The organism is Micromonospora sp. NPDC049523 (assembly GCF_040676775.1).
Classification (GTDB): domain Bacteria; phylum Actinomycetota; class Actinomycetes; order Mycobacteriales; family Micromonosporaceae; genus Micromonospora_G.
In genome coordinates this window covers 229303-459988 of the sequence record NZ_JBFAPP010000001.1, presented here as the reverse complement: position 1 = coordinate 459988, position 230686 = coordinate 229303, and the positions used below count along the sequence as shown (strand labels likewise).

Genomic DNA, 230686 nt, shown 5'->3' with positions numbered 1-230686 from the left:
ACCCTGGTGTCCCGGGCGAGCGTCGCGCCTCCGCCGCGCTGACCCGCGCCCCGACCTGACCCCCTGTCCGCGACCAGGGCCACCTGACGCCGGCCCGATCCGGCGCCGGTCCGCGCCCCGGCCCGACCTGACGCCGGTACTCCACGACCCCGGCCCGCGTCGACGCGGGCCCGGGCGGTGAGTGCTCCGATGCGCGACTTGGATGCCTAGCGGGCGGCGAGCGGGTAACGGAATGTAGCCGCTTGTGTGGCAAAACACCCCTGGTCGTTACTGAAATGTTACGACCCCCGGTTGACCGCGCGAATGTTAGCGATAACACTCGTGGTCCGGAGCCCGCGCCTACAGGCTCCCGACCTCGTCCGTCCACCCCCCGAAGGTGCCAGACATGCCGATCGATCCGTCAGAAGCGCTCGTAGTCGGAGTCGACTACGGGACGCTGTCCGGCCGTGCCGTCGTGGTCCGGGCGGTGGACGGCACCGAACTCGGGTCCGCGGTCTTCGAATACCCGCACGCCGTGCTCACCGACGCGCTGCCGGGTGGCACCGTCCCGCTCGGTGCCGACTGGGCACTCCAGGTGCCCGGCGACTACGTCGACGTGCTGCGGTACGCCGTACCGGCCGCACTGGCCGATGCCGGTGCGAACCCGGCGGCGGTGGTCGGAATCGGCACCGACTTCACCGCCTGCACCATGGTTCCGACGCTGGCCGACGGCACCCCGCTCAGCGAACTGCCCCGTTTCGCCGACCGTCCGCACGCCTTCGTGAAGCTCTGGCGGCACCACGCCGCCCAGCCGCAGGCCGACCGGATCAACGAGCTGGCCGCGGAGCGCAACGAATCGTGGCTTCCTCGTTACGGTGGGCTGATCTCGTCGGAGTGGGAGTTCGCCAAGGCACTCCAGCTACTGGAGGAGGACCCCGAGGTCTACGCGGCCATGGAACGCTGGGTCGAGGCGGCGGACTGGATCGTCTGGCAGCTCACCGGCAACTACGTCCGCAACGCCTGCAGCGCGGGGTACAAGGGCATCCTCCAGGACGGCCAATATCCGAGCCCGGAGTTCCTGGCCGCGCTCAACCCCGCCTTCGCGGACTTCGTCGCAACCAAGCTCGACCAGCCGATCGGCGCGCTCGGCTCCGCCGCCGGCACGCTCAGCGCGCAGGCGGCGGCCTGGACCGGGCTGCCGGTCGGCATCCCGGTGGCGGTCGGCAACGTCGACGCGCACGTCACGGCCGCGGCCGGCAACGCCCTGGAACCCGGCCAGATGGTCGCCATCATGGGCACCTCCACCTGCCACGTGATGAACGGCCGCGAACTGCGGGACGTACCGGGCATGTGCGGCGTGGTCGACGGCGGGATCGTCGCCGGTAGCTGGGGCTACGAGGCCGGCCAGAGCGGCGTCGGCGACATCTTCGCCCACTTCGTCTCGACCCAGGTGCCGGCCGGTTACACCGAACGGGCCCAGGCCGAGGGTCTGACCACGCACGATTACCTCACCCGGCTGGCCGCGGAGCAGCAGGTCGGTCAACACGGACTCGTCGCCCTGGACTGGCACAGCGGAAACCGCTCCGTCCTGGTCGACCACGAACTGTCCGGGCTGCTCGTGGGGGAGACGCTGGCGACCCGTCCGGAGGACATCTACCGGGCGCTGCTCGAAGCGACCGCCTTCGGCACCCGGACCATCATCGAGACCTTCGCCGGTGCCGGCGTACCGGTCTCCGAACTGGTCGTGGTCGGCGGGCTGACCAAGAACAAGCTGCTGATGCAGATCTACAGCGACGTGACCCGGCTGCCGCTGTCGCTGATCACCTCCGCCCAGGGACCGGCCCTCGGCTCGGCCATCCACGCCGCCGTCGCGGCCGGGGTCTACCCCGACGTACGCGCCGCGGCGGCTCGGATGGGTCGGGTCGAGCGCGCCGTCTACGTACCGGACGAGGCGGCGGCGGCCCGCTACGACGAGCTGTTCGACGAGTACCGCCAACTTCACGACCACTTCGGCCGGGGAGGCAACGGCGTGATGCGCAGACTCCGGGCGATCCGCCGACAGGCCCTCGCGAACGCCACCGCTGCGCCGACCGAGGCACCGACGGCCCAGACGGTGACCAAGTGACCGTCACCGAATCCGTCGCCGGGACCATCCGTACGCTGCGCGCCCAGGTCGCCGCGCTGCACGCCGAACTGCCGCGCAACGAATTGGTGGTCTGGACCGCCGGCAACGTCTCCGCCCGGGTCCCCGGCGCGGACCTGCTGGTCATCAAGCCGTCCGGGGTCAGCTACGACGAGATCACCGCCGACAACATGGTGGTGACCGACCTCGACGCCAATCTCGTCGACGGTGAGCTGGCGCCGTCCTCCGACACCGCCGCCCACGCCTACGTCTACAAGCACATGCCGCACGTCGGCGGCGTGGTGCACACCCACTCGACGTACGCGACCGCCTGGTCGGCGAGGGCCGAGCCGATCCCGTGCGTGCTCACGATGATCGCGGACGAGTTCGGTGGCGAGATCCCGGTCGGCCCGTTCGCACTGATCGGGGACGACTCGATCGGCCAGGGCATCGTCGCCACCCTCACCGGGCACCGGTCGCCGGCGGTGCTGATGCGCAACCACGGCGTGTTCACCATCGGGGCCAGCGCCCGAGCCGCGGTCAAGGCGGCAGTGATGTGCGAGGACGTGGCGCGGACCGTACACATCTCCCGCCAGCTCGGCACCCCGCTGCCGCTCGCGGCCGACGACATCGACTCGCTCTACGCCCGCTACCAGAACGTGTACGGGCAGGCCTGAGTCATGCCCGGAACAGGAGGATCCGCCATCACACCGGACACCAAACCCCAGATCTGGTTCCTCACCGGCAGCCAGCACCTCTACGGCCCGGAGACGCTTCAGCAGGTGGCCGAGCAGTCGCAGGAGATCCAGCGGACGCTGACCGGCGCCGGTCGGATCGCCGCGGAACTGGTGTGGCAACCGGTCCTCACCGACGCGGGCGCGATCCGGCAGGTGATGCTCGCGGCGAACGCCGACCCGGACTGCATCGGGGTCATCGCCTGGATGCACACGTTCTCCCCGGCGAAGATGTGGATCAGCGGGCTCGACGTCCTGCGTAAGCCGCTGCTGCACCTGCACACCCAGCTCAACGTCGCGCTGCCGTGGGCGTCCATCGACATGGACTTCATGAACCTCAACCAGGCAGCGCACGGTGACCGGGAGTTCGGGTTCATCCAGACCCGGCTCGGCGTGGCCCGCAAGACCGTCGCCGGACACGCCTCCGACCCGGCCCTGGTGGCCCGGATCGACGGCTGGGCCCGTGCCGCCGCCGGCTACAGCCATCTCCGTACGCTGCGCCTGGCCCGCTTCGGCGACAACATGCGCGACGTCGCGGTCACCGAGGGCGACAAGGTCGAGGCCGAGCTGCGCTTCGGCGTCTCGGTGAACACGTACGGCGTCAACGACCTCGTCGAGCTGGTCGACCAGGTGGCCGACGACGCGATCGACAAGCTGGTCGTGGAGTACGCCGACCAGTACCGGCTCGCCCCGGAACTCGCCTCGTCCGGCCAGCGCCACCCGGAACTGCGGTACGCCGCCCGGATCGAACTCGGCCTGCGCCAGTTCCTCACCACTGGCGGCTTCGGTGCGTTCACCACCAACTTCCAGGACCTCGGCGGGCTGCGCCAGCTTCCCGGCATCGCGGTCCAGCGGTTGATGGCCGACGGCTACGGCTTCGGTGGCGAGGGCGACTGGAAGACCTCCGCACTGCTCGCCGCCGTCAAGGCGATGGGGGTCGGCACCGGGCGCGGCACCTCCTTCATGGAGGACTACACCTACCACTTCGGGCCGGGCGAGCCGAAGATCCTCGGCGCGCACATGCTGGAGGTCTGCCCGACCATCGCCGGTGGGCAGCCGTCCTGCGAGATCCACCCGCTCGGCATCGGCGGCCGGGAGGACCCGGTCCGGCTCGTCTTCGACGCCGTCTCCGGGCCCGGCGTGGTGATCGGGCTGGCCGACCTCGGCGACCGGTTCCGCTTCGTGGCCAACGAGATCGAGGTTGTCCCGCCGGACGAGCCGCTGCCGAACCTGCCGGTGGCGCGGGCGGTGTGGAAGCCGGCCCCGTCGCTGTCCACCTCGGCCGAGTCCTGGCTGACCGCCGGGGGACCGCACCACACGGTGCTGACCCAGGCCGTCGGGGTGGAGACCTTGACGGACTTCGCGAACATGCTCCGCACCGAACTGCTGGTGATCGACCAGCACACCACCGCCACCGGCTTCACCGACCGGCTGCGCTGGAACCAGGCCTACTACCGGCTTGCCCAAGGGCTGCCGGGCAGGGGGTGAGGGAGATTCCGTCCCTCATCCGCACGATCACGTCGACCGGCCCGAGGTCGGTCGACACCCCCAGGAATGAATCGCGGCGACCTTCGCAGCCGGATCAACTGATCACGGTCGGCCCCCGCGCTCTGTACTCAAAGGAGAGAACATGAGGTTCGTACGGCTCGCGTCGGTGGCAGGAGCCATCACGCTCGCCGCCGCCCTGACGGCCTGCGGCTCGAGCACCAAGACCGTCGACCAGGGCGCGGAGGGCGGGAACAACGCCGGCGCCCTGATCGGCGTCACCATGCCGACCAGGTCCTCCGAGCGTTGGATCCACGACGGTGACAACGTCAAGAGCGCGCTGGAGAAGCTGGGCTACAAGGTCGACCTGCAGTACGCCGAGAACGACATCCCGACGCAGGTCAACCAGATCGAGAACCAGATCACGAGGGGCGCCAAGCTGCTCATCGTGGCCTCGATCGACGGCACCGCGCTGACCACGCAGTTGCAGGAGGCCGGGGACAAGAAGATCCCGGTCATCTCCTACGACCGCCTGATCCGCAACAGCCCGAACGTGGACTACTACGCCACCTTCGACAACTTCAAGGTCGGCGTCGAGCAGGCCACCTCGCTGCTGGTCGGCCTGGGTCTGAAGAAGGCCGACGGCACCGACGGCGAGGCCAAGGGCCCGTTCAACATCGAGCTGTTCGCCGGCTCGCCGGACGACAACAACGCCACCTTCTTCTTCAACGGCGCGATGTCGGTCCTGCAGCCGTACCTGGACAAGGGCACGCTGGTGGTGAAGAGCGGTCAGAAGGACTTCAAGACCGTCGCCATCCTGCGCTGGGACCCGGCCACCGCGCAGAAGCGGATGGAGGACCTGCTGTCGAAGACCTACAGCGGCGGCACCAAGGTCAACGGCGTGCTGTCCCCGTACGACGGGCTGTCGATCGGCATCCTGTCCGCGCTCAAGAGCAACGGCTACGGCACCGCCGGCCAGCCGTACCCGCCGGTCACCGGTCAGGACGCCGAGCTGGCATCGGTGAAGTCGATCATCGCGGGTGAGCAGTACTCGACCGTCTACAAGGACACCCGGCAGCTCGCCGACGTGACGGTCAAGATGGCGGACGCCGTACTCAAGGGCGACAAGCCCGAGGTGAACAACACGACCGACTACGACAACGGCAACAAGGTCGTCCCGTCGTTCCTGCTGCAGCCGGTCGTGGTGGACAAGTCGAACTACCAGAAGGCCGTGGTCGACTCCGGTTTCTACACCGCCGACCAGCTGAAGTAATTCGATCGCGCGGTCCTGCCGCCGGATCCGGGAACACCGGGCCGGCGGCAGGACCGGCGGGGTGACGCGGCTCAACGGCGATCAGCACAGCCCGGAGGGACACCAGGCATGACCGACGACAACATCCTGCGGATGCGCGGGATCACCAAGACGTTCCCCGGGGTGAAGGCGCTCCAGGACGTCAACCTGTCCGTACGCCGGGGCGAGATCCACGCGATCTGCGGCGAGAACGGCGCGGGCAAGTCGACTTTGATGAAGGTGCTCTCGGGCGTCTACCCGTACGGGTCGTACGAGGGCGAGATCTACGTCGACGGCGAGCTGTCCAAGTTCGGCGACATCCGGGCCAGCGAGCAGCGCGGCATCGCGATCATCCACCAGGAGCTGGCGCTCGCCCAGCAGCTTTCCATCGCGGAGAACATCTTCCTCGGCAACGAGTTGTCGAACCGCGGGCTGATCGACTGGAACCGGACCAACCACGAGGCGGCCGAGTTGCTGCGTCGGGTGGGGTTGACGGAGAACCCGGTGACGCCGGTGCTCGACCTGGGCGTGGGCAAGCAGCAGCTGGTCGAGATCGCCAAGGCGCTCTCCAAGCGGGTGCGACTGCTGATCCTCGACGAGCCGACCGCCGCGTTGAACGACGACGACTCCGCCCACCTGCTCGACCTGCTGCGCGGGCTGCGCAGCCAGGGCATCACGTCCGTGATCATCTCGCACAAGCTCAACGAGGTCCGGGAGATCGCCGACCGGATCACGATCCTGCGCGACGGGCGCTCGATCGAGACCCTCGATCCGGCGGTCGAGGAGGTCACCGAGGACCGCATCATCTCCGGGATGGTCGGCCGGGCCCTGGAGAACCGCTTCCCGCCGCACGAGTCGCGGATCGGCGAGGAGGTCCTGCGGATCGAGGACTGGACCGTACACAGCCCGACCCAGCGCGGCCGGGTGGTGGTCTCGAAGGCCAACCTGAGCCTGCGTCGGGGCGAGATCGTAGGGCTGGCCGGTCTGATGGGCGCCGGTCGTACGGAGCTTGCGATGAGTGTCTTCGGCCGCTCGTACGGGACGAACATCTCCGGCCGGATCTTCAAGGACGGTCACCAGATCGAGCTGCGCTCGGTCCGGGACGCCATCCGGCACGGCATCGCGTACGTGACCGAGGACCGCAAGCGGTACGGGCTCAACCTGATCGACGACATCAAGCGCAACATCTCCGCTGCCGGGCTGCGCAAGCTCGCCCGTCGGGGCTGGGTGAACGAGAACGAGGAGTACCGGGTCGCGAACGACTTCCGGACCAGCATGAACATCAAGGCGCCGACCGTCGCGAGCATCACCGGCAAGCTCAGCGGTGGTAACCAGCAGAAGGTCGTGCTGTCGAAGTGGATCTTCACGGATCCGGACGTACTGATCCTCGACGAGCCGACCCGTGGCATCGACGTCGGCGCGAAGTACGAGATCTACTCGATCATCAACCGGCTCGCCGACGAGGGCAAGGCCGTGCTGGTCATCTCGTCGGAACTGCCCGAACTACTGGGCCTCTGTGACCGCGTCTACGCCCTGTCGGCGGGCCGGGTGACCGGCGAGGTCGACCGCAAGGACGCCACCCAGGAACGACTCATGCAGTACATGACCAAGGAACAGGAGTAGACCCGATGAGCAGCATCGCACCCGCGAGCGCCGATGCCGGTGCCGTGGTCGGCGTCGGCGACTCGCGGCCACCGGACGGCAAGCCGCAGCGACGACTCTCGCTGAACCTTCGGCAGAGCGGCATCTACGTCGCGTTCGCCCTGATCATCGTGTTGTTCTCGGTGTTGACCGGCGGCGACCTGCTACAGCCGCAGAACATCTCAAACATCATCGTGCAGAACTCGTACATCCTGATCCTCGCGATCGGGATGATCCTGATCATCATCGCCGGCCACATCGACCTGTCGGTGGGATCGGTGGTGGCGGTCAGCGGTGCGATCTCCGCGGTGCTGATGGTCAACCACGATGTTCCCTGGCCCCTCGCACTGCTGATCACGTTGGTGGTCGGTGGGCTGATCGGTGCCTGGCAGGGCTACTGGATCGCGTACTTCGGCATCCCGGCGTTCATCGTCACGCTGGCCGGCATGCTGCTCTTCCGCGCGCTGACCCTCACCGTCCTGGGTAACCAGGGCATCGGCCCGTTCCCGGAGGAGATCCGTACCCTTTCCAACGGGTTCACCAGCGGTTACTTCGGCAACATCGGCCTCGGGCCACTGGGTGGCGCGGACCTGTTCAGCCTCCTGGTGGGTGTGGTCGCGGTGGTCGGCATCGCCGGTACCCAGTGGCGTACGCGCAAGGCGCGGCTCGGCTACCAGCAGGTCGTGGACCCGCTGCCGCTGTTCCTGCTGAAGATCGTCGCGGCTGCCGTGGTGGTCCTGGCGGTGGTGGTGCAGCTCGCCCGGTTCAAGAACCTGCCCTGGGTGCTGGTGCTGCTGGCGGTGCTGGTGCTCGGCTACTCGCTGCTCACCAACCGGGTGGTGTTCGGCCGCCAGATCTACGCGGTCGGTGGCAACGTACAGGCTGCGACGCTCTCCGGTGTCAAGGTCAAGTCGGTGATCTTCTGGATCTTCGTCAACATGGGCGTGCTCGCCGCACTCGCCGGGGTCATCTTCGCCGGCCGGCTCAACCAGGCCGGCCCGACCGCGGGTAACTCCTTCGAACTCGACGCGATCGCGGCCGCGTTCATCGGCGGCGCGGCAGTCCAGGGCGGCGTCGGCAAGGTGGTCGGCGCCATCACCGGTGGTCTGATCATGGGCGTGATCAACAATGGCATGTCCCTGATCGGTGCCCCCAGCGAGCGGGTGATGCTGGTCAAGGGCATCGTGCTGCTCGCGGCCGTGGCGTTCGACGTCTGGACCAAGCGGCGCGCCGGGCTGGCCAGCCGCTGATCGCAGGGTCCCGCCGGTAACGGCGGTCGGTGCCGAACCGGCACCGACCGCCGTCGGCGTTCCTCAGGTGACCGCCCCGGGGCTCCGGCCTGCAGCGCGGCACCGGGCCCGGGACGACCTGTCCGTACGTTCAGCGCCGCAGCATCGACAGCGCGTGCATGGCCGACCGTGCGGCCATCACCCGACCCATGCCCTTGGAGGCGTACCGCAGCCCGCCGGACGCCTGTCGCATCGCCCCCGGTACGTGCCGCATCGCGCCCGACGCCTGCTGCATCGCGCCGGGTACGTGCCGCATCGCCGTCGAGGCGTACCGGGACGCGTGCGACTGGCGGCGCCGCATGCTCTTGGCCCGTTGCAGCATTCCCTTGGCCACCTGGCCCGGCTTCTGCTGCTCACCGGCGAGCGCGGTGATTACGATCAGCGCGCCGGTGAGGGCGGGAATCGCCCACTGGAGCACCCGGAGCTGGCGCTGGCTCGACGCGATGTCCTTCGGGGTGGCGTGGTTCGGTTCGGTGGTCCCGTCGACTGGCGGACCACCGGCCTTCTGCAGTCTCATGCCGAGCATCCGGCTGTAGCCGGTCACCGCCAGTGCCGCGACGGTGAGCCCGGTCTTGACCAGGCTCATCCTGGCGACCCCGGCCTGGGCGATCACCCGTGGGCTCTCGGTCACCAACTCGCCCGCGGCACCGGCCATGTGGGCACCGATCGCGGCGGCGTTGACCGGCGTCCACCGGGCCCAGCCGGCCGAGGCCACGCCGAGCCGTTCCTTCGAGTTGTCGACCCGTGTCGCCGCGCTGTTGACGCCGACCGCCCCCATCAGCGAGCCGCCGAACCAGGCCGCCAATCCCAGATCGTGCATCGAGCGCAACACCGTGTGTCGTTCGGACATCTGATCCCTCCCACCTGGTGAGGACCGGCGCTTACCCGTCGATTGCCGGCCTAATCCCGCTGGCGCGTCGACACCTGCGGCGGGGTGGAACCGACGCCGGTCCCACCGTGATCAGCGGCGGGGGTCGACGTGCACCTTGGGGCCCGGTCCGGCGTCGTCGGGCAGCCGCCCGGCCAGCACCTCGCCGACCTGTTCGAGGCCGACGGTGGCGGCGACCAGCGGCCGGGGGTCGACGGCCGCGGCGGCGTACCGCTCGATCGTGCCGGCGAGCCCGGTCGAGGCGCCGAGGATCCCCACCGCGGTCACGTCCTTGAGCACCAGGGTCCGGGTGTCGAGCCGGCTCGGGGTCCCGGCCAGGCCGATGTAGACCACCCGACCGCCGGGTTCCACCAGGTCGAGCGCGAGCGCCGGTACGGCCGGGTCGTTGGAGGCGTCGACAACCGCGTCCCAGGGCAGCGCCGGGATGCTGTCGTCGCCCCACACACCGGCAAAACCCAGGGTGCGGGCGAATTCCAGGGACCGGGGCGCCTTCCCCACCACGTGCACCTCGGCGCCCTCGGCGCGGGCGAACTCGGCCACCAGCAGCCCGATGGTTCCCGGGCCGAGCACGAGCACCCGGTCACCCGGAGCGGGTGCGGCGGCCCGTACGGACCGGAGCGCGTTGCCGCCCGGTTCCACCAGCGCGCCGGCCGTGTCGTCCACCGTGTCCGGTAGGGCGTGCAGGGCGCTCACCGGTACGGCCAGCTGCTCGGCCAGCGCACCGGCGAACCCGCCCCGGATGCCGATCTCGCTGCGGTCCGCGCAGACGTGACCGAGCCCGCCCAGGCACCGCCGGCAGTGGCCGCAGCCGAGCATCGTGTCCCCGGTGACCCGCCGGCCGAGCCAGCGCGGATCGACTCCGCGGCCCACCTCGGCCACCGTGCCGCACCACTCGTGACCCAGTCGCATCGGGTACCGCGCGTGCCCCTGGTGCAGGTACGCCATCTCGCCGGTGAAGAATTCGACGTCGGTGCCGCAGACCCCGACCCGGGACACGTCGACCACGACCTGGCCCGGTCCCGCCTTGGGCGGTTCCACCTCCTGCACGCCGGACCGGTGCGGTCCGGTGACCACGAAGGCCCTCATACCGGCCGCCCTCCCCGTTCGACGATGGCGCGGATGGCCGGCAGGTCCTCGACCAGGTCCCGCAGCGTGGTCCGGTACGTCAGCGCGCTGATGCTGACCGCACCGCTGGGCGTGGTCGGCGAGGAGAGGAAGAGCGGCAGGGCCAGGCAGCTCACGCCGGGCTCGTTCTCCTGGTCCTCGACGCCGTACCCGCGTTGCCTGGTCAGGGCCAGTTCGGCGCAGAGGTCGGCCACCGCCGTCCGGGTCCGCTCCGTACGGGCTTCGAGGCGCGTGGTGGCGGCCCAGGCGCGTACGGCGTTGTCGTCGGGGAGGTGGTGGGCCAGGAGCAGCTTGCCCAGTGCGGTGCTGTGGGCGGGATTGCGCCCGCCGACGGTGGAGGTGAGCCTGACCGCGCCGCTCGGCGGATCGATCTTCGACCGGTACACCACCGACCGCCCGTCGAGTACGGCGTAGTGCGCGGTCTCGCCGTGCCGGGCGGACAGCTCGCGCAGAATGGGGACGACCCGGAGGTGGTCCAGTCGGGCTTCGTGGTTGGCGAAGGCGAGGCGGATGAATTCGTCGCCCAGCACGTACTGCCGGCGCTCGTCCTGGGTGGCGAAACCGGCTCGACGTAGCGCGGCCAGTGCCCGGTGCACGGTGGGTTTGGGGCTGGCCACGGTGCGGGCGAGGTCCTCCAGCGCGATGCCGTCCGGGTGCCGGGCCAGCTCGGTGAGGACGGCGAGCACCCGGTCGGAGCCGACCAGCGGGCTCGCGGCGGGCTGTTCCGCCGTACCAGATCTTGCGGTAGCCTCGGCCACGTTCCGAATCGTAGACTGAGGTTCCAATAATTGGAAGGCGCTCACATGTCGGGGCAGCGCAGCGCGCAGTGGTACGGCGGAACCGACCGCAACGCCTACATCCACCGCGCCTGGATGCGCCGGGGCCTGCCCGCGCACGCCTTCGACGGCCGCCCGCACATCGCGATCGCCAACACCGCCTCGGACCTCACCCCGTGCAACAGCCACCTCGACGAGGTAGCCGAGAGCGTCAAGCAGGGCGTGTACGAGGCCGGCGGCATACCGCTGAACCTGCCCGTGGTGTCGCTCGGCGAGACGCAGGTACGCCCGACCGCGATGCTGTGGCGCAACATGGCGGCGATGGCGACCGAGGAGATGCTGCGGGCCAACCCGATCGACGGCGTGGTGCTGCTCGGCGGCTGCGACAAGACCATTCCGGCGCTGCTGATGGCCGCCGCTTCGGTCGACCTGCCGGCGGTGGTGGTTCCCGGCGGCCCGATGCTGACCGGCACCTTCCGGGGTGTGCCGCTGGGCTGCGGCACCGACGTGTGGAAGCTGTCCGAGGAGGTCCGCGCGGGCACCCTGTCCGAGGAGCAGTTCCTCAGGTCCGAGTCGTCGATGATCCGCAGTCGGGGGCACTGCAACACGATGGGCACCGCGTCCACGATGGCGCTGGTCGCGGAGGCCCTCGGCACCACCATTCCCGGTTTCGCCGGCACCCCGGCACCCGACAGCCGCCTGCTCGAACGCGCCCACGACACGGGTCGGCTCGCCGTGGAACTGGTCGCCGAGCAGCGCCGCCCGAGTCACCTGCTCACCCGGGGCTCTTTCCTGAACGCGATCGTCGCGCTGGCCGCCATCGGCGGATCGACCAACGCGGTCGTGCACCTGCTCGCCATCGCCGGCCGGCTCGGGATCGAGCTGACCCAGGACGACTTCGACCGTACCGGTGGGGGTGTGCCGTTGCTGGTCGACCTCCAGCCGGCGGGCCGCTTCCTGATGGACGACCTGTACCGGGCCGGCGGGCTGCTCGCCGTGCTGCGTGAGGTCCGCGACCTGCTCGACCCGGACGCGCTCACGGTGACCGGCCGCCCGCTGGTCGACTACCTCGACGAGGCCCAGATCTGGGACCACGAGGTGATCCGGGTACGCGACCAGCCGCTGCTGCCGCACGCCGGGATCGCGGTGCTCCACGGCAACCTGGCCCCGTCCGGCGCAATCATCAAACCGGCGGCGGCGTCACCGCACCTGCTGCGCCACCGCGGCCGGGCGATGGTCTTCGACTCCGTCGAGGATCTGCACGCCCGGATCGACGACCCGGATCTCGACGTCGACGCGGACTCGGTGCTGGTCCTGCGCGGCTGTGGACCGCGCGGCTATCCGGGCATGCCCGAGGTGGCCAACCTGCCCCTGCCGGCCAAGCTGCTGCGGGCCGGGGTCCGCGACATGGTACGGATCTGCGACGGCCGGATGAGCGGCACCGCGTACGGCACGGTGGTGTTGCACGTCGCCCCGGAGGCGGCGGTCGGTGGTCCGCTGGCGCGGCTGCGTACCGGTGACGTGATCGTGCTCGACGTCGAGGCCCGGCGCCTGGACGTCGACCTGCCCGAGGGGGAGTGGGAGTCGCGCCCGCCGGACGCGGCGACCGTACGGGCGTACGCCGCACCGAAGCGCGGCTGGGAACGGCTCTACGTCGACACCGTCCAGCAGGCCGACACCGGCGCCGACCTCGACTTCCTGATCGGGTCCAGCGGCGACGAGGTGGCTCGCGAGTCGCACTGAACTCCTGTCGACCCGATTCGCCACCGGCAATTCAGGTGATGGTCCGACAATTCAGAATCGTATTCACGTAATTGTTCTCCGGTCGCCTGCAGCTTTCATCTCGCGTACAGGTTTCTTGAAGGTTTCTCCCGGTCAGGGGTGCTGCAATGGATGTGCTGCCGGGAGTAGGCCCGCCGGCGGTTTGCTCGGACTCGGACCGAAGGAGCACCTGATGCGCTGGCTGTCCCGGCGGCGGACGTCCGCCGACGATCACACGCCCACGAAGCTCGACCGGGAGGGAACCTCCGCCGACCTCGCGGCGCTGTCCGCGTTCATCGACGACCGGCGCGGGGTCGAGTTGTACCTCGAACCGGAGACGACGGCCACGGACACGACCGTTGTCGCCATCGCCGACGACGGCGAGTGGATCCGCCGCCGGACCGGCTCGCCCAGCGTCGCCCAGCGGCTGGCGCACCGGCACTCGGTGCCGATCTACGAGGCGGCGCGGGTCGGCTACCCGGAACGGATGCGGGCCTGGAACCGCCAGCACCCCGAGCGCCGGATGCGCTGACCGTGAAGATCACGTCCCCCGGGTCTGGTCGCTGCTGGGGGGAACTCCCGGGTATCGACGTAGAAACATTCGTGAATCCGATCTGATCTCCGGCAGAAATGATCTGCTGGTTGGCTGACGCCCAGTATTCGCTGGTAAGGAGCGAAGGGGTGGTTATGGCCGTACCTCCAGCGCCCACGGATCAGGAACTTGACGTCTACATCAGAACCCGCTACGCCCTGCTGGGCATCGACATCTCGGTATTGCCGGAAGACGATCCGGCCGCGCCGATGGACCAGGCGCGGGTGTTCTCCTCGGCCCGCAGCGTGATCCGCCAGGACGCCGTGATCAACGCGTACCCGACCGATCAGCAGGCGGACGTGCCGACCCTCTACCCCGTCCAACTCGCCCAGTGGACGGGAGCGCTCGATGACTGAGCGGCTGGTGCCGTACCGGGCCGACCGGGTCACCGACGGCGGCGTGCAACCGCAGGACCTCACCGTCGACCGTCGCTGGTTCATGTCCCGGATGGCCGGGCTCTGGGCCGCTGCGGCGTCCGCCGGAGCGGCCGGCGGCACGCTCTTCGCGGCCACACCGGGCAGCGCGGCCCCGGTCCCGACCGCCGCCGGTCGCTCCGGCCCGGGTACGCCGAAAGATTGGTGGGACGGCGCGCTCGCCCGGACGATCCGCCCCGAGGCGCTGGCCGACCCGACCGAGCTGACCATCAGCGAGGCGGCTGCCGCGTTCCGGCGCAGGCTGCTCAAGCCGGTGGACCTGATGGCCGCCTACCTCGACCGGATCAACCGGTACGAGGCCAGGTACCAGGCGTTCCTCTGGCGCCGCCCGGACGCCGAACTGCTCGACCTGGCCCGCCGTACGAAAATCCACAGTGGATCGACGGCGCTGGCCGGCATCACCACCGCGGAGAAGGACAACTACTACACCGCCGGCATCCCCACCACCGCCATGTCCCCGGTCTACCAGGGATTCGTCCCGGCGTACGACTCGACGGTGCACGCCCGGCTCAGGACCGACGGCGCGATCATGATCGGCAAGGCGGCGATGGGTCCGCTCGCCTCCGGCCGGGCCCGGCTGCCCGACGGCACCGCCACCACCTACAACGCCTGGACGCCCGACGACATCCGGTACAGCCCGAGCGGATCGTCGGGCGGAACCGCCACCGCGGTCGCCGGCCGGCTCGCCACCTCCGGCACCGGCACCCAGACCGGCGGGTCGATCACCTCGCCCTCGAACGCGCAGAACCTGACCGGCCTCAAGCCGACCTTCGGCCGGACCTCCCTGTACGGCATCGTGCCGCTGACCATCACCCACGACCATCCGGGACCGCTGGCCCGGGACGCCATGGACGCCGCGATCATGCTCCAGTCGGTGGCCGGGCCGGACCCCAACGACCCCCGTACGCTCGGCCTGCCCGAGGTGCCGAACTACATCCGGGCGGCCGAGGTCTACTACTGGAAGAAGCGGATCCGGGTTCGCTGGGAAACCACCCTCGGCTACCCGCCGGACTACCTCACCGGCGCCAACGAGGAGACCAGACCACTGCGCGAGGCCATGCTGGCCGCGATGCAGACGGTCGGGGTGACCGTACGCGAAGTGCCGTACCCGCAGGGCTGGAACGAGCTGACCGGCACGGTGACCAGCACCTCCGGCGAGGGGACGAACCTCTTCCTGCCGGTCCTGCAACGCGACGTACGGCTGTTCGCCGACCGCCTCACCGGTTTCCTCAACGGCCAGTTCCGCAGCGCGGACAGTTACCTCAAGGCGATGGAGGCGCGCTACATCCTGCTCAAGCGCACCCTCGACCAGTTCTTCGGCCAGTGTGACGTACTGCTGATCGGGACCGCGGTCGACCGGATCGGGCTGCCGATGATGGCGTTCCCGTACGGCCTGGGGGTCGACCAGACGACCGGGCTGACCGTGCCGAGGGGCACGACCATCGCGGCGCCGCCGTTCGGGGAGGAGCGGCTGCTTGCCGTCGTGGCGGCGTACCAGGCGGTCACCGACCACCACCTGCGGCGGCCACCGGACCCGTCCGGACCGGTCGCCGCCGGGGCGCGGGTCGCCGCGCCGTACAAGGTGCCCGCCGACTACGACGCCACCGAGGAAAGCTGATCGATCCTTCGGTGTTCCTCCTCGTCCGATCGATCGCAATCTGAGGCGCCGTGCTGTGGTGCCCGTGACGTTCGGGGACCAGGCCCCGAAGCGCCTTCCCGTCCATCCGCTCGTGCAGGGCGATGGCTTCCTTACCCTCGCCGAGTTCGACGGCGGCCAGCACGCGGTGCAGCTCGACAGCGGTCGGACCAAACCCGGTGTGGTACTCGTTGCGGTCGACGTCGAGCAATGTCGCCGCGTCCTGCGCACCGGCTATCAGCTCCCGAACGGTGTGGGCGTCGCCCAACCGGGCAGCGGCCATCGCGGCCCGGAGGAGCAGGATGCCGTACACGGACAGCCGTACCGCTTGGGTGACTGGCCGTCAGGCCCGGTCGACAACAGTGCGTGACGGGTGACCATCCAACACGCTTCCTTCGCCATCCGGTTCTGCCGATGAGCGGACGTCTCTAGCGGGTGGTTCCCGTCTGCTGGCGGACGTCGCTGAGCGGTTCCGACCGCGCTTCTGCCGTCCCTGCTGGCCTCAGTGCTCGGCGCCGCTCGGTGTCTGTCGGATGCGTCAGCCGCGTGGTGTCAGGTAGCCCCGGTAGAACGCGGTGGCGACGGCGGCCGCACGGTCGTTGACGCCGAGTTTCGCGTACACGTGCAGCAGGTGTGTCTTGACGGTCGCCTCGCTGATGAACAGCTGTCTGGCGGCCTCCCGGTTGGTCGACCCGCGGGCGATGAGTTCCAGGACCTCCAGCTCACGTTGCGACAGCGGCTCCGAGGCCGGCTGCCGCATCTGACCCATGAGCCTGGTCGCGACCGCGGGGGAGAGGACCGCCTGCCCCTGCGCGGCCGACTCCACCGCCCGGAACAGCTCTTCCCTCGGCGCGTCCTTCAGCAGATATCCGGTGGCGCCGGCCTCGATGGCGGGCAGGACATCGCGGTCCGTGTCGTACGTGGTGAGCACGAGCACACGGGCCGGAACTCCGCGTTTGGCCAGCTCCCTGATGGCCGTGACGCCGTCGGCCCGCGGCATCCGCAGATCCATGAGGATCACGTCGGGTCGGAGCTTCTCCCCGACCGCGACGGCCTCCGCGCCGTCACCGGCCTCGCCAACCACCTCGAAGCGCGGATCGGCACCGAACATGCCCCGCAAGCCGTCCCGGACCACCGGGTGGTCGTCGACGATCAGAATTGAGATCATTGCCCGCCTCCGGCCGGAATCGCAGGCACGGAAGCTGAGATCGCGGTGCCGCCGCCCGGTTCCGACTCGATGTCGAGCCGGCCCGCGAGGCGCTGCACCCGCTGTCGCATGCCGGCGAGCCCGAATCCGCCGTTCGTGGAACCGTTGGCACGCTTGGTGTTGGGCGCGAAACCCACCCCGTCGTCCCGTACGTCCAGCGTCACCAGATCCTCCATGTACGACAGGGTCAGGCCGACCCGGCTGGCCTTCGCGTGCTTGGCCACGTTGGCGAGCGCCTCCTGGGCGGCTCGCAGCAGCGTCACCTCGACGTCGGTATGCATCGGTCGGGGGTCGCCGGTGGTGGTCAGCACCGCGTCGATGTGGTTCACCTCCGACCAGCGCCGGGTCACGTCGCTGATCGCGTCCGGGAGCCGGGCCTCGGCGAGCACCTCCGGCTCCACCGCGTGGACCGTCCGGCGGGCCTCGGTCAGGCTCTCCCGGGCCAGGTTCATCGCGTTCGTCATGTGCCGGCGCAATGTCGGAGGCTCGTCCAGCGTCTGCTCGGCGGCTTGAAGTTGGGTGAGGATGCCGGCGAGGCCCTGGGCCAGGGTGTCGTGGATCTCGCGCGCCATCCGTTGCCGCTCGTCCAGCACCCCGGCCTCGCGGGCCTGAACCAGCAGTTGGGCGTGCAGGCTGGCGTTCTCCTCCAGCGCCGCCTCGAGCTTCACGTTCGTCTCGTGCAACTCGGCGAGCGCCTGCTTCTGTTTGTGGTTGCGCTGGTCGGCCTCTTCGACGAAGTAGGAGAACGCCCAGGCCAGCACCGTGCTGATCAGGCTGATGGCGACCCACGCCCACCAGAGGCCGGCGGTGATGGTGTCCACCCCGCCCAGGTACGACACCGCCATGATCGTGGATGTGGCGGCCGCGCCGACGTACCGCCAGGGGCCTCTCAGGTACCGGAACGCCTGGGGGTAGCCGACGAACGTGAAGAGGCCGTACCAGGGTGCGGTCGCCACCAGGCCGGCGGCCAGCACCATCAGCCCCGCGTAGTACAGGCCCATCAGTGGGCCGTTCCGCTGCCGTTCCGGACGGAGCGTGTGGAAACAGAGCAGCCAGATCGTGGTCGCGATCGAGAGCCCGAGCACCACCGGGAGGTGCAGCGAAACGCCCCAGAGCGGCAGCAGGAGCGCGATAAGGGTGCAGACCGCGAGGAGGAAGTACGGGAGAACCTGGAAGAGTGTGTTCTCCTTGCGCTCCCAGCGATCGAACTCCGCACGCAGCTCGGCCTCGATGCTCACGACCTACTCCCAGCGGAAGTGCCGCGCGGCCAGCCCACCGGCCACGATCGTCCACCCCAGCATGACGGCCACGTGCAGCAGTTGCGGCCAGTGACCAGCGGCGGCGTCCTGCAATGATTGCACGCCGGCGCCGAGCGGGGTGAAATCGCTGATCGTCCGCAGCACGTCGTTCATGCTGTCGCGGGGTACCCACAGGCCGGCGAAGAACACGACCGGAAAGAACAGCAGGGTCCCGATCGCGCCGGCGCTCTTGCCGGTCGGCGCGAGCGAGGCGACGAGCAGACCGATCGCGAACATCGCCAGTGCGGCCAGCACGTAGCCCAGCAGGTAGGCCGGCAGCTGCCGGGGCAGCCGCACGTCGAACGCCAGTCGGCCGACGGCGAGCACGACCAGCATCGTCGCCACGGACAGGATCGTGGCCATCAGCAGTTGCGCGCCGAGCATGACCCTCGGCTTGACCGGGGTGGTCCGCATGCGTCGCAGCACGCCCTTCTCCCGGTAGGTGGCGAACAGCTGGCACAGGGCGTTGAGCGCGAACAGGGCGACGCCCATGGCGACGATGATCGGCGCGTACAGGTCGATGGCCCGCAGACCGCCGAGGGTCTCGTCGGGCTCCCGGAACGCCGGGATCGTACCGAGGATGACGAGCAGGATCGGCGGGAACCCGAGCGCGAAGAACACGATCATCGGCTCGCGGAAGAAGAGCTTGGTCTCGGTGGCGGTGAGCCGGGCCAGTGCGGACACGATGGTCTCCTCAGGCGTCGATGGGGCGGCCGGTGAGCGCGACGAACGCGTCGTCCAGCGAGGTCTGCTCGACCCGCAGGTCGGCTGCGGTGACCTGGTTGCGGGCGAGCACGGTGGTCACGGCGAGCAGCAGGTTTCCCGTGCCGGTCACCACGAGCTGGCTGCCGGCCCGCTCGACCGAGGTGACCTCGGGCAACGCGGCCAGTACGGCGTGGTCCAGCGGTGCGGACGGCCGGAACCGGATCCGCTGCCGGTCGTCGACCCTCGCGACCAGCCCGGCCGGGGAGTCGAGCGCGACGAGGCGGCCGGCGTCGATCACCGCGAGCCGGTCGCAGAGCCGTTCCGCCTCCTCCATGAAGTGCGTGACCAGCACGATCGTGACGCCCCGGTCGCGGATGCCCTCGATGAGGTCCCACGCGTCGCGCCGCGCCTGCGGGTCGAGTCCGGTGGTGAGCTCGTCGAGCACCGCCACCCTCGGGTTGCCCACCAGCGCGAGCGCGATCGACAACCGCTGCTTCTGCCCGCCGGACAGCCGGCGGAACTGGGTGTCGAGCTTGTCGGTGAGGTTCAGGGTGTCGACCAGCTCCCGCCAGTCGGCCGGCTTGCGGTAGAAGGAGCTGTACAGCTCCATCGCCTCGCCGACCTTGAGCTTGTCGGGCAACTCGCTCTCCTGGAGCTGCGCGCCGAGCAGCTGCCGCAGCTCCCCGGTGTCGCGTCGCGGGTCGATGCCGCAGACCCGGATGGCCCCGCCGTCCGGGGTGCGCAACCCCTCGACGCACTCGACGGTCGTGGTCTTGCCGGCCCCGTTGGGACCCAGGATGCCGAAGATCTCGCCCGGTTCGACGGCGAAGCTGACCCCGTTCACCGCGGTGTGGTCGCCGTAGCGCTTGACGAGGCTGTCCACCTCGATGATTGCCATATCGGAAGCGTGCCGTTCGCAGTCCGCCGCCGAATCGACCACGCGGCCGCGGCTGGCAGGGGATGCCACGGATCCGCCGATCAACCGATCGGTGGATGCCGGGGTCAGCCCGGCCGCACTCCGGGCCGGGTGCCGACCGTACCCACCTCGTGCGGGCCCCGCTGCCAGGCCTCACGCCCGGCACTCAGATGAAGGGGGCGAACGCGTCCCCGTTCGCATCGCCCCTGCGCCGGCATTCTCCCCAGCGCTCGTCGGCCTGGCCAACCCACTCTCGCTTGATCGCATGCGCACAACTGCCGCCGACCGGGCGCGCCGAGCCCGGAGCGGCCCATCACTTGGTGATCGTCAGCAGCGGTACGGCTGTGAGGACGTCCGGTCGTGCCGACGAGCGAGCGTGGCACACGGTGGGCAGCGGGTGCGGATCGACGTCCGGCCGCGCCGACAAGGACCCCACGTACCCGGCCCAGCCAGGATCGGCCCCACGATACGGTTCGAGCGTGACGCCCGACCTGACCCACCGCCCCATGATCTTCCTCGATGTAGACGGACCACTGATCCCGTTCAAAGCCCGGCCCTCTGGCCGGAGCGGCTCCTTGAGCAGTGCCGTCACGCAGCCGCCGGACAGGACCGGCAACCCTTTGCTCGATCGGCTCGACCCGAACGACGGTCGCAGGCTGCTGGCCCTGAGATGCGAGCTGGTCTGGGCAACGACGTGGATGGCGGATGCGAACGAGGTCGTCTCGCCACGGCTCGGGCTTCCGGACCTGCCGGTGGTCGATTGGCCGGACGGCGACCAGGATCCGGGACGCGGCCTGCACTGGAAGACCGTGTTCCTGACCCAGTGGGCAGCAGGACGATCATTCGTCTGGCTTGACGACGAGACGACCGATGCCGACCGGCAATGGGTCGCGGCCCACCACCCGGCGCGGGCGCTACTGCACCGCGTCGACCCGTACACCGGCCTGACCGAAGCGGACTTCTCAGCCATCCGTCAATGGCTGGCGCAAGACGCCGACACAGCTTGACCACCTACACATCCCTGTCGCAGGTCGTACGCACCGGTGCCGGCGCTTCTGTCGCCTTCGGTAGCCGTCCACCTCAACGTGGCCAGCTGCGATGACGTCCGGACATGTCGAGATGGGTGCGCTGTTCGGGACGTTGCGATAGCGGGGTTGCCCCGGCGATGCAGTGGCCGTTCGTGCTCCCTCCGGCCACCGGAGAGCGCTCGTGTGGCTTGTTCGGGTCTGCCGGTCGCGGGGCGTGGCTCGGGACTGCAAGCGGGCGATGTAAGCGCCCCGGCCGGCGCGGCACCAGTGCCGTTGCACCATAGTCAGATAATCTTTATATTGGCGGCCATGTCGAAGGCCATGCGAGAACCGACGTTCTGGATCCTGACCGCGCTGGTCGATCAACCACGGCACGGGTACGGCGTGATGCAGGCGGCCGAGTTACTTTCCGAAGGCCAGGTCAGGTTGCAGGCCGGCACCCTCTACGCGGCGCTGGACCGGTTAGCCGCCCAAGGACTGGTCGCGATCGACAGAGAGGAGACCGTTGAAGGGCGTCCTCGGCGCTACTACCGCCTCACCGGCGGCGGCGCGGCGGCACTCGCTGAGGAGACAGCGCGACTGGCCCGCAACGCGAGCACCGCATCGCGACTGCTGAACGCCTCGCGGCCTGGCCCGGCGTTCGCATGAGCCGCCGCCTCGCCACCCCATATCGCCTGCTGCTGCGCGTCTACCCGAAGGGCTCACGTCGCGGAGAACTGGCAGACACGCTGCTCATGGCTGCCGAGGCCGGACACGTCCGGCCCGGCCCTATTGAGACGCTCAACCTGCTTCGGCAAGGCATGCGGGCCCGACTCGGTCGCCCACTCAGCAAGGGCGTGGTCGTGCTGGCTATCTTCGCCTCAGTCTTCTCCGGCTTTCTGAGCGCGTCGCTGGCGAACCGTATTGGTTGGGAGGCGGCGCCGGCGCTACCAAGCGGCGCGGCGTGGACTCAGCTCGCCGAGATGCTCACCCCAGGCTTATCGGCACGATGGTACGGAAGGTCGGACGGCCCCTTTCGTACCATCGGTGGTGAGACCGATGCGGCGTGGGTCAGCTACAGCACCGATCGAACGCTTGCGACCGAGGACGTCGACGGGTATCTAGCCGGCCTGCAGCAACGCCTGGAGGCGGCCGGCTGGACCGTCACCGACACCTACTCGACCAGCCCGACCGACATCGAAACCGGCGCCCGGCAAAACAACTCGCAGGCATTGACCGCACGCAACGACGCACTCGTGCTGTCGTTCGAGGACTACTTCGACCCAGCGCACGCGGAAGGCGGGCTTAGGGTCTCGATCTACCGGGCAGAACTACGCTGGCTCACCGGTTCGACGCTCGCCGTCGGCCTGCTCGGCACGCTGGCTGGATGGCTGCTAGCCGGCTGGGCCAGCCGCCGTCTCGAGCACCGTCCGTTGGCAGCTTTTCTCGCGGCCACCACCGCCATCGGCGGTCTCGTCTTGCTGATCCCCGCCTGGCTGCTCGGCAGTCTGCAATACCTGGGCACACTGTCCGGTACGGCCGTGCCTGACTCGCCGTTCTGGCGTGGCCTGGTGCCCACCGACGAGTTTGGCGCCATGGCCTACCCCGCCGGGGCGGCGATAACAGCAGCGATCGCCGTGGCCGTGCTCTGCCCGCCCCGGCCTGCACCCGCCACCGACCCCGGGCCAGCAGGCACGGCCAAGGCATGACAGACGTAGCTGCCATCGGACTGTCCCGACACCGCTCCAAAACCCGTCCTCGGACCATCGCAATAGTCCACCTTCGGCCAGGTCGCCGACGTGATAGGCCGGACTCCAACTCCGGCAGCACAGACGTGGCGCATCGATTCACCGCACAGTAGACCTGACGCCGACCCCGCCCGGTCTGTTACAAAAACAGCGCTGTCACCGCATTCGCAATCTGACCCACGAGGCCAACCTCGATCCAGATCAGGGCGTACTGATCAGCCGCCGACCGGGTGCACAGGAGACACCGATCGTTCGTGGCACGATCAAGGCGTGACAGACCCAGCTCGCGAACTCGCCGATCTCCGCGCATGGCTAACTGTGGCGCTTCGGCTGGCGCAGCGGGAGCCCGGTCCCGGTGGCCTCGCGATTCTCAGTGCGCCCTCCGACCGCGAGTTGATCGATGAGGTCAGAAGGCTGCGACGGCTGGCCGATCAAGCGATCCCAGCGACGCCGCCCGCCGAGTGATATCCGCTCATGCCGCCGGCCGTGCGCAGCGGCGCACAGGTAACGGGTGGACGTAGCATGGTTCGGCAACACAGACTGAGCCGTGACCTCTCGGGACATTCCGCTGCCGCTAGGCAAGGTCGATTGGCTGTTCCCCGCCCTCGCAGATCGGACGGAACACGACCGTGTTCGTCAGCTTCTGCAGTCCGCCGACGAAACCCTCTTCCGGGTCGGGCAGCAGCTGGGTGCACGATCCGACGCCCAGCTCTGGGGCGTCCCCCTGAACCGCTTCCGCTACCAGCGGCTCGGGCCCGAACCGGAGTTCCCGGTCACGATACTGGCGGGCGAAGGGGGATCGAATCAGATCTGGGTGGACGTCCTGTGCGCCCCAGCGGGCAGCATGCCGTACCACCGCCCCGGACCGCCATGGCAGGTGCACACCACGATCTCCCTCAGCTGTGACTCCGACCCCACCGGCTGCGGCGGCCACCAGGTCGACGCCCACACCAGTACACCGATCGAGACCCCGCTCAATGCCGCTACCGAGGTGCACGCCGCAACCGAATGGCTGCTACAACGACTCGCCAACGAAAGCGAGGGCTCCCTCCGAAAACACGACCCGAACCGCGGTCACCCACCCGCACCCCGACGCCGCGACTGACACGAACCGCGCATCATCCCACCGGCCTGCCGAAGGCGGCCCAGCGAATGCGGCGGCCCCGTAGGGCAAAGCCGGTGGTCATCGGGCGCGACGCCACTCACCCCGCCGTCCGGATCTGCCGCTTTAGGTGGGCTGGTGTTCATCGCCGATGGTGACGCACGGTGATGTATGACCACCTCTCCTGCTTCCGCTTCCCCTGTCCTGCTGGCCGATCAACTCGTTGTGCGCGCTGCGGTGTCGGCCTTCCTGGGCCGTTACCGCGGACAGACTCGCGTGCACACCGATTCCGACCTACGCGTTTTCCTGCGCTGGTGCGCCGACCACGACCTAAACCCGCTGGCTGCGGTGCGGGTGGATATCGAGCGGTACGTGCGATGGCTGCAAGACATCCGCCGGTACCAGCCCTCGACCGTCTCCCGCCGGCTGTCGGTCGTGGTGGGCTTCTACCGGGTCTGCGTTATCGACTCGATCCTGGAGCACTCGCCGGCCGACTACGTCCGCCGGCCCACCGTGTCGGCCGAGTCGCCGACCCTCGGATTGGGGCACCTGCAGTTCGAGGCGCTGATTACGACCGCCCGGAAGTCCTCGAACCCGAACGACTTCGCCCTGGTCGCGCTCTTGGGCCTGCTCGGGCTGCGGATATTCGAGGCCTGCGGGTCGAACATCGCCGACCTGGGCGAGGAACACGGCCACCGGGTCCTACGCGTGCGCGGCAAGGGCGGCAAGGTCGTCCTCGTCCCACTGCCACCTGCAGTGGCCCGAGCTATCGACCGGGCCGTCGACGACCGCACCGCCGGGCCGATCCTGCGCAACACCCACGGTCGGCGGATGGACCGACACGCCGCCACCCGCCGACCCAAGCACCTCGCCCACACAGCGGGCATCCGGATGCCGAGAATTCACCCCCACATGCTGCGCCACACCTTCGTGACGACCATGCTCGACGCCGGCGTCAGCCTCCGCGACGTGCAGATCGCCGCCCGCCACGCCGACCCGAGAACCACCATGCGCTACGACCGCGCCCGCAAGAACCTCGACCGCCACCTCAACTACATCCTCGCCGCCTACATGGCCTCCGGAACATGATCAGCCGCTCACGGCTTTGCCGGGTTGTGCGGAGTTTGGCGCCCTACTGCCTCACGACTGCCTCACGCGGCCCCTCGGCGGCCACCGCCCAGGAGCCGATCCGACGCCCTGGCTTGCTTGACAAGTGAACGGCTAGAACGTAAGTTCGCTACTGTAACTTACAGTAAGTTACTGTAAACGATCGAAAGGGGGCAGATGAAGGTAGGTGGCCGGGACTTCGACCTCACGAAGCAGGAGGTGGAGGCCCGCATGATGGGTGAGGATCCTGAACTGATTCAGAAGCACATGGTCGAGGTCAACGGGCAGATGTTCCCGCCCAAGCAGGTCCTCGGGCACGTCACTGGATGGGAGCGCACAACGTTCACAACCATGGAAGCGCAACGCGTACTGACCCGGATCGGGTTCGTGTGTACGGAGGCGCGTGCAGGGCGGATTCGGAAAGCAGGCCAGTTCGTCATGGACGCCGTCCGCGACTCAGTTCAAGAGACGATGAGCGACCACGGTGACGAAGGATTCCAGCGCGGGTTTAGTGCGGCCGCCGGCATCGCTCTGCGGCAAATCCAGAAGAGACTCGATGACTTGAGGGAGCAGATGAAGGGCAAAGGCCTCAGCCAGGCTGAGCAAGCCTTCTACGCCCATCTTGACGAGCTCAAGTCCGAGCTCGAAGCCGATTGCGACCGCTTCTGGCGAGGTAGCCGCGTGGACTGGCGACCACCCAAACTCGTAGCTAAGCCTGTCATCCGGCGCACCGACGAGACGGGGTGATAGGTCCGAGGCGCCAGACTCGTGAGCGATATGGCCCGTCGGGAACGACCGAACGTAGCTTCCCGTGCCTGCGAACGCGGCGGCCCTAATCAATCTCTCCTCGCGCCTCTACGCTGCCGAGAAACGTACCTCCTGGCATCCGTATCTGCCGCGATCCGCGCCGAACCTAATCGAGCAGGCCATGCTCATGGGTGACCTTCAAGCGGACCAGCACGCTAGAACGGTGGGTCGTCCCAAGAATCGCGGTACGACGCTGGTTCCGGCCACGGGTCTTCCTCTGGCTCCGGCCAGTACGCTTCCACGTCCCGCTCTCCGTCGCTAAGGCCCTCCGCATCCGTGAGCATGAACGACCCTTCAGCCCCCTCGATCAGGTCTGCGAACGTCATGACCTCGATGCGAGACAAGTGGCTGTTGTAAGTTCGGATCGTCTCGTTAATGACGTCCTGCGGGATCCTGGCATCAACGAACATTGGGTGGCCGATAACTACTGTTGCCGACGCCCGGCGTGGGTCGACCTTGAAGCGGTTGAGGATAAAGTCACGTTGCTCATCCAGGCTCCGCAGGTAGTTGGCCGCCTGCGAGACCGCCTCATGGACTTCGTTGCCGACTCGGTAGTGGCTACGGTGCTCCCTGACTAGCTTGGGGATGTTCGCCTGCTTAATTTCGACTACGTGCAGAGATCCATCCGACCGGACCAAAAGTAGGTCCAGCTCATCTCCCGGCACAAGTTGCCGGCGGACGTCCGACTTGATGTAGCGGCCCCCGAAAACCCACCATTCCTTGTCCAACACCTTCTGAATGTCGGGCTCGGTACTTGCGGGGTCTTCCACGACCTCGCGCCATCTGCGGAGGCCCTGGAGTTGGCGGTTGCGTTCGATGACGTCTGCTAGAACACCCGCTTCATCCATCCGCGCGAGCGCTTCCGCCAAGTCGGGAGCGTTGCAGATCGCCGTGACGACACGATGGACGGCATCTGCATCGACACGGCCCTCATCTAGCTCCGCAATCAGTTGCTGCACGGCCGAGTCGTGCGCCGGGAACTGGTATACACCTGAGGCGGGGAATGCATCATTCAGCAGCTCTCTGACGGCATCTATCTCTCTATCGTCGCAGTACCACCGATGTTCCGGCTTGTCCTCGAAACTGAAGCCAGGACCATTGAGGCTTCGACCGTAGGTCTGCACAATCATCTGGCGTCGTCGGATCTGGCCTGTGTCTTCGTCGAAAACCGTCAAGACGGTTGCCGACTTGAAGACCTTTCTTCCGATCTTGACATCAACCGTCTTGAACTCCAGAACGTTGGGAGGCTTGCGCCGCGTCTTGGTACGGACTCGGAACGCTTGGGCCGCCGCCTCCTGGCTCATGCCCGCACTGTAGCGATGGATGCACCGCACGTCGATGGAACGTCCGTACGAAGCAACACGGATATCCGCTGACGAACACCAATGGGGGCAGTCACCCAGCTCTCACACGCTTAGCCAGGGCCCGTTGGCCGTAAGACATGCGCAGCCCACGTTACGGGCCACCCGCTGGCGGGGCGCCAAGGCTGCTACATAGCACGCGGATCACTCATCTGCCGCGATTCGCACAGCGCCCAACGGCGCGGCTGTCAGCGCCCGTACGACGAGTCGGGCAGGAGCAGCTCGAAGGCCGGCCCCGGGCGGGAGGGCTGCCAACCGGCAGCCAGGGCCCGGCGGACACTTACAGCCACCGTGCCGGGCAACACCGGCTGGCTCGGTAATCCGAGCCAGTTGCCGGGGTGAGCGCAAGGCAGCGATGTCACCATCAGGGCTCCTGGCTGCTCCGCACGCTCGACAGCGAAGGTCAGCGGTGACCAGCCGAGGGCTTGACAGTAGGTTGGTCTGCGCCGAACCGACCAGCGGTAGATCGCGCCGTCCACCGTGATCTTCCGAGAACCCTTGATTGCCAGCGTCATTCGCACCCCCGTCGGTCTCGGCCTTCTCGCGGCGAGCACCGTAGCGAGAACCCGATGGCGCCGCTATCGATATGGCGTAGCTCGGTGCTCAAAGTATCCGGATCTGCCGCCGACCGAGCGTTCAGGTAGAGGCAAACCGTCACGTACGGTGTTCGGCGTCCAGTGGTGCCCGGCATCGGGAACCGCCGAGGATCGATCGTGGCACGCCCCCGAATACCTACGCGGTGTACCCGCCGATGCTGCCCCGGCGGACGTGAGGGCCTGGTGTGGCCAGCCCTCGACCTGTGCGGTCGGGTCGGTAGTCGGTCTCGTGGCGGCTGCCGATCCCAGGCAAAACTCACCCGCGCAGCGGGGACCGGAGCCCGCGCGCCGACATTTGCGATAGGTACCTTGCTGTGACAAGGTAGTGGCATGCAGACCGATCCGAAGCTCGTTGCGTTGCGGCGCGGCCTGCTCGAACCACTCGTACTAGCTGCCGTCGAGTCCCAGCAGCGGTACGCGGCAGAGATCCTCGCCGCGCTAAAGGAGGCAGGCTTCCCCGCCCAGGAGGGCACGCTGTATCCCCTGCTGAGCAAGCTCCGGCGGGACGGGCTTGTACATCACGAGTGGCGTGAGTCGCCGTCAGGACCGCCCCGGAAGTACTTCTCCCTCACGGATACCGGCAGAGGTCAGCTCGCCGCGTTCCGCGATTACTGGAACGAGCTGACCCACATGATCAACGCGATTGGACGATGACCCGATGGACGAGCCGATATCCATCCGCCTCACCGGGCATGTCGCGGCCATCCCAGCCACCCGCGAAGCACGCGACGCCCTGCGGGAGTATCTCGATGATGCGCGACGCGCGCTGCGCTCCGACCCGGACGCCGACGAGATCGTCCGAGATCTCGAATCCGCGATCGGCGACCGGTTGAGCACCCTTACGCGCTCGGACGACGACTCGGTGACCGGTGCCCAGATGGCAGCGATCCTGGCTGAGCTCGGGCCGGTGAGCCCAGCACGCCCCTCGCCGCCTTCCGCCGATCGGGGATCACGTGGCCGGTTCTGGTGCCGGATCAACGAGGGCAAATGGTTCGGCGGCGTCTGCCTCGGCATCGCGGCGTACGGCGGGTTCCGCGTCGACTGGGTACGAACCGTCGTGCTCCTGCTGACCCTGCTCACCGGTGGACTGCTCGCCGTGGTGTATCTGGTCCTACTGCTCATGCTCCCTGTCGTCCCGACGGTCACCGACTATGAGCGCCAACGGGATGCACTGCGACACACCTGAACCGAAAGCGCGCGGCGAACAGGGACTCCGCAGCGCCCCTGTTGTCGATCAGCAAGCCACCTTGTGCCGATGTTCGCGTACCCCATCACGACGGCGATGGCGACAACGGCGTGTGCTGGCCGTGGGCCGCCCGGCCGCCCGATCGCCGGGCTCGCCGTATCGTCGGTGCGTTCGTGGCACCATGCTGATCCATGGATTATCAGGGGCAGTTTCGTGGTGCGGCGCTCGCGTTGGGCGTCCCGGACGACGAGATCAGCGGGTTCGGCAAGTACCTCCGGTTGTCGATCCGGTTGAGCGGTGGCTCCGGCGGTGTCCTGGTCGGACAGTTCGGTGGGCTGCCCCGGCTGCCGGTGGACGAGGACTGGCCGTCGGGTCGGGCCGGCCAGTTGCCGTTCATCTTCTCCGTCGACTGTGCGGCGCTGCCGAGGGTCGACGGCTCCGGCCTGCCGGCGGACGGCGCGCTGCTGTTCTTCTTGGACCACGAGAACGACTACCTGGCCGGTGGCACCGGGGACCAGGGGTACGCGCGAGTCGTGTACGTACCGGCCGGCACCGACACCGCGGTCGCAGAACCCCTCAACCCCGAGTTCATCGGTCAGCAGTGGGACGTGAGCGCCTCGCTTCTCGCGGAGTTCCCCGACTGGTTCGCGACGAACCACGACGAGGACGAGGACGACCTGTCGCCCTTCCAGCAGCAACTCGCCCGTGACCTGGAGCGTGACGTGCCGCACCTGGACGATCTCCGCGCGCTGGCCCACGATCTGTGGCCCCCTGACGAAGGGCTCGCCAGCGCCTACCTCGGCGGGTATGTCGACGACGAGGTGATCACGAGCATTGCGGAGCAGACCCTCGCGGGGCGCGAGAAGGCCGGCGAGATCGCCATCCCGGTGGCGAAATGGTATTCCCATGTGGAGGAGGAAAAGCACCGGCTGACGAGTGAGTGGGTGTCGCTCGCCCGCTTTCCCGTGGACGACGAGTTCTATTACGGGAGTTTTGTGATCCGCCACGAGGATCTGGCCAGCGGCCGACTGGACAAGGCGTATTCCGTGATCGAGCTCAGCGAGTAGAAAACCCGGGATCCGTGCGGGGCGACCACTCGTCTCAGAGGCTGACTTGCCGACGGGCGGCCACCGTGCTGACCGCAATGTTCATCGCAAGAGCCACGAGGATAGCTCCGAGGAACAGTGGGCGCGGTGCCGGGTACGAATCGTACAGCGTCTGAGTCGACAGATGATATGCCAGCATCGGCAGGATCAGCGCCGAGAGGACCACGCTGGCCGCGATCGATATCCGCACATCGAGTGCCGCTCCCACGAGAGCCGCCACCAACCCGACCGCCAGGATGACCGGCAGGGTGAGATGGTCGTCCCAGCCATTGAACGGATTGGGTGCCATGACAGCAATCGTCACTGCCGCACCGACAAGCCAGGTCCATGGCCGTGTCACCCGTGCGTGGCGCTCTCGAAGCAGTGGCACCATCGTCAGGACGGCCAGCAGGCACGTCCACGTAGACAGTTGCGAGGCGAGCAGCATGCCTGTCCGAAGCCCTGGCACCGCGTCGAACCCCGTCCAATACTCTGCCGAGTACCACACACTGTCCGATCCGAAGTGCCAGACCTCAGCGCCCAAGGCGTACAGGGTTATGACGAGTGCGAGACGGTAGCGAGCCCATGCCGCAGTGACCAACGCGAGGAGCAACCATGCGGGCGTGAACAGGCTGCTCCGCCCATACTCGAGGCCGGATGAATTTCCCGGCAGCAGCAGCCATAAGCGCCACATGAGGGGCAGGGCCGTAAGGGCAACACCGCACACGAGCAGGGACAGTGCGGTCAGTCGCAGCGCGGAGGATCGCAGGGCTTCCCGTGAGCCGAGCCGGGCTACGCCGGAGCGGACCCGGAGACCTCCGACCACGAGTGCCAGGCACTCCCGAAGGTCGGGGTGCCTCCGGTCCGTCTCGCTTGTGCCCAGCAGCGTTTCCATCATCTCGTCGGCGCGGTACCGCCGATAGGCCCGAGGATAGGCGCGTAGTAACCACCGGTAGCGGCGTTCCGCGCCGGTCATGCCGGCACCGTCCGAATCGTCGCAGCCGTCGACCGTACGCCACGGTCCCGAACCACCCGCGCCGCGGCAACCATCCGGGCTGCCTCCTCGTGTAGCGCGGACAACCCGCGCCCGGTCAGCTCGTACGTACGGCGGGCGCGGCCGTTGACCACCGTCTCCTTGGCCACCTGCACCATCTCCTCACCGGTGAGCCGGTCCAGCGCGGCGTACAGCGTGCCGGTCGTCAACCGCACCCGCCCGTCGGACAGCTCCTGCGCGCGCTTGACGATGGCGTAGCCGTGCAGCGGTTCGTCCTGCAACGCGGCGAGGATGAAGTACGTGGGTTCGCGCATCGACGCGGAGGGTTTACTCATGTCATCAACATAAGCAGATGATCGGCCTATCGGTCAAGGTGGATCTCCCACTCGATGCACAGGGCGTCACGGCCCGTGGCTCAGCCGGTGCCCTCCTGCACTGCGTAGTGGATGACGACCGCACCGCCGGTGGCGTAGTTGGCGACATCGGCGGCCACCTGCCGGCCTTCCGGAGACGACCTCGACGCGGTCATTGCCGCAGCGTCAGCGAACTCGGCTTCGAAGACCGCGAAGTACGGCGCCTGTCCCTGCGTCGCTGCCACGTCGAAGCTGTAGCGCCATGCGAGCAGGCCGGGCATGAGTCTGACCAGCGGGAGGTGGTGGGTCACGTAGTAGTCGCGGAAGTGGTCGGGATCGGCGGGCTCGGGATACAGGACCACCAACTTGTGCATGTTCGGTTCCTTTGCTTACGGTGCGTGCTATCCAACTAAACATTTGCGTACGGTCGTTGCCGTGTCGAGCGGAGAGTCGGCGACGCGTGCGTGGGAGTGCGCAACCGCCTCAGGCGACGGGCTTGCCGACTCGGCGTAGCTGGCTGTGGAGTTCTTGTTCGGCTTGCCTCTCTTGCGGTGCTCGGATCGACTTGACTGACGCTGGTTCGGTGCCCTGGTTGATCTCGGGCTGGCGGTGGCGGGCGAGCGTCAGGCTGGTCACCGCCGTGATTGCCATCGCGGCGATGCCGATCAGTGCTGCCGTGGTGTAGGCGCCGTCGTTGGGGAAAAGCTGGCCGCTATCGGTGCCGGCGGCCAGGATCAGGCCGCCTAGAGCGCTGCCTAGGGAGTACCCGACGCTGCGGACGACGTAGTTGAAGCTCATGGCGCTTGATGTTTCGCTCTTAGGGGTGACGGCCAGGATGACGCCGGGCATGGCAGCCGAGAAGCTGCCGACGCCGAAGCCGAGCACGCCCATGGCCGTGAGTAGTTCGGCTAGGTTCGACCGTTCGACCGCGAACAGGACGAACCCGCCGCCGACGACGACAGCGCTGCCGGCCAGGAGCAGGGGGGCGTCGACCCGTTGGCGGACTCGGGGCGTGAGCTTGCCGGCGATGAAGCCCAGCACGGAGAACGGGACGAGGACCAGCCCGGCGGCAAAGGTGGTCAGCCCGAATCCGTAGCCGACGCTGTTCGGTGTCTGCGCGTACCGGGTAATGAGGGTGAGCAGCAGGTACATGCCGCCCCCGCCGACGAACATGGCGACATTCGCCCCGGCGACTGCTGGGTGCCGTACGGCCCGGACATCGACCAGCGGCGTCTTGCTGCGCAACTCGGAGGCGACCCAGATGCAGAGCAAGAGCAGAGCGCCGATGGCGAGGACCACTGTCACGCGGAGGTGATGGCTCCACAGGCTCCTCTGGCTTGCCAGGAACAGGACGAGGAACAGTCCCCCCGCTAGGACGATCGCGGCCGCAACATTCACGTGAGCGGAGCGGCCTTCGGGAGCTTTGGGGATAGAGCGCCACGCGGCCAGGAATGCGGCAGCGGTGACGAACAGGCCGAGGCTGTAGGCCGCTCGTACACCGCCGAGTTCGGCGAGCAGCCCGGCGAGCGGGTAACCTACGCCAGCCCCGATGATCGAGACCACCGAGATCAGGGCGATCGCAGCCGCGCTGCGCCCCTCGGGAAGATGGTCACGTGCTACGCCCATCATCAGCGCCGTCAATCCGAGCCCGACGCCCTGGGCGGCCCTGCCGGCAAGCAGCCAGGCGAATGGCAGCGGCAGCACGGTGAGCGTGCTGCCGGCAACCACGACCGCCAGCGTGGCGAGAATCGTGGTCCGCCGGTGTGGTCCGGCGCCGAGCCGGCCGAGGACAGGCGTAGCGACGGCGCCGCTCAGCAGCGCGATGGTCAACGTCCACTGCGCACTGTCGAGCGAGACGTGCAACGTGGTGGCCACGCTGGTGATGAGCGGCGTTCCCAGACTGCCGACCGCCGCGACGACCAGTGCTATGAACATCAGGGAGGGGACCAGTAGGCGCGCCTTGGAATGCTCTGAGAGGGTCACTGCTTTGCCCCTTCGCGATCCTGGTCTTCGAGCTCGGCCAGATGCAGCAGCGCTGGGAGGGCCGCCTTCAAGGCTTTGACTTCTTCCCTGGTGAGTTCGTCGATCAATTGCGCGAACGCGTCGACGCCCGCCTGGCGGCGCGCCCGAACATAGGACGCGCCCGCCTCGGTCAGACACACCAGCGTGACCCGCTTGTCGGACGGGTCGCCTCTCCGCTCGACCAGCCCGGACTCCTCCATCACCCGAACCAGGACAGTCATCGCGGGCTGGGTGACACCTTCGATCACGGCGAGGTCGGTGATCCGTCGCGGGCCGGTCCGATCCAGGGTGGCCAGGGTGGCCGCGGATGTGATGCTCATGTCACGTGGAAGACGTCTCACGGCCCTGGTGGCCAACCCGTAGAGGGCTGACCCGATCTCAGTGGAAGTGCCACGACCGGCGTCTTGACGGCTCATGGCCGAAGCATAGCACTTTTATATGAATCCTTTATGCATCTCGTCCCGGCTCGAACCCGGCCCGATCCTCGTCCTCTCGGCCACCGTCGTCAGGCGCCTGCATGCCGGCCTTGACGAGCACGCGCCGACCCCGTAACCCACGGCCTCGCCGCCGCCGCCGCCACTCGCGAAGCGAGCAGCAGGCACTCGGTCTCGGCGACGAATCAAAGCATGTGGCCACCTACCTGTGAAGGAAAGCTCCAACGCTGACAGGCAAGGTCGGTTGGCACTGCGCCAGCTCCAGCCCATGCCAGAAATCGGCCCGGCCGAGTCGAACGCAGGCTGCATCGGACATCCGGATCTGCCGCCGACCGTGCGCGCCGCCCGCACAGCCGAAGCAGTCACGCTTGGTGACCACGCTTCCCAGGCGGTGGATGTCCGGAACTGTCGATGGCAGTCGGTCTCACAGCATGAGGCGGCTCAGTCGAAGGCGATTCGCATCAGCCTGCTGCCGGCCCAGTCGTCTAGTCGGGTCGGCCTGATGGTGCCGGGGTCGTGGGGTTGGTTGAGGTCGTCGACGATGGCTGCGATCACTGCAGCCCGTTCGGTCGGATCGGTGACCTTTGTTGCGTGTGCCGGCAGGTCTGCTCTAGTGCCGTTCTTGAGGTGGAAGGTGAAAGCGGGATTCGCTCGTAAGTTTGCGTACCAGCCGGTCGCGCCGCCGCCCGCTCCGCTGCAAAGATAGGTCGCGCCGTTGGCGCGATAGAAGAAGATCTCAATGCGCCGGGGTCGTCCGGTACGCCGCCCAGTGGTGGTGATGTCCACGATTCGTTCGCGGGTTCCGGCCGCGGGTGTGATCTCGATGGCGCGCCTGATCTCGTGCGGCAGGTGCGCCAGCGGGTCAAGCGCGCGGCGCTCACCATGCTGGTCTGCGGGGTTCATGCGGCTTCCTTCTGCAAGGCGGGGCCGAGAAGCAGTCCCCCGTCGATGACATACTCGGCGCCGGTGATGAAGGCCGCGTGCGGCGAGGTGAGGAACAGCAGCAGCGCAGTGATGTCGGCGGGCTGCCCGAGTCGCGGGACGGCGAACGGCTCGGGCGAGTAGAAGTCGGCGATCGGGGCGTCGCTGCCAGCCGCTGGCTCGGTGATGAACGGGGTGGCGACAACGCCGGGGTGGATGACATTGACGCGGATGTTGTCACGACCCAACTCGAGGGCAGCGGTTTGAGTGAGCCCTCGAATCGCCCACTTGCTGGCGACATAGGGCGCGTAGAAGGCAGTACCGCCGAGGCTCATGGTGGAGGCGATGTTGACGATTACCCCTCCACCTGCCCGCCGCAGCGCCGGTGCGGCCGCCTTGATGCCGAGGAAGGCGCCGGTGAGATTGATGTCGAGGATGCGACCCCACGTAGCCCGGTCGGTGGACTCGATGAGGGCCGGCGGGTTCTGCACCCCGGCGTTGTTGACCAGGACCGTGAGCGCACCGAAGGTCGTCTCGGTTTCGGCGATGGCGGCGGCCCACGACTCCTCCCGGGAGACGTCGAGGCCGACGTAATGTGCCCCGTCTCCCAGCTCAGCAGCGAGGCCGGCGCCACGCTCGGCATTGATGTCCCCGATGACGACGTTGGCGCCTTCGGCATGCAGGGCGCGAACGTGGCTGGCTCCCTGCCCGCCGGTGCCGCCGGTCACGAGAACGGTCTGGTTGGCGAAGCGGGACATTCGATCCTCCGAGTGCGAGAGGCGACAACCCGTAGAACCGGGTGGTGAGTCGCGCGACTCACCACACCGAAGGTACGCCGCCCGGCGTGGTGAGTCAACCCACTCACCTCGCTATCATGGGTGCATGACCCCAGCGCCGTCGGCCTATCACCAGCGCGTGGCGGAGGAGAAGCGCGCGCTCATCGTGCAAGCCGCTACTGAGCTTTTCCTCGAGTTGGGCTACGACCGGGCATCGCTGGCGCGTGTTGCCGACAGCGCTGGTGTCTCGAAAGCGACGCTGTTCAAGCAGTTTCCGACAAAGGCAGCATTATTCGACGCCATCGTCATCGACTCGTGGGCCAAGAACGACGTCGCCGACGTCCCGCCCGCTGGCGATCTGACGGCCGGCCTGACGGTTCTCGGACGGCGCTACGCGGCGCTGTTGAGCCAGCCGGAGATGACTGACCTGTTCCGTATCGTCATCGCCGAACTGCCACGCTTTCCCGAACTGGCCAAGGCACATTTCTCACAAGGCAAACTGCCGTACTTCGAGTCCGTCCGGATCTACCTTTCAACCGAGCGCGACTCGGGAGCCGCAGACATCGCTGATCCGGAGATGGCCGCAACGCAGTTCCTCGGGATGATCTCCAACTACCTATTCTGGCCGAGTCTGGTGCTTCCCGACTGGACGGTGACCCCTGCCCGCATGACCGCGGTTGTGGACGAAGCCGTCCGCACCATGGTTGCGCGGTACGGCGCCGATGTTGACCGCCCGGGCTTGTGAAGTCCTTGCCGCATCTGCCGAGGACGATGCACAACTCGGGTCGGTTGGCGCAGGCTGTCGAGCGTGTACAGCACTGCGGGTCGACGTCGATGCTTGACCGAGTCGACCCGTACGGAACTCTGGAACTCTCCTCGGGGGAGATGCCGCAGTTCCTGGGCGAGTTGGACCAGCTGTTTACCGCAGCTGTCGACGACCTGGAACCTCTACCTGCTCGACCGGGGCGTCGTCGGCTGGTAGGCGCGTCAACGCGCTGTCGAGGATGCGAACGGCCTGTCCGACGCTTCCCGTGGGGATCGGCCTGCCGATGCTGACCCGGCCATGGCGAGAGCCGTCGGGTTGGCCCGGGCGATCCCCGGAAAGTGCACGACCGCCACAACCACCACCGTCAGCCCGCCCGCTCATTCGCCCTGCACCGGCGGATCGTCGAGCGGACGGCGTCGACCTCGACCGGTGCCGTCCGCCGAAACGGTCGGTGACGCTACAACATCTCCAGCGGTTGCGGGCCGACCGGCGGCGGGAACGCCGTGTCGAGTGCCGCAACGTCCTCTTCGGTCAGATGCAGATTGCGCGCGTCCGCGTTCTCCCGGGTGTGTTCAGGCTTGGACGATCGGGGGATGGCCGCGACCATCTCCTGCCCCAGCAGCCAGGCCAGTGCCACCTGAGCGGGCGTGGCCCGGTGCCGGGCGGCGACCTCCGCGACCTGGGGGTGGCCGAGCAGTCGACCCTGCTCGATCGGCGAGTACGCCATCACCGGAATTCGGTGTTCCCGTAGCCACGGCAGTAGGTCGTACTCCGGACCACGGCGGGTGAGGTTGTAGAGGATCTGATTGGTCGCGCAGGAGTTCCCGCCCGCCTCGAGTAGCTCCGTCATGTCGGAAAGGTCGAAGTTGCTGACGCCCCACTGCCCGATGTCACCGGCGTCGACGAGTTCGGCGAACGCCTCGATCGTCTCCGTGAGTGGATGCGTGCCGCGCCAGTGCAGCAGGTAGAGGTCGATGTGGTCGACGCCGAGTCGTTGCAGGCTGCGGCGGCAGGACTGCACTGTTCCCCGTCGGCTGGCGTTGGACGGCAGCACCTTGTCGACCAGAAAGACGTCGGTGCGTCGTCCGATGATCGCCTCGCCGACGAGTTCCTCGGAAGCGCCGTCACCGTACATCTCCGCAGTGTCGACCATGGTCATGCCCAGGTCGAGCCCGGCGCGTAGGGCCGCTATTTCGTCGCGCCGCCCCGCGGGGCGCTCGCCCAGGTACCAGGTTCCCTGGCCGAGTGCGGGCATCGTCTGGTCGGACGGCAGCTCGATCGCGGCAGCGCGGGTCATGTCGATCTCTCCGGAACCTGGGTACCAGTGTGTTGCCTGCCTTACCCGCTGCGACAGGCAACACACCCTCGTAGCGGGACCTTTCCCCGGGGCTGTCCCGCGCTGCGCGGGCCGGAGTGGCTGAGCTGGTCGGCGCGGGCTGCTCGGGGATCTAACAGTCGATCGAGCGGGCTACGGCCGCGTCGCCTGTTCCCGATCGCTGCCGACGCCGCTGGCATCGAGCATCGGGTCGTGACGTGGGAATGGCTGAGCAGCGTCGAGTTTTCGATGGGTTTCAGCCACATGCCCAGGTTCACGGGTTCTGGAGTTACGCACCATACTGTTTTGGAGCGGTTTTCCGTGCTCAAGTCCGTGGACGGCGTCGACGATGTCGGGGAAGACATCGATGAAAGTATCGACGTAGCGAGGGTCGAAGTCATCCGGTGCCCGCACCTTGCTTTGCAGGCAACCGACGAAATGCAGGCCGGCACCGCCGGCGGCCATTGCGTCGCCTGGCGAGTCACCCACGTACACGCACTCGCTCGGCGCAAATCCGGTCGTCGCCAGCAGTTCGTCGAAGGCCCGTGGATCGGGCTTACGAAAACGCGTGTTGCCGGCGTGGAAGACGCCGCCGACCCGCTCGGCGAGGACGTGGTCCGGATCAAGCATGTGCCGAACCTCCTCCTCGGTCCGCGACGTCAAGAGGTACAGCACTCGGCCGGCCAGGACGAGCTCGTCGAGTGCGCGCAAATTCTCGTCGGGGATGACATCGAGGCGACCTTCCACGACATAGCGTTCCAGTGTGGCCTGGTAGATCGGCGCGAAGCGTGTCAGGTCCAGGCCCGGCGATCGCTTGAGCATGGCGTCGAGCAAGGGCTCGCCCCAGGTCGCCATGTGCAGGTCCAGCGGCATGGGAGGCCTGCCCATCTCCGCGAGGACTTCATTTTCTAAGCCGAACGATGCGGCCTGCGTGAGACACAAGGTGTCATCCACGTCCACGATTACGGCACGAATCATACGTAAACCCTAGTCTTTAAGGTCAGCAGGTGTGTGCGGCGGCCGTGCCCCCGCCATCAGCCGAACTGCACACGCCATGACGACGCTCGAACAGCCGTCACGGAACTGAGGTCTGACCATGATCTCCCAGACTATTGGGCCAGGGCCAAGCCCAGCCGCCCGCGACAGCCACCGCTGCACTGGCAATCCTGCGCCAGGAGCAGATTCCGTTCGCTGATTCGCGTCGTGGCTCTCGTCGGTCCATAGTGGGTGTCCCCGGGTCAGCCGGCCTCGTGGTGCTGCTCCGGTTCAGGCCTGCCCCTGTGCGGTGACCCGTCCTCGCTGCTCGGTCCCGGTTCGGCGCCGCCGGTCGGATCCGGCCCATCGTGCTCGCTGGTCAGCTTCGCGTCGGGCTGGTAGCGGTATGCCGCTTCCCGTACTGCTGAGTCGGACTCCAGTCCGGCGCCGAGCGCGCCGCCGACGGTGGCCAGTGAGCTGGCCAGCCAGCCGAGCTTGACCTGGTGGGCGACGCCGGCTGGTCGACCGGTGGATGCGGCGAGCAGGTCCCAGGGGACGACGGCGATCGCCCCGATGATGGTCAGCGCTGCGAGCGCCGCGTACAGGGCGAGGACGCCGATCACCACGGTGAGCACGGTGACCACGTTGAAGAGGACGACCTGATCCCGGGCACCCGGGCCGCGCGGAACCTGCTCCCAGAGGCGCGCGCCGAGCACCATGGTCAGCACCACCGCCAGGACGGAGCCGGCCGCGAGCAGGGCGAGCCGCAGGTTGCCCAAGGCCCCCGACAACTGCCAAATATCGGCGCTCACCAGGGCGAGGACGGCGGTCGCGAAGGCACCGACCAGCAGCCGTGAGAGCCGGACGGCCAGCCGCCACGGCCGGTTCGCCCGGAGCATGCCGAGCAACAGCCGCAGGTTGCCGCCGAAGATCCCGGCCAGCAGGCCGATACCGTACGCCTGGTGGTTCACGCGCCCGCCGAGTTCCCTGGCCCGCCGTCCCGTGGCCAGCCGCCGGCGGCGCGGGCCGGCCCGTACCGGGTCGCCGACCGCGTCGGTATCGCCGAGCAGTGCCGCGAGGAGCCGCTCTCCGGCCTCGGCCATCCGCCGGGTCCCGGCGACGGGGCCGAGCGCGGGCATGGAAAGGACCGCGACGCCGTGGGTGCTGCTGGCGTGCGCGACCACGGGCCGCCGCGCGGTCTGCAACGGCAGGTCCGTCACGCAGAGGACCAGACTCCAACCCTGGGCCAGCATCCGGCGCCGGGCTGCCTCGATGAGCTGACCGAGGTGGGCCGGCCCTTCGACGAGCCGGGCCACCTGGAGGCGTACCGCCCAGTCGACCTCCGGGATTCGGACGCGGAGCCGGTCGGCGAGTTCCGTGGCGGCCTCCCGCGCCAGGTCGGCCGCGGCCCCGGGGGCGGCCACGACACCCACGACGACGGGCCCGCGCCCGGGCACCACACTCCCGTCACCGGCCCGGCCGCTTCCCCAGCCGCGGCGCCGGTTCGTGCCGCTGTCTTCAGCACTCAAGGTCGTCCTTCAGGATGTTCATCGCCGTCTTGAGCCGCTCGGTGTAGAGCGGCAGCAGGTTCTCCTTGATGGCCGTCCGGGCCGGTTCGTCCACCGGGTTCAGGGCGTACGTCCACTCGATGCTCGTGGTGCCGTCCTCCTGGTCGCTGAGGTACCAGGACCCCTCGATGCTGTCGATGACCCCCCGCAGCCGCGGCGAGCTGAAGTTGTCGACCCGGTACGAGAACGAGTTCGGTGGCTCCACCGTCAGGAGTTCTTCCTCGTTGGTCGAGCCGTCGTCGGAGGTGTTCGTCCGGCGCATGCCTGGGGTGTTCCAGCCGGTGGTGACGCTGCTGGCCACGATTGCCGGCGAGTGTCCGGTTCTGGGGAAGATGTGGCTCAGGTCGACGTTGACGACGTACTCGAAGACCTGCCCGATGGGAGCGTTGACGGTACGGGTGACCCGGACGAAGTCGTCCCCCACCTCGGTGCAGTCCCGGTCGACGCCCATCACCGCCTCCTGTGTCTGTCGGTCCTGGTCCAGCTAGTCCCCGGTAGGAGCCGACTCATTCATCGGCGCACGGCGGCGATGCCGGACTCCGTCGGTCAGGGCTGATACTGGCTGCGGGTGCGGGGCAGCCACTGGGGGTGTTGGTCGCGTAGGTAGCGGATCAGTCCCTCGCGCAGGTCGCAGCGCAGGTCCCAGGCGCTGGCGCCAACCGCGGCCGAGGACTGTACCTGGATGACCACGGTCTGCGGGGTGGCGTCGACCATCTGGAGCACCCCCCGGTCTCGGTCCCACAGCGGGGAGGACTCTCGTCTGCCGCCGACCGGGCATGCAAGCGCCAGGGTTCCCATCATCCGCGGTAGCCGTAAGTGACCGCGCATTTAGGTGTGAGGACTCCGGTCGTGCCGACGAGCGCACGTCGTGCAGTCGGTGACGGTGTTGGACTGCGAAGACCGCGATTGCAGTGGCGTCAGGGGTGTTGAGGCTGTACCGGCTGGGTCAATGATCGAACCAGGCGCTCGCCGTCGGGCCACGCGCCGAACCCGGTCTTGGAGTCCAGATGCCCGACCGCGCCCGCGTCGAACAGTTCCGAGCCCCAGTCTCGCGCGTACTGCTCGAACTGCTCGAACGTCGTAATGGGGTCGTTGCGGCTGGCGACCAGGATCGAGCGGAAGGGCAGTGGCTCGCGTGGCACGTGGCCGATGAAGACATCGACCGTCTCGTGGGGGTCGGGAGTCCAGTCCGGATCCAGGTACGGTGGCGTGACCAGCAGGGTGGCACGCACAGGACCGACGTGCTGACTAGCCCACACTGCGACGGTCAGACAGCCCGCACTGTGCGCGACGAGGATCGCCGGCTCATCGTCGGCGCTGGTAGCAGCGTGCAGCGCGGCGACCCGTTCGGCGGCGACGTACGGTGGCCCGGGCGGTTCGGGCGCCCATTGGTATCCCGGGTAGTCCCTGACCCAACTGCGCGACCAGTGGTCGGGCAATGGGACACCTCGACCGGGCACGACAAGGTACCGCGTCATGCTGGGGAGGGTAGCGACGGTCCTCTGGACTCGTCCAGATGCCACAGTCATGGTTGAGTCGCCGGCCGGAGCGTCATGACGAACGCGAGGATGCCGAGCACCACCACGACCACTCTGCGGCCGATGCGGACCACCGCCCACGAAACGGACGCGTCCAGAGCCCTTCCCTCCACGACGCCGCCATCCCTCCGCGCACGACCAAGATCAGGTGCACGCTTCTGCCGCGATTCGGGCGGTGGCAGGATAACAGTTCGAGGTCGAACGGCCGCGTGGTGCAGGATGTAGGCGTGATCCTGTTGGTTCCCGCGAACCCTCTACGGCCGCGCAACCCCGACGAGCATTTTGCAGCGGAGGCGCAGGCCGCGCGTGCTGCGGGGCTGGGTGTGGCGGTGGTCGACCACGACGCGTTGGCGCGGGGCGGAGATGTGCGTCGGGCGGTCGCATCGGTCTCGGGCAGCGGTATGGCTGTGTACCGCGGCTGGATGCTGCGTAGCGAGCAGTACGCCACGTTCGCCGAGACGCTCGCCGAGCGCGGTGTGGTGTTGAGGACTGCTGGTGAGCAGTACCGGCGGGCACATGAGCTGCCTGGCTGGTATGCCGCTCTGGCTGCGATCACCCCGCCGTCGGTATGGACCACGGGTTCGCTGCGGGCGGACTTCGACCGCGCACGGGTCGAGCTGGGTGCGGGACCGGCGGTGCTGCGTGACTACAGCAAGTCGATGAAGCACTACTGGAACGAGGCGACGTTCATTCCCGACCTAGAGGACGGCGCGGCTGCCTGGAACGTGGCCAGCCGGTTTCTGGAGCTGCGCGACGACGACTTCGTGGGCGGTTTCGTACTGCGGCGCTTCGAGCGGTTCACCTCCGCCGAAGTACGTACGTGGTGGGTCGACGGCGTATGCGTCCTGATCGGACCGCATCCCGACAGCCCGCACGATCCCGCGCCGGCCGGGATCGACCTGGCCCCGGTCGCACCAATGATCGCCGGGCTCGGCCTGCCCTTCGTCACCGTCGACCTCGCTCTGCGCGCGGACGGCGTATGGCGCGTCGTGGAACTCGGCGACGGGCAGGTGAGCGACCGACCAACCACCATCGAACCTCAAACGATGATCACGGCCCTGCTTGCCCAGGCCTGCTGACCGGCAGCACTGTCTGTCTGAACATCCGCTCATGCCGCGATCCGGGCGCTATGGACCGTGACCGGGTGTCCGGTGCCGCAACGTCCGATCAGGTCGATGACCGGGTACGTGATCTTGGAGAGCCCGGTCGACCTGGCCTGGCCGTCTCCCGAGATCTCAGGCGACCTGACTGGGGGCTTGTATCTCAAGCCGCTTGAGATCGCATAGTGGGCGTCGTGGACATGAACGAGCTGTACACGATCGGGGATGTCGCCCGCCGGACCGGCCTGAGCGTCAGCGCCATCCGGTACTACGCGGACGCCGGTGTCGTCACGCCGGCCGCCAGCACCCCGGCCGGTCACCGCCTGTACGACGTATCGGCCATCGCCCGGCTGGAGCTGGTCCGGACGCTGCGGGAACTTGACGCCGGCCTGGACGAGATCCGGCGGGTGCTGGCCGGCGAGGCGACGCTGCGCGAGCTGGCCGCCACCCACCTGGCCCTGCTGGCACGGCAGGAGGCACGGCTGCGCAGCCGTCGCGCGGTGCTGTCCGTCATCCTGCGGCAGGACTCCACGGCTGAGCAGGTCACGCTGATGCACAAGCTGGCCGGCATGTCGGACGAGGAACGCGACCGGCTGATCGACGAATTCTGGACCGAGGTCTCCACCGGCTGGGAGGCACCGGAGCGGATGGTCGAGTGGTGGCGGGCGGCCCGGCCGGAGCTGCCCGAAAATCCCACCGCGGCCCAGTTGGAGGCGTGGATCGAGCTGGCCGAACTGGTCCGCGACACCGAGGTCCGGCAGGCCGTACGCCGTGAGCTGTACGAGGCGTGCACCACCGGGGCCGGGCCGCTGATGACCTCGTCGCCGATGCTGGACACCCTGGAAGCGGGCGCGGCGATCGCCCAGCCGGTGATGGACGCGGCGCGGGAGCAGGTTCCGCCGGACTCGCCCAGGGGGCGGGAGATCGCCGACCAGTGGATCGGCTGGCTGACCGGCATCTTCGCGACACCGGACAGCCCCGGGATGCCGGACACGCCCGAGTTCCGGATCCAGACGGCCGACCACATGCTGGAGGGCGCGGAGTGGGACCGCACCCCGCCGGACCCGGAGGGACCGTTCGACCGGTACATGGAACTGGTCACCGCCGTGAACAACGTGCCGCCGGAGCGGTTCCCGTACGAGTGGCTGGCCGAGGCCCTGCGCGCGTCCGCCGTACCGGCTCCCTGACCGGCGAGCGTGAGGTCGCTCCGGCTCCGTGGCTGGTGGCCGGCCAGTCTCCCGCGGCCAGCGTTCGATGCTCAGGTGGGACGGCGAGCTCACGTCATGTCGGGTCGCTCAGCGCCCTGTTGGCAGGGGCCCAGGTCGCTTCCGGCTTCGGTGCGGTCGGTGTGTTCGGGTCTCCCAGATTGGCTGCTGGGGCTCGTCGTTGTGCACGACGATGTCGACGTGGTCGGTCGGGCGGACCGTGGCGAAGTAGAAGTGTTGAGAGGGGATGTAGCGCTCGCGCCAGCGCCGTTCGACTTCGGCCCGAGATGACACCCGGCGCTCCCGGATCAGGGCACGGTCCACGGTCTTCTCGAGCGCGGCTGACACGAAGATGCGCAGATCCCACCTGTCGATCAGCTCCGGGCGCATGAGGAAGACGCCGTCGAAGACCAGCACGGCGTCGGCGGTGGCAGTGGTGACAGGCGGGGACAGCACGGTATCCGCCGTGCGGTCGTAGACCGCGTGTTGGAAACTTCGATCTCCGCCCGGGCCGAGCGGATCAAGCAGGACCCGGTTCAGCGCGCCGTGGTCGTGGGCGTCGAAGTAGCAGCCTTCGGCCGAGTACTCGCCGCGCGGATAGCGCTGGGCCCGGGGGAAGAGGAAATCGTCGATCGTCGCGCGGATGACGTCGCGGCCCTGGTCGCGCAGAATGACGGCCAGTTCGTCGGCGAGAGTGGTCTTGCCGGCTGCCGGCGGTCCGTCGATGGCGACCCGCGTCGGGTGTGCGACTGTCGTGGACCCAACTGCCTCAGCCAGGCGGCGGAGCACCTCGTTGCGAGTGCCTTGGTCCATGTCCTGTCCCGTCCGCGAGGCGGTCAGCCGATGTACTCATCTTCCAAGGTTGGGATCACCGGCGACAGGAGGTGGTCGGAGTGTTCTGTGACAGTTCCTCGGACCAGCCGGAAGACGCGGAAGTTCAGCTTGTGCTCGGGATCTTCGTCGTCATGGACGTACAGCAGCCCATAGTCTGGCCGGAATGGTTGTGCTCGACGGGGGAGGGTCGATGACGAAGCATGCTGTCCGGGCGGCGCGGATGTTCGACGGCGAGCGGCTCGTGGACGGCGGGGTGTTGGTCCTGCTGGACGGGGAGCGCATCGCCGACGTGCACCGGGGTTGGGTCGAGGCGCCGGAGGGCTGGTCGGTACGCGAGGAGCCGGACGGCACCGTGCTGCCCGGCCTGGTCGACGCGCACGTGCACCTGTGCGCCGATGCCGGGCCCGACGCGCTCGGCCGGCTCGCCGAGCGTCCCGAGACGGATCTCGACGCGGTCGTCGAGACGTCGCTGCGCGCGCACCTGGCGGCCGGCGTCACGACCGTACGGGACCTGGGCGACCGGCGCGGCGCCGTGCTCCGGTGGCGGGACCGGGGAATGCGCGACGACCTGCCAACGGTGGTGGGATCGGGTGCGCCGGTCACCAGCGTCGGCGGGCACTGCGCGTCCATGGGGGGCGAGGCGAGCGGCGTCGACGAGATCCGCGAGGCCGTGAGGTTGCTCGCGGCGGCTGGAGCCGACCTGGTGAAGGTCATGGCCAGCGGCGGGGTGTTCACCCCCGGCACCGACGTCACCCGGCCGCAGTTCACCGACCAGGAGCTGACCGCCGCGGTGACCCGGGCGCACGAACTGGGCCTACCGGTGACCGCGCACGCACACGCGCTCAGCGCGGTCGAGCAGGCGCTGCGCGTCGGTGTCGACGGCATCGAGCACTGCACGTGCGTGACCGCGACCGGCGTCCACGTCTCCGACGCGACTGCGGACCGCCTGGCCGCGTCCGGGGTGGCGGTCTGTGCCACGCTCGGCACCGACCCGTCCGTGGTCACGCCGCCGGAGGTGGTGGCGATGGCAGCGCGGGCGGGGCTCAGCGAGGCCGCGTTGCGCAACGGCGCCGCCACCCTGCACCGGGCCGGGGTCCGCCTGGTGGCCGGGTCGGACGCGGGCCTCGGCCCAGCGAAGCCGCACGGGATCCTGCCAGAGACGCTCGTCGAGTACGTTGCGTGCGGCATCCCAGCCACCGCCGCCCTCGCCGCGGCCACCTCGGTCGGCGCCGAGGTGTGCGGCCTGGGGCAGCGCAAGGGGCGCGTCAGCCCCGGATTCGACGCCGACCTACTGATCGTCAACGGCGATCCGACGAGCGACATCACGCTCCTGCGCCGTCCGCTCGGCGTGTACCGCGCTGGCGAGCCGGTGAGCAGTTGATCCGTTCTGCCCGAGGGACGAGCACGGCTCGCGTACGGGAGGGCGTGGTGCAGCGGCAGCGCGACTCCTCTGATGGTCGCGAACGCTGTGACGGACGAGCAGCACTACGCTTTTCCGCGCAGGTAGGTCTCGGCCAACTGGCGAAGGCGTGTCCTGTCGAAGCTGTGCCCGTGGCCGGGGTGGACGAGGGACACGTCGAGGTCGGCGAGGAACTCCATGCTCCGCCGGTAGGCAGCCACGTCGGAGTTCGGCAGATCATCGATCAAGGCACCGTCGTAGATGATGTCGCCGGAGTACAGGGTCCCGGTGCGCTCCTCCAGCAGGGCGATGCTTCCCGGTGTATGGCCGGGGAGGTGCAGCACGGTCAGTACCCGCCCGCCCAGGTCGATCCGGTCGCCGTCGTCGAGCAGACGATTCAGGGTCATGGGTTCGACCTGGTAGGCAGCGGGGTCGTAGCCGGGACCGGGCAAGACATCGATCATGAGTTCCGGGACAGGTTCTCCCGCTGCGTCGATCCCGAGTTTCTCGTACAGCTCCGCGCCGTACAGGCTCGCCGGTACACCCGCCGCCAGGAGCGCTGCCTCGGCGGAATGGGCGGCCCGGTCAGCGAACTCAGGTGCCCCACCGACATGATCCAGGTGCGCATGGGTGAGCAGGACCATCGGATCGCGCTCGAACATGGCCGGAATCGCCTCCCGCAAGGCGACGACACCGAGCCCGGCGTCGACCACGATGTCACGATCGTTGCCACGCAACCACCAGAAGTTCGCCGACAACAGTTCGTTGACATGCGGTTCCGAGATCCGGATGACGTCACTACCCACTTTGGTCCGGGTATACCAGTCGACCATGTCCGCAAGTGTGCCAGCGCGGCGATGCCGTTTCTTACGCCGACCGGTGTCCCGTGCTTCCGGCGTACGGCCGGACCCGCTGGTCGAGGGCGTGCCCCAGCGGGGTTCGATACGATTTCGCCCTGGTGGCGGCACCTCGCCGCGACCGGTCAGGGAGGAAACCGTGTCGGGTGAGCCGTTGGTGTGCGACTACCTCGACCGGCACCCGCAGATCGATCCCCAAGCGTGGGTGGCGCCCGGCAGTGCGGTGATCGGCTCGGTCCACCTCGCTCCCGACGCGAGCGTCTGGTACGGCTCCGTACTCCGGGGCGACACCGAGCAGATCACCATCGGGGCGGGCAGCAACATCCAGGACGGCTGCGTGGTGCACGCCGATCCGGGCTTCCCCACCGTCGTGGGCACCGGCGTCTCGGTCGGCCATCGTGCCGTCCTGCACGGTTGCGTGGTCGAGGACGGCGCACTGGTCGGGATGGGCGCGGTGGTGCTCAACGGGGCCCGGATCGGTGCCGGGTCGCTGGTCGCCGCCGGGGCGGTGGTGCTGGCCGGCACGGTGGTGGCGCCCGGCTCACTGGTCGCCGGGGTGCCGGCGAAGGTCCGCCGGTCGTTGACCGACCCGGAGCGCGCCGACCTGCGGCGTACCGCCGAGCAGTACGTCGAGCGTGCCCGTACGCACGCGCGGTCGGCCAGACCGAGGCGGGACCCGGCGGGATAGCGGGTCAGGTACTCCCGAGGAGGCGGGCGTGGGTGGCCTCCGCCGCTTCGGGGTTCTGTGCCTGGCTGGTCGCGTACCGGGGGAGGGCCTGGTGGAGGGCTAGCCAGGCGGCGCCGGATGCGCCGTCACCGGCGATCACGCCGGGTCTGCCCAGCCAGGCGGCCAACCGTTGCTGGACACCGGCCCGGATCTCCGGCACCCCGGTGAGTACGCCGCCAGCGAGCACCACCGGTCCGGGGGCCGGGTGCAGCGACACCAGGGTGTCGGCGAGCCGGCGCGCGGCGGTCTCCACGATGTCGACGGCGACCGGGTCCCCGGCCCGCGCGCTCTCGGTCACCGCCGGTGAGATCGCCGCGATCTGGTCCCGGCCGAGTGCGTAGACCCTGGTCACGAAGGTGTTCGGCGCGCTCGCCCCGACCTGGTCGCAGACGGCTCCGCTCAGGGTTCCCGGCTCGGCCGGCTCGCCCCGGTAGAGCGCTCGTGCGGTTGCCTTGAGCGCCGCCAGGCCGAGCCAGTAACCGGAGCCCTCGTCGCCGAGCAGCCAGCCGAGGCCGTCCGCGGTCCGGGTCACGGCGCCCTCGTGCACCACCGCGGCGACGGCGCCGGTGCCGGCGATCAGCACCGTGCCGGTGCCGGCCGGGGTGCCGGCAGCGAACGCGACCGCGGCGTCGCCGACCGGTCGCATCGGGCAGGTCAGCCCGACTCGGGACCATTGGTCGGCATAACCTGCCGCGATCGCAGGATCGTCCAATCGCGACACTCCCGCCAGCCCGACCACCCCGGCCACCACCCGGCTGGGGTCGTGGCCGGCGAGCGCGGATCCGATCGCCGCGCCCAGTGCGGCGGCAGTGTCCGCCGGATCGGTGGCGATCGGGTTGCCGGCGCTGGCCCGGCCCCGGCCCACGATCCGGCCGTCGAGGGTCGCGACGACCACACGGGTTGCGGTGCCCCCGGCGTCGACGCCGAGGACGAGGGGAGTGGTCACCTGCCGATGGTGCGGGCTGGCGGGGGCCGACCACAAGGGCACGGATCGAAAAAGTTAAAGGTATTGACGTACGCGCCACAGTGGTCATAGTTTTTCTCACCAACACGTAACGGTGAAAGGAATGTTGATGGAGGAGAGCGGACTGCTGGGCCGGGTGCGCACCGAGCTGAGCGCGCTGCCGGTCGCCCTGCAGCGGGTCGCCGAGCAGATCCTGATCGCCCCGGAGGAGGCCGCCCGGGCGACCATCATCGACCTCGCCGAGCGGGCCGGCACCTCCACCGCGACCGTCACCCGGTTCTGTCGGGTCTTCGGCTACCGGGGCTACGCCCAACTGCGGGTCGCCATCGCCACCGAGACCGGACGGGCCGCCCAGGCCCGCTGGGACACCGACATCGACCGCGAGATCGGACCCGACGATCCCCTCGACCACCTGCTCGAAGTCGTCGCCAGCGCCGACGCGCGGGCCATCCAGGACACCGCCGGTCAGGTCGACCTCGCCGCCGTCGACCGGGTCGCCGCCGCCGTGGCGCAGGCCCAGCGGGTCGACCTGTTCGGCTTCGGCAGCTCCGGCAACGCCGCCCGGGAAATGGCCTTCCGGCTGGAACGCATCCGCATCCCGGTCTGGCACCGCGCCGACGCGCACAGCGCGCTCACCAACGCCGCCCTGCTCGGCCCCGGCGACGTCGCGATCGGGCTGTCGCACAGCGGTCGTACCCGCGAGGTGATCGAGGTGCTGTCCGAAGCCGCCGACCACGGCGCGCTCACCGTCGCGGTCACCTCGTTTCCCCGTTCGCCGCTGGCCGAGGTCGCCGACGTGGTCATGACGACCGCCGTACAGGAGACGACGTTCCGGCTGGCCGCGCTCTCGGCCCTGCACTCCCAACTGCTGGTGCTCGACCTGATCTACGTCGCCGTCGCGCAGCGGACGTACCAGCGGACCACCGAGGCGTTCGAGGTCACGGCACGCGCCGTCGACGCCCACCGGCTGCCGGACGAGTCGCAACGGGCGGCCCGTCGACGCGTCAAAACCACGGAGGGGTCATGACCACCACCATCAGCGCACCGGCCTACCTCGCCGCCGTCACCGCGGCGATCGAGCGGGTCACCACGACCCAGACCGACGGCGTACGGGCCGCGGCCGACCTGATCACCACCGCTCTCGACCAGGGCGGGGTGGTGCAGGCGTTCGGCTGCGGGCACTCCGAGGCACTCTCCATGGAAATCGCCGGACGGGCCGGTGGTCTGGTACCCACCAACAAGATCGCACTGCGGGACCTCGTCCTCTACGGCGGTGCCGACCGGGCCGTACTCGACGATCCGCTGCTCGAACGGGACCCGTCGGTGGCCCACCGGCTGTACGAACTGGCCCCGGTCAAGCCCGACGACGTTTTCGTACTCACCTCCAACTCCGGTGTCAACGGCGTCATCGTCGAGTTCGCGCTGCTGGTCAAGGACCGGGGCCACCGGCTCGTCGGCATCACCTCGCTCGACCACACCAACCGGGTCGAGTCGAGGCACCCGTCGGGGCGGCGGCTGGCCGACATCGCCGATGTCGTACTCGACAACGGCGCGCCGTACGGCGATGCCGCCCTGCCCATTCCCGGCGGCGGTGCCGTCGGAGCCATCTCGTCGATCACCGGGGCGCTGCTCGCCCAGCAGATCGTCACCGAGGTCGTCGCGCACCTGCTGGCTGCCGGCCAGACCCCGCCGATCTACCTGTCGGCGAACGTCCCCGGCGGCGACACCCACAACAACGCACTTGAGGCGCGGTACGCCGGGCGTATCCGACGCACCGCCTAAACAGAAGGCGAGGCCGCCGACATGGACCCCTCTTCCACCCCGGTCGTACGCCGTCCCAACCGACGCAGCGTCCTACAGGCCGCGGCCATCGGGCTGGCCGCTCCGGCACTGACCGGTTGCGTGACCAGTGCCGGCGACGAGAGCAACCCCGCCGACAGCAAGGGCCCGACCAGCGCGGACAACCCGCTCGGCGCACCCGACAAGGCCCCGCTCGAAGTCGTCGTCTTCAAGGGCGGGTACGGCGACGAGTACGCCGTCAACGCCGAAACGCTCTACCAGCAGCGGTTCCCCAGCTCCACCGTGGACCACAAGGGCATCCAGAAGGTCGGCGAGGCGTTGCAGCCGCGGTTCGTCGCCGACACCCCGCCGGACGTGGTCGACAACACCGGCGCCGGCCGGCTCGACCTCGCCACCCTGGTTGGTGCCAAGAAGCTCACCGACCTGACCGAGCTGCTCGACGCGCCTTCGCTGGACGACCCGGCCCGCAAGGTACGCGACACCCTGCTGCCGGGCGTGATCGAGGACGGCACGCTCGACGGCAAGGTGTACGCGCTCAACTTCACCTACACCGCCTGGGGTCTCTGGTATTCCAAGCCGCTGTTCGACCGGCACGGCTGGACGTACCCGACCACCTGGGAGGGCATGCTCGCGCTCTGCGCCGAGATCAAGAAGGCCGGCATCGCGCCCTGGACCTACCAGGGCAAGTACCCCGAGTACCTGAACGACCCCCTGCTCGCCATGGCGGCCAAGGCGGGCGGGGTGGACCTGGTCAAGGCGGTCGACAACCTCCAGCCCGGCGCGTGGAAGCAGCAGCCGTTGCTCGACGCCGCGACCGCCGTCGCCGAACTGGCCGGGCGGGGCTATCTGCTGTCGGGGTCCGAGGCGCTGTCGCACACCGAGGCGCAGGCCGCCTGGTCCCAGGGCAAGGCGGCGATCATCCCGTGCGGGTCGTGGTTGGAGGCCGAGCAGAAGGGCGTCACCCCGGACGGCTTCGACATGGTGATGGCGGCCGTGCCGACCCTCGGGGCCGGCGACAAGCTGCCGTACGGGGCTTTGCTGGCGGCCAGCAGCGAGTCGTTCCTGGTGCCGGCGAAGGCGAAGAACCCGCGCGGTGGGCTGGAGTTCCTGCGGATCCTCTTCTCCCAACGGGCCGCCCGCCGGTTCGCCGAGCTGAACAGCACCCTGCCCAGCGTCGCCGGTGCCACCGACGGGCTGACCGTCAGCACCGGACTCGGCTCGGTCCGGTCCGCCGTACAGGCCGCCGGGACGAACACCTTCACCTATCGGTTCCGCACCTGGTACGCGCCGCTGGCCAAGGCGGTCGACGACGCCACCGGTGAACTGGCCACCCGACGGGTCACCCCGGCGCAGTGGGCCGACCGGATCCAGCAGGCCGCCGACGCGCTGGCCAGGGACACCACCGTCGCCAAGTTCTCCCGGTAGGCGCGGGACATGGCAGCCATGCGGCACGGCAAATACCGGTTCCTGGCCGGCGCGATCCTGCCCGGGCTGCTGCTGTACGCGGTATTCGTGCTCTCCCCGTACGCGCAGGCGTTCTACCTGTCCCTGACCGACTGGACCGGGGTCTCCGGCGAGGCGCACTTCGTCGGGCTGGACAACTTCCGGCGGCTGCTCGACGACCGGCTGTTCCTGTCGGCGCTGCGCAACAACGGGTTGATGCTGCTGGTCGTACCGTTGGCCACCATCCTGCTCGGCCTGCTGCTCGCCGCGCTGGTCAACTTCGGCGGCCGGCGCGGCAGCACGGCACTCGCCGGGATCCGGGGCGGCGAGTTCTACAAGATCGCCTACTTCTTCCCGCAGTTGCTCTCGCTGCCGATCGTCGCGGTCCTGTGGCAGTTCGTCTACCACCCCAACGAGGGACTGCTCAACGGATTCCTGCGCGCCGTCAGCCTGGACGCGCTGGCCCACGCCTGGCTCGGTGACCCCGCGCTGGCGCTCTGGGCGGTGATGGCGGTCCTGGTCTGGTCGTCGGTCGGCTTCTACATGGTGCTCTTCTCGGCCGCGATGGAGTCGATCCCGCGCGACGTGCTGGAGGCCGCCGTACTCGACGGAGCCGGCCGGCTCGCCACCCTGCGCCGGATCATCGTGCCGCTGCTCTGGGACAACGTCCAGGTCGCCTTCGTCTACCTGGGCGTACTGGCCCTCGACGGCTTCGCGGTGGTGCAGGTGATGACCGCCGGACCGGGCGGACCCGACGGTGCCACCGAGGTGATCGGGCTCGGGCTCTACCGCAGCGCGTTCACGTACGGCAAGTTCGGTTACGCCGCCGCCATGGGCGTGACCCTGTTCTTCCTGACCCTCGCGTTCGCCGTGATCGCGCTGCGGGCCAGCCGACGGGAACGGGTGGAGCTGTCATGACCGCTGTCGTCGACCGCCCAGCGCGACCGTCCACCGCGCCCCAGCGGCGCGATCCCACGCCCCGATCCGGGCGGGCCGGTGACGCCGCCGCCCACCTGTTCCTGGTCGGCTGGGCGGCGCTGGTCACCGTGCCGCTGCTCTGGGCGGTGCTCAGTTCGCTCAAGACCGACCGGGAGATCCTGACCAGCCCGTGGACGCTGCCGGCGCAGCCGCAGTTCGACAACTGGTCGAGGGCCTGGACCCAGGCATCGATCGGCAGCTACTTCGTCAACAGCGCGATCGTGGTCGGCACCGCGCTGGTACTGACCATGCTGCTCGGCTCGCTGGTGGCGTACGCGCTCGCCCGGTACACCTTCCCCGGCAACCGGTTGCTCTACTACCTGTTCGTCTCCGGAATTCTGTTCCCGGTCTTCCTCGCCCTGGTGCCGCTCTTCTTCGTGGTCAAGCAACTCGGGCTGCTCGGCACCTATCCGGGGCTGATCCTGGTCTACACCGCGTACGCGCTGCCGTTCACCGTGTTCTTCCTGCACTCGTTCTTCCGTACGCTGCCCACGGCGATCGCCGAGGCCGCCTTCATCGACGGCTGCTCGCACGCCGGGGTGTTCTTCCGGGTGATGCTGCCACTGGCCCGGCCGGGCCTGGTCAGCATCGGGATCTTCAACTTCCTCGGGCTGTGGAACCAGTACCTGCTGCCCCTCGTACTCAACCCCGACCCCGACCGGTACGTGCTCGCCCAGGGCCTCGCCGCGCTGTCGGTCAGCCAGGGCTACCGCAGCGACTGGAGCGGACTGTTCGCCGGTCTCACCATCGCCATGCTGCCGGTCCTCGCCGCCTATGTGCTCTTCCAACGTCAGATCCGCTCCGGCCTCACCGCCGGTGCGGTGCGGTAGCACAACCGCTTCACCTCGACGCCGGGGCGGTGACGTTGCACCCCCTTCGCCTCACCGCCGGGGCGGTGAGGTCACGCCCGCCCCGCTCTCCCGTTCGGCACCCCCACGGCCGACGACCGTCGTCCCGCCGTACCCATCCTTTGATCCACTGTGAGGAGACCCCGTGTCCACGAAACCCACCGTGAGAAGTCTCGCGGCCGGTGCGGCGGCCGTGCTGGCCGCCGGAACCCTCGCCGGCATCACCGCGACCGCCTCCGCCGGCGCCGCCCCGGCCGGCGCACCCGCCATCGCCGCCAACTGCGGCGTGCTCTTCGACGACTTCGCCTACTCGTCCTCGTCGGACCCGGCGATCGCCGCCCGCAACTGGACCGTACGTACCAACTCCGGCGGACCGGGCGTGCCCGGCGCGGCCTGGCCGGCGGCGAACGTCAGCTTCCCCACCGACGGTGGGCAGAAGGTGCTCCAGTTGACCGCCAAGACCGACGGTACGGCCGGCGGCACCAGCCAGGCCGAGTTCCTGCACCAGCGCAAGTTCTTCGAGGGCACCTACGCCAGCCGGGTCCGGTTCACCGACGCGCCCCAGTCCGGACCGGACGGTGACCACCTGGTGGAGACGTTCTTCACCATCACCCCGCTGGACCGGCCCCTCGACCCGAACTACGGCGAGATCGACTTCGAGTACCTGCCCAACGGCGGCTGGGGTGAGCAGGGACCGATCTTCTACCAGACCACCTGGGAGACGTACCAGAACGAGCCGTGGCAGGCCGACAACACCCACACCGAACAGCGGGCCAGCTTCAACGGTTGGCACGACCTGGTCTTCACGGTCTCCGACGGGCGGGTGAAGTACTTCGTCGACGGTCAGCAGGTGGCCGACCACGGGGACCGCTACTACCCGGAAACCCCGATGTCGATCAACTTCAACCTGTGGTTCATCGACCTGGTGGGGCGTACCGGCACCGGCCTGGCCACGTACATCCAGCAGGTCGACTACCTCTACTACGCCGACCGTGAGGTGATCACCACCGCCGAGGCGAAGAACCGGGTCACGGCGTACCGCGCGGCGGGCACCAACCACGTCGACACGGTGGGCGCCGGTGGCACCTGCACCACCACACCGCCGACCACCCGCCCCCCGACCACGCCGCCGACCACCCGCCCCCCGACCACACCCCCGACCACCCGCCCGCCGACCACACCCCCGACCACCGCACCGCCGGCCAACTGTGCCGCCGCGCCGGCCTGGGACTGGGAGACCGTCTACCTGGAGGGTGCCCGGGTGAAGCACAACGGGCGGCTGTGGCAGGCCAACTGGTGGACCCAGGGCTCCGAGCCCGGCCTGACCGCCCAGTGGCGCGACCTCGGTCGCTGCTGACACCTCGACGATCTTGCACTTGTGGTGGCACACAAATCCGGACGAGTGTTCTGATCCGGGCGCCACAAGTGCAAGATCGTCGGAGGGGTATGTCGGGAGGGTGGGGTGGGGTGGGGGGTGGGGGTGGGGTCAGGGGTTGGTGGTGGTGTTGCAGGTGGTTGGGTCGCCGGTGTCGTAACCCTTGCGGAACCACTCCTGGCGTTGGGCCGAGCTGCCGTGGGTGAAGGCGGACTCGTCGATCTGGCCGCCCGAGCGCTCCTGGATGGCGTCGTCACCGATCGCGGCGGCGGTGTCGAGGCCCTCCTTGATGTCCTGGTCGGAGATGCTGGTGAAGATCTTCTCGCCCCGCTCGTCGGCGGTGCCGGTGGCGTTCTTCGCCCAGGCACCGGCGTAACAGTCGGCCTGCAGTTCGAGCGCCACCGAGAGCTCGTTCGCCTGGCTCGGGTCGCTGGCCTGCTGCCGGCGCATCTGCGCCTCGGTGCCGAGCAGGTCCTGTACGTGGTGACCGTACTCGTGGGCCAGGACGTAGGGCTGGGCGAACTCGCCGGTCGCGCCGAGCTGTTCGGCCAACTGGCGGTAGAAGGACAGGTCGATGTAGACCAGATCGTCGGCCGGACAGTAGAACGGACCGACGCCCGAGTCGGCCGCACCGCAACCGGTGTTCACCGCCTGCTCGAAGAAGACCGTGTCCGACTCCGTGTACGGCTTGTCGAACTTCTCCGGCATCGCCCGTTGCCACCAGCTCTGGATCGAGTTGACGTACAGCGTGTTGCGGCAGTCGAGCTGCTGCAACGCGTCCGCCGCCTCGCACCGCTGCTCGATCGCGGTGTTGTCGCCCTGCTCGTCGCCACCGGTCAGTGCGTTGAGCCCGAAACCGCCACCGACCAGCGCGACCAGCACGGTGACGATGACGCCGACCAGGCCGCCGCCACCGCCGAGCGAGAATCCGCCCGATCCGCCCGATCCGCCCGATACACCCGATCCGCGTCGGTCATCCACTTGACTGGTGTCGATCTCCGCGTTTTCGTTCAGCTCCATCGAGACTCCAGTTCAACGGGATACCGCTTGCTGACATATCCGGACCTGTCCGGGTCGCGTGGGAGTGGATCCGGATGGCCGTGCGATACCCCGACGCCCTGATCGGTAATCCCGGGCCGGTACGCGACGGAGAAGAGTCCTGGTCATCGACGCGGTACTTACACCGAACGCCGACATGCTAGATTCCGCGCGTCCTTGTCCTCCCTCGTGACGGTCGTCATGGTCGTCGCGCCCCTGCTGCCAAACCTCGGATTGGCGTCGTGTGGCGGAAGGCCGCCCGGTGGTGGCCGACAACACGTCGAAGGTGATGAATCAGCGCATGACAAGTTCCCCTCACACCGTTGTCATCGGGGCGGGTCCGGCGGGCCTGACTGCGGCGTACCAGCTGACCAAACGTCAAGCTTCGGTCGAGGTCTTCGAGGCTGACGACCAGGTCGGCGGCATCAGCCGCACGGTGGAGCGCGAGGGCTGGCGTTTCGACATCGGCGGGCACCGGTTCTTCACCAAGGTCTCCCAGGTGGAGGCGCTCTGGCACGAGATCCTGCCGGACGAGGACTTCCTGCTCCGGCCGCGGATGAGCCGGATCCACTACCGCGAAAAGCTGTTCGACTACCCGCTGAAGGCCAGCAACGCGCTGGGCAACCTCGGCGTCTTCGAGGCGGTCCGCTGTGTCGGCTCGTACCTGTGGGCCCAGGTCCGGCCGCCGAAGGACCAGAGCCACTTCGAGGGTTGGGTCACCGCGCGGTTCGGCAAGCGGCTTTACTCGATCTTCTTCAAGACGTACACCGAGAAGCTCTGGGGGATCCCGGCAACGGAGTTGCAGGCCACCTGGGCGGCGCAGCGGATCAAGAACCTCTCGCTGGCCAACGCGGTGGTGAACGCGCTGATGCCCAAGCGCAATCAAAAGGACATCACCAGCCTGATCGAGGAGTTCCAGTACCCGAAGTTCGGCCCCGGCATGATGTGGGAGCGGGCTGCCGAGCACGTCGCCAAGGCCGGCGGGACGATCACCCTCAACACCTGGGCCAAGACCGTGCACCGGGAGGACGGTCGGGCGGTCGCGGTGACCGTCGCCGACGCCGACGACGAGCGCCGGGTCGAGGCCGACCACGTCGTGTCGACCATGCCGATCTCCGAGCTGGTCAAGGTGATGGACCCGCCGGCTCCGCACGACGTACGGGCCGCCGCCGACGCGCTGCGCTACCGCGACTTCCTCACCATCGCCCTGGTGGTGCCCGAGGCCGCCGGCTTCCCGGACAACTGGATCTACGTGCACACCCCCGGCGTACGGGTCGGCCGGATCCAGAACTTCGGCTCCTGGTCGCCGTACCTCGTGCAGGACGGTTTCACCTGCCTGGGCCTGGAGTACTTCGTCAACGAGGGCGACGACCTCTGGGAGATGGCCGACGAGGACCTGGTCAAGCTCGGCACCGAGGAACTGGAGCGGCTGCGCCTGGTCACGCCGGGCGCGGTCAGCGCCGGGTACGTGGTCCGGATGCCGAAGGCGTACCCGGTCTACGACGAGGGCTACGAGGACGCGGTCGACACCATCCGGGGCTGGTTGGCCGAGGCGGTGCCGAACGTGCACCCGGTCGGCCGCAACGGCATGCACCGGTACAACAACCAGGACCACTCGATGCTCACCGCGATGCTGACCGCGGAGAACATCCTCGACGGCACCACCCACGACGTGTGGCAGGTCAACGTCGAGGAGGAGTACCACGAGGAGAAGGGCTCGGGTTCCGGGGACCACGGGACCGGCCGGGCCGCGCCCGTACTGCCGAAGCAGCCGGCGCGATGACCACTCTCGCCCCGCCGCCGCCCGCCCCACTGACGCGACGACTGCGAGACTGGACGACCGACCGGTTGGGACGCGCGCCGGGCGATGCCGGCCACCTGCTGCGCCGGCACTGGGTGCTGGTGCTGCTGCTGGTGGTCGGCGGCGCCCTGCGGGTGCTGGTCATGGTCGGTTACAACCCGGCCCTGTGGTACCAGGGCGACAGCCAGAGCTACCTGGGCCTGGCCTACTCGCACCAGCCCGGCACCGTCCGGCCGTACGGCTACAGCTTCTTCCTCAGCCTGCTGGTGGACCTGCACTCGGTCCGCCGGATCATCGCGGTCCAGCACCTCATGGGGCTCGCGATGGTGGTCGCCGCGTACGCCTTCCTGCAACGGCGCGGTCTGTCCCGGTTGGTGTCCACACTCGCCGTGACACCGCTGCTGCTGGACGCCCGTACGGTGGCCATCGAGCACTTCCTGCTCGCCGAGACGCTGTTCACCAGCCTGGTCCTGATCGGGATGCTGGCGCTGACCTGGCGGCAGACGCCGGGCTGGGTCGGGGTGCTGGTGGCCAGCGGGGCATTCTCGTGGGCGGCACTCACCCGTTCGATCGGCCTGGCCGCACTCGCGGTGCCGCTGCTCTACCTGCTGCTGCGCCGGGTGGACTGGCGCCGTACGGGTGCCTTCGTGGTGGTTGTCGTGATCGCCCTCGGTGGCTACATGGTCTGGTACCACAGCTACCACGGCCAATACTCGTTCGGCACCTACGGATCCCGCTTCCTCTGGTCGCGGACGATGACGTTCGTCGACTGCGACCAACTCGACCTGACCGCCGACGAGCGCCGGCTCTGCCCCGACCAGCCACTCGACCGCCGGCTTGCGCCGGACCTCTACCTCTGGGGTGAGGGGAGCAAGAAGGAGTTCGCCCAGATGCCGGACGCGGTGTTCGGCTCCTTCGCCACCAAGGCGATTCTCGGCCAGCCCGGGGACTACCTGGCCATGATCGGGCTGGAGACGTGGCGGGCGGTCCGGCCGGGGCCGTACCCGAACGAACGAATCGTCTGCGTCGCGAGTGTCTGGGACTTCCCGGCCAGCGGTGACCGGACCTGTGTGCCGCACCTGGCGCCGGAGAACCCGGCGGCGCGTCGTTTCGCGGGTCTCTCCGGCGACTACGACCATCCGTTGATGGGGCCGCTGCACCGCTACTCGGGGGTGGCGACGGTGCCGGCGACCCTGCTGGCGCTCTGCTTCCTGCTTGCCCTGGTCCTGGCGTTCTACCGCCCGCGCGCCTCGACCTGGCGGGAATATCTCGATCCGCTGGCCTGGGTGGTGCTGGCGTTCGGCATGATCGTCGGAAGTGTCGCCACGTCGGTGATCGACCCCCGTTACACGGTGCCGTCGATGCCACTCGCGCTGATCGGGGCCGCGCTGGCCTGGCGCCGGTTCCAGGTCGTCCGCCGTACGCCGACGCCGGTCACCGACACCGCCGGGTCGGATGGTGACGGTACGGTGACGCCGGCCGGATAACGCTGACCCGTGTGACGATCGACGTGCACGGACACATCAGCCCGCCGGAATCCAGGCGACGCTATCCGATGCCCCGTACGCTCGGGCAGGTCGAGGAGATGATCTCCGCGAAGCTGTCCTGTGGCGTACGGACCACCATCATCGGCAGCCCGGTCGGCGGCGGTGCGATGGTGCCGCTGGCCGGGGTCGACAACTACGCGCAGAGCGAGAGCGACCTGATCCGCCACGATGCGTGGCTGGCCGGACTGGTCGACCAGTACCCGGAGCGGCTGCGAGCGTACGTCTACGTCAACCCGTTCGGCGGCGCCGCGCACCTGGCCCGGGTCGCACAGACCGTACGCGAACCGCAGTTCGTCGGGTTGATCGCCAACACCAGCGTCGCCGGCCGTTACCTGGACGCTCCCGAGGCGGAGGACTTCTTCGCGCTCGCGGCCGAGGCCGACGTACCCGTGCTGCTGCACCCTCCCGCGATGCCGGCGGCCGGCACGGGCCTGGACCACCTGCTGCTGATCGAGCAGTTGGGTCGGTTCAGCGACGTCACGATCGGGCTGGCCTGCTGCGTGCTCGGCGGCTGGCTGGACCGCTTTCCCGGGCTGAAGCTGATCGGCCCGACCGCCGGTGGCGCGCTCGGGCTGCTCGCCGAGAAGCTGGACCGGATCATGGCACCGAGCCACTGGGCCGGCGGCCCGGCGTCGCCCGCCGCCGCGGCGCCCGGCGGCCCACCGGGACCGCCCCGGCTGATGCGTCGGCTGACCGCGCTGACCAAGCCACCGAGCAGCTACCTGCGCCGGATCTGGGTGGACACCGCCACACCCAGCGCCACCGCGATCGACCTGGCGCTGCGCACCTTCGGGCCGGACCGGGTGCTGTTCGGCACCGACTCGCCGCCGCTGCCACACACCGAGGCCGCCGCCATCCTCGACCTGATCGACGGGCTCGGCGTATCCCCAGCGGTCCGGAACGCGATCGGCGAGCGGAACGCCCTGACCCTGTTCGGCGACGCCCTCCCAGCGACGGTGGCGAGCACGCCGGCCACCGCCGACCGACCACTCCCGGCCACGGCCGACCGACCACTCCCGGCCACGGCCGACTGAGCGCTGGTGGAGAGTCGACTGAGCGCTGGTGGACGGCATGACGGGTCACGCCGTCCACCAGCGCCGGACCGAGCGGCCGGGCCGCCGCTCAGTGGGTGAAGAGATTCACCGCGGTACGTGCGGTCTGGACCACGCCGTAGCCGAGCAGTACGACGACCAGCAACCAGGACGCCCAGAGGCGTAGCCGCTGCTGACCGACCGCCGGCTGGTTCTCGTCCCTGGTCATCGGCTCGGCTCCTTCTCCTCGACGACTATCTCGGCGGCGGGTCCGGTGGGCTCGTGGAACCGTTCCGGCACCGGGCGGATGAGCAGGTTCGCCACGAACCCGACGGCGAGTACGCCGACCATGGTGAACAGCGCGGGTCGGTACGCCTCGGCGGTCAACGTGCCGGGCTTGCCCTGGGCGTCGAGGAAACCGTTGATGATCAACGGGCCGGCGACACCGGCGGCCGACCATGCGGTCAACAGCCGACCGTGGATCGCGCCGACCTGGAACGTGCCGAACAGGTCCCGCAGGTAGGCCGGGACGGTCGCGAAACCACCGCCGTAGAACGACAGGATGACACACGCGAGCAGCACGAAAAGGGCGGTCGAGGCGTGCCCGACGGCGGCGAGCAGGGCGTAGAGCACCATGCCGCCACCGAGGTAGAGCAGGTATATCGGCTTGCGTCCGATCAGGTCCGAGGTCGACGACCAGACGAACCGTCCGGCCATGTTGAACAGCGACAGCAGGCCGACGAAACCGCCGGCCGCGGCCACCGCGACGGTCGAGACGCCGTTCTCCCGGAAGAAGTCCTGGATCATCGGACTGGCCTGTTCGAGGATCCCGATGCCGGCGGTGACGTTGCAGAACAACACCACCCAGAGCAGCCAGAACGATCGCGTACGCACCGCGTGGGCGGCTGACACGCTCGCCCTGGTGACCAGTGGCCGGGCGGCCACCGTACCGGGATCGAAACCGGCCGGCCGCCATCCTGGCGCCGGAACCCGCACGTTGACCACGCCGAACATCATGATGACGAAATAGCCCAGCCCGAGGGTCAGGAAGAGCCCGACCAGGGCGCCTCCCGAAGCGACCGAGCTGGCGTTGGCCGGGTTGTAGTCGGGGTCGTAGAACGAGAGCAACTGCCGCGACAGCGGACTGGCCAGCAGCGCACCACCGCCGAAGCCCATGATCGCCAGGCCGGTGGCCAGACCCGGACGGTCCGGGAACCACTTGATCAGAGTGGACACCGGCGAGATGTAGCCGATGCCGAGCCCGATCCCGCCGAGCAGGCCGTAGCCGAGATAGACCAGCCAGAGCTGTGTGGTCGCGATGCCGAGGGCACCGACGAGGAAGCCTGCGGCCCAGAAGCACGCGGAGACGAACATCGCCTTGCGCGGCCCGTTCGCCTCGACCCAGGTTCCGCCGACCGCCGCGGACAGGCCGAGCATCACGATGGCGATGCTGAAGATGATGCCGATCGCGGTCTGGCTGGTGTCGAAGTGGGAGATCAACGAGTTCTTGTAGACACTCGTCGCGTACGCCTGCCCGATGCACAGGTGCACCGAGAGCGCGGCGGGAGGGATGAGCCAGCGGCTGTAGCCGGGTGGTGCGACGGTGTGAGCGCGGTCGAGCGCCGACAGAAATGGCACGTGACACCTCATTTCCGAGTCACCGCGCGGGGGATGCACGTCGAGCGGCTACCTGCGCCAGCCCCGATGATTCCTCCGCATACCGCCCGGAACCGTACCGCCGACCGGACCCGGTGGCGCCGAACGTGATCTTCTACGCGACGGACGGTCCGAGTGGTGAGCCGAGCGGCACCCGTACGTCCCGGATGCCGCCCGCGCCACCGTCCGCTGTCGGTACGCCCGGTTAGTTCGCCGACGCCACGTCGATCAGCGCGAGCGTTCGGGCGCACGCGGTGGGCCAGTCGTCCTCGTCGTCGTCGGCCGGGGAACCGCCGCCGGTCGGCCCGGGTCGCTCCTCGGCCGCCTCCTCGCGCAGGAGCGGAATCGCTGCCCCCGCCGCCGGCCCGATGTCGGCCAGGCATCGCAGCGCCGCACGCCCGTACGGTCCCGTACGCAGGTGCGGTAGCAGGGCCGGCACCACGGTCGTCGGATCGCCGGTCAGGTGCCAGTAGGCGATCGCCGACCGCACCGAGAGCCAGTCGTCGTCGGCCCCGAACAAGGGGAGCAGCAGGTCGGACAGTGCCACCGCCGCCGGCCCCAGTTCGGGAAGCAGTTCGAGCGCGTGCACACGTTCGGCCCGGCCGCCGGTCTCGATGATCTCCCGCAACACGGGCAGCAGCGGGGCCGGGTCGCCGCTGATCCGCCAGATCGCGCGGACCGCGTTGACCCGGACGAACGGCTCGTCGTGCGTCAGCATCGAATGCAACTCCGGCAGCGCGTCGACCGCCGCCGGGCCGAGGTCGCCGAGCACCCGGGTGGCGATGTGCGGGTGAGTTTCGCACTCCTGGCGGAGCAACGGGACGATCTCGGCAGCCGGGTTGTCGGTGCCGGCGTACAGCCGTCCCAGCGCGTCGATCAGCACGATCCGGACGTTGCCGGCCGGTGCCAGCGGCACGAGCCGAAGCAGCGGTACGCGGCAGACGTCGGCCCACGGTCCGATGGCGGTGATGGCCGCGTCCAGCCCGGACAGGTCCACCGGATCGGCGGCGAGCCGTTCGGCGAGGTACGCCGCGGCCCGGGGGTCGTGCAGCCGGCAGAGCGCCGTGAGTGCGAAGGCCGCCGGCTCGTTGTGCCGGACCGGTTCCCTGGCCACCAGCGCCCACAACTCGTCTGTGGCGGTCGCGGCGGCGTGGCCGGAGTCGGCCAGCAAGCTGGCCGCCCAGTACCGCACGTCACGGTCCGGGTCGGACAGCCGGTCGGCCAGCGCCGGTCCGAGTTCGGCCGCCGCCGGCCGCCACGCCAGGATCGGATGCTCGGCGGCGAAAACCGCACCCTTGCGTACGTCGGCGCTGTCGTGCCGCATCCAGCCGCGCAGCAGCCGGATCCGCAGCTCCCACTCCTCGTCGAGCTGCTCGATCACCCACCGGAGCGGGTCGTCGCCGAGCGCGCTCCACGGCAGTGTCGACAGGGCGTCGAGCGAGGACGGGGTGTCGCGTTCCAGCACCTCGGCCACGCCGTCGGGCAGCGGGACGGAGGAACCGGTCGCCAGGTGGACCGACACCAGCGCGGCCGCCAGCCGGGGCGGCGCGGCCGGATCGGCGAGCCAACCGGTGATCAGCGACGGGGTGGCGGTTTCCAGCCCGCCGGCTGCCAGGATCAGACCGGCCCGGACGACCGGGCTGTCCTCCGCCTCGATCCGGTCCAGCATCGCCGTCGCGGCCGGATCGGTCCCCTCGATGCAGGCCCGCAGCGTGTACGCGGCAAGGCAGCGCACCTCCTCGTCCGGCGCCGAGGTGAGCAGCCGTAGGTAGGTGGGCGCACCAGCGGCCACCGCGGTTCGGGCGGCCCGGATCCACTCCAGCTCCCGTTCGATTCGGGCGGCCAACTCCGGGCTGTTGCGTACCGAGGCGGGCTCGTACTCCTCGTGGACCTCCGCATACGAGGTGCCCTGGGCGATGGCCGACAGCAGGTTCAACAGGCCGGTGGTGTCGGTGGCCGGGGCGTCGAGCAGCTCGATCAGGAACGGCACCGCGTACGCCGTGGCCTCGTACACGGTGCCCTGGTGCCAGATCGTGCCGAACAGCTCCCCGAGCGCGTCGTCGTCGCCCCCGGCCAGGTCGCGCAGGAGTCCGGGTACGTCCGTCGCCTCCCCGTAGGCGTGGTCGAGCTCATCCCAGGCGACGTCGTCCAGTCCACTCAGCACGGTGGACACCGTACCGGAGCACCCCGACACGCCGTCCCCGCCACGGCCCCTCGCCCCTGCGCTGCCGACCTCCGCTCACCCCTGGCTGCCGACCGGCTGCACCCGATCCGGCTCTGCCTGCGCCTTGTCCGCCCGCCCTTTATCTGCCCGCCCTTTGTCTGCCTGGTCCCCGTCTCGCGGCGGCTCGGCTGCTGCCTGGTCCTCGTCCCGCGGCGGCTTGGCTGCTGCCTGGTCCTCGTCGTCCGGATCGGGGTGCCCGGGCGCCTGTCCGCCATCGACGGCCGGGGGAGCGGGGTGCCCGACCGACTTCACCACGGCCACCGCCACCGCCGTGGTCAGCGGAATCGCAAGCACCAGGCCGATCGAGGCGACCAGCGTACGGACGATCTCCTCGGCGATCTGCGCACTGGTCAGTACGGCGAGCACCGGCCGGTCGTACGCGTTGATCAGCAGCATGATCGGCAGCGCGGCGCCGGCGTAGGCGAACGCGATGGTGTAGACGGTCGACGCGATGTGGTCCCGTCCGATCTGCATGGCGCTGGCGAACAGCTTGCGGGCGGATCGGTCGGGGGCGAGTTGGTGCAGCTCCCAGACCGCCGACGACTGGGTGATGGTGACGTCGTTGAGCACACCGAGGCCGGCGACGATGATGCCGCAGAGCACGATGCCGGAGAGGTCGACCTGCCCGTTGTAGATGGCGAGCGTGACCCCGTCCGCGTCACCGAGCCCGGTCAGGTGCGCCGCACCCGCCGCCCAGAGGCCGAGCCCGGCCGTGGCCAGCAGACCGAACAGGGTCCCGACCAGTGCGGTGGTGGTGCGCGCGGAGAAGCCGTGGGCGAGGTAGAGGACGACGAACATGATCGCCGCGGCGCCGATCAGGCCGACCAGCAGGCCCGACTCGCCGACCAGCAGCGCGGGCAGCATGAACTTGATGATGACCAGGTACGCGACGCCGAGCCCGATCAGTGCCTTCAGCCCCCGCATCCGGGCCACCGCGACGACGAGCAGCGCGAACACCGCCGCGAGGATGCCGATCGGCACCGTACGGGCGAAGTCGTAGAAGGCGTACATGGCCGGTCCGGTCTGGTGGTTGAAGACCCGTACGACCTTGATCCGGTCGCCGGCTTCGAGTCCACTGCGGTACGACTCCGCCGGCACCTCCACGGTCACGATGCCGTCGCGTTCCGGACCGGTCTCCAGTCGCGCCTGAACGGTGGCGCAGGTGACCATGCGAGGGCCCGATTCGGGGCCGGTACGTTGTCCGGGCGCCGGGCACTCGTACGGTGCGACGGTCTGGACCGTCGCTTCCGGATGGCTCAGGTCGCGCCCCGCGGTGCCGGGCGCAGCGCCCGACACCTGCTCGCCCCCCGGCCACAGCAAAACCAGCCCCACCAACGTCGCCACCGCCAACGGCGCAAGCACCGCCGCCAGCAACACCACCACCCGCCGCCCCGCCCCCGCCTTCCCCGCCTCTCCCAAACCCCCATGCAAATGCATCTACAACTCCAACATCCTGCTCAGTCCCCACCCCCACCCCGTTGATCATGAAGTTAGCGACGCCCAGAGGCCCTGGAGGCGTCGCTAACTTCATGATCAACCGGGTGTGGGTGGGGTTGGTGGGGTGTGGCCGCCGGTTTGGAGGGCGGCGGCCACACCTTGGTGGGGGTTAGCTCTTGGGGACGTTCAGGACCTTTTCCTGTACGGTGCCGACGTTGCCGGCGATGTCCACGGTCAGCCAGCGGACGGTGGTCTTCGCGGTGATGGTGATCCGCTCCGGCCCCTCCCGGTAGCCCGCGAAGCCGAGCTTCAGCGACGACGTGGTCGGCTCGCTGCCGTCCAGCGTGTAGTAGACGTTCGCCGCCTCACTCGTGGTGAAGGTGAAGTCGGTCGTACCGGCGCCCTTGCTCTTCACGACCAACTCGGCCGTCGGCTTGGACTTGTCCGCCGCGTACGCCTTGGCCACCTCGAGGATCGCGATCTGGCCGCTGGAGAACTCCATCGCCTCCTCGTGACCCTCGCTGAAGTCCGGCTGGAAGCCGACCGCGTCCCAGCGGTTGGTGGCCGGGTTGTACTTGTCCGCGCCGACCTCGAAGTTCCAGGCGATGATGCCCTTGTTGTACCAGTGCGCGTCGGCGCTGTTACCGGCCGCCGAGTAGAGCACGTCGGTGGTCGGGCCGGTACGACCCGGCCAGATCGCCGTACCCCGGTGGGACTGGACCGCGTTCAGGATCTTCGACGAGGCGTTCCAGAAGTAGTTCTCGGTACCGAAGTCGGTCCGCGGCAGCACCTCACGACCGGCGGTCTTGTACGCACCCGGCGCCCACATGAAGTACCCACCGTACGAGTGGGTGTTCATCGAGAACTTGATGTTCGGGTACGTGTTGATCAGCCAGTCCTCGTTCTTGGCCTCCGGCTCGGACTGCTCGCTCGGGCCGGCGTAGGTGCCGCTGGTGCAGCTCGACGAGGCACCGTTGTAGCCGTCGAACAGCGAACCGGCGTTCTGGTTGCGGTTCAGGTCGACGCCCCAGGAGTTGCGGTTCGCCGGGTCGGCGGCGTTCGCGGCGCAGTGGTTGGTCATGTTCTTACGCTGCGAGTTGAAGTCGTACATGCTGTAGTGCGCGCCGTCCGGGTTGACCACCGGCAGGATGAAGATGTCCAGGCCGTTGACCAGGTTGCGGGTCTTGGTGTCCCGCTCGTAGTTGCGCAGCAGCCGCTCGGCGGTCTCGACGCAGGTGATCGGGGTGACCCACTCCCGCGCGTGCTGCTGGCAGTAGAGGTACACGCCCGGCTTGGAGCCGTCCTTGGCCCGCCCGATGCGCAGCGCCTTCATCTGGAACGGCTCGCGGGAGATGCTCGCCGGAGCCTGGAGGTTGTCGCTGAGCCGGGTCACGCCGGCCGCGGCGACCAAGCCGGTGCCGGCGTTGCCGCGGTAGGTGCTCGCGGTCAGCAGGGCCGAGGCGGCGGCGTCCGCGTTCAGCGCGGCCACCACCTGCGCGGCGGTGCTGCTCAGGGCACCGGCGGCGTCGGTCGCCAGGGAGACCATCACGGTCTTGCCGGCCACCAGTACGGTCAGCGCCTGGTTGGCCGCACCGGGGTTGACCAGCGACACGGTGGTGTCGTTGCCGCCCTCGTGCCCCCATGCCTTGGTGGTGACGTAGAAGGTGCTCGCCGCGGCGGTGCCGAACTGGGCCTGTGCCTGGCGGCGGTACCCGTTGGTCAGGTTCGGCAGGTCGATGATCTGCGTGATGTTCGGGAACTCGGCCGCGAGCCCGGTGATCCGCTCGGTGATCTCGGTCGGGTCCATGTAGTGGTCGACGAAGTCCGAGACGTAGTGCTCGCCCGGCGCCTCCTTCGGCTTGCCCAGCCACTGGGTCACCGAAGCCTTGACGGTGCCGCCCTTGCTGCTGGTGAAGGTCACCTTGTTCGGCTCGGGGGTGTTCAGCGCCAGCGGGGAGGTGAACCGGTGGTACATGTACTCGCCGGCATCGGTGAAGCGGGACATGGTGGCGGTGCCACCGGAGGCCGGCGGGGTGTTCATGCCGGTGTCCCAGCTCGCGCTGATCACGGTGGCGGAGTCGGCGCCCGCGTCGGACTTGATCTCGAACGACAGGAAGCGGTTGCCGTCGAGGCTGGTGAACCACTCGGCCCGCAGCACGGTCAGCGTGTCGGCTTCGAGCGCCAGCGCCTCGGTGGCCGCGATCGCGGCCTTGCGCTCGGCCACGTTGGCCCGGTAGTCGTCCTGGTCGGAGATCTTGCCCTGGACGTCGAAGCCCAGGTCACGCAGGGCCGCGGTTTCCTCCGGGCTCAGTACGGCGTGCACCTCGATGCCGTTGTCCAGCGGCTTGCTGTACTCGACGAGGTCGACGCCGAGGTCGGCGAGCTTGTCGACCTCACCCTTGTCCGCGGCGACGATGCGCATGAGCGCGACGCCGTTCTGCTCGGTGCTGGACTTGCGGGTCGGTCCCACCTGTCCGTTGTCGGCGGAGTTGGCGAGGCTGGGCAGGGCGCCCAACACGAGGGCTGCGGGCACGGTGAGTAGTGCTACCAGCCGACTGACTCTGGCCGGTTTTCTGATGCTCCTCATGAGAGGTTCCTCCGGTCGAGGCGTGCACGGAAACCGCCCACGGCAGGTCGATTACCGGGGCGGCATGGGAAGATCACGCAGTTGGCCGAAGTGTGTTGTGCGTCGCATCCATTGTCAAGATTCACTGGGGCCTCGCCGATTGATCGATTTCTGGCCAGCGGCCGATCGTCGGTACCGAGGTGTCCGTGCGCCGGACCACAGATCAGCCGAAGGTGCCAGCCGTCCCGCTGAAGATCACCTCGTCGTACCGGCCTGCGTCGCGGCCGGGAAACCCGTCCGCCGGGCCACGGCACCTGTGCGTGACCGCGCCCTTGATCACCGACGGTCATCCACAGTCATCCACAGTGGATCGCGATGGGGGTCGTCACCGGCATCGTGCAGGAATGAACGTGCTCACGGTCGGCGGGTGGCTCCGCGGGTGAGCAGCCACATCAGATAACCGCCGCCCAGCGCCCCGGTGACCAGGCCGACCGGGATCTGGAACGGGGCCAGCGCCCGCTGCGCGAGCAGGTCCGCACCGAGCAGGAGCAGCGCGCCCATCATCGCCGAGGGGATCAGCGGCATGCTCGGCGCCCGGGTGAGCCGGCGGGCAAGCTGCGGCGCGGCCAGGGCCAGGAAGCCGATCGGACCGGCCGCGGTGATGGCGGCGGCGGCCAGCGTCACGCCGCACAGCAGCAGCATCAGCCGGCTGCGGTTGACCGGTACGCCGAGCCCGGCGGCGATGTCGTCGCCGAGTTCCAGGGCACGCAGCCGGGGTCCCAGGGCCATGGTGACCGGCACCAGTACGGCCAGCGCGACGGCCAGTGGTACGACGTGCCGCCAGGCGATCGCGTTGAGACTGCCGAAGAGCCAGGTCTTGGCCGCCTGCGCCTGTTCCAGTTCCGCGCGGGTGAGCAGGTAGTCGTTCACCGAGGCGAGCATGGCGCCGATCCCGATGCCGACCAGGATCAGCCGCTGCCCGTGGATGCCCTGCGCGTACGCGAGCAGGTAGACGGCGATGGCGGTGGCGAAGCCGCCGAGCAGCGTACCGAACACCAGGGTGCCCGAAGTCTCGCCGACGACCAGCAGGACCACCAGGGCACCGCTGGCCGAACCGGTGGTGAAACCGATGATGTCCGGGCTGCCCAGCGGGTTGCGGGACAGGCTCTGGAAGATGGCGCCGGAGAGCCCGAGCGCCATGCCGACCAGCAGCGCGGCGACGGTGCGGGGCAGCCGCAGGTCGAGCACGATCAGGCGGCTGGTGCGGTCGCCGCCGCCGGTGAGCACGTGCCACACCTGGCCCGGGCCGAGCGCGTACTCGCCGGTGGACATGGTGACGGCCCAGATCACCGCGCAGCCGAGCAGCAGCACCGCGACCGTGGCAGCGGACCGCCGGTGGTAGCGGACGGCGATCCGGCCGGGGCCGTGCAGCACCCGGGGCGCGGTCACGATCGGCCGGCCCGGCGGCGTACGACCAGTCCCAGCAGCACCGGGGCGCCGACGAACGCGGTGACGATGCCGACTTCGAGTTCGCCGGGACGGGCCACCACCCGGCCGAGGATGTCACTGCCCAGCACCAGGATCGGCGCGGTGAGCAGCGAGTACGGCAGCACCCACCGTTGGTCCACCCCGACGACCAGCCGTACGGCGTGCGGGATCACCAACCCGACGAAGCCGATCGGCCCGGCCGCCGCGGTGGCCGCGCCGCAGAGCAGGGTGACCGAGGTGAAGGCGACCAGGCGCATCCGTACCGCCGGGACACCGAGTGACCGGCCGACGTCCTCGCCGAGTGCCATCGCGTTGAGTTGACGGGGCAGGGTGAGGGCGAGCAGTACGCCGACGACCAGGAAGGGTGCGATCCGGCCGAGGGTTTGCGCGTCGCGGCTGTCCAGCGATCCGACCACCCAGAACCGGTACGAGTCGAAGGCGGTGGAGTTGAACATGGTGATGATGCCGGTGCAGGCGCCGAGGCTCGCGGAGAGTGCGGCGCCGGCCAGCACGAGCCGGATCTGACCGGCGGGTCCGGCTGTGCGCCCGCCGAGGCCGAAGACGAGCAGGGCGGCCAGGGCCGCGCCGAGGAACGCGAACCAGACGTAGCCGGTCACCTGGGTGACGCCGAAGACGGCGATCGCGGTCACCACCGCGAAGGCGGCACCGGCGTTGACCCCGAGGAGGCCCGGATCGGCCAGCGGGTTGTTGGTCAGGGCCTGCATCACCGCGCCGGCGAGCCCGAGCGCCGCGCCGACCGCGACCCCGAGCATCGTACGGGGCATTCGTAGCTGCCAGACCACGATGGAGTCCCGGCTGCCGTCAGGATGCCAGAGCACGCGCCAGACGTCCGGCAGGGCGATCGTGCGGGAGCCCAGGGCCACGCTCACCGTCACCAGCAGGACGAGCACCGCGACGGCGACGAGCAGCCCCGCGATCCGGCCGCTCGAGAGTCGCCGTGACGACGGTCCGGCAACCGTTGCCGGCGGTCGTGGCGCGGGTGCCCCGGTTGCCGGTGCGGTCCCGCCGGATTCGGCCGGGTGGGCGGTGGCCGTGCCGGCGCCCGGATATCTGCTGAGGTCAGGGGGCACGGCCAGAAAATATCATGGGCCGAGGTTAGGCTAAGCTAACCTAGTGATCTTGACGAATTCGAGCGCCCGCAAGCGGGCCCGTACCCTTTCGCTCGCCGCCCTCTCCGGGGCTGTCGCCGTTGCCGTGGCCGCCGGATGCGCCGGCTCACCCGATCCCGAGGCGGCGGACAGCGCCACTCCGGCGGCCGCACCGACCGCCTTCACCGCACCGCGTACGGTCCCCGCCGGCATGGGCAGTGACGCGGCCGACGGCGCCTTCCCCCGTACGGTCGGGCACTTTGCCGGCAGCACGACCGTTCCCCGGCAGCCGACCCGGGTCGTGGTGCTCTCCACCGGGCAGCTCGACGGGTTGCTGACCCTGGGGGTCGTGCCGGTCGCCGCCACCCGCGGTGACGACGCGGCGCTGGTGCCCGCCTACCTCACCACCGCCTTCCCCCAGTACGCCGCGCAGCTCGCGCAGATCAGCGACGTGGGCGGCCGGGGTGAGCCGAACCTGGAGGCGGTGGCGCAGGTCAAGCCGGACCTGATCCTGATGAACTCCTCGGTGCTCAAGGGCGACGTGTACAAGGCGGCCTCCGCGATCGCGCCGACCGTGGTGACCGAGGGCACCGGCGTGAACTGGAAGCAGGACTTCCTGCTGATCGCGGCGGCGGCCGGCAGGTCCACGCAGGCGCAGGGGATCCTGGACACCTTCCACACCGATGCCGCCGGGGTCGGCCGGTCGCTGGGCAAGCCGGCGACCGTCTCCTTCCTGCGGGTCAACGGCGACCGTACCCGGATCTTCGGGGTCGCCTCGTTCACCGGCAGCATCGCCGAGGACGCCGGCCTGGCCCGGCCGAAGAGCCAGCAGTTCGACAAGACCTCGCAGGACATCAGCAACGAACAGCTCGACCTGGCGGACGCCGACTGGCTGTTCTACGGGGTGCAGGGCGGCGCCGCGAAGGCCGACGCGCTGACCCGGGCACCGATCTGGCCGACGCTCGAGGCGGTCGTCGCGAAGCGGGCGGTCGCGGTCGACGACGACCCCTGGTACCTGAACGCCGGCCCGACCGCCGCGCGCGTGGTCCTGGACCAGCTCCGGGCGAGCCTCGTGAGCTGAGCCCTTCTGGGGCCTTTTCGCCCGAATTAAATACCTCGAATTGCTCTTCCTCGTACGCCAGACTGGCCGGTGACAGCAGGGTCCCGGCCGGTCCGGGCGTCTCCGGGTCGGAACCGGGGCGGTTCCGACCCGGAGTGAGTGCTATTTCATTTGTGAGTGAGTGACTCACTCAGTTAAGGTCGCCCCGTGCACACCTCCCTGAGCGGGACTCCGTCCGAGCCGGCTCAACCGTCATCGTGCGGACCAAGCTCCGGTCGCGCCCGGCCGTTGCCGCCGGACGAGCGCCGCGCTGCGCTGATCGCGGCCACGCTCCCGCTGGTCAGCGAGTACGGAACCAAGGTCAGCACCCGGCAGATCGCCGAGGCCGCGGGCGTCGCCGAGGGAACCATCTTCCGCGTCTTCCCGGACAAGCAGGCCCTCATCCAGGCGGCGATCGCCGCGGCCCTGGACCCGGAACCGGTGTGGGCGGAGTTCGCCAAGCTCGACCTGACCCTGCCGCTGACCGAACGGCTGGTCGAGGCGACCGGCATCATCCAGCGTCGGCTGATCAGAGTGCTCAACCTGCTGACCGCGGTCGGGCTGAACACGCCACCACCTGACCGGGAGGCGCACCGCGCCTCGATCCGACCGACCAACGAGCGGATCCAGGCCGAGATCGCCCGGATTCTCGAACCCGACCGGGACCAACTTCGTTTCTCCGTGCAGGAGGTCGCCCGGCTGCTGCGGCTGCTGGCCTTCTCCGGCTCCCATCCCACGATCACCGATGGTGATCCGATGACCGCGGAGCAGATCGTGTCCGTACTGCTCGAGGGCGTTCGCCAACACCAGCCGGATCCGTCATGACCGGCCGCCGCATCTCTGATTCGGGGGGTCACCGATGCTGACTCGTTTACTCCGTACCTACCTACGACCGTACCGGCGACCGCTCACCTACGTGGTGTTGCTGCAACTCGTCGGCACCATGGCCTCGCTCTACCTGCCGAGCCTCAACGCCGACATCATCGACCAGGGCATCGCCCGGGGCGACACCGGCTACATCCTCCATACCGGCGGCTGGATGCTGCTGGTCAGCGGCGTACAGATCGCCTGTTCGATCGCGGCCGTCTTCTACGGTGCCCGGACCGCGATGAGTTTCGGCCGGGACGTACGCACCGCGATCTTCGGCCGGGTGATGAGCTTCTCCGCCCGCGAGGTCGGGCAGTTCGGCGCACCATCGCTGATCACGCGGAACACCAACGACGTGCAACAGGTGCAGATGCTGGTCGTGGTGAGCTGCACCCTGCTCGTCGCGGCTCCGATCACCTGCGTCGGCGGCGTCATCATGGCGATGCGCGAGGACGTCGGCCTGTCCTGGTTGATGGTCGTCTGCGTACCGGTGCTGGTCCTGTCCATCGGCCTGATCATCCGCAAGATGGTGCCGCAGTTCCGGCTGATGCAGACCCGGATCGACACGGTCAACCGGGTACTGCGCGAGCAGATCTCCGGCATCCGGGTGGTCCGCGCGTTCGTCCGGGAGCCGTACGAGACCCGCCGGTTCGACGTCGCGAACGCCGACCTGACCGCGACCGCGTTGCGTACGGGCCGGCTGATGGCGCTGATCTTCCCGATCGTGATGCTGGTGCTGAACGCCTCCAGCGTCGCGGTGCTCTGGTTCGGGGCGTCCCGGATCGACGCCGGCCATATCCAGATCGGCGCGCTGACCGCCTTCCTCAGCTACCTGATGCTCACCCTGATGTCGGTCATGATGGCGACCTTCATGCTGATGATGGTGCCGCGCGCGGCGGTCTGCGCCGAGCGGATCGTCGAGGTGCTCGACACCGACTCCTCGGTCGTGCCGCCGGCCCAGCCGGTCACCGAGGTCACCGCCCACGGCGAACTCGAACTGCGCGACGTGCGGTTCCAGTACCCGGGCGCGGCGGCCCCGGTGCTGCGGGACATCTCGTTCCGCGCCCACGCCGGCCAGACCACGGCGATCATCGGCAGCACCGGGGCGGGCAAGACCACGCTGCTCGGCCTGGTGCCCCGACTCTTCGACGCGACCGGCGGCACGGTGCTGGTGGACGGCACGGACGTACGCGAACTGTCCCCGGACATCCTGTGGCAGCGGATCGGCCTGGTGCCCCAGCGCCCGTACCTGTTCTCCGGCACCGTCGCCAGCAACCTGCGCTACGGCAACCCGGACGCGACCGACGACGAGCTCTGGACCAGCCTGGAGATCGCGCAGGCCCGAGACTTCGTCGAGGCGCTGCCGGAGGGGCTGGAGGCACCGGTCGCCCAGGGCGGCACGAACCTCTCCGGTGGCCAGCGACAACGGCTGGCGATCGCCCGCGCGCTGGTCCGCAAGCCGGAGATCTACCTCTTCGACGACTCGTTCTCCGCGCTCGACCTCGGCACCGACGCCCGGCTGCGGGCCGCACTGCGGCCGGTCACCTCGGACGCCGCCGTGGTGATCGTGGCGCAGCGGGTCTCCACCATCGTCGACGCCGACCAGATCATCGTCCTGGAGGACGGGGCGATCGTCGGGATCGGCCGCCACCAGGAACTGATCGACACCTGCCCCACGTACGCCGAGATCGTGGAATCCCAGCTCAGCGTGGCGGCGGTGGCATGAGCAGCCAGCCGGCACCAGACCAGACACGGAGTACGGGGATGAGCCAGAAAACCACCGGCACCGCGCCTGCCCGGCTGCCCGAGGCCGGGCGGCGCGGCGGTGGCCCGCCCTGGATGGGCGCGGGCATGCCGGCCGAGAAGTCGATGAACTTCCTGCCCTCGGCCAAGCGGCTGATGGGCCGGCTACGGCCGCACCGGCTACAGCTCATCGGGGTGATCACGCTCGTCATCGCCAGCGTGAGCCTCAGCGTCATCGGTCCGAAGATCCTCGGACATGCCACCGACATCATCTTCTCCGGCGTGATCGGCAAGCAGTTGCCGCCGGGGACGACCACGGAGCAGGCGGTCGAGGGGGCGCGGGCGGCCGGCAACGACTCGTTCGCCGACATCATCGCCAAGGCGGACGTGGTGCCCGGGGTCGGCATCGACTTCGACCGGCTCGGCCGGGTGCTGCTGCTGGTGATGATCCTCTTCGCCGGTGCCAGTCTGCTCTCCTGGCTGGCCGGCTACATCCTCAACGGGGTCGTGCAGCGCACCATCCGCCGGCTGCGGTCCGACGTCGAGGACAAGCTCAACCGGTTGCCGTTGCCGTACTTCGACAAGCAACCCAGGGGTGAGCTGCTCAGCCGGGTGACCAACGACATCGACAACATCTCGACGAGTTTGCAGCAGACGCTGAGCCAGCTGCTCACCTCGCTGCTGACCGTGGTCGGCGTGGTGGTCATGATGTTCGTGATCTCGCCCCTGCTGGCGGTGGTCGCGCTGGTCGCGGTGCCGCTGTCGGTCTGGGTCACCAAGCAGATCGCCAAGCGGTCGCAGAAGGAGTTCGTCGCCCAGTGGAAGCACACCGGGGCGCTCAACGGGCAGATCGAGGAGGCGTTCACCGGCCACGAGCTGGTCAAGGTGTTCGGCCGGCAGCGCGAGATCGAGGCGTCCTTCGTGGCGAAGAACGACGAGCTGTTCAAGGCGAGCTTCGGCGCCCAGTTCGTCTCCGGCATCATCATGCCGTCGATGATGTTCATCGGGAACCTGAGTTACGTGGCGATTGCGGTGATCGGCGGTCTGCGGGTCGCCTCGGGCGCGATGAGCCTCGGTGATGTCCAGGCGTTCATCCAGTACTCGCGGCAGTTCACCCAGCCGCTGACCCAGGTCGCGTCGATGGCGAACCTGCTCCAGTCCGGGGTCGCCTCGGCGGAGCGGGTCTTCGACCTTCTCGACGCCGAGGAACAGAGCCCGGACCCGGCGCGACCGGCTCCGCTCACCGACCGGCACGGCCGGGTCGAGTTCGAACGGGTCTCCTTCCGGTACGAGCACGACAAGCCGCTGATCGAGGACCTGTCGCTGGTTGCCGAGCCCGGTCACACGGTAGCGATCGTCGGGCCCACCGGTGCCGGCAAGACCACGCTGGTCAACCTGGTCATGCGCTTCTACGAGCTGGACAGTGGCCGGATCACCCTGGACGGGGTGGACCTCACCGACCTGAGTCGGGACACGCTGCGCTCCGAGATCGGCATGGTGCTGCAGGACACCTGGTTGTTCGGCGGCACGATCCGGCAGAACATCGCGTACGGCAACCCGGAGGCGAGCGAGGAGGAGATCCTCGCGGCGGCCAAGGCGACCTTCGTCGACCGGTTCGTACGCAGCCTGCCCGACGGTTACGACACGGTGATCGACGAGGAGGGCAGCAACGTCAGTGCCGGCGAGAAGCAGCTCATCACGATCGCCCGCGCGTTCCTGTCCAACCCGTCGCTGCTGATCCTGGACGAGGCGACGAGTTCGGTGGACACCCGTACCGAGGTGTTGTTGCAGCGGGCGATGGCCGCGCTGCGCTCGGACCGGACCAGCTTCGTGATCGCGCACCGGCTTTCGACGATTCGGGACGCGCACCTGATCCTGGTGATGGAGAGCGGCCGGATCGTCGAGCAGGGCACCCATGCGGAGCTGTTGGCCGTGGAGGGCGCGTACCACCGGCTCTACCACGCGCAGTTCTCGCAGCCGGCGGTCGACGTTGACGAGGCCGTACCGGCGCCGGCGGGTCCCGCCGGGGCGATGTTGCGGCAGCGCTAGCTGCCGTCTCGACCAGGAGGCGGCGGCCCGAGGTGATCTCGGGTCGCCGCCGGTCGTGGCTTACGCGGCGGTCGCGTCGCCGACGACGTTTCCCTTCATGAGCCACGTCGGGCCTTCGGCATAGGTGCTGGCTTCGGCGAAGAACGCACCGAAGTAGGGGCCGCTGGCGTGCGTGTTGAACGCCTCGGCGTTCGCGTAGGCCTCGTTCAGGTAGAAGAGGTCCGGATTCTCCTCGTCCGCGAGGACCTCGAACCGGCGGGAGCCGGGCTCGTTCGCGAGGGAGTCGCGCGCGGTCTTCTTGGCCAACTGGACGAAGTCGTCGCGATGCTCCGGCTGGACGGTGAAGGAAACAAGGAACTGGTACACGAGGCAGCCTCCTCAAGCTTGGTGTGATGCCAGTGACACGTCGCCGACCGGACCTGGCCACCCGTCACCACGCGGTGAGATCTGACCGGTTCAGTCATTGAACTCGTCCACCGTAACACGCGGTCAGTTCAACGATTGAACTAGTGCGGTAGAGTGACATCATGCCTCTTCCCAGCACCTACGCGGACCGCAACTGCTCGCTGGCGCGATCCTTGGAAGTGGTCGGAGAGCGCTGGACGTTCCTCATCGTCCGCGACGCGTTCTACGGCGTACGTCGGTTCGGAGACTTCGCCACCCAACTCGGGATTCCCCGCGCCGTACTGACCGGCCGGCTGAAGTCCCTCGTGCAGGAAGATGTGCTCACCCGTGACGACGACGGGGCCGGAACCGTCGAGTACCGGCTGACTGCCAAAGGCATCGCCCTGTGGCCGATCGTGCACGCCCTGATGAACTGGGGGGACACGTTCTACTCCCCGGCCGGGGTGAAACGCACCCTCAGCCATGACCAGGACGGTGGTCTTCTCGACCAGGAGGGACGCTGCCAGGAATGCGGTGTGGTCGTCCCCGTCCCGGAGATCCGGGTCGAGCCGGGACCCGGATTCGACCCGACAGACCCCGTTCACGACCCCGTGTCCAAGGCGATCAACACACCGCGCCGACTTCTCGAACCGGTCATGACGCCGCGCATACCCCGGGCTGACGAAAGCTAACTCAGCGCGAAACTCACGTTGCCGAACTTCCAGGTCGGGTACGCCTCGGCCGGGAAGGGACGAAGGCCCTCCCATCCGGCCGGCCCGGGCAACCACACCCCCGACAGGTGCGGTTGCCCGGGACAGGGAAAGGTCAGGCGACCTGGGTCAGCCGCCACCTCTGGTTGGTGCCACCGCTGCAGGTCCACTGGATCAGCGTCGCGCCGTCGGCGAGGGAGTTGCCGCTGACGTCCAGGCAGAGGCCGGAGTGCGCGGCCCTGAGCTCGTAGACACCGGTGGAGATGGCCGCCGGCTGCCACCGCTGACTCGCCGCGGTGCCGCAGGTGACCTGGGTGATCCCGGTGCCGGTGGCGGTGGAGCCGCCGGTCACCGCCATGCACTTGCCGCTGTGTACGGCCTTGAGCTGCACCGTGCCACCACCGGCGTCGACCGCCTGCCAGCGCTGGTTGGTGCCACCCGTCGCCGCCCACTGGTGCACCACCGCACCGTCGGCCGTCGACTGCGCGTTGACGTCGGCGAGCTTGCCGCTGGACGTCGCGGTGAGCGTCCAGGTCCGACCGGCGATGCCCCCGGCCGGCGTGGTGCCGACCCCGGCGCCGCCGAAGGTGAACGAGTCCAGGTCGAAGTTGTTGTCCACCGACGACTTGAACACCATGTACAGCTTGTGCGTACCGGACAGGGCGCTGACCGGTACGGCGGGCTGGTTCACGTACGTGTCCCAGCCTCCGGTGCCCGCAACGGGTGCGGTGGCCAGCAGTTGACCGGTGGGTGAGTCGGCACGCAGTTCGATCGAGCCGCCGCCGGTCGGGCTCGACAGCCGGTAGCTGACCGAGTTGATGCCCTGCACGCTCATCGGATCGAACATGATCCAGTCGTTGTTGCTGACGTCGCCGATCCGCTTGCCGCTCTCCGCCCCGCCCTGGTCGACCACCCGGATGCCGGACTGGCCGGTGAAGTATTCCGCCTGCTTGTGCTTCGGTTGCAGGATCGAGTTGGCGTAGCCGGTCAGCCGGGCCACCGTGCCGGCGCCGTTGTCCTGGTAACGGGCGTTGAGTACGTAGTACAGGTTCGCCCCGTCCGGATGCCCGCCGAGCAGTTCGGTGGAGACGGTGCCGGTGCAGCCGGCGTAGTCACTGGTCGGGTGCTGGTGGTCGTCGTGCCCGAGGGCGGGATTCATGAACACCTGGGCGCAGTTGACCGCGCCGTCCTCCGGGTCGGTCACCGACACCGTGTACGCGACCTGCTGACCGAAGTCGAGCATGCCGCCGTTGGGCGGTCCGGTGATGGCGACCGTCGGTGCGGTGTTGCCGACCGTGATCGGTACGTTGGCGAAGGCGCTGTTGCCGGTGCTGTCGGTCACGGTCAGCCGGGCGGTGATGTTGCCGTTGGCGGTGTACACCCGCGACGGGTTGGCCGCGGTGGAGTCGGTGCTGCCGTTCCCGTCGAGATCCCAGGCGTACGTGATGACGTCACCCGGATCCGGGTCGTACGAGCCGGCACTGGAGAACTGCACCGTCAGCGGCGTACGGCCGTTGTCCGGGGTGGCGGTGGCCTTGGCGATCGGTGAGCGGTCCCCACTGGAGTAGTCGATCCGGTAGAGCCCGGAGTCGTTGTTCCCGCCGCCGAAGTTCGCCCCCCACTCCAGTACGTAGAGCGAACCGTCCGGCCCGAACCGCATGTCCATCGGCTTGTTGAAGAAGGCGGTCGGCAGGAACGGGTTGATCTTCACCAGTGCGCCGGTGGAGTCGAAGTGGATTTCCTTGACGTAGTTGCGGGCCCACTCGTAGAAGAAGTGCACCCCGTTGTAGTAGGCGGGGAACTTGGTCGGCGAGGTGGACGCGGCATTGTAGCGGTAGACCGGTCCGCCCATCGGGGCCGCCCCGCCCTCGCCCAGTTCCGGCCACTGCGGCGAGACGCCGTAGCCGTACCAGACCTGGGGCTGGACCAGTGGGGGCAGGGTGGTGAGGCCGGTGTTGTTCGGCGAATTGTTGACCGGTGCGTTGCAGTTGAACTTCGCCCCGACCACCCCGGTGTCCGGGTTGTACGGCGCGTACGCCTGGTTGTCGCCGTGACAGAACGGCCAGCCGAAGTTGCCGGCCTGCTTGATCACGTTGATCTCGACGAGCCCCTCCGGGCCCCGGTTGGTGGTCGGGCCACCCCGGTCGGGCCCGTAGTCGGCCATGTTGATCCAGCCGGTCTGGGGGTCGACCTGGAAACGGAAGGGGTTGCGGAAGCCCATCGCGTAGATCTCCGGCCGGGTGTTCGCCGTACCGGGCGAGAAGAGGTTGCCGCTCGGGATGGTGTAGGTGCCGCCGACTTCGGGGTGGATCCGCAGGATCTTGCCGCGCAGGTCGTTGGTGTTGCCGGCGGAGCGGGCCGCGTCAAGGAACGACCGGCCCGGCCGCCAGTCCAGTGGGGCGTAGCCCTGCCAGGCCGGGTCGTAGTTCGGGGGAGTGTCGTCGCCGACCGACAGGTAGAGGTTGCCGCCGGGGCCGAAGGCGACGTACCCGCCGGTGTGGCCCGGTTCCGGGTTGGTCCGCGACCGGTACGCCGGCACGTCGAGCAGCACCCGTTCGCTGGCCGGGTCGAGGGTGTCGCCGTTGACGGTGAACCGGGAGAGCCGGTTGACGTCGGTGGTCGCGGCCGACGGCGAGTAGTAGAGGTAGATCCATTTGTTGGTCGCGAAGTTCGGGTCGAGGGCCATGCCGACCAGGCCGTCCTCACCCCCGGTGTAGACGCTCAGCGTGCCGGAGGTGACGGTGGAGTTGTTCGACGGCTTGAAGATCTTCAGTTGTCCGGCGCGCTGGACGTAGAAGACCCGGCCGTCGGCGGCGATGTCGAGCGCCATCGGGTCGGCGGTGTTCTCGTCCAGGGCGACCTTCTCGAAGTTTCCCCAGATCGTGCCGCCGCAGTCGCCGGGCTTGTCACCGGCGGCCCACTGCACCCCGCCGAGGATGTGCTGGCGGAAGAGCGTCTCGCTGTAGGAGGAGGCGGCGTGGCCCATGGCGGTGGTCCAGATCCGGCCGCCCTCGGCCTCGCGGCACCAGGAGATCGGGTGGTCCGCGCCCATCCTCGCACCACCCGGGTCGTACGTCCGTTCGTCGGCGGTGACCAGCACGTGTACGTCGCCGCGCGGGTTGCGGTCGAAGTTGTACCACTCCTCGCTGCGGTTCCACCGGTCCGGCAGGCCGACCGTCGACGGGTGTGCCTTGTCCGCGACGTGGGCGGTGCCCGGCAGCACCCCGGGGGAGTGCGCGGGCATGTGCGCGCCGCCGTTGACCAGGTTGTCCCACCAGGGATAGGTGGCCTCGATGCCCATGTCGGTGGCGTTGTGGATGGCCGCGATGCCGCCTCCGGCGGCGACGTAGCCCTGGATGGCCTGGCGTTGGGCGTCGTTGTCCCAGACCATGCCGGAGGTCTGGAACATGATCACCACGTCGAAGGTGGCCAGGTTGGCCGGGGTGAAGACCGAGGAGTCCTCGGAGGCGACCACGGTGAAGCCGTTCTCGGCCGCGAGTTGGTTGAACATGGTGATGCCGGCGGGGATCGAGTCGTGCCGGTAACCGGCGGTCTCGGAGAAGAGCAGCGCGCGGAACGGCGCGGCGGCGGCCGGTCGGGCCGGCAGTACGAGGAACGTCAGGACTACGGCGGACAGGGTGACCAGCACTGAGAAACGGCGACGCATGCCGTCTCCTCTCGACGGGCAGCGGTGGTGGTGGTACCGCTGGAATGCGCCGCCGAACGGGGGACCGTCCCCCACGCATTCGTCTCGCAACAACAGGTTGCCTTCATGAATAGATAGAAGTCAATGTCTTAATTGGCATTGCGGAGGCGGTGAAAGGGCAGGTGGCAGCCACCCGGCGACGGCTGGCGCCGGGTGCGTCGGTGCGCCGGTCAGAGTCGGGCCCGAGCGGGCGCCTCCCGCCCCGCGAGCAGCGCCCGCAGGAAGGCCAGCCCCGAGGTCGCCAATTCGTCCTGGCTCGGCGCGAGTGGCCGCCAGATCGCCGCCGCGGTCGCGATCGTACGGTTCTCCGAGGTGAACGACTCGATGCACAGCGGCCCGGCATAGCCCACGTCGGCCAGCGCGTCGACGATGCCGGGCCAGTCGAGATGGTCACTGCCGGGTGCGCCCCGGTCGTTCGCGCAGACCTGCACGTGCGCCAACCAGCGGCCGGCGGAACGCAGCGCGGCCGGCAGATCGCGTTCCTCGATGTTCATGTGGAATGTGTCCAGGGCCAGCCCGAGCCCGGGGCTGTCCACCGCTTCGACCACCTCCAGGCCCTGCTCGACGGTGTTGACCAGGCTCGTCTCGAACCGGTTCAGCGGTTCCAGGGCGAGGGTGACCCGATGTGCCGCCGCCTCGTCGGCGAGCGGGCGGAGCCGGTCGACCAGCCGCCGGATGGTCGCCCGCCGGGCGATCGGATCGAGCGGCCAGGTCCGCCCGACCGGGGCGTAGATCGGTCCGGCCACCACCCGGGCGCCGAGCCGGGCTGCTGCCCGTACGCAGGCTCGCAGGTAGTCGGCGGTCGCGGCGGCCACGTCGGGGTCGTCGGTCACCAGGTCCCGCCCCGGCGGCATGACCGCGCAGGTGGTGGCGCCGAGCCCGAGCGAGGCAAGCAGGTCTGCGGTGCGTCCGGGATCCCAGTCGCCCGGTGACTCGATCGGCAGTTCGATGGTGTCGAAGCCCCAGCCGGCGATCCGCGGGGCGAGCGCGGCGAGTCGTTCGTCGGTGAGCGGGGAGACCCAGATCCAGGTGTTGGCGCCGATGCCGTACACGCTGCTCCTTCCGGTGGGTCGGAGCCCGGCGGCGGCACCGCCGGGCCCCGGTCGACGACGCGGTTACTTGCCGCCCCAGTCGGCGGGGAAGCCGGGCATCTTCTCGCAGCCGCAGAGGGCGTAGTGCAGCGGCGGCATGTCCGGCAGGACGTACTGGGCCAGGTTGGCGTCGGTGATCGTCGGCTGCGGCAGCACCCACTCCTTCGGCACCTGCTTGCCGGCGAGGATGTCGACCGCCGCGATCACGGGCGTACGCCACTGGTAGGTCGGGTACGTGGCGGCGATCGCGGTCAGCTTCTTGTCCTGCCAGATCTTCAGGAAGTCCTGCTGGTCCTCGCCGTTGATCGGTGGGATCTCCGCGCCCGCGTCCTCGAACGCCTCGATCGCCGCGACCGTGGTGGCCCCGGCGTCCATCCAGACCCCGTCGATCGAGCCGAACCGTTCGATGTAGTCGTTCACGATGGTCTTCACCTTGGCCGCGTCACCGTCGGTGAACTCCACCCCGACCACGTTGGCGCCCGCCTGGTCGAAGATCACCTTCGCCGCCGACCAGCGCGTCTCCAGTACGTCGACACCCGGCAGGATACGCAGGGCGAGGATCCTGCCGCCCTTCTTCACCTTCTCGACCAGGAACTCGGCCGCGGTAGCCCCGAACGCGTAGCCGCCGATCGGGTGGATGAACGTGGTCGCGCAGTCGGTCTCCACGCCCCGGTCGAAGACGACCACCGGCAGCCCGGCCGCGCATGCCTTCTCCACCGCCGGGGTGAGCGCCTTGGTGGTGTTCGGCGACACGATCAGCGCGCTGCACCTCTTGCCGGCGATCAGCCCCTCGATGTCGCTGATCTGCTTCTCGTCCTTGCCCTCGGCGTCGACCGCGGTGAGCGTGACGCCCGGATGCAGCTTCGCCTCGGCCTGCATGGTGGTCCACCCGACCTGCCGCCAGGGGTTGTTCACCGCCGCGTTGGAGAAGCAGATGTTGTGCGGGCCGGGCTTGGTGAACCTCGCGGTGTCGGTGAGCTGCGGGGCGATGGCCTGCAACCACGGCGAGTCGGCCGGGCCGGTCGGGGCGACGTCGCGCTGCTTGACCTGTGCGTCGTAGTCGGCCTGGACGAAGAACGACGACTGGTTACCGGTGCCGCTGCCGGCTGGTCCGCCGTCGCCCTCTTCTCCGTCTTGCGGCGCGGTGGAATTGCAGGCGGTCAGGGCCAGCACCGCCGCCGCGCCGAGCGCGAGGCGGCGCAATGTGGTGGTGGAACGCATCGGGCCTTTCTCCTTCCGGTTTCGGGAACTGCGGAGTTCTTCGAAATGCAGCGGTGGAATGGACCTGACCCGCCGATGGTCAGCCCGAGCGGCGCATCCTGCGTGCCGCGTACGCGGCCGCGCCGATGATGATCACGCCCTGCACCACCTGCCGGAGCGACTGGGCAAGGCCGAACTGGTTGAGCAGTGAGAAGAGCGCCTGGAGGGTGAGCGCGCCGGCTATCGCCGTACCCACACTGCCCCGCCCTCCGCCGAGCACCGCGCCGCCGAGCACGACGGCGGCGATGGCCTGGAACTCGTAGCCGACCCCAGCCTCGGCGGTGACGCCGGTGGCGCCACCGAGCAGGATGCCGGCCACCACCGCGCAGAGCGCGGAGATGACGAACGCGGCGGTACGTACCCGGCGTACGTCCACACCGGACAGCGCGGCGGCCCGTTGGTTCCCACCGGCCGCGTAGACCTGGTAGCCGAAGCGGCTGTGCCGCAGCAGCAGCCACAGCCCGACCCCGACCACGACGAGGATCAGCAGCGCGTACGGGAGGATGTTGAGACCGGGCAGGCCCTCGATGCCGCGTCGGCCCAGTTGCCGGAAGTTGTCCGCCAGCGACCCCCGTGGCGCACCGCCGGACCAGAGGAACACCGCGCCGTTGAGCACCAGCAGCATGCCCAGTGTGGCGATGAACGACGGCACCCGCAGCCGGGTGGTGACCAGGCCGTTGACCAGGCCGACCAGCACCCCGCCGGCCAGCAGCAGGAGGATCAGCCACCAGGTGTTGGCGGCCTCGCCGTCGGAGAGGCGGGCGGCGACCACCACGACCGCGGTGACCAGCGCGCCCACCGACAGGTCGAACTCCCCGGAGATGATCACGTAGACCTGGCCGGCGGCGAGGATGGCCAGCGGGGCCGAGCGGCGCAGGAAGTTGACGAACGAGTCGGGCTCGATGAAGACCGGGTTGCGCCAGGTCAGGACCACGATCACCACCAGCAGGACGACCCAGATCGGGGGCACGGCCCGCAGCGCGGTCCAGGCCCGCCGCCCGGCGTTGTCCTCCGGCGGTACGACCGGAGCGGGTTTCTCGGTGATGGTCACAGTCCCGCCTCGTCCCGCTGGGTCCGCAGCGCGTAGAGCGCGACCGCGCCGACGATGATGACGCCCCGGATCAGCGTCTTGAGGAAGGCGTTCACCTCGTACTGGTTGAACACCTGGTCGATGACGGCGAGGATCAGCACTCCGGCGAGGGTGCCGGCGACGGTTCCCCGGCCACCGGCGAGTGCGGTACCGCCGACGACCGCGGCGGCGATCGACTCGAGGTCGTACCCGCCGTCGGTGCCGACCCACGGTGCACCGGACCGGAGCCGGCTGACCAGGAACAGCCCGGTCAGTACGGCGGTGACGCTGCACAGTACGTGCGCGGTCACGATCACCCGCGCGGACCGTACGCCGGAGAGCCGGGCGGCCTCCTCGCTGCCGCCCACCGCGTAGAGGTGGTAGCCGAACCGGGTGTGCCGCAGCACCCACCACGCGCCGCCGACCACGGCCAGCAGCAGGATCACCGAGACCGGCACCGGCCCGACGGCGTTGTAGCCCAGTCCCTGGAAGGCGCGTGGCACCGAGCCGGTGAAGTTGGTGAACAGGGCGTTGAGGATGCCGCTGATCACCAGTGAGGTGCCCAGCGTGGCGATGAACGCGTTCACCTTGAGCCCGGTGACGACCAGGCCGTTGACCAGTCCGATCACGACGCCGAGGGCGAGGGTGACCAGTACACCGAGGACCATCCGGTCCGGGTCGCCCTGCATCACGAAGGAGGCGACGACGGCGGTGACGCCGACGGTGTACGCCACCGACAGGTCCAGTGAGCCGCCGATCAGGACGATGGTCTGGCCGACCGCGACCAGGCCGAGCGCCACCGACCGGACGGCCATGTTCTGCAGGTTGCCGACGGTCATGAAGTCGCCGCCGTCGAGTTCGACGAGCAGCCAGGCGACGGCGAAGACTCCGCCGAAGACGAACCACACCGGGGCGCTGGCGAAGCCGCCGCGGGGCAGCCCGGTGCGGCCGAGGGTGGGGGAGAGGGTCTGCGCGGTCATCGGGCGGCGCCTTCCGTGGTGGCGAGCAGCATGATCTCGGCCTCGCTGGCACCGGGTGGCAGCCAGCCGGCGATGGTGCCGTGTCGCATCACCGCGATCCGGTCGGCCATCCCGATCACCTCGGGCAGTTCGGAGGAGATCATCAGGATCGCCACGCCGCTCGCGGCCAGCTCGCGCATCAGCTCGTGGATGCTGGCCTTGGCGCCGACGTCGATGCCCCGGGTGGGTTCGTCGAAGATCAGTACGGTCGCGCCGGTGGCCAGCCACTTGGCCAGCACCACCTTCTGTTGGTTGCCGCCGGACAGGTAACGCACCTCCCGGTGCGGTGCGCCGCCGCGCAACTGCACCCGGTCCAGCAGGTCCCGTACGCCAGCCGTGGTCCCACCTGCGCCGCGCCGACCGGCGGTGCCCATCGCCCTGATCGCGAGCAAACTGTTGTCGCGTACGGACAGCGGCAGCACCAGGCCCTCGCTCTTGCGGTCCTCGGTGAGCAGGCCGATGCCGTGGCGGATCGCGTGTCGGGGTGAGCGCAGCCTGCGGGTCCGCCCGTCGATGGTCAGGGTGCCGGCGGTGAGCCGGGTCGCGCCGAACAGCAGCTTCGCCAGCTCGGTACGCCCGGATCCCTCCAGACCGGCCAGCCCGACGATCTCGCCGGCCCGCAGTTCCAGGTCGATGTCGTGCAGCGGACCGGCGGCGCCGCCGCGCAGGGTCAACCGGGGCTCGCCGACCTGTTCCGGTGTCGCCCTCGGTGGGAAGTAGTGGTCGAGTTCCCGCCCCACCATGAGCTGTACGAGCCGGCGGGTGTCGACCCGTGCGGTGTCCACGGTGTCGACCCGCCGGCCGTCCTTGAGGACGGTGATCCGGTCGGTCAGCTCGAAGATCTCCTTGAGCCGGTGCGAGATGTAGAGCACGGTCAGGCCGTTGTCGCGCAGCCGCCGGATGCGGGCGAACAGCGCGTCCACCTCGTGTGGTGACAGCGCGGCGGTGGGTTCGTCGAGCACCAGGATGCGGGGTTCGAAGGAGAGCGCCTTGGCGATCTCGACCAGTTGCTGCTGGGCCACCGGCAGGCGGCCGACCGGCGTACGCGCTCCGATGACGTCGTCGGCGCCGAGGGTGGCAAGCAGTTCGCTCGCGGCGGTTTCCATCGCGCGCCGGTCGACGCCGAGCCGTCGGCGTGGTTCCCGGCCGAGGAAGATGTTCTCCGCGACGGTCCGTTCGGGCAGCAGGTTGAGTTCCTGGTGCACGATGCTGACGCCTTTTTCCAGCGCCTGCCGTGGGTGGCCGAATTGCACCTCGGCGCCGTCGATCGATATCCGCCCGCCGTCCGGTTGGTACGCACCGACGAGGATCTTCATCAAGGTGGACTTGCCGGCGCCGTTCTCGCCCATGACGGCGTGGATCTCGCCGAGGCGGCAGTCGAGGTCGACCGAGTCGAGTACGGTCACCCCGAAGAACCGCTTGGTGATGCCGGTCATCCGCAGCATGACCTGGTCGGATGCGTGATCGATCGGCGTCGTGTCTGCGTCCGTCATCCGCGCCACCCCCGCATCCGGCGACCCTTGGCATCGAAGACTAGGCATTGATGACGGTCATGTAAAGCGAAAGTTACGTACTCAGCCATAAAACTTTTGTACCTGTAACCAAAAGTTGACGTGATGCTTCAGGAAAGGATGTCCGGGTTAACGGCATTGATGCTTGTTCATGTCCATGATGACGAAGATCAATGTGTGGTGAATCCGGGCGGGGCGGTGCTGCTGCGCAGGACGAACGTCGGCGCGACCGAGGTCACCGAGTGCTCCGGCGGCTCGGTACCGGCCTTTTCCAGCAGGTGCAGCAGGGCCGCCATGCTCCGGCGGCCCACCTCGTCGAAGTCCTGCCGCACCGTGGTCAGCGGCGGGATCAGGAACTCCGCCTCCGGGATGTCGTCGAAGCCGACCACGCTGATCTCCTCGGGGACCCGTACGCCCCGCTCGTGCAGGGCGCGCAGCAGGCCCAGCGCCATCTGGTCGTTGGCCGCGAAGACCGCCGTCACGCCGGCCTGCCGGGCCAACGCCTGCCCGGCGGCGTAACCGGACCGGGCGCTCCAGTCGCCCGCGATCATCGCCGGCACCGGCCGCCCGGCCCGCTGCAGCGCCGCCCGCCAGCCCTCGATCCGGTCCCGGGCCTCCAGCCAGTCGTGCGGTCCGGCGATGTGCCACACCGTCTGGTGCCCGAGCGCCAGCAGGTGCTCCACCGCGAGCCGCGCCCCGGCGACCTGGTCGACGCCGACCACCGGCGCGCAGGCGTCGAAGCCGGCCTCCACCGCCACCGCGGGCAGCCCGGCGGGCAGGCTGTGCAGTGCGCCGGCCGCCGCGAGCTGCGGGGCGATGACGATGATGCCCTCGACCGACTGCTCGGCCAGCGCGTCCACGGCGGCGAGCACGCCGGCCCGGTCGATCCGTTCCAGGGTCGCGATGCTGACCCAGTAGCCGGCGGCGCGGGCGGCCCGCTCGATGCCGTACAGGGTGGACGCGGGGCCGAACAGGGTGGTGTCGAAGCTGACCACACCCAGCACCCGGGACCGTCGCCGGACCAGCCCTCGGGCGAGCGCGTTGCGCCGGTAACTCAGCTCCGCGATCGCCCGCAGCACCCGGTTGCGGGTTTCCGGGCGTACGTTCGGGTGCTCGTTGAGCACCCGCGACACGGTCTGGTGCGAGACCCCGGCGAGCCGGGCGACGTCCGCCATCACGGCCGGCCGCCCGGCCCCCGGCGTCACCACCTCCGCCTTCCCGCCCGGTTACGGCGCACGCCGGGAAACCGCCCGTTGCAACAGGATGAAAACCGCGAGCAGTACGCCGATGACGATCTTGGTCCACCAGGAGCTGAGGTCGCCCTGGAAGGTGATGATCGTCTGGATCAGCCCCAGCACCAGCACCCCGAGCACCGTGCCGAACAGGTAGCCGGAGCCCCCGGTCAGCAGGGTGCCGCCGATGACCACCGCCGCGATCGCGTCCAGTTCCAGCCCGGTCGCGTGCAGTCCGTAACCGGAGAGCATGTAGAAGCTGAGCAGCACTCCGCCGAGCGCCGAGCAGAGCCCGCTGATGGTGTAGACCGCGATCCGCGTACGCCCCACCGGCAGCCCCATCAGCAGGGCCGACTGCGAGCTGCCGCCGATCGCGTACACGTTGCGCCCGAGCCGGGTGTACGCCAGGACGTACGCCGCGACGAGCACCACGACCAGCGCGATCAGTACGCTGATCGAGACGAAGAAGCCGCCGGCGCGCAACTTGCTCTGGGCCATGCTGGTCCAGAACGGATCGGTGATCGGGATCGAGTCGGTGCTGATGACGTAGCAAAGCCCACGGGCCAGGAACATGCCGGCGAGGGTCGCGATGAACGGCTGGATCTCGAAGAAGTGGATCACGCAGCCCATGCCGAGGCCGAACAGCGCGCCGATCAGCAGCACCAGCGGCAGCACCACACCCGGTGCCCAGCCGTGCTGTTCCAGCAGCGACGCCGACACCATGGTGGTCAGCGCGACCACCGCGCCGACGGACAGGTCGATCCCGCCGGTCAGGATCACGAACGTCATGCCGACCGCGACGACCAGCAGGAACGCGTTGTCGATCAGGACGTTGAGCAGCACCTGGGTGTCGGAGAAGCCCTCGTAGTTGACCGCGCCGAGGCCGTACATCAGGGCCAGCAGGGCGAGCGTGGCCAGCACCGGCAGGTGGCGCTGGCGTACGCCGGGGATGCGGTTCGGTCGTGGCGGGACCGTGGCCGTGGCGGTTCTCGACCCGTCGAGACCGATCATGCCGGGACCTCCAGCTTCGGGGCCGGCGCGGTCGGCGCCGGTGGCTCGGGCCGTCGACGGCGGTTGAACACCCTGGCCCGGAAGGCGGGCGACTGCGCCAGGCAGAGCACGATCACCACGATCGCCTTGAACAGCAGCGTGGTCTCGGGGGTGATGCCGATCGTGTAGATGGTGGTGTCCAGCGACTTGATGATGACCGCGCCGATGACCGTGCCGGCGATCGAGAACCTGCCGCCGGACAGCGCGGTGCCGCCGATCACGACGGCGAGGATCGCGTCGAGTTCGATCAGCAGCCCGGCGTTGTTGCCGTCCGCGCTGGACACGTTCGAGCTGATCATCAGTCCGGCGATGCCGGCGCAGAGCGCGCAGAAGACGTACGCGGCGAGGATCAGCCGGCGCGACCTGATCCCGGCCAGCCGGCTGGCGTACGGGTTGCCGCCCACCGACTCGATCAGCAGCCCCAGGGCGGTACGGCGGGTCAGTGTCACCGCGACCGCCGTCACCACCACCGCGATCAGTACGGAGAACGGGAAGGTCAACCAGTACCCGCCCCCGATCAGCCGGTACGGGTCCGACGTCACGGTGATGATCTGCCCGTCGGTGACGAGTTGGGCGATGCCTCGACCGGCGACCATCAGGATCAGCGTCGCGATGATCGGCTGGATGCCGACGGTGGCGACCAGGAACCCGTTCCAGAGCCCGAGCGCGACGCATGCGAGCAGCGCCACCGCGACCGCCACGAGTACGCCCGCGGTGCTGTGCTGGTTGTCCTGTCCGCTGATCTGCAGGCAGGCGATGGCGCCGGAGATGGCCACCACCGCACCGACCGACAGGTCGATCCCGCCGGTCGCGATGACCACCGTCATGCCGAGCGCGACGAGCACCAGCGGGGCACTCAGCCGCAGGATGTCGATCAGGCTGCCGTAGAGGTGGCCGTCGCGTACCTGGATCGAGAAGAAGCCGGGGGTGAAGGCCAGGTTGCCGAGCAGTAGCACGGCCAGGATCGCCAGCGGCCAGAACAGGCGGTGCCGTACCACGCCACTCATCCGTCCACTCCGTCCACATCGCTGGGTCGGACCGGGCCGGCGGCACCGCTGGCGATGGCGGCGAGCACCCGGTCGGCGTCCACGTCCTCGGTGTTCTCCAGCTCGGTGACCAGCCGCCGGTCCCGGAACACCGCGATCTTGTGGCTGAGCCGCAGCACCTCCTCCAACTCGGCCGAGATGAACAGCACCGCCATGCCGTCGTCGGCGAGTTGGACGACCAGCCGCTGGATCTCGGCCTTGGCGCCGACGTCGATGCCCCGGGTCGGCTCGTCCAGGATCAGCAACCGGGGCTCGGTGATCAGCCAGCGGGCCAGGAGCACCTTCTGCTGGTTGCCGCCGCTGAGGGCGCGTACCGGAAGTTCCGGGTTGGCCGGGCGGATCTGGAGCGCCTTGACGTACCGGTCGACCAGTTCGTCCTGGCGGCGGCGGGGGATCGGCCGCGACCAGCCGCGGCGGGCCTGGAGGGCGAGCACGATGTTCTCCCGCACGGTCAGGTCCTCGACCAGGCCTTCGGTGCGCCGGTTCTCCGAGCAGAAGCCGATGTGGCTGGCCATTGCGGTGTGCGGGCCGCGCAGCGTGACCGGCTCGCCGTCGACGTCCAGTTGGCCCCGGTCGGCGCGGTCGGCGCCGAACAACAACCGGGCCGCCTCGGTACGCCCGGACCCGAGCAGCCCGGCCAGGCCGACCACCTCGCCCTGGTGGATCGCCAACGTGTACGGCTCGATCGCACCGGTCCGGCCGAGTTCACGCGCGTGCACCACCGGTACGCCCTGCTCGATCGCGGCGACCGGGGGTTTGTCCTGCTCGTCGAGTTGTTCGAGCACCGCCAGCTCGCCGCCGATCATCTTGCCGACCAGGTCGAGCTGGCTCAGCTCGGCGATCCGGTACTCGCCGATCAGCCGGCCGTTGCGCAGCACCGTGATCCGGTCGGAGATTTCGTAGACCTGGTCCAGGAAGTGCGTCACGAAGATGATCGCCATGCCCTCCTGCTTGAGCTGGCGCATCACCCGGAAGAGCTGGGCAACCTCGGCCGAGTCCAGGCTGGAGGTGGGTTCGTCGAGGATCAGCACCCGGGCCGAGATGTCGATCGCCCGCGCGATGGCGACCATCTGCTGGATGGCGAGGGAGTGTGAGCTGAGCGGGGTCGACACGTCGAGGTCGAGGTCGAGCCGCCGGAGCCGCTGCTCGGCCTGGCGGCGCAGTTCCGACCAGCGGATCCGGCCGAGCCGTCGGGGTTCACGGCCGATGAAGATGTTCTCCGCGACCGACAGGTTCGGGCAGAGGTTGATCTCCTGGTAGACGGTGCTGATGCCGACCTGTTGGGCGGCCAGCGGCGAGGTGATCGCGACCGGTTGGCCGTCGAGTTCGATCTGCCCCTCGTCGTGTTGGTAGACGCCGGTCAACACCTTGATCAAAGTGGATTTGCCGGCGCCGTTCTCGCCCATCAGGGCGTGCACCTCGCCGGGAAAGAGGCGGAAGTCGACGTGGTTCAGTGCGACGACGCCCGGGAAGTGCTTGCCGATGTCGGTCATCGTGAGGATCGCCCGGCCTGCTGCCATGGCTGAAGTCCCTCTCCCTCGCGGTGGGCGGGTCGCCCCGGCGGACGGACCGGAGCGACGCCGACCACCTCTGCGTCGTCAGTACTTGCGCTCCGGCAGCGCGGCCTTCGCCTGCTCCTGGGTGAAGGTGGTCTCCTCGGTCAGCACCCGCTGGGGTACGGACTCACCGGCGACGACCTTCTTGGCCAGGTCCATGAGCTGTGGGCCGAGCAGCGGGCTGCACTCCACGATGTAGTTGATCTTTCCGTCGGCCAGTGCCTGCATGCCGTCCTTCACCGCGTCGACGGTCACGATCCTGATGTCGACGCCCGGCTTCTTGCCGGCCGCCTCGATCGCCTCGATCGCGCCCAGGCCCATGTCGTCGTTGTGCGCGTACAGCACGTCGATCTTCGGGTTGGCCTTCAGGAAGGCCTCCATGACCTCCTTGCCCTTGGCGCGGGTGAAGTCACCGGTCTGCGAGGCGATCACCTTGAACTTCGGGTCCGCGCCGATGACCTTGGCGAAGCCCTCCTTGCGGTCGTTCGCCGGTGCCGCACCCGTGGTGCCCTGGAGTTCGACGATGTTGACCGGGTCGGTCTTGCCCTCGTACTCCTTCTTGAGCCACTCGCCGGCCCGCTCGCCCTCGATGATGAAGTCGGAGCCGATGAAGGTCTTGTAGAGCGAGGTGTCCTTGGAGTCCACCGCCCGGTCGGTCAGGATCACCGGGATGTTGGCGTCCTTCGCCTCCTTGAGCACGGTGTCCCAGCCCGACTCCACCACCGGGGAGAAGGCGATGATGTCCACCCGCTGGGTGATGTAACTGCGGATGGCCTTGATCTGGTTCTCCTGCTTCTGCTGCGCGTCGGAGAACTTGAGGTCGATGCCGGCCGACGCCGCCGCCTCCTGGATGGACTTGGTGTTCGCCGTACGCCAGCCGCTCTCGGCGCCGACCTGCGCGAACCCCATGGTGATCTTGTCGTCCGAGGACCCGCTGCCGGACCCGCCGTCACCCCCGCACGCGGCCAGTCCGGCGATCAACATGATGCCTGCGGCTGCCGTGGAAATCCTTCTGTACACCGCTTCCTCCTCACCCGTTGGAACCCGTAGTGGAACGGCGTCGAGGGGGCACCCGGCCCGCTGCCCGGTGCCTACGCCCTCGGCTCCGGTGAGCCGATCGGTGGTGCGCTGTGGTGAATCGATGCATCGATCGCGGGCCGTCGTGTGGCCCTCGCGTTTCGGTAGTGTTAACGCTCTCATCTCGGTCGTCAAGGGTTTCGTTCGACCGCGATGAATCCGTGATTTGACGATGCTCAGGGCGTGTACGTGCTCCGTCGAGATTGGATGGACATCGAGCGGAGGGGCTGTTAGCGTTCACATACGCGGTCTCTGCCTCCGGCCCGGCCCGCCGGTGCCTCGTGCCCGCCGACCACCCGGAACGGCGCACGACGTGGCCGGGGCCCGTGGCCACGTCGTACGCGATCTCCCACAGAAACGAGCACCGCCTGCCGGGTGGCAGGCGGTGCTCGTTCGTTTCAGGAATCGTTCGGGTGCCCGGTCAGGGGCGGGGCGTCAGGCGTCCCGGCGCTTGAGCATGATCGCGGCGGCGGCGAGGGCGACGACGACGTAACCGGCGAAGACCGCCAGTCCCGCCCACGGCCCGAGCATCCCGGGGGCTGGCGTGACCGCCATGAAGGACTCCCCGGCGTGCGACGGCAGGTACGGTCCGACCGCGTCGTTCCAGCTACTCGGCAGCAGCGGGAAGAGACCGGGTACGACCAGCATGGCGCCGAACAGCGCGCCGATCGCGGCGGCGGTCGCCCGCAGCAGCGCACCCAGGGCCAGGCCGAGCAGGCCGACCCCGGTCAGGTAGACGGCCCCGCCGACCACCGCGCGGAGTACACCGCTGTCGAACAGGCTGACACCGTGCTCGCCCAGGAGGGCCTGACCGCCGAAGAACGCCGCGAGCGTGGCGACCAGCATCGCCGCCATGGTGACGCCGCCGAACACGATGGTCTTGCCCCACAGCACCGGCAACCGTCGGGGTACGGCGGCGAGCGTGGCCCGGATCATCCCGGTGGTGTACTCGCCCGCGACCAGCAGCACCCCGATCACACCGATGACCAACTGGCCGAGCTGCACCCCGCCCAGGCTGGCGCCGACCGGGTCACCGGTGCTGCCCGCGCCGATGCCCAGCGACTCGCCGCCGATGCGCCCGGAGACCACACCGGCGAACAGCAGCCCGAGCGCGATCACCACGCCCATGGTGGCGAGCAGGCTGACCACCGTCGACCGCAGTGACCGCAGCTTGATCCACTCGGAGCGGATGACCCGGGCGAGGGTGACCCGACCGGTCCGGGGAGTGCGCGTACGCGGGGCGGGGGTGGGGACCACCCGGGTGGTCTCCAGGGTCGCGGTGCTCATCAGGCCGCCTTTCCGGCGAGTACGGGCTCGGGGGTGGTCGCGGAATACTCGACCGAGTCGTGGGTCAGCTCCATGAACGCCTCTTCCAGCGAGGCCTGCTGCACGGAGAGTTCGTGCAGCGTGACGCCGGCCAGCGCGGCCCGTTCGCCGATCTGCTCGGTGCTGAGCCCGGTGATCTCCAGTACGCCGCGCTCGGCGCTGCTGATCTCGACGTCCGGGCCGACGAGCAGTTCGCTGAGCCGGTGCGACTGGGGCGAGCGGACGCGTACCCGGGTGGAGGAGGAGAGGCCGCAGAACTTGTCCATCGGCACGTCGGCGATCAGTCGGCCCTTGCCGACCACGACCAGGTGCTCGGCGGTCAACGCCATCTCGCTCATCAGGTGCGAGGAGATGAAGACCGTACGACCCTCGGCGGCCAGATCCTTGAGCAGGTTGCGGATCCACCGCACGCCCTCGGGGTCGAGCCCGTTGACGGGCTCGTCGAGCAGAACCGTCTGCGGGTCGCCGAGCAGCGCGGAGGCGATGCCGAGGCGCTGGCCCATGCCCAGGGAGAAGCCGCCGGCCCGCTTGCGGGCGACCTCGTGCAGCCCGACCAGGTCGATCACCTCGTCCACCCGGCGCTTCGAGATGCCGGTGGTGGCGGCCATGGCCAGCAGGTGGTGGTAGGCGGACCGACCGGTGTGCACGGCCTTGGCCTCCAGCAGCGCGCCGATCTCGTGCAGCGGCGCGGGGTGGTCGGCGTACCGGCGGCCGTTGACGGTGACGCTGCCGGAGGTGGGTGCGTCCAGACCGACGATCATCCGCATGGTGGTGGACTTGCCCGCACCATTCGGACCCAGGAAGCCGGTGACGATGCCGGGCCGCACGGTGAAGCTCAGGTCGTCGACGGCGACCTTCTCTCCGTACCGCTTGCCCAGGTTCTTCACTTCGATCATGTCGGGTGCTCCTTGTCGGGGCGGTGCCGCACCCAGCGGCGCATGGCAACAACCATCGCCTTTGCTCGGGGTGCGCGTCGTCGTCTGCCCGTAGACACCTGACGTACTACGAAGGTGGTATATCGGACCAGCTACTCAGCGTGATGGGGGTTCGCTGGGGCGTACCAGACCGCTCTGGTACGCGATCACCACGAGCTGTGCCCGGTCCCGCGCGCCGAGTTTCGTCATCGCCCGGTTGACGTGCGTTTTCGCCGTCAGGGGCGAGAGTACGAGGCGTTCGGCGATGTCGTCGTTGGAGAGCCCCGCGGCCACCAGCATCAACACCTCGCGTTCACGTTCGGTGAGAAGGTCGAGTTGCGCCGGCACCGTGGCGGCCGAATCCTCCGGTTGCGACAGGAATCGGGCAATCAACCCCTTGGTGGCCGCGGGGGAGAGCAGCGCGTCGCCTCGGGCGACCACCCGGATCGCGTCCAGCAGTTCGGCCGGGTCGACCCCCTTGCCGAGGAAGCCGCTGGCGCCGGCCCGGAGCGCCTGGAGGACGTACTCGTCGACCTCGAAGGTGGTCAGGATCAGCACCCGTACCCCGGACAGGCTCTCGTCCTCGGTGATCTGCCGGGTTGCTCCCAGGCCGTCCAGATCCGGCATCCGGATGTCCATCAGGACCACGTCGGCCCGGGTTGTCCGGGCCAGCGCGACGGCCTCCAAGCCGGTGGTCGCCTCGCCCACCACCTCCAGGTCCGGGGCGGAGTCGACCAGCACCCGGAACCCGGCCCGGATCAGGTTCTGGTCGTCGGCGAGCAGCACCCGGATGGTCATGGCGTCTTCTCCTGCCGCGCGGGCAGTACGGCCCGGACCCGGAAGCCGCCCGGCACCGGCCCGGCGTGCATGGTGCCGCCGACGGCGGTCACCCGCTCCCGCATGCCGAGCAGGCCGTGCCCGGTGCCCGCGACCGGGTTGGCGGCCGGTTCACCCGGTGGCGCATCGTTCTCGATCACGATGGTCAGCTCGTCCGGTTGGTACCCGAGTCGTACCTGGGCGGACTCGCCGCCGTGTTTGTGTACGTTCGTCAGCGACTCCTGCACCACCCGGTACGCGGCCAGGTCCACCGCCGGGGCCAGCGGGTACGGCTGACCGGAGAGCCGCCACTTCACCGCGAGCCCGGTCCGGTGGAACGAGTCGACCAACTCCTGCAGCCGGTTCAGGGTGGGCGTCGGTTCGGTCGGGGCGGCGGTGTCGTCGGACTGGCGCAGTACGCCCAACACCGTGCCAAGTTCGTCGAGCGCCGCCCTGCCCGCCTGCCGTACGTGCCCGAGTGCCTGCTCGGCCGCCTCCGGGTTGGTACGCAGCACGTGCCCGGCCACCCCGGCCTGCACGTTGATCAGGGCGATGTTGTGCGCCATCACGTCGTGCAGGTCGCGGGCGATGCGCAGCCGGTCCTCGGCGACCCGCCGCCGCGCCTCCTCCTCCCGGCTCTGCTCGGCCCGCGTGGCACGTTCCTCGACCGCGATGATGTAGTCGCGGTGGTTGCGTACGGCGTCGCCGACGGCGGTGGCCAGCCCGCTCCAGAGGGCGAGCACGATCTTCTCGGAGTCGAGCCAGGAGCCGTTGGAGGAGGAGTAGATGGCACCGGCCACCAGCAGCAGCGCGGTGAAGGTGCCGGCGATGACCGCGGTGGCCCGGTTCGTGGTCGCGGCGACGGTGTAGACGGCGATCACGACCGCGAAGGTGGAGAGGTTGCGGGCGGCGCCGAACGCGATCGAGGCGGCTGTGGCGGCGCTGCAGAACGCCAGCACCGGCAGCGGCCAGCGGCGACGCAGCGCGACGGCCGTACAGACCATGGCGCTGAAGGCGATCTCGCCCGCGCTCAGCTCGATCCGGGTAGGGGAGGGGTCCACCAGCGGCTCGCCGATGCTGATCGCGAACAGCCCGACGGCGGCGGCGGCATCAAGGGCGTATGGGTGGAACCGGGCCGTACGCCGCCACCACCCCATATCCCACATACCGTGACGTTACGTCAACCTCGGGTGACCCTGCCACGCATCTGCCGCCCGTGCCCTCGCGTCGGGTGAACGCGGTTGCCTTGATGTGGCGCCACCCGTACCGGCACGCGCGCGGACGCGTCCCGGCGGGGACGCGTCCGCGTCTTGGAGTGGGCGGTGGGATTACTCGACGAAGCGGATTTCGACGGAGGCGGTGTCGCTCTGGTCGTGCTGGCTGAGCCGGTAGGAGAAACGGTCGGTGCTGCCGTGGGTGGGGGATGGGGTGTAGACGATGCTGCCGCTGGAGGTGACCTGCGCGGTCCCGTGCGACGGCGGGGTGGCGATGGTCATCCTCACTTCGGTGTTGGCGATGTCGTTGACGAGTACGGGGATCGCGATGCGCTTGCTGCCCCGGATGGTGACCGAGTCGTCGTTGGCCACGGGTGCCCGGGTGAAGTACCCGAGGCCGTCGTTGATGAATATCTCAGTGCGTCCGGTGATGACGTCGACGGTGCGGACGTCGGGATGGTTGTCGTCGTTGGCGTAGATGACGGAGACCCGCCAGTCGTTGCTGTTGGTGGGGTCGTACTGGAGCACATCGGTGGAGCCGTCGTCACGGATCACCACCACGCCGGTCTCGTTGTCCTCGCAGCCGGATCGGTAGGCGATGGCGACGCCGGTGATGCCGTTGGCGTTGAAGTCGGCCAGCACGTACTGGGGGAGCCCCGAGCACCACCGGACCACACCGGGCATCAGAGTGCCCGCTGCGGTGTTGATGTAGGTGGCGAAGCCGCCGCCCTCGTCGCCGGTCTGGTAGATGTCCTGGTGTCCGTCGCCGTTCCAGTCCTCCAGCAACATCGTGTTCGGGTACTCCAGGCCGTCGAAGCCGCCCGCGGGTTGGAAGTTACGGAGTACCAGCATGCCGTAGGACACACCTGGTGGGCGGCCGTTGAACCAGGACAGGACGATCTCGTTGACGCCGTCCCAGCCGAGGTCGATCACCACGCCGAGGTGGGGGCAGTAGTCCTCGCCGCTCCGGTCGGCCGGGCTCCGGTAGGTGTGGATTTCCCGTACGCCGTAGCCTCCTTCGAACCGGCCCGGTTCCACGATGACCGCGCACCGGTCCGGTTGCTGGTAGCCGAGCGTCACCCGGTCGCTGCGGCCGTCTCCGGTGACATCGCCGTAGAACGGTTCGTTGAATCCCGCTGCCGCCGCGGGTGCAGTTAGGGAAAATGTGGCCAGCGTCGCGATCAGGGTTATCGCTATGGGTTTGCGCCACATAGCGCCTCCTTCATATTTTGGGTGAGTGGCCCATATAAAACCTAATCGCGAATATTTGAATATAGCCGTTGCTGTCCTAAATCCGACCACTCGGAGAGGGCTGGTATGCATTCGCGGCGCAGGGTGGCGAATCGGCCCTCGGTGAGGGGTGTTGGCCGGTGGTCGCGCTCGATCATCTCGACAACTGCGGCGGCAGAACGGCAGGTCGGAGCCGGCAGATGGCCGGATGCCCGCCTTCTTGAGAGGCGGGGACAGCCATTCTCTGAACAGCGGCAGATTCCAGGATCGGTAATCGAGGTCGGATTCCTGGTCAGCCGAATAGGGCGGCTCAGGCATCGAGCACGAAGGCGTGCGAGGGCCACGAACCACCATTCTGATGCGCCCGACCGGACGGAGCTATTTTCCCTTCCGTGCGTCGCCGTGTCCCGGAGGCATTGTCGGACGTTACCTACGGTAATCGCACCTGTGCATGGGTGTCGATTGACAGGATGACCGATACGGCGAAGGAGTGGATCACCATGTGGGATCTTCGGCGTACCGGAACCGGGGATGGCTGAGCTTCCACCCGGTGCGGCCGAGATCGTCGTCGAGCTGGAACGGATCACCGCACGGCCGGGTGCGGCAGCCGACCTGTTGCCGGAGCTGCTCGACGTGCTGCATCGGCTGGTGCCGCACTCGGCATCCATGATGTATCTGCTCGATCCGGAACGCCGGCAGTTCGAGTTGGTGGGCGGGTCCGGCTACAACGAGCAGATCCTCGCGTACGTGGGTAGCTCCAGGTTCCACGGCGAGGCCGAGTTGCTCGGCATGGACCGGGACCGGCCACCGATGTGCGTACGCGACGCCCCGGTCCCACCGGCGGAACTGCCCTCCTGGGCGGAACACTTCGAGCCGGCCGGGTTCCGCGAGGGCGTCGGCGTCACCCTGTTCACCCCGGACGGCCGGCACCTCGGACTCCTCACCCTGCACACCGACGACCCGGCGCACCCGAGCGACGAGGCCCGGGACTTCCTGGGGCTGCTCGCCCCGGTGATCGCCGACGCGGTGGACCCGATGCACTCCCTCGTGGCCCTGTCGAGAATCGTGATCAACGCCCAGGCCGGAGCCGTGCTGACCCGGGCCGGCAACGCACTGCCACTGCCCGGTATGCCGGAGCACCCGCTGCTGCGCGCTGACTCGGCGGTGCTGAGGGTCGCCGCCTCCGGCCTTGCCGAGGGGGACGTACACATGTCGTTCCTGTGCCCGTACCGGCTCCCGGACGGGTCGGACGGGCACGTACGGGTAACCGTGCTGCCCTGCCCGGTCTCGGTGCCGGCGTATCTGCTCGCGGTCGTGCTGATCTCTCCACCCGGTCACCTGCGCGGGTTGACCCGGCGGGAGTTGGAGATCCTCGGCCTGCTCGTCGAGGGCTGGGCCAACCAGCGGATGGCGAGCCGGCTGTTGATCGCCCCGCGCACGGTGGCGGCGCACATCGCACACATCCTCGCCAAGCTGGACGCCCCGAGTCGTACCCTGGCGGCCGTCCGGGCGCTGCGCCTGGGCCTGTACGTACCGTTGCCGCTCGCCCGGACCCGCCGATGACCTGACACCGGCCGACGCCCGCGCTCAGACCGACCGCAGCCGCCGCCGGACCGGCGGGTCGGCGACCCAGCCGAGGAACCGGGCGTCGGCCTGTTCCCGGCTCAGGTCGTCCAGGTCGTCCACCGCGCGGTCCCGGAAGCGCCCCATCACCTCGACCAGTTGGCGGCGGTTGTGCCGGTAGAGCGTCCACATCCGCCGACGGAACACCTGGCACGGCCATTCCTCGTGGTCGTCCCGGCAGCGCCAATCCTCGCCCGGTCGATGCGGAGCGCCCATCGGATCGTCGACGCTGTCGTGATCGTCGGTCACACCAGTGCTCCCATCCGGTCGGCCAACTCCGTCACCAGTGCCGGCGGTACGCCCTTGGTCTGCCGGAGGATCCCCGTCATCACGTCGCGGGCGACCGGGCGACCTCGGATCTCGGCTGGTGCGTGCCGGTCGGCCTCCAACAGTGCCTCGCCCGCTCGGGTCAGGTCCCCGAGCACGAGGTGACCGCGTGCGACGTCGAGCAGGTGCTGCGCCCGGCGCTCGGGCAGCAGCCGATCGAAGGCCCGTCGGGGGAGTCCGGAGTGGACGGTCACCGCTCGCCGAGCCTCGCCCAACTCCACCGCCGCCGCCACACGGTGCAGTTCGACGTTCGTCGGCCCGAACGACGTCCGGTACCGGTTGTCGTCGTCGCCCAAGCTGTCGGCAGCCACCTTCGCCTCCCTGAGCAGTTCCCCTACGCTCGCATCGTCGCCCATGTGGGCCGCCGCCATCGCCCCCTGCAACAGCAGCGACCCGTACACGGACACCCGGTCCGGATCTGACCAGGTGGGGCCGTTCGGCGCAAGGTGGTGCGCCATGACGACGTTCGCCTCGAACGCGGCCCGACTGTCGCCGGCCGCGAGGAGCGCGTTGGCGAACCGGGTCGTGCCGGTACCGGCCAGCAGCGGATCGTCCGCGCGTTGTGCGAGTGCGATCGACCGTTCGGCGGCCAGCCGTGCCAGGTCGACCGCGCCCAGCTTCCGCGTCACCGAGGAGATGACCTGGTAGACCTGCCCGAGCAGGTGCGCGGCCCGTAGGGCAGCGTCCCCGGTCTGGCCCGCCTCGGCGGCCTGCGCGCCCCGCAGCAGCTTCGGCACCGCGCCGACCAGGGTGTCGTACCTGGCATGCTGGAACGTCAGCCACGCATGCCCGACCGACCGGCCCAACTCCTCCAGCGGCGGACCACTGCCGGCCGCAGCCATCCCGGCGGCCGGGGCGAAGCGGGCAAGTGCCATCCGTACGGGGTCGAGGTCGATCGGGTCGGTCGGCTTCACCCGGGCGGTGTGCGCCGTCCGGTCGAGCAGGGCCTCGACGCCGACCTGTAGGACCGTCGCGAGGTGGTGCAGCGTCGAAATGCTGTCCAGTCGTCGTTCGCCCCGCTCCACCTTGTCGACCCAGCTTTTCGACTTACCGATCCGGTCGGCGAACAATTGCTGGGACATCTTCCGCCGCGCCCGCCAGTAGGCCACCCGCCGACCGACCGGTAACTCCTCCACCTCTCACACCGTGCGGTCGCGCCGGACGCAACCGGAAACCCCGACCGAGAAGAACTCGCTCGGCAGCGCATTGTCCGCCGTACCAAATCGGCCGGCGTTGCGCGGACGCCGCCGGGTGCCGGGGGCCGGCGGAAGGTCCGGGGCCATTTCACGCGGCGGCGGTACGGGCGCAGCCGGTTGATCACCGTCGTGGTTCTGCATCGCTGTCTCCTCTCCGGAATGGAAGGGGCCGCCCCGCCGCACATACGGGTTGGGGGAAGGCGCGGGACGGCCCCGCGGTCCCACCCGGGCTTTTGCCGACAGCTCCGAGCAGTTCCGCTAGTGACACTCTGCTGTGGATGGGCTTACTGTCGAAATGCTTCCGGCTCGAACCGAGGATTGTCGGCCGGTTCATGTGTCAACCCCGAGTTGATCTAAAAAGACGAGAGAGGTCGAGAACGTGAGCGTGTCCACCTATGAATTCCTCCTTCGTGAACTGCGTCAGGCCCGTATGGACGCTGGGATGACCCAGGAAGCACTAGGTGAGCGGATCCACTTCTCTCCCCAGAAGGTCAGTGCGGTCGAGACCGGTCGCGCCCCGCTGACCGGCGACTTCGTCCAACTCGTCGACGACGCGGTAGGGGCCCGCGGCAGGCTGGTGCGAATGTGGGAAGACCTCGTCAAAGACGGCGCCGCACCGAACTGGCTGCTTGAGTGGATCGAGTACGAACGCGCGGCGACGTTGCTCCGGTGGTTCGAGCCTTCGCTGGTTCCCGGACTACTCCAAACCGAGGCGTACGCCCGCGCGGTGCTCAGCCTGGGCGGGAGGCATTCCGAACAGGAGATCGCCCAGCGTCTCGCCTCCAGGATGGAGCGGCAGGCGATCCTGCACCGTGAGCAGCCGCCAAAGTTCGTCGCCGTGATCGATGCGATGGTGCTCCGGCGTGCTGTCGGACCGGCGGCCGTCATGGTGGAGCAGTTCGAGCACCTGCGCGAGATGGCGAACATGCCGAACGTTCACCTGCACGTGATCCCGGAGGCGGTTGGCATGCACTCCGGTCTTGCCGGCGCCTTCATCCTGGCCAAGGGGCCCGAGGGGGAGGCCGCGCACCTGGACAATCCGTTACGTGCGCACGTCACCAACCGCGCTGTGGATCTGGATATGCTTCAGGACAGGTGGGAGAGTGTCCGAAGCGATGCGGCTCCCCGCCGGGAGACCGTAGACCTTATCCAGGAAGTGGCGAAGACATGGACCTGACCGGTGCCGTCTGGCGGAAGTCGACCCGTAGCGACAACGGGGGCTCGACCTGTGTCGAGGTGGCGAAGAACCTTCCCGGCGTCGTTGGCGTACGGGACAGCAAGGACCCGACCGGTCCGGCGCTGACCTTCGTCCCGGACGCGTGGAGTGCCTTCGTGACCCTTGCCAAGCGGTCTTGAGTTAGCTGATCTCGGACGCGTTTCAAGATTCGATCAGTCGAACCGATCAGGGAGGCGATTGCGTGATGGACCTGACGGGTGCCGTCTGGCGGAAGTCGACCAGGTCAGGGACGAACGGCGGCGACTGTGTGGAGGTTGCCGACAACCTGCCCGGCCGGGTGTTCGTGCGCGACACCAAGGACCGCGACGGCGGCACGCTGAGCTTCGGCCCGGACGCGTGGCGCGCGTTCGTGACCCTCACCAAGCAGCACTGACCGACCTCGGCCAACGCCTCCCCACCTGCCCGGGTGGGGAGGCGTTGCTGCGCGTGCGGCAGGTCAGTAGGCACCCTTCTCGGCCGGGCGTCGGTGGCAGATGTCCTGCGCCTCCGCGCATGATCGTCCGATGGAGCCCATCACACTGCACCGCTGGTTCCGCCCGTGGAGTTACGGCATCGGCCACTCCCAACTGGTGCTGCACGCCGATGCCGACAGCAGCGACAACGAGCACATCGACGTACTGTTCGAAGATGTTCGGGCGGTCAAGCTCGGTGGGTCCTACCGCCCGCTGATCCTTGAGCCCGCAGACCCCGACACCCGTGCCGGTGTCCTCGCGTTCGCCCAGATACCCGTACGCCACCAGGCTCGGTACCTCTGCCTGACTCTGCCGAAACCAGACGCCGAGCCCGGATTCATACTCTGTGCGCGAGCGACCGTCCTGGCCAGCGAGACCAGCAACCCTCGCCATCACCCCGTCCGAAACGAGCAGGCGCGAGTGCTCCACCTGCTCAAACACGAGCCCGCGACCTAGAACTCCGGCCGTACCAGCCAGTCGGGTCGGGCCGGGTGGTCGGGTGATCACGCGCTTGCTGGGCAGCCGCACTACCTTGTGATACCGTGTAGTGGTACTCGGTGCCACGGGGTACTGGTAGGGTCGGGAGGACCAGGGATGGACGACCTGACGGAGATGCTGAAGGGCACGCTCGAGGGCTGTGTGCTTCAGATCATCGGCAGTGAGGAGACCTACGGGTACGCCATCACGCGTCGACTGAACGAACTTGGCTTCGTCGATGTCGTCGAGGGCACCGTGTACACCATCCTGCTGCGGTTGGAGAAGAACGGGCTCGTCCAGGTGACCAAACGACCGTCCGGGCTGGGCCCGCCGCGCAAGTTCTACGCGCTCAATGACGCGGGCCGCAACGAGCTCGCGACGTTCTGGGCGAAATGGGAGTACGTCTCCTCACGGATCGACAAGCTCAGGGAGGGCGGGGAATGAACTTCTGGGAGACCATCACAGGCAGCGATCTCACCCGGGATTGGAAGGCGTTCGAAGTCCGGGCAGAGGCATTGCCGGCCGACTACCGGGCGGCGTGGGAGCAGATCAAGGCTCATCTCTTTCCCTACGCGGACTTCACCGGCCGCAACCTGATGCCGATTCTCGACGGCGCCCTGGGGCTGCTCGAAGAGACGGCGTCCGAGGGGCAGAGCATTCAAGAGGTGCTGGGTGACGACATCGAGGGCTTCTGCGCGGCGCTGGCTGGCGGCGAAGGCGCCCGGACCTATCGCGACCGGTGGCGCCAGCAGTTGAACAGGAACGTCGCAAGGAAATTGGCCCGGCTAGGAGGTTGACGTGGGTATCCAGGACATCATCGAGGGCAAGAAGCAGTGGCGGGCGCACACGGCCCGGGTCAAGGCGCTCCCACGGGACTACCAGATCGTCTACAAGGAGATTCAGAGGTACTTCTTCAAGGTCGGCCCGGTCGGGCTGACTGACGGATCCCTGCTCTCGGGGATCGTCGATTTCTTCGAGGAGGGTGTGGCGTCCGGCAAGGGGGTGCTGGAGCTGATCGGCCCCGACGTCGCGGCCTTCTGCGACGACCTGGTGATAGACTCGCGCACCTACGCGGACATCTACCAGGAATCCATCAGCGGCGGAACCGGCACGGCCGAGAAGTAGCACGACTTCGCCAGCCAACAGCGTTCTCGCAGGCAGGAGTCGATGCCGCTGAAAACTGGGTTGCACCCGGACGTCGGAGGGCGCGAGGCTCCCGGTGTGCGGATGCATGCCGACCAGCTCACCGTGTCACCGGACGCGGTGCGGGGGTTGATCTACGACCAGTTCCCCGAGTGGCGGGGCCTGACCATCAGAAGCATCGTCTCGCACGGGACCGTCAATGCCGTCTTCGGCGTCGGCGAACATCTCGCGGCTCGGTTTCCTCTGCAACCCGGGGATGTCGAGACGACCCGGCGCTGGCTGCGGGCCGAGGCGGAGGCCGCCGCCGAGCTGGTGGGTAGGACACGCTTCCCGACTCCCGAGCCGGTCGCGCTTGGCGAACCCGGACCGGGCTACCCGCTTCCATGGTCCGTGCAGACCTGGATCCCCGGCGTCGTGGCCACCGACGACGACCCAGGTGAGTCGCCTGCGTTCGCGTACGACCTGGCCGAGTTCATCACCGAGGTGCGCGCCATCGACACACGCGGCCGGAGCTTCCATGGCGGGGGTCGAGGGGGCGACCTGCGATCGCATGACGTCTGGATGGAAACCTGTTTCAGCAACAGCGAGCAGCTCCTGGACGTTGCACGGCTGCGGCGAATATGGGCAGTCCTTCGGGATCTGCCGCGCGGCGGGACCGGGGACGTGATGACCCATGGTGATCTCGTTCCCGGCAACGTACTGGTATCCGACGGGCACCTGGCGGGAGTTCTCGACGTCGGCGGACTTGGACCGGCGGACCCCGCTCTGGACCTGGTGGCTGCCTGGCACCTGCTTGAAGCCGGCCCCCGGCAGGCGCTGCGCGAAGAACTCGGCTGCGACGACCTTGAGTGGCAGCGCGGCAAGGCCTGGGCCTTCGAACAGGCGATGGGGGTGGTCTGGTACTACCGCGACAGTAACCCGGCGATGAACCGGATGGGCCGACGCACACTGGGACGCATCGTCGCGGACAATTCGTCGGCCTGAGGCGTCACGACAGCGCGCGGCTCCGTTCCGCGCTGGAAGGGCTCGGCGAGCGTCGGCACGAGTTCGGGCGGAAGCCGCCGACCCGTGTTCTCGATCCGCAGCACCTAGTACGACGGCCGCTGTAGGAGCTGTCGGGACGACTCGAAGCCCAGCCGTTCGTACACCGGCACCGCCCTGCGGCCGGAATGGACCGTCACGCGAATGGCCCCGAGCCGTGTCGCATGCTCCGAAGCAGCTTCCACCAGCGCGGAGCCGATCCCTTGGCCTCGCTCGCTGGGCATGACGAAGACGCTCTGGATGTCGGCGGACAGCCGACTTGTCGCTCCGGGTCTCGGGACGCGGGGTACGAGCGCGACCCAGGCCATGCCGACTATCTCCGGTCGGAGGAGTCGAGCGACGAACGCCAGGTGCGAATCCTGACGGGTGGCCCACCAATTCGCGAGTTCCGCTGCGAATGTGTCGACGGATGGCTGCGCTGGTTCCTCACGAACGGTGTCGAGCCACAACAGCCGGGCCAAGCCCGCGACGTCGCCCGCGTTCGCCTGGCTGATCCTCACCGGGTGAGTCTGCCACGGCGCCGGCCCGGCCACCCGAGCGTTCGCTGCGGCGTTCTACTACCCCTCCAGGGGTAGTAGAACGCCACACCGTGCGCGGCCTCGGCCCGTTAACGGGGGAGGGGCGGGGAGCGTCGTGGCACGATTCGGCGGTGGACGCCGCTGATGTTGCCGAACTCTTCGACGAAGCGGTGCGGATCGCGCGCACGGTCACCTGCCCCGAGGACTACGACCACCGCCCGCCGCGCGGCCGAGTTCCGGCCCCGGATCGAGCCGATCGTCGACCGACTCCTGGACGACCTGGCGCAGCGGGCCGCGCAGGCCGACGACGGCGCGGTGGACCTGCTGCTGCACTTCGCCCGGCCGCTGCCGGTGGACGTCATCTGCGAACTGGTCGGCATCCCGGAGGCCGACCGTCCACTGTGGCGGGAGTGGGGTGCCGCCGTCGCCACCGGCTGGGGGCAGGCGTTCGCCGACGCGATCCCGCACATCATGGCCGGTGCCAAGGCCGCGGTCGCGCTGCGTCGGGCCGAGCCCGCCGACGACCTGATCTCGGAACTTGTCCAGGTCCGGGACACCGACGGTGACCGGCTCGGCGAAACCGAACTGGTCACCCTGGTCTGGCACCTCGTCCTCGCCGGCCAGACTCCGACCAACCTGGTCGCCAACGCGGTCCAGACGCTGCTCACCCATCCCGGGCAACTCGCGGTGCTGCGCCGCGAACCCGATCTCATGCCGCGCGCGGTGGAGGAACTGACCCGCTGGTCCGGGCCGCAGCTGATGACCATTCCCCGGTACGCCCGCGAGGACGTCGAGATCGCCGGTGTGCTGGTCGGCAAGGGTGAACCCGTCACCGCCGTGATCGCCGCCGCCAATCGTGACCCGCGCGTCTTCACCGACCCGGAAACGCTCGACCTCAGCCGTCCGGCCGAAACCGCGGCCCACCTCGGTTACGCCCACGGCCCGCACTTCTGTCTCGGTGCGGCGTTGGCCCGGACCCAGACCGAGGTCGCCCTCACCCGGCTGCTGGACCGGTTCCCCGGCCTCGCGCTCGCCGACACACCGACCGGGTCCGGCCGGCTGCCCGATCCGGGAACCTGGCGCCTCGCCACACTGCCCGTGACCATCTGACCTGCGGACCTGGAACGTGCTCCGGGCGTTGCGCCCGGGGCCACCGGATCGGGGCGGCACTGCTTATGATCTTCGCCATGCCCGCCGCCCCACCCCTGGCCGTCACCGCGGATCCGGCCGCCGCCTATCCCGAACTGCCCCGCCTCCGTACCGCCCTGCAGGAGCGGGACTGGGACCGCGTGACGACGATCCTCGCCGAACAGGAGGCGGCCGGGCGTACCCGGCTGATCCGCTTCGCCGCAGAGTCCGAGGCGGCCGACCAACTGCCCCGCGAACGGCTCGCCACCGATCCGGCCGACACGCTCGCCGCCGGACTCCTCGCCGGCCGGCTGATCGAGCAGGCCTGGAAGGTACGCACCGGGGCGCGCGCCCAGAACGTCAGCCGGCTCCAGTTCATCCGCTTCCACGAGATCCTCCGCGAAGCCGAACAGGTCCTCATCGACGCTGCCGCGTACGACCCGAGCGACGCCGCGATCTGGACCCAGCGCCTGATCACCGCCCGGGGGCTGCAACTGGGCAAGTCGGAAGCCCGCCGCCGGTACGACCGGCTCGCCGAGCACGACCCGCACCACCTGCCCGCACAGTCCCAACTCCTGCAGGAACTCGCTCCCAAGTGGAGCGGCACGCTGGAGGAGATGCACGGCTTCGCCCGTACGGCGATGCTCGCCGCCCCCGAAGGGGCACCGAACGCGGTGCTCGTCCTGGAGGCGCACCTCGAACACGCGCTGCTGGAACTGAAGGGTGACGAACGCGCCCGCTACTTCCGCAAGCCCGAGGTACGCGAGCAGGTGCAGGAGGCTGCCGCCCGGTCGATCCTGCATCCGGCGTACCAGCGGACGGTCGGCTGGGTCGCGGTGGAGAACACCTTCGCCTTCATGCTCACGATGATGGACGACTACGCGCCGGCCGCCCGGCTCTTCGCCGGGCTCGGACCGCTGGCCAGCGAGATGCCGTGGTCCTACCTCGGCACACCGGTGGACCTGTTCACCCAGTTCCGGGACCGGGCGATCAAGAAGGGTGGCGCGCGATGATCCGCCAGACCGAGGTCGACGGCGTACCGACCCTGCTCGCCGGAACCACCGGGCCGATGCACGCGGGGCTGATGTTCCGGGTCGGGCAGGCCGACGAGACGCTCGCCCGGCGGGGCATCACCCACCTGCTCGAACACCTGGTGCTCTTCCCGGTCGGCACCGCCGACTACCACTACAACGGTGCCACCGGCAGCGTCATCACGTACTTCCACATGCAGGGGTCGGCCGCCGACATCACCGCCTTCCTGGTGGGGGTCTGCCGGTCACTGCGCGACCTCGCGACCGACCGGCTGGAAACCGAGAAGACCATTCTGCGTACGGAGTGGAGCGGCCGGAACGGTTCGGCGACCGAGCAGATGTCGCTGTGGCGGCACGGCGCCCGCGACTACGGACTGCTCGGCTACCCCGAGTGGGGACTGTCCGGGCTGACCGCCGACGACCTGCGGGACTGGGTGGCCCGGTACTTCACCCGGGAGAACGCGGTGCTCTGGATCGCCGGTGACGAGGTGCCGGCGGGCCTGACCCTCGACCTGCCGTCGGGGCAGCGGCAGCCCGTACCCGTGGCGTCCTCGGCGTTGCCGGTCACCCCGGCGTTCTTCCACGGTTCGTCGCGGGCGACCGCGTGGGACGCGGTGGTGCCGAGGACCGTCGCGGCGACCGTGTTCACCGGCGTACTCGAACGGGAACTGTTCCGCAGCCTGCGCCAGCAGAGCGGACTGTCGTACACGGCTGCGGCGAACTACGACCCGCGCGGCGACGGGTACGCCGTCATCACCGCGCTCGCCGACGCGCTGCCGGAGAAGCAGGACGCGGTGCTCGGCGGGTTCGTCGACGTACTGGCGAAGCTGCGGGTGGGGCGGATCGACGAGGCGGACGTGGCCGCCGTGGTCGCCAAGTCCACCGACTCGCTGACCACCGGCGAGGCCGACGCCGCGCGCCTGCCCGGAGCGGCGTTCAACCTGCTCACCGGCCACCCGTTGCACTCCAGCGACGAGTTGGCGGCGGAGCTGAAGGCGGTGACGGTCGAGCAGGTGCACGAGGTGACCGGCGTCGCGCTCGGCTCGGCGCTGCTGATGACCCCGCACGGGCGTACCGCCGACTGGGCCGGCTTCACCGCCGCGCCGACCGGTTCCGAGGAGGCGGTACGCGGAACGACGTACCAGGGGCTGGGCAACGTGTCGTCGCGGCTCGTGGTGGGGGAGTCGGGGGTCAGCCTGGTGCCGAAGGAGGGCGAGCCGGACACCGTACTGTTCGACGAGTGCGCGGTGCTGCTGGCCTGGCCGGACGGCGGGCGGCAGCTCGTCGGCACCGACGCGATCTCGGTTCGGATCGAGCCCACCCTGTACCGGGGCGCGGAGTCGCTGGACATCGACGCGCTGGTGCCGGCGGAGCTGCGGGTCGACCTGCCGGCCCGCGACCCGGAGCAGATCCCCCGACCGGGAACCGCGGCGCCTGCGACCGGTGCTCCGGCGGCCGGCGGGCGGGTCACCGCGAACCGGCTCCAGGCCGGTGCCCTCGGCCTGGTCACCCTGGTGGTGGGCGCGGTGGCGCTGGGCGTCACGATCGCGATGATCGTCGGCGCGATGGAGTTCCGGCTGCTTCCGGCGATCGGCGCCTGGATCATCACCGGTTACCTCGGTCGCATCTTCCTCGCGAAGTGGCAGGGACGGCAGGAGTAGCCGGGCCGGGTGGCCCTGCCGCTGCGCTGGGTGGCCCTGCCACTCCCAGGAGAACCGGGGCACCGTCATCCGCGTCCGCCAGGGCGCACAGTCGAAGGGCACACGGGACGACCCCGATAGCGCGGACACCGAGCCGATTGCTATCGGGGTCGCTAGCCTGATATGTACTTTTCGACGTGAAAGAGGCGACATGACCCGCACCGCTACCGGAGGCGTCTTCACCGGCATCGACGGCTTCACCGTCAGCCGGATGGGTTACGGGGCCATGCAACTGGCCGGGCCCCACGTCTTCGGCCCACCCAAGGACCGCGACCAGGCGATCGCCGTACTGCGCGAAGCGGTCGAACTCGGCGTCACCCACATCGACACCGCCGACTTCTACGGTCCGGTGGTCGTCAACGAACTCATCCGGGAAGCCCTCCACCCGTACGCCGCCGACCTGCGGATCGTCACCAAGGTCGGATCCCGTCGGGGCGCGGACGGCTCCTGGATCCCGTCGCTGGAACCCGAAGACCTCAAGGCCCAGGTACGGGAAAACCTCCAGCACCTCGGTCTGGACGTCCTCGACGTGGTCAACCTGCGCATGGGCACGGCCGAGGGCACCTCCGACGAACCCCTCGCGGAGCAGTTCGGCGCCCTGGCCGAGTTGCGCGAGGAAGGCCTGATCCGTCATCTCGGACTCAGCGGCGTCACCCCCGGTCAGCTCACCGAGGCGCAGTCCATCGCGCCGGTCGTCACCGTGCAGAACCTCTACAACCTGGCCATGCGCCAGGACGACGAACTGCTCGACCGCTGCGCGGCCGAGAACATCGCCTTCGCCTCGTTCTTCCCGCTCGGTGGCTTCACCCCGTTGCAGCACGACACGCTCGTCGACGTCGCGACCCGGCTGGGCGCCTCCGAGCAGCAGGTCGCACTCGCCTGGCTGCTGCAGCGGTCACCCGCGATGGTCCTCATCCCCGGCACCTCGACCCTGGCGCACCTGCGCGAGAACATCGCCGCGGTCGACCTGGAACTGCCGGCCGACGCGGTCGCGGAACTCGACACCATCGGCCGATAGCCGCCCGTCACCCGAACCGGTCCGGCGGGCCGACCGGCACGTTCTCCGACCGTCACGGAGATCTGCCCTGGTAGGACCGCCCTGCCCCGGAACTCACTCCGCCGGTCGGGCACGGCCGGCGGAGTGATCCGTACGTCGCACGAAGACCTCGATCCCGTCGAGCACCCGTTCCAGGCCGAACTCGAACGCCCCGTTCGGGTCGTACGCGCCCTGGTTCGCCTCGCCCGCCGCGCTGCCGACGGCGCTCGCGACCGGGTAGCGGTCCGGGTCGAGGACCTGTTCCAGCAGCGGCGCCTGGGCGGCCCACCACTGCTCGTCGGTCATGCCCGTCCGGCGTTCGACCTGGGCCGCCTCCACCGTGCCCCGGGCCGCCCCGGCGACGTAGCCGAGCAGCAGGGTGAGCACCGAGTCCATCTCCACCTCGGTCAGCCCGATGTCGGACAGCGCCCGCAGTTCGTAGTCGTACTTGGCGATCAGGTGCGGGCCCATCGGGGGGCGCTGCACCGCGACCTCGAGCATCCAGGGGTGCCGCTGGTACGTGGTCAGGTTCTCCCTGGCGATGTGCTCGAGTCGGGTCCGCCAGTCCAGCTCACCCTCGTCCGGCCGGGCCATCCGCCCCAGCACGGCGTCGAGCATGACGTCGACCAGTTCCGCCTTGCTCGGCACGTAGGTGTACAGCGACATCACCCCGACACCGAGCCGCTCGGCGAGCTTGCGCATGGACAGGGCGGCGAGGCCCTCGGCGTCGGCCAGTTCTATCGCCGTGTCGACGATCCGGTCGACGGTCAGCCCGGAGCGGGGCGCCGGCTTCTCCGGTCCCCGCCAGAGCAGGGCCATGCTCCGGGCCGGGTCTCCGCTGCCGGTGTACTCGGTGGTCATGGCCGCTCCCGGGGCGCTCGTGATTCGGGTTGGCAGACGCCAACCGTACGGTGTACGGTCTGCTCCGTACACCGTACGATCTTAAGGGGTCCGGATGGTAGTGGCAGCGGCAGCCGTACAGGTCGAGGGTCTGGTCAAGCGCTACAGCGGGCGCCCCGCACTGGACAGACTCGACCTCTCCGTACAACCCGGCACGGTGCACGGCCTGCTCGGGCCGAACGGGGCCGGCAAGACCACCGCCGTACGCATCCTCACCACGCTGCTGCGACCCGACGCCGGCCGGGCGACGGTCGCCGGCTACGACGTCCTGCGCGACCCGGTCGCGGTACGCACCCAGATCGGACTGGTCGGCCAGCACGCCGCGGTGGACGAGATCCTCGGCGGCCGGCAGAACCTGGTCATGTTCGGCCGGCTCTACCACCTGCCCGCGGCCACCGCCCGGCGCCGGGCCGACGAACTGCTCGCCCGCTTCGGCCTCGCCGACACCGGAGACAAACCCGTGGGCCGCTACTCCGGCGGCATGCGTCGGCGACTCGACCTCGCCGCGAGCCTGATCCTCGCCCCACCGGTGCTCTTCCTCGACGAACCGACCACCGGGCTCGACCCGCGCAGCCGCGCCGAGGTCTGGCACGCCGTCCGGGGCCTGGTCGCGGGCGGCACCACGGTCCTGCTCACCACCCAGTACCTGGACGAGGCCGACCAGCTCGCCGACCGGATCTCCGTGGTCGACCACGGCCGGACCATCGCCGAGGGCAGCAGCGACCAGCTCAAGTCGCGTCTCGGCGGGGACCGGATCGACATCGTGGTACGCGACAGCGCCCAACTGCCACTGGCCGCCTCGGTGATCGCCCAGGTCACCGGCGCCGAGCCGGAAGTCGACCCGGACACCCGACAGGTCAGCGCACCCGTCGCGGACCGGGTCCCCGCGCTCACCGCCGTCGTCCGGGGACTCGACGCCACCGGGGTCGACGCCGAGGACATCGGGCTGCGCCGCCCCACCCTCGACGAGGTCTTCCTGCACCTGACCGGTCGGCCCGCCACCGCCGACCACACCGGCAGCGCCGCCGCCGACGACAAGAAGGTGACCGCGTGACGACCCTCGCCCCACCCCCGCCCCGATCCGTGCTCGGCCGGCTGCGCTGGGCCGTGGCCGACGGCTGGACGATCACCCACCGCGACCTCTCCCACTGGGCCCGCCAGCCGTGGCAGATCGTCATCGCGCTGCTCTTCCCGGTGCTGACCGTGCTGATGTTCGGCTACCTGCTCGGCGGCGGCATGACCGTGCCGGGCGGCGGCGACTACCGGGAGTTCCTACTGCCCGGCATGTTCGCCCTGACCATGGTCTTCGGGCTGGAGACGACGTTCGCCGCGGTCGCCACCGACGCGGCCAGGGGCGTCACCGACCGGTTCCGGTCGATGCCGATGGCACCGTCGGCGGTGGTGGTGGGTCGCGGTACCGCCGACCTGCTCAACTCGCTCGTCGGCCTGGCCCTGATGGTCGGCTGCGGGCTCGCCGTCGGCTGGTCCTGGCACCAGGGACCGGTACGCGCCCTAGCCGCGATCGGGTTGCTCCTGCTGCTGCGCTTCGCGCTGCTCTGGGTCGGCATCTGGCTCGGCCTGCTGGCCAAGGGCCCGGAAGCGCTGGTCGCCGTACAGATCCTGGTCTGGCCGCTGGGCTTCCTGTCGAACACCTTCGCGGCACCGCAGACCATGCCGGGCTGGCTCGGTGCGATCGCCGAGTGGAACCCGCTCTCCTCGACCGTCGCCGCGACCCGCGAACTGTTCGGCAACCCCGGCTGGGGCGGCGACTCCTGGATCGCCCAGCACGCCCTGCTGATGGCGGTGCTCTGGCCTACCCTGCTGATCGTGCTCTTCTTCCCCCTCGCCGTACGCCGTTACCGCAGGCTGAGCGCGTGACCCACGGGTTGGACACGGACCGGCAGCAGGTCGAGCTGACCCGGTGCGCGGTGCTGTTCGAGCCGGCCGATCCGCCGCGCGCCGCGACGCTGGCGTTCTGGACCGCCGACGGTGCACCGGAGCCGGTGGGCGAGCCGGGCAAGCTCACCGTGCTCACCCCGGATCCGACCGACCCGACGGCGGTCACGGCCCGTACGGTCGAGGCCCGCCGGCTGCCCGTACGCGACGCCCTGCCGCTGCTCGTACGGGCCCGACGCGACGACGGCACCGCACACCCGGCGGCGGTGTTCTGGGGTGCCGCCGCCGACGAGGCCCTGCACCTGGTCGCCCGGGGCCGGCTGCTGCCGGGCATCTCCCCGGCCGGATTCGACGCCTGGCGGATCGGCCCGTTCGACGAGTCCGACCTGGAACGGGTGACCGCACTCGGTGCCGCGATGCCGGCCACCGCGCGGGCGATCCCGCTGCCCGAGCAGGACCCGCCCCGGCTGCCCGACGCGGTGACGCTGGTACGCCGGTTCCTCGACGCGGTCGCCGACACCCTGCCCCGGCGCAGTGACGCCACCGCCGCGTACGCCGCCGACGCGCCACGATCCGCCGCGGACCTGCGCGACTGGGCCGGGGAGGTCGCCGCGGTGGACACCGGGATCCGGTTGTCGCTGCGGATCGAGGCCGATCCGGACGACGTCGGCAGCCAGCCGCTGCGGGCGGTGCTCCAGGTCGCCGACCGGGACGACGCCGGCTCGCTGGTCGACGCCCGTACGCTCTGGGCGCCGACGGGCGGGGCCGGATCGTGGACGGGCCGGTCGGACAGTGCCCGTACCGACACCAGCCTGGCCGTACGCCGCGCCGCGCGGGTGTTCCCACCGCTGGCACGCCTGCTCGACGACGCGGTGCCGGACACTCTCGTACTCGACGACGACGAGGTCACCGACCTGCTCGGCGGCGGTGCCGCCCGGTTGGCGGCGGCCGGGATCGCGGTGCACTGGCCCCGCGAACTGGCCGCCGAGTTGAGCACGACCGCGCTGCTCGGCGGTGGCCGGGACCTGCCGGTCGGCAGCGGCGGCCTGTTCGGCGACGGCCGGCTGCTGGAGTTCAACTGGCAGGTGGCGCTCGGCGGAACCCCGCTGAGCGCGGCCGAGCTGGACCAACTCGCCGAGGCGCACCGGCCGATCGCCCGGCTGCGCGGACGGTGGGTGCTGGTCGACCCGGAGACCGTACGCCGGGCCCGGCAACGGGTCCTGCCGGCGCTGAGTCCGGTCGCCGCCCTCGGCGCCGCGCTCACCGGCACGGTCGAGATCGACGGGCGATCGGTGCGGGTCGGCTCGACCGGCTGGCTGGAGGACCTGCGGCGGCGCATCGTCGACGCCGACGGCGGCACCGAGCCGCTGCCCGCACCGGCCGGACTGGCCGCGACCCTGCGCGACTACCAGCTTCGCGGGCTGCGCTGGCTGACCCGGATGACCTCGCTCGGCCTGGGCGCCTGCCTCGCCGACGACATGGGACTCGGCAAGACCATCACGCTGATCGCCCTGCACCTGCACCGTGGCCAGGACCCGGAGACGGCCGGGCCGACCCTGGTCGTCTGCCCGGCCTCGCTGCTCGGCAACTGGGAACGGGAGATCCGCCGGTTCGCCCCCGGTGTGCCCGTACGCCGGTTCCACGGCAGCGGGCGGGATCTCGACCCCGCCGACGGCTTCACCCTCACCACGTACGGCACGATGCGGCTGGATGCCGCATTGCTGGCCGGGCAGCGCTGGGGAATGGTCGTCGCCGACGAGGCCCAGCACGTCAAGAACCCGGCGTCGGACACCGCCAAGGCGTTGCGGACCATCGACACCGGGGCCAGGGTGGCGCTCAGTGGCACACCGGTGGAGAACAACCTGACCGAGCTGTGGGCGATTCTCGACTGGACCACGCCTGGGCTGCTCGGCCCGCTGCCCGCGTTCCGTGAGCGGTGGGTACGGCCGGACGCCGCCGCCGACCTCGACCGGCTGGCCCGGCTGGTCGGCCCGTTCCTGCTGCGCCGACGCAAGACGGATCCGGGCATCGCCCCGGAGTTGCCGGCCAAGACCGAAACCGACCGGCCGGTGACGCTGACCCCGGAGCAGGCGGGTCTCTACGAGGCGGTGGTCCGGGAGACCCTGGAGCAGATCCGGCTCAGCACCGGGATGGCCCGTCGCGGTCTGGTGTTGGCACTGCTGACCGCGTTGAAGCAGATCTGCAACCATCCGGCCCAGTACCTGGACGAGGAGTCCCCGCGGCTGCGCGGCAGGTCCGGCAAGCTGGAACTGCTCGACGAGTTGCTCGACACGATCCTTGCCGGTGGGGGAGCGGCCCTGGTCTTCACCCAGTACGTGGCCATGGCCCGACTGCTCGAACGGCATCTCACCGGTCGCGGCATCAGCACCCGGCTGCTGCACGGCGGCACCCCGGTCAACCGTCGCGAGGAACTGGTGGAGCAGTTCCAGGCCGGCGAGGTGCCGGTGTTCCTGCTGTCGCTGAAGGCCGCCGGAACCGGGCTCAACCTGACCCGCGCCGACCACGTGATCCACTACGACCGCTGGTGGAACCCGGCGGTCGAGGACCAGGCCACCGACCGGGCGTACCGGATCGGGCAGACCCGGCCGGTGCAGGTGCACCGGCTGATCGCCGAGGGCACGGTGGAGGACCTGATCGCCCGGACCATCGCCGACAAGCGTGGACTGGCCGACGCGGTGCTGACCGGCGGCGCGGCGGCGCTCACCGAACTGACCGACGACGAACTGGCCGAACTGGTGACCCTGCGGGAGACGGCATGACCGACGGCGGCAGCGGCGGCGGCAGCGGTGGCAGTGGCGGCAGCGGTGGCAGCGGCGGCAGCGGTGGCAGCGGCGGTGGCGGCGGTGGCGAGGTGCTGGGCTTTCCGGCGTTCCCGAAGGGGTTGCGCCGGATCCCGCGCTTCGCCCGGTCGTGGTGGGGACGGGCCTGGCTGACCGCGATGGAGGAGACCGCGCTCGACAGCATCCAGCTCCGCAAGGGCCGGCGGTTCGCGTACGGGGGGCACGTCGGTTCGATCACGGTCAGTCCGGGGCGGCTCGCCGCCACCGTGTACGACGACGCGGGCGGTTCGTACCGGACGGTGGTGGAGGTGGAGCGGCTCACCGACCCGCAGTGGCAGCGGCTACTCGGGGCGATCACGGCGAAGGCGGGTCACCTCGCTGCCCTGCTCGACGGGGACGTGCCGCAGGAACTGGTCGACGCCGCACACGACGTCGACGTACGGCTGCTGCCCGGCATCGGTGACCTGCAACCGCACTGCTCCTGCCCGGACTGGGAGTTCCCGTGCCGGCACGCGGCGGCACTCTGTTACCAGTCGGCGTGGCTGATCGACGCGGACCCGTTCGTGCTGCTGCTCCTGCGCGGTCGGGGTGCGGCCGAACTGCTCGGCGACCTGCGCCGGCAGCCACCGAGTGCGGTGCCGGGGTTCGGGGCGGGACCGGTCGGTGTCGCCGCCACGGAGGCGTTCGCGCTGCCGGTGGCCGCGCTGCCGCCCGTACCGCCGGGTCTGCCGGAGCTGGACCTCGACGGACTGTTGCCGTCGGTGGTAGCCGGGCCGGGGGTGGATCCGGGGTCGCTGCGGCGGCTCGTCGCCGACGCGGCGCACCGCGCGCGGACCCTGCGCGGTCGGGCTTCCGGTACGGCCCGCTGACCCTCTGCCGTGTGCCCGTCTGACCGCAAATGTGAGTTGGCATTGATGGTGAGAGATCGATAAGTAGCACTGTCCAATGTGGTGACTCACGACCGGATCGATGAAAAAGTGTGGCCAGCCATTGAAGGTCATCGCTTGCCGTCCGCTCCGGAAAGCCCTGATCAGAGGGGCTCTCGGGTTGGTCGGTCGTTCCCGAGGAGGCACCGTCCATGTACGACAGTCAGCAGATCGGATCCGGCAACAGAGCGGCTCCGCACGACGCCCGACCCGGCCGGAGCCGGTGGCGCGCGGCGGTGTCCGTGGCCCTGGGCGTCGCGCTGGTGGCCGGCGGCCTGGCCGCGCCCGGCGTCGCCTCCGGCGCCGAACCCGGCCGGGTCGCGGGAGCCGCGCCACTGCTCGCCGCGACCGGCACCGCCATCCCCGGCAGCTACATCGTCGTGCTCGACGGGAAACCCGGCACCGCCGACGCCGCGCGTGCCGGGTCCGCGCTCTCGCGCGCCGCCGCCCTCGGCGTCACCGTCGAGCACCGGTACGACGCCGCCCTGAACGGCTTCTCCGCCCGGCTCACCCCGACCCAGGTGGCCGCCCTGCGCGACGATCCTGCGGTGGCCTACCTGGCACCCGACCAGCGGGTCGGCATCGACGTCGCGCAGACGCCGGCCACCTGGGGCATCGACCGCATCGACCAGCGTAATCTCCCGCTGAACAACACCTACAACTACGACCAGACCGGTGCCGGCGTCACCGCGTACGTCATCGACACCGGCATCCGACCCACGCACACCCAGTTCGGCGGTCGGGTCTTCCCCGGCTACACCGCCATCGCCGACGGCAACGGCACCAACGACTGCAACGGTCACGGCACCCACGTGGCCGGCACCATCGGCTCCACCACGTACGGGGTCGCGAAGGCCGTACGCCTGGTCCCGGTACGGGTGCTCGACTGTGGCGGCGGCGGTAGCTTCGCCAGCGTCATCGCCGGCATCGACTGGGTCACCGCCAACCACTCGGGTCCCTCGGTGGCGAACATGAGCCTCGGCGGTGGGGCGTACCAGCCGATCGACGACGCGGTCACCAACTCGATCAACTCCGGGGTCACGTACGTGCTCGCCGCCGGCAACAACAACGGCAACGCCTGCGCGCTCTCCCCGGCCCGTACGCCCACCGCGATCACCGTCGGCGCCAGCACCAGCGCCGACAGCCGGGACACCACGTACTCCAACTGGGGTCCCTGCCTGGACCTGTTCGCCCCCGGCACCGGCATCACCTCGGCCTGGCCCTCGTCGGACACCGGCACCAACACGATCAGCGGCACCTCGATGGCGAGCCCGCACGTGGCCGGAGCCGCCGCGCTCTACCTGAGCACCAACCCCACCGCCACCCCGGCGACGGTGACCGCGGCGATCCTCGGCCGGGCCACCCCGAACGTGTTGGCGAACGTCGGGACCGGCTCACCCAACCTGCTGCTGTTCACCGGCACCGTGGCGGTGTCGCACGCCGGCATGACCTGGCGGGTGCTGGAGCAGCGCGCCGACAACGTGGTACGGGTGGGCGCCGACGAACTGACCAACCCCTACCTCGGCGACACCCCGGCCAGCGCGGCCCTGCCGCTGCTCTGCCTGCTGGGAACCGGTGCCCCGGTCCCGGCCGGCATCGTGCCGAACCAGTACGCCGGCTGGTCCAGCGGCAGCGTACAGATCACCGCCCCGGTGCTCGGTTCGCAGCTCACCAGCCTCGCGGCGGCGAACGCGGTCTGCGCCGCCACCTTCGGCACCGGCTGGCGGATGGCCGAGTTCCACGACGGGGTGTACAGCGCCGGCCGGTTCACGCTTCGCAGCGGTTGGAGCTTCTGGGCCAACGGCACCCCGGCGGCCAACACCCGGTTCTGGGCCCACATCAACGACCAGCCCGCCAACCCGTGGAGCTGACCAAACGGTCCTGACCAGACCGAACTGACCAGACCGAACTGACCAGATGGTCCTGACGGCACCGGCCGCCGTCCCCCGCCGACTCGCGGGAGGCGGCGGCCGGTGCCGTCGCGGGGTGTGGGCGCGATCAGGAGACGCTGATCGCCCCGTTGCTGGACCGTACGCAGGCCACGGTGCGGTTGACCGTGGCGGCCGCGCCGGTCAGGCACTGCCCGAGCACCGCGTGTCCGGCGGCGTTCGGGTGCCACGACTCCTGGCAGGTCTGGAAGTACGACACACAGCTGTTGGCGATCCGCTGGATGGCGATCTTGTCGTAGCCGGAGAGGCTCTGCAGGAAGACGCCGGTCGGGCCGTCCTGGAGCCGGATCGGGGTGGCGAGCGTACCGGTTGGGCTGTTCGCCGCCTCGCAGAGCCGGGCGCCGTCGAAGGCCCGCTGGACGTTGAGGTACACCAGGTCGTCGGCGGGGAACTCGGCCCGCATCGTGTTGTGCACCGACTGCACCAGCGAGCCGAGGTTGCCGGAGAAGAGGTGACCGGCGGCGAGGCTGGCGCGGTGGATCGGGCAGCCGGCCGCGTACCGCTCCGCGCCGAGGTCACGGAACTTGTCCCGGCTGTCGTCGCGGCCGTCCTCCTCGTGGAACCGGGACTCCAGGTCGAACGGGAGCGGGTTGGTGTAGTCCTGGAAGACGACCCGGTGCTGCCCGTCGGGGTCGATCTGGTCGAGGGTGCTGAGCAGTTGGCGTACGGCGGTGGTCGTCTCGGCCGTGGCGGCACTGACCTGTGCCGGCGTGGCGAGGTCGCCGGAGCTGCACGGGGCTTGCTCGACCGGGCCGCCGAGGTAGGCCCAGAACTCCCACCAGCCGGTCCACGCGTCGGCGACGAACCGGTTGGCACACTTCGACGCGACGTCGCCGAAGGTGAACGAGCTGTTGTTCGAGCCGAGGCCGATCAGCACCAGGTCGATGTCGTTGGTCTGTGCGACCGCGCGGAGCTGGTCGAGCTGCGAGGCGACGGTACGCCCCTTCGCCCGGTTGACCGAGGCGGTAGCGATGTCGTACGGCTGGCCGCCGGAGCAGGCGAGGTTGAACCGGGCCTGGATGCCGGGCAGGTTCGCCTGGTTGAGCGAGGCGTTGGCGGACCGGTGACAGAAGAACGCGTTGTTGTTCGGCGCCGACCACCCCGGGAAGCCCTGGGCCACGCCGTTGACGTCGACCACCGGGGTGTACGCCCCGGCGCCCTCGCCGCTGATGAAACTGTCGCCGAGCGCCACCGCGGCGGTTGGTAGGGCCGCGATCTCCGCGACCGGTCTGGCTGCCGCACCTGATCGGGCCGTGGTGGTGGCCGACAGCGCATCGACCGAGCTCAGGGTCGCGACGAGGGCGACCACGAGCGCGGTACGACGGAACATGGACATGGGTGTCCTCCCTGCTGATTCGCAGAATGCGAGATATCTTCGCGACCGCGATCAGACCACGCCTGGCGCCTGTCGTCAACGATCGATCTACGTGGTTCTGTCGATGATCCGACCGCATCCGGTTAATTCCGATCGGTCAAGTGTGGATTAGGCCTGGTGGGGCCGGTGCAGGCCGGTCGGCGGGTTCTCGGCGCCGTACTCGGTACGCGCGGTGGAGGATGGCCCGGAGGTGGGTGCCGGTGTCCGTCGCGACGGGTCGTTCTCGCCATCGACCGAGGTGGGACGATGTCCGACCGGCACGCCCGGGTGCGTCGATCAGCCGGGCGACAGGGCACTGTGGACCTCGGTCGCCGGCCTGTCGCGGCAAGTGGACGGCCGTCCACCCGACGCAGTCGATGACCATCGGTGGTTACGTTATCGCGCATAGCTGAGCCCGCTGCGGTCGTTGTTGCTGGTCGTCCCCTAATCGTCTACTTGACATGAACTCGGATCAGCTTCTACCTTCGACTTAGTGTCAGTTTGACGAAAACGATTCGGGTGATCGACCCCGAGCCGTACCCGTCATCCGGCGCGACCTCGCAAAGCCAGCTCCACGACGCAGGTCCCGGCAACCCTCCCGGCACAATCGACAGTCGATGGATGGACGTCATGACTTATCCCGAATTTCCGCACCAGGCAACTGGTTCCGACCAGCTCCGGTCACCCGCACCACCGGACACCTTCGAGGGCGGCCCCACCGCCACCGGCGGGACGGCACCCGCCAACCGTGTCTCCAGCGCCACCCGACACCTCAGCGCCGGCGCGTACCTCGACGACAGCTTCCGCCGGTCGAGCCTGAACAAGGTCTACCACCAGGCAAGGCGACTCGTCGCACCGTCGTACGGCTACGACGTCATCACCGTGCTCGGACACTGCCTGCGCGCCTCGCGAATGGCGAACATCCGTGACGCAGCCATCGTCGGCGTACTGATCCTCGGTCTCTGCGCCGCGCCGCTGGCCCTGGTGGCCACGTTCTACGTGCTGATCACGATCCACGTGGCCGCCGCGACCTGGCGGGTGCTGCGCGACACCGTCCGGCAGATGCGCAGTGAACACCCGCTCAGCGGCCTGGCCGTCCTCGGCCGGCTCACCATGCTGTTCCTCCGGATCGTGCTCGCCACCATCATGCTGGCGATCTTCTCCGTCCCCGCGTTCATCGTGGCCGGGGTGTCCGGCAGCGGCCTGGAAAGTTCCTCCTCCGTCGCCGCGTCGATCGGGTTGGGCACCTTCTTCCTGGTGCCACTCCTGTTCGCGGTGCCGATCGCGATGAGCGTGTGGCGGCAACGGCAACTCGACACACTCGCACCGGGACTGCCGCTCGCCGCCACCGCCCCGTCGCCACGGTTCGACGAGATCTACCGCCAGAGCGGCGGCAACGTGGTGATCTACTCCGGCTACTGGCCGTTCGTCGGCTCGGGCAGCATCCTGAAGTCCTGGGGCTTCGCCCAGCGGCTGGTCCGCAGTGCCGACCCGCTCGGTCGGCCCCGCTCGGAAGCCGAACGGGAGTTCGAGGAGCCGCCGTTCAAGGCCCAGGACATCATCACGCACGTACGCGACCACCTGAACGGCCTGATCGACGCGCCCAGCCCGGAACAGCAACTGCCGGGGCTGACCGTTTCCGACCGGGTCTTCCTCGCCGGCACCGAGGCCAGCCGGCTGGTGCCGTACCTGGCGCAGGAGCAGGTCGAGCAGATCGTCCGGCATCCCACCGCGCCGGCCCGGCACTACCTGGTCTGCCAGGTCGTCTCCTGGCGCGGTGAACTGGTCACCACCGTCTACGTCCACTTCGCCGTGCAGGGCAAGTCGCTCTACACCGAGCTGACCTCGATGGCCCTGCCGCCCTGCGACGAGCGTTACCGGATCATCGACCAGGTGGACGGCACCGGACCGACCGCGTACGCCAAGGGGATCGCGGAAAGCATCCTGGAGAGCCCGCAGATCGTCGGCCTGGCCCCGCTCAACCTGATCCGCGCCGGGCTCGACCACATCGTCGCCTCGTTCTCCAAGGGCAACGCGGCCGGTCCGAACCAGGTGGCCCAGGGCTACGACTACGGTGCCAAGGACAGCGTCCGGGAACTGGGCACCGCGCTGGACACCCGCAACCACACCCAGTCCCAGGACATCGACAAGTACCAGCGGGTCATCGAGCGCCGGGTGCTGGCCGCCGTACTGGACTTCCTCGAGAGCCGGGGCGTCGACACCAGCGAGTACCGGCAGCGGGCGATGACCCTGCTCAGCGCCGGTGCGGTGGTCACCGGCGGCGGCAGCATCAACGTCTACGGCGACGCGATCGGCACCCAGCAGCAAGGGGGCCCCGGGCCGGCGCCCGCACCGAGCGCTGGTGCCTGATGGGAGGCGAGGTGGAAGACGACGGCACCCGCAACATCGGTGCGCTGGTCACCGGATCGGGCAGCATCAGCGTCGGTGGCTCCGCGATCGGCAGACAGGACAACAACTACCACCCGCCGGAACCGCCCCGGCGGCCGGCCGCCGATGCCGCCGGCAAGGACCGCCTCGGCGGGCAGCGGGCCGACATCGGCATCCTCACCGTCCTGCCGGAGGAGATGGTGGCCGTGGTCGACGTACTGCAGCGGATGACGGACTACACGTCGTACCAGATGTTCGGCGGGGCCCAGGTGCACGAGGCGTCGGTCCGCACCGACCACGGCACCCTCCGTACGGTCGCCACGCAGACCCTGCAACACGGCCCACGGTCCGCCGCGCTCGCCTACCGTGACCTGCGCCAGCACTACCAGCCGCCGATCGTGCTGCTGGTCGGCATCGCCGGTGGGATCAGGTCGAAGCTGGACATCGGCGACGTGGTGATCTCCGACGAGGTGATCTACTACGACGCCCGGAAGGAGACACCGACCGGGATCCTGCGCCGGGGGCAGGCGCAGGCGATGGCGCCGGTCCTGCTGCACCGGCTCAACGAGTTCTTCGTACGGCACCGGGGAACCGTCCGACTCGACCCGGACGAGCAGTTCCGGGTCCACCGGGGGCCGATCGGGTCCGGCGACGCGGTGATCACCGACGCCGACTCCGACATCCGGATCTACCTGGAGCGGTTCAACGACCGGACGCTCGCGGTGGAAACCGAGGCGGGCGGTGTTGCCCAGGCGTTCTACGAGGAGGTCAATCTCGACCAGACGCTGCGCGGCTGGCTGACCATCCGGGGCATCTCGGATCTGGCCGACCGGCACAAGGGACACGAGCATCACGACCTCGCCGCCCGGCACGCCGCGGCGGTGATGGAACGGCTGCTGCCGTACCTCTGGTTGACCGGGGCCGGGCAGTGAAGTGGGCCGGCGGCACGCGACCGGGCCGCGGGGAGTTGCGTACGCCCGACCGGCGGTCCTGGTGGCTTCGACTGGCCGGCCGGGAGTTGGAGGCGTACTTCACCGCGAGCCTGGCGTTGGCCGTCGGCCTGCTCAGCCTGCTGGACGTGGCGAGCCCGGCGATCGTCTCGGCCGCCACCCTGTCGATCCTCGGCCTGATCGTCTTCGACCTGCTGACGGGCCGCCGACGGTTGCGCCGGATCGACTCCGCGATCCGGGACCTGGCGAAGTCGCTGGGCCGGGTGGGCCTCACCGAATCCGTCGACCGGTTGATCACCGCCGCCGGGCCGGGAACAGTGTTGCGGATCGACGACGCGGCGGACATCCGCCTGGTCGGCGTGACCCTCAGCCGGACCATCCGCAGTCACCTGCACGACCTGGAGCGCCGACTGGCGGCCGGGGCGTCGGTCCGGGTCGCCATCCTCGATCCGGACGGCCCCGGTCCGCGCGAGGCGGCCCGCCGCAACGCCGTACCGGACGACGCGCGGGTGTTCGAACACCGGTTGCAGCCGACCATCGACCTGTTGCAGCATCTGGCCGCCGGCCCCGACGTCACCGGCCGGCTGGAGGTGCGTTTCCTGCAGTTCGTGCCGGCGTTCGGCCTGACCCTGGTCGACCCGGCGAAGGTGACCGGCCGGATCTCCGTCGACATCTACTCCCATCGTCCGGCCGGGCCGGAGGCGGTGATCACCCTCAACGCCGGCCGCGATCCCATCTGGTACCGCCATTTCGCCAGCGAGTTCGACCTCATCTGGGCCAGCGGGCGGCCCGCGCCGATCGGCGGCGGCCCGCGCGGGATCGGGACCGGGCCGGCGTGACCGGCACCGCCGGGCCCGGCCGGTCGACCGGGCGGACCGGGCCGGTCCGCGTGAACCGGGGTCCGTCCCACCCACCGGCCGGGAACCGTGCGATGGGTACGGGCGGACTCTATGGTTACCCTCGCACTGTGCCCGTCCGTCCACCGAGCCCGTTCCGGATCGCCATCGACCTGGTCATCCTGACCATCCGTCAGGACCGGTTGCACGTCCTGCTGATCGAGCGGGGGAAGGAGCCCTTCAAGGGCCAACCGGCGCTGCCCGGCGGCTTCGTACGGGCGGGCGAGGATCTCGACGACACGGCCGTACGCGAACTCGCCGAGGAGACCGGTATCGACGGGCGGCGGCTGTACCTGGAGCAGGTGCGTACCTACGGTCATCCGGAGCGGGACCCGCGTGGACGGATCGCGTCGGTCGCGTACCTGGCGATCGCACCGGACCTGCCGATACCGGTCGCCGGTACGGACGCCGCGACCGCCCGCTGGGCGGAGGTCGACGACGACCTGCTCAGCCCGGGCCGGCTCGCCTTCGACCACAACGTGCTGCTGCGTGACGCCACCGACCGTGCTCGCGCCAAACTGGAGTATTCGCCCCTGGCCACGGAGTTCTGCCAGGAACTGTTCACCATCAGCGAGCTGCGCGCGGTCTACGAGGCGGTCTGGGGCGTACGGCTCGATCCGCGTAACTTCCATCGCAAGGTCACCGGGGTCGACGACTTCGTGGTGGCCACGAAGGAGCGGCGGATCCCGCCGACGGGTCGGCCGGCGGTGCTGTACCGGCGCGGCGCGGCGCCCCTGCTGCACCCGGCGATGCTGCGCCCCGGGCGGGACAGCGGCGTCCGCGACGCTTGACCTCAACCAATGTTGAGGTCACAGACTGTCCTCTCACGAGGAGAGGATGTGTGGCGATGAAAGCAGCCGCGTTCACCGAGTTCGGCGGGCCGGAGGTGCTTCGGCTGATGGAACTGGAGACACCGCAGGCGGGTGCCGGCCAGGTACGGGTCCGGATCAAGGCGGCCGGGGTGCAGCCGTACGACTGCGCGGTGCGTGCCGGCTGGACGCCGCCCGGAATCGGGCCCGGCTTCCCCCGCGTGCCCGGCAACGAGTTCGCCGGGATCGTGGACCAGGTCGGGCCGGACGTGACCGGGGTGACCGTCGGTGCCGAGGTGCTCGGCTTCGGGCAGCTCAACTGCTACGCCGAATACCTGGTCATCCCCGCCGACCAGATCACGCCCAAGCCGGAATCCCTGCCGTGGACGGTCGCGGGCGGCTTCACCGCCGGTGCGCAGACCGCCCACATCGCCCTCCAGACACTGGGCGTGGGCCCCGGGGACGTACTGCTGGTGCACGGGGCGGCCGGCGCGGTCGGCACCGTGGCGGTGCAACTCGCCCAACTGTGGAGAGCCACCGTCATCGGCACCGCCCGTGAGGAGAACCACGACTACCTGCGCGGGCTCGGCGCCACGCCGGTGGCGTACGGGGAAGGCCTGGCCGACCGGGTCCGGGCTCTCGCGCCCGGCGGTGTGTCGGCCGCGCTCGACGGTGCCGGCGGCGACGCGCTGCGGGTCTCGCTGGAGTTGGTGGCCGACCGCAAGCGGATCCTCACCCTGGTCGAGCACGACCAGGCGGAACCGCTCGGAATCCTGGTCACCCCCGCCCTGCGCTCCGCCGCCCGCCTAGCCGAACTGGTCGACCTGCACGACCGCAACCTGCTGCGCCTACACATCCGCGAAACCTTCCCCCTCTTTCGCGCCGCCGACGCCCACCGAGCCATGGAAACCGCCCACGGCCGCGGCAAGATCGTCATCACCGTCCCCTGAGGCCCTGATGTAGAGAAAGAGGGGCTATCCGGACCCGGATCGCCCCTCTTTCTCTACAAGTGGCGCATTCCCCGAGGGGTCAGCGTGACAGGGCGACGGGGGAGGGGTGGAGGGTGATGCGGACGGGGGTGCCGGGGGCGAAGTCGGCCAGGCGGGAGCTGGAGACCTGGGCGACCACCAGGGTCTCGTCCGGCATCGCCACCGTCACCCGGCTGATCGGACCGAGGAAGCTGGCCGCGAGCACGCGTCCGCTGCCGTCCGGGTCGGCCACCACGTCGACCGCCTCCGGGCGGACCAGCGCGGTCACCGGCACGCTCGGGTCCGACGGCGCGTCGGCCGGCTCCACCAGCGGCAGCGTAGCGCCGAGCACCTCCACCGTGCCGGCGTCGACCCGGCCCGGCAGCCGGTTGCTCAGGCCGACGAAGTCGGCCACGAAGGCGCTCGCCGGACGCAGGTAGATCTCGGCCGGCGGGCCCAACTGCTCCAGCCGCCCGCCGCGCATCACCCCGACCCGGTCGGCCACCGCCAGCGCCTCCTCCTGGTCGTGGGTGACGAACAGGGTGGTGGTGCCGACCTCGATCTGGATCCGTCGGATCTCGTCACGCAACTGGACCCGGACCTTGGCATCGAGCGCCGACAGCGGCTCGTCGAGCAGCAGCACCCGAGGCTGGATGGCGAGCGCGCGGGCGAGCGCCACCCGCTGTTGCTGGCCACCGGAGAGCTGGTGCGGGTACTTGTCGGCGTGCGCGCCGATGCCGACCAGTTCCAGCATGTTGCCGGCCCGCTCCCGGCGGGCGGCGGCGGGACGGCCGCGCAGCCGCAGCCCGAACTCCACGTTCTCCTGCGCGGTCAGGTGCGGGAACAGGCTGTACGCCTGGAAGACCATGCCCATGTCGCGGCGGTTCACCGGCCGGTTCGTGATGTCCTCGCCGTCGACCAGGACCCGCCCCGAGTCGGCCTCCTCCAGCCCGGCGAGCACCCGCAGCGCGGTGGTCTTGCCGCAGCCGGACGGGCCGAGCAGCGCGACCAGCTCACCGGGGGCGAGTTCGAGGTCGAGCCCGTCCAGCGCGGAGGTGTTGCCGAACCGGCGGTGCAGTGATTCGAGTCGTACCGTGACGCCCTGTCGTGCGCCGTCGCGGGCGCCGGGCGCGGCGGCGACGCTGGTGGTACCGGTCACCGTGTCTCCTTCAAGGAAGTCCGGCGTCGGCCGCCGCCGACGAGGGACAAGAGCATCAGTAGGACGAACGCGAGCACCAGCGCGGTCAGCGAGACCGCGACCGACATCGTGGCGCTGCTCTTGCCGAGCAGGTTCACCGCGACCTGGAGGTTGCTGCGGTTGAGCAGGGACGCGATGGTGAACTCGCCCAGTACGAGCGCGACGGTGAGGAACGCGGCCGACAGCACCGCCGAGCGGATGTTCGGCAGCACCACCCGCCAGATCACCGTCGCCCAGCTCGCCCCGAGGCTGCGGGACGCCTCGGCCAGCGTCCGTACGTTGATCGCGGACAGTCCCGCGTCGATCGACCGGTACGCGTACGGGAGCACCAGGATCGTGTACGCGAAGGTGAGCGTGAGCGCCGAACCGCCGAGGAAGTACGTGACCCACGCGTACACCGGGGCGAGCCCGACCACCAGCACGATCGCCGGGATGGTCAGTGGCAGCAGGCAGAGGAACTCCACCACCCGGCGCAGCCGGGGCAGGCGTAGCCGTACCCAGACGACGGTCGGCACCAGCAGCAGCAGGGTGAGCGCGACGGTGAGCAGCACCTGCCCGAACGAGTTGGCGACACCGGTCGCCAGGTCCGGGTAGGTCTCGCCGAGCTGGCCCCAGTCGACCAGCAGCTTCCAGGTCTCCAGCGTGTACGTGCCGTTCGGGCCACGGGTGGTGAACTCCAGCATCGCCACCAGCGGCAGCAGGAAGAAGATGCCGAGCAGGGTGACGATCGTCCAGCGGAAGGCCCGCTGACGCCGGGCGCGGCGTCGGGTCACCCCAGCCATCGCGTACTCCTTCGCTGTAGCACCGCGTAGAGCCACATCACCAGCGCGACCACCACGATCATGCCGAGTGCCATCGCCTTGCCCAGGTTCTGCTGGCCGAGGATCACCTCGCTGGTCAGGGCGCCCCGGATCTGCAGCGGGATGATCGGGCTGCCCTGGCTGACCAGCGAGGCGGCGGTCGCGTACGCGGAGAAGGCGTTGGCGAACAGCAACAGCGCCGAGCCGAGGAACGGCGGGGCGAGCAGCGGCATCGCGACCATCCGCCAGTACTGCCAGGTCGATCCGCCCAGGCTCTCCGCCGCCTCCCGCCACTGTGGACGGATACCGTCCAGTGCGGGCAGGAACACGATCACCATCAGCGGCACCTGGAAGTAGGTGTAGACGAGCAGCAGGCCGGGCAGCTCGAACAGCCACACCCCGTGGGCGTAGATGTCGACGCCGAGGTGGTCCCGGAGGAACACCGTGACGAACCCGCTGAGCCCGATGGTGGCGACGAACGCGAACGCGAGCGTGACCCCGCCGAACTGGGCGAGCACACCGGACGCCGAGGTGACGACCCGGCGCAGGACGCCGTCCGGCTTGGCGGTGACCAACGCGTACGCGAGCAGCCCGCCGAGCACCGCGCCGATCGCCGCCGTGACGGCGGAGAGCAGGATGCTGCGCCCGAACGCCTCGAGAATGTACGAGGTGCCGAGCGCCGACACGTTGTCGAGGGTGAAGCCGCCGCCGTCGCCGGTGAACGCGCCGATCACCACCACCAGGGTGGGGATCGCCAGGAACAGCACGATGAATCCGAAGAACGGCACGACGCCGAGCAGGTCACGGCCCGGCAGGCTGATCCGGCGCCGGGCGGCCGGTGCGGGCCGGACCCCGGGCGCGGGCGCCACGGGGTCCGGGTGGGGCGTAACGACGGTCATCGTCGCCTCAGCCCACTGCCTTCGCCCAGTTCGTCGCCAGGCTTTCCTTGGCCTTCGCGGTCTGCGGGTCGGTCAGGAACACCGGCTCGCCGCTGGTGACCGGGAGCTTGCCGTACGCGGCCTGGTCGATCGTGCCGGCCTTCGCCATGGCGTCGGCCCGTACCGGACGGGCGCCGCCGCCGAGCCACAGGTTCTGACCCTCGTCGGAGTAGAGGAACTCCTGCCACAGCCGCGCGGCGGCCGGGTGCGGGGCGTCCTTGCTGATCGCCTGCACGTAGTACGAGCCGACAACCGCGTTCGACGGGACCACGGTCTTCCAGTCCATCTTGCCCTGGAGCTTGGCGCCCTGGGCGACGTTCAGGTAGTCCCAGTCGATGACAACCGGCGTCTGGCCGGACTCGACGGTGGTCGAGGTCGGGTCGACCGGCAGGAAGTTGCCCGCCTTCTTGAGCTGGCCGAAGAAGTCGATACCCTTGCTGATGTCGTCGGCCGAGCCACCGTTGCCCAGGGCCGCCATGACCACGCCGCTGAACGCCGCGCCAGCCTGGGTCGGGTCACCGTTGAGCGCGACCTTGCCCTTGAACTCCGGCTTGAGCAGGTCGGCGACGCTCTGCGGTGCCGGGACCTTGCTGGCGTCGTAGCCGATCGACATGTAGCCGCCGTAGTCGTTGACCCAGGTGCCGTTGGCGTCCTTGAGCGCCGCCGGCACGTCGTCCCAGGTCGCCACCTTGTACGGGGCGAACATCGAGGTGTTGGCCGAGGCCACCGCGCCGCTGAGGTCGAACACGTCCGGGGCGCCGTCCTGGCCCTTGAGCTGGTTCGCCGCGTTGATCTCGTCCTGGCTCGACGCGTCCGGCTGAGCGGAGTTGACCTTGATGCCGTACTTGGTGTTGAACGCCTTGATGATCTCGCCGTAGTTGGCCCAGTCCGGCGGCAGCGCGATCACGTTGAGCTGCCCCTCCTTCTTGGCGGCTTCGACGAGCTTGTCGAGCCCTCCGAGGTCGCTCACGCTCACGGCCTTGGCCGCGTCGCTGTTCGACGCGGCGCTTTCCTTCTCCGGGGGCGCACAGGCGGTAATGGCAAGCGCCACGCTGGACGCCGCCAGTAGCGCAACTGTTCGGGCAACCGAGATTCGCACACTTCCTCCTTCTACGCCGGTACGGCGTTCGGCCAGCACGGACTGCGCCTTTTCGGCAGTTGTACGCCATGACTGGCCCCGAACATCATGCCCGGCCGCAATCGGTTGACCACCGTGCCAAATCAAAGCCCCGATGAACGTACGGCGCTGTCCAGTGGAACGATCGGCGCTGGAGTGGCGGAAGTGCGAGGTATCGGTGCCATCCCCGCCGACTGACCGGAATTACCTCCGGTGGCAGGGGTGGAGTCCGCCCCGCCGGTTGGGCCTTATTATCTTGTCCCGGCAGTCACCGGGCAATGGTTTCCGAATACCATCGAGATCCCGCGCACGCATTCCATGCGTATTCGCCGAACTATTCCTGCGACGTGTCCGGTGACCTCGGCGGCCAGAACGGCCACTCCTCGAAGGCACGGCAGCGGCCGTCGTCGGCGAAGCGCACGATCCACAGATCGCGGAATTCCTGGTTCGTCGGCTCACCGTAGTGCACCTGCACGCGTACGACCGCGGTGTTGCCGTCGACCGCGACCACCTCGCTGGCCATCCGGAACGCCTCGTCCGGCCCCTCGCGCTCGGCCTCCCACATCCGGGCGATGGCGGGCAGCCCCAGCACCGGCTGCCGGTACGGCCCCTGCAGGTAACTCGCGTCGGCGGTGAAGATCGTGGCCAACGGGTCGGTCCCCGGCGTACGCCACGCCCGCTCGTACGCCGCGACCCAGTCCGTCACCCGTGCCCGATCCATACCCGGCAGTTTGCCAGGTGCCGGGTCACCCGCACGGGCGACAGGCGGGGCGTCGCGGGCCGGCTACCGGTGCCGGACGAGCCGGCCGCGCAGCACCACCGCCCGGGGCGACTCCAGTTGGGCGAGGTCCGTCGACCAGTCCGGGCAGCAACCAGCCCTCGGCGACCAGCTCGGCGCCCGGCACCGGATCGGTCGTCCACCGGTCACCGTCGGCGAACAGGTCGATCCACTCGCCTTCCGGCAGCGCCCGGCCGCGTACCCGCAGTACGGTCATCGGGTCGCCGTGAGCCGGCACCCGGTCGTCATCGCCAGAACACCGCCACGGCCGCGTTGGCCAGGGTGAAGACGATGATGCCGAGGAAGTGGCCGCGGTTGACGGCGTCCCGCTTGCGGGAGAAGAACACCATCACGAAGATCGCGAGCGCGATCAGCAGCTTGGTGAGGAGTTTGGCCGGCGACGGCTCGTCACCGTCACGCAGCGGTGCCGCGAGCCCCAGGCCGGAGAGCAGTTGGATGCCTGCACCCCAGAGCATCGCCGGATTGATTCGCAGCACGCCGCTGACGTACTGCGCGATCGAACCACCCAGCAGCAGGGCGAAACCGATCAGATGGACATAGAGCAACACCAGGCGTAGGGCTTCCACGCCCGGCATTGTTCCGTATCCGTCGCCGTCATGATGTCCCGCCACCCCACCGGGCGAGCAGCGGCCGGGCCGGAACCCTCCACCGCCCGGACAGGCGGCCGAACCACCCCATCCACCGCCGACGGCTGACGTACAGGGCGACGGCCGCGCCGACCAAACCCGCCCAGAACCACAACCACGGACCGACCCCGGACGGCGGGTCGGCCGACCGGACCACACCACCCCGCACCACGCCGTCCGCGACGTCGATGGCGAGGACCTGGTCCGGCGCGGTGAGCAGGGTGGCCGGCGCGGCGGCGCCCGGGGTCAGGGCGAGCACCCGGATCGTCCGTACGTTGTCGTACGCGGTCCCGTCGCCGATGGCCGACGGCGTCGGGTCGTACGCCACCACCACGGCGCTGCCGTCCGGGTGCCAGCCGAGCAGCCGGATCGCCGTCACGCCGGGGACCGACGGCACCACCGTGCCGGCTGCCGGCGTTCCGGTCGCCGGGTCGACGTGACGCAGCGACCAGGCGCCGTCCTCGCCCTCGACCACCGAGAGCGCGTTCCCGTCCGGGGTCCACGCGCCCTTGCCCGCAAGCCGGGTTCCAGCCGAGACCGCGAACGAGGACACCTGCCGACCGTCGAGATCCGTCACCGTGATCCGACCGGACATCTGGTACGCCAACCGGCGCCCGTCGGGTGCGAACGCCACCGTGAAGCCGTCGTACGACAGCGGCCCGTTCCCGACCCGACCCCTGGCCAACTGGTGCGTACGCCGGCCTTCGAGCTCCACGATGCTCAGCACCGAGTCGAAAGCGCTTCGTTCGGGGTTCACCGGCACCATCTCACGTACGACCAGGCGGCTGCCGTCCCCCGACCAGCCGATCGGCACCGTCACCACACTCTGCGGCGTCGGGCCGGCGACGCACTTGGTGTCGCCGCTGACCAGGTCGACGAGTTCGACGCAACCCCGGTCCCGCTCGGCGCCCGGGTAGACGACGACGCGGCCGTCCGGCGAGAGCAGTACCTGCTCGCCGGCCGGCGCCTCGAAACCCGCTTCGAACTGCCGGTACCGGTCCGCGTCGGCACTGACAACACCGACGACACCGTCTTCGTCCCCACCGGTCAACCCATTGGCCCGACCGCTGAACAGCACCGCGGCGGGCCCCAGCCGGGGCCGGTCGGCGACATGCAGGGTCCCGATCACCGGGACACCGATCCGGTCCGGCAGCGTGCCGCTGGTCGTAGTCGGGCGGTCAGGGGTGCCCTGCGCCGGGGCGGGCCGCCAGAGCGCGGCGGTGGCACCGAGCAACAGGACCACGGCGGTCACCGAAGCCGTCCACGACGGGCGGCGGGATCCGCCGACGACCGGTCTGTTCATCCGATCGAGTTTACGGCCGCCGATGGAGTCCACCCGGGACCGACGGCCAGCCAGGCCCCAGCCTGCGGTAGACCGAAGTCGCGGCGTACGAGACTTCGGTTCGTAGTGCGCGTACCCACGGCGCATCCAGACTCGTCGGTATGACCCAGCAGTCCCCGCCGGTTCACCCGGCCCCGCCGCCCCGGCTCGGCCGGCGGATGCTGCCCGTCCTCGGGCTCGCCCTGCTCGCGCCCTGGGTGGCCGAGTACCTGATGGGCAGCCACACCGTCCGCGACCTGCCACTGATCATCTTCCTGGTGCCGATGTACGGCGGCGGTGCGCTGCTGATCCGTGAGGTGGCCCGCCGCACCGGCCGAGGCTGGCCGACGATGCTGCTGCTCGGGCTCGCCTACGGCGTCGTCGAGGCAGGCCTGTTCGACCAGTCGCTGTTCAACCCCGACTACGCCGGTGAGGACTTCCAGAGCATCGCCCACATCCCCGGCCTGCGGGTGAGCGGCTACTTCGGACTGCTGTTCGTCGCCGGACACGCGATCTGGAGCATCGGCGTACCGATCGCCATCGTCGAGTCCCTGGTTCCCCACCGCCGCACCACCCCGTGGCTGCGTACGCCCGGTCTGGTGGCGACCGCCGGCCTGTACCTGCTCGGCGGCGCCATCATCTACGCCGATCTCCAGGAAACCGAGGGCTTCAGCGCCAGCACGCTCCAGTTCACCGTGGCAGGTGCGCTCGCGGTCGCCTTCGTCGTGGCCGCGTTCCGCGTACCGCACCGCCCGACCCGCCCCGACGCACAGGTGCCGCAGCGCCGCGTGCTGGTCCTGCTGCTCGCCCTCGTGGCGTCCCGCCTGCTGTGGATGCCCGCGAGCTGGCTCGGGGTCGCCTTCAGTCTCGCCCTGCTCACCGGCATGGCCTGGCTGGTCCTGCGCTGGTCCCGCAGTCCACGCTGGGACCAGGGACATCGGCTCGCGCTGGCCGGCGGTGCCCTGCTCACCCACGCCTGGGACGGCTTCTACCTGGCCCCCTGGCGACCCGTCTCGGCAACGGAGGAACTGGTCAGCGACATCGTCTTCACGGTGGCGGCGATCATGCTGATCCTCGTGGGCATCCGGCAGGTGCGGCGTGGCCGGCAGCTCGCGGCCGAACGGGAGCCGCAGCCGGTCGGCGGGTAGTACCGGCCAGGCGTGGACTGGTCGCATCGGGAACCTGAATCAGGTACGGGGCACCCGTTATCCGGCGGTGAGCCCGTCCAACAACCGGCCCAGTCGGGCGGCCGTCTCCGGGTCGAAGGCCGGCCCCGACACCCGCACCCGGCGACCGCCGCGGTACGCGGACAGCGGCTCGGCAGGCGGCGTCGTCAGCAGTTCGAGAATCGGCGGCAGGGCCCGCGTAACCGGTGCTGCGAACAGGCGGGACAGCGCCTTGACCAGTGCCCGGGTCGGCTGGGTGAACGGGTCCGCGAGGGCGGTGTCGACGAACAACGGGTTGTACAGCACGTACCGGACCAGACTGTCCGGGTGCCGGCCGGTGAATGCCACGCCGAGCAGGTCGTTGGCCCTGGCGCCCTGCATCGTGGCGCGGAGTCCGCCGTAGCGGCGGCGGAGCTGGAGATCGTCCCAGTGGATTCGCCCGGCCGGGATACCACCGGTCCCGCAGAGGTTGACGACGACCGGGTTGGTGGCCCGCTCCAGGGCCGGTCGCAGACCACGGGCGAGCAGGAACCGGTTCAGCACATAGAGCGCGAACGTGTGCTCGAAGCCCTCGGCGGTGACGATCCGGCGCGGGTTGTAGCGAAACGCGGCCAGCACCAGGGCGTCCAGCACCGGTTCCGTCGCGGTCAGTTCGTCGGTCAGCGCCACCGTACGGGCAACCGAGCTGAGGTCGGCCCGGATGAACGAGAGCCGTCCGCTATGCCCAGGCGCGTGGCCTCGTCCACCAGCGCCGCACCGTTGGCGGCAGCACTGCCGACCGCTATCACCCGGTCGCCGCTACCCAGCAGGCTCAGCACGAGCCCCCTGCCGATGCCCTTCGTGCCGCCGCTGACCAGCACCGTCTTCATCACTGTCCCTCCGCGCTGTCGCCGTACCCTGAACACCATGGCTGGAGCGGGCGGCGGCGGAGAAGAAGGCACATCGATGTTCCCCGGTCGGGCCGGGCCCGACGGCGGGTCGGCGGTGATCCTCCCGTTGCCGGTAACCGCGGAAGACCGGGCGGCGTGCGCGGTCACGGACGTGTTGCGCCGGGTCGGCGAGAAGTGGAGCGTGCTCGTACTCGCCCTGCTCGCCCAGCGTGCTTACGGCTTCAACGAACTCGACCGGGCCATCCACGGACTGAGCCGCCGGATGCTGACCCGTACCCTTCGACTGCTCGAACGGGACGGACTCGTCCGCCGGACGGCGGCCGCGCAGCCGTGGCAGGGCAGCGAGTACAGTCTCACCGACCTCGGCCGATCACTGCTGCCGCTCGTCGTCGCGCTCGGCGAGTGGGCCGTGGACCACGACACCGACATCCGTCGCGCTCACGCGAGCTTCGACGCGTCGATCGGCACCGAGGCCGTGTGACGGCCCGTCGACGCCGGCCGCGTCGTCAGTGCGGGAACATCCGCGGGATGCGCGGTGAGACCTCCTCGCGGAACTCCTCGATCAGCAGGCTGATCTGCCGCATCAGGTAGGTCTGCTCGATCCGGTCGAGATACAGCGCACGCGCGGCCAGCCCCACGAGGTCGAAGGTGAAGTACATGGCCATCAGCGGGTTGACGAACAACGTGCTGCCCCGCGTCCGGGTGCTGAACTGTACGTCTCCGCACCCGCCGCCCAGCGCGGCGGCGATCTGGCCGTTGACGATGCTCGGTCGCAGCGGCGTCGCGGCCTGCGCGTGGGCGACCGCGTCGATGTACGACCGTGCCTCCGGCGAATCCCCGGGTACGGTGAACGCCCCGAGGTACGCGCCCGCGCAGTCCAACTCGGCGATGTTCTCCAGCACCTGTACGTGGTTGACCCCGTGGTACGCGTCGATGCCGAAGCCGATGCACGCCACCAGGCGCACCGGCACGTCCAGCTTCGCCACTGCGGCCAGACTCGCCATGTCCTCCTCCGGTGTGCCGAGTCCTGCCTCGTCACCTCGCATCAGGATGTCGGTGCCCCCGTCGACCAGGACGATCGCGTCGATCCCGAGCCGCGCGACCAGCGTCCGGTACGCGTCCCGCAACGGTTGTACGCCGCCGCGCGGGAACGCGTACACGGTGGAGGGCAGGTCCTGCGCGGTGAGCCAACGGGCCAGGGTGCGTTCGGGAAAGTAATCGTCCAGCCCCTCCGTGTCCGGCGTGACCGCGGCGACGTCTCGGTCGAGCCACACCGCCGGGTCGAGCGCGTGTAGGTCGGAGAAGGACAGGTTGGCCAGGTGTACGGTGGCGCCGGTCTGCCGCAGCGCGAGGGCGAGTGGGAGTCCGGCTTACACGTCGAAGCCGCCACCGGCACCGGCTACGAGGATGTTCCGGCTTCCCGCCAGGGCGGTGAAAAGCTTCGGGGTGTGCATCGAGGACATGATCCCCATCCTCCCCGCCGGATCCAGCGAGGGCGCACCTATTTCGGGACCTCGTCGGGCAGACCGAAGCGGCCGAAGATCTCCGGCAGCAGGAACGACACGACCTCGGCGATCTTGGTGCCCCGGAACTCGACCAGGTCGAGCCCGGCCGCCACGAAGGTTTCCCGCTCGTCGTCCCACAGGTAGGTGCCGTACGCGAGCTGGCCGTTCGCGTACGCCGGCAGGAAACGCCACCGCACCGTCAGCGGCTTCTCGAGCAGGAACGCCCTGATCGCGTCGTGTCCCTCGTACCACTGCGGCAGCGGTGGCATGGCGTACCTGGCGTCGTCGGTGAGCATCGCGACGATCGCGTCGACGTCGCCGTCCTCCCAGGCGGTCGCGTACTGCTCGGCCAGCCGCCGTACGGTCCGGTCGTCCAGGGCGCCGAGGGTCGCCTGCTGGGTGACCCGGGGGAGCCGCCCGTCGAGGACCTTGCGCGCCCGTTGCAGTGCGCTGTTGACCGCCGCGACGGTGGTGTCCAGCAGGTCGGCGACCTCGCGCGCGGAGAACCCGAGCACTTCGCGCAGGATCAGTGCCGCCCGCTGCCCGGCCGACAGGTGTTGCAGCGCTGCGACGAAGGCCAGCTCCACACCCTCGCGAGCGACGTAGCGCGCCTCCGGCCCCAGGCCCGCCCAACCCAGTCTGGCATCGGGGTACGGCTCCAGCCACGCCACCTCCTCCGGTGGTACGGCACCGGGGCGCAGATCGGTGGGCAACTCCCGGCGACGTCGGCGCTCGATCAGCGTCAGGCACCTGTTGGTGGTGATCCGGTACAGCCACGGCCGGATCGAACCGTGGTCGTCGAACCGCCCCAGGGCCTGCCAGGCGCGCACCAGCGACTCCTGTAGCGCGTCTTCGGCGTCGTGCACCGACCCGAGCATCCGGTAACAATGGGTCTGTAGCTCGTTCCGGTACGGATCCACCAGTCGCCCGAAGGCGTCCGGGTCACCCGATCGGGCAGCCTCCAGCAGTTTCGTCTCCACCCTGCCCCCGATCGTCGAATGGTCCCGCGGTTGAGTGGACGATACTGCCGACGACAGCCCTACCGGTGGTTTCCCACCCGGGCCCGGAGCTCGTCGGCGCGATCACTGCCGAGCTGTTCGTACAGTTCCGCCGCCCGTTTCCACGCCGCTGCCGCCAAGCTAGGGTCCTGCTCGCCGTGGATGTCGCCGAGCAACTCCCGTGCGCGCGCCTCACGTAGCTTGTTCCTGATCACGACCGCCAGCTCGATTTCGGCGCCGACGTGGAACAGGGCCTCGTCCCGCCGTCCCTGGAGCCGGTAGAGGTAGGCGAGATTGTGGTGGGCGAAACACGCTATGTACTGGTCGTGGGCTTGGGTCGCGAGCGCGAGCGCCACGTCGAATTCGCGCTCGGCCTCGGGGTAACGCTCCTGCCGCCCGTACAGGGTGCCGAGCCCGATGTGTGATCGCGAACTGTTTACCGGGTCGCTGGTGTATTCCGGGACGGCGAGCGCCCGGCGGTGGTGCTGTTCGGACAGCTCCAGTTCGCCGATGTTCTGATAGTAGGTGCCGAGCTGGTCGTCGCATGTCGCCACACCGATGTGGTTGCCGATCGTACGGAACAGTTGCCGGGCCTGCTCGTAGTGCAGCTTTGCGGAGGGATCCGTGAGATTGTCGTCGTGATGCGCCGACGCCAGGCATTCGACCATCAGGGCTTCGGCAAGCTGGTTACCGATGAGACGGGCGCTTTCCACACCTGCCCTGCCGACCGCGTACCGGTCGTCGGACCGGTGCCGGAGTCGAAGGTACGGACGCAGCAGGTAGGCGACCTGCCAGAGCTCCTCGTGGAGTCCCGCTTCGCCGATGGCCGGCAACACCGCGACGATGTTGTCCACCTCGACGTCCAGCCACTCCAGTGCCGCGCCTTCGTCGGGGAAGGGGCGCGAGGGCGGGACCACGATAGGAAGATGTTGCAGGGATCCGCCGTGGACGAAGTCCCGGCTGGAGCACAGTCGCGCGATGTAGTGACTCGTCAGCCGCCGCAGCGACCCGAGGTAGGCATCGTCCAATTCTTCCGCGGCCTGGGCGGCGGCGAAGGACCGGACGAGATCGTGCATCCGGTAGCGGCCCCCCACCGAGCGACCGGAACCCTCACCCGTGATCAGACCAGCCTGGTCGAGTTCGGCCAGCGCGTCGACGGCTCGCCCGGGTGCCGCGTCCACCAGTGGCACGCAGGTGTCCAGCGTGAAGCGCGGGTACCCCAACCGGCCGAGGTGGGCCAGGAGTGTGGCGGCGGCCGACCCCAGCCGTCGGTAGCTGAGCATGAATGTGGTGTGGACGTTGAGGTCCCCGAGGTGCAACTCGTCCACCGGGTTGCGGGCCTGCCTCAGTAGCCGGACGAGGTGGCTCGGGCTGGGAGCGTTGCGTGACCGCAGCCGGCCGGCGACGATGCGGATCGCCAGCGGCAGCCCGCCGCACCAGCGGACCAGGTCCGCCATGCCGGTGTTGTCGGCGATGACGTGCGGGGCGACCTGCGTACGCAGCAGCTCGACACCCTCGCGGTCGGTGAGCGGATCCAGTTCGAGGATGTGCGTACGCTCCAACCCGGCCATGGCGCGACGCGACGTGACGATGACGCCGCAGCCCGGCCCACCGGGAATCAGTGGACGGACCTGTGCCTCGTTGTCGGCGTTGTCGAGCACGATCAGCAGGCGGCGGTTGGCGGTCATCGCCCGGTACAGGCCGAGCCTGGCCGTACGCCCCTGCGGCAACTGCGTGCCCTGCACTCCTAGGGCGCGCAGCAACGCACCCAGTACGGCATGGGGCGACAGCGGTTTGACGTCGGTGCCGGCCAGGTCGGCGAAGACGCAGCCGTCGGGGTAGGCATCGAGCACGGAATGTGCCGCCCAGACCGCGATGCTCGTCTTGCCGAGGCCACCGAGGCCGGAGATTCCGATCACCGCCGGGGACGTGGCGGACCGGGTCATGAGTGCGTCGACGAGCTGGGTCCGTTCGGCGACCCGACCGACGAAGGAGGCGAACAGCGGCGGCAACTGGTTCAGGGTGCCGAGATTCTGCGAGGTCCGGGCCGGGTCGCCGTCGACGGCCGGTGTGCCGACCAGTATCCGCTGGTGTAGTTGCTGCAACGCCTCGCCGGGCTCGACCCCGAGATCGGCGACGAACAGGTTCCGGGTCCGGCGGTACAGGTCCAGCGCGTCCGCCCGGCGGCCGCTGCGGTGCAGGGCGAGCATCAGTTGGGCCCGGAGAAGCTCGCGATAGGGCTGGGCGTCCACGAGTTCGGCGAGCACGTCCACCATCTCCCGGTGCCTGCCGAGCGCCAGCTCGGTTTCGGTCCACCGCTCGTGGACCGACCACCGTTGCTGCTCGAGCCGGGTGGCCTCGACCGCCACGAGTTCGCAGTCGAGGAACCCGTCGAACGCGGGCCCCCGCCAGAGGTCGAGCGCCGACCGCAGGCTCAGGTTGGCTTCCTCCGTACGAGCCGCGTCGAGATCGACTTTTGCCCGTGCCGCGAGTGCGTGGAAGCGGGCGGCGTCGAGTTCCTCGTCCGTGACGGACAGGGCGTAGCCGGCCGGGTGTCGGGAGATCCGCTCCGGGCCGAGCGCGAGCCGGAGCCGATGGACGTACTGGTGAATGTTGGCGCGTGCGGAGCGGGGCGGTCGGTCACCCCAGAGGCCGACCACCAGCTCGTCGACCGACACCACCTGTCTGGCGCGGGCCAGCAGGATCGCCAGCAACAGCGTCGGCTTGTGGCCGTACTGGAGGTCGAGCGGCCTACCGGCACGGTTCACCGACAGTGGACCGAGCACCTGAAACTCCACCTGCGCCCCCGCAACGCCATGGTGCCCCGGTGCTCGCACCCTGCCGACACACGGGATCACCGTCCGCGTTGTAGCGGGAATGTAGCGGACAACGCGAAGCTCCCTCAAGACGCGGAAGTGATGGGGTTGTTCTATTCAGGAGGCTGGCTGGACATCGGAGCGTGCCGGAGCGGTCACGGGAGGCCGGCGGGAACTGTCGGCGGCGGGTTGTCGGGGCCGGCTCCGTAACACATTCGTACCCGAGCTATTTCATGGTCGAGCGTATCGGGGGAACGGGTGCGTTTCTATTGTGTGCGGGTGTCGGTCGCGGCATTGTAATTCACATGCGTGTATGTATGACGAAAAGGAGGAGATGACTTACTATGCGCCTTTGGAGAAAGATCGCGATGCGGTTCGCTGCTGTCGGCGTCACCGTGGCGATGGTGACCAGCATTACCGCGACGGCAGCGCAGGCAAGCAGCGATGCGTGGAGCCAGTGCCCAGTCGGGGCGGCATGCCTCTTTCAGGGGACCTGGCCCGATCAACCCGGGCCCAGAAAATACGTCTGGTGGAGCGGCGTGTACAACATGCAGGGAATCTACGGGGCTCATTTGCTCGTGAACAATCAGACAGACAACTGGGTGGTCGACATTTGCTGGGAGCCTAACGGTAGAGACTGCCGCGAAACCATCCCGGCGGGTTTCTCGGCTTCGCGCGACTTCACGCCCATGGACTCGGTTCGACTCCACTCGTGGGGTAGTAAGTAGTCCTCGCAACTCTGGCCGCTCGCCGGAACCGTGAAACGTACGGGTAGTCCAGCCGTACCTGCTCTGGTTCGTACGGGTATGGCGCTGGTGTCACCATGGTCCGTGGTGACACCAGCGCCCGTGTCGGTCTGTTGGCATGCCGTGGGGGCCGTTCGGACGAGAGTATGTTGCGGCAGTGGCAACCGACGTACGCCAGCCGCGCGAGACGGACGTCTCCGCATCCTCGTCGCACCCGTCCCTGGACTACTACCTGATGCTGGCGCAGAGACACCACGAGACGGTTGCCGCCGAGCCGGTCGGAATCCTCGTGGAGGAGTTCACACTCGCCAGCGACCACACGGCGCTCGCCCTGGGGAGTGCGAGGTGGACACCCCCGGACGGCTGGGTGGGCGCGGCGCCCCTCAGCCAGCGAGTCCGTACCGATGCGGTTCTTCGCGGCCGGACCGTCACGGCCGACCGTGACGAGGTCGCGCAGGTCTACCGCCGGCTCGGTGGCGGTGACCTGCCTGACGAGCCGACGCTGCGCTCGCATTTCGGCGCGGCCGTGTCGCTGGCGACCGCACCACCGCTGCGGCTGGGATCCGGCGAGGTCGCCGAGGGCTTTCACGACACCCGGTTCTACCGGATCCTCTTCGCCAGCGACCTGTCCGAGGACGGCCTGGCGCGGTTGCGGGCCGGGTGGCGGATGAGGGTGCCTGCCGAAGCCGACGAGCCGCGAGCACGGGTGTTCGGCACCGCGCAGCTCCGCGTGGCCGACGATCTCTTCGTCTGGGATCTTCGCCGAATCGGTCCCGGCGTCGCATGGTGCCTGGACCTGACCGCCAACTTCGGCGACGGTCGTACCGACCGGATAGAGCCCGTGCTGCGGGGGCTGATGGCGGTGATGCGACAGCAGGGGCTGATTCCGGTGACGATCGAGCGCTTCTCCTGATCGGCGGGTCACGTCCGGTCCCGACGGTGTCGGTGCGGTTTCCGGCGTACCGGGTGCATCGCCAGGAGCTGCGTGGTGGCTCAGCGCAGGGCTGTCGCGGCGGCGGCCTGTACGGCGCTGGTCAGGGTGGCCAGGGCGGTCGACTCCAGGCGCCAGGACTGCCAGTAGAGGGGCGTGTCGAGGTGCCGCCCGGGGGCGATCTCGACCAGGCGACCGGCTGCCATGTCCTCCCGGGCGGTCCGTTCGGGCACCATGCCCCAGCCCAGCCCGAGCCGGACCGCCTCGATGAACGCCGACACCGCCGGAACGTAGTGAATCGGCGGGTCGAGCCGCCGTCTGGTGAGTTTGTTGACGAAGCGGTGCTGCAGCTTGTCCTTGCGGTCGAGTTGGAGCATGGGCGCGGTGGCCAGCGCCGAGGTGGTGTCCGTCGCGGCGAAGTGCGTGCGGTGCAACTCGGGCGAGGCCATGGCCAGGTAGCGCATGGCGCCGAGCCGGTGTACCCGACAACCCTGCACCGCGACCCGCTGCGCGGTCACCGCCGCCATCACCGATCCGTCGCGGAGCAGGTCCGCGGTGTGGTCCTGGTCGTCCTGCTGCAGGTCGAAGCAGTACGCGAGGTCGTTCGGCAGTTGCGCCAGCGCGCGCAGGAACCAGGTGGCGAGCGAGTCGGCGTTGACCACCACCGCGATCCGGGTACGGGCTTGCTGCCCGTCCAGTGGGCCACGCGCGGCGTCCAGTGCCTCACGCTCCAGCAGTGCGAGCTGGCTGGCCAACCTGACCAGGGGTCGGCCCGCCTCGGTCGGCTGACAGGGTCGGGTACGGCGTACCAGGACCTGTCCGGCGGCCTGTTCGAGCGCCTTGATCCGTTGACTGACCGCGGACGGGGTGATGTGCAGCGCGCGGGCGGCGGCCTCGAAGCTGCCCTCGTCCACCACCGCCTGGAGTGCCGCGAGCTGGCCGGAGTCGAGTCCCATGTTAAGAAATACTAATCAGGCACAAAAATCTTTAGCTGGAGTGTGATCGGGGGCAGCCGTAGCGTCGGGGCGGTGCTGACCTCGACCCTCGCCGGCTTCACCGCCTCCATCGCGCTCATCGCCGCCATCGGCGCCCAGAACGCCTTTGTCCTCCGCCAGGGGCTGCGCCGCCAGCACGTGCTCGCGGTGGTGCTGACCTGTGCGGTGTCGGACGCGCTGCTGATCGCCGTCGGGATCGCCGGGCTCGGCGCGGTGATCGCGGACCAGCCGCTGGTCGCCGGCACGATTCGCTGGGTGGGTGCCGCGTTCCTGCTGTGCTACGCGCTGTTCGCGGCCAGGCGCGCGTTGCGCCCCGGCAGGCTGACGCCGACCGACCGCGAGCCGGTCGCGCTGCGTACGACGATCGCGATGTGCCTCGCCTTCACGTACCTGAACCCGCACGTGTACCTGGACACGGTGCTGTTGTTGGGTTCGGTCGCCAACCAGCACGACAACCGGTGGCTGTTCGGGTCCGGCGCGGTCCTGGCCAGCGCCGTCTGGTTCACCGCCCTAGGCTTCGGCGCACACCGCCTAGCCCCCGCCCTGTCCCGCCCCAACGCCTGGCGCATCCTCGACGCCCTGGTAGCCACCCTCATGACCGCCCTAGCCCTCTCCCTCCTCCACCCCTAACCCCCACCGAACCCCCGCCGAATCCCGTTGATCATGAAGTTGGCGACCTCCCGGGGCCGAGAACGTGTCGCTAACTTCATGATCAACGGGGGCTGGCGGGGGTTTGGGGGAGGGCGGCGGTGATGAGGGTTTCGGCGGCTCGGCGGGCGTGGGTTGCGGCGTCGCTGGTGCCGGCGATGGCGGCCGTGGTCTGGGCGCCCTCGGCGAGGATCGCCAGTTGCGCTGCGAGCGACGGTGGTCCACCGGCCTCGGCGACGAGTTCGGCCAGGCGCACCTGGAAGCCTTCCTTGTGTGCTCGTACGATCTCGGCGATCCGGGGGGCGGTCGACCCGAGTTCGCCGAACGAGTTGATGAACATGCACCCGCGGAAGTCGTCCTGGTCGAACCAGCGGGCCAGCATGTCGTAGATCGCGAGCAGGCGTTGGCGGGCATCGCCGGTCTCGATCGCGCTCTCGACCAGCGCGTTCCACGCCTCGTGCCGGCCCATCAGGACCTGTTCGACGATCGACTCCTTCGAGGGGAACAGGCGGTAGAGCCGCTTGAGCGGGACGCCGGACTCGGCGCGCAGGGTGTCCATGCCGACAGCCTGTACGCCGTACGTGTAGTACAGCCGGTCTGCGGTCTCCAGCACCTTCGCCCGTACGGCGTCGTCGTCCGGCCGCTGGTTCTCTCCGGTCACCGTTTCCTTCTTCCCTCGATCGGGGTGACACCTCTCACCCAATCGACCCCGCCTGCGACGGTGCGCTGAGAACGATCGTTGTCTAGGCTACAACACGAGGCGAGAACGACCGTTCTCCACAGAACAGCGGAGGCAGACATGCCCTTCATCACCGTCGGCTCCGAGAACAGCACCAGCATCGACCTCTACTACGAGGACCACGGTGCGGGTCAGCCGGTCGTCCTCATCCACGGTTACCCGCTCGACGGGCACTCGTGGGAGAAGCAGAGCGCCGCCCTGCTCAAGGCGGGCTACCGGGTCATCACCTACGACCGCCGGGGCTTCGGCCAGTCGAGCCAGCCCACCACCGGCTACGACTACGACACCTTCGCCGCGGACCTGAACACGGTGCTCGACACGCTCGACCTCACCGACGTGGTGCTGGTCGGCTTCTCGATGGGCACCGGCGAGGTCGGCCGCTACCTCGGCACGTACGGCTCGCGCCGGATCGCGAAGGCAGCCTTCCTCGCGTCGCTGGAACCGTTCCTGCTCAAGACCGAGGACAACCCGACCGGGGCGCCGCAGGAACTCTTCGACGGCATCCTCGCCGCGGTGACCGCCGACCGGTACGCCTACTTCACGGACTTCTACAAGAACTTCTACAACACCGACGAGAACCTCGGCACCCGGCTGTCCGAGGAGGCGCTGCGCAACAGCTGGAACGTCGCCGCCGGAGCCTCCTGGTACGCCTCCAGCGCCGCCGTACCGACCTGGATCACCGACTTCCGGGGTGACATCCCGAAGATCGACGTACCCACGCTCATCCTGCACGGTACGGCGGACAACATCCTCCCGATCGACGCGACCGCCCGTCCGTTCCACAAGCTCCTGCCCGACGCCGACTACGTCGAGCTCGAAGGGGCGCCGCACGGTCTGCTCTGGACCCACGCCGAAGAGGTCAACGAGGCCCTGCTCGCCTTCCTGGCCAAGTAGTAGCCAACCGACACGTGTTCGGCGGCGGGCAACACCGGCCCGTCGCCGAACACGTGCACCCCGCCAGTGACGACAGGTGTCTTTCACCGCTTCCGGAAGTGCTCGACCAGGCGGGAGTAGCTGTCGTCGGCGTGGCCCGCCTCGACGGCCGCCGCCACCAGGGCCCGGGTGTAGTCGGGGAACTTGTCGTCGATACCGTGCGTCCGGCTCTCCCGGACCAGGTCCTCGACCGACGGCAGGTGGTGCCGCAGGCCGCCGTACTGAACCGCGTACTCGTCGCGGTCGATCTCGTCGGCGATCGACGGCAGGTAGGACAGGACCGTTTCGGTCCCACCGAAGAACACGACGGCTTCCGGGTGCCCGATGCCGGGGGCGATCGTCGTGATCTGCCCGTGGAGGTACTCCGCACCCTGCTCCGCGACCCAACCGGCGACGGCTCGCGCCTCGGTCGACGTACCGTCGGGTCAGGTTGAGCACGGCGCGGCCGGCGAGCGCGTCGCCGGCCGATTGCAGGATCTCGCCTGCGGTGGTGTTGCCCTTCACGCTGACGACCACGAGCGCGGCGGCGGCGGCGTCCCGGACGGTCCCGGCCCGCCGCGCTCCCCGGGCCACCAGGTCGTCACCCTTCTCCGGCGTACGGTTCCAGACCGTTGTCGGGTGCCCGTCGGCGAGGAACGCGTTCGCGAGCGCGAAGCCCATCTCGCCCAGGCCGAGGACCGTCACGGCCGGTCGGACCTCGGTGGTTGCGGAAGCGCCGGTCATCGGTACGGTCCTCTCGTTTCCACCATGGCCCGGTTCGCCCCCGGCCCTGGCTTGCCGATCGAGAACCACGCTAGGACCTCAACAGGACTTGGGGTCAAGGCCGACGCGGATCCGAAGTGGTGGAACGGCGGGTCCGACAGTCGTAGCACAAGACATTGATGATTTTGAACATCCGTCGGACGACCGACGGTGAGGTGATCCGTACTGTCGGTCAAAACCCCCTCTGTGATCTCCAGCGCCCTCGTATCCACGCAACGAAGGGAGCACCGGTGCCGCTATTTCCACCTCTCACTCCGGTCCGCCGTCACACCTCATTTGCGCTGGTCACCGCGCTGGTCGCGGTCCTGGCGCCGATGGCAGCACAGCCCGCCTCGGCCGCACCGGACAACAGCGCAGGCCAATCGAGTACGCAGGACCGCAACCCCCTGTTCCTCACCGGCCCGAACCAGGGCAAGCCCGAGAGCATCGCGATCGACTACCTCCGTACGAATCCCACCCGGTACGGGGTGACCGCGGCCGACCTCGGTGACCTTGTCGTCTCCTCCAGCTACACCAGCGAGCACAACGGGTTGACACACGTCAACCTGTCCCAGCGGTTCGAGGAACTGGAGGTCTTCGGCGCGACGGCGACGGTCAGCATCGCCCGGGACGGCAGTGTCGTCTTCGTCGGCCACACCCTGACCCCCGGCTTGGCGGAGCAGCCGTCGGGCACCGCGGTGCTGGACGCGCCCGCCGCGGTCGAAGCCGCTGCCAAGGCGCTCGACCTGCCCGCTCCGGCCGCCCCGCAGGTGCTCGACCGCGACGCCGGACCCGCCCGCCGTACCGTGGTCTCCGGTAGCGGCGTCTCCGGGCAGCCGATCCCGGCCCGGCTCGGCTGGCAGCGCACCGACGCGGGCCTGCGTCTCGCCTGGCAACTGGTCATCGACGACTCCGCCGACGCCCACCTCTGGAACGCCACCGTCGACGGTACGACCGGCGCCGTGCTCAACGTGGACGACTGGACCACCCATGACGCGCCCGAGCAGTTGGCCAGCACGCTGGGCCGCCGTACCGCCCCGAACGGCTCGACCCGCCCGGTCGACGTCCGGCCGCAGTTCCCGCCCGTGCGGGTCGACGACGGTTCGAGCTACCGCGTCTTCACCTTCCCGAAGAACGACCCGAACGAGGGTCCGCGCAGCCTGGTGACCAACCCGGCCGACGCGACGGCTTCCCCGTACGGCTGGCACGACACCGACGGCGTGGCCGGCGCGGAGTCCAGCACCACACAGGGCAACAACGTCCGCGCGTACGCCGACCGGGACGCCAACAACCAGCCCGATCCGAACAGCGTGCCCGACGGCGGCCCCGGTCTCGACTTCAACTTCCCGGCCGACCTGAACCAGCAGCCGCAGACCTACACCGACGCGGCGGTGGCGAACCTCTTCTACTGGTGCAACATCGTGCACGACCTGACCTACCGGTACGGCTTCGACGAGGTCGGCGGAAACTTCCAGGTCAACAACTACGAGCGCGGCGGTGTCGGCGGCGACGACGTCCGGTGCGAGGCGCAGGACGGCTCCGGCCAGAACAACGCCAACTTTTCCACCCCCGCCCAGGACGGCGCCGCACCCCGGATGCAGATGTTCCTCTGGCCGGGCAACCAGTTCGGGCTCCCGAACGCGGTGACCATCGGCTCGGGCACCGCTGCCACCACCTACGAGGCCGAGTACGCCCGGTTCACCCCCGCGCCCACCAACGCCGGCTTCGGCGGCCAGGTTGTCGCGGTGGACGACGGCGTGGACGCGGCGGGCGACGGCTGCACCGCGTACGGCCTGCCGGCCGGGTCGATCGCCCTGGTCGAGCGCAGCAGCACCTGCAACTACTACACGCAGGTGGTCAACGCCGAGACCGCCGGCGCGGTCGCGGTGGTCGTCGTCAACAACGCGGCCGGCGCCCCGGTGGTGATGAACGGTTCGATGAGCCCACCGGTCGGCATCCCCGCCGTGATGGTGAGCCAGGCCGACGGCACCACCCTGCGGGCCGCCCTGCCGGCGTCCGGCCGGGTGCACCGCAACGTCGACCGACCGGCGATGCGCGACGCCGCCTTCCGGTCGGAGACGATCTTCCACGAGTACGGTCACGGCGTCTCGAACCGGCTGACCGGTGGCCCGAACGTCAACTGCCTCAGCGGGCAGGAACAGATGGGCGAGGGGTGGAGCGACTTCCTCGCGATCGTGTCGCTGATCAACCCGGATCTCGACGACCCCGAGGGCCCGCGCGGCTACGGCCAGTACGCCCAGTTCGCCGACAGCCGTTCCGGTGACGGCTTCCGGCCTCGGCCGTACTCACGGAACATGGAGATCCAGCCGTTCACCTACGACAGCATCAAGACCGGTGCCTGGCTCGACGGCACCTCGCTGGCCGCACCGCACGGCATCGGCCACGGCTGGGCGGCGGTCCTGTGGGACATGACCTGGGACCTGATCGACCGGCACGGGCTCAACCGCAACGCGTACGGACGGTGGAACACCGGCGGCAACAACCTGGCCATGCAACTGGTCATCGACGGGTTGAAGATCCAGGGTTGTGCGCCCGGATTCGTGGTCGGCCGGGACGCGATCATCGCCGCGGACGCGGCGCTGACCGGGGGCGAGAACAACTGCACCCTGTGGGCCTCGTTCGCCCGTCGTGGCCTCGGCTACAGCGCAGTCCAGGGCACCACCGGCCGGGACGACAACTCCGGTGCGTACGACACGCACCCGGCGTGCGAGCGGCCGTTCACCAACCGGTCGGCCAAGCCGACGCTCAACAGCGTCAAGGCGGGCTCCACCGCACCGATGCAGTTCGACCTCGGCCGCGACCATGACCGCGGTCGCGACCATGACCGTGATCGGGACATCCTCGCCAGCAACTCGCCGTACTCGCGGCTGGTCGACTGCACGACCCTGGCGACCGTCAACCCGGACGGGACCGTCACGCCGGGGCCGCTGCCGGTCAAGGCGGAGACGCCCGGCCGGTCCAAGCTGTCGCCGGATGGGCGTGGTCGCTACACCTACCCGTGGAAGACGGATCGGAGCTGGGCCGGCACCTGCCGCGAGTTCGTCCTCTCGCTCGACGACGGTAAGCAGTTCCGGACCTACTTCCAGTTCCGATAGGGGACCCGCGGCTCGGCAGTGGGTGACCTGGCAACCGGGGGAGCGTCCGACCGACGGGCGCTCCTCCGGACGTTCAGGAGTCTTCGGCGCGGTGATCGGGCTTTCGGCCCAGGAGCGCACCGATTCCCGTCCAGATCGAAGTGCGGCGGGCCACCTGCCGGTGCAGGATGTCCTGCTGGGCCTGCAACAGCGCCTCGGTGTCCGGGCTCCGGGTCTCAGTGCCCGCCGCCGACCGATAGCGGGCCAGCGCGGCGAGCAGGCTGACGTAGCGCTTGCGTTCGAGCACGTTGAGCCGAGCGAGCCTGGCAAACAGCGGCAGGTCCCGTGCGACGTTCTGCTCCATCTCGTGGTACCGGCCGGACTCGCCGAGTGCGATGAGCAGCAGGTAACGCGCCTGCGACCCGGCATCACTGGTGGGGCGGGCGTACGCGCCCGCCTCTCGCAGCACGGCGACCGCGTCCCGGGGGCGGTCGCCGTGCAGCAGTTGGCGGCCGTATTCGACCAGGGACCGGGTCAGTTCGCCGGGCGGACCCGACCGGGCCTCGGCGACCACCCGCTCGATCAGGATCAGCGCGTCGTCGGGCCGGCCGGTTCGCGCCAGCAGGTACGCAACGCGCCGCAGGTCCGGCAGTGCCGCCGGTCCGTACGCACGGGCGCAGAGGCCGAGGCATTCGTCGAGGATCCTCGACGACTCCCCGGTTTTCCCGCGTACGTGCAGGCACGCCGCCTGCACGGCGAGCGCCCTCGCCAACCGGGCCGGGTACCTGGCGGCGAATGGGCGCCACCGGTCCACGGATCGTCCGGCGAGTTGGATGGCGTACGGATGGAAGCCGGACGCGCTGTATCCCAGCGCGTTGCGCTCGTAGCGGTGGGTCCGCCACCGCCGCCACGGTCGCCGCAACCGCCCGAGTCTGTCCACCGACCCCGAATCCGTGACTCCGTCAGGCACTGTAGACCCCCGTCGATCGCACCCGATGCGATCATAGGCCGCTCCGCCATCCCGGATTTCGGTACCGGCGGCTACGGCTGGACCGGGCCCGGCGGGTGGATGCTTCCGCGTACGGTCAGCGAACCGCGGCCGGATACGGCGACCACGTCGTCCCGGTCGACGGTTGCGTGGATGGTGCTGCGGCGTCCCATCTTCTCGCCCTGGACGATGGTGAGTTCCTCGTCTGTGTCGAGCAGTTCGTGACGGTGCAGCAGCGCGGCCAGCGGGCCCGCCGCGCTGCCGGTGGCCGGGTCCTCGTCGAGTCCCATGCCCGGGTTGAAGAACCGCGCGTGCACGGTCGGCTGCCGCTCGTCGCCGTCCAACCAGGCAAGGTAGATGCCCTGCGCCGCGACGCTCTGCGCGACGGCGATCAACGCCGGCTTGTCCGGTGTGGCCGCCGCCAGCGCGTCGCGGCCGCGGAGGATAACCATCAGGTGGTCGGCCCCGGTGTCCACCACCTGCGGTGGCAGCACCTCGGAGAGGTCGTCGCGGCCGAGGCCGACCGCGCGGGCGACGAGGTCGGGATCGGCGTACGCGCCGAAGCGGGCTGCGCTCTGGCGCATGTCCAGATAGCCGTCGTTCCTGACCACCACGGGCAGGTTCCGGCCGCCGATCCGTTGGATGATCTCCGTACCGGGTGCGGGGCGGGTCAGGCGGCCCGAGTCCAGCAGCCACCACCAGGCGCCCAGTGCGTTGTGACCGGCGCCGAAGACCTCCACCCCACCGGCGGTGAACGACCGCAGTTCCCGTACGGCGCCGTCGCGTCCGGGCAGGACGAACGTGGTTTCGGACTGGTTGAGTTCGCGGGCGACGGTCGGGTACCAGGACTCGTCCACCGGTTGGTCCCAGTCGGTGAGGTCCACGATCGCGAGCGGGTTACCGGTGAGCGGGGCGTCGCCGAACACGTCCACGAGCGCGAACGGAACCTCGGCCCGTGTCGCGGACCCGTCCCCGGCACCCGGCACGCCGAGTTCCTGGAACAGCGTGATCTGGAGATCACCGGGGGTTTCGAGCCGCGCGTTCAGCGAGTTCCACGGTGTCCGGGTCGGCGGGGCGACAAGCTCGGCGCCGGCCCCGACCAGCGCCTCGGTCGCGGCAGTCGTGTCCTGCACCTCGAACGCGAGGCGGATGTGCGGACTGACCGGCCGTCCGACCTCGACAGCGTCGATCATCGCCCGTTGCGCCGGGTTGGCGAGTTCGAGCGTCGCCCGACCCGCGTCGAGGATGACCACCCGGGCGTCGCCCTCGCCAGCGAAGGCGGCTTCCGGCTGGAGTCCCAGCACGTCCCGGTACAGGGCCAGGGCGGCTTCGTAGTCCGCCGCTTCGACGACCACGCGAAGTTGACGTACCTCGTTGGATCCTGTGTTCTCGGGCATGCCGCGTATGTTAGAACCTGACATGGGTGTCAGGTGCAAGTGTCGGGGACGGAGCGACGGTGCGGATCGGTGAACTCGCCACCGCGAGCGGTGTCAGCGTTCGCTCGCTGCGCTACTACGAACAACAGGGGTTGCTGAGCAGCGAGCGGACCTCCGGCGGGCAGCGCCGCTATCACCACGACGCGGTGGGCCGGGTCGAACTGATCCAGCGGCTGTATTCGGCGGCGTTGTGCAGCGAGAAGATCGCCGAGCTGCTGCCCTGCTTCGAAGGTCGGCCCTCGCCTGCGCTGCGGTCCAGCCTGCTGGTCGAAAAGGCGCGCATCGACGGCATGATCCGCGACCTGGAGCAGGCGCGTGGCGTACTGGTTTCGGTGATCGACTCGGTCCCGGAGGACTGACCGGCGCCGGCCGCCCGAAGACGGTCAGCGCGCCGAACCCACCCCGGTGGCGAGCAGGCGGCGTGCCTCCCCGGCGCTCACCTTCGTCCGGTCGCCGCAGTACGGATTCACGCACTGCACCACGTACTTCGTCCTGACCGGGATCAGTGGGACGAAGAACAGGCTCAGCTTGGTGACCTCGCGGACCACCAGCAGGTTTCCGGGCTGCCCGCACACCCGGCAGGCCATCAGCACCGTCCCCAGCCGCTGGGCCTTCGTACGCAAGCCGAAGATCAGAAACATGAGCACCCCCTGGATCTGTCTGAATCGTCGCAGGCGTACGCACACCGGCCGGCGGCTTTCCCCTGGTACCCGGATCGGTCCACCGGTACGCATCCGCGCCAGCGGCAGCGGGTCGTTTGTTGCCTTGACGCCGACGGCAGGGTTTAGCGTCGCTGCGACCAGCGGAGGGGGCGACCATGAAGTTCGCGACCAGCTACAGCACACCGTTCTACGGCGTGGACCCGGACCGGATCGTGCGCTTCGCGCAGCACGCCGAGGAATGCGGGTTCGAGGCCATCTACCTGCCCGAGCACGTCGTGCTCTATCCCGGTGCGACGTTCGGGGCGATGCCGGTGCCGCCGTCGCTGCCGTACGGCGACCCGCTCGACTGCCTGAACTTCGTCGCCGCGCACACCCGACAAATCCTGCTCGGTACGGGTGTGCTGCTGTTGCCGTACCACCATCCCGTGCTGCTGGCGAAACGTCTCGCCACCATCGACGTGCTCTCCAAGGGCCGCATGCGGCTGCTGACCGTGGGGCTCGGCACCCTGTCCGGCCAGGCGCGGGCACTCGGCGTGGACTTCGCCAGCCGGGGACGCCGCGCCGACGAGGCGATCGACGTACTGCGGCTGCTCTGGGAGGGTGACGACACCGGGGTCGGCTTCCACGGCGAGTTCTTCGACTTCGACGAGCTGAGCAGCTACCCGAAGCCGCTCGGTGTCACCCGCCTGCCGATCCACGTCGGTGGTTCGAGCCGGCCGGCGGCGCGTCGGGCCGGCGCTCGTGGCGACGGCTACTTTCCCGGTGGTGCCCTCACCGCCGAGGAGCGTGCGGTCCAGTGGGACCTGGTCCGGTCGAGCGCCGTCTCGGCCGGCCGCGACCCGCAGGCGCTCGAATACACCCGATGGGGTTCCGTCGACATGCCGCTCGAAGCGGTCGAGGCGCTCGCCGCACAGGGAGTGACCCGCATCGTGGTCAGTCCCGCCTCGGCCGACCCGCAGGAGCAACGGGACCAGCTCTCCGCGTTCGCGCAACGATTCGAGGCGCTGCGGTCTCAGGCGTAGGCGCTGCCCGGCTGATCCCGGGTCGGCTCGTTGTCGAAGGTCAGGCTCAACCAGCTCCGGTACGCGCCGGAGCTGTCCTGGACCGGGGCTTGGTCGGGCGGCTCGTCGTTCCCCGTCCAGACCTTCACCGCCCGGAAGGCGTAACCGTCCTGGTCGGCCGGCTCGGCTCGGAACGAAACGCGCTGTCCCTGCACCAACCGCCGGTATCCCGCCATCGCGATGGCGGAGAAGCCGACCCAGCACCCGCCGGGGACGTCCGGGGAGTCGATGACGCCCCAGCCCTCGTCCGTGAAGTAGCTGCGCACGGTACCGACGCTCGTCACCGCCACAGTCTGCCTGACGACCGTCGCCACTTTTTGCGTTGCAGTCGCATTGTCATCTGGGTATCGTGGGATGCGTTGCAGTTGCATTGCGAACAGGGGGGTGGCAGATGCGCGTGATCCCGTTGGCCGAGGTGACCGCCGACCTGGTCGACCTGGTCGGAGGCAAGGCGGCCGGCCTGGGGGAGTTGATCCGGCAGGGCGAACAGGTGCCGCAGGGGTTCTGCGTCACCACCGAGGCCCACCGGCTGGGTCTGCTTCCCCAGGCGGCGATCGTCGAGGCGTACGAGCGGCTCGGCGCGGGTCCGGTCGCGGTTCGCTCGAGTGCGACCGCGGAGGACCTGCCGGACGCGAGTTTCGCCGGACAGCAGGACAGCGTCCTCGACGTCACCGACGTCCCCGAGCTGGTCGCCGCGATCACGAAGTGCTGGGACTCGCTGCACGGCACCCGCGCGATCGCGTACCGCACCAGGAAGATCTCCACCGGTCAGCTCGTCACCGTCGACGGGGCGGCCGGCACGGTCACCCTCCGCTGACCGACGAGCCCTCCCACCCGAACCAGACCGTCGCCCGGCACCGCCGCCGCTGCGCCGGACCGCCAGGCCGAGACCCGCCACTGCCGTGAGGACGACGACCATGACCGACACCGGGACCCCGACCACCACCAGGACCCCGACCAGGGCAAAGGCCGCCTCGTTGGTGCGCCGGGCAGCGGTGACCGAGGCCGCGATGTGGCGCAGCATGTACGTGTGGGCGCTGCGCCGGCCGCTGCCCCTGGCCCCGGGCGACGAACCGTTCGGCTACCTCGGGGTGATCAAGCCGATCCTCGGCGTTTTCATCGGCCTGTCGGTTGTCGAGATACCGATCCTCGACCTGATCATCCGCAACGTCGTGCCCTGGCAGCCGGCCCGTTGGATCATGCTCGGGCTCAGCGTCTGGGGGCTGCTCTGGATGATCGGCTTCTTCGCCAGCATCAAGATCCATCCGCACGTCGTCGGCGACCGGGGCATCCGGGTACGGGTGGGTGCGGGCATCGACTTCACCGTGCCGAGGGAGAACATCGCGACGGTGAGCAGGAGTTACCGCTCGATGCCGTCGGGCAAGTCGGTCCAGGTCGAGCAGGTGGGTGACCGTCGGGTGCTGCACATCGTGGTCGGCAGCCAGACCAGCGTCGACGTACGGCTGCGTCGTACGGCGACCTTCGCACTGCCCAACGGCGAGACCGAGCCGGTCGACGAAGTGCGCCTCTACGCCGACGATCCCGACGCCTTCGTCCGGAGGGTGCGGGCGGTAAGCGCCGATACATCCGCACTGTGAAAGCATCGATCCCATGCCGAAGAAGGTCGACCACCTGGAGCGGCGGACGCTCATCGCGGACGCGCTGATGCGGGTCGCCGCGGACCAGGGACTGGAAGCGGTCAGCCTGCGGCACGTGGCGGCCGAGGCCGGCGTCTCCTCGGGAATGGTGCAGCACTACTTCCGCACCAAGGACGAGATGATGACTTTCGCGCTGTCGGTCGTACGCGAGCGCAACCAGGTCCGGGTCACCGAGGCGGTGGCGCGGCTGGGCGAGCGACCGTCGCCTCGGGCGCTGCTGCGTACGATCGTCGCGGCGCTGTTGCCGCTCGACGAGCACACGCGCGACGACGGGCGGGTGGCACTGGCGTTCCTCGCCTACACCGCCGTACGCCCGGCGGCCGCCACCGGTCTGCGCGAGGACACCGGGCAGATGGTGGGCTTCCTCGCGAGCATCCTGCCCGGACCGGAGGCCGGTGACGCCGCCGCCGGCCTGCTGGCGCTCATGGAAGGGCTGGGGGTATACCTGCTCGGCGGCCAGTACACCGCCGAGCAGGCCCTGAGCGTCCTGGACGCGCACCTCGACATGATTTTCGACCCGGCCCGCTCGCCGTGACGGGACCAGGAGGGTGTCGGCCGACGGGCGCCGCCCTTCCCGAGAAACAATTTTCCGGGGAGGTGTCGAATCGGCGGGCAGCCGTTCGACGGGTATGAGACGGCTGGTCAACGCGTCCGGGAGCGTCCGGACCTCAGCCGGATACGACAAGGGAGCGGCAATGCGGTTTCTGATGATGCACCGGCTCGACGAGCGTGCACCGGAGGCGTGGAATCCAAGCCAGGAGTTCATCGAGAAGCTGGGTGCGTTCATCCAGGACTCGGTCGACAAGGGCATTCTGATAATGGCCGAGGGCGTACACCCTTCGGCGAGGGGCGCGCTGGTCCGCAAGTCCCAGGGCGGGGCGATGACCGCGACCGATGGGCCGTTCATCGACGCCAAGGAGGTCATCGGCGGGTTCGCGCTGCTCAACTTCGCCGACCGGGCCGAAGCCGTCGAGTTCGCCCAGCGGTACGCGGACCTGTTCGAGGAGGTCGAGGTGGAGGTGCGCGAGGTCGTCGAGTTCGAGGACGCGCCCTCTCCGGCCTGATCCGGCGCCCGGATCCGGGCGCCGGTTGGCGGGCTGGTCCGCTCGTTGCGGCGGCGGACCAGCCCGCACCCGTGAGGGGGTGACGTGCCTTCGTCACCCGACGCCGAGTTCCGCCTGCTGCACCGGGGCCGGTCCGTGCCGCGTGGGCTGCTCAAGCTCGGCTCGGTTGCGGTGCTGTTCGCCGCCGTGATCGCCGGACCGCTGCTGATCGATCGGCTCGGCAACGACCTGCTGATCGTCTACGTCCTGTACCTCGGTCCGGCATTCTGGCTGGTGGACTGGGGCGCCGCCGTGCGCGACCGAAGCGGCTCGACCGGGCGATCCGGTCCTGGTCCGACGGCCGTCTGGAATGCCGACCGGTCGAGCCGGCGTGGTGGAGGCCGCCACCGCTCCCGTCCATCTTCCGCCGTTGGACACGCCGGCCGCGTACGGGAGGACCCGCCGCGCCCTGACCCGGGCCGGGGGTGCCACGTCGTCGGGAGCGATGGCGGTCAGCGCGTCCCGGATTTCGCGCAGGGCCGGCTGGACGGTGCCCAGTGCCGCTCGCAGTGATTCCGTACTCCGGGCCACCACCGCGTTGCCCGACGCGTACTGGACCTCCTGGTTTCCGGACAGCGGGACTTCGACCGCCAGCGTGGCGGGGCTGCCATCGAGGTCGTCGACGTCGAATACCAGGATCTGCTGCGTCTGCACTCCGGTGACGAGGGGCTGCGGCGCGACGCCGTGACGCTATGCGAGACCCAGGTACCGATCAAGGGATCAAGCTGTCGTTAGGCGTAGATCGCCCGAGTCGCCCACCGTCGCCGCCTTGTCGGGAACCGGACACCGTGCTCGGTGGACCCGGAGGGCCTGGTCGCGGCGGGATTGCGCGGCTGCTATACCTAGAACTACTATGCATTGCAGTTCTAGGTATAGGGGGTCACATGCACATCACCAAGGATCTCGTCGCGGCCTCGGCTACGCCGCTCGTGCTGGGGATCCTCGCCGAGGGCGAGAGCTACGGCTACGCGATCCTCAAGCAGGTCAACGAGCTGTCGGGCGGACAGTTGGAGTGGACCGACGGCCTGCTCTACCCGCTGCTGCACCGGCTGGAGCGGCTGGGTCACGTCGATTCGGTCTGGGAGACGCCGCCCGGGGGACGTCGCCGCAAGTACTACCGCATCACCGACCAGGGGCGGGCCGAGCTGGCCGAGCAGCGCCTGCAGTGGGCCGCGGTGGTCGACGCCCTGCGGGGGGTCTGGAACACGGCGCAGTCCATCAGGCCGATCCCGGCTCCGGCGTTGGAGGCGGGACTGTGATCGCCGAGAGCGACAACGACCTCGAGGGCCAGATCGCGCAGTGGCGGGCGTACATGCAGCGCCGTCGGGCGTTGCACCGCACCGATGCCGAGGAACTGGAGGACCATCTGCGCAACCGGGTCACCGAGTTGACCGAGGCGGGTCTGCATACGGACGAGGCGTTCCTCATCGCGGTCAAGCGCATGGGCAGCCTCGACGAGCTGTCCCGGGAGTTCGCCCGGGAACACTCGGAGCGGCTGTGGAAGCAGCTCGTACTGCCCGGTGAGCCGGACGCGCCCGCTGCCGCCCGTACCCGTCGCGAGTTGCCGGTCATGGTGCTCTGTGCGGCCGTCGCGGCGCTCGCGATCAAGGTGCCGAGCCTGTTCGGGCTGGACATCTCGGGGGATGACGGCCCGTTCTTCGCACGAAATTTCAGTCTCTTCGCGCTGCCGGCGCTGGCCGCGTACTTCGTCTGGCAACGGCGGGTCGCCCCTCGGACGGTCGGCGTGCTCGCGTTGCTGTTCGTGCTCGGCGGTGTCGCGGCGAACGCGTACCCGATGGCCGACGACTCGCAGACCCTCGTGCTCACGGCGATCCATCTGCCGCTCGCGCTGTGGCTGGTGGTCGGCGTCGCCTACGTCGGTGGCGACTGGCGCTCGGACCGGCGACGAATGGACTTCATCCGGTTCACCGGGGAGTGGCTGATCTACCTCGCCCTGATCGGACTGGGCGGGGGAGTGCTCACGGCCTTCACGGCGGGCACCTTCCGGGCGATCGGGCTCGACACCGAGGGCTTCATCGAATCGTGGCTGTTGCCGTGCGGTGCGATGGCCGCGGTCATCGTGGCGGCATGGCTGGTGGAGGCCAAGCAGAGCGTCATCGAGAACATGGCGCCGGTGCTGACCCGCGTCTTCACGCCGCTGTTCGCGGCCACCCTGCTGGCGTTCCTGGTCGCCATCGTCTGGACCACCAGCGGCATCGACGTCGAGCGCGACGCGCTCATCCTCTTCGACCTGCTGCTCGTCATCGTGCTCGGCCTGCTGCTCTACTCCATCTCCGCCCGTGACCTGATGGCTCGCCCCGGTCTGTTCGACCGCCTGCAGTTCGCGCTTGTGGTCAGCGCCCTGGTCATCGACGCCCTGGTGCTGGTGGCAATCACCGGCCGGATCACCGAATGGGGTTTCAGCCCCAACAAGACCGCGGCGCTGGGCGAGAACATCATCCTGCTCGCCAACCTGGCGTGGTCGGCCTGGCTGTTCCTCGGCTTCATCCGTGGCCGTATGCCCTTCGCCCGCCTGGAACTCTGGCAGACCCGGTACGTGATCGTGTACGCCGTCTGGGCCTGGGCGGTCGTCCTCGTCTTCCCGCTCGCGTTCAACTTCGGCTGAGCCGAACCCCGGCCCGGACCCGAACCGGCCCGCTCGTCCCGTCCACACAGGACGGATTCGAGTGGGCCGTTCGGCTGCCCGCGACCGGGAAAATCCCCGGAACTTTCGGCATCACGGGTGTCGATCAAGTTTCCGTGACGGCGGAGTCGTCTGCCCGGCACAGATTCGCTCAATCCGGCCTGCGTGGTAACCAGGCTGGATGCTCGCTGCCTCGGCTCACGACCACGGCTAGGTTTCCGTAATGTTTCCGGAAGTTGTTGACAAGCTGACGGAGCCGTACCAATACTGGCGCCATCGATGGACGTCGACTGCTGTCGATCCGAGTCACCCACCGCGACCTGCTCCTCCGGTCGTCGAGCGCACGACGACCGGACCCCACCCACCGCGTTGTACGACGCCGACGCGCGGTGGCCGTGTCCCCGGCCACCGATGGCAGCCCCGCCGGGTCGTATCGCGCTGCCTGGTCTCCCCGCCAGCCCTCATGAGGAGGAAGCACGCCCATGAACGACGCCCCGGCCCACCCGAACAGCCGCAGACGCGGCCTCGCCCGGCTGCTTGTCGGCAGTGCCTGCGCCGTAGCGATGACGGCGGCCACCGCGATGCTTCCCGGCATCGCGTACGCGGCCATCACCTCGAATCAGACCGGCACCAACAACGGCTACTTCTACTCGTTCTGGACCGACAGCCCCGGATCGGTCTCCATGGAACTCGGATCCGGCGGCAACTACAGCACCTCGTGGCGCAACACCGGGAACTTCGTCGCCGGCAAGGGCTGGAGTACGGGCGGACGCCGGAGCGTGACCTACTCGGGCAGCTTCAACCCGTCCGGTAACGCGTACCTGACCCTCTACGGGTGGACGACCAACCCGCTGATCGAGTACTACATCGTCGACAACTGGGGTACCTACCGACCGACGGGCACGTACAAGGGCACGGTTTCCAGCGACGGCGGCACGTACGACATCTACCAGACGCAGCGCGTCAACCAGCCCTCGATCATCGGTACGGCAACGTTCTACCAGTACTGGAGTGTCCGGCAGTCGAAGAAGACCGGCGGCACCATCACCTCCGGCAACCACTTCGACGCGTGGGCCCGTAACGGCATGAACCTCGGCACCCACAACTACATGATCATGGCGACCGAGGGATACCAGAGCAGCGGAAGTTCGAACATCACCCTGGGCGGCTCCGGCGGTGGTGGAGGCGGTGGTGGAGGCGGTGGCGGTGGCGGTAGCTGCACCGCGACCCTGTCCGCGGGTCAGCAGTGGAGCGACCGCTACAACCTCAACGTCTCGGTGTCCGGCTCCAACGCCTGGACCGTGACGATGAACGTGCCGTCCCCGGCGCGGGTCCTCTCCACCTGGAACGTCAACGCCACCTACCCCAGCGCCCAGGTGTTGAGCGCCAAACCCAACGGCAGCGGCAACAACTGGGGCGTCACCATCCAGCCCAACGGCAACTGGACCTGGCCGACGGTCTCCTGTAGCGCGGGCTGAGCCCGTACCCCGAAAGACCGCACCTGTGGCGCGGCGGCCGGATGGTCGCCGCGCCACCCGGCCGCTGGTCGCCCTAGCTCTCGACCGTGACCTGGACCGGGCCGAGCCGCAGGATGCCGTCGCCCAGCGGGGTGCAGCGGACGCCGCCCTTACCCCGCAGCGCCCGCCACGTGCCGGGGCCGACGGTCACGTCCATCCAGGCGCACGGATGCGCCCGCCGGTTGACCCGCAGGCGCACCGGACCGTCGCCCGAGTCCAGGACCAGTACGGATCCGACCAGGTCGTCGACGGGCACCCCGGCAACGAGGATGTTGCGCCTGAGTTGTACGAGGTCGGCGCCGGGCGGCAGCGACTCCTGCGCCATCACGGTGATGCTCGCGTCGCGGTGGGCCGGCTTGCCGAAGTACCGGTCGCCGACGATGCCGAGGCCCTCCCGGATCCGGATCTCCTCCACCAACTCGCCCGGTGGTGCGGGTGCCGGACCGTCGGCGGGGCGTCCCGTGTAGCGATGCACGGGCGAGGCCAGCAACTGGACGATCTTGGGCATGCGGCGATTTTACGAAGGTGGACATTCGAGGCGCCGGGCTTCGGCGAAGCCCGCCGGCAGCACGCTCACAACTGGACCACCCGGCCCACGCGCGGCGGCGTACGACCGGCGAGGACCTCCAGCCGCCGGCAGCCATGCTCTGACGCTAGACAGCACCGGAACGCCAGGCAAGTGCACTGTCAGTGCAAAATCTCAGGCACCTCCCGGTGGGGTCGCCCCAGTGGTGACAGAAGCAGGATCGTGCAAGTGGAAAGGAGTTCTGTTCTACCGAACCCGCAGCTCACGATGCTTTGATCGAAGGGTCAAATTCCAACCCAACAACGCGGGGAGTACGCCCATGGCACTCGATTCCTACCTCACCCTGGGCCGGTCCGGGCTGCGGGTCAGCCCGTTCTGCCTCGGCGCCATGAACTTCGGCGAGGAGGGCGGCTGGGGCTGCGGCGTCGAGGAGTCCGAGCGGATCCTGCAGAGCTACCTCGACCGCGGCGGCAACTTCGTCGACACCGCCAATTTCTACACCAACGGCCACTCGGAGAAGATCCTCGGCGACTTCTTCGCCGCGCGCCCCGGCCTGCGCGACCGGGTCGTGCTCGCCACGAAGTTCTTCGGCAACATGTACCCGGGTGATCCCAACGGCGGCGGCGCCGGGCGGAAGGCGATCGTCGCGCAACTGGAGCAGTCACTGCGCCGGATGGGAACCGACTACGTCGACCTCTACTGGCTGCACAACTGGGACGCGCACACGCCGGTCGAGGAGACCATGCGCACCCTGGACGAGCTGGTCACCGCGGGCAAGATCCGCTACGTCGGCTTCTCCAACACGCCCGCCTGGTACACCGCCCAGGCGAACACCCTCGCGCTGCTGCGGGCATGGACACCGGTCATCGCCCTCCAGGTCGAATACTCGATGCTCGCCCGTACGGTCGAGGGCGAACTGGTGCCGCTGGCGCTGGACGCCGGCATGGGCATCCTGCCGTGGAGCCCGCTCGCCGGAGGTTTCCTGTCCGGCAAGTACAGCCGTGGCGTCGCGGCCCAGGACACCAAGCGGGGGCAGATCACCGGCGGCCCGACCGACGCCCAGTACCCGGTCATCGACGCGCTGACCGCCGTCGCCGCGCAGGTCGGCGCCGCCCCGGCCGCCGTCGCCCTGGCGTGGCTGCGTACCCGGCCGGGCGTCGCCGCCCCGATCCTCGGCCCGCGCCGGATCGAGCACCTCGACGCCAACCTCGCCGCCCTCGACCTGACCCTCACCGACGCCCAGGTGGCGACGCTGGACGAGGTGTCCGCACCGCAACTCGACTACCCGTACGACCTGAACCGGCAGGTGGGCCCGATGCTCCAGTTCGCCGGCACCACCGTGGACGGCCAGCGGTCGACCGTCTACCCGCCCCTGCTGCAGGACACGACCCGTTACTGAGCGCCGTACGTCGCCGGCCCCGGCGTACGGCCGAGGGCTCCCGCCGATTTCCCCCGTGGAGTCGGCGGGAGCCCGTGCCTTGAGGGGCGGTCCCCTGCAGACGGGCGGGACGGGGGAGTCAGAGGGTGATGACGGTCCTGCCGGTCAGTGTCCCGGCGTCGTTGCGGGCGTGTACGGCGGACAGGTCGTCCAGCCCTACCCGGTCGGCGACGTGTACGTGCAGTCTGCCGGCGTCGACCCGGTCCACGAGTGCGGCGAGTTGCTCGGTGTCGGGACGGACGAACACGCTGCTCGAACGTACGCCGCGGGGGTTGTCCTGCGGGCCGGGCGTGGTGGTCGTGACCAGCACACCGCCGTCGCGTACCAGGTCGGCGAGGGCGGCCATGTCCTCCGGTGGGACCGGGGCGAAGTTCAGCACCGCGTCGAACTGCCCGGTGACGCCGTCGATGCCGCGACCGGGTACCTCGGCGCCGTAGCCGCGTACCCGGTCGGTGTTGCGTGGGCCGGCGGTGGCCACGACGGTGACCCCGGCCTGTACGGCGAGCTGCACCGCGTATCCACCGACCGCGCCGCCGCCACCGTGGACCAGGATCCGTTGCCCCGGCTGGACGTCGGCGTGCTCGAACAGCGCCTGCCAGGCGGTGAGTCCGGTGACCGGCAGCGCAGCCGTGTCGGCCAGCGGCACGGTCGTCGGCGCGGCGGCCAGGACCTCGGTCGGGGCGGCGACGTACTCGGCCGAGGCGCCGTCGGTGGTCATCGGTAGCAGCCCGACGACCCGGTCACCGAGCTCGAACCGGGTGACACCCTCGCCGAGCGCCGCGACGGTGCCGGCCAGGTCGATCCCGGGGGTGAACGGCAGCGTCACCGGGAAGACCTGTTCCAGGTAACCGGCGCGGATGGTGGCGTCGACCGGGTTGAACGACGTGCCGGCCACCTGCACGACCACCTGCCCGGTGCCGGGGGTGGGGCGCTCGACGTCCTCGACGCGCAGGGCGTCGGCGTCGCCGTACTGGTGGAAACGGACAGCCTTCATGGCGCTTCCTCCTCTGGAAGTTGCTTCGAAATCGAAGCAACAGCAGACTACAGTCTGCTTCGAATTCGGAGCAAGTAGAATGTGTGTGTGAGCCACGAAGCAGCGCCCCTGGATGCCGAGCAGCTGGGCGCCTACTTCGCCCTCATGGAGGTCAGCAGCCTGTTGCAGCACGCCGTCGACGAGCACCTACGGGCCGACGGCGACCTCAGCAACGTCCAGTTCCAGATCCTGGCCCGCCTCACCGGCGCACCCGGCGGCAGGCTGCGGATGACCGACCTCGCCGACGGCCTCGTCTACAGCCGCAGCGGCCTGACCTACCAGGCCGGCCTGCTGGACAAGCGCGGCCTGGTCACCCGGTCGACCGCCCCCGACGACGAGCGCAGCACCGTCGTGGCGATCACCGACGCCGGAAGCGCGCTCGTGACGCAGATCCTGCCCGGCCACGTCGACCTCGTCCGGCGGCTGCTGCTCGACGCACTCAAGCAGCGCGACGTGCGCAACCTCGGTGACATTCTCGGCCGCGTCCGCGACCACATGCGCGCGGCGCCACCCCGCTCGGCGAAACCCCGAGCCGGTCGCGGTCGCGCCGACTGAGCCCGTTCGGCCGGCCGCGCTGACCGCCGCCGGGATGACCACCTCGCGTACGTCGAGCGGGACAAAGGCGTCGAGTTCGGTGAAGACGGCCCGTGCGTTGAGGTGACCGTCCGGGACGGCTGCCGCTGTCGAACGGTGCGACTCTCGCTGTGGCCGGGTGAGATCGAGCGTGCGTACTGGTCGACGGGCACCCCGTATCTGTTAGCGGAATGTAGTGCTACCGATACGGCGTGTGAGATCGATCATATTGTGATGATCGCCAGGAATAGATCATCATGATGATCGTAATGCTCGGCGGTTTTCCGGCGTCGAGCCCATTCGGGTCGGACTTTCGCGCCGTATAGGCGTCCGACCAGATTGACCGGGGTGGAGTACCACTGCGGTCAGGAACGCCAGACAGGGAGCACAGTTGAAGATCGTGGCACGAGTGGGAGCCTTGCGTCGCTCCGTCGCGTACCTGCTAGCAGCAACCGTCGCTTCGGCAGGATTGCTAGCGGGTGCCGGGGCTGCTAATGCGGCGCCTCCCACGCCGTCGTTTGGTTCGCAGATAGATGGCTACGCGGCCAATGACTCACAGGACACCTGCGACCCTACCGCCAAACCTGGCGTCGTGGATTTCAAGAATTTGCTGAATAGCACCTACGGCAGTCATACCTGGGGTATCACCAGGGACTGCAGTAGCGGCGGAACCAGCGAGCACAAAGAGGGTCGGGCGCTCGACTACTCCCTGGACGTCAACAACGCGGGCCAAGCTGCCGACGCTCAGGACATTCTCAACTGGCTGCACGCGACCGACCAGTACGGCAACCAGCATGCCATCGCACGCCGGCTGGGCATCATGTACGTCATCTGGAACCGCAAGATCTGGAGCGCTAGCCGGGCTAGCGAAGGATGGCGGAACTACTCTTGCGACGGTACCCCCAGTAGTTGCCACACGAACCACATCCACTTCAGCTTCAGCTGGTCTGGGGCGCGGGAACAGACCACCTGGTGGACTGGCGCCGTGAGTAGCCACCGCTACATCTACACCGCGAAACCCGGATCTCTGTACGAGACCTACGGAAGCCCGACCGGGTGGCAGATCAATCCCATCAATGCTGGGACCACGGCGGCAACGCAACTGTCCGCGACGTGGAGCCCCGCCGGCTCCCGCTACATCTACACACTTGAGAATGGTGTGCTGTACGAAACCTACGGTAGCCCGACCGGATGGCAGAAGAACTCGATCAACTTCAACTACGGGGCGGTGTCGGCGCTCTCCGCGACGTGGAGCCCCACTGGCTCCCGGTACATCTATACCATCGAGAATGGGGTGCTGTACGAGACGTATGGCGGCCCGACCGGATGGCAAAAGAATTCGATCAACCTCAACTACACGGCTGCGACCGAAGTGTCCGCGACGTGGAGCAACGGCGGCGAACGGTATATCTACACCATCGAGAACGGTGTGGTGTACGAGACCTACGGTAGCCCCACCGGATGGCAGAAGAACCAGGTGAACACCAACACGACTGCCGCGACCCAACTGTCCGCGACGTGGAGCCCCAGCGGTCGTCGCTACCTCTACACCTTCGAGAACGGCGCACTGTACGAGACCTACGGCAGCCCCACCGGATGGCAGAAGAACCAGATCACCTACAACTACGCTGCCGGGACCGAGCTCTCCGCGACGTGGAGTCCCACCGGCTTCCGGTACATCTACACCATCGAAAACGGAAGTCTGTTCGAGACGTATGGCAGTGCCGAGGGTTGGCAAAAGCTCCAAATCAACGCCGATTACAGCTCGACAAACGAGCTCTCTGCGACGTGGAGTTGATGCGACGGCCGTAAGCCTGTCCTGACGGCCGCAGGTATACCGACCAGCAACTGAAGGTGTACCAGCCTGATATCTGAGACTTGACGCATGGCGGGCGACCGTTGCCGGCAATCCTTCGGGAGGTGCCTGCAGCGGTCGCCCGTCTCTTGATCGCGATCCTCCTGCCCGTTCTTCTTGACGTACCGCTGCGGGGCTGTATATTCAACCCGTCGGTTGATTAACTCCTTGGTTGAGTAGGGCATGGATACCAGTCAGCAGCTCAGCGCCACCTTCGCGGCCCTGGCCGATCCGACCCGCCGTGCGATCCTCGCCCGGCTGGCCAAGGGCGAGGCCACCGTCAACGAGTTGGCCGAGCCGTTGCCGCTCACCCTCCAGGCGGTCTCCAAGCACCTCAAGGTGCTCGAACAGGCCGGGCTCGTCAGCCGAGGCCGCAGCGCCCAGTGGCGTCCGTGCCGGCTGCGCCCGGAGCCGCTGCGCGAGGTCACCGACTGGTTGGCGGACTACCGGCAGTTCTGGGAGGGCAGTTTCGACCGCCTCTCCGACCATCTGCGAGAAATACAGAAGGACGGTACGGATGACTGAGACCACGAGCGACAACGATCGACCGACGCGGGAGTTCACGATCACCCGAGTCTTCGACGCACCACGAGCCCTGGTCTTCCAGGCGTGGACCGACCCGCGACACGTCGCCCGGTGGTTCGGGCCACGCGGACTAACCACACCCCTGTCCACCATCGACATGGACGTCCAGCCGGGTGGCGAATGGCGACTGCGGATGGTCGGTGACGCCGACGGCGCCGAATACCCGGTGTTCTTCGCCTGCCGGGAGGTGGTGGCCCCCGAGCGGCTGGTGCTCGCCGTACCCGTGCCGGACGACGTACGGGCCGAGACCGGGGAGGCGTTGCTGACCGTCACCTTCGCCGACCTCGGGGACAAGACGGAGATGACGTTCCACCTCGCCGGGATCGCCGCCGGTCCGGAGAGTGCGGGGCTGGAGCAGGGATGGTCCAGCTCGTTCGACCGGATGGCCGAACACCTGGCCGACAGCGCCGCCGACACCGCCGCTGACTCGACGGAACCGGCCCGGTGACCGCGCTGCACGCCGACCAGGTGACGAGCCTGCCGCAGGGCGACGTACGCCTGCTGCACAGCCCGGTCGCGCAGCGTCTGCTCGCCTCGACCGAGCTGGCACGCATCGCGTACGTGGCGTCCGACGGCACACCCCGGGTCTTCCCGATGCTGTTCCACTGGACCGGAACCGAGGTGGTGCTGTCCACGTTCGGCGGAGCCAAGGTCGCCGCCCTGCGGGCGAGACCCGCGGTCGCCATCACCATCGACGCCGCCTCCACCCCGCCGGAGGTGCTGCTCGTACGCGGCCAGGCCGAGGTCACCGACGTCGACGGGATAGTGCCGGAGTACGCACTCGCCCAGCACCGTTACGCCGGAGCCGAGCAGGGCGCGGCCAACGTCGCCTCGGTCGACCACCCCGGTACGCGAATGGTCCGCATCGCGGTCCGCCCGACCTGGGTCGGAGTGCTGGACTTCCAGACCCGCCTACCGGGTGGGACGAGTATCGAGGACTTCGACCGGCGCGGACAGTCCTGATTCGGGAACGCGACGCGGGCGACGCGTCGTCAGGCGAGCCCGATCTGCTTCATGAATGTCGTCAGGTCGTAGAACAGGTTCTCCTCGGCGATTTTCCCGTCCACCCACCGCGCCACCGTGCAGAAGTCGACGGCGAAGGACTTCCCGGTAGGAGGAATCTCCTTGCCGTCCGGGCCCTGCATCGGCCCGGACATCGTCCCGGTCCAGTGCGCGATCGAGCAGGTCCAGTCGCCATCGGCGAACAACACCTTGTACGGGCGGTTGTCCAGATGCTGGTCCGGAAACGCCTTGAAGAACTGGATCGACTCGGCCTCGTGGTTGTGCTGCCCGTGCGTCTCGGGCTTGCCCGGCCACCGCACCACCACGTCCTCGTGGTGGCGGTTGTTGAACGTGTCGAGATCCTGGTTGTTCCATGCGTCGTCCAGCGTCTGCATCAGTTCCAGGTTCTTCTGCTCCACACCCACTGACCCCGACCTCCCGCCATTCCCGACCATTTGTCTATCGAAACTACTATCCGGACCGGTCCGGAGTGAGCGATTGGTGAGACGATCAATTCCGAGCAAGGCTCGCGGCGCCGATCTCCCCAGGTGGCGGGTCGTCGTTACGATCCCCGCGTGGGGGGATGGCGGCGGCAACTGGAGCTTCGCGGCAAGGCGGTCGTCGGCATCCTGGCCTCCGCCGTGGTCGTCGGTGCGGCAGTCGGCCTCTTCGCGCTCGCCGAGCAGATCCCCAACGGGATTGCCGCCAGGTTGGTGCTGGTGGTCGGGCGTGCCCTCATGTACGTCGGCGCGCTCTTCGCGACGATGTTCTTCTTCATGGCCGTGCTCGGCGAGAGGCTGACCGGCAAGCTGTTCTTCATACGTGGCAAGGCACTCACCCCCGATGCGGTGATCGACCTCCGGGCGAAGGAGAGCGCACCGGCCACGGTTCCGATCTCCCCGGGTCAGGGCGTCCTGCGGGTGATTCCGATCCGACCCGGGTGGTGGCTCGACAACACCTACGCCGAGGACGCCCTACCCGTCGTCGCCGTCCAGGACGTCGCACATCGCCTGCCCGGGTGGGACCCCTACGACCTCGCGGTGCCTGCCGGCAACCTCGACGTCGTGGCCTGGATGCCGCGCGCCGGCGGAACACCGGGACGGCGTGTCCAGACTGCCCTCCCTGTGCCCGTACCCGAGGGGGGTGTCGGCGTGGTCGTCTTCCGGCCGTCGTCGGTGCCCGAACTCGGCGGCACCGTGGAGTCGCTCCGAGACGAACTGATCGGCAAGCTGTCACTGCTGCGGCTGATGCTGGGGTGCGCACTGCTCGTCGTGGTCACCTCCGTCGGGTGGTCGCTGGTCGCCGGATGAGCCGTTCGACGCCCGTACCCGGAAGTTGTCCTCGGAAGGGTCGGTCCGTTGGCTGAGACGCGGGCGCCGCGTCCGTCCGTTGGTTGATCTGAGGCATGGACAGGAATCATTGTCTGGTTAGCATGCGGGACCAAACCTCGACCGGCGCGATCACCTCCACCCTTTCGCGCCCGGCGGGCCGACAAAGGGAGACCGCATGCCTCCACGTCGCCGCTTCGTCCTCACCGCCCTCACCACCCTCGCCATCGTCATCACCGCCCCGCCCCAGGCCATCGCCGCGGCAGCGCCGGCTCCGGCAGCGCCTGCCGAGTCGACCACGCTCGCGCACGGCGGCGCCGCCTCGGGGTTGATGCTCGCCGCGCTCCGGCGCGACCTGGGCCTCACCGACGCCGAGGCCCGCACCCAACTCGCGGTCGACGACCGCGCCCGCCGGGTCGCGGCGTCGCTGCCGGCCGCGCTCGGCGACACCTTCGCCGGCAGCTGGCTGCCGACCGGAGCCGACCGGCTGTCCGTCGCCGTCACTGACCCCGCCCAGCAGGCCACGATCCGGGCCGCGGGCGCCAACCCCGTTCTGGTACGCCACAGCGCACGCCAACTCGACGCGGTCCTGGCACAACTGGACCGCCAGTCGCGTGGCGCCGCCGTGGACGGCGTGACCGGCTGGCGGGTGGATCCGACCACGAACAGCGTGATCGTGCTGGCCCGGGACCGGGCCGCGGCCACCCGGTTCGTCACGGCCAGCGGCGTCGATCGCACGATCGTGCGGATCGAAGCCAGTACGGACAACCCCGTCCCCTACCTCGACATTCGTGGCGGCGAACGGTACTGGATCGGCCCGTACTTCTGCTCGGTCGGTTTTGCCGTCACCGGTGGCTTCGTCACCGCCGGACACTGTGGGTCGGTCGGCGAATCCGTCGTGCACAACAACGGCACCAGCATGGGGTCGTTCGCCGGCTCGACCTTCGGGCAGGCGGGTGACTTCGCCTGGGTCGCGACCAACGGATCGTGGGTGCCCCAACCGTGGATCAACCACCATGACGGCAGCAACTTCACCATCGTCGGCCAGCAGTCCGCTCCGCTCGGCACCACGGTCTGCCGTTCCGGCTCCACCACCGGCTGGCACTGCGGCCGGGTCGAGGGACTCAACCAGACCGTCTCCTACGCGAGTGTCGGGGTCACGGTCACCGGCCTGACCGAAACCACCGTGTGCGCCCAGGGTGGTGACTCCGGCGGGCCGTTCGTGGCCGGCGCCCACGCGCAGGGGGTGACCTCCGGCGGATCCGGTGACTGCGTCAACGGCGGACGCACCTACTTCCAGCCGGTCGGGGAGATCCTCAGCGCGTACGGGCTGACGCTCAACACCCAACCCGAGGCGCCCTGCAACACGTACGAGTCGGTCCAGTCGGGCAGTCTGGCGCGTACCAACGCCTCCGAGTTCGAGCCGGCCCGGGGCTTCTTCGACTCCCTCTCCGGCACCCACAGCGCCTGCCTGACCGGAGGAAAGGCGTTCAGCCTGGAGTTGCAGAAGTTCGCCAACCGCACCTGGAGCACCGTGGCGAGAAGCAACGTCCTGTTCGGCGACGAGCACCTGACCTACACCGGCACGGGTGGCCAGTACCGGTACCGCATCGTCGCGGTCGACGGCGGGGGCACGTACACCCTGGGCTTCGACCAGCCCTGACACCTGGCAATGGTGAAGGGCTCCTGTCGGCTCCGGTACGGAGTCGGCAGGAGCCCTTTGCGCGTACCGCTATCGCTGCACGGGCGCATCGCCCACCTGCACTAGGAGGAGTAGTTCTCCCGCCAGGAGCGCTCGTAGCTCCTGGCCTGTGAGTCGTCCAGGATGACCGAACCCCCTTCGCCGTAGCGAACAGGTTCGGGACGGCTGTCCGCCGGGACCTTGGGAACGTCGGTGGAGACGTACGGGAAGCGGCGGCTGGCGTGGGACCAGACGGCGCTGACGTACGCGCGGTCGGCCTTGTTGCGGTACGGGTAGTCGTTCACGTCGGGGATCCCGTCGCACTGGTCGTCGACCACGAAGCGAATCGAGTCGTCGTACGGGTCGCGATATTCGGAAAGGGTGACGTAGCCGCCCATCGCCGGATGCTCCTCGGAGTGACGCAACCGCGTACCAGCCGCGATGGCGGCGCTGTAGCGGTTCCACCGCTTCTCTTTGGCCCTGCCCCAATGGCTGTACATGTCGCCGCCGCCATCGGAGTAGAGAGTCCGGCTGCCGTCGAACCGCAGTGGCGACCGGCGCTCTGAGTCACCGGGGACCTGCACCCAGTTGCCGTCGTGCAGCCCCATCAGGCGCCGTACGGCTGTCCAAGCGGTGTTCTTGTCGGGGAAGCGGCGACATCCGAAGCCGCCGTGGTCCACCCACCAGTCACCGCCGTCGAACTTACCGACCGAAATCTGTCCGGCGTTCAGTGGTGGCGCGTCCCGCAGCTCCCAGCGCGCGAGACACACGTGCGGTTTCTTCCACCACCACTGCACCGGCTGCCCGGCCCCGGTATCCACCGGCAGGAATTTACCCACGAAGCTCACAACGCGAAAGCGGTCCCCGCGTCGACCGGTACTACGGCTCGGCGGCCGGGTCCGCGGCAAGACCCTGGCCACGAAAGGCGCAAGCCGAGTCGGCAGGGGCGACCTCGGCGCGACAGTCGACTTAGGATGGTCGTGATGACCTCCGGTGACTCGGCGTCGTGGCGCCCGCCCAGCTCGGTCGGGTGGGCCGTGGTCGACCCGGCGCGCAACCCGTTCGATCCGGCGGGGGTCCTGGCCGTGCTGTGGTCCCTGGCACCCCCGGTCCCACCCGCGGTGCCGCGCGGTATGCCGCGCGGAGCGCCTCGACAGGTGTGGGACGACTACCAGGCCGCGTCCCGAATCGCCTCCCAGTGGAATTTCGCGGTAACCGATGTCCTCGTCGCCCAGTACGGGCCCTGGGCATTCGACTGGGCCTGGTCCCCAGGCCTGGACGACTATGTCGGCGAACTGGTCCCTCGGTGGGACTTCTGGGAGCCCATCTCCACCTCCCAGTCGGAGACCCTGCGGATGGTCGCCGATGCACTGGTCCAGTGGCGGCGATGGCTGGAAGACCTGGCCGCCCGGTTCGATCGCCTGCTGCCGTCGCTGCGGCAACCCTGCGAGCAAGCCGAGCGGGGAGGCACCCTCGCGGCGTGGGAAGCGGCAATCTCCCATCTGATGGCCACCACAACGGCCCGCGCCGAGGACAACGAGGGTTGGCAGGGCTTGTGCGGCCGGGTCCTCACCTGGTTTCTCAACGCCGCCGGCATTCCTGAGCAGCGGGCCGCGACGCTGGTCGGCCGAGCGATCGACGCCCGGTTCGACCACTGGGTGCCCTTGTCTGCCGCCGATATCGCCGACGTCGCGGAACGGCTCGCCCGGGAGATCGTCGAGCCGGGGAACCAGGGGATCCCGCGCCCGGGCCAAGGAGGAGACGACTGGCCCGACACCTGGCCCGACGGATGGCCGTCGTGGCGAGCGACGAACCTCCCCCGAAAGCACAGTTGACCCGGCATCGGCAGTATCGGGGCCTCTGTAGGATCCACCGACGATGCGACCGTGACGGGGGAACGCCAGTGATCGACGCGGTCTTCTTCGATATCGGCGGGACGATTCTCGACGAGTCCCGCGAGTTCGCGATGTGGGCGGACTGGCTCGGCGTACCACGGCACACGTTCTCGGCGGTCTTCGGCGCGTCGATCGCCCGGGGTCTGGACTGGCAGGAGCCGTTCCGGGTCTTCCGGCCCGATTTCGATCTCGCGACCGAGCTGGAGCGTCGGGCGGCTGTCGGCAAACCGGAGTCGTTCGGCGAAGAAGACCTCTACCCCGACGCGCGATCGTGCCTGACCTCCTTGAAGGATCAGGGCCTGCTGGTGGGCCTGGCCGGCAACCAGCCAGCCCACGCCGAGACGATTCTCCGTGCTCTCGACCTACCCGTGGACGTGATCGGCACGTCGGCCGGTTGGGGCGTGGCGAAGCCGTCGGCGGCCTTCTTCGAGCACGTCATCCGCGAGGGCGGCGGCGACGCGTCCTCGATCCTGTACGTCGGCGACCGACCCGACAACGACGTACGCCCGGCCATCGAAGCCGGTATGCCCACCTGCCTGATCCGGCGCGGCCCGTGGGGTCACATCCTCGACCTGCCAGCCGTCGCCGAGCAGGCCCTGTTCCGCATCGACTCGCTGGACGAACTCCCGACCCTGCTCGCCACCCACAACGCAACACCCCCCTAAACCCCCGCCCAACCCACCCCCCGGCAGGCCCCACGCGGCGATCTTGCACTTGTGGTGGCTCACAACTCCGGACGAGAGCCCTGATTCGGGCGCCACAACTGCAAGATCGCCGACGGGAGTCGGGGGGCGGCGGCGGTGTGGGCGTTGGGGTGGTGGGGGGTTCGTAGGGTGGCGCGGGCGGGCACATTGGAGGGAGCGGCATGCGTTGTCAGGTCTGCGGTGGCGAACGGGTGTCGACCTCTACGGGGTGCGCGATCTGCCGTACCCCGATGGGTGCCCCGGCGGTCGTTCCCGGTGTACGGACGTACAGTCTGAGCGGCGTCGGACGGGCTACATCGAATGCGCTCGGTTTCGCGGTGGTGGCCCACCTGCTGATCGCGGTCATGACGGTCGTGGACAGTCAGATGGTCCAGCGCGCCAAGCGGGACCTCGACCCCGACGCGATCGACACCGCGCTGCTCGGTACGGCCCTGGTCGGCCTGATGCTCCTTGTTCCGGCCATCGTCGCCGGGGTGCTGGTGATCGTCTGGTGCTACCTGGCGCGGGTCAACCTGGACGCGTTCCCGGGTGTCGTGCCGACACTGCAAAGGGGCTGGGCGGTCGCCGGCTGGCTGGTGCCGTTCGTGCACTTCGTCGTGCCGGCGCGCGTGGTGGCGAACGTCGCCCGGGAGAGCCTGTGGCGGTCGAAGACGCCGACCCTGGTACGGACCTGGATCGGTAGCTGGGTGGTCTACGGGCTCGCCGGAGTGGCGCTCCCGCTCCTCGACCTCCGGAACTTCCTGGCACTGCCGACCGACCTCGACGGCCCCGAGGACTATCAGCGGTACGTCGACCACTACTACTTCTCCGCTGTGCCGTCGAGCCTGCTGGTGGCGGCGCTCAGCGTGGTGTCCGGCGTGTCGCTGATCCTGCTGATCAACCAGGTGTCGGCCGCGCAGGACACCCGAATCGGGCGCGCCATGCCGGTCACCCCAGCGATGACCGGCATGGCCACCGCCGGAGCCTGAGCGAGCGGCCTCCGTCGCAGGGCGTCATCGAGAACGCTCGCCAATGGCTGAGGTTCCTGCCGACTGCGGGCACGGAGTCGGCAGGAGCAACCGTCACATCCCGCGTACGCAACCCTGTCGGCGGCCGACTCGTTGGTGCCACGAGGGGCGGACGGGGGACAGGGCGGACGATGGTGGCGGGACGCGGTGCCGAGCTGCTGCGCGCTGGGACGAGTTCGGGACGTGCCACGTTCCTGGAACTCTTCTTCGACCTGGCCTTCGTCGTCGCCCTCACCCGGGTGTCGCAACGGTTCGGCGACCTCGGCAGCGACACCGGCTGGACGCTCGTCGCCGGGCTCGGTCGTACCCTGCTGCTGTTCCTGGCACTCTGGTTGATCTGGTCGCACACCACCTGGATCACCAGTCGCTACGAACCGGAGCGGTCGATCATCCAGGCGGTCGTGGTCGGTACCATGTTCGCTGCCCTGGTGATGGCGGTGACGCTGCCGCGCGCCATGGAGGAGCGGGCGCTGCCGTTCGCGGTCGCGTACCTGTTGGTGATGGTGGTACGGCCGTTGGTGGTCGCTGCCGCGCTGCGGGGGCATCCACGACGGCTGGTGCCGTTCCGGCTCGCCGCATGGGCGGCGGTGGCCGCGCCGCTCTGGCTGGTCGGCGCGTTGGGCCCGGACCAGCTTCGCCTGCCGCTGTGGGCTGCCGCGCTCACCGTGGACTACCTCGCCTGGGCTCTGGGCTGGCCGCTGCCGCGGCTAGGGGCTGCGGCGGTGAGTCGCTGGCGGATCGCCGGAGAGCATCTGGCCGAACGCCACCAGCAGATTCTCCTCATCGCGCTCGGCGAAACGATCGTGGTCATCGCCGCCGTCTTCAGTGGTGTGAACTACTCCGCGGTGCGGGCCGCCGCGTTCACGGTCGCGTTCACCACCAGCGTGCTGCTGTGGCGGATCTACTTCTACCGCGCGGGTCAGCTGCTGACCGAGGCGTTGAGTCGGGCGCGTATGCCCGGCCAGTTGGGTGCGGCGTCGGAACGGACGCACGCGTTGATCGTGCTCAGCGTGCTCGTCACCGCGGTCGGCTACGAACTGGTGATCACCGATCCGTACGGGTCGCTGCGGCCCACCTGGCTTCTGTTCGTGGTGGGGGGTCCGGTGCTCTTCCTCGCCGCCCGGGTGCGGCTGGAGTACGAGATCTTCGGCCGGGTCTCCCGGTCGCGGATGATCGGCTTGGTCGTCCTGCTGCTGGTCACGACAGTGTTGTCCCGCTGGTCGCCGATGGTCGGACTGAGCGTGGTGGCAGGAGTGCTGGCCCTTGTCGCGCTGCTCGACGCGTTGCGGGGCCGGCAGCGGCCGTTGGAGGATTCCGCCTCGCCGATCGGGCGGGAGACGACCGGCATTCACGGGTCCGAGGCGTGATCGCGCGGCTACCTGAAGCGCCAGGGCGCCGCGGAGCGCACCAACCCGCCTGGCCTGTGGGCCGGATCAGGCATTCGCCGATTCGGCAGAAGCGGACGCGGCATGAACCCGCAGCAGTCCCTCGACGCCGCGCAGGAAGGTGTCGCAGACCAGCGTCGGATCGAACAGGCAACCGGCGGCCATGGCGCCGTCGCGCAGCATGACGAAGTGCCGGGCGGCGTCCTCGGCGGGCGCTTCCTGAATGCGCGCCAGCAGTTCCGTGACGGTGTCCAGGAACCACTGGCGGTGGGCGAGCACGGCCAGGTGCACCGGATGATCGGGGTCGGGGTATTCGGCAACGGCGTTGAGGAAGGCGCAGCCGCGAAAACCGGGGGACTGGATGCCCTGGGCGATCGACTCGCTGAGAGCCCGGATGGTGTCGGCCGCCGATAGCCCGCCGTCGGCGGCCCGGTCCGCCTGAGCGCGCATGGCCTGGTCGACCTGGTTCAGGTACGCCAGGACGAGATCCTCCTTGCCGGGGAAGTGCCGATAAAGAGTGGCCCGCGTCACCTGCGCCTCGGCCACTATGCGGTCGATGCCGACGGAGTGAATGCCCTCGGCGTAGAAGACCCTTGTTGCCGTGTCGAGCAGCCGGGCCCGCGCTTCGGACGGCCGCCCTTCGGATTCTCCGCGCACCATGCACCCATGGTAGCGGATAGAACGTTCGGTCTTGACGTTTGTCGAGTCGCCGTGTCATCGTTGCCCGAGACAGAACGTTCGTTCTTGCCGGAAGGATGATCACCGGTGCCCATCCTTCAGCGAGCAGCCTTCGGCCCACGAGGCCACTCCGACACCCGAAAAGGATCACCGTGACCTCCATTGCTGCACCCGCCATCCCGGCAGCCGCGTCGGCCCTACGGCGGCTGTACGTCGTCCGCTTCGCGTTCGCCGTCGTCTGGGCCGCCGTGATGTTCACGACCGCATCGCACCTCGGCCCGCTCGCCGTCACGCTGCTCGTGCTGTATCCCCTGTTCGACGTGATCGCCGCGCTCGTCGACGCTCGTTCGTCGCGTGCCACCGGATCGGTGCTCGGCCTCTACGTGAACGTCGCCGTCAGCCTGCTCACCGCCATCGGCGTGGGCATCGCCAGCACGTCCGGCATCCCCGCGGTCCTGCGCGTATGGGGCGCCTGGGCGATCGTGGCCGGGGTGGTACAGCTGATCGTGGCCGTCAACCGTCGCAAGATGGGCGGCCAGTGGCCAATGATCATCAGCGGTGCCATCTCCGCGCTCGCCGGCACCTCGTTCATCGTGATGGCCGGAGCCGACGGTGCCACGCTGACCAACGCGGCCGGCTACGCCATCCCCGGCGGCATCTTCTTCCTCGTCTCGGCGCTCCGCCTCGGCCGCGTCGCCAAGCAGAGCTGACACACAGGGTTCCTGCCGGCTCCGGTTACGAGGCCGGCAGGAACCCTGCGTGCGGGCACCGCAGGTGGTGGCGAGCCGGAGGCGTGGGCCTGCCCAGGCGACGAGTTGGTCAGCGGGGAGCGGCCGGGCGAGAGCGGCGATCCGGTCGACCCCGCCGGTCAGCCGCCCGGGCAGGTCTGCTCGTCGGAGTCGGTGCCGGTCGGAGGCCGGCGACCTGGACGTACAGCTCGCGTTTGGCTGTTGCTTTTCCGTGTTGGTCGAGGACGTAGCCGGTGAGCCAGATCCAGCCGTCGCAGGTCGGTTCCTTGGCGCGGGTGATGAGGCGAAGGGTGAGTGCCCGGTCCCCGGCGAACTGGACGCTGGCGGGTTCGCCGATCAGGAGGATGTCGCCGGGTTCGGGCAGCGGGCCGAACATCAGGGGAGCGGGATGAGAAAGCCTGGTCCCTCGGGTGCGATGCGTACCCAGCACTCGGTCTGCTCGCCGCAGGTGGGGCAGCGTCCGCCGGGGTCGGGGGAGTGGGCCTTCGCCAGCTCATAGGAGCTGATCAAAACATCAACCGCGGTGTACGGAACCGCCTGCTCGTCGTGCCGGATCCAGCCCACGAAGCGGTTGTGCAACCAGCCGCTGGGCACGTGCCGCAGATCCTCGGCCGCGACGACAAAATACTGACCCAGGTAGAGCCCCAGCGACGCCCGACTGCCATCGAACTCGGCCCGCAGCTCCCGCCGCCGCGTCGCACACGGCCAGTCACCCCCACAACCCGTGCAAAGCCACGTACGCCCTATCGGGTTATGCGTACTCACCCCTGCTCCTCCTCAGTCGGCCAGTGACCCCGGTTGATCGGGATCTTGTGTCTCGTACGGCAGGGAAGCTCCGACCCACACCGGCAGATCCGCCGCCACCTGGCCCACGACCACACCGGACGGTGCCGACGGGCCAACGTCATGGCGACGGCGGAGATGTACTCGTCGTAGGTGACTCGCCTGTTCATCGGGCCTCCCTCGAAGGAGCGCGGCGGCCGGGCCTTCAGTCCAGTCATCCGACCGCCGCACCCGTAGAGTTACCGTCCCACGACGAAATGAAATCCGCAATATGCGGATTGCAGAGAGGCGACACGCCGGTTGCGGACAGCATCCGGGCTGTCCGCAGGGCATGATGTCCACGTGGCCCAACGTCAAAGCCCGACCGTCAAGCGCCGTCGACTCGCTCTGACCCTGCGTCAACTACGAGGTCGGGCAGGTCTGTCCGCATCGGACGCGGCTCGGCGGGTGGACCATGACTCAAGCTGGCTGTCGCGGATCGAGAACGCCGAGGTCCGTCCGCACCCGAATGACGTGCGAGCGTTGCTCGACCTGTATGGCGTCACCGGAGAGCAGGCCGAGGCGGTCATCGCGGTTGCTCGGCAGGCGAAGCAACGAGGCTGGTGGCAGCGGTACGGCGACGCCGTACCCGACTGGTTCGCGTCGTACGTCGGTATGGAGTCCGAGGCGTCGGTGATTCGCTCGTACCAGTGCCAGATGGTTCCGGGCCTGCTCCAGACCGAGGACTACGCTCGCGCGGCGTTCCAGGGCGCACCCGTTCCGATGCGGGACGAAGAGGTGGAGCGTCAGGTGTCGCTGCGGCTCGACCGGCAGGCCATCCTGACCAGCGACGTACCTCCGATGCTCCGGATGGTCGTTGACGAGGCCGCAGTGCGCCGGCTCGTCGGCGGTGCCGAGGTGATTCGTGGCCAGATCGCGCACCTGCTGGACATGAGCCGCAGGAGCAACGTCCAGATCCAGCTACTGCCGTACTCGGCAGGTGTCGGGTACGACGGCAGCTTCGTCATCCTCGACTTCCCGGCCCTGCCAGCGCCATACCCCGACGCGACCGACGACAGCATGGTCTACGTCGACACCCTGACCGGTGCCCTCTACATGGACCACGACCGGGAGGTCACGGCGTACCGGGCGGCGCACGAACAGCTTCAGGCCCAAGCGTTGGGCGCTGTCGCCACGCGGGAGGCTCTGCGTAAGATCGCCGAGGAGTTGGCGATGTAGGGGGCCGGCATGACAGTGTGGCGCAAAAGCACTCGATCGGGATCATCTGGCGATTGTGTCGAGGTGGCGGACAACCTTCCCAAGGTCGTCCGCGTACGCGATAGCAAGCGTCCGCGCGGACCAATTCTGGCGTTCGATCGGGCGGTGTGGCGTTCCTTCGTTGGATCGGTCAAGTCGGGGACGTTCGAGCGCGGCTAAACACGGCGCGCCATCGCGAGCTGCGACTACCTCCGGCGGTGCCAGGTATTGTCGAACGATTCCGTAGGCGATTCATCACACTCAAGGCTCGACTACGACAAATCGCCCGCTCGCATCGACGGTCACACTATTCCTTTCCATGTCTTCGAACACCCGCCGAACCGTCCATGATTTCACGAATCGATCTACCGCTGCCCCGTCTGGAAGCAGTAGCTTCATAAGGGCAAGTCGTGCAAGGAGTAGCATGATACGGCCCGCGAAATGCGTAACTATCGGATTGGGAAAGTCACCCCTGTCTGGGTGTTTGATGGTGTTGTAAATGTCGGCGAGTGCCCGCGACAACTCTGCATCAGGGCAAGAAATTGGGGAAGTGTCCAAACCAACAGCTCTGGCCGTGCGATAGTAGTAAGTGGCTGTCGTTGGTCTGTTTGCACCGCTCCCGTACGTGGCCTGTTCGTTGGGCATTCTGCCCAGCTTCTGGCCGATTGCCTCGATGCTCATTGAGGTGTTAATTACGATCTCTTCTACTAGCAGCCCCGATCGGCGTAGAACCCCTGCTACGGGAAGGATGAGTCTCCTCCAGTCGTGGTACCTCATTGCCCACTCGGAAAGGGTTGATGAAGAGACGTCACTTATGCTCAGGATAGGGAAGTTATGTGCGTTTCTTGATGATTCTGGCCTGTAATGATCCTGGATGGTTGCCGCGCATATTACTTGGTGATTTTCGGCGCCGTGAATCTTGCCATCAAGAGTCTGGAACGGGAATCCCCTGTCTCGTATTTCATGCTTCCTGAAGTGGGCACCCGTCCCGTAAATCAGCGAGAGAAGGTCGCGGAACTTTCGATGTTCGGCAAGGTGATCGGCGACTGGGCGAGGCGTCCGAAATTTGCTTAGCAGCACGACAACGTCGTCTAGGTGAATCCCACTTCGCGTGTCATCATTCGGCCCCCAGTGGCTGGTTAGCGTCATGCGAGCCTCGCCCTGATACCAAGTGAGGCCGTCCTGCCGTTCTATCGTGTAGTTGAGCCGTCGACGTCCGCCGTGCTCGTCCTGTATCCATTCGGAGCCCCAACTGACGGAGGAGAGGCGAGTCCAATCCGCAAGTCCATCCATCTGTGAGCCAAGGACTGAGATCGTGAGCGGATCATCGATCTCGCCGATCCGTTCGTGGAGCACGGCTTCCCTGGCGCGTAGCCCACCAATATTGAGGTGAGACCCGCTCATCGCGCGGGAAAACGTGCATCCGAACAATGATATTTCCAGATCCTCTGTACGAAAAACCAAATTTGCTGGTGGCTTTCGTACTCGAAACCAGCGAGTTGGGGTTTCGAACTGATCTGACGCAGACGAGATATAGGGGATCTCAGCGATTACTCCGCGGTTCTCGTCGAGCCAAAGGGTCCCTACCACGAATGGTGCACTTTCGTTTTCTGAATGGATGAAGATCCCGCTATGCTTGACTCCAACGTCCAAGGACCTATTCGCCATGTGGGCGCCTTCCTGTGCACGGACACGTCTAATCGACTATCACCAATAGATGGCGACGAATTCGACTTCGAGCTTACGGCCTGGTTCTTGGGATGCCGCCTGGGGACTGACTGGAGAACTAGGAGGTATGTCTGCGTCGGCTACCAATTTCTTGATACTAGAATCGCGATGATAGCGGACAGTTTCGCGATCAATATCAGGGGCGACTGCATTAACTATGAGGTCAAATATGTGTCGTCGGGCATCTACGTCGCCTAGCAAGTCCAGATTCGCTGCTGCCACTATGGCTGTGGTCTGTAGCTTTTCCTGGTCGACCTCGACTCCGGCGGCAGTGCCCACGGATGTCCCGAAGTCAATCAAATGTTGTGCGAAGTCTGCAGTGAGTCGTTGTCTCGGACTTTCTTGCTTTTGTGGGGTCTCGAAGGCGTCGGGTAGTTCCTTGATCAGAGAGTCGATGTCCATGGAGACGGTTCTGAGCACGTCTGTGAGTTTCACCGGGTTCCACTCATCTCGGAGAACCGGTGCCTCTACTCGCACATAGGCGGTGTAGGTAGAGTCATTGAAGAGGACCCGTCTGAGATCTTTCCAGTAGGACTTGAACTCGGTTACACCTACCACCTCTAGGGGTCGGACTAGTTGCGTGATCTCGCTATCCGAAGCAAGGGCCGCGCGATCGATTATATGATCGTGCCCATCGATGTTGAGTACGACGTACCTCGTGCTGGTTCCCCAGATGGGAACCAGGCCCACTAGGAGGCTATCGATGATCTCGACGACGGGGACGATTTGTTCATAGGCTGTATCGTCTATGCCGAAAATCGCTTCGCGGCCTCTAACGATTTCGATGATCGACGAGATTGCGGTTACGAGCTGATAAGTCTTGTCTGGCTTGAGCGTGATTTCAAGCTCAAGAACATCGCCACGGTTGATCGCGTTAACCGGCAGTAGTGCCCGATTCTTCCTTAGTTTTCGTGTGGCTTTCTTGAGTTCAGCGATTGTGCTTATCTTGGGTATACGAGAGGTTGTTCCTGGGTGGCCGTCGCTAACGAGGTATATGTCGTCATTTCCTCCGGTTCGCAAGTCGCGGAATGTGCTTTGAATAACGGCGCGCCGGACAACTTCTCTGCTAGAGGAGTCTGCTGCGCGGACACGTGATTCCGTGCCCAGAGTGGAGCCTTTCAGTGAGAGTCCCGCCGTCGTCTTGGACTCCACTTCGCTGGATCGAGTAAGTGTGTCTGATATGGTCTCTGCGATTGATCCATCTCGTGCGGCGACGAGGCTTGTTACGCTTACTTCGTCAAGGTAGACGAACTCGCGCCGTTGCCTTCGCCATTCACGGTCGCGGCGCCTTCGGCTGCCAAATATCATGGCTGTGGTTCGCTCATTTCGTTGCGAGAAGTTATCCGTTGAACTCTAGGCAAGGCTTCGTGGACGTCTTCGGCGCATAGCATTTCACGACGGTCGAGCGCGGCAAGGATGGCTGCTTCCGTCCAGATGGCTGAAAGATCGGCGGCACTCCAGCCGTGCGTTTGCTCGGCAATCGTCCTGAGATTTGGATGCTCGGAGAATTTGATGTTCCTTGATGATGCTTCAAGAATCGCGAGCCGGTTGCCCGCGTCAGGTGTAGTGAACACCAGTTTGTGTCCGAGTCGGCCGGGGCGGAGTAGGGCATCATCGAGTGATCCGGGCAGGTTTGTGGTGGCAATGACAATTACCCGATGGAAAGGAGTGAATCCGTCTAGGAGCGAGAGGAATTGCCCTACTAGTCGGTTCGTTGCCTCGTGATTGCCCTTGCCGCGTTGGGTGTAGAGACTGTCGATTTCGTCGAAGAACAGGATGGCGGGCCGGTTTTGCTCGGCATGTTCAAAAATGTCGCGTAGTCTCTTCTCGCTCTGCCCCACGAATTGGTCTACTATCACGGGTCCGCCGATGTTGTAGAAGGTCGCCTCTGTCTCGTTTGCCAACCCTTTTGCTAGGTGCGTCTTTCCTGTGCCCGAGGGACCGGTGAATAGTATTCCCTTGATGGGCTTGGCTCCGATTCTCTTGATTCGATCAAGGGGATCTAAGGCGACTCTGACAAGATCTGCTGCGCGTTTGACTAGATGGGTCGCGCCGCCGAAATCTTCGAGTGTGGTGTCGTTGTCGTCTGGATGCACAATAAGCGAATCTATATCGAAGCCCTCGCGATCGCTAATTCCTAGCCGATCGATTGGCTTATCTGAAAGAATCTCCCCAGGTTGACCGGTCGACTCTATCTCGACGGTCTGCCCCTTGAGGAAGGGGGACTTACTTCGCTGAGGATATGACCGAAGTTTTCCGTCAATCTCAATGACGGCGCGTGTATCTGTGGCGCTCTTGATGATGCCGACCTCGGTCGCCTCTGGCCACAAGTCATTGCTGACTTTTTCCGGTCGATTTCCCTCTTTGCAGAAGAGGATGTCTCCCACGGACCAATTCTCGTCGATGTGGCCTGTGAGATACCCTGTAAGTCCAGCCAAAAAGTCTACGTAAACGCGTGCCTGGTCCTGGTCGATCTTACGTACCTTCGCGATGCGCCCTTCAGTTAGCAATTTTTGACCTTTGCGAGGATGGGTGATGCGGGAATTGATGGCTTGAGCAGAAAGAGGCTGCGGGGTCAGTTCGTGCAGAAGGATGCTACCGAACACATGGTCGCCCGCCTAACAGATGAGCCCCGGGTCGCTATTACTGCTACATTAGGCCGATTTGGCCGTGGATCTCGGCTGATATCGGTACGGGACTCTTGGTAGCTATCGGTGCCCTGATCCTGCTGATTGGCCGGGTGCCGGCCGCGCAGAACATTCGAAGCGGGCTCGGCGTGCCGTCCGCGCCGGTGATGTCCGGCATGTGCATAGTCGGCGCCTGGGCTATTGCAGGGCCGTCCACTAAAGGACGGCCTAAAAACGTGAGCGAACGGCTGAGGGCTCCTGCCGGCTCCCGGTACGGGAGTCGGCAGGAGCCCTGTGTGCGTACTGCTGGTGCTGGTGGTGGTTAGCCGAAGGCGCGAGCCTGCCAGCCGACCACCTGGTCAGCGGGGAGTGCCGTCGGGAAGATGGCCACCCGGTCGAGTTCACCGGTCAGCCGCTGGCCGCCGTCCTGGTCTGCGGCGAACCGCAGCTCACGGGTGGCGCAGCCGATGATGCCGCCGTCCGGGACCTTCGCCGTACCGGCCACCTGGCCGTCGACGTAGACCGTGATCGCACCGTCGTCGGCCATCGTGATGACCAGGTCGAGGAACCGGCCGGTGGGCAGGGTCGCCGTGGTGGTCACGCCGTTGCCGGCGCCGATGAAGCGGACCTGGTTGCTCGGCGTCAGGTCGATCAACACCCCGTCGGTGCCCGGGTTGCCGCCCGGCTGGGAGTCGAACAGCCGGCGGTAGCTACCGGTTGTCGTCACCTTCACCTCGGCCGCGAACGTGGCCGTGTTCAGGTAGCCGAGCGTCGTCGGGGTCGTACGCAGGTAACGCTGGCCGTTGAGCGCCAGCGCGCTGCCGGTCGGGCCGGCGGCGACGTACTCGGCTCCGGTCTGGACCGTCGCGGTACGCCCGTTGGGGGAGCGGTCTGCGATGGTGTTGCCCGAGCTTGGGTCCCACGCGACGAGCGGGTTGGCCGGGTTCGGCACGTCGCACGGCGGCGGGATCGGCAGGGCGATCGAGGTGCTGGCGGTGGCCCGCCAGGCGTCGTTGATCAGGCGTGCCTCGATCCGGGAGGGGCCGGGTTCGGCTTCCCGGGTCGGTGCGACCGTGAACGTGTAGACCTGCGAGTCTCCGGGGCGGAGCTTCGGGGTGGCGATCTGGCCGGGCCGTACGGTCCAGCCTTCCGGCACGGCGAGCTTGACCGTGGAGGCCGGGACTGTGGTCGTACCCGATGCCTTGATGGTGACGGTGACCGGCGCGGTCTGGCCGACCTCCAGGGTGGCCGGCGCGGCGATGTTGATGTCGACCTGGGAGGTGGCCACGTAGGTGTGGCCCTTGACGGCCTCGAAGGTGATCTTCTCGCCGCCACCGGTGGTGGTGATCTTCCGTCCGCTGGCCGCGTCCACCAGCGTGTACGGGCCGGTGAACATCGAGTTGCGCAGGCTCACCTTGCCGGCACGACCGGTGGTCACCTTGATCTCGTCGGCGGCACCGCCGGACCAGCGTACGTCCACGGTGTTGTCGCCCTGGGCCCGCAGGCCGCTGACGGAGCCGTTGGCCCACTTGCTCGGCAGGGCAGGCAGGACCTGGATCTCACCAGTTTGGCTCTGCAACAGCATCTCGGCCATGCCGGAGGTGGCACCGAAGTTGCCGTCGATCTGGAACGGCGGGTGGGTGTCCCACAGGTTCGCCAGGGTGCTGCCCTTGAGCTGCTCGCTCAGCATCTTGTGCGAGTGGTCGCCGTCCAGCAGCCGGGCCCAGAAGTTGATTTTCCAGGCCTTGCTCCAGCCGGTGCCGCCGTCGCCGCGCGCGGTCAGCGACACCTTGGCCGCCTCGGCGATCTCCGGGTTCTTGGTGGGGGAGATCTGCGAGCCCGGGTGCAGGGCGAACAGGTGCGACACGTGCCGGTGGGTGTCGGTCGGGCTGTCCAGGTCGAGCTTCCACTCCTGGAGTTGACCCCACGAGCCGACGCGGATGCCCGGGTCGAGGTTCGCCAGCGCGGCCTTGACCTCGTTGCGGAACGCGCCGTCGCCACCGAGGATGTTGCCGGCCTCGATGGTGTTGGTGAACAGGTCCCAGACGATCTGCTGCGACATCGACGCACCGGCGGTGAAGTCACCGTTCTCCGGCGAGTAGCTGGGGGAGACCACCAGCTTGCCGTCGCGCGGGTCGACGACCAGCTCGTCCATCCAGAACTGGGCCAGTTCCTTCATCATCGGGTAGGCCCGCTCACGCAGGAACTTTTCGTCCTTGGTGAACTGGTAGTGCTGGAAGTACGACTGTGCCAGCCAGGCGCCCGCCTCCGGGAACCAGAACGACTGCGGGTAGTTGTGCAGGCCGGTGAAGCCCCACGGGTTCGTCTCGTTGTTGACCACCCAGCCGCGGTTACCGTAGATCTGCTGGGCGGTGACCTTGCCCGGCGCCACCATCGCGTCGACGTAGTCGAACAGCGGGGCGGTGGTTTCGGAGAGGTTCGTGACCTCGGCCGGCCAGTAGTTCATCTGGAGGTTGATGTTGACGTGGTAGTCCGCGTCCCAGGGCGGGTTGGTGGAGTTGTTCCACACGCCCTGGAGGTTCGCCGGCAGCGAGCCGCCCCGCGACGAGGCGACCAGCAGGTAGCGGCCGTACTGGAAGAAGAGACTCTCCAGTGCGCGGTCCGCGGCGGCGTTGCCCTTGTCGTAGCCGCTGAGCAGCTCGTCGGTCGGGATGTTCGGCATCACCTGGCCGAGGTCGAGGTTGACCCGGTCGAACAGGGCCTTGTAGTCGGCCTGGTGGGCGGCGAGCAGCTCCGCGTACGACTTCGCCGAGGCGGTGTCGACCCGACCGGTGACCGCCGCGTGCGGGTCGGTGCCCCGGTAGGTGGGGTACTGACCGGCGTAGTCGGTGCCGGCCGCGAGGACCAGGGTGGCCGAGTTGGCGCCGGCCACGGTGACCGTGCCGTCGGTGCCGTCGGTACGCGTACCGCCGTCGTTGTCGACCTGGATCTGCGACTCGTACTTGAGCTTGTTGTCGTTGAGCGCCCCGGCGAAGGTGATCCGGCCGCCGGTGGCGGTGGTCGTCTTCGAGCGGTTGTTCGCCGCGGTCACCCCGGCGGTGAAGCCGATTTTGCCGGGCTGGTCGGCGCTGAGCTTGACCACCAGCACGTTGTCCGGGTTGCTGGCGAAATACTCGCGGGTGTAGCGGACACCCTCGTCGACGTAGGAGACCTTGGCGAGCGCGGTGCCGATGTTCAGCTCGCGACGGTATTCCTGGACCGCGCCCGGGTCCTCGGTCAGCCGCAGCGACAGGTCACCGAAGCTCTGGTAGGAGCCGAAGCTGCTCTTGGGCTGGCCGAGCTTGTTCGCCACCTCCTGCGGGGAGATGCGCCCGTTCTGGTTGATCAGCGCCTGGATGTCGGCGATCGCGTTCGGCCGGGGCGAGGTCCAGTTGCCGAAGTTGTAACCGGGCGCGCCCGGTCCGCCGGTCCACAGGGTCTTCTCGTTGAACTGCACGGTCTCGTTCGCGACCCGGCCGAAGATCATGCCGCCGAGCGCGCCGTTGCCGATCGGCAGCGCCTGGGTCTCCCAGTCGGCGGCCGGTTCGTCGTACCAGAGGGTCAGGGGGTCGGCGCCGGCCGCGGCGGGGCCGGTCTCCGGGGCCGCCAGCGGCGTCGACCCGGCAAAGGCGGGCACGGGTACGGCAACAGCCGCGGCCAGTACGCCAGCGAGCAGCGTACGGGGGACAAGTCGTCTTCTTCGGGGGTGGTGTGTCAACGGGGCCTCCGGAATCATCCGAGGTACTAAGTGGTGGTGGTTATCGGTTGGTGGATAAAAGCGGACTAATGACAGTAAGGTGCCCGACAGGCATCGGATGTTTAATCGGCAGGTTACGGATTGAACATCGAGGAAACAAGCCCTGCGCTGGTCCGAACGGTAAGGTCCACACTCGACGTCGGTCCGGACAGGGGCGCTCGCCGACAGCGCACTGGCAGGATTTGCGGCATGTTCCGCGATATGACCATCCCAGCGGTGTTCCGGCGCAACGTCAGCGAAGCCTGGGGCGAGGCGGGCCAGCGCTGGCTCGACGAGCTGCCGTCACTCGTCACAACGATCACCCACGCCTGGGACCTCGACGTCGGCGAGCCGTACGTGCTCAGTTTCAACTGGGTCGCCCCGGCCACCACGGCCGACGGAACACCCTCGGTGCTGAAGCTCGGGGTGCCGGAGTCCGACCACCTCTTCCACGAGGCGGCGGCGCTGACCTGCTTCGACGGGCGCGGTGCCGTACGCCTGCTCGACCGGGACGCCGACCGAGGGGCGCTGCTGCTGGAACGAGCCGCCCCGGGTACGCAGGCCAGGGTGCTCGTACCCGAACGGGACGAGGAGGCGACCGCCGCGTTCATCACGCTGACCCGGCGACTGCACCGGCCCCCGCCGGCCGACTGCCCGCTGCCCGAACTGGTGACGCGTGGTGAGGCGTTCGCGGCCCACCTGCGGCGGTACCCGGACGACCGGGTACTGCCCCGGCTTCTGGTGGAACGGGCCGGGCGGCTCTTCGACGAGTTGTGCGCCAGTGCCACCGAACGGGTCGTACTCCACGGCGACCTGCACCACGACAACATCCTGAGCGCCGACCGGGAACCGTGGCTGGCCATCGACCCGCACGGCGTGGTCGGCGACCCCGGATCGGAGGTCGGCCCGTGGCTCTACAACCCGGATCCGGCCCTCCGCGACGACAACCTGCTCGCCCTCGTCCCCGCTCGGGTCGAACAGCTCGCCGACGGTCTGGCGCTACCGGTGGAACGGGTCCTGGCCTGGGGCTTCGTGCTCTGCATGCTGTCCGAGGTGTGGGACGCCGAGGGTGGCGGCACAGGCGGCGGCCGTGCCTTGGACGTTGCCCTGCAACTCCTGCCCCGACTCCGCTGATACGGCCAGGGCCCTCGGACGTGGACTACGCTCTTGCCAGTTGCCCATCCCACCTGGCTGCGGCGATGCACAGTCGGGGACCACCCGCCGACTGTCCGTACCACCGTCAGTCGAAGCGGCGAGGAGTGTCGGTCGGTGCTGCTGGACGCGCTGCTCACGGAAACGTCCGACGACTCCGGCGCGCTCGTGGTCGCCGGGCGCGGGCTGTCCCGGCACGAGCTGATCGGCTGGGCGACGGCGGTCGCCGACGACATCCGGGGCGCGCGGATGGTGGCCGTACACGCCACCCCGACCGTCGAAACCGTCGTCGGGGTCCTCGCCGGGCTGATCAGCGGCGTGCCGGTGGTGCCGCTGCCGCCGGACTCCGGTCCGGCCGAACTCGCCCACCTGCTCCGCGACTCGCGCGCCGACCTGGTCCTCACCGAACAACCCGACCTGCTGGCCGCCCTGCCAGACGGGGCGCCGCGTCCGGCGGTGCTGCCGATCGGGCGGAGCACCCGGTCGTACACCCGGTACCCAGAACCGGCGCCGGATCAGGCCGCGCTGGTGCTCTACACCAGCGGCACCACCGGGCCGCCGAAGGGCGCCCTGATCAGCCGCGCGGCCATCGCCGCCGACCTGGACGCGCTTGCCGACGCCTGGCAGTGGACGCCCGACGACACGCTGGTGCACGGGCTGCCGCTGTTCCACGTACACGGGTTGGTGCTCGGGGTGCTCGGGCCGCTTCGACTCGGCTCCCGGCTGGTGCACACGGGCAGACCAACCCCGGAGGCGTACGCGGCAGCCGGCGGCACGCTCTACTTCGGCGTACCGACGGTCTGGTCCCGGATCAGTGCCGACGAGAGTGCCGCTCGGGCGCTGCGCTCGGCCCGGCTGCTGGTCTCCGGCAGCGCGGCCCTGCCGGTGCCGGTCTTCCACCGGCTCGCCGCCCTCGCCGGACAACCGCCGCTGGAGCGGTACGGGATGACCGAAACCCTGATCACGGTCAGTGGTCGGGCGGCCGGCGAACGGCGTCCGGGTCAGGTCGGCCTGCCGGTCAACGGGGTACGGACCCGGCTCGTCGACGACAACGGCGCCGTCCTCCCGCCCGACGGCGAGTCCATCGGAGAACTCCAGGTGAGCGGGCCGACCTTGTTCGACGGCTACCTGCGCGCCGACGGTGATCCGCTGCCCCGGGCAGGTGCGGTGCCGGCAGGTGCGGTGTCGGCAGGTGCGGTGCCGGCGGGGACGGCGGGTGCGGGGACGGCGGGTGCGGGGACGGCAGGTGCGGTGCCGGCGAGGACGGCGGGTGCGGGGACGGCGGGGGTCGGCGAGGACGGGTGGTTCGCTACCGGGGACGTGGCGGTGATCGGGCCAGACGGGTGGCACCGGATCGTCGGCCGGGCCTCCACCGACCTGATCAAGAGCGGCGGTTACCGGATCGGGGCCGGTGAGGTGGAGGACGCCCTGCTGGCGCACCCGGCGGTGGCAGAGGCAGCCGTCGTCGGCACCCCGCACGCCGATCTCGGCGAGCAGGTCACCGCGTACGTGGTCGCGGACGGGGTCGACGGTCAGCAGCTCATCGACTTCGTGGCCGGGCAGTTGTCCGTACACAAGCGGCCGCGTCAGGTGCACCTGGTGGACCAGTTGCCCCGCAACGCCATGGGCAAGGTCGCGAAGAAGCTGCTCGGGGCCGGCTGATCGGGGACCGCTCGGCGGGTTGCGAACCTGCTGCCGGCCGTACGGGAGAAGATTTCTAGCATGGTTACCGGCTGTCCACCCGATCCGCGGTGGACGGCGTCCCGGCTGCGACATTTGGGATCGACATTCATGGTAGATACCGGCATCGACGACGATTTGTGGCTGCGTCCGATCTTCCCACCGGCCGAGTACGCGGCCCGCGTCGCCCGCGGGGAAGCGTTCGAGCGGGGCGGCTGCGTGGTGCAGCCGGACTGGAAGCTCAGCCAGATCACTCGCCGTCGTCCGCCGGGCATCACCGCGCACCAGTGGAGCTCCGCGATCCGTACGCAATTCGCGTTTGTCGTCGGTGACCAGCGCAGCGTCGCGCCCAGCTTCGCGGTCGAACTGAGCACGACGGTCGGCCGTGGCCCCGAGGCCAGCCGGGACGACCGGATGACCAACGCCGTCTGCGCCGCGATCGGCCTGCAACTGCTGCGGATCGAGTCGCCGACGCTCGGCGACGGCGGCAACGGGCGCCGGATCGTCGACTACGTGCTCGACGCCCGCGCCTTCGGGGCCGGCGGCGCAGCGGACGACGGCGACCCGGCCGACCCGGCGCCGCAGACCTACCGGGACATCATTGGCCGGCTCCCCGACGGCCGCAGCGGGTACGTCAACGACCTCGGCGCGGTCGCCCGTTCCGCCGCCGTCGACGCGTACGCCAGCCGTCAGGTCTTCGACCCGATCATCCGTAGCCTGCACGTGAGCTGGGCAGACGGTCCGGCCGAAGGCTGGGCCTGGCTGGAGGTGCGCGCCGACCAGTTCTTCTTCGAACGGGTCCGGGTCTGGCAGCACGGCTTCTCCTGCGGCGTCGACCCCGGCAAGCTCGCCGAGGACCTGGCCGCGGCGGCGATCGGCGAACAACTCAAGCGACTCGGCAACGACGAGCCGGTGCTGTACGCGCGCGAGCAGCTCGGCCGGGACCTGACCGAGCTGCGCCTGCGCCAGGGCGAACTGGCGACCGACTTCGCCTTCGCCCACATCTCCTTCGAACAGCCGGTCGACGCCGAGGTGTAGCTGCCGCTCCGCCTCCCCGGCAGGTCGCCGGTCAGACTTCTTCCGCACCGCGCCGGAGCACGGCGCGCGCCGCCTGGAGCAGGGCGGTGAGGGCGGGGCGGTCACCGTCGTGGGAGAGCCAGGTGAGTGCCGCGGTGGACATCGGCAGGTCGGTGACGTCGACGTAGGCGATGCCGGGACGAGGGTAGAGGTCGCGAGCCGCGGCGGGGAGGAAGGTGATCCCCTGCCCTCGGGCGACGGCCAGCAGCATCGCCTCGATGTCCCCGACCGGCGGGCCGAACCGCACCGGGGTGCCGTCGGGACGGGGGTTGACCACCCAGTGGTCCCACCAGGTGCGGGGTGCCTGCGGCGGGACGTCGACCACCAGGTGGTCGGCCAGGTCGGCCAGGGTGAGTGGTGCCCGCTCCACCAGCGGGTCGTCGGCGGGTAGGCAGGCGACCCTGGGCTCGGTGGCGAGGTGCAGACTCCGGAAGCCGGGCGGCAGCGGCGGGCGCAGGAACGCGGCGTCGATCTCCCCCTGGGCGAGGGCGTCGACCTGTTCGACGAAGTCGACGGCCTGCAGTTCGACGGTGACCGCGGGATGCCGGGCGGACAGTTCGGTGAGGATGGCGATCGTGTACGGCATGGATGCCTCACCGCCGATCGCCCCGATTCGCAGGTGCCCTCGGGCCTCCCGGGCGAAGGAGGCGGCGACCCGCCGTAGCCGGGTCATGGACGCCAGGAGTTCCCGTGCTTCGGGCACCAGGGCGCGACCCGCCGCGGTGAGGTCGACCCGACGGGAGGACCGCTGGAGCAGGTCGACGCCGAGCCGCAGTTCCAGCGCCCGGATCTGCTGGCTGAGCGTCGGCTGCGTCATGAACAGGCGCCGGGCGGCGCGGCCGAAGTGCAACTCCTCGGCCAGCACCAGGAACAGCCGCAGTTGATGACCGCTGGGCTCGCGCGAGACGGGCGGGGTCGGAGCCGGTCGCTCTCCATCAGCGCCACCATGACTCATAGCGATTAATCTATCAATCAGGTGAGAAGGCCATTCGCCGATGGTGGGATGGCCAGGTGTCGTTCGAGAGATGATTACCACGCGCCGGGTCTGCCACTGGGGGTGTCAACGGGGGCTGCACGGGCACCGGGGTATCCCGTGCAGGGGCCGGCCGATCCACCCGACGAGGTTCGGGGGATCGGCCGGCGTCGCGTGCACCGGGAGCCGGTGACCGCAGGTGACGCTGGTCAGCCCGGTCCGGACAGGAATCCGGTACGGACGAAGAAGTCGACATACCGTCCGAGCAGTACGCCGTCGGCCGCCGGACAGTGGATCCCGGCCGACGCCACCGCCCGCTCGGTGCCGGTGCAGTCGAACGTCGGGTGCTCCCGGGGACCCATCGTCGGCGGCAGCCCCGCCAGGAACGGCCCGAGTCCGATCTCCGCCGAGTGCTGTGCCGCCTCGACCACTTCGGCGTACCAGCGCTCGTACGGCAGGGACCGGATTGGGTAGCCCCGCTCGCGCAGGATGTCGACGATTTCCGCGTACCGGATGGTTCTCGGGTTGTAGTAGTGGAAGTCGCGGCCGGCGGTGTCGGTGCGGCGGGAGAGGTGCCCGATCGCGGCGGCGACGTAGTCGACCGGTGCGAGATCCTCCGGGAAGTCGAGCGCCGGTACGGCTCCCACCTGGACAAACGTCTTCAGCAGGCGGCTGAAGTAGTCGTCGGTGTTGCCGGCACCGGTGCCGCCGTGGCCGGTGATCCGAGCCGGCCGATGGATCGACACCGGCAGCCCCCGCTCCCGCGCCGCCTGCACCAACCGGTCCGCCACCCACTTGCTCTCGTTGTAACCGCCCCACAACCCGTCCGGCCGGTCCGGCGGATCCGCCTCGCTGACGGTACGTGACCCGTCCACGGGACCGAGGTAGACGCCGAGCGTCGACACGTGCTGTACGGCGCTCACCCGACCCAGCCCGGCCAGCCGCAGCACCTCGACCGTGCCGTCCACGTTCGCCGCCTTCAACCGCCGGTACGGATGCACGAAGTGCACCGCGCCACCGTTGTGGTAGATCACGTCGAGCCGTGCACCGAGCGCGGCGAAGTCCGGTGCGGACAGCCCCAGTCGCGGTTGCGCCAGGTCACCGAGTACGGGTGCGATCCTGGCCGCGTACTCGGTTCGCCACAGCCCGTACCGGCGCAGGTTGTCCTCGACCCGGACCATCGCGGCGCCGACCGAACCGGCCCGGACCAGGCAGTGCACCTCGGCGGTGGTGTGCCGGAGCACGTCGTCGAGGAGGAACGCACCGAGGAACCCGGTGGCCCCGGTGAGCAGTACGTGCGCCGGCCGGGCCGGATCGTGCTCGGCCGGCGGCAGCTTCCCGAGATCGGCGCATACGTCGTCCGGCAGCACGGCCTCGGCCCACAGGTCGACGCCGGCTGGCTGCACGAGGCTGGCGACCGGATCGGGCCGACCGGTGGCGGTGAGGGCGGCGGCGACCGGACCGGGCCGCCCGGTGCCGGACAGTGCGGCGTCGACGGCGGCGGCGAACGTGTCCAGGTGCGGGGCGTCGAAGAGCGTACGCAGCGGCAGTGCGACGCCGAACTCGCGGTTGATCCGAGCCAGCAGTGGGGCGGCCAGCAGCGAATGGCCCCCGAGGTCGAAGAAGCCGTCCCGGGCACCGACCCGATCCCGGCCCAGCACCTCCGCCCAGATCGGGGCGAGCCGGGCCTGGGTCGGCGTACCGGCGGGCACGAACGGGTGCGCCGAACCGGGCTCCGGTGCGGGCAGCCGACGGTGGTCGACCTTGCCGTGCGCGGTCAGCGGCAGCCGGTCCAGCGACACGAACCCGGCCGGCACCAGGAAGTCCGGCAACCGGCCCCGGAGGAAGGTACGCAGCTCGTCAGGATCCGGTACGGCGGCGCCCGAGCGCGGCACCACGTACGCGACCAGACGCTGGTCACGGGCCACCACCACGGTCTCGCCGACCAGCGGATGCTGGCCGAGCACCGATTCGACCTCGGCCGGCTCGATCCGGTGACCCCGGATCTTGAGCTGGCGATCCACCCGACCGAGGAACTCCAGCTCACCGTCGGCACGTACCTTCGCGAGGTCGCCGGTGCGGTAGAGCCTCGCGCCCGGCGTACCGGAGAACGGATCCGGCACGAACACCCGCGCGGTCAGCTCCGGCCGGCCGAGATAACCCCGGGCCAGGCAGTCGCCACCCAGGTACAGCTCACCGGGGGTGCCGACCGGTCGCAGCCGACCGCCCGGATCCAGCACGTACGCCCGTACGTGCGGCAGCGGCCCGCCGATCGGCAACTCGTCCGAGGCCGCGACCGTGCTGCCCGACTGACCGGCGGCGTGGACGGTGGCGCAGACCGTCGCCTCGGTCGGACCGTAGTGGTTGAAGAAGCTGATCCGGCCGCCGGTGAGGCGGTTCCACTCGGCGAGCTTGCCGGCCGGCACCCGTTCACCGCCGACCATCATCACGGTCAACGGCAGGTCGGCCGGCAGCTCATGGTCGGCGAGGTCGTCCACCCAGCGCTGCCAGAGCGCCGACGGTGCGTCGACCGCGGTGATCCGCTGCTCGACGCAGAGGTCCAGCAGGGCCGGTCCGGTGAGCGCGGCCGGCTCCGGGTGGACAACCAGCGCGGCGCCGCTGACCAGCGCCGGGAAGATGTCACCGACGGAGGCGTCGAAGGTCAGCGGCGGGATCATCAGGATCCGCTGCCCGGGACCGAAGCCGTGCACGTCCCGGAACGCCGACGCCAACCTGGTGACGGTGTCGTGCGCGACCATCACACCCTTCGGCCGCCCGGTCGATCCGGAGGTGTAGATGACGTACGCGAGCTGCTCCGGGTGCCGATTCGGAGGGGGAGGGGGGTCGGCCGGGGCGGGGGTGGTGTCGTCCACTCGGATCACCGTGCCGGCGAAGGTGGCGACGGTGTGCGCGTACGGGCCGGCGGTGAGCAGGACGGCGGCACCTGCGTCGGCGAGCAGGTCGACCAGCCGCTCCGGTGGGTGGGTCGGATCGAGCGGCAGGTAGGCGCCACCGGCCCGGAGGATGCCGAGCAGCCCGGCGATGCCCGCCGGACCGGCCCGCAACACTAACCCGACCGGCACGTCCGGCCCGACACCGGCCGCCCGCAGCCGACCGGCGAGCCGGTCGGCCCACCGGTCGAGTTCGGCGTAGGTGACCAAACCGCCGTCGCCGTACACGGCCGGGGCGTCCGGCGTACGGGACGCCTGTGCCGCCACCAGTTCGTCGACGAACCCCGGTTCGGTCGGCGGCAGTGGTGCAGGGTGCAGGCCGCCGACCAGCAGCACCCGCTCTGACGCGGTGAACAGGTCCAGCTCGGACAGTCGACGATCCGGTGTCGAGGTCAGCGCCAGCAGGGCCTGCTCGAACCGGTCGACCAGACGTTCGACCGTGGTCCGGTCGTACAGGCCGGTGTTGTGGTCGAGCTGGCCGGTCAGCCGGTCACCGCCCGCGTCCAGGACCAGGGTGAGGTCGAACCGGGCGGTGCCGTTGCCGATCCCGGCCGTACACACCGTCAGCCCGGACATGGTGGGTGCGTCGACACCGGCCTCGCCGCTGCCGGAGTTGAGCACGAACATCACCTGGAACAGTGGATGGTGGCCGGCGCTGCGGTCCGGGGCGACGATCTCGGTGACCCGTTCCAGCGGCACCTCACGGTGCCCGAGCCCGCCGACGCAGGTGCGGCGAACCCGGTCCAGCACCTCCCGCAGCGTCGGGTCACCGGACAGGTCGGTACGCAGGGCCAGGGTGTTCACGAACATCCCGACCATCGTCTCCAGCTCCGGCAGCGACCGGTTCGCCGCCGGTACGCCCACCACCACGTCGGACTGACCGCTCTGCCGGGCCAGCACCACGGTGAACGCGGCCAGCAGCACCGTGAACAGGGTGCAGTCGGTCTGCTGCCGCAACCGCTCGACCGCCACGGTCAACTCCGAGGGCAGGGTGAACCGGACACTGCCGGCGGGCGCGTCGACCGGCGCCGGGCGTGGCCGGTCGGTCGGCAGCTCCAGCAGCGCGGGCGCACCGGTCAGGTGTTCGCGCCAGTACGACTCCTGCGCCCGGAGCACCTCCGGATCACGACCGGCGAGCCAGCGTACGTAGTCGGCGAACTGGACCGGCAGCGGTGCCGGCGCCGGCTCGCGGCCGGTGACCAGCGCGTCGTAGGTGGCGGTCAGCTCACCGGTGAGCAGGTCGAGGGAGACGTCGTCGCAGACGATGTGGTGGAAGACCAGCAGCAGGAGGTGGTCGTCGGGTGCCAGCCGGACCAGCGTGCCCCGGACCAGCGGCGGTCGGCCGAGGTCGAACGGCCGGGCCAGTTCGTGCCGGGCCAGCCGCAGCAGCCCGCGCTCCCGCGAGTCGTCCGGCAGGTCACCGAGGTCCACCACCGGCAGCGTCACCGCCAGGTCCGGGTCGTCGGCCGGCCGGATCACCTGCACCCCGTGCCCGTCCCGGTCCAGGAACGCGGTACGCAGCGGCTCGTGCCGCCGAACCAGTCGGCGCAACGCGTCGGTCAGTGCCGGCACGTCGGGCACCCCGCCGAGCCGGTACGCCGCCGACATCAGGTACGCCGAGTCGCCCACCCCGAGCCGGTCGAGGAACCAGATCCGCTGCTGCGCGGGGGAGAGCGGCATCTCCGGTCCTCGTGGACCGGGGCGGACGGTCTGGCTCGCGGTGAGCGCGAAACCCCGCCGCGCCAGCAGGACCGCCAGCAGTTCGTCGGTCCGCCCGGTCATCCGGCCCCGCCGTCGCCGAGCAGCGTCGCCACGTCCTCCGCCGACATCGCCTCGATCTCCGCCCGTACCTCGGCGATGGCGGTGACCTGACCGGGGACCGGTTCCAGCTCGATCAGCGCGGCGGCCAGCCCAGCGGCGGTCGGTGCGTCGAACAGCACCCGCGTCGGCGCCGCGAGCTGGAAGTACGCGCGCAGCCGGGACAGCACCCGTTCGGCCAGCAGCGAGTGCCCGCCGAGGGCGAAGAAGTCGGTGTCCACCCCGATCGGCTGCACCCCGAGGACCTCCTCCCAGATCCCCACGATCGCCGCCTCGACCGGCGTACGGGCGGCCACGTACGGGGTGGAGTCGGTCGCGCCCCAGGTCGGCGCCGGCAGGGCGGCCCGGTCGAGTTTGCCGTTCGGCGTCAGCGGCAGCGCGTCGAGCGGCACCAACGTCGCCGGGATCAGGTACGCCGGCAGCCGCAGCGCCAACCGGGGTTGCAGCAGGCTCCAGAGCTGTGCCGCGTCGGTGGCCGTCTCCGGCACCACGTACGCGACCAGCCGGGCGTCACCGTCGGCGCCGTCGCTCCAGGCGGCTACCGCCGCGTCCCGTACGTTCTCCTGCTCGCGCAGCACCGACTCGATCTCACCCAGCTCGACCCGGAAGCCACGGATCTTCACCTGCTGGTCGCCGCGCCCGAGGAACTCGATCCGGCCGTCGGGCAGGTGCCGGGCCAGGTCACCGGTCGCGTAGAGCCTGCCCCCCGGTGCGGTGCCGAACGGGTCCGGGACGAAACGCCGCGCGGTCAGCGCCGGTCGGCCACGGTAACCGCGGGCCACGCCCGCCCCGCCGATGTGCACCTCGCCGGTGACTCCGATCGGCACCGGCTGCCCGCGCCCGTCGAGCAGGTAGATCCGGGTGTTCACGATCGGCGGCCCGATCGTCACCGGCTCGGACGTCACCGGCTCAGGCCCGGCCGAGGGCTCCGGTTCGACCACTCCGGCGGCGGACCAGACCGTGGTCTCGGTCGGGCCGTACACGTTCCACAGCGTCCCGCCGGACAGCCGCTCGGCCAGGTCGCGGGAGAACGCCTCGCCGCCGCAGAGCCGGTGCCGTACGGACGCCGGCAGTTCACCGGCCGCGAGCAGCATCCGCCAGGTGGCCGGGGTGCCCTGGAGCACGGTCGCGCCACTGGAGCGGGCCCGGGCCAGCAGCGCGGCGCCGTCGACGACCTCCGCGTTCGTGGCGACCACCACCCGCGCCCCGGACACCAGCGGCAGCAGCAACTCCAACACGGAGATGTCGAAGGAGAGCGTGGTGACCGCGAGCAGCCGGTCGGCCGGGGTGAGCGCCAGCGATTCGCCGAACGCGAGCAGCAGGTTGCCGACCGCGCCGTGGCTGACCTCGACGCCCTTCGGACGGCCGGTCGAACCCGAGGTGAAGATCGTGTACGCGAGTTGGTCGGGGTGCGGGTCGGCGGCCGGCGGATCGTCCGGCAGCGCGTCCAACTCGGCCCGGTCCAGGTCCAGGCGGACCACCTCGGGGATCGCGTCGCACAGCTCGCCCATCCGGTCGGCCACCCGCTGCTCGGTCACCAGGAGCCGGACGGCCGCGTCGTCGACCATCATCCGCAGCCGGCCGGCGGGGAAGGCCGGGTCCAGCGGCACATACGCGCCACCGGCCCGCCAGACACCGAGCACCGCCACCAGCAGCTCCGACGTACGGTCCAGGCAGATGCCGACCGGCGTCTCCGGCCCGACCCCGCCGGCCCGTAACCGGTGCGCGAGCTGGTTCGCCCGCAGGTCGAGTTCCCGGTACGAGAGCACGCGATCGTCCGCCGCGACCGCGATCGCCTCCGGCGAACGGGCACACGATCGGGCCCAGAGCGCCGGGAAGGTGGCCGCCTGCGGCGGCAGTTCCCGGGTCGGCCCCTGCCAGTCGACCAGCGCCCGCTGCCGATCCGCCGGGGTCAGCAGCGACAGGTCGCCGAGCCGCCGCCCCGGATCGGCCGCGATCCCGTGCAGGAGCTGGCGGAAGCCGGCGGCGAGCCGTTCCACGTCGGCGGCGTCGAAGACCTCGGTCCGGTACGAGAACGTCGCCTCCAGCCCACCGTCGGGTTGCGGCACCGCGACCAGGGTCAGGTCGAACAGCATGTCGTCCAGTTCGCTGTCCCACCAGCGCACGTCGAGACCGGGCCAGTCCGGCCGCGAACCCTCGGAGAAGTTGTGCAGGATCAGCGCGGCCTGGAAGAACGGGTGCCGTTGGGCGTCCCGCCGCGGCGCCAGTTCCTGCACCACCAGGTCGAACGGCACACTCTGGTACGCGAACCCGTCGATGACCGTACGACGTACCCGGGCCACCGCGTCGGCGAAGGTCAGGTCGGGGTCGATCCGGGTACGCAACGCCAGCGGGTTGGCGAAGTAGCCGATCAGCGGCTCCAGCTCCACGTGTGTACGGGCGGCGACGAGCGTACCGACGGTGACGTCGCTCTGCCCGAGGTAACGGGCCAGTAGCGCCTTGAGTGCAGTCAGCAGGGTGACGAACGGCGTGGTGCCGCGGGTCGCGCCGGCCGCCGTACGCAGCTTGTCCAGCAGTTCCGGACCGATCGGCAGGCTGACCTTGCCACCGGCACCGGCACCGTTACCGGGCTCGTCACGGCGGCGGGCGATCGGCAGCTCCGGGTCGACCCGGGGTGCGGCGAGCTGCCGGCGCCAGAAGTCCAACCCGTCGGCCAACTCACCCTCGGTGAGTGATTCGTGCTGCCAGTGCGCGTAGTCGGCGTACTGGATCGGCAGCGCGGGCAGCGGCGGCCCGGTGGCGGCCGACGTGCCGGGACCGGCCTCGGGCGTCGACAGCCGCCAGGTGTAGAGGGCAGCCAGTTCACGCAGCGCGTTGCCGATCGACCAGCCGTCGATGGCGATGTGGTGGCTGGTCATCATCAGCACGTGGTCGTCGTCGGCCAGCCGGTACAGGGTCGCCCGCAGCACCGGCCCGGTGGCCAGGTCGAACGGCACCGCGAAGGCGTGCCGGGCCAGCGCGCGGGCCCGCGGCTCCCGGTCGGCGACCGGCAGGTCACGCAGGTCCACCTCGGGCAGCGGCACCGGCTCCGGCGGCCGGACGAGCTGGCGCGGCGCACCGTCGGCGCCGAGATAGACGGTGCGCAGGACCTCGTGCCGGTCGACCAGGTCGGTCAGGGCCAGACGCAGCGCGGCGACGTCGAGCCGGCCGCCGAAGCGCTGGGACATCGACACGTGGAAGGACGGGTCCGACGGGTCGAACTGGCTGGCCAACCACATTCGCTGCTGCCCGGACGAGCAGGTGAACAACTGGTCCGGCCCGGTACGCGGCAGCCGGGCGATGACCGGCTCGGTCACCGCCGCCAACCCGCGCTGGGCCAGCCGGCGGGCCAGCAGCGCCTGCCGCTGCGGCGACAGCGCGACCACGCTCTCCAGGTTGGTACGCGACGCCGGTGCCGTCGGTGTGCCGGCGTCGGGGTCGGCGGTGGATGGCACGGGTTGCCTCCTCATTGGACGGTGCCTTCGATCGTGGTGGTGGATTCCTGCGGCGAACTCCCCGCCTGTGTCGAATACGCGGCGACCAGGCCGTTGATGGTCGGCGAGTCGAAGAAGACGTGCAGCGGCAGGTCGATGCCGAGCTGCCGGCGCATCCGGGCGGCGATCTGGGTGACGGTCAGCGAATGCCCACCGAGGTCGAACAGGTCGTCGTCCGGGCCGATGTCGTCGATCCGCAGCACCTGCCGCCAGATCTCGAAGATCTCGCGCGCCACACCGGTGTAGCCCGGCTGTGCTTCGGTCGCCGGATCGGGCCCGGTGCCGGATTCGGCGGGCGGGTCCGGCAGTGCCCGGCGGTCGAGCTTGCCGTTGCCGGTCAGCGGTAGCCGGGGCAGCTCGACGAACAGGTTCGGCAACAGGTACGCCGGCAGCGTCCCGGCCAGGTGCTGGCGCAGCCGAGCGGGCGTCGGATCGGTGCCCCCGGCCCGCCGGACCACGTACGCGACCAGCACCGGCCCGGTGCCCTCCCGGTCGCGCAGCACCGCCGCGCAGTCGAGCACGTCCGGGTGCCGGCCCAGGTGCGTCTCGATCTCGCCGAGTTCGACCCGGTACCCCCGGATCTTGACCTGGTTGTCGATCCGGCCGAGGAACTCGACCTCGCCGTCGTGCCGGTAACGGGCCAGGTCGCCGGTGCGGTAGAGCCGCGACCCCGCCGGCCCGTACGGGTTGGGCACGAAGTGCGCGGCGGTCAGCGCGGGACGGTTCAGGTAGCCCCGGGCCAGGCCGCTCCCGCCGAGATAGACCTCCCCGGCGATACCGACCGGAACCGGGTTCAGCCGACCGTCGAGCAGGTACCGCCGGGTGTTGGCGATCGGTTCGCCGATGCCGATCGTCTCCACCGTCTCGGGCAGCTCCCGGACGGTGGACCAGACGGTGGCCTCGGTCGGGCCGTACAGGTTCCACAACCGTGCCACCCGGCCGCGCAGCTCCCGGGCCAGGGCCGGCGGCAGGGGTTCGGCGCCACTAAGCCCCACCACGTCCGGCTGGTCGAAACCGGCGTCCAGCAGCAGCCGCCAGGTCGACGGCGTCGCGTGTACGTGGGTCACCCCGTGCTGGCGTACGAGGTCGTGCAGCGCGGTCCCGTCCCTGGTCTGGGCCTCGGACGCGAGCACCATCCGGCCGCCGGTGACCAGTGGCAGGAACAGTTCCGGTTTGGACATGTCGAACGCGGCCGAGGCGAGCGCCAGCCAGCCGTGACCGGGCTCCGATCCGAGCAGGTCCCGCATCCCGAGCAGCAGGTTCGCCAGCGCCCGGTGCTCGATCTGCACGCCCTTCGGCTGCCCGGTGGATCCGGAGGTGTAGATCAGGTAGGCCAGGTCGCCCGGGTGCGGGGCGCTGTCGGGGACCGGATGCGCCGGCTCGTCGTCGCCCAGCGGTGCCACGGTGGGGCAGGAGTGGGACAGGCCGGTGGACGGCTGGTCGGTGACCAGGAGCGTCGGTGCCGCGTCGGCCAGGATCGCGTCCAGCCGGGCGGCCGGGTGGTCCGGGTCCAGCGGCACGTACGCGGCGCCGGCCCGGAGCACACCGAGCAGGGCGACCGGCAGAGCCGGGGTACGGCGTACGAGCACGGCCACCCGGTCACCGGGACGCACGCCGTACCCGCGCAGGTGTGCGGCGAGCCGGTCCACGGCGGCCGACAGTTGCCCGTACGTCCAGGTCTGGTCGCCGGAGATGATCGCCGGATCGTCCGGTGCCGCCGCCGCCCGGGCGGCGAACAGCTCGGGCAGGGTCGGCGCGGCGGCGGCTCGCTCGACCGAGGCGGGACGGGACCAGGTGGTCAGCAGGTCGGATTCGTGGTCGTCGACCAGGTCGAGGTCGGCCAGCGGGGTGTCCGGCGCCGCCGTCGCGGCGGCGAGCAGGGTGCCGAAATGCCCCGCGATCCGTTCGGCGTCGGCCCGGTCGAGGGTGTCCCGACCGTACTGGAGGCGCAGCGCGAGCTGCTCCGGGCTGTCCAGCAGTTGCAGGTGCAGGGCGTTGCGGGCGGTGTGGTTGAACGCCAACCACTCGACGTCGGCGGTGAGCTCGGCGAACGGCGGTCGGCTGGGTCGCCGCCGGTAGCTGATCGATACCGGCGCCAGGGCGATCCGTGGCTTCACCCCGGCGGTGGCGCGGGCCAGCGGGACGGCCCGGAACGGGTACCGGTCCCGCAGCGCGGTCCGGGTCGCGGCGACCAGGTCACGGAACGTCTGGTCCGGTCGGGGTGTGCCGGTGACCGGCAACTCGTTGACGAACAGCCCGACACACTCGCGGGTCAGCGGGGTACGGGTGCCGAGGTCCACCGCGACGGTCGGTTCGGTGTTGCCGTACCGGTGCAGCAGCGCCTGCACCGCGGCGAGCAGCACCTCGAACCGGGTGGCGCCGAGCAGGTCGGCGGTGCCGGCCAGCGCGACGCGCTGACACTGGTCGAACAGGTGGTCCACGGTGTCGCCGGGTGCCGCCGCCGGCTGCTGGTGACGCAGGCCGGGCAGCACCACCGGTGCCGGCTCGTGCCAGTGCCGGCCCCAGAACTCGCCGGCCGGGGCGAGTTCGGCGGCGAGCCGGGCCGATTCCGCGCCGGCATGTTCGGCGTACGAGACGGGCAGCGGCGGCAGGTCCGGGGTACGGCCGTCGGCGAAGCCCCGGTACAGCTCGCCCAGGTCGCGGACCAGGATGTCCTTGGACTCGCCGTCGAAGACGAGGTGGTGTGCGACCACCAGCAGCAGGTGCCGCTCCGGCCCGGACGTGAACAGCGTGAACCGGGTCAGCGGCCCGTGCCGCAGGTCGAACGGCCGCAGCGTCTCCGCCCGGACCAGCTCGGCGAGCAGGTTCTCCGCGTCCTCCGCCTCGGTCGAGGGAACCGTGGTCAGGGTGACCCGGGGGCTGATCAGCGCCGGGACCGAGAACAGCTCACCGTCGTGTTCCTCGAACGAGCTGCCGAGCACCGGGTGCCGCGCCACCAGCGCCGCGCAGGCGTCGATCAGCGCCAGCACGTCGAGTTCGCCGTCGAGCCGGATCGGCACCGGCATGTGGTACGCCGAACCGGCCGTACCCAGCCGCTCGGTGAACCACATGCCGTGCTGGGCGGTGGTGGCCGGGCGCCGGTTGCGCCGGGGGATCTGCACCGTGGTCACATCGCCTCCATCAGTTGGGACAGCCGCCGACCGGCCCGGTCCGGTGCGTACGCGCCCAGCCGGACCAGCATCTCAGCTAAACGCTCCATTGTGGACCGATCGAAGGCGTACGAGTTCCAGAGCAACCAGCCGGAGATCGACCCGTCCGGCTGTTCGAGCAGCGCCAACTCCGGTACGCCCAGATCCGGCTCCCCGTTCGGGGTCGGCCAGTCGGCGTCCAGCGCCCGGGGCAGCTCGAACGGCTCCGAGTCCAGCCCCGGGAAGTGGGTCACCCCACCCCAGCTCTCGAACCGCAGCCAGGCGGAGTTCGGGAACCGCGGATAGAACTCGGCGTACGGGTAGTACTGGTGGTCGATCGCGTCCAGTGCGGTGCTCCGTACCCGTTCCAGCAACTCGTCGAAGGTCGGGTCGGCGCGGGCGTCGATCCGCAGCAGCAGCGACTGCACCAGGCAGCCGAGCAGTGGTTCGAACTCCGGCCGGGTCCTGCCCGGCACCGGGGACATCAGCATGATCTCCGGGGCCCCGGTGAACTGGGACAGCACCGCCACCCAGGCCGCCGCGGCCACCATGAACGTGCTCGCGCCCCGGTCGCGGGCGAAGCCGCGCAGCCGGTCGGCGGCCTCGCGGTCGAGCCGGAACTCCAGTGAGTCGCTGCGCAGCCGGACCGCCCGCCGCCGCCCCGGGAACGGCTCGATCTTGGTCGGTGCGCCGTCGAGCCGGCGGGACCAGAACTCGCGGGTGCGGGGCCACTGCTCGCGGGTCCAGCGCACCGCCTCCGGGTACGGCACCGGCAGCGGTGGCAGCACCACCGGGCGGCCGGCGCGCAGGGCCGAGTAGACCAGCCCGAGTTCGCGTAGCAGCACCCCCATCGACCAGCCGTCGAAGACCAGGTGGTGCACGGCCAGCCCGAGCACGTGGTCGTCGGCGTCGAGCCGGACCACCACCGCCCGGACCAGGGGACCGTTGGCCAGGTCGAAGCCGTGTTCGCGGTCGGTCCGCACGATCGTGGCGGCGTGCGCCCGCCGGGACTCGGCGTCCGGGCCGTCGGCCGCGACGACCGTCACCCTCGGTGGGCAGTCCGGTCGCACGTACGCCCGCTGCCCGCCCGCCCTGCCGGCCCTACCCTCGGCGTCGGCGAAGACCGTACGCAGTGACTCGTGCCGGCGGACCAGCAGGTCCAGGCTGCGCCGCAGGAGTTCGGGGTCGAAGTCGTCGAGGATCCGGATCGCCACGCTGATCGGGCCGACGTCACGGGGCTCGTCGGTGGCGTACATCCAGTTGAAGAAGTTCTCCTGCTGCGCGCTCAGCGGCACCTCGTCGTACGCCATGACGGTGTCCGTACCGGTCTGCTCGGGTCGGGTGACCGGGGTGGCGTCGGCGAGCCACCGGGCCTGTGCGTGCAGCACCGGCTGGTCGAAGGCGAGCGACGCCGGTACGGTCACCCCGAAGCTCTCGGTGGCCAGCGTGGCGAGCTGGGTGGCCCGCAACGAGTCGCCGCCGAGGGCGAAGAAGTCGTCGTCCCGCCCGACCTGCGCCGCCGACAGCACCCGCGTCCACAGCGCGCCGAGTCTGACCTCGGTCGGTGTCGCGGGCGGGGTCCGGTGCTCCGGTCGCGTCGCGGCGGTGAACAGTTGCCGCAGTTCGTTCTTGCGCAGCTTCCCGCCGTCGTTGCGGGGCAGCGCGTCGACCAGCAGCAGCCGGGTCGGCCGCTCGTGCGGGGCGAGCCGTTCGGCGAGCCAGCCGCGCAGCTCGGCCGGTTCCACCGGGGTACGGGCCACCACCACCGCGGCGAGCATCGTGCCCATCGTCTCGTGCGGTACGCCCACCACGGCCGCGTCGGCGACCGCCGGGTGCTCGTGCAGGATCGCCTCGACGTGCGGCGTGGAGACCTTGAACGCACCGGATTTGACCAGGTCGCTTTCCCGGTCGACCAGGTGCAGGTAGCCGTCGGCGTCCAGGTAGCCGAGGTCGCCCATCCGTACCCAGCCGTCCCGGAACACCGCCGCGCTGGCGTCCTCGTCGCCGTAGTAGGCGCGGGGCAGGGTGTCCGAGCGCAGGTACACCTCGCCGACCGTGCCGGGCGGTAGGCGTACGCCGTCGGGGTCGCCGATCAGGAGTTCGGCCCCGGCGGCCGGACGGCCGAGCGCGGCCGGGCGGTCCGGGTCGAAGACCACCGTGGTGTGCGCCGGGGCGGCCTCGGTCGAGGTGTAGTTGTTGACGATGGTGGCGTCGGGCAGCGCGGCGCTGAGCGCGCGGGCGACCGCGCCGGGCAGCGGCGCGGCGGTCGAGGCGAGCAGCAGCACACTGGACAGGTCGTGGCGTTGCGGGGTGCCGGTGTTGAGCAGCTCGATCGCCATCGCCGGCACCACGAACACCGTGCCGACCCGGTACGCGGCGACGAGCGCGGCGAACCGTTCCGGGTCGAACCGGGGCAGGACCAGCGCGGCCGGTTGGGCCGCGAGGGCGTGCAGCAGCATGGTCTGGGCGGCGTTGGTGCCCAGCGGGAACGCGTGCAGGAAGTGTCGCGAGTGGGCCAGTGGCCGGCGGCGGGGCCGGGGGAGCAGCCCGAAGGTCAGGTTGGCGTGGCTGGCCGAGACTCCCTTGGGTCGCCCGGTGGTGCCGGAGGTGAAGATGATCTGGGCGAGGTCGGCTGGCTCGACCAGCACGCCGACCGGTTCCGCCGGACCCCGGTCGAGGTCGTCCAGGGTGGCCGTCCAGCCGTCCCGTGGCCGAAGCTCGTCGCCGGTGCCCTGGACCAGGCCGCTGGCCGCGCAGTGGTCGAGCAGGTCCCGCAGCTGTGCCGGGGTTCCGCGTTCGGGCAGCGGGACGGCGACGGCGCCGACCGAGGTGACCGCCGCGTACGCGACCGCGAAGCCGACCCAGTCGGACCCGTCGAAGTGCAGGCCGATTCGGTCACCGCGTCGGACGCCCCGGGCGAGCAGCCCGTGCCCGACCGAGTTGGCGCGGGTCCGCCACTGCCCGAAAGTCAACCGGTCCGGGCCGCCGTCCGGTTCCTCCGAGTGGTCGACAACCAGCGCGATCCGGTCCGGTTCGATCTCCGCGCGGGCACCGAGCAACGCCGGTACGGTGGTGGCGTCGGTGCGCACCGGATGGGTCAGCATGGCGCCCTCTCGTCTGCGTACCTGGTGCTGGTCGACTGCCGCCCCCGCGTGGCACCCACCGTAACGAGCACTTCGTCGATATGTAATTAGTCCTAACAGTAGAGATCACTGTCCTAACAGTTGGGTCCGCTCTCGGGCGTTTTTCCGACCCGCCGACAGACACTTGACAGGCGTCGGGCCGCAATGAAAACGTGCACAGCCACAGTGATCCGTACCGATGGTCATGCCCCGTTCACCCCCCGGATTCGAGGCGGAGCAAACGATGTACGACGAAGACGAGGACACCACCAGCTACGTCGTGGTGATCAACGACGAGGAGCAGTACTCCATCTGGCGCGACGGCACCCCGCCGCCGGCCGGCTGGCGTCAGGTCGGGAAGGCCGGCACCAAGGGCGAGTGCCTCGAGTACGTCGACCAGGTCTGGACCGACATGCGGCCGGCGTCGCTGCGCGCCCGGATCGCCGCCACCTCTGGATGAACCGCGCGTGCTGACGGTACGCGTCGCCGCCTCGTTCACCGCCGAACCACTGGCCGAGGTGCTCCGGTTCTGGGCCGGAGAACTGGCGCTGCCGATGGCGGTCAGCTTCGCGCCGTACGGCCAGGTGTTCCAGCAACTGCTCGATCCCGGTGGTGCACTGCGGACCAACCGCGACGGGGTCAACGTCGTCGCGGTCCGGCTCACCGACCTCGCCGACCCGGACGGGTTCGTGGCCGCGTTACGTGCCGCCGACCGGGAGACGACCGTCCCGCTGCTGCTCGCCATCTGCCCCGACCCGCCCGGCACCGACCCGAGGACGAGTGACGCGGCCGAGCGGACGGTACGCGACGGCGTCACCGGCACCACCCACCTGCGCCTGCTCGGATCGGCCGAACTGACCGGCAGGTACCCGGTCGCCGAGGCACACGACGGCTACGCCGACCGGCTCGGGCGGGTGCCGTACACGCCGGAGTTCTTCGCCGCCCTGGGAACGGCGTTGGTCCGTACGCTGCACGCGATCGTCAGCCCGCGTCCCAAGGTGGTCGTGGTCGACGCCGACAACACCCTGTGGACCGGGATCGTCGGCGAGGACGGGGTCGGCGGCCTCACCGTCGACCGGGACCGCCGGGCGCTCCAGCAACTGCTGGTCGACCAGCGAGCCGCCGGTAGGCTGCTCTGCCTGTGCAGCCGCAACAACGCCGCCGACGTCGACGCGGTCTTCGCCGGCCACCCGGACATGGTGCTGCGACCCGAACATTTCACCGCCACCCGGGTCAACTGGCAGCCCAAGTCGGAGAACCTCCGCTCACTCGCCGAGGAACTCGACCTCGGCCTGGACAGCTTCGTGTTCCTCGACGACAGCCCGATCGAGATCGCCGAGGTCCGCGCCGCGTACCCGGAGGTGCTCGCACTGACGGTCCCGGCCGACGCCGGCCGGGCCCTGGCGTTCCTGCGGCACTGCTGGCCGCTGGACACCGACCGGGTGACCGACGAGGACCGTCAGCGGGGCGCGCGCTACGAGCAGGAGAACCAGCGTCGGGCGCTGCGCGACAGCGGACTGTCGCTGGCAGAATTCCACGCCGGCCTGGCCCTGCGGGTCGACGTCGACCCAGCCCGGCCCGACCAGCACGAGCGGGTCGCCCAACTCACCCAGCGGACCAACCAGTTCAACCTCGCCCCCGTACGCCGGGACGTGCGCGACCTGCGCGCCAGTGACCTGGAGTGCCTGGTGGTGACCGTGGCCGACCGGTTCGGCGAGTACGGCCTGGTCGGCGCCATGCTGTACGCGCACGACGGCGACCTGCTGCGGGTCGACACGTTCCTGCTGAGCTGCCGCGCGCTCGGCCGCGGGGTCGAGCACCGGATGCTCGCCCACCTCGGCAAACTAGCCCTGGACCGGGGCGCGACCACGGTCGAACTGTCGCTCGTCCCCACCGCCCGCAACGGTCCCGCCCGCGCCTTCCTCGCCGAAATCGGCGCCAAGCCGGCCGACGCCAAGCCGGCCGACGCCAAGCCGGCCGACGCCGAGCCGGGCGACGCCGAGCCGGGCGACGCCGAGCCGGGCGACGGCGGGACGGCCCGGGAGGCGAGCCCCGACGGGTCGACCCGGATCGGATACCTGCTGCCGGCGAGCGTGGCTGCCGGCGTACACCATCGACCAGGCGGATCCGACCAGCCGGCGCCGCCCGCGCACGCCACCCACCGACCACCGCCGCCCCCGGCGCAGCCCGACCGGCCGACCCCCGCAGCGCACCTCGAAGCCTGGCGGGTGGTGGAGCGGACCGCGACCACGCTCGCCGACCCGTCCGCGGTCCGGGCCGCGGTGCTCGCCGACCACGGTGTACCGCCGGCCACGGGTGTCGAGGACCCGGTCGAGGCGAGGGTGATGCAGATCTGGGCGGAACTGCTCGCGGTGCGACCCGCGACACCCGAGGACAACTTCTTCGCCCTCGGCGGGCAGTCACTGCAACTGGTCCAGTTCATGGCCAGGGTGCGGCAGGTGTACGCGGTCGAACTGCCGGTCGAGCTGCTGTTCACCCCGGCGTTCACGGTCGCGGAGGTGTCCCGGGAGATCCGGCGGCGCCAGCTCGACGGCGCCGACGAAACCGAGCTGACCGACCTGCTCGCCGAACTGGACCGGCTCTCCGACGACGAGATCGAACTCCTGCTCGCCGAAGAGGACGCTCAGTAACCATCCCGGCCGTTGGGATATGTCGGTGCCGTTCGGTAGAACGGGCCCGTGGACTCCAGCATGGACAATCCTGAGGTGCGGATGCCGTGACACGGGCACGCGAAACATCGGGGGAGGCGTAGTGCGGGTGGCGATCCTGGGGCCGGTCGAGCTGACCGACGGGGGCAGGCTGATTGCCGTACCGGGGCCACAGCTACGGTGCATCTTGGCGATCCTGGCGTCCGAGGCGGGACGAACGGTGCCGGTCGCGCGGATGGTCGACGCCCTGTGGGACGAACCGCCGACGAGCGCGCGGAGCGTACTGCAGGTCTACGTGTCCCGGCTGCGCAAGCTGTTCAGCACGCCGGACACCACGCTGGTCCACTCCGGCGGCGGCTACCGGCTCGACATCGACCCGCAGGACGTCGACCTGCACCGCTTCCGCGCCCTCGTACGCGAGGCCCGCGACAGCGCCGACGTGGCCGTCCGGCGCCGGCTGCTCACCGCCGCGCTGGCCGAGTGGCGGGGCGACGCGCTCGCCGACACCGCGACCGGCCCGCTGCGGGACCGTCTGGTCGTCGCACTGACCGAGGAACGGCTCGCCGCCCTCGAAGACCGGCTCGACGTCGACCTGGAACTGGGCCGCCACCACGACGTCATGGCCGAACTGGCCGCAGCGGTCGCCGAACATCCGGGCCGGGAACGACTCACCGGGGCGCTCATCCTCGCCCTGCACCGATGCGGGCGACGGGTCGAGGCGCTGGAGGCGTACCGGGACCTGCGTGACCTGCTGGTGGAACAGGCGGGCGTGGAACCGGGCGCCGACCTGAGGCACCTGCACCAGCTCCTGCTCAACGACAGCGCCGCGGCAGCCGAGAACCCGACCCCGTCCGCCGTGACACGGCAGACGGTGCCACGGCAGCTACCCGCTGCCCCGACCGAACTCGTCGCGCGCGACCACTACCTGGCCGCACTGGACAACCTGCTCGACGCGACCGGGGCACCGGTGCTGGTCACACTGGTCGGCCCGCCCGGTGTCGGCAAGACCACCCTGGCGCTGCGCTGGGCACACTCCGTCGCCGAACGCTTCCCCGACGGCCAGCTCTACGTCGACCTGCGCGGCCACGCGCCCGACAAACCGGTAGCCGCGCGTACGGTCCTCGCCGGGTTCCTCCACACCCTCGGCGTGCACCCGCAACAGGTTCCCGACAGCGAGGCGGAACGGTCGGCGCTGTTCAGGTCGCTGCTCGCCGGCCGCCGGATGCTGCTCCTGCTCGACAACGCCCGCTCGACCGAACAGGTCCGGCCGCTGCTGCCCGGCGCCGCGGGTTGCCTGGTCGTGGTCACCAGCCGGGCCGAACTGGCCGGTCTGGCCGCCCGCGACGGCGCGCACCCGGTCGCCGTGGTGCCGCTCTCCACCGACGAAGGGCTGGCCCTGCTCCGCCGAATCGTCGGCGACCGGCGGGTCGACGCGGAACCGCCGGCCGCCGGGCGGTTGGTCGAGCTGTGCGCGGGACTGCCGCTGGCGCTGCGGGTGGTGGCGCACCGTGCCGTACGCAGGCCCGGGTTCACCCTGACGGCACTGGCCGAGCAGTTGGCCGACGAGGCGCGGCGGATCGACCTGCTCTCCCCACCCGACGACCCGTCCACCGCCGTCCGGGCGGTGTTCTCCTGGTCGTACCTGGCACTTCCGCCGGCCGCCGCGACGCTGTTCCGCCGGCTCAGCGCCATGCCGGGTGACGATTTCGACGTCCGCGCCGCGTCCAGGGCGAGCGACGACCCGAACCTGGACGAACCACTCGCCATCCTGGTCTCCGGTCACCTGGTCGAGGAGACGTCGATCGACCGTTACCGGCTGCACGACCTGCTGCGGGTCTACGCCGCCGGCCTCGCCAACGGGCAGGAGCGCCGCGACGCCGCCGCCCGGGTGCTCGATTGGTACCTCGAACGCGCCAGCGCCGCCGTCGCGCTCCTGGAGACCGACACCGGCGACGACAAGGCCGGCGGTGAATTCGCCGACCAACGGGACGCCACCGATTGGCTGGAGGTCGAGCGCTCGGTCCTGGTCGCCGTCCCCCGCTTCGCCGCCGCCCTCGGCCTGCACGAGTACGCGTGGCGGCTGCCGAACACGATGTGGCGGCACTGGCTCGCCCGCGGCCTGGTCGACGACCTGACCACCACCCACGAGACGGGACTGTCCTCCGCCCGCCTCGCCGGCGACACCCTGGCGCAGGCCGACCTGCTCAACAGCCTCGGCGCCGCCCACTACACAGCCCGTCGTCACGACGCCGCGCTGGCCGTCTACGAGCAGGCACTGGTGCTGCGCGACGGGCTCGGCGACCAGGCCGGCGCGGCCCGGACGCTGATGAACATCGCGATCGTGCACTACCTCGCCGGCCGCTACCCGGAGGCGGTCGAGCACGGCCTGCGGACCCTGGCGCTGCGCCAGGACCTCGACGACGTGTTCGGCGAGGCCGTGGCACACAACGCGCTGGGCGGATTCCTCCTCCGCCTCGGCGACGCCGCCCAGGCACTGCAACACACCCAACGCGCACTGGCCCTGTTCGACAAACTCGGCTACCGCTACGGCCAGGCGGCGGCAACGCTCAATCTCGGGCACGTCCACCGGCACAACGACGAACTCGACACCGCCGACGGGCACTTCCGGGAGGCGCTCGAACGGTTCCGACCCCTCGGCGACGGGCGGCACATGGGCGAAGCGCTCTGCGGGCTCGGCGGGGTGCGTACCGTACGGGGCGAGTTCGCCGAGGCGCACGACCACCTGAACGAGGCACTCGCGATCAGTGCCGTGGTGGACGACCCGACGCTGCGCGGCGAGGTACGCCACAATCTCGGCCTGCTCCGGCTGGCCGCGGGCGAGCCGGAGGCGGCACTGCGCGACTTCGAGCACGTACGCCGAATCGACGACCGCTACCAGCAGGCCCGTGCGCTGCACGGCATCGCCCGAGCCCGGTGCGCCCTGGGGCAGCACGACATCGCCGTGCCCGCCTGGCGGGCGGCGGTCGACGCGTTCGCCGCGCTCGGCGTGCCGGACAGGGCCGACCCGGACTGTGCGACGTGTTCAGCGGGCGTTAAGCGTCTTGTCTGAGCCGGGCCTTCTCCTGACAGGGCAGGGACGTCGAGCCGCGCGTCCCAGCAGTCAAGGGGGGAAGGCTGTCATGGATCGTCGAGGCATCACCATCAGTGTCGTGGCCACCGACCGGGTCACGAAGAAGGAGTCCGGGCCGCGTACCAGGACCGGCTTCACCTGGAACTAGGCGACACCCGAGGCCGGTCTCTCGTGGGGGCGAGACCGTACCGGGTGTGAGGGTCAGCGCCGGTCCTCAGGGTGCCGGTCCGGGGTGGCAGAGAACCGGCGCTGCCGGCCAATGGGACAACCGGGTACGGGTCGGCAGCCCGTAGGCCGATCGACGCCGGGTGGGGCGGGACGTAACGTGGCGCCCGCGGCGCCGACGGGGCCGGTGGACCGATGTGTCGGCGGGCGGGTCCCGCCCCGCACCGACGAGGAGGCCGCGCGGTGGCAACCGTCCTGCTGGTCAGTCACGGTACCCACGGCGACGTATGGCCGATGATCCACCTGGGCGCCGGGCTGCGCGGCCGGGGCCACGACGTCACCCTGCTCACCCACGCCCCCTACGCGGAACCGGTACGCCGGGCCGGCCTCGGATACGTCCCGATCGACACCCCCGAGGAGTACGCCGCCTACCTCGAGGACGCCCGCCGGATCCTGCTGGACCGGGTCGGGTCGCCGAGCCCGCCGGACCTGCTCGCGCACTACCGGCGGACGAACCTGTTCGGCCAGCTCCGGCTGGAGGTCGAGACACTGCGTGAGCTGGCCGTACCGGGGCAGACGGTGCTGGTCGGCCGGCACACCTCGGGGCTGTCGACGCTGATCGCGGCGGAACTGCTCGGCCTGCCGGTGGCCTGGGCGGCGATGACCCCGGCCCAGCACCTGCTGCTGCCGGTCACCGAACACCTGCACCGGACCGCCCTGGCCGGGCCGATCGACCAGCTTCGGGCGGAGTTCGGGCTGGCGCCGGTCGACGACTGGGCCGCCTGGCTCGGCTCGGCCGACCTGCAACTCGGGCTCTGGCCGCGCTGGTTCGACGCCGCCGGTGACCCCACCCCCGACCGGGTGGCGAAGGTCGGCTTCCTGCTCGACGCCGAAGCCGCCGCCCCCGCCGATCCGGGATCGCTTCCGGCCGAGGTGGAAGAGGCGCTGGCGGGTGAGGTGCCACCGGTCCTGGTCGCCGGCAGCAGCGGACAGATGCTGCTGCACGACTTCTACGCCGCATCGGTGCCCACCGCGCTCGACGCCGGCCGTACGGTGCTGCTGGTGACGCCGTACCGGGAACTGCTGCCGGCGACGTTGCCGACCGGTGTGCACTGGTTCCGCTGGTTGCCGTACCGGGAGGTGATGCCCCGGGCGGCCGTGGTCGTCCACCACGGCGGCACCGGCACGATCGCCCGGTGTCTCGCCGCCGGGGTGCCGCAACTGGTGCTCGCGCACAGCTTCGACCAGCCCGACACCGGCGCCCGCCTGCGCCGGCTCGGGGTGGGGGAGTGGCTGCCGTCGACCCAGTGGGACCCGCCGAGGGCGGCGGCGCTGATGCGCCGGCTGCTCGACGAGCACGGCTACCGGGACCGGGCGATCCGACTGCGGGCCGCCGTCGGCACCACCTCGGTCGACCAGGCCGGTCGGCGGATCGAGGCGCTGGTGACCCCGATCGGCGCGGCCCACCCCGGATAGGACCGCCGCTACAGCTCGCTGACCACGATGTCGAGCTGGCGGGGTTTGCCGGTGGCGGCGGGTTGTTCCTCGACGGTGTACTTCAGGTCGCGCAGCGCCTCCACCAGCTTCGCCGGGCTGCGTGGTGCCGCACCGGCCAGCAACAGGTCGCGGACCAGCCGCCCCTTGGTGGCCTTGTTGAAGTGGCTCACCACGGATCGGCTGCTCACCCCGTTCACGACCTGCTCGTGCAGCACCCGTACGGCGACCGTCCGCTCGGCGGTACGCCCGGTCGGCCGCCACATCGCCGCGTACGCGCCGGAGCGCAGGTCGAGGATCGGCCCGCTGTCGGCGGCCTCGGTGACCACCGGTTCGAGCACCCCCCGCCAGTACGGCGTGAGCCCGCCCACCCCCGGCAGACCGACCCCGATCGCGCACCGGTACGCCGGGATCCGGTCGTCCACCCGGACCACGCCCCAGAGGCCGGAGAAGACCAACGCGGACCGCCGCAGCCGGGTGCGGGCCGCCGGGGTGAGGCTGCCGGTGTCCAGGGCGTCGTAGAGCACCCCGGTGTAGACCTTGGCCGCCGGTTGGGTCGGCGCGCTCCGCAACCGGGCGTTGAGGTCGATCTCCCCGTCCTGCCCCGCGCTCAGCCCGAGGACCGTACGCGCCCGTTCCCGGTCGTCGGCCGCGCAGAGGTCGACCAGTGCGTCCAGCACCCGTTCCCGGCCGGGGTTCAGCTCGCCCAGGGTGAGCGTGTCCAGGTTCAGCGGGCGGCCGGACCGGGGCGCGGTCTTCCCCTCCGAGGGTGGCAGCAGGATCAGCACGACCAGCAGCGTACGGCCCCTGCCCGCAGCCCGGCGCGGGTGGTGAGGGCTCCGGCGCGGCGTCGACCAGCAGAGCCCGGCGGTAGGACGGGCTGCCGGACGGCTGCCGATGACGACCCGGCCGCCGAGGGCACGCCTCCAGGTGCCCCTTTACCGGCTGCCAATGTTGCCGGCGTGTGACGGTGCGGCCGGTTCCGTCGCGATCCGATGTCCCTGCCTGTCACAAATCTGGCGGGGTTCCGCCATGTCCTTGATCCGCCATGGGTCACGCCCGCGAACCGAGCACCGACCGGCCCAGAATCGGCGACGGCGGCGTTCCGGAATGTGCGCCCGCCCGAGGAGGAGAAGGTCGATGGGTAGGTTCAGAGGCCGCACACCACGATGGGTGTGCGGAGCCGCGATCGGGCTGAGCGCGTTGCTCGCGCTGCCCACCGGGGCGGTCGCCGCTCCGCCGGTCAGCGCGGCGCCGGCCAGCGCACCCGACGCGAACCGCAAGGTGGACATGCCGGTACTCCGGTCGCTGTCGGACGGCAGCAGCACGACCTTCCTCGTGCGGCTCGCCGACGAGGCGAAGCTGGACGAGGCGGAACTAGCCCGGGTCGAGCGCGGGACCGCCGGTCGGGCCGGCCGCGTCGCCCGTACGACGAAGGTCTACCAGACCAAGGTCGCGCACGCGGAGAAGACCCAGCGCGGACTCCGTACGCTGCTGCGCGAGCGGGGAAGCAGCTTCACCCCGTACTGGATCGCGAACGCGATCGAGGTGACCGGGAACCTGTCCCTGGTGACGGAACTGGCCGCCCGGCCCGAGGTGGCCCGGATCAGCCCGGTCGGTGTGACCCGGCTGACCGACCCGGTGAAGACCGCCGGCAGCACCACCACCGCCGGCGCGCTGCCGTGGAACCTCACCCAGCTCGGCGCCGACAAGGTATGGGACTCCTACGGCGTACGCGGCGAGGGCATCGTCGTCGGCAGCATCGACACCGGAGTCCAGTACGACCACCCGGCGCTGGTCCGCCAGTACCGGGGCAACAACGGCGACGGCAGCTTCACCCACGACTACAACTGGTTCGACCCCACCGGCCTCTGCGGCGGCTCGACACCCTGTGACAACTACGGCCACGGCACGCACACCGTCGGCACCGTGCTCGGCGACGACGGCGCCGGCACGGTCACCGGTGTCGCACCCGGCGCGAAGTGGATCGCGGCCAAGGGCTGTGAGATCAACACCTGCTCCGACAGTGCCCTGCTCGCCGCCGGGCAGTGGATGGTCGCGCCGACCGACCACAACGGACAGAACCCGCGCCCGGACCTGGCGCCGGACGTCATCAACAACTCCTGGGGCGGGGCCGACGACGGCAACCACTTCTACGAGGAGATCCTGACCACCTGGGCGGCCGCCGGCATCTTCCCGTCCTTCTCCGCCGGCAACGAGGGCCGGGCCGGTTGCGGCACCGCCGGCTACCCCGGCACCAGCCCGCTGGCGTACGCGGTCGGCGCGACCGACAGCACCGGCACCATCGCCGACTTCTCCAGCCGGGGACCGGCGCGCGACGGTGTGATCCGTCCCGACATCACCGCACCCGGCGTCGGCATCGTCTCCAGCCTGCCCGGCAGCCAGTACGGTTCCGCCGACGGCACCTCGATGGCCTCACCGCACCTGACCGGCGCGATCGCGCTGCTCTGGTCGGCGGTGCCGAACCTGCGGCGGGACGTGGCGACCACCCGTGAGCTGCTGGACCGTACCGCGCACGACGTCGAGGACCTGAGCTGTGGCGGTACCGCCGCCGACAACGGGGTCTACGGCGAGGGCCGGCTCGACGCGTACGCGCTGGTCAGTCAGGCACCGGCCGGACAGGTCGGCGGGGTCGTGGTGACCACCACCCGGTCCGGCGGCCCGATGCCGGGCGCCAAGGTCACCCTCGCCTCCGGTGTGCTCACCCGCAGCGGGCACACCGACGGGCAGGGGCGGGTCGAACTGGGACGCGTCCCGGCCGGCGAGTACACCCTCACCGCGAGCGTCTTCGCGCAACGTACGCAGCGGCAGACGGTCACGGTAACGGCGGACGGAACCGCCAACGCCACGATCGACCTGTCCGACAGTGCGCCGTGGCACCCCGTACACGGAATCGTCCGGGATCCGGCCGGTCAGCCCGCCGCGGGCGCCACGGTGGCGCTGGCCGGGGAAACCTTCCCCGCCTTCGTCACCGGGACCGACGGCCGCTACTCGGGCATGCTGCCCGAGGCCGACTACGACGTGCTGGTCGACTACGGCCGCTGGCTGGCGCCGAAGACCGTCCCACTCACCGTCGACGGCGAGGAGACGCTCGACGTCAGCCTGGCCGCGAAGACCGACCGGCACGGGTACGCCGCCGGCGTGGCCCCCGCCGCCTGGGTGACCGGTGGCAGCGTGCTGCCGCTCACCGGCGACGAGGCCAGCCGCGCGGTCGACCTGCCGTTCGCGGTGACCTTCTACGGTCAGCCGCAGCGCAAGCTGACCGTGAGCAGCAACGGTTACGTCGCCTTCGGCGAGAGCGGCGGCGGCGACAACACCGCCCTGCCCGCACCGGCGATCCCGGCGGCGGCGGTGTACGCGTACTGGGACGACCTGGTGCTGGACCACCAGTCGACGGTCCGCACCCGGGTCACCGGCAGCGCACCGAACCGGCAGTTCCTGGTGAGCTGGACCAGGGCGGCGTTGAAGAAGGCACCGCAGACCCGGGTCGACTTCCAACTGCTGCTCGGCGAGAACGGCACCATCACCCTCCAGTACCGCAAGCTCGGTACGGCGGGTACCGGTGCCGGCGCCACCGTGGGCATCTCAGACGCCGCCGGTGGTGCGGCGCTCACGTACTCGGTCGACGCCCCGGTGCTCGACGAGGCCACCGCGATCACCTTCCGGGTTCCCGGCACCGGCCTGGTACGCGGCACCGTCACCGACGCCAACGACCGCCAGCCGCTGGCCGGCGCGACCGTACGGTTCACCCCGTCCGGGACCGCCCCGGTCACCGCGACCACCGACGCGGACGGTTTCTACCAGGTGGAGGTGCCGACCGGTGAGGTTTCGGTCGGTGCCGCCAAGTCCGGCTACGACCTGCCGGCGGTGACCCTCACGGTCGCCGAGGCGGTGCTGCAGAAGCAGGATCTCGCGATGCGGGCGCCGCTACTGCTCGCCGCCAAGAGCAGCGTGGCGGTGACCGCGCCGACCGGTGGGACCCGGAGCGTGTCGGTCAACCTGAACAACCACGGCGGTCTGCCGGCGAACTGGACCGCCAGGGAGATCGACTCCCCGACGCCACCGGTCACCACCCCCGGCCGGGTGCTCGGATCGTTCCCGATCCCCGACCTCTACAACGCCTACGGTGTCGGTTACCGCAACGGTGAACTGCTGGTCTCCGACAGCTACTTCTGGGGCCAGATGCAGCGCTTCGACACCGCCGGCAAGTCGCTCGGCAAGGGTGTCGTGACGATGAACGGCTGGCCCTCGGACCTGGCGTACGTGCCGGGCAAGGACCTGATGTGCGGGCCGAGCATGTCCATCGTGGACCCGCTGCCGATCGTCTGCTTCGACCCCGACACCTACGAGGTCAAGCAGACCATCACCGGTCCGTGGGCGGGCAAGCTGTACTACGGGCTGGCCTACCGGTCCGCCGACGACACGTTCTACCTCGCCGGTGACGGGAAGATCCAGCACCTGGCCGGGTTGTCGCACGCCGAACCGGGCGCGGTGCTCGGCCAGTGTGTGCCGGCCACACCGTGGATCACCGGGCTCGCCCTCAACGAGCAGCGCAACGTGCTCTGGGGGATCAACCAGGACAGCACCGAGGCGATCTGGGCGATGAACCCGGACACCTGCGCCACGCTCGGTTCGATTCCGGACCCGGACCCGGACCCGCTCAGCGGCGCCGGGATCGAACTCGACGACAACGGTGACCTGTGGCTGGTCGGCCAGGCAAACCGGCAGCCGTACCGCGCCGCCGTGTACCACGTGGACGGCTCCATGGCGTACAGCGACGTGCCCTGGCTGGCGGTGACCCCGCAGTCCGGGCAGGTCGATCCGGGGGAGAAGGGCAAGCTCGACCTCACCGTCGACACCACGGGGTTGGCTCCGGGCACCTACACCGCCACCGTGCTGGTGAGCAGTGACAGCGCCAAGACCCCGACCGCACCGATCACGATCTCGGTGACGGTCACCCCGCGCGGCTGACAACCGCACCCCAGGACGTGAACCGCCCCGCCGTGTGGGGGCGGGGCGGTTCACAACCAATCGTTGCGGGCGACGAACCAGCCGAGCTGCATCCGGGTGGCGCTGCCGGTGACGTCCATCAGCTGGCGCAGCCGGCGCTGCACCGTACGCAGGGACATGCCGAGCTGTGAGGCGACCGCCTTGTCCGGCAGCCCGGTCATCAGCAGGGAGAGGATCTGCCGGTCGGTGGCGGTGGGCATGCTCCACCGGTCCACGTCGTCGAGCGCGTCCGCGGCCGGCGCCAGCCGCAGCGGCGTGGCCCGTTCCCACACCTCGGTGAAGAGCGCCACCAGCACCTCCACCCAGGCGGCGCCGCGTACCACCAGCGCCCACGGCTCCATCGTCCCGTTGCGTCGGGGGAAGGACAGCAGCGCCACCCGGCGGTCCGCGACTGCGAGCTTGCCCGGCACGTCCAGCGCGACCCGCGCCTGCTCCCCGGCGGCGACCAGGCCGCCGATGTGCGCGGTGGCGTTGGGTCGCTCCAACGCCCGCCGGTCGTAGACCACCCGGAACCGTACGCCCCGGCCGAGCAGTTCGTGTTCGGTCGGGTTGTCGTGGAACTCGGCCGTGTACGGCGGGCGGTCGAAGCCCAGCACCTCCTCCTGCGCCCCGCGCAGGAACTGGTCGAACGTCCTACCGATCGCCGCCCCGCCGACCACCATGTGTACGCCCTGGTCGACCGGCTCGGCGGCGCGTTGGCGCTGCAACCAGTCCCGTAACCCGGTTCGCGCCTCCTGTAGCTCCCGCATCCGCTGCATGACCAGCGAGTCGATGGCCAGGTCCGGCGAGGTGGCCTCGGACCGGCCGTCGACGGTGTGCACCAGGCCGGGTTGTTCCAGGGTCCGTAACGCCTGGGACACCTCGGCGCGGTCGACGCCCAGCCGCCCGGTCAGTTCGTCGAGGGTGCCGGGCCGCCCGGACACGAGTTCCAGGTAGATCCGCTCCGCCAGCTCGGTCAGCCCGAACGCCGCCAGCATCTGCCCACCACCCCGCTCGATCGTCCACCCCGCAGCGGACCCTGGTCGATCCTGGAGCGCTCCCAGGACTCAGTCAAGCGCCGTACGGGCACGCTGCCGGCGCAGCCGGAGCTGGATCGCGGTTCCGGCGACGCCGAGGCAGAGGCCGGCCACCACGCTGAGGGCAAGGCCCCACTCGAGTACGCCGATGGTCGCCACATGTTGATCAGCGATTTCCGGGGAGGCGTCCTGGTAGGGCAGCGCGACCACGGACAACCACAGGAGCGAGCTGGCGGGGAGGAGGAAGGCGAGCGCGACGCCCAGCCGCCCGAGCACACCGGCGAGATACGTCCGCGAAGCCGTGGTCGTCTTCAGCTCACGTACCAGTCGAACAGCGCCCAGCCAGGCGGGGTGACCATGACCAGCAACATCAGCAGGGTCGCGGCACTCGTGACGGCCAGCGGCGTCCAAACGCGGCGGTCCGCGCGCACGTCCGGTGCCATCAGGATCGGCCACGCCACCGCGAGACTGATCGCGGCCGGGACAAAACCCACACCGACGGCGATGACCGCCGGCCAGGACCAGCCCGGTGGCGACTGCTCGGGAAAATACGCGGCATCGCTGGCGAGGTACGCGACGGCGGCGTAGACATAGCCCGCGACGACGAGCAACTGGATCGACACCAGTGGGCCGACCCATCGGCCCCTCGCCGCAAGATTTGCTACCGGGGCATCCACCGGCACATCCTACCGACTCCGGCCGTCAGGGCGCCGGCCCGTCGATGTCGCGTTGCCCGATCCGGTGCACCCGTCGTTGGTGCACCGGATCGGGCAACGAGCAGTACGGATATCAGGCCGTCGACCCGACGGAACTCACTCGCACACCACGCCGTCGTTGTCTGCGTCCCGGTACCACGAGTATTCGGGGTCGACTCCTCGCCGGTAGGGCCCGTACCCGGCGGCCTTGGCCTTTGCGCAGGTCGAGAACCGCGGGTCGTTGCCGCCACCCTCGGCCGGCGGTGGCGGGGCCGGAGGCTTGGGCGCGGTTCCGCCGCCCTCGGTCGTCTCACAGGCGACCCCGTCGCCGTCGGCGTCCAGAGCCGCGCGGTAGCCGGGTTTCCCCTTCGCGAGCGGTGCCTTCCCAGCAGCCCGTACGGCCGTGCAGTTCGCGTAGTAGACCGGCTTCGGCGACGCGGTGGTCTTCGCCGGTTTCGGGGCACCGGTGGTCTTCGCCGGCTTCGGCGCCGTAGTGGTGGGCGCCGGCTCGGCGGTCGTCGGAACGGCAGCCGGCTCGGAGGAGGGTACGACCGGTGTGGCGGCCTCCGGCGCGGGGGCGCTTGTCGAGTTCGCCTGTGCGGCTACCGCCGCGGTGTCGGCCGGCTTCTTGCCCGACGGCTCGTCGGCGCTCGCACCGATCACCGCCAGTCCACCGCAGCAGAAGACGAGCAGGGCGAGGGGAGTGCCGAGCAGAATGCCTACCCGGGCGCGGGTGCTGCGCCGCTGCCACCACGACTGTTCGGCGGGCTGCACAGCGATCGGGTAGGCCATGGTGGCGTCCGCCGGATCCGGGTACGCCGGTTGTTGCCAGTTGTCCTGGGGAGGATGGGTCACCCCGGTGAGTCTGACCAGCTACGGTCCGCATCGGCACCCGCTGATCAGGTGCGCCCGCCGGCCGGTACGGCTCGGACGCGACGTCGGCCGGTGCGCGGTCCAGGATCTTTCGGCGGTCCGCCGCGGCCCCTTTGTTTCCGGTGGATGTCCGTCGAGATCGACGCGGTGGTCCTGCCTGCCGTGTCCGGCCCACCGTTGCGGCCGTCGTATCCCGAGGCGACAACGCTCTAGCCGACCGGAACCAGCCCGTCGAGTAGTTGGTCGAGCAGTCGGTCGAAGCTGGGCGCCGTGCCGCCGCTGATCGTGGCGAGCACCTCGGCCAGCCGGGGATACTCGCCGCCGCCCACCACCGTGCGCATCAGGCCGGTTGGGCGGCGGCCTGGTCGGGGGAGGGCAGGGGATCGCCGGTCTCCAGCAGGCTCTTCAGGCTGGAGAGCAGTTCCGGCCAGCCGTGCTGGATGCCCTCGCGGATGGCGCTGCCGGGCTCGAAACCGTCGTGCGTGACGGTCAGTTTCACCATCTCGCCGACCGGTTCGATGGTGAAGGTGACCTTCGAACGGGGTTCGCCGGCCATCTTGGCCACCAACTCGTCGCTCATGTCGTAGGCGGCGGCGAACTCCGGCGTGATCGTGTGCCAGGTGTACGACAACCGGCTGTACGGGTCCGCCTCCAGCACGACCTGGGCGTGGTCGGCCATCCGTACGCCGTTGACGTTCCAGGCGACGGTCGACCCGATCTGCCACTCGGATTCGAAGGTCACGCCCCAGTAGCGGCTGGTGAAGGCCGGGTCGGTCAGTGCCCGCCAGAGCCGTTCCGGGGTGGTCCTGATGTAGTTGGTGTAGACGAATTCCAGGTCGCTCATGGGTTCCTCTTCCAGTGCTCTCTTCAGGTCGGCGAGCACGTGCACCCGCTCGCGGTGGTACTGGCTGATCCAGCGTTCGGTGATCGCGTTGATCGGGGCGGCGTTCAGGTAGTGCAACTTCTCCCGGCCGCGCCACACCGGGGTCACCAGGTTGGCCGACTCCAGCACCGCCAGGTGCTTGCTCACCGACTGTCGGGCCATGTCCAGCCCGGCGCACAGCTCACGCAGGCTCTGGCCGTTGCGGGCGTTCAGGCTGTCGAGCAGCCGGCGACGACTGGCATCCGCCAGCGCCTTGAACACCTCGTCCACGCGCCACCTCGTCCCTCCCCCAGACATGCAGCCATTTGGCTGCCCAAAGAATAGGCAGCCAAATGGCTGCATGTCAACGATTCGCCCTGGTCAGCGTGGCGCCGCCCGGGCCTGTCCGGCGGTTCGTGCCGGACAGGCCCGGGTCCGGAGGAGGCTCAGCGCTTGAGCGTGAAGGTGAAGTCGCCGGAGAGCTTGCCGCCCAACCGGCCCGCCGAGACGATGTTCCCCTCGGTAATCAGCCTCTCCACCTCGCCCCGGGAAAGGCCGCAACCTTCGGCGATCAGTCGCACCGGCCGGACCGGGATCCGCGCCGCGAAGCGGACCGCGACGTCGATCACCTCGTGGTCCAGGTGATCCGATCGGCTCAGGTGATCCGATCCGCCGGTGTCGAGGCGCCAGGCGTCGTCCCAGTCGAGGGCGATGCGATTGCGGCGCTGCACGACCGGATCCTGGAGCAGTTCGGCCGTCAGGCCAAGGTCGTTGTCGTGCAGCCGGTCCAGCAGCTCAGGTTGTACCGAACGCACGGTCGTCCGTTCCAGGACCGTGAGCTTCGCGGTTTCCCCGCAACCGGTACAGAGCACCAGGAGCCAGGCGTCGATGAGCTTGTGGTTTGCGTTGACGCGAAATTTGCCGCTTGCCCGGAAGTGTTCGGACGCGCACGCGTGGCAACGGCGGCGAACAAGGGGCAGGCAGGTGGGCACGACCATCCAGTTTTTGAGCACAGAAGTACACCGGTTTCAGTGAGAAGTCCGCAGCAAAAAGGAGCGCGGCGCACAGGCGCGACGCGCGACAAATCAGCGCTTGGGAGGTCTCACGCGATGTACAACGGCATGTCCTTCACCGGACGACTCGGTTCCGCAGCACGGTAATGGCGCGCAGCGGCGCTGCGCCACTGGTTTGCGCGCCCCACCGCCGGACGGGCTCTAGTCGAACTCGTAGCCGTATCCGGTGCGCCGGGCGCGTGGCATCAGGGCCCTGGCCCAGACGAGAGGATTGACCCCGACCGGCTCGGGACCGAACAGGTTGCGCAGCACGAAACGGTCCGCGGCCGGTGACGACTCCGCCTGCGGGTCGTGCTGGTCGACCTGGGCCAGGATGTCGTCGAGGACCGGGGAATTCACCCGGCCCGCCGAGAGCCAGATCGCGATCTTCGCGTACGCGTTGACCAGCTCGCGCCGCCCGACCAGGAGCAGGGCGACCGGTGCGACCAGGCCGAGCAGGTAAAGCGGGGAGAAGCGCCAGCTCAGGATCCCCACCAGCGCACAGGTCGGTACGAACAGCGAGATGCGGAACTGGGCCTCGGCGACCCAACGGTCGAACTCGCCGTGCAGCTCCGGCTCGGCGCCGATCAGGCGTTCCACCGTCGGCTCCAGATCCCGCAACACCAGCGCGACCTTGCGTTCGATGCCGTACATCGACTCGGCGATCGCGTGGTCCAGTCCCGGGTACTGCAGTGCGAGGTCGGCGGTGGTGACCGTCGCGGGCACCAGCACCGCCCGGCCGGGGTGACGCGACGGCAGGGTCTGCCGCGCCTTGTCGATCATCTGGAGACAGTGGTCGCGGTAGTCGACGGCGGTGGAGTAGCGCTCGATCGCCTGCTTGCGGAACATGTCGAACAGCGGTCGACTGACCGAGCGGGGACCGGGGCAACGCGTACTGGAGTCGATCCGGCGCAGCGCGCTGCCGCGAGCCAGGGCGACGACCTTCCGGTGGTCCCAGCCGGATGCCAGCAGCCGGGGCTCCAGCAGCCTGTTCGTCGTGTTCGAGATGATCCCGACGATGTACGCGCAGACGCTGACCGCGCCGAGCAGGACCGTCTTGCCGAGCCAGTTGCCGAGTTGGATCAGGCTGTCCAGGGCCGGCGGGTACGGCTGAAGTTCGAGGATGTCCTCACCGACAGCGATCCAGACCGCCAGTACCCAGACGTATCCCGCGATCAGAGGTGCGCGTACCTCTCGAAAGCCGGGCAGCAGATTTGCGAGCAACGTCAGCCTCTCTCGGAGTCAACTTCGAGCGGCCGGAAGCCTACAAGGGACGGACGCGCTACGCGGTCCCGGCGGTGGCCCGCTGCCGGTTGCGGGTGGTGCGCCGCCCCGGCACGTGTTCACGCCCCCACCGGACCGTCCGGTCCAGGATGCCGCGCGCCATGATGACGATGCAGGTGCCGGCGTTGATGAACGAGCCGACCACGTCACTGGGATGGTGCATTCCCCGGTACATCCGGGTCAGCGCCACTCCGACTGGCACCGCCACCAGCAGTGACCACCAGGCGACCTTCGTCGACGTACGCCGGGCTCGTAGTGCCAGCACGAGGGCCAGGCCGCAGTAGAGCGCGACGGCCGCCGACGTGTGTCCGGACGGGAAACTGGAGGTGGGTGGGGACACGTCCATGTGCTCGACCGCCGGACGCGGCCGGTCGATCGCCAGCGTCGTGAACAGGAAGATCAGGGCCTGGGCGGTCACCGCGCCGATGAGGAACGCCGGCTCCCGCCACCGCCGGAGTGTCAGCGCGAGCACGCAGGCCACCACCGCGGTGACCGCGATGATCGCCGGTGTGCTGGCGATCGTGCTGAACACCAGTGAGACGCCGTTCGCGGTCCCGCTGCGTTCCGCCTCCAGTTGCCGGTTGACCGTGTCCTCGACGGTGAGCGGCCAGACGTCGTCCAGCACTTTCGTGACGAGCAGCCCCAGGCCGACCATTACGCCGTAGAGAACCGCCACCGGCAGCAGGAGGCGTGTGGTGAACTGCCGGAGCACGTGGGGTATGGCCGCGATCGACATGGCTCCTCAGCTACCCGGTGCCGGGCAAAACTACGCCTGGCCGTCCCTCGCCGACCGTACCTCTTCCTCCTCGTCCACGCCCTCGGTCAACGGGTCGCCCAAGCGATGTCCGACCCGCCCGCGCCAGGTGGCGAACGCCGCCGTCGTGGCCGCGACCACCGCGCCGCCGAGCACCCAGCCGCCCAGCACGTCGCTGAGCCAGTGCACGCCCAGCGCGATCCGGCTCAGGCCGGTCACCGCCGTGACCGCGAGAGCGGCGGCCCAGATCCCCCAGCGGGCCGTCCGCCGCCGCCGGGCCTCACCGATCTCGCGGACGAAGGGCAGGAAGACCAGCACCAGTACGCCCGCAGCCAGCGCCGCGGTGAGCGCGTGACCGGACGGGAAGGAGTAGCCGGCCGCGTGCTCCACCGGGTCGAGCAACTCGGGTCGTCCTCGGCCGAACAGCAGCTTGAGCCCGGCGCCCAACAGACCACCGGCGACCATCGTCGTGACCGCCCAGAGCGCCACCCGGCGGGCGCCCCGCCACCACAACCAGATCACCACCGCCAGGACCAGCAGCCGCAGCGGTCCAGGGCCGAAGACGTCGGTCCAGATCTGCATCGCCGAGGTCCAGCCCGGGTTCGCCACCGCTTCGGCGTGCAGCGACTCGGCCAGTCCCTCGTCCACGCTGCGCAACGGCCACCAGGCCGAGATGACCAGGAGGGACAGCACCGAGAACGGCACGAGTACGAGCACCGCCGCGACCGAGGCGAGCGTCAGCCGCAGACCCAGCGAGCGGTCCGGATCGAGGCGCCGCGTCCACCACCCTTTTTTTGCCGACTGTTCATCTGTCTGTGGTTGTGGTGAGCGCATGGACCATGCCGTACCCGAGGTGCCCGCCATTCATGCCCCGTCCCCCGCAGTGGGCGGGCCGAAACTCCGAGTGGAGCCTCATACGGGACACGCAGGGACCAAGATATCGAATACGCTATATCTCTATAACTACCTCGTGCCTGCCCCGGACGGATGCACACCTGCCCGCTGAGCGCTGAACAGAGGACATCGCCGCCCACCCAGACGACGCGAGGCAATCGGGGCTTCTGTAGCGGGGAGAGACGCATGTTCGGACACAGCCGTGCGCTGGCCAGCGGCCTGCTGGTCATGGTCCTGCTAGCCGCCACCGCTTGTTCCGGCGCCGAGGGCGACGGCAGCGGGACGGCGGGCAACGACGACCTGGACAAGGTGACCTACCTGACGGCGTTCGGCGCGTCCGGCCGCGACGCCTTCGCCTTCGTCGCCCAGGAGAAGGGCTTCTTCCGGGAAGCCGGCATCGACGCCGAGATCGAGCTGGGCCAGGCATCGGGCGAGAACGTCAAGGCGCTCGTCGGCGGACGAGCCCAGTTCGTGAACATCGACCTGATCGGCGCCTGGATCCTGGCCGGCACCAACGCCGAGTACAAGGACCAGTTCCGGGCCATCGCCGCGGTGCACCAGCAGACCCTGGTCGCCATCCTCGCCCTGGAGGGCGGCGGCATCACCTCACCGAAGGACCTGGCGGGCAAGCGGATCGGCGCCGCGACCAGCTCCGTCAACCAACTGCTCTTCCCGGCGTACGCGCAGCTCGCCGGGGTCGACGCCGCAGGCGTGAAGTGGGTGAACGCGGCCCCCGCGCAGGTGCCGGCCCTGCTCGCCTCCGGTCAGGTGGACGCGGTCAGCACGTTCCTGATCGGCCGGGCCGGGATCGAGAAGGCCGCTGGGAAGAAGACGGTGCTGCTGCCGTACAACGACTACCTGCCCGACCTGTTCGGCAACGGCATCCTCGCGTCGGACCGGGTCATCGAGGACGATCCCGAGCTGTGCAAACGTTTCCGGGAGGCGCTGATGAAGGGTCTGCGGTACACGATCGACCACCCCGACGAGGCGGCGCAGATCCTGTTCAAGGCCCAACCGGCCGCCAACGTCGAAGCCGCCAAGGCCGAGATCACGTCGATGACGCCGTACGTGGGGCCGGCCGCCGGGGCTCCGCTGGGCGCCATGGACGAGCAGCGGGTGACGTCGGCTCTGGCCGTCATCCACGATCTGGGGCTGGTCAAGGAGGCCCTGCCCCCGCAGGCGGTGGTCGACTTCAACCTCACTCCGAAAGCCTGAACGGGGAGTACGCATGACCACCTCCACCCGGCCGTCGGTGCCGCCCCACGGGGGCAAACCCTCGTACTCCTTCGACAACAACGACCCGGCGGCGGCCGACCGGCACAACTTCCTCGCCGAGATGCTCGACGAACCCACCTTCGCCCGGCTCGCCGAACTGGGGGACCTGACCGGTCGCCGCTGCCTGGAACTCGGTGCCGGCGGCGGTAGCGTGGCCCGCTGGCTGGCCGCCCAAACCGGTCCCACCGGCACGGTGGTGGCCACCGACCTCAATCCTCGCCACATCCCCGACGACCCCGGCTACACGGTCCTCCGGCACGACCTCAAGGACCCGCTGCCCGACGGACCGTGGGACCTCATCCACGCACGGCTGGTGCTCATGCACGTGCCCCAGCGGCGGGAGGTCATGCACCGGCTGGTCGAAGCCCTGGCGCCCGGCGGGGTGCTGGTGATCGAGGACTGGCTGACCTCGGCCGGCAAACTGGTCCTGGCCGCGCCCGACGACGAGGCCGAGGCCCTGGTCGACGCCTACCAGGACACCCTGGTGGGGCAGGTCCTGACCGCCAACGGCACCGACTCGACCTGGGCCGCGCACATCCACTCGGTCATGCTCGCCGAAGGGCTCGTGGACGTGGACACGGTCATCCACTCCCGATCCTGGCCGGGAGGCAGCGCCGGTGCGCTGCTCGTCGCGGCGAACGTGGCACAGGTACGCACCCAGATGCTGACCCGGGGATTCACCGAAGCACAGTTGGCGAACCTGCAACGGCTGGTGCACGATCCCCGGCTCGTGGTACGCGGCCACCTGACCTACTCCACCGTCGGCTGGCGTGAACAGGTCTCCGGATGAGCAGCACCGGCACCGGTCAAGCCCTTGCGCGTCTCGCCTTCATCGGGCTTCCGCTGCTCGGAGCGGTCGGCGCGATCGGAGCCTGGTGGGGCGCGACCATCGTCTTCGACATCCGGTCGTTCTTCCTGCCCTCACCGCCGCAGATCGTCGACCGTTTCCTGGAACAGCCCGAATACCTCATGCGCGAGGCGTGGGCGACGCTGGTGGGAACCCTCGCGGGGTACGGCATCGCCGTCGTCTTCGCACTGATCCTCGCCCTCGTACTGGCCGCCGCACCCGCGCTGGAACGGGCGACGCTGCCCCTGCTGATCACGCTCAACTCGGTGCCCAAGGTCGCCATCGCACCGCTGCTGGTGCTCTGGCTCGGCTACGGCCCCAAGCCGAAGATCTTCCTGGCTGCGCTGATCTGCTTCTTCCCGCTCGTGGTCTCGGCCATGTCCGGGCTGGCGTCGACCCCGGCGGAACTGACCGAACTCGCCCGCTCGCTGAGCGCCTCCTGGTGGCGGACCTACCGCAAGTTCCGCATCCCGTGGGCCCTGCCGCAGATCTTCGTGGGACTGAAGGTCGCGATCTCGCTCGCGCCGATCGGTGCGGTCGTGGCCGAGGTCTACAACCCAGACCATGGGCTCGGCGCGGTGGTCGCACTCTCCACCGCGTCAGCCGACACCCCGCTCGCATTTGCCGCTATCGCCCTGCTCGCCCTGCTCAGCGTCGCCCTGTACTACCTGGTGGTAGCCGTGGAAACCCTGCTCCTACCCTGGGCCCGCGACACCACCGGCTAGGCGGCACCCGCCTTCCAGAGCGTGATCCACGCGCTCTCTGCTGTTCCCAGAGGTGCCCGTTCGACAGTCAGGAGCGCATGGATCATCGAGCGCCGCTCAGCCGGCGAGGGTGTCGGACGAGACCTGCCACAGGCGGGCGGCTGCCTCGGGGTCGAGCGCGTACGCGGCAACACCGCGCCGTACCTCGGGCCGGTGTGGCTCGGCCTCGTTGCAGTCCTCGAAGTAGCGGCCCCCGATGCC

At 69.4% G+C, this 230686-nt stretch carries 207 protein-coding genes and 3 pseudogenes (2 of these 210 running past the window's edge); 104 read left to right on the top strand and 106 right to left on the bottom strand.

Annotation, left to right across the window (positions count from 1 at the left end; translation table 11 throughout):
* The 7 genes from AB0J90_RS02095 to mmsB form a co-directional block, all read left to right on the top strand.
* On the top strand, positions 1–42 hold the final stretch of the coding sequence (locus AB0J90_RS02095) for a LacI family DNA-binding transcriptional regulator (RefSeq protein WP_363591393.1). 960 nt of this gene lie to the left of the window's left edge; 42 of the gene's 1002 nt are visible here — the last part of the coding sequence; its start codon lies beyond the left edge, outside the window; it ends in the stop codon at positions 40–42.
* Positions 43–385: 343 nt separating this feature from the next.
* Positions 386–2104: a ribulokinase gene (gene araB, locus AB0J90_RS02090; protein ID WP_363591200.1), complete on the top strand. Its 1719-nt coding sequence runs from the start codon at positions 386–388 to the stop codon at positions 2102–2104.
* On the top strand, positions 2101–2778 hold the full coding sequence (locus AB0J90_RS02085; RefSeq protein WP_363591198.1) for an L-ribulose-5-phosphate 4-epimerase: 678 nt from the start codon (positions 2101–2103) through the stop codon (positions 2776–2778). The genes araB and AB0J90_RS02085 overlap by 4 nt, the downstream gene beginning before the upstream one ends.
* 3 nt (positions 2779–2781) lie before the next feature.
* Positions 2782–4323, top strand: a complete 1542-nt coding sequence (araA, locus tag AB0J90_RS02080) for an L-arabinose isomerase (RefSeq protein ID WP_363591196.1) — start codon at positions 2782–2784, stop codon at positions 4321–4323.
* 142 nt (positions 4324–4465) lie between these two features.
* Positions 4466–5593, top strand: coding sequence for a multiple monosaccharide ABC transporter substrate-binding protein (chvE, locus tag AB0J90_RS02075; protein ID WP_363591194.1), 1128 nt, complete (start codon positions 4466–4468; stop codon positions 5591–5593).
* 108 nt (positions 5594–5701) lie between these two features.
* Positions 5702–7234: a multiple monosaccharide ABC transporter ATP-binding protein gene (gene mmsA / locus AB0J90_RS02070; protein WP_363591192.1), complete on the top strand. Its 1533-nt coding sequence runs from the start codon at positions 5702–5704 to the stop codon at positions 7232–7234.
* Positions 7235–7239: 5 nt separating this feature from the next.
* The gene (mmsB, locus tag AB0J90_RS02065) at positions 7240–8502 is read left to right on the top strand and encodes a multiple monosaccharide ABC transporter permease (RefSeq protein ID WP_363591190.1); all 1263 of its coding nucleotides are present in this window, start codon (positions 7240–7242) and stop codon (positions 8500–8502) included.
* A gap of 130 nt (positions 8503–8632) precedes the next feature.
* Here the strand turns inward: mmsB and AB0J90_RS02060 are convergent, their stop codons facing one another.
* The 3 genes from AB0J90_RS02060 to AB0J90_RS02050 form a co-directional block, all read right to left on the bottom strand.
* Positions 8633–9391 (bottom strand): hypothetical protein, encoded by a 759-nt coding sequence (locus AB0J90_RS02060; RefSeq protein WP_363591188.1) that lies wholly within the window; start codon positions 9389–9391, stop codon positions 8633–8635.
* 111 nt (positions 9392–9502) lie between these two features.
* Positions 9503–10516 carry an alcohol dehydrogenase catalytic domain-containing protein gene (locus AB0J90_RS02055; protein WP_363591186.1) on the bottom strand — a complete coding sequence of 338 codons (1014 nt, stop codon included), beginning with the start codon at positions 10514–10516 and terminating at the stop codon, positions 9503–9505.
* Positions 10513–11313 (bottom strand): IclR family transcriptional regulator, encoded by an 801-nt coding sequence (locus AB0J90_RS02050; RefSeq protein WP_363591184.1) that lies wholly within the window; start codon positions 11311–11313, stop codon positions 10513–10515. The genes AB0J90_RS02055 and AB0J90_RS02050 overlap by 4 nt, the downstream gene beginning before the upstream one ends.
* A gap of 45 nt (positions 11314–11358) precedes the next feature.
* Here AB0J90_RS02050 and AB0J90_RS02045 point away from each other — a divergent pair, with 45 nt between their 5' ends.
* From AB0J90_RS02045 to AB0J90_RS02025, 5 genes are all read left to right on the top strand, one after another.
* On the top strand, positions 11359–13074 hold the full coding sequence (locus tag AB0J90_RS02045; RefSeq protein WP_363591182.1) for an IlvD/Edd family dehydratase: 1716 nt from the start codon (positions 11359–11361) through the stop codon (positions 13072–13074).
* A 211-nt stretch (positions 13075–13285) separates the two neighbouring features.
* Complete coding sequence (locus AB0J90_RS02040; RefSeq protein ID WP_363591180.1) at positions 13286–13624, top strand: hypothetical protein; 339 nt, start codon at positions 13286–13288, stop codon at positions 13622–13624.
* A gap of 155 nt (positions 13625–13779) precedes the next feature.
* Positions 13780–14040, top strand: coding sequence for a hypothetical protein (locus AB0J90_RS02035; protein WP_363591178.1), 261 nt, complete (start codon positions 13780–13782; stop codon positions 14038–14040).
* On the top strand, positions 14033–15736 hold the full coding sequence (locus tag AB0J90_RS02030) for an amidase (protein WP_363591176.1): 1704 nt from the start codon (positions 14033–14035) through the stop codon (positions 15734–15736). The genes AB0J90_RS02035 and AB0J90_RS02030 overlap by 8 nt, the downstream gene beginning before the upstream one ends.
* Positions 15737–15800: 64 nt before the next feature.
* The gene (locus AB0J90_RS02025; protein ID WP_363591174.1) at positions 15801–16124 is read left to right on the top strand and encodes a hypothetical protein; all 324 of its coding nucleotides are present in this window, start codon (positions 15801–15803) and stop codon (positions 16122–16124) included.
* Between the two features lie 168 nt (positions 16125–16292).
* Here the strand turns inward: AB0J90_RS02025 and AB0J90_RS02020 are convergent, their stop codons facing one another.
* From AB0J90_RS02020 to AB0J90_RS02005, 4 genes are read right to left on the bottom strand one after another with little or no spacing between them, the layout of a single operon-like run.
* Entirely contained in the window at positions 16293–16922 is a 630-nt protein-coding gene (locus AB0J90_RS02020) for a response regulator transcription factor (protein WP_363591172.1), read from the bottom strand.
* Entirely contained in the window at positions 16919–18199 is a 1281-nt protein-coding gene (locus AB0J90_RS02015; RefSeq protein ID WP_363591170.1) for a sensor histidine kinase, read from the bottom strand. Before AB0J90_RS02015 ends, AB0J90_RS02020 begins: the two co-directional genes overlap by 4 nt.
* 3 nt (positions 18200–18202) lie before the next feature.
* Positions 18203–18943: an ABC transporter permease gene (locus AB0J90_RS02010; RefSeq protein WP_363591168.1), complete on the bottom strand. Its 741-nt coding sequence runs from the start codon at positions 18941–18943 to the stop codon at positions 18203–18205.
* A 10-nt stretch (positions 18944–18953) separates the two neighbouring features.
* Entirely contained in the window at positions 18954–19862 is a 909-nt protein-coding gene (locus AB0J90_RS02005) for an ABC transporter ATP-binding protein (protein WP_363591166.1), read from the bottom strand.
* Positions 19863–20386: 524 nt separating this feature from the next.
* On the opposite strand from AB0J90_RS02005, the gene AB0J90_RS02000 reads away from it, so the two are divergent.
* From AB0J90_RS02000 to AB0J90_RS01975, 6 genes are all read left to right on the top strand, one after another.
* The gene (locus tag AB0J90_RS02000; RefSeq protein ID WP_363591391.1) at positions 20387–20887 is read left to right on the top strand and encodes an HAD domain-containing protein; all 501 of its coding nucleotides are present in this window, start codon (positions 20387–20389) and stop codon (positions 20885–20887) included.
* A 330-nt stretch (positions 20888–21217) separates the two neighbouring features.
* A complete protein-coding gene (locus tag AB0J90_RS01995) occupies positions 21218–21556 on the top strand; it encodes a PadR family transcriptional regulator (protein WP_363591164.1) in 339 nt (112 codons plus the stop codon).
* A complete protein-coding gene (locus AB0J90_RS01990; protein WP_363591162.1) occupies positions 21553–22596 on the top strand; it encodes a hypothetical protein in 1044 nt (347 codons plus the stop codon). The genes AB0J90_RS01995 and AB0J90_RS01990 overlap by 4 nt, the downstream gene beginning before the upstream one ends.
* Positions 22597–23182: 586 nt before the next feature.
* A complete protein-coding gene (locus AB0J90_RS01985) occupies positions 23183–23740 on the top strand; it encodes a hypothetical protein (RefSeq protein ID WP_363591160.1) in 558 nt (185 codons plus the stop codon).
* Positions 23741–24109: 369 nt separating this feature from the next.
* A complete protein-coding gene (locus AB0J90_RS01980) occupies positions 24110–24826 on the top strand; it encodes a tyrosine-type recombinase/integrase (protein ID WP_363591158.1) in 717 nt (238 codons plus the stop codon).
* A gap of 195 nt (positions 24827–25021) precedes the next feature.
* Complete coding sequence (locus AB0J90_RS01975) at positions 25022–25591, top strand: hypothetical protein (RefSeq protein WP_363591156.1); 570 nt, start codon at positions 25022–25024, stop codon at positions 25589–25591.
* Between the two features lie 215 nt (positions 25592–25806).
* On the opposite strand, the gene AB0J90_RS01970 is transcribed toward AB0J90_RS01975, so the two are convergent.
* Complete coding sequence (locus AB0J90_RS01970) at positions 25807–26955, bottom strand: Shedu anti-phage system protein SduA domain-containing protein (RefSeq protein ID WP_363591154.1); 1149 nt, start codon at positions 26953–26955, stop codon at positions 25807–25809.
* Positions 26956–27938: 983 nt separating this feature from the next.
* On the opposite strand from AB0J90_RS01970, the gene AB0J90_RS01965 reads away from it, so the two are divergent.
* From AB0J90_RS01965 to AB0J90_RS01955, 3 genes are all read left to right on the top strand, one after another.
* On the top strand, positions 27939–28262 hold the full coding sequence (locus tag AB0J90_RS01965; RefSeq protein ID WP_363591152.1) for a PadR family transcriptional regulator: 324 nt from the start codon (positions 27939–27941) through the stop codon (positions 28260–28262).
* A gap of 4 nt (positions 28263–28266) precedes the next feature.
* The gene (locus tag AB0J90_RS01960) at positions 28267–28794 is read left to right on the top strand and encodes a PspC domain-containing protein (RefSeq protein WP_363591150.1); all 528 of its coding nucleotides are present in this window, start codon (positions 28267–28269) and stop codon (positions 28792–28794) included.
* A 191-nt stretch (positions 28795–28985) separates the two neighbouring features.
* Positions 28986–29861 (top strand): DUF1963 domain-containing protein, encoded by an 876-nt coding sequence (locus tag AB0J90_RS01955; protein ID WP_363591148.1) that lies wholly within the window; start codon positions 28986–28988, stop codon positions 29859–29861.
* Positions 29862–29895: 34 nt separating this feature from the next.
* Here AB0J90_RS01955 and AB0J90_RS01950 read toward each other — a convergent pair whose 3' ends face one another.
* From AB0J90_RS01950 to AB0J90_RS01920, 7 genes are all read right to left on the bottom strand, one after another.
* Complete coding sequence (locus tag AB0J90_RS01950; RefSeq protein ID WP_363591146.1) at positions 29896–30855, bottom strand: hypothetical protein; 960 nt, start codon at positions 30853–30855, stop codon at positions 29896–29898.
* Positions 30852–31208, bottom strand: coding sequence for a PadR family transcriptional regulator (locus tag AB0J90_RS01945; protein WP_363591144.1), 357 nt, complete (start codon positions 31206–31208; stop codon positions 30852–30854). Before AB0J90_RS01945 ends, AB0J90_RS01950 begins: the two co-directional genes overlap by 4 nt.
* 80 nt (positions 31209–31288) lie before the next feature.
* Positions 31289–31600, bottom strand: coding sequence for an EthD family reductase (locus AB0J90_RS01940; protein WP_363591142.1), 312 nt, complete (start codon positions 31598–31600; stop codon positions 31289–31291).
* Positions 31601–31709: 109 nt separating this feature from the next.
* The gene (locus AB0J90_RS01935) at positions 31710–33209 is read right to left on the bottom strand and encodes an MFS transporter (RefSeq protein ID WP_363591140.1); all 1500 of its coding nucleotides are present in this window, start codon (positions 33207–33209) and stop codon (positions 31710–31712) included.
* The gene (locus AB0J90_RS01930) at positions 33206–33568 is read right to left on the bottom strand and encodes a MarR family transcriptional regulator (protein WP_363591138.1); all 363 of its coding nucleotides are present in this window, start codon (positions 33566–33568) and stop codon (positions 33206–33208) included. The genes AB0J90_RS01935 and AB0J90_RS01930 overlap by 4 nt, the downstream gene beginning before the upstream one ends.
* A 555-nt stretch (positions 33569–34123) precedes the next feature.
* The gene (locus AB0J90_RS01925) at positions 34124–34585 is read right to left on the bottom strand and encodes a nitroreductase/quinone reductase family protein (RefSeq protein WP_363591136.1); all 462 of its coding nucleotides are present in this window, start codon (positions 34583–34585) and stop codon (positions 34124–34126) included.
* Positions 34582–35361, bottom strand: a complete 780-nt coding sequence (locus AB0J90_RS01920) for an SDR family oxidoreductase (RefSeq protein WP_363591134.1) — start codon at positions 35359–35361, stop codon at positions 34582–34584. Before AB0J90_RS01920 ends, AB0J90_RS01925 begins: the two co-directional genes overlap by 4 nt.
* A 124-nt stretch (positions 35362–35485) precedes the next feature.
* Between AB0J90_RS01920 and AB0J90_RS01915 the strand changes: the two genes are divergently transcribed.
* Positions 35486–36124, top strand: coding sequence for a TetR/AcrR family transcriptional regulator (locus AB0J90_RS01915; protein ID WP_363591132.1), 639 nt, complete (start codon positions 35486–35488; stop codon positions 36122–36124).
* 198 nt (positions 36125–36322) lie between these two features.
* Here AB0J90_RS01915 and AB0J90_RS01910 read toward each other — a convergent pair.
* From AB0J90_RS01910 to AB0J90_RS01880, 7 genes and pseudogenes are all read right to left on the bottom strand, one after another.
* Positions 36323–36409, bottom strand: a pseudogene (locus tag AB0J90_RS01910) (VOC family protein); the annotation flags it as partial.
* A gap of 193 nt (positions 36410–36602) precedes the next feature.
* On the bottom strand, positions 36603–37442 hold the full coding sequence (locus AB0J90_RS01905; RefSeq protein WP_363591130.1) for an aldo/keto reductase: 840 nt from the start codon (positions 37440–37442) through the stop codon (positions 36603–36605).
* 171 nt (positions 37443–37613) lie between these two features.
* Positions 37614–38438: an HAD hydrolase-like protein gene (locus tag AB0J90_RS01900; protein WP_363591128.1), complete on the bottom strand. Its 825-nt coding sequence runs from the start codon at positions 38436–38438 to the stop codon at positions 37614–37616.
* A gap of 260 nt (positions 38439–38698) precedes the next feature.
* Positions 38699–39859 carry a hypothetical protein gene (locus AB0J90_RS01895; protein WP_363591126.1) on the bottom strand — a complete coding sequence of 387 codons (1161 nt, stop codon included), beginning with the start codon at positions 39857–39859 and terminating at the stop codon, positions 38699–38701.
* 94 nt (positions 39860–39953) lie between these two features.
* Positions 39954–40454 carry an SRPBCC family protein gene (locus tag AB0J90_RS01890; protein ID WP_363591124.1) on the bottom strand — a complete coding sequence of 167 codons (501 nt, stop codon included), beginning with the start codon at positions 40452–40454 and terminating at the stop codon, positions 39954–39956.
* Between the two features lie 95 nt (positions 40455–40549).
* Positions 40550–40717 (bottom strand): hypothetical protein, encoded by a 168-nt coding sequence (locus tag AB0J90_RS01885; RefSeq protein WP_363591122.1) that lies wholly within the window; start codon positions 40715–40717, stop codon positions 40550–40552.
* A gap of 203 nt (positions 40718–40920) precedes the next feature.
* A complete protein-coding gene (locus AB0J90_RS01880; protein ID WP_363591120.1) occupies positions 40921–41481 on the bottom strand; it encodes an alpha/beta fold hydrolase in 561 nt (186 codons plus the stop codon).
* Between the two features lie 287 nt (positions 41482–41768).
* Here AB0J90_RS01880 and AB0J90_RS01875 point away from each other — a divergent pair, with 287 nt between their 5' ends.
* Together AB0J90_RS01875 and AB0J90_RS01870 are read left to right on the top strand one after the other, a co-directional pair.
* Positions 41769–42620, top strand: a complete 852-nt coding sequence (locus tag AB0J90_RS01875; RefSeq protein WP_363591118.1) for an ATP-grasp domain-containing protein — start codon at positions 41769–41771, stop codon at positions 42618–42620.
* 215 nt (positions 42621–42835) lie between these two features.
* On the top strand, positions 42836–43828 hold the full coding sequence (locus AB0J90_RS01870; protein WP_363591116.1) for a MerR family transcriptional regulator: 993 nt from the start codon (positions 42836–42838) through the stop codon (positions 43826–43828).
* 108 nt (positions 43829–43936) lie between these two features.
* Here AB0J90_RS01870 and AB0J90_RS01865 read toward each other — a convergent pair whose 3' ends face one another.
* On the bottom strand, positions 43937–44659 hold the full coding sequence (locus AB0J90_RS01865) for a cytidylate kinase family protein (RefSeq protein WP_363591114.1): 723 nt from the start codon (positions 44657–44659) through the stop codon (positions 43937–43939).
* A 23-nt stretch (positions 44660–44682) separates the two neighbouring features.
* A pseudogene (locus AB0J90_RS01860) lies at positions 44683–44832 on the bottom strand (Imm7 family immunity protein); the annotation flags it as partial.
* A 38-nt stretch (positions 44833–44870) separates the two neighbouring features.
* Between AB0J90_RS01860 and AB0J90_RS01855 the strand changes: the two are divergent.
* On the top strand, positions 44871–46061 hold the full coding sequence (locus tag AB0J90_RS01855) for an amidohydrolase family protein (protein WP_363591112.1): 1191 nt from the start codon (positions 44871–44873) through the stop codon (positions 46059–46061).
* A gap of 104 nt (positions 46062–46165) precedes the next feature.
* On the opposite strand, the gene AB0J90_RS01850 is transcribed toward AB0J90_RS01855, so the two are convergent.
* Complete coding sequence (locus tag AB0J90_RS01850; protein WP_363591110.1) at positions 46166–46912, bottom strand: MBL fold metallo-hydrolase; 747 nt, start codon at positions 46910–46912, stop codon at positions 46166–46168.
* Between the two features lie 163 nt (positions 46913–47075).
* Here AB0J90_RS01850 and AB0J90_RS01845 point away from each other — a divergent pair, with 163 nt between their 5' ends.
* Positions 47076–47624, top strand: a complete 549-nt coding sequence (locus tag AB0J90_RS01845; RefSeq protein WP_363591108.1) for a gamma carbonic anhydrase family protein — start codon at positions 47076–47078, stop codon at positions 47622–47624.
* Between the two features lie 4 nt (positions 47625–47628).
* Here the strand turns inward: AB0J90_RS01845 and AB0J90_RS01840 are convergent, their stop codons facing one another.
* Entirely contained in the window at positions 47629–48609 is a 981-nt protein-coding gene (locus tag AB0J90_RS01840; protein ID WP_363591106.1) for a BadF/BadG/BcrA/BcrD ATPase family protein, read from the bottom strand.
* A gap of 127 nt (positions 48610–48736) precedes the next feature.
* On the opposite strand from AB0J90_RS01840, the gene AB0J90_RS01835 reads away from it, so the two are divergent.
* The 6 genes from AB0J90_RS01835 (at position 48737) to AB0J90_RS01810 (ending at position 55053) form a co-directional block, all read left to right on the top strand.
* Entirely contained in the window at positions 48737–49654 is a 918-nt protein-coding gene (locus tag AB0J90_RS01835; RefSeq protein ID WP_326559070.1) for a MurR/RpiR family transcriptional regulator, read from the top strand.
* Entirely contained in the window at positions 49651–50409 is a 759-nt protein-coding gene (locus tag AB0J90_RS01830) for an SIS domain-containing protein (protein WP_363591104.1), read from the top strand. Before AB0J90_RS01835 ends, AB0J90_RS01830 begins: the two co-directional genes overlap by 4 nt.
* A 21-nt stretch (positions 50410–50430) precedes the next feature.
* On the top strand, positions 50431–51852 hold the full coding sequence (gene ngcE, locus AB0J90_RS01825) for an N-acetylglucosamine/diacetylchitobiose ABC transporter substrate-binding protein (protein ID WP_363591102.1): 1422 nt from the start codon (positions 50431–50433) through the stop codon (positions 51850–51852).
* A 9-nt stretch (positions 51853–51861) separates the two neighbouring features.
* Positions 51862–52788, top strand: coding sequence for a sugar ABC transporter permease (locus tag AB0J90_RS01820; RefSeq protein ID WP_363591100.1), 927 nt, complete (start codon positions 51862–51864; stop codon positions 52786–52788).
* Positions 52785–53678: a carbohydrate ABC transporter permease gene (locus AB0J90_RS01815; RefSeq protein WP_363591098.1), complete on the top strand. Its 894-nt coding sequence runs from the start codon at positions 52785–52787 to the stop codon at positions 53676–53678. Before AB0J90_RS01820 ends, AB0J90_RS01815 begins: the two co-directional genes overlap by 4 nt.
* A gap of 181 nt (positions 53679–53859) precedes the next feature.
* Positions 53860–55053, top strand: coding sequence for a carbohydrate-binding protein (locus tag AB0J90_RS01810; RefSeq protein ID WP_363591096.1), 1194 nt, complete (start codon positions 53860–53862; stop codon positions 55051–55053).
* Positions 55054–55182: 129 nt separating this feature from the next.
* Here the strand turns inward: AB0J90_RS01810 and AB0J90_RS01805 are convergent, their stop codons facing one another.
* Entirely contained in the window at positions 55183–56091 is a 909-nt protein-coding gene (locus AB0J90_RS01805) for a neutral zinc metallopeptidase (RefSeq protein WP_363591094.1), read from the bottom strand.
* A gap of 319 nt (positions 56092–56410) precedes the next feature.
* On the opposite strand from AB0J90_RS01805, the gene AB0J90_RS01800 reads away from it, so the two are divergent.
* Genes AB0J90_RS01800 through AB0J90_RS01790 form a run of 3 tightly spaced genes read left to right on the top strand, consistent with a single transcriptional unit; the run spans position 56411 to position 60491 of the window.
* Positions 56411–57892 carry an NAD(P)/FAD-dependent oxidoreductase gene (locus tag AB0J90_RS01800; protein ID WP_363591092.1) on the top strand — a complete coding sequence of 494 codons (1482 nt, stop codon included), beginning with the start codon at positions 56411–56413 and terminating at the stop codon, positions 57890–57892.
* Positions 57889–59397: a hypothetical protein gene (locus tag AB0J90_RS01795; protein WP_363591090.1), complete on the top strand. Its 1509-nt coding sequence runs from the start codon at positions 57889–57891 to the stop codon at positions 59395–59397. Before AB0J90_RS01800 ends, AB0J90_RS01795 begins: the two co-directional genes overlap by 4 nt.
* Before the next feature lie 11 nt (positions 59398–59408).
* Entirely contained in the window at positions 59409–60491 is a 1083-nt protein-coding gene (locus tag AB0J90_RS01790) for an amidohydrolase family protein (RefSeq protein WP_363591088.1), read from the top strand.
* A gap of 88 nt (positions 60492–60579) precedes the next feature.
* Here AB0J90_RS01790 and AB0J90_RS01785 read toward each other — a convergent pair whose 3' ends face one another.
* The 7 genes from AB0J90_RS01785 to AB0J90_RS01755 all read right to left on the bottom strand — a co-directional run bounded on the left by AB0J90_RS01785 (position 60580) and on the right by AB0J90_RS01755 (position 70950).
* The gene (locus AB0J90_RS01785; protein WP_363591086.1) at positions 60580–60717 is read right to left on the bottom strand and encodes a hypothetical protein; all 138 of its coding nucleotides are present in this window, start codon (positions 60715–60717) and stop codon (positions 60580–60582) included.
* Entirely contained in the window at positions 60714–62126 is a 1413-nt protein-coding gene (locus AB0J90_RS01780; protein ID WP_363591084.1) for an OFA family MFS transporter, read from the bottom strand. The genes AB0J90_RS01785 and AB0J90_RS01780 overlap by 4 nt, the downstream gene beginning before the upstream one ends.
* Positions 62127–62349: 223 nt before the next feature.
* Entirely contained in the window at positions 62350–64308 is a 1959-nt protein-coding gene (locus tag AB0J90_RS01775) for a hypothetical protein (protein ID WP_363591082.1), read from the bottom strand.
* A gap of 75 nt (positions 64309–64383) precedes the next feature.
* Positions 64384–65805, bottom strand: a complete 1422-nt coding sequence (locus AB0J90_RS01770) for a YibE/F family protein (RefSeq protein WP_363591080.1) — start codon at positions 65803–65805, stop codon at positions 64384–64386.
* A gap of 169 nt (positions 65806–65974) precedes the next feature.
* Positions 65975–68392 (bottom strand): M14 family zinc carboxypeptidase, encoded by a 2418-nt coding sequence (locus AB0J90_RS01765; protein ID WP_363591078.1) that lies wholly within the window; start codon positions 68390–68392, stop codon positions 65975–65977.
* A 393-nt stretch (positions 68393–68785) separates the two neighbouring features.
* Complete coding sequence (locus AB0J90_RS01760) at positions 68786–69820, bottom strand: iron chelate uptake ABC transporter family permease subunit (protein ID WP_363591076.1); 1035 nt, start codon at positions 69818–69820, stop codon at positions 68786–68788.
* Positions 69817–70950 carry an iron chelate uptake ABC transporter family permease subunit gene (locus tag AB0J90_RS01755; protein WP_363591074.1) on the bottom strand — a complete coding sequence of 378 codons (1134 nt, stop codon included), beginning with the start codon at positions 70948–70950 and terminating at the stop codon, positions 69817–69819. Before AB0J90_RS01755 ends, AB0J90_RS01760 begins: the two co-directional genes overlap by 4 nt.
* A 49-nt stretch (positions 70951–70999) precedes the next feature.
* Here AB0J90_RS01755 and AB0J90_RS01750 point away from each other — a divergent pair, with 49 nt between their 5' ends.
* The 4 genes from AB0J90_RS01750 to AB0J90_RS01735 all read left to right on the top strand — a co-directional run bounded on the left by AB0J90_RS01750 (position 71000) and on the right by AB0J90_RS01735 (position 76726).
* Positions 71000–72049, top strand: coding sequence for an iron-siderophore ABC transporter substrate-binding protein (locus tag AB0J90_RS01750; protein WP_363591072.1), 1050 nt, complete (start codon positions 71000–71002; stop codon positions 72047–72049).
* A gap of 186 nt (positions 72050–72235) precedes the next feature.
* A complete protein-coding gene (locus tag AB0J90_RS01745; RefSeq protein WP_363591070.1) occupies positions 72236–72892 on the top strand; it encodes a TetR/AcrR family transcriptional regulator in 657 nt (218 codons plus the stop codon).
* A 34-nt stretch (positions 72893–72926) separates the two neighbouring features.
* The gene (locus AB0J90_RS01740) at positions 72927–74660 is read left to right on the top strand and encodes an ABC transporter ATP-binding protein (RefSeq protein ID WP_363591068.1); all 1734 of its coding nucleotides are present in this window, start codon (positions 72927–72929) and stop codon (positions 74658–74660) included.
* Between the two features lie 38 nt (positions 74661–74698).
* Positions 74699–76726 carry an ABC transporter ATP-binding protein gene (locus AB0J90_RS01735; RefSeq protein ID WP_363591066.1) on the top strand — a complete coding sequence of 676 codons (2028 nt, stop codon included), beginning with the start codon at positions 74699–74701 and terminating at the stop codon, positions 76724–76726.
* 60 nt (positions 76727–76786) lie between these two features.
* On the opposite strand, the gene AB0J90_RS01730 is transcribed toward AB0J90_RS01735, so the two are convergent.
* Positions 76787–77092: a putative quinol monooxygenase gene (locus AB0J90_RS01730; protein ID WP_363591064.1), complete on the bottom strand. Its 306-nt coding sequence runs from the start codon at positions 77090–77092 to the stop codon at positions 76787–76789.
* Positions 77093–77253: 161 nt separating this feature from the next.
* Between AB0J90_RS01730 and AB0J90_RS01725 the strand changes: the two genes are divergently transcribed.
* Complete coding sequence (locus tag AB0J90_RS01725) at positions 77254–77802, top strand: helix-turn-helix domain-containing protein (RefSeq protein ID WP_363591062.1); 549 nt, start codon at positions 77254–77256, stop codon at positions 77800–77802.
* Between the two features lie 133 nt (positions 77803–77935).
* On the opposite strand, the gene AB0J90_RS01720 is transcribed toward AB0J90_RS01725, so the two are convergent.
* From AB0J90_RS01720 to AB0J90_RS01645, 16 genes are all read right to left on the bottom strand, one after another.
* A complete protein-coding gene (locus AB0J90_RS01720) occupies positions 77936–81487 on the bottom strand; it encodes a ThuA domain-containing protein (protein ID WP_363591060.1) in 3552 nt (1183 codons plus the stop codon).
* 209 nt (positions 81488–81696) lie between these two features.
* On the bottom strand, positions 81697–82578 hold the full coding sequence (locus AB0J90_RS01715; RefSeq protein ID WP_363591058.1) for a sugar phosphate isomerase/epimerase family protein: 882 nt from the start codon (positions 82576–82578) through the stop codon (positions 81697–81699).
* A 63-nt stretch (positions 82579–82641) separates the two neighbouring features.
* The gene (locus AB0J90_RS01710) at positions 82642–83838 is read right to left on the bottom strand and encodes an ABC transporter substrate-binding protein (RefSeq protein ID WP_363591056.1); all 1197 of its coding nucleotides are present in this window, start codon (positions 83836–83838) and stop codon (positions 82642–82644) included.
* A gap of 79 nt (positions 83839–83917) precedes the next feature.
* Complete coding sequence (locus AB0J90_RS01705; RefSeq protein WP_363591054.1) at positions 83918–84928, bottom strand: ABC transporter permease; 1011 nt, start codon at positions 84926–84928, stop codon at positions 83918–83920.
* Positions 84925–85926, bottom strand: a complete 1002-nt coding sequence (locus tag AB0J90_RS01700) for an ABC transporter permease (protein ID WP_363591052.1) — start codon at positions 85924–85926, stop codon at positions 84925–84927. Before AB0J90_RS01700 ends, AB0J90_RS01705 begins: the two co-directional genes overlap by 4 nt.
* Entirely contained in the window at positions 85923–87458 is a 1536-nt protein-coding gene (locus tag AB0J90_RS01695; protein ID WP_363591050.1) for a sugar ABC transporter ATP-binding protein, read from the bottom strand. Before AB0J90_RS01695 ends, AB0J90_RS01700 begins: the two co-directional genes overlap by 4 nt.
* Before the next feature lie 188 nt (positions 87459–87646).
* Positions 87647–88684 (bottom strand): LacI family DNA-binding transcriptional regulator, encoded by a 1038-nt coding sequence (locus tag AB0J90_RS01690; protein WP_363591048.1) that lies wholly within the window; start codon positions 88682–88684, stop codon positions 87647–87649.
* Positions 88685–88702: 18 nt separating this feature from the next.
* Positions 88703–89719: a galactofuranose ABC transporter, permease protein YjfF gene (yjfF, locus tag AB0J90_RS01685; RefSeq protein ID WP_363591046.1), complete on the bottom strand. Its 1017-nt coding sequence runs from the start codon at positions 89717–89719 to the stop codon at positions 88703–88705.
* Entirely contained in the window at positions 89716–90765 is a 1050-nt protein-coding gene (locus AB0J90_RS01680; RefSeq protein WP_363591044.1) for an ABC transporter permease, read from the bottom strand. Before AB0J90_RS01680 ends, yjfF begins: the two co-directional genes overlap by 4 nt.
* Positions 90762–92324 (bottom strand): sugar ABC transporter ATP-binding protein, encoded by a 1563-nt coding sequence (locus tag AB0J90_RS01675; RefSeq protein ID WP_363591042.1) that lies wholly within the window; start codon positions 92322–92324, stop codon positions 90762–90764. The genes AB0J90_RS01680 and AB0J90_RS01675 overlap by 4 nt, the downstream gene beginning before the upstream one ends.
* 78 nt (positions 92325–92402) lie before the next feature.
* Positions 92403–93344 (bottom strand): ABC transporter substrate-binding protein, encoded by a 942-nt coding sequence (locus AB0J90_RS01670; RefSeq protein WP_363591389.1) that lies wholly within the window; start codon positions 93342–93344, stop codon positions 92403–92405.
* Positions 93345–93872: 528 nt separating this feature from the next.
* Entirely contained in the window at positions 93873–94724 is an 852-nt protein-coding gene (locus tag AB0J90_RS01665) for an ABC transporter permease (RefSeq protein ID WP_363591040.1), read from the bottom strand.
* The gene (locus AB0J90_RS01660) at positions 94724–95659 is read right to left on the bottom strand and encodes an ABC transporter ATP-binding protein (protein ID WP_363591038.1); all 936 of its coding nucleotides are present in this window, start codon (positions 95657–95659) and stop codon (positions 94724–94726) included. The genes AB0J90_RS01665 and AB0J90_RS01660 overlap by 1 nt, the downstream gene beginning before the upstream one ends.
* Positions 95660–95794: 135 nt before the next feature.
* On the bottom strand, positions 95795–96475 hold the full coding sequence (locus AB0J90_RS01655) for a response regulator transcription factor (RefSeq protein WP_363591036.1): 681 nt from the start codon (positions 96473–96475) through the stop codon (positions 95795–95797).
* The gene (locus AB0J90_RS01650; RefSeq protein ID WP_363591034.1) at positions 96472–97659 is read right to left on the bottom strand and encodes a sensor histidine kinase; all 1188 of its coding nucleotides are present in this window, start codon (positions 97657–97659) and stop codon (positions 96472–96474) included. The genes AB0J90_RS01655 and AB0J90_RS01650 overlap by 4 nt, the downstream gene beginning before the upstream one ends.
* Before the next feature lie 162 nt (positions 97660–97821).
* Positions 97822–98919: an Ig-like domain-containing protein gene (locus tag AB0J90_RS01645; protein ID WP_363591032.1), complete on the bottom strand. Its 1098-nt coding sequence runs from the start codon at positions 98917–98919 to the stop codon at positions 97822–97824.
* 549 nt (positions 98920–99468) lie between these two features.
* On the opposite strand from AB0J90_RS01645, the gene AB0J90_RS01640 reads away from it, so the two are divergent.
* Positions 99469–100500, top strand: a complete 1032-nt coding sequence (locus AB0J90_RS01640) for a LuxR C-terminal-related transcriptional regulator (protein WP_363591030.1) — start codon at positions 99469–99471, stop codon at positions 100498–100500.
* Between the two features lie 24 nt (positions 100501–100524).
* Here AB0J90_RS01640 and AB0J90_RS01635 read toward each other — a convergent pair whose 3' ends face one another.
* Both AB0J90_RS01635 and AB0J90_RS01630 read right to left on the bottom strand, forming a co-directional pair.
* Positions 100525–100809 carry a hypothetical protein gene (locus AB0J90_RS01635; protein ID WP_363591028.1) on the bottom strand — a complete coding sequence of 95 codons (285 nt, stop codon included), beginning with the start codon at positions 100807–100809 and terminating at the stop codon, positions 100525–100527.
* Positions 100806–102023 (bottom strand): helix-turn-helix domain-containing protein, encoded by a 1218-nt coding sequence (locus AB0J90_RS01630; protein ID WP_363591026.1) that lies wholly within the window; start codon positions 102021–102023, stop codon positions 100806–100808. Before AB0J90_RS01630 ends, AB0J90_RS01635 begins: the two co-directional genes overlap by 4 nt.
* A 439-nt stretch (positions 102024–102462) precedes the next feature.
* On the opposite strand from AB0J90_RS01630, the gene AB0J90_RS01625 reads away from it, so the two are divergent.
* The 8 genes from AB0J90_RS01625 (at position 102463) to AB0J90_RS01590 (ending at position 106376) form a co-directional block, all read left to right on the top strand.
* Positions 102463–103260, top strand: a complete 798-nt coding sequence (locus tag AB0J90_RS01625) for a helix-turn-helix transcriptional regulator (protein WP_363591024.1) — start codon at positions 102463–102465, stop codon at positions 103258–103260.
* Positions 103251–103439 carry a DUF397 domain-containing protein gene (locus AB0J90_RS01620; RefSeq protein WP_363591022.1) on the top strand — a complete coding sequence of 63 codons (189 nt, stop codon included), beginning with the start codon at positions 103251–103253 and terminating at the stop codon, positions 103437–103439. Before AB0J90_RS01625 ends, AB0J90_RS01620 begins: the two co-directional genes overlap by 10 nt.
* Positions 103440–103510: 71 nt before the next feature.
* Positions 103511–103693, top strand: coding sequence for a DUF397 domain-containing protein (locus AB0J90_RS01615; protein ID WP_363591387.1), 183 nt, complete (start codon positions 103511–103513; stop codon positions 103691–103693).
* A 130-nt stretch (positions 103694–103823) separates the two neighbouring features.
* Positions 103824–104228, top strand: coding sequence for a hypothetical protein (locus AB0J90_RS01610; RefSeq protein ID WP_363591020.1), 405 nt, complete (start codon positions 103824–103826; stop codon positions 104226–104228).
* A gap of 138 nt (positions 104229–104366) precedes the next feature.
* Positions 104367–104693 (top strand): PadR family transcriptional regulator, encoded by a 327-nt coding sequence (locus AB0J90_RS01605; RefSeq protein ID WP_363591018.1) that lies wholly within the window; start codon positions 104367–104369, stop codon positions 104691–104693.
* Positions 104690–105046: a DUF1048 domain-containing protein gene (locus AB0J90_RS01600; protein ID WP_363591016.1), complete on the top strand. Its 357-nt coding sequence runs from the start codon at positions 104690–104692 to the stop codon at positions 105044–105046. Before AB0J90_RS01605 ends, AB0J90_RS01600 begins: the two co-directional genes overlap by 4 nt.
* A 1-nt stretch (position 105047) precedes the next feature.
* A complete protein-coding gene (locus AB0J90_RS01595; RefSeq protein ID WP_363591014.1) occupies positions 105048–105374 on the top strand; it encodes a DUF1048 domain-containing protein in 327 nt (108 codons plus the stop codon).
* A gap of 102 nt (positions 105375–105476) precedes the next feature.
* Positions 105477–106376, top strand: a complete 900-nt coding sequence (locus AB0J90_RS01590; protein ID WP_363591012.1) for an aminoglycoside phosphotransferase family protein — start codon at positions 105477–105479, stop codon at positions 106374–106376.
* A gap of 104 nt (positions 106377–106480) precedes the next feature.
* On the opposite strand, the gene AB0J90_RS01585 is transcribed toward AB0J90_RS01590, so the two are convergent.
* Positions 106481–106933 carry a GNAT family N-acetyltransferase gene (locus AB0J90_RS01585; RefSeq protein WP_363591010.1) on the bottom strand — a complete coding sequence of 151 codons (453 nt, stop codon included), beginning with the start codon at positions 106931–106933 and terminating at the stop codon, positions 106481–106483.
* A 162-nt stretch (positions 106934–107095) separates the two neighbouring features.
* On the opposite strand from AB0J90_RS01585, the gene AB0J90_RS01580 reads away from it, so the two are divergent.
* The 4 genes from AB0J90_RS01580 (at position 107096) to AB0J90_RS01565 (ending at position 111828) form a co-directional block, all read left to right on the top strand.
* A complete protein-coding gene (locus tag AB0J90_RS01580) occupies positions 107096–108061 on the top strand; it encodes a cytochrome P450 (protein WP_363591008.1) in 966 nt (321 codons plus the stop codon).
* A 77-nt stretch (positions 108062–108138) separates the two neighbouring features.
* Positions 108139–109092 carry a hypothetical protein gene (locus AB0J90_RS01575; RefSeq protein WP_363591006.1) on the top strand — a complete coding sequence of 318 codons (954 nt, stop codon included), beginning with the start codon at positions 108139–108141 and terminating at the stop codon, positions 109090–109092.
* Positions 109089–110771 (top strand): insulinase family protein, encoded by a 1683-nt coding sequence (locus tag AB0J90_RS01570; protein WP_363591004.1) that lies wholly within the window; start codon positions 109089–109091, stop codon positions 110769–110771. The genes AB0J90_RS01575 and AB0J90_RS01570 overlap by 4 nt, the downstream gene beginning before the upstream one ends.
* Before the next feature lie 190 nt (positions 110772–110961).
* The gene (locus AB0J90_RS01565) at positions 110962–111828 is read left to right on the top strand and encodes an oxidoreductase (RefSeq protein ID WP_363591002.1); all 867 of its coding nucleotides are present in this window, start codon (positions 110962–110964) and stop codon (positions 111826–111828) included.
* Between the two features lie 93 nt (positions 111829–111921).
* Here the strand turns inward: AB0J90_RS01565 and AB0J90_RS01560 are convergent, their stop codons facing one another.
* Positions 111922–112707 carry a TetR/AcrR family transcriptional regulator gene (locus tag AB0J90_RS01560; protein ID WP_363591000.1) on the bottom strand — a complete coding sequence of 262 codons (786 nt, stop codon included), beginning with the start codon at positions 112705–112707 and terminating at the stop codon, positions 111922–111924.
* Positions 112708–112801: 94 nt separating this feature from the next.
* Between AB0J90_RS01560 and AB0J90_RS01555 the strand changes: the two genes are divergently transcribed.
* The 5 genes from AB0J90_RS01555 (at position 112802) to AB0J90_RS01535 (ending at position 120240) form a co-directional block, all read left to right on the top strand.
* A complete protein-coding gene (locus AB0J90_RS01555) occupies positions 112802–113800 on the top strand; it encodes an ATP-binding cassette domain-containing protein (protein ID WP_363590998.1) in 999 nt (332 codons plus the stop codon).
* Between the two features lie 41 nt (positions 113801–113841).
* A complete protein-coding gene (locus AB0J90_RS01550) occupies positions 113842–114624 on the top strand; it encodes an ABC transporter permease (protein WP_363591385.1) in 783 nt (260 codons plus the stop codon).
* The gene (locus AB0J90_RS01545) at positions 114621–117422 is read left to right on the top strand and encodes a DEAD/DEAH box helicase (protein WP_363590996.1); all 2802 of its coding nucleotides are present in this window, start codon (positions 114621–114623) and stop codon (positions 117420–117422) included. Before AB0J90_RS01550 ends, AB0J90_RS01545 begins: the two co-directional genes overlap by 4 nt.
* Positions 117419–118312, top strand: a complete 894-nt coding sequence (locus AB0J90_RS01540; RefSeq protein WP_363590994.1) for an SWIM zinc finger family protein — start codon at positions 117419–117421, stop codon at positions 118310–118312. The genes AB0J90_RS01545 and AB0J90_RS01540 overlap by 4 nt, the downstream gene beginning before the upstream one ends.
* Positions 118313–118521: 209 nt before the next feature.
* Positions 118522–120240 (top strand): S8 family peptidase, encoded by a 1719-nt coding sequence (locus tag AB0J90_RS01535; RefSeq protein ID WP_363590992.1) that lies wholly within the window; start codon positions 118522–118524, stop codon positions 120238–120240.
* 127 nt (positions 120241–120367) lie between these two features.
* On the opposite strand, the gene AB0J90_RS01530 is transcribed toward AB0J90_RS01535, so the two are convergent.
* A complete protein-coding gene (locus tag AB0J90_RS01530) occupies positions 120368–121654 on the bottom strand; it encodes a hypothetical protein (RefSeq protein WP_363590990.1) in 1287 nt (428 codons plus the stop codon).
* Between the two features lie 648 nt (positions 121655–122302).
* On the opposite strand from AB0J90_RS01530, the gene AB0J90_RS01525 reads away from it, so the two are divergent.
* The 5 genes from AB0J90_RS01525 to AB0J90_RS01505 all read left to right on the top strand — a co-directional run bounded on the left by AB0J90_RS01525 (position 122303) and on the right by AB0J90_RS01505 (position 127665).
* On the top strand, positions 122303–124042 hold the full coding sequence (locus tag AB0J90_RS01525) for a hypothetical protein (protein ID WP_363590988.1): 1740 nt from the start codon (positions 122303–122305) through the stop codon (positions 124040–124042).
* Between the two features lie 11 nt (positions 124043–124053).
* Entirely contained in the window at positions 124054–124992 is a 939-nt protein-coding gene (locus AB0J90_RS01520; protein ID WP_363590986.1) for a 5'-methylthioadenosine/S-adenosylhomocysteine nucleosidase, read from the top strand.
* The gene (locus AB0J90_RS01515) at positions 124989–125849 is read left to right on the top strand and encodes a hypothetical protein (protein WP_363590984.1); all 861 of its coding nucleotides are present in this window, start codon (positions 124989–124991) and stop codon (positions 125847–125849) included. The genes AB0J90_RS01520 and AB0J90_RS01515 overlap by 4 nt, the downstream gene beginning before the upstream one ends.
* 128 nt (positions 125850–125977) lie before the next feature.
* Entirely contained in the window at positions 125978–126697 is a 720-nt protein-coding gene (locus AB0J90_RS01510) for an NUDIX domain-containing protein (protein WP_363590982.1), read from the top strand.
* 56 nt (positions 126698–126753) lie between these two features.
* Positions 126754–127665 carry an NADP-dependent oxidoreductase gene (locus AB0J90_RS01505; protein WP_363591383.1) on the top strand — a complete coding sequence of 304 codons (912 nt, stop codon included), beginning with the start codon at positions 126754–126756 and terminating at the stop codon, positions 127663–127665.
* A 79-nt stretch (positions 127666–127744) separates the two neighbouring features.
* Here the strand turns inward: AB0J90_RS01505 and AB0J90_RS01500 are convergent, their stop codons facing one another.
* The 8 genes from AB0J90_RS01500 to AB0J90_RS01465 form a co-directional block, all read right to left on the bottom strand.
* Entirely contained in the window at positions 127745–128842 is a 1098-nt protein-coding gene (locus tag AB0J90_RS01500) for an ABC transporter ATP-binding protein (protein ID WP_363590980.1), read from the bottom strand.
* Complete coding sequence (locus tag AB0J90_RS01495) at positions 128839–129663, bottom strand: ABC transporter permease subunit (RefSeq protein ID WP_363590978.1); 825 nt, start codon at positions 129661–129663, stop codon at positions 128839–128841. The genes AB0J90_RS01500 and AB0J90_RS01495 overlap by 4 nt, the downstream gene beginning before the upstream one ends.
* Positions 129651–130580: an ABC transporter permease subunit gene (locus AB0J90_RS01490; RefSeq protein WP_363590976.1), complete on the bottom strand. Its 930-nt coding sequence runs from the start codon at positions 130578–130580 to the stop codon at positions 129651–129653. The genes AB0J90_RS01495 and AB0J90_RS01490 overlap by 13 nt, the downstream gene beginning before the upstream one ends.
* A 7-nt stretch (positions 130581–130587) precedes the next feature.
* Positions 130588–131718: an ABC transporter substrate-binding protein gene (locus AB0J90_RS01485; protein ID WP_363590974.1), complete on the bottom strand. Its 1131-nt coding sequence runs from the start codon at positions 131716–131718 to the stop codon at positions 130588–130590.
* A 352-nt stretch (positions 131719–132070) separates the two neighbouring features.
* A complete protein-coding gene (locus AB0J90_RS01480; protein ID WP_363590972.1) occupies positions 132071–132457 on the bottom strand; it encodes a nuclear transport factor 2 family protein in 387 nt (128 codons plus the stop codon).
* 25 nt (positions 132458–132482) lie between these two features.
* Entirely contained in the window at positions 132483–132731 is a 249-nt protein-coding gene (locus AB0J90_RS01475; RefSeq protein WP_363590970.1) for a hypothetical protein, read from the bottom strand.
* Positions 132732–132759: 28 nt separating this feature from the next.
* Positions 132760–133101 (bottom strand): hypothetical protein, encoded by a 342-nt coding sequence (locus tag AB0J90_RS01470; RefSeq protein ID WP_363590968.1) that lies wholly within the window; start codon positions 133099–133101, stop codon positions 132760–132762.
* Between the two features lie 28 nt (positions 133102–133129).
* Positions 133130–134464 (bottom strand): hypothetical protein, encoded by a 1335-nt coding sequence (locus tag AB0J90_RS01465; RefSeq protein ID WP_363590966.1) that lies wholly within the window; start codon positions 134462–134464, stop codon positions 133130–133132.
* Positions 134465–134604: 140 nt separating this feature from the next.
* Between AB0J90_RS01465 and AB0J90_RS01460 the strand changes: the two genes are divergently transcribed.
* Positions 134605–135630 (top strand): hypothetical protein, encoded by a 1026-nt coding sequence (locus tag AB0J90_RS01460; protein WP_363590964.1) that lies wholly within the window; start codon positions 134605–134607, stop codon positions 135628–135630.
* Between the two features lie 57 nt (positions 135631–135687).
* Here the strand turns inward: AB0J90_RS01460 and AB0J90_RS01455 are convergent, their stop codons facing one another.
* On the bottom strand, positions 135688–136317 hold the full coding sequence (locus AB0J90_RS01455) for a short-chain dehydrogenase (RefSeq protein WP_363590962.1): 630 nt from the start codon (positions 136315–136317) through the stop codon (positions 135688–135690).
* The gene (locus tag AB0J90_RS01450) at positions 136308–136517 is read right to left on the bottom strand and encodes a hypothetical protein (RefSeq protein ID WP_363590960.1); all 210 of its coding nucleotides are present in this window, start codon (positions 136515–136517) and stop codon (positions 136308–136310) included. Before AB0J90_RS01450 ends, AB0J90_RS01455 begins: the two co-directional genes overlap by 10 nt.
* Before the next feature lie 37 nt (positions 136518–136554).
* On the opposite strand from AB0J90_RS01450, the gene AB0J90_RS01445 reads away from it, so the two are divergent.
* Positions 136555–137019 (top strand): helix-turn-helix domain-containing protein, encoded by a 465-nt coding sequence (locus AB0J90_RS01445; protein WP_363590958.1) that lies wholly within the window; start codon positions 136555–136557, stop codon positions 137017–137019.
* 25 nt (positions 137020–137044) lie between these two features.
* Here the strand turns inward: AB0J90_RS01445 and AB0J90_RS01440 are convergent, their stop codons facing one another.
* The 3 genes from AB0J90_RS01440 to AB0J90_RS01430 form a co-directional block, all read right to left on the bottom strand.
* Positions 137045–137812 carry a DUF1152 domain-containing protein gene (locus AB0J90_RS01440; RefSeq protein ID WP_363590956.1) on the bottom strand — a complete coding sequence of 256 codons (768 nt, stop codon included), beginning with the start codon at positions 137810–137812 and terminating at the stop codon, positions 137045–137047.
* 227 nt (positions 137813–138039) lie between these two features.
* Positions 138040–139023 carry a sigma-70 family RNA polymerase sigma factor gene (locus tag AB0J90_RS01435; RefSeq protein WP_363590954.1) on the bottom strand — a complete coding sequence of 328 codons (984 nt, stop codon included), beginning with the start codon at positions 139021–139023 and terminating at the stop codon, positions 138040–138042.
* A 59-nt stretch (positions 139024–139082) separates the two neighbouring features.
* On the bottom strand, positions 139083–141827 hold the full coding sequence (locus AB0J90_RS01430) for a BTAD domain-containing putative transcriptional regulator (RefSeq protein WP_363590952.1): 2745 nt from the start codon (positions 141825–141827) through the stop codon (positions 139083–139085).
* 933 nt (positions 141828–142760) lie between these two features.
* Between AB0J90_RS01430 and AB0J90_RS01425 the strand changes: the two genes are divergently transcribed.
* Positions 142761–143516, top strand: a complete 756-nt coding sequence (locus tag AB0J90_RS01425) for a hypothetical protein (protein ID WP_363590950.1) — start codon at positions 142761–142763, stop codon at positions 143514–143516.
* 80 nt (positions 143517–143596) lie between these two features.
* Here AB0J90_RS01425 and AB0J90_RS01420 read toward each other — a convergent pair whose 3' ends face one another.
* Entirely contained in the window at positions 143597–144490 is an 894-nt protein-coding gene (locus AB0J90_RS01420) for a LysR family transcriptional regulator ArgP (RefSeq protein WP_363590948.1), read from the bottom strand.
* Between the two features lie 72 nt (positions 144491–144562).
* On the opposite strand from AB0J90_RS01420, the gene AB0J90_RS01415 reads away from it, so the two are divergent.
* Complete coding sequence (locus AB0J90_RS01415; protein WP_363590946.1) at positions 144563–145159, top strand: LysE/ArgO family amino acid transporter; 597 nt, start codon at positions 144563–144565, stop codon at positions 145157–145159.
* An 82-nt stretch (positions 145160–145241) separates the two neighbouring features.
* Here AB0J90_RS01415 and AB0J90_RS01410 read toward each other — a convergent pair whose 3' ends face one another.
* Positions 145242–145838 carry a TetR/AcrR family transcriptional regulator gene (locus tag AB0J90_RS01410; protein ID WP_363590944.1) on the bottom strand — a complete coding sequence of 199 codons (597 nt, stop codon included), beginning with the start codon at positions 145836–145838 and terminating at the stop codon, positions 145242–145244.
* A 138-nt stretch (positions 145839–145976) separates the two neighbouring features.
* On the opposite strand from AB0J90_RS01410, the gene AB0J90_RS01405 reads away from it, so the two are divergent.
* Positions 145977–146810: an alpha/beta hydrolase gene (locus tag AB0J90_RS01405; protein ID WP_363590942.1), complete on the top strand. Its 834-nt coding sequence runs from the start codon at positions 145977–145979 to the stop codon at positions 146808–146810.
* A gap of 83 nt (positions 146811–146893) precedes the next feature.
* Here the strand turns inward: AB0J90_RS01405 and AB0J90_RS01400 are convergent, their stop codons facing one another.
* Positions 146894–147154 (bottom strand): hypothetical protein, encoded by a 261-nt coding sequence (locus tag AB0J90_RS01400; RefSeq protein WP_363590940.1) that lies wholly within the window; start codon positions 147152–147154, stop codon positions 146894–146896.
* Between the two features lie 139 nt (positions 147155–147293).
* Positions 147294–147572: pseudogene (locus AB0J90_RS01395) on the bottom strand (NAD(P)-binding domain-containing protein); the annotation flags it as partial.
* 353 nt (positions 147573–147925) lie between these two features.
* On the opposite strand from AB0J90_RS01395, the gene AB0J90_RS01390 reads away from it, so the two are divergent.
* Entirely contained in the window at positions 147926–150706 is a 2781-nt protein-coding gene (locus AB0J90_RS01390; RefSeq protein WP_363590938.1) for a M36 family metallopeptidase, read from the top strand.
* 73 nt (positions 150707–150779) lie between these two features.
* Here AB0J90_RS01390 and AB0J90_RS01385 read toward each other — a convergent pair whose 3' ends face one another.
* Together AB0J90_RS01385 and AB0J90_RS01380 are read right to left on the bottom strand one after the other, a co-directional pair.
* Positions 150780–151625, bottom strand: coding sequence for a hypothetical protein (locus AB0J90_RS01385; RefSeq protein WP_363590936.1), 846 nt, complete (start codon positions 151623–151625; stop codon positions 150780–150782).
* 101 nt (positions 151626–151726) lie between these two features.
* The gene (locus AB0J90_RS01380) at positions 151727–153070 is read right to left on the bottom strand and encodes a PhzF family phenazine biosynthesis isomerase (RefSeq protein ID WP_363590934.1); all 1344 of its coding nucleotides are present in this window, start codon (positions 153068–153070) and stop codon (positions 151727–151729) included.
* 59 nt (positions 153071–153129) lie between these two features.
* On the opposite strand from AB0J90_RS01380, the gene AB0J90_RS01375 reads away from it, so the two are divergent.
* Positions 153130–153468 carry a MerR family transcriptional regulator gene (locus AB0J90_RS01375; RefSeq protein WP_363590932.1) on the top strand — a complete coding sequence of 113 codons (339 nt, stop codon included), beginning with the start codon at positions 153130–153132 and terminating at the stop codon, positions 153466–153468.
* A gap of 24 nt (positions 153469–153492) precedes the next feature.
* On the opposite strand, the gene AB0J90_RS01370 is transcribed toward AB0J90_RS01375, so the two are convergent.
* Positions 153493–153750 (bottom strand): zinc-ribbon domain-containing protein, encoded by a 258-nt coding sequence (locus AB0J90_RS01370; RefSeq protein ID WP_363590930.1) that lies wholly within the window; start codon positions 153748–153750, stop codon positions 153493–153495.
* 176 nt (positions 153751–153926) lie between these two features.
* Here AB0J90_RS01370 and AB0J90_RS01365 point away from each other — a divergent pair, with 176 nt between their 5' ends.
* The gene (locus AB0J90_RS01365) at positions 153927–154793 is read left to right on the top strand and encodes a TIGR03619 family F420-dependent LLM class oxidoreductase (RefSeq protein ID WP_363590928.1); all 867 of its coding nucleotides are present in this window, start codon (positions 153927–153929) and stop codon (positions 154791–154793) included.
* On the opposite strand, the gene AB0J90_RS01360 is transcribed toward AB0J90_RS01365, so the two are convergent.
* A complete protein-coding gene (locus tag AB0J90_RS01360) occupies positions 154784–155116 on the bottom strand; it encodes a cold shock domain-containing protein (protein ID WP_363590926.1) in 333 nt (110 codons plus the stop codon). The two genes, AB0J90_RS01365 and AB0J90_RS01360, sit on opposite strands and share 10 nt — an antisense overlap.
* A 107-nt stretch (positions 155117–155223) precedes the next feature.
* Here AB0J90_RS01360 and AB0J90_RS01355 point away from each other — a divergent pair, with 107 nt between their 5' ends.
* From AB0J90_RS01355 to AB0J90_RS01340, 4 genes are all read left to right on the top strand, one after another.
* Positions 155224–155649 carry a PEP/pyruvate-binding domain-containing protein gene (locus AB0J90_RS01355; RefSeq protein WP_363590924.1) on the top strand — a complete coding sequence of 142 codons (426 nt, stop codon included), beginning with the start codon at positions 155224–155226 and terminating at the stop codon, positions 155647–155649.
* A 100-nt stretch (positions 155650–155749) separates the two neighbouring features.
* Entirely contained in the window at positions 155750–156430 is a 681-nt protein-coding gene (locus AB0J90_RS01350; protein WP_363590922.1) for a hypothetical protein, read from the top strand.
* 13 nt (positions 156431–156443) lie between these two features.
* Positions 156444–157025: a TetR/AcrR family transcriptional regulator gene (locus AB0J90_RS01345; protein WP_363590920.1), complete on the top strand. Its 582-nt coding sequence runs from the start codon at positions 156444–156446 to the stop codon at positions 157023–157025.
* A 160-nt stretch (positions 157026–157185) separates the two neighbouring features.
* The gene (locus AB0J90_RS01340; protein WP_363590918.1) at positions 157186–157554 is read left to right on the top strand and encodes a YciI family protein; all 369 of its coding nucleotides are present in this window, start codon (positions 157186–157188) and stop codon (positions 157552–157554) included.
* Between the two features lie 93 nt (positions 157555–157647).
* Here AB0J90_RS01340 and AB0J90_RS01335 read toward each other — a convergent pair whose 3' ends face one another.
* Complete coding sequence (locus AB0J90_RS01335) at positions 157648–158247, bottom strand: hypothetical protein (RefSeq protein WP_363590916.1); 600 nt, start codon at positions 158245–158247, stop codon at positions 157648–157650.
* 230 nt (positions 158248–158477) lie between these two features.
* Between AB0J90_RS01335 and AB0J90_RS01330 the strand changes: the two genes are divergently transcribed.
* From AB0J90_RS01330 to AB0J90_RS01320, 3 genes are all read left to right on the top strand, one after another.
* On the top strand, positions 158478–158852 hold the full coding sequence (locus tag AB0J90_RS01330) for a PadR family transcriptional regulator (protein WP_363590914.1): 375 nt from the start codon (positions 158478–158480) through the stop codon (positions 158850–158852).
* Positions 158849–160219 (top strand): permease prefix domain 1-containing protein, encoded by a 1371-nt coding sequence (locus AB0J90_RS01325; RefSeq protein ID WP_363590912.1) that lies wholly within the window; start codon positions 158849–158851, stop codon positions 160217–160219. Before AB0J90_RS01330 ends, AB0J90_RS01325 begins: the two co-directional genes overlap by 4 nt.
* A gap of 500 nt (positions 160220–160719) precedes the next feature.
* A complete protein-coding gene (locus tag AB0J90_RS01320) occupies positions 160720–161715 on the top strand; it encodes a glycoside hydrolase family 11 protein (RefSeq protein WP_363590910.1) in 996 nt (331 codons plus the stop codon).
* A 73-nt stretch (positions 161716–161788) separates the two neighbouring features.
* Here AB0J90_RS01320 and AB0J90_RS01315 read toward each other — a convergent pair whose 3' ends face one another.
* Positions 161789–162262 carry a molybdenum cofactor biosysynthesis protein gene (locus AB0J90_RS01315; protein ID WP_363590908.1) on the bottom strand — a complete coding sequence of 158 codons (474 nt, stop codon included), beginning with the start codon at positions 162260–162262 and terminating at the stop codon, positions 161789–161791.
* Positions 162263–162599: 337 nt separating this feature from the next.
* Between AB0J90_RS01315 and AB0J90_RS01310 the strand changes: the two genes are divergently transcribed.
* Positions 162600–163679 carry an aldo/keto reductase gene (locus AB0J90_RS01310; RefSeq protein WP_363590906.1) on the top strand — a complete coding sequence of 360 codons (1080 nt, stop codon included), beginning with the start codon at positions 162600–162602 and terminating at the stop codon, positions 163677–163679.
* 118 nt (positions 163680–163797) lie between these two features.
* On the opposite strand, the gene AB0J90_RS01305 is transcribed toward AB0J90_RS01310, so the two are convergent.
* Positions 163798–164712 carry an NADP-dependent oxidoreductase gene (locus AB0J90_RS01305; protein WP_363590904.1) on the bottom strand — a complete coding sequence of 305 codons (915 nt, stop codon included), beginning with the start codon at positions 164710–164712 and terminating at the stop codon, positions 163798–163800.
* Positions 164713–164799: 87 nt separating this feature from the next.
* Between AB0J90_RS01305 and AB0J90_RS01300 the strand changes: the two genes are divergently transcribed.
* The 5 genes from AB0J90_RS01300 to AB0J90_RS01280 all read left to right on the top strand — a co-directional run bounded on the left by AB0J90_RS01300 (position 164800) and on the right by AB0J90_RS01280 (position 168727).
* A complete protein-coding gene (locus AB0J90_RS01300; RefSeq protein WP_363590902.1) occupies positions 164800–165306 on the top strand; it encodes a MarR family winged helix-turn-helix transcriptional regulator in 507 nt (168 codons plus the stop codon).
* 409 nt (positions 165307–165715) lie between these two features.
* A complete protein-coding gene (locus AB0J90_RS01295) occupies positions 165716–167122 on the top strand; it encodes a hypothetical protein (RefSeq protein WP_363590900.1) in 1407 nt (468 codons plus the stop codon).
* A gap of 240 nt (positions 167123–167362) precedes the next feature.
* The gene (locus AB0J90_RS01290) at positions 167363–167704 is read left to right on the top strand and encodes a metalloregulator ArsR/SmtB family transcription factor (RefSeq protein WP_363590898.1); all 342 of its coding nucleotides are present in this window, start codon (positions 167363–167365) and stop codon (positions 167702–167704) included.
* Positions 167697–168212 carry an SRPBCC domain-containing protein gene (locus tag AB0J90_RS01285; RefSeq protein WP_363590896.1) on the top strand — a complete coding sequence of 172 codons (516 nt, stop codon included), beginning with the start codon at positions 167697–167699 and terminating at the stop codon, positions 168210–168212. Before AB0J90_RS01290 ends, AB0J90_RS01285 begins: the two co-directional genes overlap by 8 nt.
* A complete protein-coding gene (locus AB0J90_RS01280) occupies positions 168209–168727 on the top strand; it encodes a pyridoxamine 5'-phosphate oxidase family protein (RefSeq protein ID WP_363590894.1) in 519 nt (172 codons plus the stop codon). Before AB0J90_RS01285 ends, AB0J90_RS01280 begins: the two co-directional genes overlap by 4 nt.
* Before the next feature lie 29 nt (positions 168728–168756).
* On the opposite strand, the gene AB0J90_RS01275 is transcribed toward AB0J90_RS01280, so the two are convergent.
* Complete coding sequence (locus tag AB0J90_RS01275) at positions 168757–169191, bottom strand: ester cyclase (RefSeq protein ID WP_363590892.1); 435 nt, start codon at positions 169189–169191, stop codon at positions 168757–168759.
* A 150-nt stretch (positions 169192–169341) separates the two neighbouring features.
* Here AB0J90_RS01275 and AB0J90_RS01270 point away from each other — a divergent pair, with 150 nt between their 5' ends.
* Both AB0J90_RS01270 and AB0J90_RS01265 read left to right on the top strand, forming a co-directional pair.
* Entirely contained in the window at positions 169342–170076 is a 735-nt protein-coding gene (locus AB0J90_RS01270) for a hypothetical protein (protein WP_363590890.1), read from the top strand.
* A 196-nt stretch (positions 170077–170272) separates the two neighbouring features.
* Positions 170273–171757, top strand: coding sequence for a S1 family peptidase (locus AB0J90_RS01265; protein ID WP_363590888.1), 1485 nt, complete (start codon positions 170273–170275; stop codon positions 171755–171757).
* Between the two features lie 101 nt (positions 171758–171858).
* On the opposite strand, the gene AB0J90_RS01260 is transcribed toward AB0J90_RS01265, so the two are convergent.
* Complete coding sequence (locus tag AB0J90_RS01260) at positions 171859–172596, bottom strand: hypothetical protein (protein ID WP_363590886.1); 738 nt, start codon at positions 172594–172596, stop codon at positions 171859–171861.
* A gap of 336 nt (positions 172597–172932) precedes the next feature.
* Between AB0J90_RS01260 and AB0J90_RS01255 the strand changes: the two genes are divergently transcribed.
* The 4 genes from AB0J90_RS01255 to AB0J90_RS01240 all read left to right on the top strand — a co-directional run bounded on the left by AB0J90_RS01255 (position 172933) and on the right by AB0J90_RS01240 (position 176748).
* On the top strand, positions 172933–173610 hold the full coding sequence (locus tag AB0J90_RS01255; RefSeq protein WP_363590884.1) for a hypothetical protein: 678 nt from the start codon (positions 172933–172935) through the stop codon (positions 173608–173610).
* Positions 173611–173678: 68 nt separating this feature from the next.
* Positions 173679–174335, top strand: coding sequence for an HAD family hydrolase (locus AB0J90_RS01250; RefSeq protein ID WP_363590882.1), 657 nt, complete (start codon positions 173679–173681; stop codon positions 174333–174335).
* Positions 174336–174691: 356 nt separating this feature from the next.
* Positions 174692–175342 (top strand): DUF4328 domain-containing protein, encoded by a 651-nt coding sequence (locus AB0J90_RS01245; protein ID WP_363590880.1) that lies wholly within the window; start codon positions 174692–174694, stop codon positions 175340–175342.
* A 170-nt stretch (positions 175343–175512) separates the two neighbouring features.
* Positions 175513–176748: a low temperature requirement protein A gene (locus tag AB0J90_RS01240; RefSeq protein ID WP_363590878.1), complete on the top strand. Its 1236-nt coding sequence runs from the start codon at positions 175513–175515 to the stop codon at positions 176746–176748.
* 66 nt (positions 176749–176814) lie between these two features.
* Here the strand turns inward: AB0J90_RS01240 and AB0J90_RS01235 are convergent, their stop codons facing one another.
* Positions 176815–177426 (bottom strand): helix-turn-helix domain-containing protein, encoded by a 612-nt coding sequence (locus tag AB0J90_RS01235; protein WP_363590876.1) that lies wholly within the window; start codon positions 177424–177426, stop codon positions 176815–176817.
* A 170-nt stretch (positions 177427–177596) separates the two neighbouring features.
* On the opposite strand from AB0J90_RS01235, the gene AB0J90_RS01230 reads away from it, so the two are divergent.
* Entirely contained in the window at positions 177597–178154 is a 558-nt protein-coding gene (locus AB0J90_RS01230) for a DUF308 domain-containing protein (protein WP_363590874.1), read from the top strand.
* A gap of 109 nt (positions 178155–178263) precedes the next feature.
* On the opposite strand, the gene AB0J90_RS01225 is transcribed toward AB0J90_RS01230, so the two are convergent.
* Together AB0J90_RS01225 and AB0J90_RS01220 are read right to left on the bottom strand one after the other, a co-directional pair.
* Positions 178264–178569: a hypothetical protein gene (locus AB0J90_RS01225; RefSeq protein WP_363590872.1), complete on the bottom strand. Its 306-nt coding sequence runs from the start codon at positions 178567–178569 to the stop codon at positions 178264–178266.
* Positions 178569–178958, bottom strand: a complete 390-nt coding sequence (locus tag AB0J90_RS01220; protein WP_363590870.1) for a hypothetical protein — start codon at positions 178956–178958, stop codon at positions 178569–178571. Before AB0J90_RS01220 ends, AB0J90_RS01225 begins: the two co-directional genes overlap by 1 nt.
* 360 nt (positions 178959–179318) lie before the next feature.
* Between AB0J90_RS01220 and AB0J90_RS01215 the strand changes: the two genes are divergently transcribed.
* Positions 179319–180194 (top strand): helix-turn-helix transcriptional regulator, encoded by an 876-nt coding sequence (locus tag AB0J90_RS01215; RefSeq protein WP_363590868.1) that lies wholly within the window; start codon positions 179319–179321, stop codon positions 180192–180194.
* A 9-nt stretch (positions 180195–180203) separates the two neighbouring features.
* Positions 180204–180392: a DUF397 domain-containing protein gene (locus AB0J90_RS01210; RefSeq protein ID WP_363590866.1), complete on the top strand. Its 189-nt coding sequence runs from the start codon at positions 180204–180206 to the stop codon at positions 180390–180392.
* An 81-nt stretch (positions 180393–180473) separates the two neighbouring features.
* On the opposite strand, the gene AB0J90_RS01205 is transcribed toward AB0J90_RS01210, so the two are convergent.
* The 4 genes from AB0J90_RS01205 to AB0J90_RS01190 form a co-directional block, all read right to left on the bottom strand.
* Positions 180474–181880 (bottom strand): hypothetical protein, encoded by a 1407-nt coding sequence (locus AB0J90_RS01205; RefSeq protein ID WP_363590864.1) that lies wholly within the window; start codon positions 181878–181880, stop codon positions 180474–180476.
* 39 nt (positions 181881–181919) lie between these two features.
* On the bottom strand, positions 181920–183092 hold the full coding sequence (locus tag AB0J90_RS01200; protein ID WP_363590862.1) for a hypothetical protein: 1173 nt from the start codon (positions 183090–183092) through the stop codon (positions 181920–181922).
* 152 nt (positions 183093–183244) lie between these two features.
* Positions 183245–184546 carry an AAA family ATPase gene (locus tag AB0J90_RS01195; RefSeq protein WP_363590860.1) on the bottom strand — a complete coding sequence of 434 codons (1302 nt, stop codon included), beginning with the start codon at positions 184544–184546 and terminating at the stop codon, positions 183245–183247.
* A gap of 343 nt (positions 184547–184889) precedes the next feature.
* On the bottom strand, positions 184890–188285 hold the full coding sequence (locus AB0J90_RS01190) for a glycoside hydrolase N-terminal domain-containing protein (protein ID WP_363590858.1): 3396 nt from the start codon (positions 188283–188285) through the stop codon (positions 184890–184892).
* 240 nt (positions 188286–188525) lie between these two features.
* Here AB0J90_RS01190 and AB0J90_RS01185 point away from each other — a divergent pair, with 240 nt between their 5' ends.
* The 3 genes from AB0J90_RS01185 to AB0J90_RS01175 all read left to right on the top strand — a co-directional run bounded on the left by AB0J90_RS01185 (position 188526) and on the right by AB0J90_RS01175 (position 192173).
* Complete coding sequence (locus AB0J90_RS01185; RefSeq protein ID WP_363590856.1) at positions 188526–189437, top strand: aminoglycoside phosphotransferase family protein; 912 nt, start codon at positions 188526–188528, stop codon at positions 189435–189437.
* 135 nt (positions 189438–189572) lie between these two features.
* A complete protein-coding gene (locus AB0J90_RS01180) occupies positions 189573–191117 on the top strand; it encodes an acyl-CoA synthetase (RefSeq protein ID WP_363590854.1) in 1545 nt (514 codons plus the stop codon).
* 129 nt (positions 191118–191246) lie between these two features.
* Complete coding sequence (locus AB0J90_RS01175; protein ID WP_363590852.1) at positions 191247–192173, top strand: DUF2726 domain-containing protein; 927 nt, start codon at positions 191247–191249, stop codon at positions 192171–192173.
* Between the two features lie 31 nt (positions 192174–192204).
* Here the strand turns inward: AB0J90_RS01175 and AB0J90_RS01170 are convergent, their stop codons facing one another.
* The 5 genes from AB0J90_RS01170 to AB0J90_RS01150 form a co-directional block, all read right to left on the bottom strand.
* Positions 192205–193167 carry a LysR family transcriptional regulator gene (locus tag AB0J90_RS01170; RefSeq protein WP_363590850.1) on the bottom strand — a complete coding sequence of 321 codons (963 nt, stop codon included), beginning with the start codon at positions 193165–193167 and terminating at the stop codon, positions 192205–192207.
* 227 nt (positions 193168–193394) lie between these two features.
* Positions 193395–197918 (bottom strand): amino acid adenylation domain-containing protein, encoded by a 4524-nt coding sequence (locus AB0J90_RS01165; protein WP_363590848.1) that lies wholly within the window; start codon positions 197916–197918, stop codon positions 193395–193397.
* A complete protein-coding gene (locus AB0J90_RS01160) occupies positions 197915–201409 on the bottom strand; it encodes an amino acid adenylation domain-containing protein (RefSeq protein WP_363590846.1) in 3495 nt (1164 codons plus the stop codon). The genes AB0J90_RS01165 and AB0J90_RS01160 overlap by 4 nt, the downstream gene beginning before the upstream one ends.
* Positions 201410–201420: 11 nt before the next feature.
* Positions 201421–204579 (bottom strand): amino acid adenylation domain-containing protein, encoded by a 3159-nt coding sequence (locus AB0J90_RS01155; RefSeq protein WP_363590844.1) that lies wholly within the window; start codon positions 204577–204579, stop codon positions 201421–201423.
* Entirely contained in the window at positions 204576–207701 is a 3126-nt protein-coding gene (locus AB0J90_RS01150) for an AMP-binding protein (protein ID WP_363590842.1), read from the bottom strand. Before AB0J90_RS01150 ends, AB0J90_RS01155 begins: the two co-directional genes overlap by 4 nt.
* A gap of 262 nt (positions 207702–207963) precedes the next feature.
* Here AB0J90_RS01150 and AB0J90_RS01145 point away from each other — a divergent pair, with 262 nt between their 5' ends.
* The 4 genes from AB0J90_RS01145 (at position 207964) to AB0J90_RS01130 (ending at position 215120) form a co-directional block, all read left to right on the top strand.
* Positions 207964–208179: an MbtH family NRPS accessory protein gene (locus AB0J90_RS01145; RefSeq protein ID WP_363590840.1), complete on the top strand. Its 216-nt coding sequence runs from the start codon at positions 207964–207966 to the stop codon at positions 208177–208179.
* Between the two features lie 7 nt (positions 208180–208186).
* Positions 208187–210370 (top strand): HAD-IIIC family phosphatase, encoded by a 2184-nt coding sequence (locus tag AB0J90_RS01140; RefSeq protein ID WP_363590838.1) that lies wholly within the window; start codon positions 208187–208189, stop codon positions 210368–210370.
* A 121-nt stretch (positions 210371–210491) separates the two neighbouring features.
* On the top strand, positions 210492–213458 hold the full coding sequence (locus tag AB0J90_RS01135) for a BTAD domain-containing putative transcriptional regulator (RefSeq protein ID WP_363590836.1): 2967 nt from the start codon (positions 210492–210494) through the stop codon (positions 213456–213458).
* 429 nt (positions 213459–213887) lie between these two features.
* A complete protein-coding gene (locus AB0J90_RS01130; protein WP_363590834.1) occupies positions 213888–215120 on the top strand; it encodes a nucleotide disphospho-sugar-binding domain-containing protein in 1233 nt (410 codons plus the stop codon).
* An 8-nt stretch (positions 215121–215128) separates the two neighbouring features.
* Here AB0J90_RS01130 and yaaA read toward each other — a convergent pair whose 3' ends face one another.
* Entirely contained in the window at positions 215129–215926 is a 798-nt protein-coding gene (gene yaaA / locus AB0J90_RS01125; RefSeq protein ID WP_363590832.1) for a peroxide stress protein YaaA, read from the bottom strand.
* A 352-nt stretch (positions 215927–216278) separates the two neighbouring features.
* Between yaaA and AB0J90_RS01120 the strand changes: the two genes are divergently transcribed.
* Positions 216279–220130, top strand: coding sequence for a S8 family serine peptidase (locus AB0J90_RS01120; protein WP_363590830.1), 3852 nt, complete (start codon positions 216279–216281; stop codon positions 220128–220130).
* A gap of 50 nt (positions 220131–220180) precedes the next feature.
* On the opposite strand, the gene AB0J90_RS01115 is transcribed toward AB0J90_RS01120, so the two are convergent.
* The 10 genes from AB0J90_RS01115 to AB0J90_RS01070 all read right to left on the bottom strand — a co-directional run bounded on the left by AB0J90_RS01115 (position 220181) and on the right by AB0J90_RS01070 (position 227539).
* Complete coding sequence (locus AB0J90_RS01115; RefSeq protein ID WP_363590829.1) at positions 220181–221146, bottom strand: helix-turn-helix domain-containing protein; 966 nt, start codon at positions 221144–221146, stop codon at positions 220181–220183.
* A gap of 69 nt (positions 221147–221215) precedes the next feature.
* Positions 221216–221461 carry a hypothetical protein gene (locus AB0J90_RS01110; RefSeq protein ID WP_363590828.1) on the bottom strand — a complete coding sequence of 82 codons (246 nt, stop codon included), beginning with the start codon at positions 221459–221461 and terminating at the stop codon, positions 221216–221218.
* A gap of 35 nt (positions 221462–221496) precedes the next feature.
* Complete coding sequence (locus AB0J90_RS01105) at positions 221497–221862, bottom strand: hypothetical protein (protein ID WP_363590827.1); 366 nt, start codon at positions 221860–221862, stop codon at positions 221497–221499.
* Between the two features lie 135 nt (positions 221863–221997).
* On the bottom strand, positions 221998–222735 hold the full coding sequence (locus AB0J90_RS01100) for an excalibur calcium-binding domain-containing protein (RefSeq protein ID WP_363590826.1): 738 nt from the start codon (positions 222733–222735) through the stop codon (positions 221998–222000).
* A gap of 227 nt (positions 222736–222962) precedes the next feature.
* Complete coding sequence (locus tag AB0J90_RS01095) at positions 222963–223094, bottom strand: hypothetical protein (RefSeq protein ID WP_363590825.1); 132 nt, start codon at positions 223092–223094, stop codon at positions 222963–222965.
* Entirely contained in the window at positions 223094–223906 is an 813-nt protein-coding gene (locus tag AB0J90_RS01090; protein ID WP_363590824.1) for an SRPBCC domain-containing protein, read from the bottom strand. Before AB0J90_RS01090 ends, AB0J90_RS01095 begins: the two co-directional genes overlap by 1 nt.
* Positions 223907–224061: 155 nt before the next feature.
* Positions 224062–224628, bottom strand: a complete 567-nt coding sequence (locus tag AB0J90_RS01085; RefSeq protein ID WP_363590823.1) for a DUF1062 domain-containing protein — start codon at positions 224626–224628, stop codon at positions 224062–224064.
* Between the two features lie 201 nt (positions 224629–224829).
* A complete protein-coding gene (locus AB0J90_RS01080; protein WP_363590822.1) occupies positions 224830–225891 on the bottom strand; it encodes a hypothetical protein in 1062 nt (353 codons plus the stop codon).
* Positions 225892–225949: 58 nt separating this feature from the next.
* A complete protein-coding gene (locus AB0J90_RS01075) occupies positions 225950–226687 on the bottom strand; it encodes a phosphatase PAP2 family protein (RefSeq protein ID WP_363590821.1) in 738 nt (245 codons plus the stop codon).
* A 30-nt stretch (positions 226688–226717) separates the two neighbouring features.
* Positions 226718–227539 carry a phosphatase PAP2 family protein gene (locus AB0J90_RS01070; RefSeq protein ID WP_363590820.1) on the bottom strand — a complete coding sequence of 274 codons (822 nt, stop codon included), beginning with the start codon at positions 227537–227539 and terminating at the stop codon, positions 226718–226720.
* Positions 227540–227785: 246 nt separating this feature from the next.
* On the opposite strand from AB0J90_RS01070, the gene AB0J90_RS01065 reads away from it, so the two are divergent.
* From AB0J90_RS01065 to AB0J90_RS01055, 3 genes are read left to right on the top strand one after another with little or no spacing between them, the layout of a single operon-like run.
* A complete protein-coding gene (locus tag AB0J90_RS01065; protein WP_363590819.1) occupies positions 227786–228814 on the top strand; it encodes an ABC transporter substrate-binding protein in 1029 nt (342 codons plus the stop codon).
* A 13-nt stretch (positions 228815–228827) separates the two neighbouring features.
* The gene (locus AB0J90_RS01060; protein WP_363590818.1) at positions 228828–229664 is read left to right on the top strand and encodes a methyltransferase domain-containing protein; all 837 of its coding nucleotides are present in this window, start codon (positions 228828–228830) and stop codon (positions 229662–229664) included.
* Positions 229661–230446, top strand: a complete 786-nt coding sequence (locus tag AB0J90_RS01055; RefSeq protein ID WP_363590817.1) for an ABC transporter permease — start codon at positions 229661–229663, stop codon at positions 230444–230446. Before AB0J90_RS01060 ends, AB0J90_RS01055 begins: the two co-directional genes overlap by 4 nt.
* A gap of 96 nt (positions 230447–230542) precedes the next feature.
* Here AB0J90_RS01055 and AB0J90_RS01050 read toward each other — a convergent pair whose 3' ends face one another.
* A protein-coding gene (locus AB0J90_RS01050; protein WP_363591381.1) for an SDR family NAD(P)-dependent oxidoreductase crosses the window boundary here: on the bottom strand, positions 230543–230686 show its final stretch. 765 nt of this gene lie beyond the right edge of the window; only the last 144 of its 909 coding nucleotides appear in the window; its start codon lies beyond the right edge, outside the window — the gene reads right to left on this strand; its stop codon occupies positions 230543–230545.

What these genes read in the sequence shown, in the direction of transcription:
- araB (WP_363591200.1), top strand. Translation starts at nt 386, where the DNA reads ATGCCGATCGATCCGTCAGAAGCGCTCGTAGTCGGAGTCGACTACGGG.
- araA (WP_363591196.1), top strand. Translation starts at nt 2,782, where the DNA reads ATGCCCGGAACAGGAGGATCCGCCATCACACCGGACACCAAACCCCAG.
- chvE (WP_363591194.1), top strand. Translation starts at nt 4,466, where the DNA reads ATGAGGTTCGTACGGCTCGCGTCGGTGGCAGGAGCCATCACGCTCGCC.
- mmsA (WP_363591192.1), top strand. Translation starts at nt 5,702, where the DNA reads ATGACCGACGACAACATCCTGCGGATGCGCGGGATCACCAAGACGTTC.
- mmsB (WP_363591190.1), top strand. Translation starts at nt 7,240, where the DNA reads ATGAGCAGCATCGCACCCGCGAGCGCCGATGCCGGTGCCGTGGTCGGC.
- AB0J90_RS02060 (WP_363591188.1), bottom strand. Translation starts at nt 9,391, where the DNA reads ATGTCCGAACGACACACGGTGTTGCGCTCGATGCACGATCTGGGATTG.
- AB0J90_RS02055 (WP_363591186.1), bottom strand. Translation starts at nt 10,516, where the DNA reads ATGAGGGCCTTCGTGGTCACCGGACCGCACCGGTCCGGCGTGCAGGAG.
- AB0J90_RS02045 (WP_363591182.1), top strand. Translation starts at nt 11,359, where the DNA reads ATGTCGGGGCAGCGCAGCGCGCAGTGGTACGGCGGAACCGACCGCAAC.
- AB0J90_RS02040 (WP_363591180.1), top strand. Translation starts at nt 13,286, where the DNA reads ATGCGCTGGCTGTCCCGGCGGCGGACGTCCGCCGACGATCACACGCCC.
- AB0J90_RS02035 (WP_363591178.1), top strand. Translation starts at nt 13,780, where the DNA reads ATGGCCGTACCTCCAGCGCCCACGGATCAGGAACTTGACGTCTACATC.
- AB0J90_RS02030 (WP_363591176.1), top strand. Translation starts at nt 14,033, where the DNA reads ATGACTGAGCGGCTGGTGCCGTACCGGGCCGACCGGGTCACCGACGGC.
- AB0J90_RS02020 (WP_363591172.1), bottom strand. Translation starts at nt 16,922, where the DNA reads ATGATCTCAATTCTGATCGTCGACGACCACCCGGTGGTCCGGGACGGC.
- AB0J90_RS02005 (WP_363591166.1), bottom strand. Translation starts at nt 19,862, where the DNA reads ATGGCAATCATCGAGGTGGACAGCCTCGTCAAGCGCTACGGCGACCAC.
- AB0J90_RS02000 (WP_363591391.1), top strand. Translation starts at nt 20,387, where the DNA reads ATGATCTTCCTCGATGTAGACGGACCACTGATCCCGTTCAAAGCCCGG.
- AB0J90_RS01995 (WP_363591164.1), top strand. Translation starts at nt 21,218, where the DNA reads ATGTCGAAGGCCATGCGAGAACCGACGTTCTGGATCCTGACCGCGCTG.
- AB0J90_RS01990 (WP_363591162.1), top strand. Translation starts at nt 21,553, where the DNA reads ATGAGCCGCCGCCTCGCCACCCCATATCGCCTGCTGCTGCGCGTCTAC.
- AB0J90_RS01975 (WP_363591156.1), top strand. Translation starts at nt 25,022, where the DNA reads ATGAAGGTAGGTGGCCGGGACTTCGACCTCACGAAGCAGGAGGTGGAG.
- AB0J90_RS01970 (WP_363591154.1), bottom strand. Translation starts at nt 26,955, where the DNA reads ATGAGCCAGGAGGCGGCGGCCCAAGCGTTCCGAGTCCGTACCAAGACG.
- AB0J90_RS01965 (WP_363591152.1), top strand. Translation starts at nt 27,939, where the DNA reads ATGCAGACCGATCCGAAGCTCGTTGCGTTGCGGCGCGGCCTGCTCGAA.
- AB0J90_RS01960 (WP_363591150.1), top strand. Translation starts at nt 28,267, where the DNA reads ATGGACGAGCCGATATCCATCCGCCTCACCGGGCATGTCGCGGCCATC.
- AB0J90_RS01955 (WP_363591148.1), top strand. Translation starts at nt 28,986, where the DNA reads ATGGATTATCAGGGGCAGTTTCGTGGTGCGGCGCTCGCGTTGGGCGTC.
- AB0J90_RS01950 (WP_363591146.1), bottom strand. Translation starts at nt 30,855, where the DNA reads ATGACCGGCGCGGAACGCCGCTACCGGTGGTTACTACGCGCCTATCCT.
- AB0J90_RS01945 (WP_363591144.1), bottom strand. Translation starts at nt 31,208, where the DNA reads ATGAGTAAACCCTCCGCGTCGATGCGCGAACCCACGTACTTCATCCTC.
- AB0J90_RS01940 (WP_363591142.1), bottom strand. Translation starts at nt 31,600, where the DNA reads ATGCACAAGTTGGTGGTCCTGTATCCCGAGCCCGCCGATCCCGACCAC.
- AB0J90_RS01930 (WP_363591138.1), bottom strand. Translation starts at nt 33,568, where the DNA reads ATGAGCATCACATCCGCGGCCACCCTGGCCACCCTGGATCGGACCGGC.
- AB0J90_RS01925 (WP_363591136.1), bottom strand. Translation starts at nt 34,585, where the DNA reads ATGAACCCCGCAGACCAGCATGGTGAGCGCCGCGCGCTTGACCCGCTG.
- AB0J90_RS01920 (WP_363591134.1), bottom strand. Translation starts at nt 35,361, where the DNA reads ATGTCCCGCTTCGCCAACCAGACCGTTCTCGTGACCGGCGGCACCGGC.
- AB0J90_RS01915 (WP_363591132.1), top strand. Translation starts at nt 35,486, where the DNA reads ATGACCCCAGCGCCGTCGGCCTATCACCAGCGCGTGGCGGAGGAGAAG.
- AB0J90_RS01905 (WP_363591130.1), bottom strand. Translation starts at nt 37,442, where the DNA reads ATGACCCGCGCTGCCGCGATCGAGCTGCCGTCCGACCAGACGATGCCC.
- AB0J90_RS01900 (WP_363591128.1), bottom strand. Translation starts at nt 38,438, where the DNA reads ATGATTCGTGCCGTAATCGTGGACGTGGATGACACCTTGTGTCTCACG.
- AB0J90_RS01890 (WP_363591124.1), bottom strand. Translation starts at nt 40,454, where the DNA reads ATGGGCGTCGACCGGGACTGCACCGAGGTGGGGGACGACTTCGTCCGG.
- AB0J90_RS01885 (WP_363591122.1), bottom strand. Translation starts at nt 40,717, where the DNA reads ATGGTCGACGCCACCCCGCAGACCGTGGTCATCCAGGTACAGTCCTCG.
- AB0J90_RS01880 (WP_363591120.1), bottom strand. Translation starts at nt 41,481, where the DNA reads ATGACGCGGTACCTTGTCGTGCCCGGTCGAGGTGTCCCATTGCCCGAC.
- AB0J90_RS01865 (WP_363591114.1), bottom strand. Translation starts at nt 44,659, where the DNA reads ATGGACCAAGGCACTCGCAACGAGGTGCTCCGCCGCCTGGCTGAGGCA.
- AB0J90_RS01855 (WP_363591112.1), top strand. Translation starts at nt 44,871, where the DNA reads ATGACGAAGCATGCTGTCCGGGCGGCGCGGATGTTCGACGGCGAGCGG.
- AB0J90_RS01850 (WP_363591110.1), bottom strand. Translation starts at nt 46,912, where the DNA reads ATGGTCGACTGGTATACCCGGACCAAAGTGGGTAGTGACGTCATCCGG.
- AB0J90_RS01835 (WP_326559070.1), top strand. Translation starts at nt 48,737, where the DNA reads ATGGAGGAGAGCGGACTGCTGGGCCGGGTGCGCACCGAGCTGAGCGCG.
- AB0J90_RS01830 (WP_363591104.1), top strand. Translation starts at nt 49,651, where the DNA reads ATGACCACCACCATCAGCGCACCGGCCTACCTCGCCGCCGTCACCGCG.
- ngcE (WP_363591102.1), top strand. Translation starts at nt 50,431, where the DNA reads ATGGACCCCTCTTCCACCCCGGTCGTACGCCGTCCCAACCGACGCAGC.
- AB0J90_RS01820 (WP_363591100.1), top strand. Translation starts at nt 51,862, where the DNA reads ATGGCAGCCATGCGGCACGGCAAATACCGGTTCCTGGCCGGCGCGATC.
- AB0J90_RS01815 (WP_363591098.1), top strand. Translation starts at nt 52,785, where the DNA reads ATGACCGCTGTCGTCGACCGCCCAGCGCGACCGTCCACCGCGCCCCAG.
- AB0J90_RS01805 (WP_363591094.1), bottom strand. Translation starts at nt 56,091, where the DNA reads ATGGAGCTGAACGAAAACGCGGAGATCGACACCAGTCAAGTGGATGAC.
- AB0J90_RS01800 (WP_363591092.1), top strand. Translation starts at nt 56,411, where the DNA reads ATGACAAGTTCCCCTCACACCGTTGTCATCGGGGCGGGTCCGGCGGGC.
- AB0J90_RS01795 (WP_363591090.1), top strand. Translation starts at nt 57,889, where the DNA reads ATGACCACTCTCGCCCCGCCGCCGCCCGCCCCACTGACGCGACGACTG.
- AB0J90_RS01785 (WP_363591086.1), bottom strand. Translation starts at nt 60,717, where the DNA reads ATGACCAGGGACGAGAACCAGCCGGCGGTCGGTCAGCAGCGGCTACGC.
- AB0J90_RS01770 (WP_363591080.1), bottom strand. Translation starts at nt 65,805, where the DNA reads ATGCATTTGCATGGGGGTTTGGGAGAGGCGGGGAAGGCGGGGGCGGGG.
- AB0J90_RS01765 (WP_363591078.1), bottom strand. Translation starts at nt 68,392, where the DNA reads ATGAGGAGCATCAGAAAACCGGCCAGAGTCAGTCGGCTGGTAGCACTA.
- AB0J90_RS01740 (WP_363591068.1), top strand. Translation starts at nt 72,927, where the DNA reads ATGCTGACTCGTTTACTCCGTACCTACCTACGACCGTACCGGCGACCG.
- AB0J90_RS01735 (WP_363591066.1), top strand. Translation starts at nt 74,699, where the DNA reads ATGAGCCAGAAAACCACCGGCACCGCGCCTGCCCGGCTGCCCGAGGCC.
- AB0J90_RS01725 (WP_363591062.1), top strand. Translation starts at nt 77,254, where the DNA reads ATGCCTCTTCCCAGCACCTACGCGGACCGCAACTGCTCGCTGGCGCGA.
- AB0J90_RS01720 (WP_363591060.1), bottom strand. Translation starts at nt 81,487, where the DNA reads ATGCGTCGCCGTTTCTCAGTGCTGGTCACCCTGTCCGCCGTAGTCCTG.
- AB0J90_RS01710 (WP_363591056.1), bottom strand. Translation starts at nt 83,838, where the DNA reads ATGCGTTCCACCACCACATTGCGCCGCCTCGCGCTCGGCGCGGCGGCG.
- AB0J90_RS01700 (WP_363591052.1), bottom strand. Translation starts at nt 85,926, where the DNA reads ATGACCGCGCAGACCCTCTCCCCCACCCTCGGCCGCACCGGGCTGCCC.
- AB0J90_RS01695 (WP_363591050.1), bottom strand. Translation starts at nt 87,458, where the DNA reads ATGACGGACGCAGACACGACGCCGATCGATCACGCATCCGACCAGGTC.
- yjfF (WP_363591046.1), bottom strand. Translation starts at nt 89,719, where the DNA reads ATGATCGGTCTCGACGGGTCGAGAACCGCCACGGCCACGGTCCCGCCA.
- AB0J90_RS01680 (WP_363591044.1), bottom strand. Translation starts at nt 90,765, where the DNA reads ATGAGTGGCGTGGTACGGCACCGCCTGTTCTGGCCGCTGGCGATCCTG.
- AB0J90_RS01675 (WP_363591042.1), bottom strand. Translation starts at nt 92,324, where the DNA reads ATGGCAGCAGGCCGGGCGATCCTCACGATGACCGACATCGGCAAGCAC.
- AB0J90_RS01670 (WP_363591389.1), bottom strand. Translation starts at nt 93,344, where the DNA reads ATGTTGATCGCCGGACTGGCCGCGTGCGGGGGTGACGGCGGGTCCGGC.
- AB0J90_RS01665 (WP_363591040.1), bottom strand. Translation starts at nt 94,724, where the DNA reads ATGAGCACCGCGACCCTGGAGACCACCCGGGTGGTCCCCACCCCCGCC.
- AB0J90_RS01660 (WP_363591038.1), bottom strand. Translation starts at nt 95,659, where the DNA reads ATGATCGAAGTGAAGAACCTGGGCAAGCGGTACGGAGAGAAGGTCGCC.
- AB0J90_RS01655 (WP_363591036.1), bottom strand. Translation starts at nt 96,475, where the DNA reads ATGACCATCCGGGTGCTGCTCGCCGACGACCAGAACCTGATCCGGGCC.
- AB0J90_RS01650 (WP_363591034.1), bottom strand. Translation starts at nt 97,659, where the DNA reads ATGTGGGATATGGGGTGGTGGCGGCGTACGGCCCGGTTCCACCCATAC.
- AB0J90_RS01645 (WP_363591032.1), bottom strand. Translation starts at nt 98,919, where the DNA reads ATGTGGCGCAAACCCATAGCGATAACCCTGATCGCGACGCTGGCCACA.
- AB0J90_RS01640 (WP_363591030.1), top strand. Translation starts at nt 99,469, where the DNA reads ATGGCTGAGCTTCCACCCGGTGCGGCCGAGATCGTCGTCGAGCTGGAA.
- AB0J90_RS01620 (WP_363591022.1), top strand. Translation starts at nt 103,251, where the DNA reads ATGGACCTGACCGGTGCCGTCTGGCGGAAGTCGACCCGTAGCGACAAC.
- AB0J90_RS01610 (WP_363591020.1), top strand. Translation starts at nt 103,824, where the DNA reads ATGGAGCCCATCACACTGCACCGCTGGTTCCGCCCGTGGAGTTACGGC.
- AB0J90_RS01605 (WP_363591018.1), top strand. Translation starts at nt 104,367, where the DNA reads ATGGACGACCTGACGGAGATGCTGAAGGGCACGCTCGAGGGCTGTGTG.
- AB0J90_RS01600 (WP_363591016.1), top strand. Translation starts at nt 104,690, where the DNA reads ATGAACTTCTGGGAGACCATCACAGGCAGCGATCTCACCCGGGATTGG.
- AB0J90_RS01590 (WP_363591012.1), top strand. Translation starts at nt 105,477, where the DNA reads ATGCATGCCGACCAGCTCACCGTGTCACCGGACGCGGTGCGGGGGTTG.
- AB0J90_RS01580 (WP_363591008.1), top strand. Translation starts at nt 107,096, where the DNA reads ATGTTGCCGAACTCTTCGACGAAGCGGTGCGGATCGCGCGCACGGTCA.
- AB0J90_RS01575 (WP_363591006.1), top strand. Translation starts at nt 108,139, where the DNA reads ATGCCCGCCGCCCCACCCCTGGCCGTCACCGCGGATCCGGCCGCCGCC.
- AB0J90_RS01570 (WP_363591004.1), top strand. Translation starts at nt 109,089, where the DNA reads ATGATCCGCCAGACCGAGGTCGACGGCGTACCGACCCTGCTCGCCGGA.
- AB0J90_RS01565 (WP_363591002.1), top strand. Translation starts at nt 110,962, where the DNA reads ATGACCCGCACCGCTACCGGAGGCGTCTTCACCGGCATCGACGGCTTC.
- AB0J90_RS01560 (WP_363591000.1), bottom strand. Translation starts at nt 112,707, where the DNA reads ATGACCACCGAGTACACCGGCAGCGGAGACCCGGCCCGGAGCATGGCC.
- AB0J90_RS01555 (WP_363590998.1), top strand. Translation starts at nt 112,802, where the DNA reads ATGGTAGTGGCAGCGGCAGCCGTACAGGTCGAGGGTCTGGTCAAGCGC.
- AB0J90_RS01540 (WP_363590994.1), top strand. Translation starts at nt 117,419, where the DNA reads ATGACCGACGGCGGCAGCGGCGGCGGCAGCGGTGGCAGTGGCGGCAGC.
- AB0J90_RS01535 (WP_363590992.1), top strand. Translation starts at nt 118,522, where the DNA reads ATGTACGACAGTCAGCAGATCGGATCCGGCAACAGAGCGGCTCCGCAC.
- AB0J90_RS01530 (WP_363590990.1), bottom strand. Translation starts at nt 121,654, where the DNA reads ATGTCCATGTTCCGTCGTACCGCGCTCGTGGTCGCCCTCGTCGCGACC.
- AB0J90_RS01525 (WP_363590988.1), top strand. Translation starts at nt 122,303, where the DNA reads ATGACTTATCCCGAATTTCCGCACCAGGCAACTGGTTCCGACCAGCTC.
- AB0J90_RS01505 (WP_363591383.1), top strand. Translation starts at nt 126,754, where the DNA reads ATGAAAGCAGCCGCGTTCACCGAGTTCGGCGGGCCGGAGGTGCTTCGG.
- AB0J90_RS01495 (WP_363590978.1), bottom strand. Translation starts at nt 129,663, where the DNA reads ATGGCTGGGGTGACCCGACGCCGCGCCCGGCGTCAGCGGGCCTTCCGC.
- AB0J90_RS01490 (WP_363590976.1), bottom strand. Translation starts at nt 130,580, where the DNA reads ATGACCGTCGTTACGCCCCACCCGGACCCCGTGGCGCCCGCGCCCGGG.
- AB0J90_RS01480 (WP_363590972.1), bottom strand. Translation starts at nt 132,457, where the DNA reads ATGGATCGGGCACGGGTGACGGACTGGGTCGCGGCGTACGAGCGGGCG.
- AB0J90_RS01475 (WP_363590970.1), bottom strand. Translation starts at nt 132,731, where the DNA reads ATGACCGTACTGCGGGTACGCGGCCGGGCGCTGCCGGAAGGCGAGTGG.
- AB0J90_RS01465 (WP_363590966.1), bottom strand. Translation starts at nt 134,464, where the DNA reads ATGAACAGACCGGTCGTCGGCGGATCCCGCCGCCCGTCGTGGACGGCT.
- AB0J90_RS01460 (WP_363590964.1), top strand. Translation starts at nt 134,605, where the DNA reads ATGACCCAGCAGTCCCCGCCGGTTCACCCGGCCCCGCCGCCCCGGCTC.
- AB0J90_RS01450 (WP_363590960.1), bottom strand. Translation starts at nt 136,517, where the DNA reads ATGAAGACGGTGCTGGTCAGCGGCGGCACGAAGGGCATCGGCAGGGGG.
- AB0J90_RS01445 (WP_363590958.1), top strand. Translation starts at nt 136,555, where the DNA reads ATGGCTGGAGCGGGCGGCGGCGGAGAAGAAGGCACATCGATGTTCCCC.
- AB0J90_RS01420 (WP_363590948.1), bottom strand. Translation starts at nt 144,490, where the DNA reads ATGGGACTCGACTCCGGCCAGCTCGCGGCACTCCAGGCGGTGGTGGAC.
- AB0J90_RS01405 (WP_363590942.1), top strand. Translation starts at nt 145,977, where the DNA reads ATGCCCTTCATCACCGTCGGCTCCGAGAACAGCACCAGCATCGACCTC.
- AB0J90_RS01390 (WP_363590938.1), top strand. Translation starts at nt 147,926, where the DNA reads ATGGCAGCACAGCCCGCCTCGGCCGCACCGGACAACAGCGCAGGCCAA.
- AB0J90_RS01380 (WP_363590934.1), bottom strand. Translation starts at nt 153,070, where the DNA reads ATGCCCGAGAACACAGGATCCAACGAGGTACGTCAACTTCGCGTGGTC.
- AB0J90_RS01370 (WP_363590930.1), bottom strand. Translation starts at nt 153,750, where the DNA reads ATGTTTCTGATCTTCGGCTTGCGTACGAAGGCCCAGCGGCTGGGGACG.
- AB0J90_RS01365 (WP_363590928.1), top strand. Translation starts at nt 153,927, where the DNA reads ATGAAGTTCGCGACCAGCTACAGCACACCGTTCTACGGCGTGGACCCG.
- AB0J90_RS01355 (WP_363590924.1), top strand. Translation starts at nt 155,224, where the DNA reads ATGCGCGTGATCCCGTTGGCCGAGGTGACCGCCGACCTGGTCGACCTG.
- AB0J90_RS01350 (WP_363590922.1), top strand. Translation starts at nt 155,750, where the DNA reads ATGACCGACACCGGGACCCCGACCACCACCAGGACCCCGACCAGGGCA.
- AB0J90_RS01345 (WP_363590920.1), top strand. Translation starts at nt 156,444, where the DNA reads ATGCCGAAGAAGGTCGACCACCTGGAGCGGCGGACGCTCATCGCGGAC.
- AB0J90_RS01340 (WP_363590918.1), top strand. Translation starts at nt 157,186, where the DNA reads ATGCGGTTTCTGATGATGCACCGGCTCGACGAGCGTGCACCGGAGGCG.
- AB0J90_RS01330 (WP_363590914.1), top strand. Translation starts at nt 158,478, where the DNA reads ATGCACATCACCAAGGATCTCGTCGCGGCCTCGGCTACGCCGCTCGTG.
- AB0J90_RS01320 (WP_363590910.1), top strand. Translation starts at nt 160,720, where the DNA reads ATGAACGACGCCCCGGCCCACCCGAACAGCCGCAGACGCGGCCTCGCC.
- AB0J90_RS01315 (WP_363590908.1), bottom strand. Translation starts at nt 162,262, where the DNA reads ATGCCCAAGATCGTCCAGTTGCTGGCCTCGCCCGTGCATCGCTACACG.
- AB0J90_RS01310 (WP_363590906.1), top strand. Translation starts at nt 162,600, where the DNA reads ATGGCACTCGATTCCTACCTCACCCTGGGCCGGTCCGGGCTGCGGGTC.
- AB0J90_RS01305 (WP_363590904.1), bottom strand. Translation starts at nt 164,712, where the DNA reads ATGAAGGCTGTCCGTTTCCACCAGTACGGCGACGCCGACGCCCTGCGC.
- AB0J90_RS01290 (WP_363590898.1), top strand. Translation starts at nt 167,363, where the DNA reads ATGGATACCAGTCAGCAGCTCAGCGCCACCTTCGCGGCCCTGGCCGAT.
- AB0J90_RS01285 (WP_363590896.1), top strand. Translation starts at nt 167,697, where the DNA reads ATGACTGAGACCACGAGCGACAACGATCGACCGACGCGGGAGTTCACG.
- AB0J90_RS01265 (WP_363590888.1), top strand. Translation starts at nt 170,273, where the DNA reads ATGCCTCCACGTCGCCGCTTCGTCCTCACCGCCCTCACCACCCTCGCC.
- AB0J90_RS01240 (WP_363590878.1), top strand. Translation starts at nt 175,513, where the DNA reads ATGGTGGCGGGACGCGGTGCCGAGCTGCTGCGCGCTGGGACGAGTTCG.
- AB0J90_RS01235 (WP_363590876.1), bottom strand. Translation starts at nt 177,426, where the DNA reads ATGGTGCGCGGAGAATCCGAAGGGCGGCCGTCCGAAGCGCGGGCCCGG.
- AB0J90_RS01225 (WP_363590872.1), bottom strand. Translation starts at nt 178,569, where the DNA reads ATGTTCGGCCCGCTGCCCGAACCCGGCGACATCCTCCTGATCGGCGAA.
- AB0J90_RS01210 (WP_363590866.1), top strand. Translation starts at nt 180,204, where the DNA reads ATGACAGTGTGGCGCAAAAGCACTCGATCGGGATCATCTGGCGATTGT.
- AB0J90_RS01205 (WP_363590864.1), bottom strand. Translation starts at nt 181,880, where the DNA reads ATGGCGAATAGGTCCTTGGACGTTGGAGTCAAGCATAGCGGGATCTTC.
- AB0J90_RS01185 (WP_363590856.1), top strand. Translation starts at nt 188,526, where the DNA reads ATGACCATCCCAGCGGTGTTCCGGCGCAACGTCAGCGAAGCCTGGGGC.
- AB0J90_RS01175 (WP_363590852.1), top strand. Translation starts at nt 191,247, where the DNA reads ATGGTAGATACCGGCATCGACGACGATTTGTGGCTGCGTCCGATCTTC.
- AB0J90_RS01170 (WP_363590850.1), bottom strand. Translation starts at nt 193,167, where the DNA reads ATGAGTCATGGTGGCGCTGATGGAGAGCGACCGGCTCCGACCCCGCCC.
- AB0J90_RS01165 (WP_363590848.1), bottom strand. Translation starts at nt 197,918, where the DNA reads ATGACCGGGCGGACCGACGAACTGCTGGCGGTCCTGCTGGCGCGGCGG.
- AB0J90_RS01150 (WP_363590842.1), bottom strand. Translation starts at nt 207,701, where the DNA reads ATGCTGACCCATCCGGTGCGCACCGACGCCACCACCGTACCGGCGTTG.
- AB0J90_RS01145 (WP_363590840.1), top strand. Translation starts at nt 207,964, where the DNA reads ATGTACGACGAAGACGAGGACACCACCAGCTACGTCGTGGTGATCAAC.
- AB0J90_RS01120 (WP_363590830.1), top strand. Translation starts at nt 216,279, where the DNA reads ATGGGTAGGTTCAGAGGCCGCACACCACGATGGGTGTGCGGAGCCGCG.
- AB0J90_RS01115 (WP_363590829.1), bottom strand. Translation starts at nt 221,146, where the DNA reads ATGCTGGCGGCGTTCGGGCTGACCGAGCTGGCGGAGCGGATCTACCTG.
- AB0J90_RS01095 (WP_363590825.1), bottom strand. Translation starts at nt 223,094, where the DNA reads ATGCGCACGGTGGTGGGCGGCGGCGAGTATCCCCGGCTGGCCGAGGTG.
- AB0J90_RS01075 (WP_363590821.1), bottom strand. Translation starts at nt 226,687, where the DNA reads ATGTCGATCGCGGCCATACCCCACGTGCTCCGGCAGTTCACCACACGC.
- AB0J90_RS01070 (WP_363590820.1), bottom strand. Translation starts at nt 227,539, where the DNA reads ATGCGCTCACCACAACCACAGACAGATGAACAGTCGGCAAAAAAAGGG.
- AB0J90_RS01065 (WP_363590819.1), top strand. Translation starts at nt 227,786, where the DNA reads ATGTTCGGACACAGCCGTGCGCTGGCCAGCGGCCTGCTGGTCATGGTC.
- AB0J90_RS01060 (WP_363590818.1), top strand. Translation starts at nt 228,828, where the DNA reads ATGACCACCTCCACCCGGCCGTCGGTGCCGCCCCACGGGGGCAAACCC.
- AB0J90_RS01055 (WP_363590817.1), top strand. Translation starts at nt 229,661, where the DNA reads ATGAGCAGCACCGGCACCGGTCAAGCCCTTGCGCGTCTCGCCTTCATC.